General features: G+C 59.2%; 186 protein-coding genes, 3 tRNA genes and 1 pseudogene (1 of these 190 only partly in view). 100 read left to right on the forward strand and 90 right to left on the reverse strand.

The genetic code is table 11. The features are described from left to right. A protein-coding gene (locus DXY30_RS11375; RefSeq protein ID WP_115095056.1) for a nicotinate-nucleotide--dimethylbenzimidazole phosphoribosyltransferase crosses the window boundary here: on the forward strand, window positions 1-384 show its 3' portion. The gene continues 816 nt to the left of window position 1, outside the view; 384 of the gene's 1,200 nt are visible here — the last part of the coding sequence; its start codon lies beyond the left edge, outside the window; it ends in the stop codon at window positions 382-384. After that, a complete protein-coding gene (locus DXY30_RS11380; protein ID WP_115095057.1) occupies window positions 381-1,391 on the forward strand; it encodes an ABC transporter substrate-binding protein in 1,011 nt (336 codons plus the stop codon). The genes DXY30_RS11375 and DXY30_RS11380 overlap by 4 nt, the downstream gene beginning before the upstream one ends. Here DXY30_RS11380 and DXY30_RS11385 read toward each other — a convergent pair. Both DXY30_RS11385 and DXY30_RS11390 read right to left on the reverse strand, forming a co-directional pair. Continuing rightward, the gene (locus tag DXY30_RS11385) at window positions 1,380-2,501 is read right to left on the reverse strand and encodes an aldo/keto reductase (protein WP_115095058.1); all 1,122 of its coding nucleotides are present in this window, start codon (window positions 2,499-2,501) and stop codon (window positions 1,380-1,382) included. The genes DXY30_RS11380 and DXY30_RS11385 overlap by 12 nt on opposite strands. Beyond that, window positions 2,498-3,046: a bifunctional nuclease family protein gene (locus DXY30_RS11390; protein ID WP_115024079.1), complete on the reverse strand. Its 549-nt coding sequence runs from the start codon at window positions 3,044-3,046 to the stop codon at window positions 2,498-2,500. The genes DXY30_RS11385 and DXY30_RS11390 overlap by 4 nt, the downstream gene beginning before the upstream one ends. A gap of 49 nt (window positions 3,047-3,095) precedes the next feature. On the opposite strand from DXY30_RS11390, the gene DXY30_RS11395 reads away from it, so the two are divergent. Further along, window positions 3,096-3,749 carry a riboflavin synthase gene (locus DXY30_RS11395; RefSeq protein WP_115095059.1) on the forward strand — a complete coding sequence of 218 codons (654 nt, stop codon included), beginning with the start codon at window positions 3,096-3,098 and terminating at the stop codon, window positions 3,747-3,749. Here DXY30_RS11395 and DXY30_RS11400 read toward each other — a convergent pair. Genes DXY30_RS11400 through DXY30_RS11415 form a run of 4 tightly spaced genes read right to left on the reverse strand, consistent with a single transcriptional unit; the run spans window position 3,734 to window position 7,255 of the window. Continuing rightward, window positions 3,734-4,105 carry an AbrB-like transcriptional regulator gene (locus tag DXY30_RS11400; RefSeq protein ID WP_011363609.1) on the reverse strand — a complete coding sequence of 124 codons (372 nt, stop codon included), beginning with the start codon at window positions 4,103-4,105 and terminating at the stop codon, window positions 3,734-3,736. The two genes, DXY30_RS11395 and DXY30_RS11400, sit on opposite strands and share 16 nt — an antisense overlap. 54 nt (window positions 4,106-4,159) lie before the next feature. Continuing rightward, window positions 4,160-4,759: a cytochrome c oxidase subunit 3 gene (locus tag DXY30_RS11405; protein WP_115095060.1), complete on the reverse strand. Its 600-nt coding sequence runs from the start codon at window positions 4,757-4,759 to the stop codon at window positions 4,160-4,162. Further along, window positions 4,756-6,423 (reverse strand): cytochrome c oxidase subunit I, encoded by a 1,668-nt coding sequence (gene ctaD, locus DXY30_RS11410; RefSeq protein ID WP_115095061.1) that lies wholly within the window; start codon window positions 6,421-6,423, stop codon window positions 4,756-4,758. Before ctaD ends, DXY30_RS11405 begins: the two co-directional genes overlap by 4 nt. A gap of 1 nt (window position 6,424) precedes the next feature. After that, on the reverse strand, window positions 6,425-7,255 hold the full coding sequence (locus DXY30_RS11415) for a cytochrome c oxidase subunit II (RefSeq protein WP_115095062.1): 831 nt from the start codon (window positions 7,253-7,255) through the stop codon (window positions 6,425-6,427). Between the two features lie 202 nt (window positions 7,256-7,457). Here DXY30_RS11415 and DXY30_RS11420 point away from each other — a divergent pair, with 202 nt between their 5' ends. Genes DXY30_RS11420 through DXY30_RS11445 form a run of 6 tightly spaced genes read left to right on the forward strand, consistent with a single transcriptional unit; the run spans window position 7,458 to window position 12,641 of the window. Next, window positions 7,458-8,387 carry a COX15/CtaA family protein gene (locus tag DXY30_RS11420; protein ID WP_115095063.1) on the forward strand — a complete coding sequence of 310 codons (930 nt, stop codon included), beginning with the start codon at window positions 7,458-7,460 and terminating at the stop codon, window positions 8,385-8,387. Then, window positions 8,380-9,363, forward strand: a complete 984-nt coding sequence (locus DXY30_RS11425; protein ID WP_115095064.1) for a heme o synthase — start codon at window positions 8,380-8,382, stop codon at window positions 9,361-9,363. The genes DXY30_RS11420 and DXY30_RS11425 overlap by 8 nt, the downstream gene beginning before the upstream one ends. 50 nt (window positions 9,364-9,413) lie before the next feature. Continuing rightward, a complete protein-coding gene (locus tag DXY30_RS11430) occupies window positions 9,414-10,427 on the forward strand; it encodes an ABC transporter ATP-binding protein (protein WP_115095065.1) in 1,014 nt (337 codons plus the stop codon). 9 nt (window positions 10,428-10,436) lie between these two features. Next, on the forward strand, window positions 10,437-11,291 hold the full coding sequence (locus DXY30_RS11435) for an ABC transporter permease (RefSeq protein WP_115095191.1): 855 nt from the start codon (window positions 10,437-10,439) through the stop codon (window positions 11,289-11,291). Window positions 11,292-11,295: 4 nt separating this feature from the next. After that, window positions 11,296-11,946 carry a hypothetical protein gene (locus DXY30_RS11440; RefSeq protein WP_115095066.1) on the forward strand — a complete coding sequence of 217 codons (651 nt, stop codon included), beginning with the start codon at window positions 11,296-11,298 and terminating at the stop codon, window positions 11,944-11,946. 5 nt (window positions 11,947-11,951) lie between these two features. Then, window positions 11,952-12,641: an N-acetylmannosamine-6-phosphate 2-epimerase gene (locus DXY30_RS11445; protein WP_115095067.1), complete on the forward strand. Its 690-nt coding sequence runs from the start codon at window positions 11,952-11,954 to the stop codon at window positions 12,639-12,641. On the opposite strand, the gene groL is transcribed toward DXY30_RS11445, so the two are convergent. Next, window positions 12,642-14,339, reverse strand: a complete 1,698-nt coding sequence (gene groL / locus DXY30_RS11450; protein ID WP_115095068.1) for a chaperonin GroEL — start codon at window positions 14,337-14,339, stop codon at window positions 12,642-12,644. It lies immediately after the preceding gene. A 131-nt stretch (window positions 14,340-14,470) separates the two neighbouring features. Between groL and DXY30_RS14215 the strand changes: the two genes are divergently transcribed. After that, a complete protein-coding gene (locus DXY30_RS14215) occupies window positions 14,471-14,647 on the forward strand; it encodes a hypothetical protein (RefSeq protein ID WP_166017435.1) in 177 nt (58 codons plus the stop codon). 9 nt (window positions 14,648-14,656) lie between these two features. On the opposite strand, the gene fabG is transcribed toward DXY30_RS14215, so the two are convergent. The 3 genes from fabG to DXY30_RS11465 are packed head-to-tail and all read right to left on the reverse strand — an operon-like array spanning window position 14,657 to window position 17,356. Beyond that, a complete protein-coding gene (fabG, locus tag DXY30_RS11455) occupies window positions 14,657-15,409 on the reverse strand; it encodes a 3-oxoacyl-[acyl-carrier-protein] reductase (RefSeq protein WP_115024366.1) in 753 nt (250 codons plus the stop codon). Window positions 15,410-15,456: 47 nt separating this feature from the next. Next, window positions 15,457-16,512 carry a TrkA family potassium uptake protein gene (locus DXY30_RS11460; protein ID WP_115095069.1) on the reverse strand — a complete coding sequence of 352 codons (1,056 nt, stop codon included), beginning with the start codon at window positions 16,510-16,512 and terminating at the stop codon, window positions 15,457-15,459. Between the two features lie 10 nt (window positions 16,513-16,522). Then, window positions 16,523-17,356, reverse strand: coding sequence for a glycosyltransferase family 9 protein (locus tag DXY30_RS11465; protein ID WP_115095070.1), 834 nt, complete (start codon window positions 17,354-17,356; stop codon window positions 16,523-16,525). A 72-nt stretch (window positions 17,357-17,428) separates the two neighbouring features. Between DXY30_RS11465 and ispD the strand changes: the two genes are divergently transcribed. Then, the gene (gene ispD, locus DXY30_RS11470; protein ID WP_115095192.1) at window positions 17,429-18,109 is read left to right on the forward strand and encodes a 2-C-methyl-D-erythritol 4-phosphate cytidylyltransferase; all 681 of its coding nucleotides are present in this window, start codon (window positions 17,429-17,431) and stop codon (window positions 18,107-18,109) included. Here ispD and DXY30_RS11475 read toward each other — a convergent pair. Both DXY30_RS11475 and DXY30_RS11480 read right to left on the reverse strand, forming a co-directional pair. Continuing rightward, window positions 18,093-18,989, reverse strand: a complete 897-nt coding sequence (locus tag DXY30_RS11475) for an LD-carboxypeptidase (protein ID WP_115095071.1) — start codon at window positions 18,987-18,989, stop codon at window positions 18,093-18,095. The two genes, ispD and DXY30_RS11475, sit on opposite strands and share 17 nt — an antisense overlap. Next, window positions 18,977-19,870, reverse strand: coding sequence for a 4-hydroxybenzoate polyprenyltransferase (locus DXY30_RS11480; RefSeq protein WP_115095193.1), 894 nt, complete (start codon window positions 19,868-19,870; stop codon window positions 18,977-18,979). Before DXY30_RS11480 ends, DXY30_RS11475 begins: the two co-directional genes overlap by 13 nt. Before the next feature lie 86 nt (window positions 19,871-19,956). On the opposite strand from DXY30_RS11480, the gene DXY30_RS11485 reads away from it, so the two are divergent. Continuing rightward, a complete protein-coding gene (locus DXY30_RS11485) occupies window positions 19,957-21,594 on the forward strand; it encodes a Ppx/GppA phosphatase family protein (RefSeq protein ID WP_115095072.1) in 1,638 nt (545 codons plus the stop codon). Here the strand turns inward: DXY30_RS11485 and DXY30_RS11490 are convergent. Then, a complete protein-coding gene (locus tag DXY30_RS11490; RefSeq protein WP_115095073.1) occupies window positions 21,578-22,354 on the reverse strand; it encodes a RodZ family helix-turn-helix domain-containing protein in 777 nt (258 codons plus the stop codon). The two genes, DXY30_RS11485 and DXY30_RS11490, sit on opposite strands and share 17 nt — an antisense overlap. Window positions 22,355-22,624: 270 nt before the next feature. Here DXY30_RS11490 and DXY30_RS11495 point away from each other — a divergent pair, with 270 nt between their 5' ends. Genes DXY30_RS11495 through DXY30_RS11505 form a run of 3 tightly spaced genes read left to right on the forward strand, consistent with a single transcriptional unit; the run spans window position 22,625 to window position 28,311 of the window. Next, window positions 22,625-26,860 (forward strand): sulfotransferase, encoded by a 4,236-nt coding sequence (locus DXY30_RS11495; RefSeq protein WP_170951247.1) that lies wholly within the window; start codon window positions 22,625-22,627, stop codon window positions 26,858-26,860. A gap of 5 nt (window positions 26,861-26,865) precedes the next feature. Next, entirely contained in the window at window positions 26,866-27,528 is a 663-nt protein-coding gene (locus DXY30_RS11500) for a sulfotransferase family 2 domain-containing protein (RefSeq protein WP_115095075.1), read from the forward strand. A 51-nt stretch (window positions 27,529-27,579) separates the two neighbouring features. Continuing rightward, a complete protein-coding gene (locus DXY30_RS11505) occupies window positions 27,580-28,311 on the forward strand; it encodes a sulfotransferase domain-containing protein (RefSeq protein ID WP_170951248.1) in 732 nt (243 codons plus the stop codon). A gap of 174 nt (window positions 28,312-28,485) precedes the next feature. Here the strand turns inward: DXY30_RS11505 and DXY30_RS11510 are convergent. From DXY30_RS11510 to petC, 5 genes are all read right to left on the reverse strand, one after another. Further along, window positions 28,486-28,557 (reverse strand) — tRNA-Val (locus DXY30_RS11510). Window positions 28,558-28,582: 25 nt separating this feature from the next. Beyond that, complete coding sequence (gene cobM / locus DXY30_RS11515; protein WP_115095077.1) at window positions 28,583-29,344, reverse strand: precorrin-4 C(11)-methyltransferase; 762 nt, start codon at window positions 29,342-29,344, stop codon at window positions 28,583-28,585. Then, on the reverse strand, window positions 29,341-30,219 hold the full coding sequence (gene lgt / locus DXY30_RS11520) for a prolipoprotein diacylglyceryl transferase (RefSeq protein ID WP_115095078.1): 879 nt from the start codon (window positions 30,217-30,219) through the stop codon (window positions 29,341-29,343). Before lgt ends, cobM begins: the two co-directional genes overlap by 4 nt. Before the next feature lie 5 nt (window positions 30,220-30,224). Next, window positions 30,225-31,160 (reverse strand): cytochrome f, encoded by a 936-nt coding sequence (gene petA / locus DXY30_RS11525; protein ID WP_115095079.1) that lies wholly within the window; start codon window positions 31,158-31,160, stop codon window positions 30,225-30,227. 38 nt (window positions 31,161-31,198) lie between these two features. After that, window positions 31,199-31,735 (reverse strand): cytochrome b6-f complex iron-sulfur subunit, encoded by a 537-nt coding sequence (gene petC, locus DXY30_RS11530; protein WP_115024049.1) that lies wholly within the window; start codon window positions 31,733-31,735, stop codon window positions 31,199-31,201. 47 nt (window positions 31,736-31,782) lie between these two features. Between petC and DXY30_RS11535 the strand changes: the two genes are divergently transcribed. Next, window positions 31,783-32,199: a DUF3067 family protein gene (locus DXY30_RS11535; protein WP_115024048.1), complete on the forward strand. Its 417-nt coding sequence runs from the start codon at window positions 31,783-31,785 to the stop codon at window positions 32,197-32,199. On the opposite strand, the gene tatC is transcribed toward DXY30_RS11535, so the two are convergent. Then, the gene (gene tatC, locus DXY30_RS11540) at window positions 32,180-32,884 is read right to left on the reverse strand and encodes a twin-arginine translocase subunit TatC (RefSeq protein ID WP_206339220.1); all 705 of its coding nucleotides are present in this window, start codon (window positions 32,882-32,884) and stop codon (window positions 32,180-32,182) included. The two genes, DXY30_RS11535 and tatC, sit on opposite strands and share 20 nt — an antisense overlap. A gap of 125 nt (window positions 32,885-33,009) precedes the next feature. Continuing rightward, the gene (locus DXY30_RS11545; RefSeq protein WP_115095195.1) at window positions 33,010-34,689 is read right to left on the reverse strand and encodes an NFACT family protein; all 1,680 of its coding nucleotides are present in this window, start codon (window positions 34,687-34,689) and stop codon (window positions 33,010-33,012) included. 86 nt (window positions 34,690-34,775) lie between these two features. On the opposite strand from DXY30_RS11545, the gene gmk reads away from it, so the two are divergent. Next, window positions 34,776-35,333 carry a guanylate kinase gene (gmk, locus tag DXY30_RS11550; RefSeq protein ID WP_115095196.1) on the forward strand — a complete coding sequence of 186 codons (558 nt, stop codon included), beginning with the start codon at window positions 34,776-34,778 and terminating at the stop codon, window positions 35,331-35,333. Between the two features lie 114 nt (window positions 35,334-35,447). Here the strand turns inward: gmk and psaJ are convergent, their stop codons facing one another. After that, the gene (psaJ, locus tag DXY30_RS11555) at window positions 35,448-35,564 is read right to left on the reverse strand and encodes a photosystem I reaction center subunit IX (protein ID WP_006850741.1); all 117 of its coding nucleotides are present in this window, start codon (window positions 35,562-35,564) and stop codon (window positions 35,448-35,450) included. 32 nt (window positions 35,565-35,596) lie between these two features. Further along, a complete protein-coding gene (locus DXY30_RS11560) occupies window positions 35,597-36,073 on the reverse strand; it encodes a Photosystem I reaction center subunit III (protein WP_115024045.1) in 477 nt (158 codons plus the stop codon). 77 nt (window positions 36,074-36,150) lie between these two features. On the opposite strand from DXY30_RS11560, the gene tsaD reads away from it, so the two are divergent. Continuing rightward, entirely contained in the window at window positions 36,151-37,224 is a 1,074-nt protein-coding gene (gene tsaD / locus DXY30_RS11565; protein WP_115095080.1) for a tRNA (adenosine(37)-N6)-threonylcarbamoyltransferase complex transferase subunit TsaD, read from the forward strand. Window positions 37,225-37,266: 42 nt separating this feature from the next. Beyond that, on the forward strand, window positions 37,267-37,443 hold the full coding sequence (locus tag DXY30_RS11570; RefSeq protein WP_115024352.1) for a chlorophyll a/b-binding protein: 177 nt from the start codon (window positions 37,267-37,269) through the stop codon (window positions 37,441-37,443). Here the strand turns inward: DXY30_RS11570 and DXY30_RS11575 are convergent, their stop codons facing one another. Continuing rightward, window positions 37,444-38,538: a type IV pilus twitching motility protein PilT gene (locus DXY30_RS11575; RefSeq protein ID WP_371638809.1), complete on the reverse strand. Its 1,095-nt coding sequence runs from the start codon at window positions 38,536-38,538 to the stop codon at window positions 37,444-37,446. It abuts the gene before it with no gap. A gap of 209 nt (window positions 38,539-38,747) precedes the next feature. Here DXY30_RS11575 and wecB point away from each other — a divergent pair, with 209 nt between their 5' ends. Genes wecB through DXY30_RS11595 form a run of 4 tightly spaced genes read left to right on the forward strand, consistent with a single transcriptional unit; the run spans window position 38,748 to window position 41,931 of the window. Continuing rightward, entirely contained in the window at window positions 38,748-39,860 is a 1,113-nt protein-coding gene (wecB, locus tag DXY30_RS11580; protein ID WP_115095081.1) for a non-hydrolyzing UDP-N-acetylglucosamine 2-epimerase, read from the forward strand. Beyond that, a complete protein-coding gene (locus tag DXY30_RS11585; protein ID WP_170951250.1) occupies window positions 39,829-40,431 on the forward strand; it encodes a DUF1643 domain-containing protein in 603 nt (200 codons plus the stop codon). The genes wecB and DXY30_RS11585 overlap by 32 nt, the downstream gene beginning before the upstream one ends. Further along, entirely contained in the window at window positions 40,431-40,676 is a 246-nt protein-coding gene (locus tag DXY30_RS11590) for a hypothetical protein (RefSeq protein ID WP_115024038.1), read from the forward strand. Before DXY30_RS11585 ends, DXY30_RS11590 begins: the two co-directional genes overlap by 1 nt. Then, window positions 40,666-41,931, forward strand: coding sequence for a sodium:proton antiporter (locus DXY30_RS11595; RefSeq protein ID WP_115095083.1), 1,266 nt, complete (start codon window positions 40,666-40,668; stop codon window positions 41,929-41,931). The genes DXY30_RS11590 and DXY30_RS11595 overlap by 11 nt, the downstream gene beginning before the upstream one ends. Here DXY30_RS11595 and gltX read toward each other — a convergent pair. From gltX to DXY30_RS11625, 6 genes are all read right to left on the reverse strand, one after another. Next, window positions 41,875-43,308, reverse strand: coding sequence for a glutamate--tRNA ligase (gltX, locus tag DXY30_RS11600; protein WP_115095084.1), 1,434 nt, complete (start codon window positions 43,306-43,308; stop codon window positions 41,875-41,877). The two genes, DXY30_RS11595 and gltX, sit on opposite strands and share 57 nt — an antisense overlap. A 21-nt stretch (window positions 43,309-43,329) precedes the next feature. Beyond that, window positions 43,330-43,403: transfer RNA gene (locus DXY30_RS11605), tRNA-Asp, on the reverse strand. A 217-nt stretch (window positions 43,404-43,620) separates the two neighbouring features. Continuing rightward, window positions 43,621-43,809, reverse strand: coding sequence for a hyperconserved protein Hcp (locus tag DXY30_RS11610; protein WP_006043540.1), 189 nt, complete (start codon window positions 43,807-43,809; stop codon window positions 43,621-43,623). A gap of 37 nt (window positions 43,810-43,846) precedes the next feature. Next, window positions 43,847-43,919, reverse strand: a tRNA-Trp gene (locus DXY30_RS11615). Between the two features lie 57 nt (window positions 43,920-43,976). Continuing rightward, a complete protein-coding gene (gene rplS, locus DXY30_RS11620) occupies window positions 43,977-44,453 on the reverse strand; it encodes a 50S ribosomal protein L19 (protein WP_115095198.1) in 477 nt (158 codons plus the stop codon). A gap of 25 nt (window positions 44,454-44,478) precedes the next feature. Next, complete coding sequence (locus DXY30_RS11625; RefSeq protein ID WP_115024033.1) at window positions 44,479-44,766, reverse strand: PepSY domain-containing protein; 288 nt, start codon at window positions 44,764-44,766, stop codon at window positions 44,479-44,481. Between the two features lie 53 nt (window positions 44,767-44,819). On the opposite strand from DXY30_RS11625, the gene map reads away from it, so the two are divergent. Beyond that, window positions 44,820-45,665, forward strand: coding sequence for a type I methionyl aminopeptidase (map, locus tag DXY30_RS11630; RefSeq protein WP_115095085.1), 846 nt, complete (start codon window positions 44,820-44,822; stop codon window positions 45,663-45,665). On the opposite strand, the gene DXY30_RS11635 is transcribed toward map, so the two are convergent. Further along, on the reverse strand, window positions 45,646-46,383 hold the full coding sequence (locus DXY30_RS11635) for an SDR family oxidoreductase (protein WP_115095086.1): 738 nt from the start codon (window positions 46,381-46,383) through the stop codon (window positions 45,646-45,648). The genes map and DXY30_RS11635 overlap by 20 nt on opposite strands. A gap of 36 nt (window positions 46,384-46,419) precedes the next feature. Here DXY30_RS11635 and ebsA point away from each other — a divergent pair, with 36 nt between their 5' ends. From ebsA to DXY30_RS11650, 3 genes are read left to right on the forward strand one after another with little or no spacing between them, the layout of a single operon-like run. Next, window positions 46,420-46,788: a type IV pilus biogenesis protein EbsA gene (gene ebsA / locus DXY30_RS11640; protein WP_115095087.1), complete on the forward strand. Its 369-nt coding sequence runs from the start codon at window positions 46,420-46,422 to the stop codon at window positions 46,786-46,788. A gap of 26 nt (window positions 46,789-46,814) precedes the next feature. Then, on the forward strand, window positions 46,815-47,912 hold the full coding sequence (locus DXY30_RS11645) for a phosphotransacetylase family protein (protein WP_115095088.1): 1,098 nt from the start codon (window positions 46,815-46,817) through the stop codon (window positions 47,910-47,912). 16 nt (window positions 47,913-47,928) lie between these two features. Further along, a complete protein-coding gene (locus DXY30_RS11650; RefSeq protein ID WP_038556374.1) occupies window positions 47,929-48,465 on the forward strand; it encodes a DNA recombination-mediator protein A in 537 nt (178 codons plus the stop codon). Here DXY30_RS11650 and DXY30_RS11655 read toward each other — a convergent pair whose 3' ends face one another. After that, the gene (locus DXY30_RS11655) at window positions 48,466-48,882 is read right to left on the reverse strand and encodes an MAPEG family protein (RefSeq protein WP_115095089.1); all 417 of its coding nucleotides are present in this window, start codon (window positions 48,880-48,882) and stop codon (window positions 48,466-48,468) included. It lies immediately after the preceding gene. Between the two features lie 99 nt (window positions 48,883-48,981). Between DXY30_RS11655 and DXY30_RS11660 the strand changes: the two genes are divergently transcribed. After that, on the forward strand, window positions 48,982-49,479 hold the full coding sequence (locus DXY30_RS11660) for a YajQ family cyclic di-GMP-binding protein (protein WP_115095090.1): 498 nt from the start codon (window positions 48,982-48,984) through the stop codon (window positions 49,477-49,479). Window positions 49,480-49,537: 58 nt separating this feature from the next. Here DXY30_RS11660 and DXY30_RS11665 read toward each other — a convergent pair whose 3' ends face one another. After that, window positions 49,538-50,599 (reverse strand): amidohydrolase family protein, encoded by a 1,062-nt coding sequence (locus tag DXY30_RS11665; RefSeq protein WP_115095091.1) that lies wholly within the window; start codon window positions 50,597-50,599, stop codon window positions 49,538-49,540. Between the two features lie 114 nt (window positions 50,600-50,713). Here DXY30_RS11665 and DXY30_RS11670 point away from each other — a divergent pair, with 114 nt between their 5' ends. After that, window positions 50,714-51,703 carry a glycosyl transferase family 2 gene (locus DXY30_RS11670; protein WP_115095092.1) on the forward strand — a complete coding sequence of 330 codons (990 nt, stop codon included), beginning with the start codon at window positions 50,714-50,716 and terminating at the stop codon, window positions 51,701-51,703. A gap of 43 nt (window positions 51,704-51,746) precedes the next feature. Here the strand turns inward: DXY30_RS11670 and DXY30_RS11675 are convergent, their stop codons facing one another. Continuing rightward, window positions 51,747-52,007, reverse strand: coding sequence for a hypothetical protein (locus tag DXY30_RS11675; RefSeq protein WP_115095093.1), 261 nt, complete (start codon window positions 52,005-52,007; stop codon window positions 51,747-51,749). Window positions 52,008-52,042: 35 nt separating this feature from the next. Between DXY30_RS11675 and DXY30_RS11680 the strand changes: the two genes are divergently transcribed. Together DXY30_RS11680 and DXY30_RS11685 are read left to right on the forward strand one after the other, a co-directional pair. Then, window positions 52,043-52,435 (forward strand): phosphoribosyltransferase, encoded by a 393-nt coding sequence (locus DXY30_RS11680; RefSeq protein WP_115095094.1) that lies wholly within the window; start codon window positions 52,043-52,045, stop codon window positions 52,433-52,435. After that, complete coding sequence (locus DXY30_RS11685) at window positions 52,435-52,902, forward strand: nucleoside 2-deoxyribosyltransferase (RefSeq protein ID WP_115095095.1); 468 nt, start codon at window positions 52,435-52,437, stop codon at window positions 52,900-52,902. The genes DXY30_RS11680 and DXY30_RS11685 overlap by 1 nt, the downstream gene beginning before the upstream one ends. Before the next feature lie 302 nt (window positions 52,903-53,204). On the opposite strand, the gene DXY30_RS11690 is transcribed toward DXY30_RS11685, so the two are convergent. The 3 genes from DXY30_RS11690 to hemL are packed head-to-tail and all read right to left on the reverse strand — an operon-like array spanning window position 53,205 to window position 55,375. After that, window positions 53,205-53,627: a cytidine deaminase gene (locus tag DXY30_RS11690; protein ID WP_115095096.1), complete on the reverse strand. Its 423-nt coding sequence runs from the start codon at window positions 53,625-53,627 to the stop codon at window positions 53,205-53,207. Beyond that, window positions 53,602-54,108, reverse strand: coding sequence for a hypothetical protein (locus tag DXY30_RS11695; protein WP_244281388.1), 507 nt, complete (start codon window positions 54,106-54,108; stop codon window positions 53,602-53,604). The genes DXY30_RS11690 and DXY30_RS11695 overlap by 26 nt, the downstream gene beginning before the upstream one ends. Next, window positions 54,074-55,375: a glutamate-1-semialdehyde 2,1-aminomutase gene (hemL, locus tag DXY30_RS11700; RefSeq protein WP_115095097.1), complete on the reverse strand. Its 1,302-nt coding sequence runs from the start codon at window positions 55,373-55,375 to the stop codon at window positions 54,074-54,076. The genes DXY30_RS11695 and hemL overlap by 35 nt, the downstream gene beginning before the upstream one ends. 136 nt (window positions 55,376-55,511) lie before the next feature. On the opposite strand from hemL, the gene DXY30_RS11705 reads away from it, so the two are divergent. Beyond that, the gene (locus DXY30_RS11705) at window positions 55,512-56,963 is read left to right on the forward strand and encodes an FAD-linked oxidase C-terminal domain-containing protein (protein ID WP_115095200.1); all 1,452 of its coding nucleotides are present in this window, start codon (window positions 55,512-55,514) and stop codon (window positions 56,961-56,963) included. Between the two features lie 6 nt (window positions 56,964-56,969). On the opposite strand, the gene xth is transcribed toward DXY30_RS11705, so the two are convergent. After that, window positions 56,970-57,800: an exodeoxyribonuclease III gene (xth, locus tag DXY30_RS11710; protein ID WP_170951256.1), complete on the reverse strand. Its 831-nt coding sequence runs from the start codon at window positions 57,798-57,800 to the stop codon at window positions 56,970-56,972. 55 nt (window positions 57,801-57,855) lie between these two features. On the opposite strand from xth, the gene DXY30_RS11715 reads away from it, so the two are divergent. Then, a complete protein-coding gene (locus DXY30_RS11715; RefSeq protein WP_115095099.1) occupies window positions 57,856-58,140 on the forward strand; it encodes a hypothetical protein in 285 nt (94 codons plus the stop codon). Here the strand turns inward: DXY30_RS11715 and DXY30_RS11720 are convergent. Beyond that, window positions 58,106-58,918: a tetratricopeptide repeat protein gene (locus tag DXY30_RS11720; RefSeq protein WP_244281389.1), complete on the reverse strand. Its 813-nt coding sequence runs from the start codon at window positions 58,916-58,918 to the stop codon at window positions 58,106-58,108. The genes DXY30_RS11715 and DXY30_RS11720 overlap by 35 nt on opposite strands. A 93-nt stretch (window positions 58,919-59,011) precedes the next feature. Between DXY30_RS11720 and DXY30_RS11725 the strand changes: the two genes are divergently transcribed. Genes DXY30_RS11725 through DXY30_RS11745 form a run of 5 tightly spaced genes read left to right on the forward strand, consistent with a single transcriptional unit; the run spans window position 59,012 to window position 63,404 of the window. Next, complete coding sequence (locus tag DXY30_RS11725; protein WP_115095100.1) at window positions 59,012-59,632, forward strand: hypothetical protein; 621 nt, start codon at window positions 59,012-59,014, stop codon at window positions 59,630-59,632. Further along, entirely contained in the window at window positions 59,632-60,279 is a 648-nt protein-coding gene (locus DXY30_RS11730) for a hypothetical protein (RefSeq protein WP_115095101.1), read from the forward strand. Before DXY30_RS11725 ends, DXY30_RS11730 begins: the two co-directional genes overlap by 1 nt. Then, the gene (gene larC, locus DXY30_RS11735) at window positions 60,276-61,484 is read left to right on the forward strand and encodes a nickel pincer cofactor biosynthesis protein LarC (protein WP_115095102.1); all 1,209 of its coding nucleotides are present in this window, start codon (window positions 60,276-60,278) and stop codon (window positions 61,482-61,484) included. Before DXY30_RS11730 ends, larC begins: the two co-directional genes overlap by 4 nt. Further along, complete coding sequence (locus DXY30_RS11740; protein WP_115095103.1) at window positions 61,484-62,398, forward strand: lysylphosphatidylglycerol synthase domain-containing protein; 915 nt, start codon at window positions 61,484-61,486, stop codon at window positions 62,396-62,398. Before larC ends, DXY30_RS11740 begins: the two co-directional genes overlap by 1 nt. Before the next feature lie 34 nt (window positions 62,399-62,432). After that, a complete protein-coding gene (locus DXY30_RS11745) occupies window positions 62,433-63,404 on the forward strand; it encodes a metallophosphoesterase (protein ID WP_115095202.1) in 972 nt (323 codons plus the stop codon). On the opposite strand, the gene DXY30_RS11750 is transcribed toward DXY30_RS11745, so the two are convergent. After that, window positions 63,381-64,949, reverse strand: coding sequence for an iron ABC transporter permease (locus DXY30_RS11750; protein ID WP_170951251.1), 1,569 nt, complete (start codon window positions 64,947-64,949; stop codon window positions 63,381-63,383). The two genes, DXY30_RS11745 and DXY30_RS11750, sit on opposite strands and share 24 nt — an antisense overlap. A 246-nt stretch (window positions 64,950-65,195) precedes the next feature. On the opposite strand from DXY30_RS11750, the gene DXY30_RS11755 reads away from it, so the two are divergent. Beyond that, on the forward strand, window positions 65,196-66,263 hold the full coding sequence (locus tag DXY30_RS11755) for an ABC transporter ATP-binding protein (RefSeq protein WP_115095204.1): 1,068 nt from the start codon (window positions 65,196-65,198) through the stop codon (window positions 66,261-66,263). Window positions 66,264-66,350: 87 nt separating this feature from the next. Here the strand turns inward: DXY30_RS11755 and DXY30_RS11760 are convergent, their stop codons facing one another. The 5 genes from DXY30_RS11760 to DXY30_RS11780 are packed head-to-tail and all read right to left on the reverse strand — an operon-like array spanning window position 66,351 to window position 68,900. Further along, window positions 66,351-66,533: a hypothetical protein gene (locus tag DXY30_RS11760; RefSeq protein ID WP_115024002.1), complete on the reverse strand. Its 183-nt coding sequence runs from the start codon at window positions 66,531-66,533 to the stop codon at window positions 66,351-66,353. Between the two features lie 17 nt (window positions 66,534-66,550). Beyond that, window positions 66,551-67,654 (reverse strand): GTP-binding protein, encoded by a 1,104-nt coding sequence (locus DXY30_RS11765; protein ID WP_115095104.1) that lies wholly within the window; start codon window positions 67,652-67,654, stop codon window positions 66,551-66,553. 19 nt (window positions 67,655-67,673) lie between these two features. Continuing rightward, on the reverse strand, window positions 67,674-67,964 hold the full coding sequence (locus tag DXY30_RS11770; protein ID WP_115095105.1) for a 4a-hydroxytetrahydrobiopterin dehydratase: 291 nt from the start codon (window positions 67,962-67,964) through the stop codon (window positions 67,674-67,676). 43 nt (window positions 67,965-68,007) lie between these two features. Then, window positions 68,008-68,217 carry a hypothetical protein gene (locus DXY30_RS11775; protein WP_115095106.1) on the reverse strand — a complete coding sequence of 70 codons (210 nt, stop codon included), beginning with the start codon at window positions 68,215-68,217 and terminating at the stop codon, window positions 68,008-68,010. Between the two features lie 11 nt (window positions 68,218-68,228). Further along, the gene (locus tag DXY30_RS11780) at window positions 68,229-68,900 is read right to left on the reverse strand and encodes a secondary thiamine-phosphate synthase enzyme YjbQ (RefSeq protein ID WP_115095107.1); all 672 of its coding nucleotides are present in this window, start codon (window positions 68,898-68,900) and stop codon (window positions 68,229-68,231) included. Here DXY30_RS11780 and DXY30_RS11785 point away from each other — a divergent pair. Beyond that, window positions 68,899-69,306 carry a thiol-disulfide oxidoreductase DCC family protein gene (locus tag DXY30_RS11785; protein ID WP_115095108.1) on the forward strand — a complete coding sequence of 136 codons (408 nt, stop codon included), beginning with the start codon at window positions 68,899-68,901 and terminating at the stop codon, window positions 69,304-69,306. The two genes, DXY30_RS11780 and DXY30_RS11785, sit on opposite strands and share 2 nt — an antisense overlap. A 5-nt stretch (window positions 69,307-69,311) precedes the next feature. On the opposite strand, the gene DXY30_RS14615 is transcribed toward DXY30_RS11785, so the two are convergent. Beyond that, window positions 69,312-69,440, reverse strand: a complete 129-nt coding sequence (locus tag DXY30_RS14615) for a hypothetical protein (RefSeq protein ID WP_256359558.1) — start codon at window positions 69,438-69,440, stop codon at window positions 69,312-69,314. Between the two features lie 62 nt (window positions 69,441-69,502). Between DXY30_RS14615 and DXY30_RS11790 the strand changes: the two genes are divergently transcribed. Together DXY30_RS11790 and DXY30_RS11795 are read left to right on the forward strand one after the other, a co-directional pair. Beyond that, entirely contained in the window at window positions 69,503-71,026 is a 1,524-nt protein-coding gene (locus DXY30_RS11790; protein WP_115095109.1) for a carboxypeptidase M32, read from the forward strand. 47 nt (window positions 71,027-71,073) lie between these two features. Beyond that, window positions 71,074-71,661 carry an inorganic diphosphatase gene (locus DXY30_RS11795; RefSeq protein WP_115023992.1) on the forward strand — a complete coding sequence of 196 codons (588 nt, stop codon included), beginning with the start codon at window positions 71,074-71,076 and terminating at the stop codon, window positions 71,659-71,661. A gap of 56 nt (window positions 71,662-71,717) precedes the next feature. On the opposite strand, the gene DXY30_RS11800 is transcribed toward DXY30_RS11795, so the two are convergent. After that, a complete protein-coding gene (locus tag DXY30_RS11800) occupies window positions 71,718-72,596 on the reverse strand; it encodes a hypothetical protein (RefSeq protein WP_115095110.1) in 879 nt (292 codons plus the stop codon). Window positions 72,597-72,729: 133 nt separating this feature from the next. On the opposite strand from DXY30_RS11800, the gene DXY30_RS11805 reads away from it, so the two are divergent. Further along, window positions 72,730-73,251, forward strand: a complete 522-nt coding sequence (locus DXY30_RS11805) for a L,D-transpeptidase (protein ID WP_244281392.1) — start codon at window positions 72,730-72,732, stop codon at window positions 73,249-73,251. On the opposite strand, the gene hemC is transcribed toward DXY30_RS11805, so the two are convergent. Then, entirely contained in the window at window positions 73,252-74,205 is a 954-nt protein-coding gene (hemC, locus tag DXY30_RS11810; RefSeq protein ID WP_115095111.1) for a hydroxymethylbilane synthase, read from the reverse strand. 138 nt (window positions 74,206-74,343) lie between these two features. Here hemC and DXY30_RS11815 point away from each other — a divergent pair, with 138 nt between their 5' ends. Further along, window positions 74,344-74,811, forward strand: coding sequence for a hypothetical protein (locus DXY30_RS11815; RefSeq protein WP_115095112.1), 468 nt, complete (start codon window positions 74,344-74,346; stop codon window positions 74,809-74,811). Window positions 74,812-75,003: 192 nt separating this feature from the next. Here the strand turns inward: DXY30_RS11815 and rpoD are convergent, their stop codons facing one another. Next, complete coding sequence (gene rpoD / locus DXY30_RS11820) at window positions 75,004-76,368, reverse strand: RNA polymerase sigma factor RpoD (RefSeq protein ID WP_115095113.1); 1,365 nt, start codon at window positions 76,366-76,368, stop codon at window positions 75,004-75,006. 304 nt (window positions 76,369-76,672) lie between these two features. Here rpoD and priA point away from each other — a divergent pair, with 304 nt between their 5' ends. Then, on the forward strand, window positions 76,673-78,919 hold the full coding sequence (gene priA, locus DXY30_RS11825) for a primosomal protein N' (RefSeq protein WP_115095114.1): 2,247 nt from the start codon (window positions 76,673-76,675) through the stop codon (window positions 78,917-78,919). Here priA and DXY30_RS11830 read toward each other — a convergent pair whose 3' ends face one another. From DXY30_RS11830 to DXY30_RS11840, 3 genes are read right to left on the reverse strand one after another with little or no spacing between them, the layout of a single operon-like run. Then, window positions 78,920-79,978 (reverse strand): DUF3153 domain-containing protein, encoded by a 1,059-nt coding sequence (locus DXY30_RS11830; protein WP_115095115.1) that lies wholly within the window; start codon window positions 79,976-79,978, stop codon window positions 78,920-78,922. Window positions 79,979-79,981: 3 nt separating this feature from the next. Then, window positions 79,982-80,863, reverse strand: a complete 882-nt coding sequence (argB, locus tag DXY30_RS11835) for an acetylglutamate kinase (protein ID WP_115023979.1) — start codon at window positions 80,861-80,863, stop codon at window positions 79,982-79,984. A 3-nt stretch (window positions 80,864-80,866) separates the two neighbouring features. Beyond that, window positions 80,867-81,409, reverse strand: coding sequence for a DUF2854 domain-containing protein (locus DXY30_RS11840; RefSeq protein ID WP_115023977.1), 543 nt, complete (start codon window positions 81,407-81,409; stop codon window positions 80,867-80,869). Window positions 81,410-81,478: 69 nt separating this feature from the next. Here DXY30_RS11840 and DXY30_RS11845 point away from each other — a divergent pair, with 69 nt between their 5' ends. Continuing rightward, window positions 81,479-81,667: a hypothetical protein gene (locus DXY30_RS11845; protein WP_115095116.1), complete on the forward strand. Its 189-nt coding sequence runs from the start codon at window positions 81,479-81,481 to the stop codon at window positions 81,665-81,667. A 29-nt stretch (window positions 81,668-81,696) separates the two neighbouring features. On the opposite strand, the gene DXY30_RS11850 is transcribed toward DXY30_RS11845, so the two are convergent. Next, window positions 81,697-82,155: a single-stranded DNA-binding protein gene (locus tag DXY30_RS11850; protein WP_115095117.1), complete on the reverse strand. Its 459-nt coding sequence runs from the start codon at window positions 82,153-82,155 to the stop codon at window positions 81,697-81,699. 29 nt (window positions 82,156-82,184) lie between these two features. Between DXY30_RS11850 and DXY30_RS11855 the strand changes: the two genes are divergently transcribed. Together DXY30_RS11855 and cutA are read left to right on the forward strand one after the other, a co-directional pair. After that, a complete protein-coding gene (locus DXY30_RS11855) occupies window positions 82,185-82,976 on the forward strand; it encodes a precorrin-6A/cobalt-precorrin-6A reductase (protein WP_115095118.1) in 792 nt (263 codons plus the stop codon). After that, a complete protein-coding gene (gene cutA / locus DXY30_RS11860) occupies window positions 82,963-83,313 on the forward strand; it encodes a divalent-cation tolerance protein CutA (RefSeq protein ID WP_244281393.1) in 351 nt (116 codons plus the stop codon). Before DXY30_RS11855 ends, cutA begins: the two co-directional genes overlap by 14 nt. Here cutA and DXY30_RS11865 read toward each other — a convergent pair. From DXY30_RS11865 to DXY30_RS11880, 4 genes are all read right to left on the reverse strand, one after another. Then, entirely contained in the window at window positions 83,282-84,295 is a 1,014-nt protein-coding gene (locus DXY30_RS11865) for an adenosine kinase (protein ID WP_115095119.1), read from the reverse strand. The two genes, cutA and DXY30_RS11865, sit on opposite strands and share 32 nt — an antisense overlap. Window positions 84,296-84,336: 41 nt before the next feature. Then, window positions 84,337-85,656, reverse strand: coding sequence for an adenylosuccinate synthase (locus tag DXY30_RS11870; RefSeq protein WP_170951252.1), 1,320 nt, complete (start codon window positions 85,654-85,656; stop codon window positions 84,337-84,339). An 81-nt stretch (window positions 85,657-85,737) separates the two neighbouring features. Further along, the gene (gene psb27, locus DXY30_RS11875) at window positions 85,738-86,163 is read right to left on the reverse strand and encodes a photosystem II protein Psb27 (RefSeq protein WP_115095120.1); all 426 of its coding nucleotides are present in this window, start codon (window positions 86,161-86,163) and stop codon (window positions 85,738-85,740) included. A gap of 24 nt (window positions 86,164-86,187) precedes the next feature. After that, window positions 86,188-87,969 carry a proline--tRNA ligase gene (locus DXY30_RS11880; protein WP_115095121.1) on the reverse strand — a complete coding sequence of 594 codons (1,782 nt, stop codon included), beginning with the start codon at window positions 87,967-87,969 and terminating at the stop codon, window positions 86,188-86,190. 147 nt (window positions 87,970-88,116) lie between these two features. Between DXY30_RS11880 and DXY30_RS11885 the strand changes: the two genes are divergently transcribed. The 4 genes from DXY30_RS11885 (at window position 88,117) to DXY30_RS11900 (ending at window position 90,175) form a co-directional block, all read left to right on the forward strand. Continuing rightward, window positions 88,117-88,581, forward strand: coding sequence for a resolvase (locus DXY30_RS11885; RefSeq protein ID WP_115095122.1), 465 nt, complete (start codon window positions 88,117-88,119; stop codon window positions 88,579-88,581). Between the two features lie 289 nt (window positions 88,582-88,870). Continuing rightward, window positions 88,871-89,380, forward strand: coding sequence for an inorganic diphosphatase (locus DXY30_RS11890; protein WP_115095123.1), 510 nt, complete (start codon window positions 88,871-88,873; stop codon window positions 89,378-89,380). A gap of 69 nt (window positions 89,381-89,449) precedes the next feature. Continuing rightward, entirely contained in the window at window positions 89,450-89,809 is a 360-nt protein-coding gene (locus tag DXY30_RS11895) for a 2Fe-2S iron-sulfur cluster-binding protein (RefSeq protein ID WP_115095124.1), read from the forward strand. A 3-nt stretch (window positions 89,810-89,812) separates the two neighbouring features. After that, complete coding sequence (locus tag DXY30_RS11900) at window positions 89,813-90,175, forward strand: arsenate reductase family protein (protein ID WP_115095125.1); 363 nt, start codon at window positions 89,813-89,815, stop codon at window positions 90,173-90,175. Here the strand turns inward: DXY30_RS11900 and DXY30_RS11905 are convergent. Next, window positions 90,138-91,643, reverse strand: a complete 1,506-nt coding sequence (locus DXY30_RS11905) for a hypothetical protein (protein ID WP_115095126.1) — start codon at window positions 91,641-91,643, stop codon at window positions 90,138-90,140. The genes DXY30_RS11900 and DXY30_RS11905 overlap by 38 nt on opposite strands. Window positions 91,644-91,721: 78 nt before the next feature. Between DXY30_RS11905 and lepB the strand changes: the two genes are divergently transcribed. Beyond that, a complete protein-coding gene (gene lepB / locus DXY30_RS11910; RefSeq protein WP_115095208.1) occupies window positions 91,722-92,387 on the forward strand; it encodes a signal peptidase I in 666 nt (221 codons plus the stop codon). Here the strand turns inward: lepB and DXY30_RS11915 are convergent. Further along, a complete protein-coding gene (locus DXY30_RS11915) occupies window positions 92,377-93,642 on the reverse strand; it encodes a dihydroorotase (protein WP_115095209.1) in 1,266 nt (421 codons plus the stop codon). The genes lepB and DXY30_RS11915 overlap by 11 nt on opposite strands. 4 nt (window positions 93,643-93,646) lie before the next feature. Next, window positions 93,647-94,975: a histidine phosphatase family protein gene (locus DXY30_RS11920; RefSeq protein ID WP_115095127.1), complete on the reverse strand. Its 1,329-nt coding sequence runs from the start codon at window positions 94,973-94,975 to the stop codon at window positions 93,647-93,649. 81 nt (window positions 94,976-95,056) lie between these two features. Here DXY30_RS11920 and DXY30_RS11925 point away from each other — a divergent pair, with 81 nt between their 5' ends. The 7 genes from DXY30_RS11925 to DXY30_RS11955 all read left to right on the forward strand — a co-directional run bounded on the left by DXY30_RS11925 (window position 95,057) and on the right by DXY30_RS11955 (window position 103,301). After that, complete coding sequence (locus DXY30_RS11925) at window positions 95,057-96,319, forward strand: CPBP family intramembrane glutamic endopeptidase (RefSeq protein WP_115095128.1); 1,263 nt, start codon at window positions 95,057-95,059, stop codon at window positions 96,317-96,319. A gap of 3 nt (window positions 96,320-96,322) precedes the next feature. Then, the gene (locus tag DXY30_RS11930) at window positions 96,323-96,811 is read left to right on the forward strand and encodes a hypothetical protein (RefSeq protein WP_115095129.1); all 489 of its coding nucleotides are present in this window, start codon (window positions 96,323-96,325) and stop codon (window positions 96,809-96,811) included. Next, entirely contained in the window at window positions 96,811-98,616 is a 1,806-nt protein-coding gene (locus tag DXY30_RS11935) for a penicillin-binding protein 2 (RefSeq protein WP_115095130.1), read from the forward strand. Before DXY30_RS11930 ends, DXY30_RS11935 begins: the two co-directional genes overlap by 1 nt. A 48-nt stretch (window positions 98,617-98,664) precedes the next feature. After that, window positions 98,665-99,837 carry a transaldolase gene (locus DXY30_RS11940; RefSeq protein ID WP_115095131.1) on the forward strand — a complete coding sequence of 391 codons (1,173 nt, stop codon included), beginning with the start codon at window positions 98,665-98,667 and terminating at the stop codon, window positions 99,835-99,837. A 100-nt stretch (window positions 99,838-99,937) separates the two neighbouring features. Continuing rightward, window positions 99,938-100,321 (forward strand): Crp/Fnr family transcriptional regulator, encoded by a 384-nt coding sequence (locus DXY30_RS11945; protein ID WP_115095132.1) that lies wholly within the window; start codon window positions 99,938-99,940, stop codon window positions 100,319-100,321. Window positions 100,322-100,380: 59 nt separating this feature from the next. Next, entirely contained in the window at window positions 100,381-101,769 is a 1,389-nt protein-coding gene (locus DXY30_RS11950; protein WP_115095210.1) for an MFS transporter, read from the forward strand. Window positions 101,770-101,822: 53 nt separating this feature from the next. Next, complete coding sequence (locus DXY30_RS11955; protein ID WP_115095133.1) at window positions 101,823-103,301, forward strand: deoxyribodipyrimidine photo-lyase; 1,479 nt, start codon at window positions 101,823-101,825, stop codon at window positions 103,299-103,301. On the opposite strand, the gene DXY30_RS11960 is transcribed toward DXY30_RS11955, so the two are convergent. From DXY30_RS11960 to pyrH, 3 genes are read right to left on the reverse strand one after another with little or no spacing between them, the layout of a single operon-like run. Beyond that, window positions 103,298-104,443: an NAD(P)/FAD-dependent oxidoreductase gene (locus DXY30_RS11960; RefSeq protein ID WP_115095134.1), complete on the reverse strand. Its 1,146-nt coding sequence runs from the start codon at window positions 104,441-104,443 to the stop codon at window positions 103,298-103,300. The two genes, DXY30_RS11955 and DXY30_RS11960, sit on opposite strands and share 4 nt — an antisense overlap. Continuing rightward, window positions 104,440-104,988: a ribosome recycling factor gene (frr, locus tag DXY30_RS11965; protein ID WP_115095135.1), complete on the reverse strand. Its 549-nt coding sequence runs from the start codon at window positions 104,986-104,988 to the stop codon at window positions 104,440-104,442. Before frr ends, DXY30_RS11960 begins: the two co-directional genes overlap by 4 nt. Before the next feature lie 36 nt (window positions 104,989-105,024). Continuing rightward, window positions 105,025-105,741 (reverse strand): UMP kinase, encoded by a 717-nt coding sequence (gene pyrH, locus DXY30_RS11970; protein WP_115095136.1) that lies wholly within the window; start codon window positions 105,739-105,741, stop codon window positions 105,025-105,027. Window positions 105,742-105,824: 83 nt separating this feature from the next. Between pyrH and DXY30_RS11975 the strand changes: the two genes are divergently transcribed. Continuing rightward, the gene (locus DXY30_RS11975) at window positions 105,825-106,019 is read left to right on the forward strand and encodes a hypothetical protein (protein ID WP_115095211.1); all 195 of its coding nucleotides are present in this window, start codon (window positions 105,825-105,827) and stop codon (window positions 106,017-106,019) included. A gap of 17 nt (window positions 106,020-106,036) precedes the next feature. Here the strand turns inward: DXY30_RS11975 and cobO are convergent, their stop codons facing one another. From cobO to DXY30_RS11995, 4 genes are all read right to left on the reverse strand, one after another. Beyond that, window positions 106,037-106,702 (reverse strand): cob(I)yrinic acid a,c-diamide adenosyltransferase, encoded by a 666-nt coding sequence (cobO, locus tag DXY30_RS11980; protein ID WP_115095137.1) that lies wholly within the window; start codon window positions 106,700-106,702, stop codon window positions 106,037-106,039. A 23-nt stretch (window positions 106,703-106,725) separates the two neighbouring features. After that, window positions 106,726-107,358, reverse strand: a complete 633-nt coding sequence (locus tag DXY30_RS11985; RefSeq protein ID WP_115095212.1) for a class I SAM-dependent methyltransferase — start codon at window positions 107,356-107,358, stop codon at window positions 106,726-106,728. Between the two features lie 79 nt (window positions 107,359-107,437). Next, window positions 107,438-108,640, reverse strand: coding sequence for a serine hydrolase (locus DXY30_RS11990; protein ID WP_115095138.1), 1,203 nt, complete (start codon window positions 108,638-108,640; stop codon window positions 107,438-107,440). After that, the gene (locus DXY30_RS11995; RefSeq protein ID WP_115095139.1) at window positions 108,640-109,791 is read right to left on the reverse strand and encodes a site-specific integrase; all 1,152 of its coding nucleotides are present in this window, start codon (window positions 109,789-109,791) and stop codon (window positions 108,640-108,642) included. The genes DXY30_RS11990 and DXY30_RS11995 overlap by 1 nt, the downstream gene beginning before the upstream one ends. 72 nt (window positions 109,792-109,863) lie before the next feature. Here DXY30_RS11995 and hemH point away from each other — a divergent pair, with 72 nt between their 5' ends. Genes hemH through DXY30_RS12025 form a run of 6 tightly spaced genes read left to right on the forward strand, consistent with a single transcriptional unit; the run spans window position 109,864 to window position 116,355 of the window. Continuing rightward, window positions 109,864-111,039, forward strand: a complete 1,176-nt coding sequence (gene hemH, locus DXY30_RS12000; protein ID WP_115095140.1) for a ferrochelatase — start codon at window positions 109,864-109,866, stop codon at window positions 111,037-111,039. Window positions 111,040-111,095: 56 nt separating this feature from the next. Then, window positions 111,096-112,883, forward strand: coding sequence for a biosynthetic-type acetolactate synthase large subunit (ilvB, locus tag DXY30_RS12005; RefSeq protein WP_115095141.1), 1,788 nt, complete (start codon window positions 111,096-111,098; stop codon window positions 112,881-112,883). Beyond that, window positions 112,880-113,227, forward strand: coding sequence for a nuclease (locus DXY30_RS12010; protein ID WP_115023931.1), 348 nt, complete (start codon window positions 112,880-112,882; stop codon window positions 113,225-113,227). Before ilvB ends, DXY30_RS12010 begins: the two co-directional genes overlap by 4 nt. Then, window positions 113,220-113,444, forward strand: coding sequence for a GIVxVP protein (locus tag DXY30_RS12015; protein ID WP_115095142.1), 225 nt, complete (start codon window positions 113,220-113,222; stop codon window positions 113,442-113,444). The genes DXY30_RS12010 and DXY30_RS12015 overlap by 8 nt, the downstream gene beginning before the upstream one ends. A 33-nt stretch (window positions 113,445-113,477) precedes the next feature. Next, the gene (locus DXY30_RS12020) at window positions 113,478-114,665 is read left to right on the forward strand and encodes an amino acid ABC transporter substrate-binding protein (RefSeq protein WP_244281395.1); all 1,188 of its coding nucleotides are present in this window, start codon (window positions 113,478-113,480) and stop codon (window positions 114,663-114,665) included. Between the two features lie 22 nt (window positions 114,666-114,687). Further along, the gene (locus tag DXY30_RS12025) at window positions 114,688-116,355 is read left to right on the forward strand and encodes an NAD(P)/FAD-dependent oxidoreductase (protein ID WP_115095144.1); all 1,668 of its coding nucleotides are present in this window, start codon (window positions 114,688-114,690) and stop codon (window positions 116,353-116,355) included. Between the two features lie 142 nt (window positions 116,356-116,497). Here the strand turns inward: DXY30_RS12025 and DXY30_RS12030 are convergent, their stop codons facing one another. The 4 genes from DXY30_RS12030 to DXY30_RS12045 are packed head-to-tail and all read right to left on the reverse strand — an operon-like array spanning window position 116,498 to window position 120,124. Further along, complete coding sequence (locus tag DXY30_RS12030) at window positions 116,498-117,229, reverse strand: hypothetical protein (RefSeq protein WP_371638807.1); 732 nt, start codon at window positions 117,227-117,229, stop codon at window positions 116,498-116,500. Further along, window positions 117,196-117,984 (reverse strand): peptidoglycan editing factor PgeF, encoded by a 789-nt coding sequence (pgeF, locus tag DXY30_RS12035; protein ID WP_115095145.1) that lies wholly within the window; start codon window positions 117,982-117,984, stop codon window positions 117,196-117,198. The genes DXY30_RS12030 and pgeF overlap by 34 nt, the downstream gene beginning before the upstream one ends. A gap of 11 nt (window positions 117,985-117,995) precedes the next feature. After that, window positions 117,996-118,880, reverse strand: coding sequence for a Tab2/Atab2 family RNA-binding protein (locus DXY30_RS12040; RefSeq protein WP_115095146.1), 885 nt, complete (start codon window positions 118,878-118,880; stop codon window positions 117,996-117,998). Continuing rightward, entirely contained in the window at window positions 118,877-120,124 is a 1,248-nt protein-coding gene (locus tag DXY30_RS12045) for a S1 RNA-binding domain-containing protein (RefSeq protein WP_115023916.1), read from the reverse strand. Before DXY30_RS12045 ends, DXY30_RS12040 begins: the two co-directional genes overlap by 4 nt. Before the next feature lie 74 nt (window positions 120,125-120,198). On the opposite strand from DXY30_RS12045, the gene DXY30_RS12050 reads away from it, so the two are divergent. From DXY30_RS12050 to folE, 6 genes are all read left to right on the forward strand, one after another. Next, window positions 120,199-121,041: a creatininase family protein gene (locus tag DXY30_RS12050; RefSeq protein ID WP_115095147.1), complete on the forward strand. Its 843-nt coding sequence runs from the start codon at window positions 120,199-120,201 to the stop codon at window positions 121,039-121,041. Window positions 121,042-121,116: 75 nt separating this feature from the next. Next, window positions 121,117-121,836, forward strand: a complete 720-nt coding sequence (locus DXY30_RS12055) for an aldehyde oxygenase (deformylating) (protein ID WP_115023913.1) — start codon at window positions 121,117-121,119, stop codon at window positions 121,834-121,836. Window positions 121,837-121,949: 113 nt separating this feature from the next. Continuing rightward, entirely contained in the window at window positions 121,950-122,990 is a 1,041-nt protein-coding gene (locus tag DXY30_RS12060; RefSeq protein ID WP_115095148.1) for a long-chain acyl-[acyl-carrier-protein] reductase, read from the forward strand. A gap of 13 nt (window positions 122,991-123,003) precedes the next feature. Then, entirely contained in the window at window positions 123,004-123,993 is a 990-nt protein-coding gene (locus tag DXY30_RS12065) for an acetyl-CoA carboxylase carboxyltransferase subunit alpha (protein ID WP_115095149.1), read from the forward strand. Window positions 123,994-124,017: 24 nt separating this feature from the next. Further along, window positions 124,018-124,725, forward strand: a complete 708-nt coding sequence (locus DXY30_RS12070; RefSeq protein ID WP_115095150.1) for an SDR family oxidoreductase — start codon at window positions 124,018-124,020, stop codon at window positions 124,723-124,725. A gap of 9 nt (window positions 124,726-124,734) precedes the next feature. Next, a complete protein-coding gene (gene folE / locus DXY30_RS12075) occupies window positions 124,735-125,496 on the forward strand; it encodes a GTP cyclohydrolase I (protein WP_115095151.1) in 762 nt (253 codons plus the stop codon). Window positions 125,497-125,507: 11 nt separating this feature from the next. Here folE and DXY30_RS12080 read toward each other — a convergent pair whose 3' ends face one another. After that, window positions 125,508-126,179: a phosphoribosylanthranilate isomerase gene (locus DXY30_RS12080; protein ID WP_115095152.1), complete on the reverse strand. Its 672-nt coding sequence runs from the start codon at window positions 126,177-126,179 to the stop codon at window positions 125,508-125,510. Between the two features lie 62 nt (window positions 126,180-126,241). Between DXY30_RS12080 and DXY30_RS12085 the strand changes: the two genes are divergently transcribed. Further along, a complete protein-coding gene (locus DXY30_RS12085) occupies window positions 126,242-127,492 on the forward strand; it encodes a site-2 protease family protein (protein WP_115095214.1) in 1,251 nt (416 codons plus the stop codon). On the opposite strand, the gene DXY30_RS12090 is transcribed toward DXY30_RS12085, so the two are convergent. Next, window positions 127,450-128,166, reverse strand: a complete 717-nt coding sequence (locus DXY30_RS12090; RefSeq protein ID WP_115095215.1) for a lipoate--protein ligase family protein — start codon at window positions 128,164-128,166, stop codon at window positions 127,450-127,452. The two genes, DXY30_RS12085 and DXY30_RS12090, sit on opposite strands and share 43 nt — an antisense overlap. 27 nt (window positions 128,167-128,193) lie before the next feature. Between DXY30_RS12090 and DXY30_RS12095 the strand changes: the two genes are divergently transcribed. Then, window positions 128,194-128,961, forward strand: a complete 768-nt coding sequence (locus tag DXY30_RS12095; protein WP_115095153.1) for a sulfite exporter TauE/SafE family protein — start codon at window positions 128,194-128,196, stop codon at window positions 128,959-128,961. A gap of 12 nt (window positions 128,962-128,973) precedes the next feature. On the opposite strand, the gene DXY30_RS12100 is transcribed toward DXY30_RS12095, so the two are convergent. Continuing rightward, entirely contained in the window at window positions 128,974-129,447 is a 474-nt protein-coding gene (locus DXY30_RS12100) for a CRR6 family NdhI maturation factor (protein ID WP_115095154.1), read from the reverse strand. An 83-nt stretch (window positions 129,448-129,530) separates the two neighbouring features. Here DXY30_RS12100 and psaM point away from each other — a divergent pair, with 83 nt between their 5' ends. The 3 genes from psaM to DXY30_RS12115 all read left to right on the forward strand — a co-directional run bounded on the left by psaM (window position 129,531) and on the right by DXY30_RS12115 (window position 131,101). Further along, window positions 129,531-129,635 (forward strand): photosystem I reaction center subunit XII, encoded by a 105-nt coding sequence (gene psaM / locus DXY30_RS12105; RefSeq protein WP_170951253.1) that lies wholly within the window; start codon window positions 129,531-129,533, stop codon window positions 129,633-129,635. A gap of 140 nt (window positions 129,636-129,775) precedes the next feature. Then, the gene (locus tag DXY30_RS12110) at window positions 129,776-130,078 is read left to right on the forward strand and encodes a hypothetical protein (RefSeq protein WP_115024328.1); all 303 of its coding nucleotides are present in this window, start codon (window positions 129,776-129,778) and stop codon (window positions 130,076-130,078) included. 69 nt (window positions 130,079-130,147) lie between these two features. Beyond that, the gene (locus DXY30_RS12115) at window positions 130,148-131,101 is read left to right on the forward strand and encodes a protochlorophyllide reductase (RefSeq protein WP_115095216.1); all 954 of its coding nucleotides are present in this window, start codon (window positions 130,148-130,150) and stop codon (window positions 131,099-131,101) included. Window positions 131,102-131,317: 216 nt separating this feature from the next. Here DXY30_RS12115 and bchL read toward each other — a convergent pair whose 3' ends face one another. From bchL to DXY30_RS12135, 4 genes are all read right to left on the reverse strand, one after another. After that, window positions 131,318-132,208: a ferredoxin:protochlorophyllide reductase (ATP-dependent) iron-sulfur ATP-binding protein gene (bchL, locus tag DXY30_RS12120; RefSeq protein WP_115095155.1), complete on the reverse strand. Its 891-nt coding sequence runs from the start codon at window positions 132,206-132,208 to the stop codon at window positions 131,318-131,320. Window positions 132,209-132,358: 150 nt separating this feature from the next. Further along, window positions 132,359-133,933, reverse strand: coding sequence for a ferredoxin:protochlorophyllide reductase (ATP-dependent) subunit B (locus tag DXY30_RS12125; protein ID WP_115095156.1), 1,575 nt, complete (start codon window positions 133,931-133,933; stop codon window positions 132,359-132,361). Between the two features lie 4 nt (window positions 133,934-133,937). Further along, window positions 133,938-135,215, reverse strand: a complete 1,278-nt coding sequence (locus tag DXY30_RS12130; RefSeq protein ID WP_115095157.1) for a ferredoxin:protochlorophyllide reductase (ATP-dependent) subunit N — start codon at window positions 135,213-135,215, stop codon at window positions 133,938-133,940. 110 nt (window positions 135,216-135,325) lie between these two features. Continuing rightward, a complete protein-coding gene (locus DXY30_RS12135) occupies window positions 135,326-135,703 on the reverse strand; it encodes a hypothetical protein (protein WP_115095158.1) in 378 nt (125 codons plus the stop codon). Window positions 135,704-135,819: 116 nt separating this feature from the next. Between DXY30_RS12135 and DXY30_RS12140 the strand changes: the two genes are divergently transcribed. Continuing rightward, a complete protein-coding gene (locus DXY30_RS12140; protein ID WP_115023891.1) occupies window positions 135,820-136,605 on the forward strand; it encodes a BMC domain-containing protein in 786 nt (261 codons plus the stop codon). A 25-nt stretch (window positions 136,606-136,630) separates the two neighbouring features. On the opposite strand, the gene DXY30_RS12145 is transcribed toward DXY30_RS12140, so the two are convergent. Further along, window positions 136,631-137,212 (reverse strand): non-canonical purine NTP pyrophosphatase, encoded by a 582-nt coding sequence (locus DXY30_RS12145; RefSeq protein ID WP_115095159.1) that lies wholly within the window; start codon window positions 137,210-137,212, stop codon window positions 136,631-136,633. Window positions 137,213-137,568: 356 nt separating this feature from the next. Here DXY30_RS12145 and DXY30_RS12150 point away from each other — a divergent pair, with 356 nt between their 5' ends. From DXY30_RS12150 to cbbX, 13 genes are all read left to right on the forward strand, one after another. Continuing rightward, window positions 137,569-137,880 carry a BMC domain-containing protein gene (locus DXY30_RS12150; protein WP_006169870.1) on the forward strand — a complete coding sequence of 104 codons (312 nt, stop codon included), beginning with the start codon at window positions 137,569-137,571 and terminating at the stop codon, window positions 137,878-137,880. A gap of 71 nt (window positions 137,881-137,951) precedes the next feature. Then, window positions 137,952-139,367 (forward strand): form I ribulose bisphosphate carboxylase large subunit, encoded by a 1,416-nt coding sequence (locus tag DXY30_RS12155; protein WP_115023888.1) that lies wholly within the window; start codon window positions 137,952-137,954, stop codon window positions 139,365-139,367. Window positions 139,368-139,426: 59 nt separating this feature from the next. After that, window positions 139,427-139,768, forward strand: coding sequence for a ribulose bisphosphate carboxylase small subunit (locus DXY30_RS12160; protein ID WP_115095160.1), 342 nt, complete (start codon window positions 139,427-139,429; stop codon window positions 139,766-139,768). Between the two features lie 101 nt (window positions 139,769-139,869). After that, window positions 139,870-142,239, forward strand: coding sequence for a CsoS2 family carboxysome shell protein (locus DXY30_RS12165; RefSeq protein WP_115095161.1), 2,370 nt, complete (start codon window positions 139,870-139,872; stop codon window positions 142,237-142,239). A 7-nt stretch (window positions 142,240-142,246) separates the two neighbouring features. Beyond that, window positions 142,247-143,992, forward strand: coding sequence for a carboxysome shell carbonic anhydrase (locus DXY30_RS12170; protein ID WP_115095162.1), 1,746 nt, complete (start codon window positions 142,247-142,249; stop codon window positions 143,990-143,992). A 2-nt stretch (window positions 143,993-143,994) separates the two neighbouring features. Continuing rightward, window positions 143,995-144,309 (forward strand): carboxysome peptide A, encoded by a 315-nt coding sequence (locus DXY30_RS12175; RefSeq protein WP_115095163.1) that lies wholly within the window; start codon window positions 143,995-143,997, stop codon window positions 144,307-144,309. Beyond that, window positions 144,309-144,560, forward strand: a complete 252-nt coding sequence (locus DXY30_RS12180) for a carboxysome peptide B (protein ID WP_115095164.1) — start codon at window positions 144,309-144,311, stop codon at window positions 144,558-144,560. The genes DXY30_RS12175 and DXY30_RS12180 overlap by 1 nt, the downstream gene beginning before the upstream one ends. Before the next feature lie 53 nt (window positions 144,561-144,613). Beyond that, on the forward strand, window positions 144,614-145,150 hold the full coding sequence (locus DXY30_RS14635) for a BMC domain-containing protein (protein WP_115095165.1): 537 nt from the start codon (window positions 144,614-144,616) through the stop codon (window positions 145,148-145,150). A 111-nt stretch (window positions 145,151-145,261) separates the two neighbouring features. Continuing rightward, window positions 145,262-147,106: an NAD(P)H-quinone oxidoreductase subunit F gene (locus DXY30_RS12190; protein WP_115095166.1), complete on the forward strand. Its 1,845-nt coding sequence runs from the start codon at window positions 145,262-145,264 to the stop codon at window positions 147,104-147,106. 10 nt (window positions 147,107-147,116) lie between these two features. Then, entirely contained in the window at window positions 147,117-148,607 is a 1,491-nt protein-coding gene (locus DXY30_RS12195; RefSeq protein ID WP_115095167.1) for an NADH-quinone oxidoreductase subunit M, read from the forward strand. Next, entirely contained in the window at window positions 148,604-149,743 is a 1,140-nt protein-coding gene (locus DXY30_RS12200; RefSeq protein WP_115095168.1) for a CO2 hydration protein, read from the forward strand. Before DXY30_RS12195 ends, DXY30_RS12200 begins: the two co-directional genes overlap by 4 nt. Window positions 149,744-149,778: 35 nt before the next feature. Then, entirely contained in the window at window positions 149,779-150,030 is a 252-nt protein-coding gene (locus DXY30_RS12205) for a 4a-hydroxytetrahydrobiopterin dehydratase (protein WP_115095169.1), read from the forward strand. Continuing rightward, complete coding sequence (gene cbbX, locus DXY30_RS12210; RefSeq protein WP_115095170.1) at window positions 150,014-150,919, forward strand: CbbX protein; 906 nt, start codon at window positions 150,014-150,016, stop codon at window positions 150,917-150,919. Before DXY30_RS12205 ends, cbbX begins: the two co-directional genes overlap by 17 nt. Here the strand turns inward: cbbX and DXY30_RS12215 are convergent. From DXY30_RS12215 to DXY30_RS12230, 4 genes are read right to left on the reverse strand one after another with little or no spacing between them, the layout of a single operon-like run. Further along, on the reverse strand, window positions 150,873-152,096 hold the full coding sequence (locus DXY30_RS12215) for a chloride channel protein (protein WP_115095171.1): 1,224 nt from the start codon (window positions 152,094-152,096) through the stop codon (window positions 150,873-150,875). The two genes, cbbX and DXY30_RS12215, sit on opposite strands and share 47 nt — an antisense overlap. Next, the gene (locus DXY30_RS12220; RefSeq protein ID WP_115095172.1) at window positions 152,093-152,332 is read right to left on the reverse strand and encodes a 2Fe-2S iron-sulfur cluster binding domain-containing protein; all 240 of its coding nucleotides are present in this window, start codon (window positions 152,330-152,332) and stop codon (window positions 152,093-152,095) included. Before DXY30_RS12220 ends, DXY30_RS12215 begins: the two co-directional genes overlap by 4 nt. Continuing rightward, on the reverse strand, window positions 152,329-153,822 hold the full coding sequence (locus tag DXY30_RS12225) for a cobyric acid synthase (protein ID WP_371638808.1): 1,494 nt from the start codon (window positions 153,820-153,822) through the stop codon (window positions 152,329-152,331). Before DXY30_RS12225 ends, DXY30_RS12220 begins: the two co-directional genes overlap by 4 nt. Beyond that, on the reverse strand, window positions 153,822-154,145 hold the full coding sequence (locus tag DXY30_RS12230) for an Npun_F0494 family protein (protein WP_244281397.1): 324 nt from the start codon (window positions 154,143-154,145) through the stop codon (window positions 153,822-153,824). The genes DXY30_RS12225 and DXY30_RS12230 overlap by 1 nt, the downstream gene beginning before the upstream one ends. Before the next feature lie 112 nt (window positions 154,146-154,257). On the opposite strand from DXY30_RS12230, the gene DXY30_RS12235 reads away from it, so the two are divergent. The 3 genes from DXY30_RS12235 to DXY30_RS13690 all read left to right on the forward strand — a co-directional run bounded on the left by DXY30_RS12235 (window position 154,258) and on the right by DXY30_RS13690 (window position 156,952). Then, entirely contained in the window at window positions 154,258-154,833 is a 576-nt protein-coding gene (locus tag DXY30_RS12235; protein ID WP_115095175.1) for a nucleoside triphosphate pyrophosphatase, read from the forward strand. Between the two features lie 34 nt (window positions 154,834-154,867). Continuing rightward, the gene (locus DXY30_RS12240) at window positions 154,868-156,619 is read left to right on the forward strand and encodes a mechanosensitive ion channel family protein (RefSeq protein WP_244281398.1); all 1,752 of its coding nucleotides are present in this window, start codon (window positions 154,868-154,870) and stop codon (window positions 156,617-156,619) included. A gap of 108 nt (window positions 156,620-156,727) precedes the next feature. Further along, window positions 156,728-156,952 carry a hypothetical protein gene (locus DXY30_RS13690; protein ID WP_137006861.1) on the forward strand — a complete coding sequence of 75 codons (225 nt, stop codon included), beginning with the start codon at window positions 156,728-156,730 and terminating at the stop codon, window positions 156,950-156,952. Between the two features lie 229 nt (window positions 156,953-157,181). Here DXY30_RS13690 and DXY30_RS14340 read toward each other — a convergent pair whose 3' ends face one another. From DXY30_RS14340 to rpsD, 3 genes are all read right to left on the reverse strand, one after another. Continuing rightward, window positions 157,182-157,343: a high light inducible protein gene (locus DXY30_RS14340; RefSeq protein WP_115095176.1), complete on the reverse strand. Its 162-nt coding sequence runs from the start codon at window positions 157,341-157,343 to the stop codon at window positions 157,182-157,184. Window positions 157,344-157,642: 299 nt separating this feature from the next. Further along, window positions 157,643-158,200 carry a DUF4079 family protein gene (locus DXY30_RS12250; RefSeq protein ID WP_371638810.1) on the reverse strand — a complete coding sequence of 186 codons (558 nt, stop codon included), beginning with the start codon at window positions 158,198-158,200 and terminating at the stop codon, window positions 157,643-157,645. 130 nt (window positions 158,201-158,330) lie between these two features. Continuing rightward, window positions 158,331-158,939, reverse strand: a complete 609-nt coding sequence (gene rpsD / locus DXY30_RS12255) for a 30S ribosomal protein S4 (protein ID WP_115023856.1) — start codon at window positions 158,937-158,939, stop codon at window positions 158,331-158,333. Window positions 158,940-159,015: 76 nt separating this feature from the next. On the opposite strand from rpsD, the gene yidD reads away from it, so the two are divergent. From yidD to DXY30_RS12270, 3 genes are read left to right on the forward strand one after another with little or no spacing between them, the layout of a single operon-like run. Beyond that, entirely contained in the window at window positions 159,016-159,294 is a 279-nt protein-coding gene (gene yidD / locus DXY30_RS12260) for a membrane protein insertion efficiency factor YidD (protein ID WP_115095219.1), read from the forward strand. Further along, complete coding sequence (locus tag DXY30_RS12265; RefSeq protein ID WP_115095177.1) at window positions 159,294-159,566, forward strand: glutaredoxin family protein; 273 nt, start codon at window positions 159,294-159,296, stop codon at window positions 159,564-159,566. Before yidD ends, DXY30_RS12265 begins: the two co-directional genes overlap by 1 nt. A 36-nt stretch (window positions 159,567-159,602) precedes the next feature. Beyond that, window positions 159,603-161,108, forward strand: coding sequence for a UDP-N-acetylmuramoyl-L-alanyl-D-glutamate--2,6-diaminopimelate ligase (locus DXY30_RS12270; protein ID WP_115095178.1), 1,506 nt, complete (start codon window positions 159,603-159,605; stop codon window positions 161,106-161,108). A gap of 19 nt (window positions 161,109-161,127) precedes the next feature. On the opposite strand, the gene DXY30_RS12275 is transcribed toward DXY30_RS12270, so the two are convergent. The 3 genes from DXY30_RS12275 to DXY30_RS12285 form a co-directional block, all read right to left on the reverse strand. Continuing rightward, window positions 161,128-162,294, reverse strand: coding sequence for an aminotransferase class V-fold PLP-dependent enzyme (locus DXY30_RS12275; protein WP_115095179.1), 1,167 nt, complete (start codon window positions 162,292-162,294; stop codon window positions 161,128-161,130). 413 nt (window positions 162,295-162,707) lie between these two features. After that, window positions 162,708-162,941 (reverse strand): hypothetical protein, encoded by a 234-nt coding sequence (locus DXY30_RS12280; RefSeq protein WP_115095180.1) that lies wholly within the window; start codon window positions 162,939-162,941, stop codon window positions 162,708-162,710. 114 nt (window positions 162,942-163,055) lie between these two features. Continuing rightward, window positions 163,056-163,751, reverse strand: a complete 696-nt coding sequence (locus DXY30_RS12285; protein WP_115095181.1) for a GAF domain-containing protein — start codon at window positions 163,749-163,751, stop codon at window positions 163,056-163,058. Window positions 163,752-163,951: 200 nt separating this feature from the next. On the opposite strand from DXY30_RS12285, the pseudogene DXY30_RS12290 reads away from it, so the two are divergent. Beyond that, window positions 163,952-164,502 (forward strand): annotated as a pseudogene (locus tag DXY30_RS12290) (DUF4079 domain-containing protein). A 104-nt stretch (window positions 164,503-164,606) separates the two neighbouring features. Here the strand turns inward: DXY30_RS12290 and DXY30_RS12295 are convergent. Further along, window positions 164,607-165,461: a hypothetical protein gene (locus DXY30_RS12295; protein ID WP_115095182.1), complete on the reverse strand. Its 855-nt coding sequence runs from the start codon at window positions 165,459-165,461 to the stop codon at window positions 164,607-164,609. A gap of 50 nt (window positions 165,462-165,511) precedes the next feature. Further along, window positions 165,512-165,757, reverse strand: coding sequence for a NifU family protein (locus DXY30_RS12300; protein WP_011128549.1), 246 nt, complete (start codon window positions 165,755-165,757; stop codon window positions 165,512-165,514). 80 nt (window positions 165,758-165,837) lie between these two features. Between DXY30_RS12300 and DXY30_RS12305 the strand changes: the two genes are divergently transcribed. After that, window positions 165,838-166,915: malate:quinone oxidoreductase (locus tag DXY30_RS12305; RefSeq protein WP_137006863.1), on the forward strand; the 1,078-nt coding region annotated here is incomplete at its 3' end.

Raw genomic sequence — 166,915 nt, forward strand, 5'->3', positions numbered from 1 at the left:
CTGGCTGTTCTGGCTCTTGCGATGCAGGCTTTGCCTGCAAGCCAGCGGGAACGCCTGGCGTCTCAAGTGCTCATCGGCACAACCGGTTGGCTCGCTGATGAGGGAGCCGCTGCTACGAGCCAGTCCCCTTTGGGGGGGCTTGTGGATGCCACCGCAGGCCTTGTGGATACTTCGCTGTCCGTCCTGGCCTGTGGCGTTCGCTTTCACAGCAGCACCCATCAGCCTTTGCTTGATTATGAGCGGGGATACGTGAAAGAAGGTGTGGGGGCTGGTGCACTGTTGCTGCTTGCCCAGCTGCGCGGATGCACTTGTTCCGACCTGGTGCGGGATTGTGAGCGTGCTTTGGAGCAGCTGCTCAACCGCCCCGTAACGTCAACGCCATGAACGTCTGGAGTGAGCGGTTGGGTTCCCTGAGCCGGCGCCATGTGCTCCAGATGATCGGGGCGACGGGGTCAGTCGTGCTGGCCGGCTGTCGTCAGGCGACAGCGGCTCCAACCCTGATGGCCCCGGCTGGAGTGTTGCCGAAACCGTGGGCTGATGCCTTGCCCAAGCCATGGCGGTTGACGCTTGCTCCATCGCAGCAGGACTGGACGCCGCAGGATTGGGCGCGCGCCGATCTGCTGGTGATGGGGGATGGGTGGCTTGACGCCCACCCGCCTGACACGCTGCAACCCATTGCTTCTGAACCGCTTTTCCGTCAATTGGATGGCCAGGCCAAGTCTTTGCTGGAAGCGCTGGGGGAACTGCAGGGTCGGGTGTTGCCGTTGGCCGTTAGTCCCTGGGTGATGTTGCTGCGGGATGACGGGGCCGTGGCGCAGGAGGGTTGGCCCCTGTTGCTGGATTCCGCCTTGGCAGGGCGTGTGGTGCTGCCCGCCAGCCCCCGACTGGTGATGAGCCTGGCGGACCATTTGGGTGGGGGGCAGGCTTTGAGCCAGCTCCGTCGACAGGTGCTCACCTTTGATGATCGTCAGGCCAGCAATTGGCTCCTCAAGGGCGATGCCCGGGTGGTTGTTCTCCCGCTCAACCGCTGCATTGCTCTGCTGAGACGGGATCCGCGTCTTCGGGCTGTTCTGCCCAAATCCGGCGCACCCTTGCACTGGACTGTTCTGCTTCGACCGGAAGCCAGCCGCGAGCCAGTGCCCCAAGGCTGGGTTGAACAGGGTTGGCGGGATCCCCTGCGCCGCCGCCTTATTCAGCTGGGCTGGCGTGCCCCAATCACGTCGTCAGATTCGATGCCGGGGGCAATGGCGGATCAAAACGCTCTGCCTGCTCGTCTCCAGCCCCTGCTGTTTCCTCCCGCCGACACCTGGTCACGCTGTTGGTCGCTGCCGCCGCTGCCGCCGGAAGGGCGCGAGGAGTTGGAACGCCTCTGGAGTGATTCAGCTCCATAGACGTCGTCGCGGTGAAGCCACCAACCGTTGGTGGGTGTCCGCCAGCAGATCAGGGATGGGCAGTTGATGTGGGCATCGGGGCAGGCACTCCCCACAGCGTTCACAGGCAGAGGCATCGTGCTCTTCCCACCAGTGGCCTGCACGGCCGATCAGGTTGTAACGCTCCTGCGCAAAAGCGTTGAGCTCATGGCCGATGGCCAGGTTGCGTAGACGCAACAGTTCGGGAATCGGAACCTGCTTTGGACAGGGGAGGCACGCCTGACACTGTTTGCATTGCTCTTGGCCGAGCCGTTCTTCCTGGCGGGCCTGTGCCGTGAATAAGGCCTTTTGCTCTGCATCGTTGAGCGGGCCATCTGCTTGCGCCAGCCTTGCAGCGAGTTGGAGATCATCGGGAACGGCAGCACCAACAGTCAGGGTGCTGATGCCCTGCGACAGCAGGAATCTGTAGGCCAGTTGCAAAGGCGCAAACGGGGTGCAGTCCTCCACCAGCGTTGGGCTCGGTGCCTGCAGGCGCCCTCCTTTGTCTGCTGGGGAGATCGCCATGACTCCAAGCCCATGGCTCAATGCCCAGTGGGCTAAGGGCAGCCGCTTGGGGTCAAGCCAATGCAAGTGCAGGCTGCAGAAGGTGAATCGCTGGCTGCGCAGCGCCAGATCGATCAGCGGATTGCTGCCATGGCTGCTGAAGCCCACCTGGGTGACGCGGCCGCTGTTGAGGGCCCAGTCGAGAAGTTTGGAACCGTGCCCCACCAGAGCCCAGTCAAGGTGGTCCTTCCGGTTGATGCCATGGACGGCAAGGTTGTCGAGGTGTTGGCAGCCCAGGCGCTCCAGGATCTGGTCAAGGCGACGTTGTCCTTCCTCAAAGGTCAATCCCGGCAGCAGTTTGCTGGTGATCACCCAGTGGTCCGAAGTTCTCCGGGTGTTCTGTCGAAGAGCCTCTCCCAGAAAACGTTCGGCAGGTCCATAGGCAGGGGCGGTTTCAAGGTGGTTGATCCCCGCTGCCGCTGCCGCGTCGAGCACCTCCGCCATCTGGGACCCTGAGTCGAGGGCTCGCATCGTTCCCAGGCTGAACAGGCTGACGGGGCGGCCGCTACCAAAGGTGCGGGTTTTCACTCCTCCGAGGGGGCTTCGTTGTCTTGGTTGCGCAGATGGCGCACCAGTGCGGCAGGGCTGAGGTCGTCGACAAAACGGCTGAAGGCACTTTGATCTTCTGCATCGGCCTCCGCATCCACCGGAATCGATGCTTCAGCTACAACTTCCTCCAGCATCCAAATGCTGCTCCCAGTTCTGATCGCCAGCGCGATGGCGTCGCTGGGTCGGGCATCCACTTCAATGAGTTCCAGCGCTTCGTCTTCGGCTAATTCCCCTTCGTCCAGATCAGGTCGCAGCTTCAAGACTGCGTGAAAGGTGCTGTCTTCGATTGCATGGACAATCACGCGCTCCAGCTCGAGCCCTCCGGCTACCAGCAGAGCTGCCATCAGGTCATGGCTGAGGGGCCGCGGTGGTGCTCCGCCCTGCAGGCCGGCCATGATGTTGTGGGCTTGGGCCTGGTCGATCCAGATCGGAACTTGACGTCGGCCGCTTGGATCCCGCAGGAGCACCATGGGGGTGCGGCTGGCGGCATCGAGGGCAATTCCGGCGACGCTCATTTCGACCATGTCGTCGGCGTGGCTCTATCCGATTATGACTAGGTAGCCGCTGCGAGCGATGTTCACGGGGCTGGTGCAGTCAGTGGGAAGGATTGAGCGTCGTGCCGGGGCTGTTTTGGTCTGGGGCTGTGCTCCCTTTGCTCCCCTGGCGCTTGGCGATAGCGTCGCCGTTGATGGCGTCTGCCTCACGGCCGCTGAGCTGATCGCGGATGGCTTCCGCGCCGATGTGAGTGAGGAAACCCTGCGCCGCACCACGCTCGGACGAAAAGCGGACCGAGGTGGAGCTGTGAACCTCGAGCCGGCGCTTCGGCTGAGCGACCGGCTTGGGGGGCATTTGGTGAGTGGCCATGTGGATGCCACCGGTGAAGTCACCTGCGTGGAGACCCTCCCCCATTCCTGGGCTCTGTCGATTCGCTGGTCTGAAGCCCGATTTGGCCGCTACGTCTGTGAGAAGGCCAGCATTGCTGTGGACGGCATCAGCCTCACAGTGGCGGAGTGTTCAGCGGATGGAACGACTTTCTCCCTCGCTGTCATTCCCCACACCTGGGATGCAACAACGCTGAGGAACCTGGCCGTTGGAGACACCGTGAATCTGGAAGCCGATCAACTGGCTCGTTATGCCGAGCGTTTGCTACTAGCCGATCCTTCTGATGGCCGCAGCACGGAGGAGGGGCTGACATCCGACTGGCTGGCCGCTCACGGCTGGTCCTGATCCATCTGCTGAAGAACGATCATTCCGGAGTCCCGCTGGAGTTCGATCTTGAACTCCTGGCCTGGCTCAAGGCCGAGCCGACGGGTATAGGCGTGGCCGATCAACAGGTTGCCGTTGCCATGAACACGGGTTCGGAACTCGGCCTGCCGACCACGGCTTCCGCCTGAGGAACTGCTGCTGCTTTTCGGCAACTGCCACCCCTGGGCCGCCGCTTTGGCCTCCACCAGGGCGCGATAAAAACTTTTTTTCAGCAGACGTCCACTCGGACCCACATAGCCACAGCCGCGGGCAATGTCGTCTTCCGGCCGATTGCTGAGCGATCTGGCTTTGTCCAGCAGTTCCTTGCCGACCAGCATTTCAGGAATTAATTCAACTGAATTCTGGCCACGCCCGCCAATCAAGGCAAGGGATCAGAGCAGATAAAGGATCACGAAAAGAACCACCCAGATCCCATCCACAAAGTGCCAGTACAACTCCGCTGCCTCCAGGGGGAAGTGGTCGGCTGCGGTTACACGGCCCTCCGGTTGCCTTGCCTGCCACCAGACAATCAGGGTCATCAGGGCGCCGAGGGTTACATGGAGACCATGAAATCCCGTGGCGGCGAAAAAGGTGCTGGCGAAAAGGTTGTCGGTCAGGCCGAAGGGGAGAGTGAAATATTCGACCATCTGGCTCACCAGAAAGGCCAGTCCGAGGCCTGCGGTGATCAGGAGCCAGCGTCGGCAGCGCCTGTGGTCGTCCTGTCGGATCGCTTGGCCAGCACGGTGGAAAGTTGCACTGCTCACCAAGAGAAGAATGGTGTTCAGGATCGGCAGGGGCAGCTCAAGTTCATAAATGGCCCCGTCCGGTAGTGGGTTCACTGCTTTAAAGGTGAGGTAGGCCGCAAAGAAGCCGGCGAAGGTCATGGCGTCCGCCACTAGAAAAGTGGCGAGGCCGAACATGCGGTGATCGGGATGCTCGGCATTCTCCGTATGGCCGTGATCCTGATCTTTGGTGGTGACTGTGGTGGTCATTTGCCGCTGCTCCAGAGATCACGACCGCTGGTTGCGGTGAGGTCAAGCTCGTCCGGTGGGACGCCATATCCGTAGGGCTCTTCCACGAGAGGGGCTTCGCCGATCCAGTTTTCAACTGGTGGCGGAGAACTGGTCAGCCATTCGGGAGTCAGCGCTTCCCAGGGGTTGTCTCCTGCGACAGGACCGCTCAGGGCGCTGTGGATCACATTCCAAAGGAAGGGCAGGGTGCTGATGGCCATCAGCAGGGCTCCTACGGAGCTGATCTGATTGATCAGGGTGAATTGGGGGTCGTATTCAGCAACACGTCGCGGCATGCCGTTGAGGCCCAACCAGTGCTGCGGACCGAAGCACAGATTGAAACCGATGAAGGTGAGAGCACAGTGCAGCCGACCAAGATCCTCATTCAGCATCCGGCCGGTGAATTTGGGGTACCAGTGGTAAATCGACGCGAAGATTACAAAGACCGAACCACCGAAGACGATGTAGTGGAAATGAGCGACGACGAAGTAGGTGTCGTGGACATGGATGTCGAAAGGCACCTGTGCCAAGGCGACGCCTGTGATGCCTCCAAGCACGAAGTTCACAATGAAGCCGCAAGAAAACAGCATGGCGCTGTTGAGGCTGATGCGTCCGCCCCAGAGTGTTGCCAACCAATTGAAGAATTTAATGCCGGTTGGAACAGCAATGAAGGCTGTGGCAATGGTGAAAAACAGTCGCATCCAGGGAGGTGTTCCGCTGGTGAACATGTGGTGGGCCCACACGATCAGGCCCAAAACAACAATGGCCATGATCGAGTACACCATGGTCACGTAGCCGAAAAGCGGCTTGCGGGCATGAACCGGCAAGATTTCGCTCACCAAGCCAAAGGCTGGCAAGACCATGATGTAAACGGCTGGGTGGGAATAGAACCAGAACAGATGCTGGTAGACGACAACATTTCCGCCAAGGGTTGGATTGAAAAATCCTGTGTGGGCAACAATATCGAAACTCAGTAACACCAATGTTCCGGCGAGAACTGGTGTTGAGAGAACCACAAGAATGCTGGTTCCCAACATCGCCCAGCAATACATGGGTAGCTGCATCAACTTCAGGCCGGGGCGACGCAGCTTGAGAATTGTGGCGATGAAATTAATGCCTCCGAAGATCGAGCTTCCGCCAAGCAGCAGCACGCTCAGGATCCAGATGACTTGTCCTGTGGCTGGCGTAGTGATGCTGAGTGGTGGATAAGCGGTCCAGCCAGATTGAGCAGCACCCGTTAGGAAATAGCTGGTGATCAGCATTAATCCGGCTGGAGGAATTAACCAAAATGCAACAGCATTAAGGCGTGGGAAAGCCATGTCCCGCGCTCCAACATAAAAAGGGATTAAATAGTTCCCAAAGGCACCATTCACCACAGGGACGATCCAGAGGAAGATCATCACAGTGCCGTGGAGTGTTAAAACCTGGTTGTAGACATCCCGTGCCATGAAGTCGGAAACGGGGCTGGTGAGTTCCGTTCGAATCGCACCCGCCAGTGCTCCGCCAATGAGATAAAAAGCAAAGCCACAAACGAGGTACTGCAGCCCGATCACCTTGTGATCAACGCTGAAGCTGAAATACCGCAACCATCCGCTGGGTTGAAGACGTGGGGGACTGGATGTTTCAGGGGGCAGGCTGATGGTCATGTCAGGCGTTCGCGATGTTGATGGGCTCGTCTTCCGGTGCTGCTTTGGCGTTTTGTTTGTACCAGTTGTTCCAGTCTTCCGGGCTTTCCACCACGACTGTGGAGCGCATTCCGCCGTGGTAAGGGCCACAGAGTTCGGCGCAAACGATCGGATAGCGTCCCGTGCGGGTTGGCGTAAAGCTCAGCTGGGTTGGTTGGCCTGGGATGACATCCTGTTTCAAGCGAAATTCAGGGACCCAAAATGCATGAATCACATCTTTTGCTTCCATGCGAAGGGTGATTGGTCGATCGGATGGAACATGAAGCTCGCCTGAAGTGATATCCCCATCTGGGTAATGAAAGAGAAAGGCAAATTGCATGGCCGTCACTTCAACGGGTAAGACATTCGTTGCTGCCGCTGATTCAATCGATCCGGAACTGATGCCTCCCCATATCTGCTCCTCGTGGGACCCACCCATGTGGTCATGGGCCAGTGGCACCATGCCACCCATCCGGTCGTAGATGTCGTAGCTGTATAGGCCAACAAAAAGCACGACAATAGCTGGAACTGCTGTCCAGAAAATTTCAAGGGGAAGATTGCCTTCAATGGCTAAACCATCACCAAGTTGACCGCTACGCCGTCGGAATCGAATCAAGCTGAAGATGAGAAGACCAGTAATTCCAACAAACAGAATGCTGCCAATCGTGAACAGAACCTTAAACAGTTCGTCGTAAATTGGCGCGTTGGCGCTCGCGTCAATGGGAAGGAGGTTGATGTTCTGACCGATCCAAAGACCGCCCAAAGCAAGGACCATCCCAATCACTAACGTGAGAATGGCGGATGGGATCTGCACCCGATGAATCCCAGGTTTTCAACAGCGTATGGGCCTGGCTGCGTATCTCCATGAAGTGATTGTTAAGGCCTCATTTCTGTCAGGGAAAGGGGATGATCTTTCCCCCTTTTGTTTCGCAGATGGCCATAAAGCATGACGCCATGTTCTGCATCGCTACGGTCCGAGCAATCCCTTCTGGGTTGCATCGGATGGAGCTTGTTCGATGATCCTTTCTTCAATGTCGACTCTTCGTCGACGTCTTGGGTTGTTATCGGCGCACTTGGTAGTCGCCGTCATCGCTTTGGTGGTGATCGGTGGTGCGACGCGCGTGATGGAGGCCGGCTTGGCCTGTCCCGACTGGCCTTTGTGCTTTGGCTCATTTCTGCCGGGTCGCCAGATGAATGTTCAGGTGTTTCTGGAATGGTTCCATCGCCTTGACGCTTTCGTCGTTGGCATCGCCCTGGTGGTGATGGCTGTGACGACGACGGTTCGGCGGCGTCAGCTTCCTTCATGGCTGCCCTGGCTGGCGGCTGGTCTGATGGTTCTTGTGGCCATGCAGGGAGGGCTGGGTGCTTTGACGGTGACCCACCTGCTCCCATCGGGTGTCGTGACTGCCCATTTGGCTCTTGCTCTCACGCTTGTTGCACTGCTGAGTGGGTTGACGCAACGCCTGCTTCATCCCGCTGCCGTCGCCGCTCCGCTCTGGTGGCGCATCTCGGCACTGCTTGGACTGTTGTCGGTCTTTACCCAATGTCTTCTCGGTGGTCGACTAGCCACCTCTTGGGCAGGGCAGCGTTGCCTCGCTGGGGGCGAGGCCTGTCATCTGGTTCTCTCCCATCGCGTCACGGCGATGCCGGTGGCCGTTGTTCTGCTGGTCTTCGCCGGAGCGGCACTGCTGGCTGGTGGTTGGGCCCGCCGCCAGTGGCCCTGGCTTGCTGGGGTGGTTCTCCTGGTGCTGACTCAGGTGGCGCTGGGTGTCCTCACCCTTCGCCTCGGTCTGTCGCAACCCGCGGTGACCATTGCTCACCAGCTCGTGGCTGCCCTGTTGATCGCCCTGATGGCGGCGCTTCTGGTCCGATCTCCGGAGGGCCGCCCCTCACCGTCCCGTTCCGTCGTTCTCGACGACACCTCGTTGGAGGCCTGTCATGGCTGAACTCACAGCAATCGTTCGTCCGACCCGTGAGGAGGTGGTTCCCTCCCGCAAGCGGGTGAAACTTCCAGCCTGGCTGGAAGTCGCCAAACCGCGACTCATCCCTCTGCTGCTTGCCACCACTCTGGGGGGAATGGCTCTCAGTGAGGGCTGGCCTCTCTCCTCGCCGCGGCTGGTCTGCACCCTGGGGGGAGGAGCTCTCGCTTCAGCTGCCGCTGGTGTTCTGAACTGTCTGTGGGAACAGGATCTCGATGGCCGGATGGCCCGCACCAGCGGTCGGGCACTTCCCTCCGGTCGGCTTTCGCCCACCAGTGCGTTCGCCGGAGCCATCGCCTGCACTTTGGCAGCGGCGATGTTGCTGGTGAGTGGCGTGAACTGTCTCGCTGCCGGACTGTCCCTGCTCGGTCTTTGCAGTTACGTCCTGCTCTATACAGCTCTGCTCAAGCCACGGACGTCACAGAACATCGTCATTGGTGGCGTCGCCGGGGCGATTCCACCCCTTGTGGGGGCTGCTGCCGCCACCGGTCATGTTGGCCTCGGGGGCTGGTGGCTGTTCGCTCTGGTGATGGTCTGGACGCCAGCCCACTTCTGGGCGTTGGCACTTTTGTTGCGCGAGGACTACCGCGCTGTTGGTATTCCGATGCTGCCGGTCGTCAAAGGGCCTGTGGTGACAGCGCGGGCGATCAAGACCTATGGCTGGATCACCGTCCTGCTGAGCGGTTTGGGAGTGTTCGCCCTGCCCTCCGGTGGTGTCTTCTACGGTCTGATGCTGCTTCCCTACAACGGTCGGCTGCTACAGCTCGTCGACCGACTTTCTCTTGATCCCGACAGCCTTCTGAATGCCAAGGCTCTGTTCCGTTGGTCGATTCTTTACCTGTTCGGTCTGTGCCTGCTGCTGATTCTCAGTCGAACGGATCTTGCATCAGGCTTTGCTTACCAGGTGATGCAGCTTCTCTACCTGCTCATGGGGATTCAATGAACACTCTTTAGATTCTCTGGATTGCCCGAGGATGTCCCTGACGGTGCCTGATGGCGTTGATTGAACTGCGGAAGATTTCCAAGTCCTACGGCTCGGTTACGGCTCTACGTGAGCTTGATCTCACCGTTCCTGAAGGCTGCCTCTACGGGCTTCTTGGCCCGAATGGTGCCGGTAAAACAACGGCCATGCGCATTCTGGCCACCCTGCTCGCCCCCGATGGCGGTTCCGTACATGTGGGCGGTGTGGACGGGCTGGCGGAGCCAAGAGCCGTCCGCCAACTCATGGGTTATGTGGCCCAAGAGGTAGCTATTGACAAGATTCTGAGCGGTCGAGAACTGCTGCAGCTTCAAGGTGATCTTTACCACTTGCAGCGGAAGGATCGCGAGACCCGAATTGCTGATCTGATTGACCGCCTCGCCATGGTCGACTGGATAGATCGCCGCTGCGGTACCTATTCCGGTGGCATGCGTCGGCGGCTTGATCTGGCGGCCGGTTTGCTGCACAGCCCCCGGTTGCTCGTGCTTGATGAACCCACCGTTGGATTGGACATCGAGAGCAGGAGTGCCATCTGGCAACTGTTGCGTCAGCTGGTTCAGGAGGGCACCACTGTTCTTCTGAGCAGTCACTACCTGGAAGAGGTGGAGGCACTTGCTGATCAGATGGCGATCATCGATGACGGCCGGGTGATAGCTGAAGGCACTCCGGACCAGCTCAAGCAAAGGCTTGGGGGTGATCGCGTCACCCTCCGGGTTCGAGAGTTCAGCACTGCTGAAGAGGCGGCCAAGGTGCGTGCGCTGCTTGAACCGCTGAATGGGGTTCTTGAGGTGGTGGTTAACCGAGCTCAGGGGTTTTCCCTCAACCTGGTGATTGAAGGTGGGCCCGTGATCGACCAGCTTCGTCAAACCCTTGATGGTGCAGGCTTCCCTGTCTTTGCCTTGGCCCAAAGCCGTCCAAGCCTCGATGATGTCTACCTTCAGGCAACAGGACGCACCCTGATGGATGCTGAACTGGCCATCGCAGGCCAGCGCGACGTCAAGAAGGAAAAGCGTCAATCCATGCGTTGAGTGCCAATGATGACCTCCCCCACAGCATCAATTGCTCTCCAGCAGCAGCAATCCGGAGCCTTCGCTGAGCTCAGCCAGGAGACTTGGGCTCTTACCCGGCGTTTGTTTCTTCAGTTAATGCGTCGTCCCTCGACCTTGATCGCTGGGATTCTGCAACCATTGATCTGGTTGATTCTGTTCGGCGCGCTCTTCGCTAACGCCCCTGAGGGCCTGCTCCCAGGCGGGATGAGCTATGGCCGTTTTCTTGGCGCTGGAGTCATTGTCTTCACGGCATTCAGCGGTGCTCTGAACGCCGGGCTACCGGTGATGTTCGACCGCGAATTCGGCTTCCTCAACCGTTTACTTGTGGCACCCCTGCGAAGCCGCAGTTCCATCGTGCTTGCGTCGGTGATCTATATCACCGCGCTCAGCCTGCTGCAGAGTTTGGTCATCATGGGCACGGCGGCCGTGCTCGGCTACGGGTGGCCTGGCGTCAGCGGCCTTGTTTTGGTGCTGGTGACGCTGCTGCTCTTGGTGTTTGCCGTGACAGCCCTCAGCCTTGGTTTGGCGTTCGCTTTGCCGGGCCACATCGAGTTGATCGCCGTGATTTTTGTGGCCAACTTGCCCTTGCTCTTCGCCAGCACGGCCCTTGCTCCTTTGACCTTCATGCCGACCTGGCTGGGGTGGCTTGCGGCCTTGAATCCTCTTACCTTCGCGATTGAACCCATTCGAGCGGCCTACCAAGGTCCTCTTGACCTCTCGGCTGTTTTGTTGGAGGCCCCCTACGGGGATGTCACCGGCACCACTTGCCTGCTGATCCTTCTGCTCCTCACCATCGGGCTGTTTCTTGTGATTCGCCCGCTGCTCAACCGCAAACTTTCCTGAATCCGTGCTTTCTTCTCCGTTTCAGCAGCCGTCGCGTCGACAGAACGCTCTGGCCCTTCAGATCCAGGAGGCCAGGATCACAAGCGATGAGGCCTTGCTGTCTCGCCTGATTAGTCAGTGGGTTCACCGCTACGGATTTAAAAGCGCTGGTGATCTTGACCTGAGCTTGCCTGAGCCGACGGTCTCGGATCGTGAGTTCAGTTCCACTCGTGAGTTCAGTTCCACAGTGGCTGACTCCAGCGTTTCTCCTGCTGTTGATCCTTTGCAGATTTCGGTTGCTGAGGAGCCTTCCTTCGCTCCTGAGATCCTGGTTGAGGAAGAGGTTGTAGCGGAGGAAGAGTTGTTGGTTGAGGAAGAGGTTGTAGCGGAGGAAGAGTTGTTGGTTGAGGAAGAGGTTGTAGCGGAGGAAGAGTTGTTGGTTGAGGAAGAGGTTGTAGCGGAGGAAGAGTTGTTGGTTGAGGAAGAGGTTGTAGCGGAGGAAGAGTTGTTGGTTGAGGAAGAGGTTGTAGCCGAGGAAGAGTTGTTGGTTGAAGGGACGGCTCTTCAACAGACCTTCACTGCTGGTCCTGTGCCGGCTCCCCCCATCAGTACTCCGCGTTCGCTTCAGCGTTGGCTTCCGCGCCGAGAGGATGACGATTTCCAGAAGGCTGCCTGAGCACCATGATTCCGAACCCTGAATCCCTTGATCAGGGGCTGATCGTTTCGGTGCAGGCACCACAAGGCTCGCCGATGCGCCACCCTGATGTGATCGCTGCCATGGCCGATGCCTCCCTGCGCAATGGGGCAGTCGGTGTGCGCTTGGAAAGCCCTGAACACATTGGTGCTGTGCGTCGTCGCTGCCCAGATGCTTTGATCATCGGCTTGTGGAAGTGCACGTTCCCCGATAGTTCGGTGTACATCACTCCGGGATGGAAAGAGATCCAGGCGGTGTGGTCTGCAGGTGCCGATGTGATCGCAATTGACGCTACAGCCCGTAAGCGGCCTGCCGATCAGGACCTTGCAACGTTGGTGCAGCGCACCCGTGATGAGCTGCGTGCTCCCCTGATGGCTGATGTGGATTCGCTCGACAATGGACTGCGTGCGGCCGAACTGGGCTGTGACTGGGTTGGAACCACGCTCTACGGCTACACGGAGGCGACAGCGCAGCAGCGCCCACCTGCCTTAAGTCTTCTTCCCCAACTTCGTGCTGAACTCCCAAGCTCGGTTCGACTGATCTGCGAGGGGGGAATTGCTTCATCGGCCGATGCCCGATCAGCGTTGCAGGCTGGAGCAGACACCGTTGTGGTTGGGACGGCGATCACGGGAGTGGACCTCCAGGTGATCGCCTATTGCAGGGAAATGATCAGCTGATCACATCATTCCGGGCATGCCCATGCCACCCATTCCCGGCATGCCCATGCCACCCATGCCACCCATGCCACCCATGCCACCCATGCCACCCATGGGATCGCCGTCTCCTGCCGGAGCAGGTGCTGGAGGTTCCGGTTTGTCGGCGATCACAACCTCGGTCGTGATCAGAAGAGAGGCGATTGAGATCGAATCTTGTACGGCCAGACGCACCACCTTTGCGGCGTCGACGATGCCTGCCGCCATCAGGTCTTCATAAGCACCACTGAGGGCGTTGAATCCTTGGCCACTGCTGCGCATGCCAGCGATCACAACATCGCCGTTCTGCCCGGCATTGGTAGCGATCTGATGAATTGGTGCGGTCAGCGCCCGTTGCACAATCTCCACACCGGTGCGTTGGTCGCCGTTGAGGTTTGCCGCCAGCGAGCTCAGGCTGTCGGCGAGTTGCAGCAATGTGCTGCCGCCGCCGGCAACAATGCCCTCTTCGATAGCGGCACGGGTTGCATTCAGGGCATCCTCGATTCTCAGTTTGCGGTTCTTCAATTCCGTTTCCGTCGGGGCACCGACCTTGATCACGGCAACGCCACCGGCCAGCTTGGCGATCCGCTCGCTGAGCTTCTCGCGGTCGTAGTCGGATTCGGTGGCCTCCAGCTCACGTCGGATCGCGCCAACGCGTTCGCTCACGGCCTGGCGATGGTCGTCGGTGGCGACAATCGTGGTGCTCTCCTTGCTGATGGTGACGCGGCGCGCTTTGCCGAGATCCTCGAGGGTCACCTTGTCGAGGGTCATCGCCTTGTCCTCGCTGATCAGCGTTCCGCCGGTGAGGATGGCGATATCGGCGAGGGCTGCCTTGCGACGTTCTCCGAATGAGGGAGCCCGAACAGCGGCCACCTGCAGAACCCCACGGCTCTTGTTCATCACAAGCGTTGCCAGAGCCTCGCCTTCCACTTCCTCCGAGAGGATCAACAAGGGTGATCCACTTTTCTGAACGGTCTCCAGCACGGGGACAAGGTCTGTGATCGTGCTGATTTTGCGGTCCGTCAGCAGGATCAGTGGGTTTTCGAATTCACAGACCTGACGATCTGCATCGGTGACGAAGTAAGGGGAGCTGTAGCCGCGGTCGAAGGCCATGCCTTCGGTGATTTCGAGTTCCGTTGCCAGGGATTTCGATTCCTCAACAGTGATCACCCCATCGGTGCTCACCTTGTCCATAGCCTCTGCAATCATCTGACCGACTTCTTCGTCACCCCCGGAGCTCACCGTGGCCACCTGACGAATGGCATCGCCGGCGACGGCCTGGCTCCGCTCGCCCAGTCCCGCAACAATCTGTGCGGCGGCTTTCTCCATGCCACGGCGGAGTTCCACGGGGCTTGCGCCAGCAGCTGTGTTGCGAAGACCTTCCCGCACCATGGCCTGAGCCAGGACTGTTGCGGTCGTGGTGCCGTCTCCGGCTTTGTCTTTGGTCTTTGACGACACCTGCTGCATCAGCTTGGCGCCGAGGTTCTCGAACGGATCATCCAGTTCGATTTCGCGTGCGATCGAGTCGCCGTCGTTGACGATGTCGGGTGCGCCGAATTTCTTTTCGAGCACAACGTTGCGACCCCGGGGGCCGATCGTGACGCGCACTGCATCGGCGAGTGCATCTACACCCCGCTCAAGGGCGCTGCGGGATTCGTCAGAGAAAGAAAGGAGTTTGGCCATAGTCGCGGGGACGCCGTTGGCCACTGTCCCATAGCGATGTGGCACTCGTGGAGAGGTCTTTTGGTGGGGAAAGCCGAATGGTTTCGAGTCGCCTGGATGCCCCCCTTAAACGAACTCATTAGGGTCCGGTCATGGCTGAATCGGGAGCGCTCTTTTTTGTCCTGATGGCGGGGCTGGCCGGTTCAATGGCCCTGGTTTACGTCCCCTTGCGCATTTTTCTGACAGCGACAGCCCGCAGCCGTCGCCTTCGCCTGCTCCAGCGCATCCGCCGCTTGCGTGATCAATTGGCCCAACCCCTTGACCCCTGATTTTTGTTCTCAGGCCATCACCATGCCGCCATCAACCTGCAGCACCTGGCCTGTGATGTAGGCCGCTGCTGGGTCGGAGGCAAGGAAGCGCACGGCACCAGCCACCTGCTCCTGGGTTCCAAAGGTCCCCAGCGGGATGTCTTTGAGAATGGCCTCCGCATCGAGGTCCTTGGTCATGTCCGTGGCGATGAAGCCTGGAGCTACCGCGTTCACGGTGATGCCACGGCTGGCGAGCTCCTTCGCGGTGCTGCGGGTCAGACCGATGACGCCGGCTTTGGCGGCGGCGTAGTTGGCCTGGCCAGCGTTGCCCATCAGCCCCACAACAGAGGTGATGTTGATGATCCGGCCACTCTTCTGCTTCAGCATCGGGCGTGCCACAGCTCTCGTGCAGAGGAACACACCACTGAGATTGAGGTCGATCACCGCTTGCCAATCGTCGGTTTTCATTCGCATCAGCAGGCCGTCCCGTGTGATGCCGGCGTTGTTCACCAACACATCCAGACGGCCGCTGCGTTCAAGCACCTGTTTGATCAGGCCATCCACCTCTGCCTCGACAGACACATTGGCTTTCAGGGCGTAGGCCTGGCCCCCAGCTGCAGTGATCGCAGCGACCACGTCGTCCGCTGCGGCGGCGGAATTGGAGTAGTTCACGACGACTTCTGCTCCTGCTTCGCCCAGGGCTAGGGCGATGGCACGGCCGATGCCGCGACCTCCTCCTGTCACCAGGGCGGTCTGACCGGCAAGAGAAGCGCTGGGAGACATGGAGGAACCTTTGATCGCAGGATCGTACGGAGCCGCCGTCATCAACCTCAACCCGGCATGGTTTCAATCGTGTCGACGGCCTCCCCCAGTAACGCTTGAAAGGTCGCGAGTTGGGTCTTGCTCCCCAGCACGATCAGGAGTTGTCCAGGTGCCATCTGGGTGTCTCCGCCTGGATTGGCGATCAGCTTTCCCTTTTCTCGGATCGCCAGCACCATGGCTCCACTGCGGCGGCCCAGCTCCAGTTCAGACAGGCTTCGCCCACGGATCTCCATCAGGTGCAGTGGGTCGTGACTCAGCTGGAATTCCTCGATCTCGTAATCAGAGCCAGCCAGAAGCTCCATGAAGTTGAGTGCCAGGGGCCGCAGAGCAGAAGCCGCCATCACGCGGCCACCAGCCACATAGGGACTGACCACGACAGTGGCCCCTGCCAGACGCAGCTTTGAAGCCGCTTCATCGCTGTTTGCGCGTGCAATTAAGCGGCAATCCGGCCTTAGATCCTTGGCGCTGAGGATCACATAAAGATTGGAAGCATCGCTCGGAAGGGCTGCAACGAGGCTGCAGCAGCGTTCGAGGCCTGCGTCCAGCAACGTTTCGTCCAAGGTTGCATCCGCCTGCAGAACACGCATCCCCTTCATTTCAGCGACATCCCTTCGATTGGGATCCGTCTCGATCACCACGAGAGACACCCCATCGCTTTGGAGTTGGGCCGCGATTTCCTGCCCGATTCGGCCATAGCCGCAAAGGATCACATGGTTGTGCAGGCTTTCCAGCATGCGGTGAAAGCGGAATTCACGCAGTCTGAGGAAATATCCCGAGTCCTTCAGCCCGAGAACGCGTTGGATGGCCAGTTGAACAACCACCAATCCACCAATCACGATCAGCACGGTGACCAGGCGCCCTTGGGGTGACAGGACTTCCACTTCGCCATAGCCGATGGTGCTGATCGTGATCAGCACCATCCAGAGGCAATCGCCCCAGTCCCAGCCCTCCGTGATTCGGTATCCAAGGGCACCGGCGAAGATCACAGCACTCAGGGCACTGATGGGGCCCCGCCATGGAGCTGTGATCAGCTTCAGGTGTCCTCTGGCTCTGCGGCGCCTCATTGGACGTCCTTCAGAAACCGAGGGCTGTCAGAACTTCACTGCTCTTCAGCGTGGCGAGCTCATCAGAGCGGCCGAGACAGCGGATCTCGGCGCGCTTGGGGAGATCCTTTGACGCTGCTCCAAGGGCAACTAAGGGGGTGCCGCAATAGGTCGCCAGACGTTGTGAAATCGGGCAGCTGCTGAGCACAACATCGGCACAGGCAATCAGGGCTGCACGCTTGGCCAGGCTGAGCTTTGCTGGAAGCACCATGCTGCGCAGAGCCGGCAGGCGGCTTTTGATGGTTTCAGGAAGCTTGTGCCATTCGGCTGCAGGCCAGTCATGAACTTGGCCTGTCGGGGACAGCAGCAGCAGAGGACCATCGCCGCGGGGCAATGCTTCTCGGGCTTCATCGAGAACACCTGCCGCCAGGGGCACGCGGAACTGCTCGGCCTCGAGTTCAAGACCAAGGGCCTGGAGGTAAGGAGCCAGACGCTGCGCAGTCCAGCCCTGGTCGATGCTGAGCCTGTCGGTGCAGGCAAAGCCTTCAGATCCCAGCCGTTTGGGGATATGACTCATCGACAGCATCAGGTTGACCTGCTGACCTTCAGCAAAGTTGATGCACACCTGGAAGTCAGGTTCCCGCACACAGCCGAGCAGATTGGCCCAGTCCGCAAGGGTGGGGTTGGCCTCGAAGCTGAACGGCAACAGCTTTTCTAGGCATGGCAGGAGTTTCCAAGGGGCTGCCTGCTGGGGATCACACGCCACCTGCAATGTGGCGTTGAGCTTCTGGCAGATCTCGGCCAGGGCTGGTAGACGGTCCAGCTGGTCTTCGAGCGAACCCGGGCTTAGGGCAAGAACTCGCATGCAGCGCCGTCATCCATGGTGCGAACTGATTTTATGGAGGTCGTTTACGCCTGCCCAGGGCAGGAGTCGCTTGTGCATCTGTTGATTGCTGCGGCAGGAAGCGGTCGGCGCATGGGTGCGGATCGGAACAAGCTGCTTTTGCCGTTGGCCGGACGCCCTGTCATTGCCTGGACCCTTGAGGCGGCCTTGCGCTCTGAGCGGATTGAGTGGATCGGCATCGTCGGCCAAGAGGTCGATCGAAACGCCATCCTGGCCGTGCTGGATGCACCCAGCAAGCCGGTGCATTGGATTCAAGGGGGCAGCACTCGGCAGGAGTCGGTTCTGTGTGGTCTGGCGGGACTGCCGGAGCAGGCCCGCCATGTCTTGATTCATGACGGAGCCCGCTGTTTGGCTGAACCGGATTTGTTTGATCGTTGTGCTGCTGCTGTTGAGGCCGGTACGGCCCTGATTGCGGCAACACCGGTCAGTGACACGATCAAACGTGTGGGATCCGATGGTTTGATTCGAGACACGCCTGACCGATCCGAGCTCTGGGCGGCGCAAACTCCGCAGGGCTTTGCCGTCGACCAGCTGCGTCGCGGTCACGCTGAGGCGGTGGCTCAGGGCTGGACGGTGACCGATGACGCGTCGTTGTACGAGCGTCTTGGTTGGCCTGTGCAGGTCTTGGATGCTGGACCTGCAAACATCAAGGTCACAACGCCGTTTGACTTGACCGTGGCGGAGGCTGTGCTCGCCCTCAGGTCAGCAGGCTGAGCAGGCCTGTCTGGCCGTCGAGGCGTGCCATCTCTCCTATCGGCAGGGCAGCGTTGCCTGCTCGGTGACCAACGGGCAGGTCCATCACCCTGGGAATGCCGAGGTCGGCAGTGCGGTCCTCAAGAACCTGCTCGAGGTTGAAGCATTCCGAGGCATCTCGCGGTTCATCTCCGCACCCTTCGAAATTGCCAAACCCGAGACCTGACAAGCCTTGCAGACTGCCATTGAGCCTCCATTGGGTCAGCATCCGATCAATTCGGTAGGGGGCCTCCCCGACATCTTCCAGCACCAAAATGGCTCCTTCGAGGGGGGGGACGAAGCGGCTCCCCAGCAGGTGGGTGGCGACGGTCAGATTCGCCACGAGTAGGGGGCCTGTCCCCACCCCTCCGCCACCACCTCGTCCTTGTAGTGAGGGGACGGTTTGACCGAAGAGCAGGTTGCGCAATCGGTCACGACTCCAGTCCGGCTCCTCTGCAAGCGTTGTCAGTAAAGGGCCATGGATGCCGCCAGCGAACCCTGCTGCTTGGCGGGCCCAGAGCAGTGCTGTGACATCGGAGAAGCCCAGCAACCAGCCGCTCTGCCAGCGGATGGGCTGCTCCAGCAGCCGTGCAGCACCCCAACCACCGCGGGCACAGGCGAGAAGCGCCGCGGCTTGGACAGGATGCAGATCGGCATGGCGCGCCTCGTCCCGACCGGCGAAGTAGCCCCACCGTCGTGTCGCCAAGGTTTGGGGTTGAACGTTGAGGCCCCAGCTCTGCAGAACAGCAATGCCCTGCTGCAGCTTGATGTCGTCCTGCAGTGCTGAACTGGCGGCCACGCAGGCCACACGGTCTCCTTCACGCAGTGGAGCCGCCAGGGTGACACGCCTCACGCTCCCCATCCGCCGGCCAGAACAAGCCCTAGCCAAAGCAGAGTTCCCGCCTGGACTTGCTGTGAAAAGTGCCGTCCGTAGGTGCCCATGGAGGCGTTCTGGTTGTTCAGGGGGTTGCAGCTGAGCTGCATGAAGACTGTGGCAAGCAACCAGAGAGGCCAGAACGGTGCTGGGATCTGAGCCGACCAAGCTGCGAAGGCCAGGGCGATCGCTGTCACCAGATAGCAGCCCCGTACCACAGGCACCACCCGGGTTCCGAGGCTCAGGGCGCTGCTGTGCAGGCCGAGGCTGGCGTCGTCACGACGGTCGGCCATGGCGTACACCGTGTCGAAGCCGAAGGTCCAGACCACGGTCGCGAGCCAACTGCACAACAGTGCAGGGCTCCAGGTCAAAGCGGCAGTCGCTGCAGCCCAGGGGATGAGCACAGCGAAGCCCCAGCACACCGCCAAGATCGCCTGGGGGAAGGGGAACCAACGTTTCGCCGACGGATATCCGAGGATCGGCAGCACGGCCATGCATGCCAAGGGCAGGCAGATTTTGAGACTGGCGGCCGGAAGACTGAAGACAACAGCCAGGCTGACGACCAGCAAAGACAGCAGCAAAACCAACGCTGGGCCTCGCCGCAGGACGCCTCTGGCTAGGGGACGACTTTTCGTGCGTTCCACCTTGCCGTCGAACCTCTGGTCCCATAGGTCATTGGCGATGCAGCCTGCACCGCTCACGGCCAGGCCTCCCACAAGGATCTGCAGGATCAGTCCAAGGCCGGGCGGGGCTGCTGGATTCAGCCAGAGGGCCCATCCCGCTGGGATTAACAGGATCAGCCGTCCGGTGGGTTTGTTCCAGCGGAGCAGTTCAATCCAGGGCTGAAGACGGGCAGAGCTGCTGATCACAATCAACGAGATTTGAAGAACCCTAGTCAGGGTCTTATGGCTCCGGCTGTGAGTGGCAGAGTGGATTTACCTCCCTTCTGACGTTGATGCTGGATGCCCAGGCCCCAGCCAAGCCAACGGAACAGAACAACGGTTTGCCCCAGCCGGCGAATCCAGATCTGCGTCGGATTGCAGCGATCGATATCGGAACGAATTCCTTCCATCTACTCGTCGCAGCCATTGATCCAAAGCTGCGCACCTTCCGCATCATCCAGGCTGAAAAGGTCACCACGCGTCTGGGGGAGCGTGATCCCGCAACCGGTGAACTGACCGCGGCGGCGATGCAACGAGGGCATGAAACCCTGCGCCAGTTCAAGGATCTCGCCGCTAGCCATCAAGTTGAGCAGATCGTTACAGCAGCGACGAGTGCCGTCCGAGAAGCCCCCAATGGCCGCGATTTTCTCCAAACCATCCTGGATGACCTCGAGATGGAGGTGGATCTGGTCAGTGGCCCTGAAGAGGCCCGGCTGATCTATCTGGGTGTGCTTTCAGGAATGCCTTTTGGAGATCGTCCGCATCTTTTGCTCGATATCGGAGGAGGCTCCACTGAACTGATCCTTGCGGATGGTCGCGATGCCCGCGCCCTCACCAGCACCCGTGTCGGGGCTGTGCGTCTCCAGCGGGACTTCGTCAAAGACGATCCGATGCCCCCCAAACGTCGATCGTTTCTGCAGGCGTTCATTCAGGGATCGCTTGAACCTGCGGTCGACAAAGTGCGTCGCAGGATCAAACCCGGTGAAACACCTGTGCTGGTGGCAACCAGCGGCACGGCGATGGCCATTGGTTCTCTCGCGGCGAGTGAAGAGGAGCGTCCACCGCGCAAGCTGCACGGGTATCGACTCAGCCGGCAGCGTCTGGACCGAGTGGTCGATCGCTTAATCACGATGACCCCAGCTCAACGGCGGAATTTGGCTCCCATCAATGACCGGCGGGCCGAAATCATTGTTCCCGGTGCGCTGATTCTGCAAACCACGATGCAAATGCTTGGTGTTGACGAGCTAGTCCTCAGTGAGCGGGCCCTCAGGGAAGGTCTCATCGTCGATTGGATGCTTCGCCACGGTCTTCTTGAGGATCGCTTCAGCTTTCAGAGCAGCATTCGACAACGCACCGTGATTCATCAGGTGCAGCGGTTTGCGGTGAATCAGAGCAGGGCAGAACGGGTCGCCAGCCATGCCCTTCAGCTGTTCGACGCCACGCGAGGGGTGATGCATGACGACAGTGGCGAAGGTCGCGAACTGCTTTGGGCTGCAGCAATGCTGCATACCTGTGGACAGCACATCAACATCAGCGCCTACCACAAGCATTCTTGGTACTTGATCCGCCATGGTGAACTGCTGGGCTATTCAGAAGCGGAACATCTGATGGTGGCGGCGATTGCTCGCTATCACCGCCGCAGCTTGCCCAAGAAGCGTCATGAGTCCTGGCAGCTCTTGGCCAACCGAGAAAACCGTCGTTGCGTTCATCAGATGGCCATTTTGCTGCGCTTGGCCGCTGCTCTGGATCGCAGGCCAGAACCAGTGATCTCAGCATTGCGCATTCATGCAGTGAGAGGAGTGCTGCATCTGGAGATCGTTCGCGAGCGGGTGAACCAGAACGTCAGTCTTGAGCAGTGGAGTTTGCAGAGCTGCGCTGAGGTCGTACGGGAGGCCGTCGGAGTCGATCTGCGCGTCAGAGTTCAGGATTGAGTCGGATCCAGCGGATGTCGTCAACAGCCCCAAGGGTTCTTGTTTCAGCGTCTGGCGACGTCAGCTGCACCAGATCCGGCCGGCCGGCGTAAATCTCAACCAGCTTTGGATCTTCAATCCTGCGTTCACCGTTCAGAAGCCCTTCGAATTCCACAATCCCCTCACGACGCAGGGCGATCCAGCTGGGTTCGGTGCTGCTGATCGTGAGAGCTGTTTGTGCTGTCGGCGGCGCTGGGACGATGAGTGACTCAAGCTCAACTGCAACCTTGCCCCCTTCGAGATCCGCTTCGCTTGGCTCGAGGGTTGGATTGGCAGGCCTCAACCACTGGGCGAAGCGCGTCAACTCGGAGGCGTTGCTCCACACAACAAATCCAAGCCCAGCAAGCCCGGCGAGGGCCACAAGGGGAAGCGGGATGAATGTTCTCTGATTCTGAGGGGTGATGCCCCGCATTGTTGCCCCGGGAGTCGCCCTTTTGGGAGGCCTGGTGGTAAGGGGGCCGAGGGTCAGAATCATGGCGTCAGCATCCAAACCCAGATGGGAGCTGAGCCGGCGCACCATGGCCTTGATGAACACGGGTTCAGGCAGTTCGCCTTGATCGCCGCGTTCTAGTGCTGCTAGTTGCTCCTCGCCCATGTGCAGCTGGCTGGCAAGCTGGTTCTTGGTCAGTCCCGCTGCAGCTCGTGCCTCGGCCAACTGTCGCCCTGCTTCAGGCAGGCCTGTGGATTTGCCTTGGTCGTCCGCAAGACTCCGCGCGTTCATTAGCGTCTGAATCTGTCTACTCTCGTCAAATTTAAGTCAATTTCATAGCCCTGGTAGTACTTAATGAGACTGCAGGAGTGGACGGCAAGCACAATGCGGCAATGATCAGAGAAACAATATTTAACCTGTATTATTTTTTCTAAAATGATATGTCTGAAAAGGCATGATAGCGTGATCTATGTAAAAGCCAGTGTTTCTGAATCTTGCTTCTTCTAATTGTTGTTTCGCAATTATTTTATGAGTTATTCTTCGGAAAGTAGTTCGTGCCACTTGGCCTCTATCCAAGAATTGTGTGATTGTGCTGAGGCTCGCCCTGACGATCTCGAAATACAACTTCTGCTGTTGAAGCATTGGAAAAAATTAAAACTCCGTCTAAATGTCATCGAAAGTCTCCAGCAGATCGTTAACCTTGATCCACATCGTGTCACTGAACGTCTCCAGCTCGGTCGGTTCCAGGAATTGCGTGGTTCGACGGGATCTGCTGATCAACAATTTGATAATTGCATTGACTTACTTGATAAAGCTGCAAATTTTAATCATGCGTTAATAGGCGAATTCCTCGGAACTGCTCAGTGCGGTCATGATTTAAATAAAAATAATTTAAGGCTGCAAAGCCTTCTCAAAGCGATAAATGACTTTGAGCCACGTTCTAACGCTGAAATAAAAGTTCGTTCCCTAAGCCAAGCTCGAATGCATTTTGTACTTCGCCAGCGCCAAAAATTTTTGGACTCGATAAATTGTATTAAAAATGATTGGGCTGCTGATCCAGTCAAAAAACAGCTTGAGTCTTTAGCAAAACGTTGGCAAGATGACAATTTTTCTGCATTGGAAGCTCCAAAAATTTTTGTGATAGGGCTTAGTAGAACTGGTACTACCTCAATGCACGATGCTCTAAAAATATGTGGGTATCAAAGTTTGCACTGGGTTAATCCGCTTACGGGTTGTTTGCCCGATGAGACGGATATTGGTCTTTATGATGCAGCTGGCGACATTAATATCAGCTCTCGCTTTGAATCACTTGCAACTAGATATCCAAATGCTCGATTCATCTTGACACAGCGCTCGATCCAAAAATGGCTTCGTTCTATTAAAGATCACTACTCAAACTACCACGGTATTAATCATCCATCAGAGCTTCTGATTCCAAGCCTATGCTCTCCTTATACTGGTCAGTCTGGAATCATTCATGCCTCTTTGTATGCACATCATTCAACTTGGGTCGATGTATTCCAAGCCTATGAAAACCGTGTAGAAACTTTTTTTGCCGATCAGCCTGAGCGTTTGCTAAAAATTGACATCACATTAGGCTGTGGGTGGCATCACTTAACAAGCTTTTTGGGTATTCCTGAGCCAGATAAAGCATTCCCCCATACAAATTCTTCTCCACGGCATCATCTCAAAGCTGGCTTCTCTTCCACGAGCACGAAGACAAAGGTCAGCGACAATAATCCTAATTATTTGTTTCCTCTAGATATAGTTGCTAAGCTAGCTTCTGCGAAAATTGCTTTAGAAGGTGGGGAAATAGTGGAAGCACGTCGTCTTTATGAACTCATATTGGTTGAGAAGTCCGATAATTGTGCTGCCTTGGTTGGCTTGGCCTGGTGTGAACACAAAGATGGTAACTGGATAAAAGCGGCCGAGCTGTTTCAAAAAGCTCGCTTATTAGAGCCAGAGCATCAAGACGCTTTGAATTGGCTCGAGCATGAATTGTCATGCCAGCTTCGAGGAGCACGAGCGGCTTTAGAAGGTGGGGAAATAGTGGAAGCACGTCGTCTTTATGAACTCATATTGGTTGAGAAGTCCGATAATTGTGCTGCCTTGGTTGGCTTGGCCTGGTGTGAACACAAAGATGGTAACTGGATAAAAGCGGCCGAGCTGTTTCAAAAAGCTCGCTTATTAGAGCCAGAGCATCAAGACGCTTTGAATTGGCTTAGGTCTGAAATGACTTGTTTCCTTCGTGCAGAACGACTTGGAGATGTGGCAAAAGCTGTAAAACAACTTACATATCTTGATCCCCAATTGAAATCATATGTAGATGTTACTACTAATATAGCTGACGGAACCCATAATCATCTGAATTATGATTATGTTTTTATTATTACTTATGGTCGTAGTGGTTCCACATTGCTTCAAGGAGTTCTCAACAGTATCAATGGTCTTTTGGTTCGAGGGGAAAATTATAATTCTTTTTTCTCTCTCTACGAGTTTGTCCGGAATATGGAGATAGCACAAGACTACGGACCTGGTTGGGAATCATTTTTTCCATCGGGACCATGGTTCGGTGCTTGCCTAATGTCTCGAAAGCTCATCATGCAAATACTTCGAGATGCAGCTCGAAAAATTCTTTTGGCGGACTTACTTGATGATACTGCTGTTACTGCGATTGGGTTCAAAGAGATTAGATACCCCGAAATTGGTGATGATTTGCCTGGATATTTGCATTTCTTGGAAGAACTTTTCCCTAAATCAGCATTTATTATTAACACACGAGATCATGCTGCTACTGCTGAGAGTGCCTGGTGGGCAGATCAATCTTCTGATGAAGTAAGACTTGTCTTAAATCAAACTGAATCTTATTTTAAAAACTTCGCGGTCAGTCGGAATAATTGCTTTGAAATTAGTTACTCTGATGTAGTCGATCGTGGAATACGGTTGCGTGAGCTTTTTGATTTCCTAGGCGCTACTTTTGATCCTATTCGTCTAGATAAAGTATTTGCTGTAAGACATAGCTATCAGCCAAAAATAAAAACAGTTTGTAAGACCAGTCCTACTTCTTCTACTGATGTAAATCATAAATCTTCTATCGGTATACTGGCTTCACTAGACGCGCTTAAACAGCATCCCCATGATACGAATCTTTTATTCAAGTTAGTTAGTGGTCTCGCGGCTTGGGATCGTTTTGCAGAGGCAGAAGAATATGTTCAACGCATTGCGGCCATAAACGATATTCAAGGAGCATTGGCTCGTGTGCATCTACTTGAATGTATGAATTCCTGGGACGATGCAATTAAATTACTGGCAGAATTGCATTCTGCGTCGCCGAAAAATAAAGCAGTTCTTAATCGTTATTATCATTCTCTTTTAAGAGTAAATGATTTCGAAGAAGCCAATAGAACGCTTTCAAAGCTTAAAGTTTTGGAGCCAAGTAAGAACCATGATTTACTTAGTAGCACGCTGCTTCACCAGAAAGAAGGAAGTGTTGATTCTCTTGCATTTCTCTTTAATCGTTTCCAAGAGAATTCTGGAGAAATTAGCTGGAAACGTAGAATACTTTTTCTATGCTTCAATTCGTTGACAAGGGATGCATCGAATGCATTTTCTCCACTTGCTAATGATATTTTGGATTATGTTTTGGCTGAAGCCGTTGATGACAGTCAGTGTATATTTTTAGCTATAAAAATTGCAGTTGCACTTGGTCGCGACCATGATGCTTTTACGCTTCTTGAATCATCTCTCGCGACAATAGATGATCACCATAAATTTAAACTAATTTCTTGGTCTGCATATTGCAAAGGTGATATCGAAGAGGCCCGTCGTAATTTTGATATTATGATTAAGAATCAACCCATTCCTCAGGTGAGATCAATTTATGAAGGTGAACTTGCACGTATAGATAATCGTGAGATGCAGGTCGATGCAAATAAAATAAGGTTGGCAACCGTTATTAAAAATGAACTGTGGCGTCTGCCCTGGTTTCTTGATTACTATCGCTCAATTGGTATTGATGAGTTTATTTTTGTTGATAATGATTCTAACGATGGATCACTCGATTACTTGCTTCAACAGCCAGATGTCCTGGTGTTCCACACCAAAACTCCATACAAAATTGGACGATCAGGAGTCGTATGGTTAAATCATATATTTAGTCTTTTTGACAGAGGTTGGAATATTTATGTTGATGTAGATGAAGCACTTGTGTTCCACGATATTGAAATACATGGCATACGTGGTCTTACAAGCTATATGGACCGTCATGGTCATGATGTTGCGGCCGGCCAGATGATCGATATGTTTAAGGTTGATTCTTCTGAGTCAACTAAGTTTGGCAATGGTGCGGAAGACTTTATTGCGTCATACCCTTTATTTGACAAGACATATGTTCGTTGGCCAGTCATCGACTTTCCTTATTTTAGAGCTGTCGGCGGGATACGCCAGGCTGTGGGTGTTGGAGAGATTTCGACTAAAACTCCAGTTATGAAAGCAGGTCGCAACATTAAATTGTTGTTGAGTAGCCATACAGTTACGCCTGGATATATTTCAGATGTAGATTTAGGGCTTCTCCACTTTAAGCTTGCTGGTGATTTTCGTAATGATTTTGCTGAAGTAATTAATTCCAACGGTCGCATCAGAGATTGTCAAAATAGATACAAAAAGTACAAGGATTATTTTGACGATTGGTCTGCAAGGGTTCAAGATCTTGATTGGTCTAAGATCGCAACATATCAGACCTCTAAGTCACTGGTTCAGCATGGAGTGATTTCCTCTCTTCCTAGTTCTTTTGTATAAAGACTATGTCACAAAAAAATAATTTCCTAATCTCTTATTCATTATCTCATCGCTTTGCTTGGTACCGAGTTGCAAAAGTTGCGACGAGAAGTATTCATTCTCTTCTTGGCGATAATGTTTTCGATTATATCTATCTTAACAAACCTGGTGAAATGCCCGACGATCTTGCCGCTATTCTGCATAGTGACTGTTTTCGCTTTGCCTTCGTTCGTAATCCCTGGGATCGGTTGGTATCGGCATGGAATAATAAAATTAGACGAAATGTCAAGCATCGACTTGGTTATTTGAAAAGACTATATACTCCTATCGGCTCTCCCCTCGTATCTAATCTGTCTGGCCAATCGGTAGAAGATATAATGGAATTTGGAGCATTTTTAAAGCTTTTACCTGATTCGACATTATTTCATCAAGATAGACACTTTCGGCCTCAAGCCGAGATATTGGTCAATACTGATCTTCATTTCACTGGTCGGTTTGACCATTTTTCAGGCGATTTTAAATACGTTTTGAATTATATAGGTTTGCCGCATCTTCAGGATGAAATTCCTCACAGAAATCAAAGCAAGTTTCATTGTCATTATAGAGAATTATTCTTTAATCCAAATGATCGCCAATTGGTCGCAGATCTGTACTTAAAAGATATTAATCGTTGGGGCTTTGAGTTTTAGGTTAATCCCTTTCTTGATGCATGATTCATCCTTTTCGCACTATTTTTTATCGTGAAAGATCGAATTGATTTCTTAGTTGCTGGAGTCCAAAAGTGTGGAACTACTACTCTCTGGAAGTTGTTGAGACAGCATCCTGGCATCTGTATAAGTAATAAAAAAGAGCTTCACTTTTTTGATCAAAAACTGTATAAACCAACTCGTGAGAATATTAATGACTATCACTTTAGTGGCTGGGGAGTGACGAAATTTGATGGTACCTTGCTATATGGAGAAGCGACTCCAAAATATGTTTTAGTTGGTAATCAAGGTAAGCCATTATATTTGAGTCGCATAAGAGATTATAATCCAAACATTAAATTAATCGTTTTGTTTCGTGACCCAGTTGCGCGAGCTCATTCTCAATGGTACATGCTTCGGAAAAGCAATCCTAATCTTCCATCTTTTGACAATCTAGTTAATCAATTGATTGATGGCAAGCAAAATCGTTTCATTGATATTCTTAATAGAGGCAGATATGGATCGATTGTAGCTAATCTTATCTCTCTTTTTCCTCCTGAAAACTCCCTCTTTCTGGCACCTGTGGATCTCCATCAAAGTATTGATGAGATTACTGCGTTTCTTGGGGCATCCTCATTTAGCTATCAGCCAGTATCTTCTTTGATTAACAATGACAAAGGGCTTGTCTTGCCGTCAACTGTCAATAAATTGAGACGGTTCTATCTTTATGAAATTCAATTGTTTCAGAGGCTTACAGGCGCAGACGTGTCAAGTTGGCTTGATTGAATACGTCTGGATTTTTGCATTGGGTTTTGAGGGTTGATTGGTAATTATAATTTTCGTGTTGTTGGCTAGCTGATTGTTTTGCAACCTTGAATCTTGAATTTGCAGAGCTGTGCTAAGAATTAATGAAAATTATATTTCAGATATTTATTTGTTTTGGTTAATAATTAATATATATGGGCGATACTGGATTCGAACCAGTGACCCCTTCCGTGTGAAGGAAGTGCGCTACCACTGTGCTAATCGCCCTGACTGGACAACTTTAAACTATGGCCTAGCGGGCTTTCGGACGGAACAGATGGTCGTGGTCAGGCGAGTAGAGACGTGAGCGTTGAGGGCCACCGGCGAGGGCCGGACTCACCACATAAAGCGTTGTTCGAATCAGATTGTGTTCCCGACTGATCGCAGCCATCTCCCCTAGAGGGACCACGGTGAGCATCTGATCAGGCCAGCTCACCCGATGTCCTATGGCTACTGGCGTGTCGGCGGGGTAGTGCTCCAGAAGGGTGGTCTGCACCTCCTCGACATGTCTTGCACTGAGGTAAATGCAAAGGCTGGCGCGCAGGGTTGCCAACCTGCCGAGCTCTTCCCGTTCCGGCACGCCGGTGCGTCCTCCGGCCCGACTGAGCACGATGGTCTGCACCACTCCTGGAAGCGTGAGTTCGCTAGAGAGTCCAGCTGCTGCGGCTTGGTAGGCACTGATTCCAGGCACCACCTCCACAGGGATGTCCGCGTCACTCAAGGCACAGATCTGTTCATTGATGGCGCTGTAGAGCGCCGTATCGCCGTCATGGAGCCGGACCACCCGTTTGCCCTGGCGGTAGCGCTCGATGAGTAAAGGGATCAGCTCTTCGAGCGTTGTCGTGCTGGTGCGGATCCGTTCGCAATCGGCTGGAGCCAGATCGGTGATTGCAGGACACACCAAGGAATCTGTCCAGACCAGAACCTCAGCCCGTTTGAGCCGATCAGCAGCGCGAAGGGTAAGCAGGTCTGGAGCACCTGGGCCTGCTCCAACGAAACTGACAACGTGACTCAAATGCGTTGGCCTGATGGATCAGGCAGGGGTCGCTTTCGTCCATATAGCCACCAAAGCCCGATCCCGCCGAGAGCGACCAACGTGCAACTCATCAGTTGGGCGATGCGGATGCCCCCTTCGCATGCGGGGGGAAGTGAGCCGATGCAGAGGGGATCGATGCGAAGACCTTCAATCCAGACGCGGCCAAGGCTGTAACCGACCAAGTAAACGCAGCTCATAGCGCCCGCCGGGAGGATCCCGGGGGACTTCAATCCGCGGCGGAAGAGCAGCAGCAGGACTGCGAAGAGCAGCAAATTCCAGACCGATTCATAGAGAAATGTCGGGTGGAAAAATTCCGAAGTGCTGTAAGCAACCGGGCGGCTCTGCGCTGGTATGAACAGCTTCCATGGCAGATCTGTTGGAACGCCAAATGCCTCAGAATTGAAAAAGTTCCCCCAGCGACCGATGGCCTGCCCCAAGGCCACAGAAGGAACCAGAACATCAAGGACATCCCAGAAGGGTTGCTTGCGCCAGCGGCAGAACATGATCAGCGTGAGCGTTCCTGCAAGCAAAGCGCCGTGGATGGCGATCCCTCCCTCCCAAATGGCAAGGGCCTTGAGCGGGTGCGATGCGTAGTTGTGCCACTCAAATGCCACGTAGTAGATGCGTGCCCCGATGACGGAAAACAGCACGAGCACAGGCAGCAGATCGCTGATTAAGCCGTTCTCAAGATGTCGGAGCTTTGCCAGGCGACTGGAGAGGTTCAAGCCGATCAGCACTGCAGTGGCAATGAGCAGGCCGTACCACCGAAGCGGCAGAAACCAGTTTTCGGTTTGAGGCAAAAATTCCCCCGGCGACTGAAATGTCGCCAGGGGAAACAGAGCTTCCACAGCCATAGAAATCAGAAGTTGGCTTCAGCTGCCTGAACTTTCTCAATCTGCCTTTTCTTCAGCACCAACATGATCTGTGCGAGAGCCACAGCGGCGAAGAAAGCAAGCAATCCGTAGATGCGAACAGGGTTCTGGAGAACAATTTCTGCATCCACTTGACCGAAGCCGCCCACATTGGGGTCATCGGTCAGAGCAGCGCCGGCTTCGATGCTGTCGCCAGCCTTGACCAGAACTTCGGGCCCGACGGGAATGGTTTCGTTCACGCTTTCGCCATCAGCCGTGGTGATGCTGACCACGCTCGCGCCGTTGTCACCAGGTTCGATAGAGGCGACGGTGCCGCTTGCTGGTGCCGTGTAGATGGTGTTGTTGCTCTTTTCACCGGTGGGATAAACCTGGCCGCGACCGCGGTTGCCACCGACGTGGATCTGGTATTTACCGAAGTGGATATTGCTGTCGGTGGCTGGATCAGGGGAGAGAACAGGGAAGACAACTTCCTGGTGCTGGTCGCCAGGAATCGGGCCCACCAGCAGGATGTTCGGCTGGTCGTCGCTGTATTGAGTGAAGTAGACCCCTTCCGTTTCCTCCTTGATCTCATCGGTCCAGCGGTCCTGAGGGGCGAGGGTGAAGCCATCGGGAAGCATCACAACGGCGCCGACCTGGAGGCCTACGTCGCTTCCGTCGGCTCCGATTTCCTGGAGACCCTGCTCATAGGGAATCTTGACGCTGGCGGTGAAGACGCTGTCAGGAAGCACTGATTGGGGAACTTCGGCCTGGGTCAGCTTTTTGGCCAGGTGGCAGTTGGCGCAAACAATTTTGCCGGTGGCTTCCCGGGGGCTTTCGTAATTTTGTTGGGCCCAGAAGGGATATGCCCAGCTGGCAGACGGAGCGATTAGCAGCGCCAGTCCGATGACCAGCGATCCAAGGAGAAGCGAGAGGTGACGACGCATGGGACGGTGAGGGGATGCAGGCGTAGGGGAGGGAAAGATCAGGCCCACCAGGGCTTATCACCAGTTCGGAAATCGGTTTCGGTCCACTGGCTCATGAACACGTTGTCGTTCTCAACGCTGACGTTGGCCAGGGCCAAGGAGAGAGGGGCAGGGCCGCGGACCACCTTGCCGGTGGCGTCGTATTGGCTGCCATGGCATGGACACATGAACTTATTTGCACCGCTGTTCCAAGGAACGACACAGCCGAGGTGGGTACAGATTGCATTGATGCCGTAGCTGCCGATGGCGTCTTCACCTTCGACAATTAGGTAGGTCGGATCGCCTTTCAGTCCCTGAACAAGGCTGCGATCACCTTCTGGGTGGCTGGCAAGCCAGCCACTGGCTGTGATCGCATTGCCCAGCTCATCCTTGGCGCTGGTGCCACCGCCGCTGCCAGCGGCCTTGGGGGGGATGAAGTAGTTCGCCACCGGATAAAGGGCTCCAAGGGCCACACCGGTCACGGAGCCAAACGTCAGCAGATTCATGAACTGCCGACGACCCATTCCGGGCACATCGCTCGAGGAGAGTTGGGTCATGGCGGACGTTCATCCAGCTCGGATTGCCGACCATTATGGATGCTTAAGTGCCTGTCAAGCTTTGCAACGACTGGTGTCTTCCTGTACCTGCCGCATCAGCTTCTGTGCTTGAAATCACCAACGCCGTGCCCCAGCCGCCAATCAGCGTCGATGAGGTGATTGGCTGTCTACGCCAGCGCTGGCGGGCTACCTACGACCTTCAACTAGTGGTTCGCCGCCGCCGTTTGTACCTACAGGTGATGTGGGCCTATCTGGAGCAACAGTCGTTTCAAATGGACCTCGAGGCCTATCGGCAGCATCTCGGTGAAGTGCTGGATGTTGTGAATCGTCTTGGTTTGGCGGGTGAGGTGCGGGATTGGCTCGCTTCCACCCGTGATAAACCGCGTCTGGGGAAGGCGCTGAGTCTTCCGCTGCAGGCGTCAGGACCAGAGGCGGAAACGCTGATTAAGGAGTTTCTGGTCTGAGCGATTCGGTCAGAGCCACCAGGCCAACTCCGATCAGAAATAGCGCCGTGATGGCTCCAGCGAGTAGCAACATCGTGATGGGATCTGTGGACGGCGTCAGCACGGCTCCAGCAAGGGCGGATCCCAGCACAACCCAGCGCCAGGCACCAAGCATCGGCCGCCAGCGCACCAGCCTCAGGGCACCCAGGAGCAGCTGCAGCACCGGCAGTTGAAACGCCAGCCCGGTCGCCAGCATCAGCAGAAGAACAAAGTCCAAGTAGCGCTCGATCGACCAGAGCGGCTCAACGACATCGGCGCCGTAGCTCACTAGAAAACGCAGTGCGGCCGGCACGAGGGCCCACCAGGCGAAAGCCAAGCCCGCCATGAAGAGGACAGCTGACCCAGCAACGGCGGGGGCGATCAGGCGCCGTTCGCGGACTGTCAGGCCTGGCAGAACGAAAGCCAGGATTTGGAACAGAACATAGGGAAGGGCCAAGGTGAGTCCGGCATAACCGGCCACCTTGAGCGAGACGAACAGAAACTCGCCTGGGGCGAGCTGGAGGAAATGAATGCCGCTGGCTGGCGCCTCGAGCAGCCGCACCAGCGGTTTGACGCCCAGTAGGCAGGCCAGCGCACCGATCACTACGGCCAACAGGCTGCGCAGGACGCGTTGACGCAGTTCTTCCAGGTGGTCCACCAGGGGCATCTCCACCTCATTCGGCAGATCAGCATCACCAGGAGCCCTCCCAATGCGAATGGGTGGTGGTGGCTGCAAGGCTGGGGGACCGTCGGGGCGCTCAGACACGGACGCGGGTCGGGCGGCGCAACAGGTCAGCCCGATTGTGGGCTCAGGCTAGGGGCAAGCAGCCGTTGTTCCGCTCGCTGCGGCTCACCCCAGCGGATTTCAGCTTGACCATGGCGCACTGTGCCTGGGGCGGCACCGGGAATCCGTTGCAGTTGATCGGTTGGAACCATCACCACCGCCACCTGCTTGTTGCCACGTGCTCGACTGAAATAGGCGGCCAGATCCGTCGCCATGGCCAGATCTGCTTCATCGGCAATTCCGTTGGAGCTTTTCAGCACCACATGACTTCCTGGACATTCCTGGGCATGGAACCAGAGGTCACCGCTTCGGGCTTGGCGAAGAGAAATCCAGTCGTTCTGGCGATGGTTTCGCCCCACCTGAACCGTGAGCCGTCCCGGGGTGATCAGTTCCAGAGGACTGGGCTGATCTTGTCGACGCTGCAGTCGCGCGTCGCGACGGCGCTCCTTGGGCTTCAACAGTTGTTCGAGCTCCTCCCGCAGATCATTCAAGGCGGAGAGTCGTGCCTTGTAGTCCTGCCATTCCGCGCTCAGTTGATCCTCGATAAACGTTTCGCTCTCAGTGATCAGTTGAAGACGTTGCTGATGGTGCTCAAGCCGTTGCTCGAGGATCGGGCGTGATCGTCGCAGTTTTTTGGCACGGCGATATAGCGATTGGGCTTCATCCACCTGGTCTCGGCTTGGGTTGCCAAGGCAGAGGAGAGCATCCGCCTGGCTCTGAAGGACGCCATGTCCGTCGGTGGCCTCGAGGCGATGGCGTTGGTCATCGTGGGCGGTCTGTTCTTTGCTGCGCCATCGCTCCAAGCGTTGTCGTAGCTCATGGCTGACCCTGGCCAAGGCGCGATGTTCCAGGCACTGCTGGTGAAGAGAACCCAGCTTGAGAGCTAGCGAGGTTTGTGGGTTGACATCAGCATCGGGAGATCCCCACACCCTGTAGCGCCCGTCGTTTTCAACCACGAGGGCGAACTGTTCAAGCTGGAGTTGGTCCAACCAGAGACACCAGCGTTCATAGAGGTCTCGCCACTGGTTGGTCTCCAGGGTGTCCACGGGTTTGTTCAGCTTGTCACCGGCGAGCTGTGCTGCCAGGGCTGGACTAATGCCCTGGTAGGTCTGCTGAAAGGCCTTGCGCAGGGGGATCGGGACGAGTGAGAGTCGAGCTTGCCAGCGTTCAAAGCTTTCCGTTCGATCGGGTGCCAAGCCCTGAAGGGTCGGTGGTGGGCTGTAGGAATCGCCGGTTGAGAGAGGTCGCACGCGGGATTGATGCTCACGAACCTGTCTTCCCAGAGCAATGATGCGGCGTTGCTCATCGAGGAGCAGCAGGTTGCTGTGCCGTCCCATCAGCTCAAGCACGAGGATCCTGTGAATCGGTTCACCCGGACGCTGGGCGAAACGGAATTCCACGACTCGCTCAAATCCGCTCTGGTGGAGTTCGACGAGAGCCAGCTGGCGGAGGCTGTGCTGCAACTGTTGCGCGAAGGTGCTGCCGCTGCCGCTGCGCGGGGGAGGGTTGACCTCGACCAGCCGAGGGGCCTCGGCTTGCCAGCTGAGTTCCAGCCATACCATCCCTTTCAGGCTGCGACAGCCCAGTTGAATCGTTCCTGGGTCAGGTTGTTGGGCCTTTTCGAAACGGCTGGGCACCAGCCTTGGACGCAGATCCCAGAGCACCGCGCGAAGCGTGGTGAGATCCATGAGCTGAAGGCTGGTGGAGGCGATCACCGGGAGCACCGGGTGCGGCAATGGAGCTTCCTACTCTGCTGACCCACGCAGACGCCGCGATGTCCACCAGTGGAAAGCTCACCTTGATCACCGGGCCGAGCGGTGTCGGCAAGGGAACGCTGGTGAACCAGCTTCTGGAACGCCATCCCAAGATCTGGTTGTCTGTCTCGGCAACCACGCGTTCCCCGCGTCAGGGCGAGCAGGACGGCATCAATTACTTCTTTCACAGCCGTGCTGGTTTTGAGGCCTTGGTGGCTGAAGGGGGGTTTTTGGAGTGGGCGGAATTCGCGGGGAATTGCTACGGCACACCTCGCCGTCCTGTTGAGCAACAGATGGCTGGGGGGCGCCCCGTGCTCTTGGAGATTGAGTTGGAGGGAGCTCGCCAGGTGCGTCGCAGTTTCCCGGACGGCTTCCAGATTTTTCTGGCTCCCCCCAGCTTTGAGGAATTGGAGCGACGCATTCGTGGGCGAGGAACCGACTCTGAGGAGGCCATTGAGCGCCGCTTGATCAGGGCTCAAGAGGAGCTCAAAGCTCAACATGAATTCGATGCTGTCGTGACCAACGATGATCTCGAATCAGCTTTGCAGCAGGTGGAGACGCTGATGGAGTTGAGCTGATTCCGACGTTGCTGTCTTGAACCTTGCCGCTTTGAACGTTGCTGCTTGGAACGTTCAGGCACAAAAAAAGGGAACCCGAAGGTTCCCTGCGTAGGTGAAAGTTCACCAGGTGAATCACATTGGGTGAAACAGAAGATCGGGGAAGAAGCGATTCCACTCGATCAGGATCCCAGCAGTGGCTGTGAACCAGATGGCTGCAACCACAGGTGCGGCTGTAAGAAATTTGTTCATTCTTGAGAAGGCAATGTTTGAAGTCGTATTAATCAGCGAGGTGAAACAGTCACCTTGCTGTCGTCTTCGAGCAGCTTGCCGCTGGTGAATTCACCAAAAGCAGCCAGCGGCCAAGTGGCTGCTGCCAAAAGGCTCTTGATGGCAATGCTGCGATCGATGAAAATTTCGTAGTTGGCGGCATTTTTGCCGCGGGTGGCTTTCAGGTACTCACGACCGGCCCAACCAATGCATCCGGTGATGTACAGGAACATGATCCCGGGATAGACAAAGTCCCCGGCATGGCTCCAGCGGCCATCAACGATCAGATGGGGAAGTCCATCTGCTCCACAAGATGCTTTGCTGTACATCTCGAAGCGAGCTTTGGCCTGAGGCGTTGTGGCAGCAGCAGCACGCTGCTGGAAGCGAGCACTTTCTGAGCAAGGTGTGAGGCCAGCCACATCCGCCTTCGCGACGGGGGCGAAGCCGAACACCAGGAGTGCTGAAAGCACGACGGCGAAGAGACGACGCATCGGAACGATTCCTCTGAACGGTGCCCCGAAAGGGCAAGATGTCACAAGTCGGAGAGTAGGGGAGGGGCATCACTTCGATGCATGCGGTGCTTGCCCTCGAAACAAGTTGTGACGAGTCCGCTGCTGCGGTTCTTCGTCGTAATGACGACGGTCGGATTGAAGTGCTGGCCTCACAGATTGCATCCCAGGTGGAGGAGCACGCTCGCTGGGGTGGCGTTGTGCCAGAAATCGCCTCCCGTCGCCATGTTGAGGCCCTGCCTGGGTTGATCGCGGCGGTTGTTGATGAGGCTGGTCTGGCCTTGGGTCAGCTGGATGCCATTGCAGCCACGATCACGCCGGGGTTGGCCGGGGCTCTGATGGTGGCGTCGGTGACCGGCCGCACTCTGGCGGCATTGCACCGGCGTCCCTTTCTCGGCATCCACCATCTGGAGGGCCATCTGGCCTCGGTGATGCTTGGAGAGGACCCTCCTCAGGCTCCCTATCTGGTGCTGCTGGTCAGTGGAGGTCACACCGAACTGATTTTTGTGGACGTTGACGGGGGCATGAAGCGTCTTGGTCGAAGTCATGACGATGCCGCTGGCGAAGCCTTCGACAAGGTGGCTCGCTTACTGGATCTTGGTTACCCCGGAGGCCCAGCTATTCAGGCCGCTGCTGAAACGGGTGATCCAACATGCTTCAAGTTGCCTAAGGGTCGGATTTCATTGCCGGGCGGGGGGTTCCATCCGTACGACTTTTCGTTTAGTGGGCTCAAGACCGCCATGCTCCGCACGGTCGAAACACTCCGACAGACAGCGGATCCACTGCCTCTTGCAGACCTGGCCGCCAGCTTCGAACAGGTGGTGGCCGATGTTCTTGTGAAGCGCAGCCTCCGCTGTGCTGAAGACCATGGTGTTGGCCAACTGGTGATGGTGGGCGGTGTCGCGGCGAACCGCCGCCTGCGCCAGTGCATGCTTGAACGCGGGCAGGCGCGGGGAATTGCTGTCTCAATCGCTCCTCTCGCGTACTGCACCGACAACGCCGCGATGATCGGTGCAGCGGCCTTGATGCGCCTGGGCCAGAACACAGGCTCGACGTCTCTTAAATCCGGGGTCGCCCCTCGCTGGCCCTTGGACCAGGCCAATGCTCTTTATGCAACAGATCCACCCTTTTAAAAAAGCCTTTTAGGCTTGTGCCCACTCTTCGGCACCAGCGTCGTGGATCAACCCGAATCCAGATCAGATTCCCCGGCGCCAGTGGAGGCTGAAGAACTGAATGCTTGGAAGAGGGGCTTCACTCCTCAGGCTGAGATCTGGAACGGACGCCTGGCGATGATTGGCCTGTCCGCCGGGATTGCTGTGGTTCTGCTGGTGCGTGTGTTCAGCGGAGGCTGATCAGCTCCGGCCCCGTAGGGCTTGAGCCAGCTCATTGGGTTTGAGGCTCACGGCAACAGCCTGATCTCCCTCGATGCGATCCGACTCCACCAGGGCCAGAAGGGATTGATTGGTCGTCACCATCCCGTCGAAGCCGCTGCGTTCCATGATTTCCTCCACCTCATCGAGGGCCCCCCGCTGGATGTAGTCCTTGCAGGCGTCTGTGTTGATCAAGATGTCGTGATAAGCCGCCCGCTTTCCATCGGTGGTCTTGATCAGTCCCTGGGCAATCACCCCGATCAGTGCCTCTGACAACGACCGGCGCACGCTCTCTTGCTCTTCAGGGGGATACATGCCAAGGACCCGTTCCACGGTCTTGACCGCTGAATTGGTGTGAAGCGTTCCAAAGACCAGATGGCCGGTCTGCGCCGCTTCGAGCGCCGTGGATAGCGTCTCTTGATCCCTAATTTCGCCCACCAAGATCACGTCCGGGTCTTCCCGTAAGGCAGCCCGTAATGCGTTGTGGAACTTCAGCGTGTGCAACCCCACTTCGCGATGACGGATGAGGGACTTACGACTTTCGTGCACGAATTCCACTGGGTCCTCGATCGTGAGGATGTGTCGAGCTTCGTTGCGGTTGATCCAATCGATCATGGCCGCCAGCGTCGTGCTCTTGCCAGATCCAGTAGGTCCAGTCACCAGGATCAGTCCCTTCGGACGGGCCGCGAGACTTTCCAGCACGCTTGGGAGATTCAGCTGCTCCAGGCTGAGGATTGTCTGCGGAATCAGGCGCAGCACCATTGCCGGCCCCCGCAGCGAATCCATCAGGTTGATGCGCACGCGCACGAAGGGGAAAGCATGGGAGCCGTCAAATTCCTTGTCGCTGGTGAAGGCATCGATTTGCTGAGGCGTCAGGATTTCATGGAGCCATCCTTGAAAAACATCGGCATCGGTCATGGGCCATTCCGTGCCCTGGATGTCCCCTCGGGCTCGGTAGCGCGGGACTTCTCCAACCCCTAGGTGCACATCGGAATGGCCGGCTTCATGGGCGATGTGAACGATCTCTTCCAGGCTTGGAGAACCATCCTTCGCCGCTTTCGGCCCTGGGCTCTGGATGACCGGAGATACTGCAGGGCTTCGGACTGACGTCTCAGGGGTCCGGTCTGACGTCGGACGCGGCGGGAAGCTGGGGGGGAAAACCGGCTGAGCCACGGTGATGGCGAGAGATTGCTCTTCAGGATCGTCGCGATGCTGAGGCTGGCAAGGTTTTCTCACTGTTCTCTCCGGGTTATCGCCCGTAAACTCCAGCGGTCCGTCTGGATGGAATGGCTGAACAGCCCCGCGTCACGATCGTTCTGGGAACGCGTCCAGAGGCGATCAAGCTGGCTCCGGTCATCCGGATGTTCCAGGCTTGTGATGCGCTGAAGACCCGGGTCGTCCTGACCGGTCAGCACCGTGAAATGGTGGCCCAGGTGATGGATCTATTTCATCTCCAAGCTGATCAGGATCTCAATCTGATGGCGCCCCGCCAAACCCTGACGCACGTCACCTGTGCAGCGCTTCAAGGGCTGCGTGAAGACTTTCAGGCCTATCCCCCGCAGTTGGTTCTGGTTCAAGGTGATACCACCACGGCCTTTGCCGCTGGCCTGGCAGCGTTTTACGAGCAGATTCCGGTTGGGCATGTGGAGGCTGGTCTGCGGACCGACAATCTTCTGGACCCCTTCCCTGAAGAAGCCAATCGTCGACTGCTCTCCCAGATTGCGTCACTTCACTTCGCGCCAACGGCTAAGGCGGAAACCAATCTGAAAGCATCCGGTGTTGTCGGGGAGATCTCCGTGACTGGAAACACAGTGATCGATGCGTTGTTGCTGATGGCGGAATCGGCGCCGGATATCCAGTTCGATGGACTCGATTGGGCCCAACAGAGGGTGATCCTGGCCACCGTGCATCGGCGGGAGAATTGGGGTGATCGTCTCCATGACATCGCTGCAGGCATGCTGCAGGTGCTGGATCGATATCCCGACACGGCCCTCCTGCTGCCCATGCATCGCAATCCAACGGTGCGTGAGCCATTGCAAGCTCTTCTGGGGAGTCATCCTCGTGTCGTTCTGACCGAACCTCTGGATTACGACCGGCTTGTTGCGGCGATGAAAGGCTGCTGCCTGCTGCTTACCGATTCCGGCGGTCTCCAGGAGGAAGCTCCCGCGCTCGGCAAACCTGTTCTGGTCTTGCGGCGAACCACGGAGCGGCCGGAGGCCGTTGATGCGGGAACGGCTCGGCTGGTCGGCACCGATCCCAATGTGATTGTGGAAGAGACCTCACGCCTGCTTGGGGATCCCACGGCCTATGAAGAGATGTCCCGAGCCGTTAATCCCTTCGGCGATGGTCACGCCAGCGAACGCATTCTTGAGCGGTGTTGCCGCCACCTCGGAGTCTGAGGCGCTGCTGAGCAGCGATGGCTGCTATCGCTGGTGGCTGCGGCGTTGCTTGGGCGCGGGGGAGGGTTGCCTGCTTTTCATCGGACTGAACCCCTCAAGGGCTGATGGACAGCGCGATGACCCGACCCTGCGTCGATTGATTGGCTTCACAAGGGAATGGGGGTATCGGCAATTAGTCGTTCTCAATTTGTTTGCTCGCATCTCGCCATCGCCTGCGGCGCTACTCCGGGTGAAGGATCCAATTGGTGTTCGGAACGACTACTTCCTGATGCGATGGCTCAGCCACTGGTCCCTGATGCCTGGGGTCGATCTCTGGTGCGGTTGGGGGGTGAATGGGGCGCGACTGGATCGGGCTCAGGCCGTTCTTGACGGGATTCAAAAGTTGCTTGCTGAGCGCAAACGATCTGTTCCCGATTCTCCTCACCCTTTGATGTTGGGGTTGACGGCCTCGGGACAGCCACGCCATCCGCTTTATGCCCCGCGACGGGCAGCTCTTCACCCTTTTCTCTGGGCAGAGCCTGAACCGATCCGTCATCCTGTGGAAACCATGACGGATGTCCTTACGCACTGATGTCCCGTACGCCTCGCCGTTATGCCGTCCATCTCCACCTTGTGGGAGGGCAGACCGAGCGCGTGTTCTTCCCGAAACTCGAGACCTTTCAGGAGTGGTACCAAGGTTTGGTCAATGCCGAGACGCAGGGCGGCTTCGTCAACGTTCCCATCAGCGATCTGGAGGGTGAATATCTGGTCGTTCGGCCCCAGGCTGTGATCGGCGTGCGCGTGGAACCCCAGTTCTCCTCCGTCGATGACGCCTGAGCGTCTGGGCCTCCTCTGGGGCGTCACTGTGTTCTCGGGTGCTTCGGCGCGCCTCCTGGCGGCCACGTCTGGATTGCCTGGAGTTGTTCTGCTGCTCCTGTCTGGGCTGCTGATCGGTCGCTCGGGTTTGGGTTGGGTAGAACCCCTCGACCTTGGCTCTGGGCTTGGGACTGTGGTGGGTCTGTTGGTCAGCCTGGTGCTGTTCGACGGCGGACTCAATCTCCGCCTGCCCGGTGACACGATCAAGGCCACGGTGCAGCGCATCGCAGCCCTACGCCTGTTGATCTCCCTTGGAGGTGGTCTGGTGGCAGCCCATTGGCTTGCTGGCCTCAGCTGGTCGCTTGCCGCCGTCTTTAGCGCCATCGTGCTAGCCACGGGGCCAACGGTGGTCACCCCGTTGGTGCGTCAGATTCGGCTCGCACCGCCTCTGGGTGAAGTTCTTGAGGCTGAAGGACTGGTCCTTGAGCCCATCGGCGCTGTTTTAGCCCTGTTGCTGTTGGAGCTTGCCATTGGCAATCTGCATGGCTGGCGTGAGGTCATGCTCGGCCTGTTGTATCGATTGGGTGGCGGTGTGCTGATCGGCGGGAGCGTCGGCTGGCTCTTGTCAGAGGTCCTGAGACGACTCAATCCCGATCAGTTGAAGGGGTTACCGCTTCAGCTCAGCCTGGGTTTGCTGTTTCTGATGTACGGCGTCAGTGAGTGGCTGCTGCCTGAATCAGCTCTTCCCGCTTCGGTGGCAGCAGGCATCGTCGTCGGTCGCCGTCCAGGACCGCACACCGCCGAACTGGATGGTCTGATTCAGGAACTGGCGCAATTGGCGATTACCATGCTCTTTCCGCTTCTGGCGGCTGACGTGTCTTGGGCTGAACTCAGTCCGCTCGGTTGGGGCGGGATTCTGTGTGTGCTGTCGTTGATGCTGGTGGTGCGGCCGATCGGCGTAGGGGTGGCCACAATTGGCCTGCCCTACAACCTTGAACAACGCCTGTTTCTGGGTTGGCTCGCTCCTCGAGGAATCGTCACGGCATCAGTGGCCTCACTGTTCGCCATACGTCTCGAACAGGCCGGCATCTTGGGGGCTGGACGTCTTCAGGGGCTGGTGTTTCTGACAATCCTGATGACAGTTGGTCTGCAGGGCCTTACTGCTCAACCGTTAGCTCGGGCTCTCGGTTTGGTCAAAGGAGATGACGTTGAGGCAATGTCAGCTGAGGCAGCGCCGCAGACGCGGCAGGTCCTCACCGATTCGGGCCAGCAGTGACCATGTTGTGATCAAATCCGGTCCTTGAAGACGCCCCAGCAATGCGGCGCGCAGGGATTTCATCACCACTCCTTTTTTCACACCGGCTGCTTTGGCGGCATCCCCCAACCAGGCCTTGGCTTGATCGGTATCCATGCCATCCCATGGTTGGCTCTCAAGGCGCTCAATCAGGTTGGTGACGGCCGCTTTGGCTCCGTCTACAGCCAGTTGCTCAAGAGCATCCTCCTGGAGTTCCGGACATTCAAAGAACGGTGCCGCCTGATCGACGCCGTCATTTAGCAGGGTGAGCGACGGGCCCAGCAGGGCACAGAGGTCGAGGCTCCAACTGTTGCTGTTGGGTTGGTCCCAACCGCGCTCAGCCCAAAGTGGTGTCAGCTCTTTCAGGAGATGCTCCGATGTCCAGCCATGCAAAACCTGGGAGTTGAGCCAGTTGAGCTTGTCCCAGTCGAAGCGGGCACCTGCTTTGTTGACACGCTCGAAGCTGAAGACGGCAGCGGCCTCGCTCAAGCTGAATCGTTCCTCCATACCCTCCGGAACGGACCAACCCAAAAGGGTCATGTAGTTGGCAATGGCGTCAGGGGTGTATCCCATGGCGCGGAAGTCATTGATGGAGGTCACCCCATCCCGTTTGGAGAGTTTGCGTCCCTCAGAATTGAGGATGAGAGGGGCGTGGGCAAAGGTGGGTAACGGCAGACCCAGGGCCTCGTAAAGGAGCAGTTGCTTGGCCGTGTTGGCAATGTGGTCTTCACCGCGGATCACGTGGGTGATCTCCATGGCGGCGTCATCCACCACCACCACAAGGTTGTAGAGAGGGTCCCCGATCTGATCCGCCGGCGCGCGACGGGCAATGACCATGTCACCACCGAGGTCAGAGCCACTCCAGCTCATGGCTCCACGCACCAGGTCGTTCCAGCGGATTTCGGCGGCGTCATCAATCCGAAAGCGGATCACCGCTTCACGCCCTTCCGCCTGAAAGGCTTGCTCCTGATCCGGTGTCAGATTCCTGTGACGGTTGTCGTAGCGCGGAGCCTGGTTGGAGGCTTTTTGCGCATCGCGCATGGCCGTGAGTTCCGATTCGCTGGCATAGCAGCGGTAGGCCAATCCTTGATCGAGCAGGGACTGAATCGCCTCACGATGCTGGGAGACCCGTTCGCTCTGGATGACGGGTTCCTCATCCCAGTTGAGCCCGAGCCATTGCAAGCCCTCAAGGATGTTCTGGGTGAACTCAGGTTTTGACCGCTCTTTATCGGTGTCTTCGATGCGGAGCACGAATTTTCCCTGCTCATGCTTGGCGTAAAGCCAGTTGAAAACAGCTGTGCGCGCCGTTCCAATATGAAGCGTGCCCGTTGGGCTAGGGGCCAATCGAACGCGCACCATCGAGGATCTTGGTGGTGAGAACGGGACCGACGGGATTCGAACCCGCAACTTCCGCCGTGACAGGGCGGTGCTCTAACCGGTTGAACTACGGTCCCAGATCAAAGCAAGCTTTTTAGGAGTGTTCCTCAGAACAGCTTGATCTGTGTCGCCTTGACGACCTGATCAGTATCAACCGTCGCCCTGCCCTCCGTCAACAACTGAAGCGACGAACAAGCTTTGTTTGTCATCAGATCGCTGCCATTAAAAAAATCCCGACGACTGTGTCGTCGGGACAAAGCAGCTCACATCGGTTGAAAACCGACAGAACAAAGTTCAGGGGCGGAATCCAGCTGGTTCAATCAGCCGAACCTGATTGCCACGAGCGGTGAACTCACGACCTTGATCACTTTGAACGACCACACGGCCGCCAGATTTGACGCGTATCACTCGGGCTCGGACCCAGCCAAGGGCGGCTGACTCCAACACCTTCACAACATCACCAGGTTGAAGATCCAACTCCATGCTCAGAACCGGGAAACTGCACGAGGGGAACATCGGACGCGCCGTGGAGGACTCGAACCCCCGACATCAGGTTTTGGAGACCTGCGTTCTACCAACTGAACTAACGGCGCAAGGCGATGAACCCCTAAGCCAACGTTGTTGGCAACTGATTGAACGAGGTCGAAACCTCAGCGATCGAAGCGCTGCTTCACGCGGGTGGCCTTGCCCACCCGTTCCCGCAGATAGAAAAGCTTCGCCCTGCGCACTTTACCGCGCCGCTCCACCTTGATGGAAGCCACCTGGGGGCTATGAACCATGAACACCCGCTCAACACCGATGCCTTGGAAAATCCGCCGCACCGTGATGGTCTGATTGAGGCCTCCATGGCGTTTGGAGATCACCACGCCCTCGTAGGGCTGCACACGTTCTTTGTTGCCCTCACTGATCCGCACGCCAACACGAACCGTGTCACCCACGTAGATCTCAGGAAGATCATCCTTCTGCTGAGCCGTCTCAAAGCTGCGAATCAGAGCCTCGGCGCTCAGCTTCTTGGTAGGAGCGCTAGCAGCCTTGTTGGGCTTCGCCTCTGAGGCCTCAGGTGCTGTATCCACAGCCGCTTCGGTGTTCTCGTCGGTCACCACTGTGTCCTTCGAATCGGCTGCCATCCCAGCTCCGCGTTGAATCGCCAAACTATGAGTGTACCTTTCGACGCCATCGTTCGATCAGGAGCACCGCGCCTGTGATCAGCATCCATAACAGGCCAACTGCGTTGAGAAGCACGACAACCGGTTCCAGCGTGGATCCAAGCCATTCCCCTTCATGCACCACCATCAACCAGTGCACCTGTTCGCGGCTCGCTCCGAACCAATCACGGGCCAAGCGATAACTGACGCCGGAGAACACCGTCACCAGCAGTGGCGCCAGAACGAATGGTGCAACGCTTCGGTGCAGTTCGCGCAAGCGCACAAGCAGCGTCATGACCGGCATCAATTCGGTTGCTGTTGATAGCGTGACGGATATTCGGTTGAGCCATGAATCTCTTTGCTGATCTTCTGGCATCCACCCAGGCGGCGCAGGGGCAGGTGACAGCAACCGGGCCGCGGATTCAAAAGCGTCGAGGTGTTGAGATCAAATCGGCGCGCGAGGTGAAGATCATGCGCCAGGCCAGTCACATCGTTGCGACCGTGCTCCGGGAAGTGATGGGAATGGTGGAGCCCGGTCAAACCACTGGGGATATCGATGCCTACGCCGAAAAACGCATTCGGGAAATGGGTGCGACCCCGAGCTTTAAGGGATATCACGGGTTCCCAGCGAGCATCTGCGCCAGCATCAACAACGAGGTGGTGCATGGCATTCCCAGTTTGAAGCGGGTGATTCGGCAGGGTGATCTGCTGAAAGTTGACACCGGCGCGTACTTCGAGGGCTACCACGGAGACAGCTGCATCACGATCTGCGTGGGTGATGCCCCCGAGGAAGCTCAGACGTTGAGCCGTGTTGCCAAGGAGTCCTTGATGGCTGGTCTCAGCCAAGTCAAAGCCGGGAACACCCTGCTGGATATTGCGGGAGCGGTTGAAGACCACGTCAAGGCCAACGGTTTCAGTGTCGTGGAGGATTACACCGGCCACGGTGTGGGCCGGAACCTGCACGAAGAGCCCTCCGTGTTCAACTTCCGCACTGATGAGCTTCCTAACGTCACCCTGCGTCCCGGCATGACCCTGGCCATTGAGCCAATCCTCAATGCTGGCAGTAAGGCATGCCGCACACTCCGGGATCAGTGGACTGTCGTCACCCGCGACGGATCGCTTTCCGCGCAGTGGGAACACACTGTTCTGGTCACCAGCGACGGTTGCGAGATCCTTACGGATCGGGGCGACTGAGGATCTGGCTGTAGATCCTCCGTCCGAGCTCGGTTAGGGGCATCAACACATAGGTCAGTGGGTTTGGGGTCACGATCACGAGGCGAAACCCCCAGCCGGCTTGGCGTAGCACTTGTTCAGCAACGAAATCGGCTCCCATGACCCCAATGGGATTGAGCGACGAGCGAAAGGGGCCGAGCACAAGCTTGCGCAGGATCAGGGCTTCGCGCCCTGATCGATCGAGCACAGCACCACGGATGCTCACCAGCTGACCCAACATTCGTTTGGTGAGTTCGTACACCGGACTGACGGCAGGCTGAATTTCCGCTTCCGAGGTGTTGACCCACACTTCTTTTGGACAACCCTGGGTTGAGGTTCTGCTGATGGCCTCAAAACGCTGCATCAGCCGCCAGCTGCTCAGGGTGTTGATCTCCAGGGCTTGATTGATTACGTCAGGGCTTTGGTTGCCCTGAGGATTGATTCCATGGTTGACAACCAAAACATCGATATCCGCCAGATCGGCGTCCAGGCTGGCTTCGTTGCCGCAGCTCCAGCTCACCCAGCGGTGGGGGCCATCCGTTTGCTCTGGAGGTGTCGCACCGTGCGTGAAACCGATCACGTGGGCGCCTGCGCCACGGAAGCAACGGGAAAGGGCTACGCCCAGAGCTCCGCGCGCGCCTGTGATGCCGATGGTTCGGCCGTGGAAGGGGGACTGGGCCATGGGGCCAGCTTGGGGCATCCTTGAATCGACTGAACCAGGAACCCATCACCAGCTGTGTCAGATGCTGCCCAACTGGTTCTGTTTGCTCCCTACTGCGGTGGTGTCAGTCGTGAGCAGGATCTGGCCGCAGCCCTGCAGATCCTGCGTCGCGGTGAACTGGAGGGGCGGCGTCCCGTTGCCGGAATGGATGGATACCCCTATGAACTCCGCTGGAACGGGGTCGCTGCGCCCCTGGAGAAGCTGGAATGCGAACTCCGTTTTCCCGGTCATACCGAGGGGGACGTTGATTTCTCTCTGGTGACTCATCAACTGGTGGCCTGGCTGATGGATCGCTCTCATCCGCAGCGATCGGAGCCAGACCTCCCCGATGGGTTCTGGCAGTGGCTGTTGATTGAGCGCAGTGATGCTCCTGAGCAGGCCTAGATTCATTGATGACAGGCATCACCTCTATGGGAACGACACTGTTGATCGGATCGTGCGAGCCGTTCAGTGGGAAGTCGGCCCTAGTTCTGGGAATTGCCCAGCAGCTTGCGCGAGCCGGACAGCAGATCCGTTTCGGAAAGCCCTTGGCCACCAGCCTGGATTGGGATCCAAACCAGGGGCCGTTGCCGGAACCCCTCATTGATGATGACGTTCGCTTTGTTGGTGAAACGCTGAATCTGCCGTCGGAGCGTCTGATTCCATCGATGCATCTGCTGTCTCCGACAACAGCTGCCCAGCGCCTTGGCCTGGGCGAGCTGGATGCAGGCGAAGGTTTCGATGAACTGCGGCAGCAAATACAGTCCGGCGAAGGTCTCACCCTTTTGGAGTGCGCGGGAAGCCTGCAGGAGGGGCTGCTGTATGGCCTCAGCCTGCCGCAATTGGCGACAGGTCTTGATGCCAAGGTCGTGCTGGTGCACCTGTGGCAGGACAGTCGCAGCGTGGATGCTCTTCTGGCGGCCAAGCAGACCCTTGGAGATCGCCTGGTCGGTGTCGTCCTGAATGCTGTCACCCCCGAGGAGGTCGAGAGCTTGGAGCGTCAGGTGGTTCCTGCCTTGCAGGCCCTTGGCTTGCAGGTGTTCGGAGTCATGCCGCGTTCCCCATTGCTGCGCAGCGTCACCGTCGGTGAGTTGGTAAGACGGCTGAATGCGCGGGTGATTTGCTGCCCAGAACGGCAAGAACTGCTGGTGGAAACCCTGAGTATTGGCGCGATGAATGTGAATTCAGCCATGGAGTTCTTCCGCAAACGACGCAACATGGCTGTCGTCACGGGTGCTGATCGCACTGATATCCAGTTGGCTGCTCTGGAGGCTTCAACCCAGTGCCTGATCCTGACTGGAGCAGGGGAACCTCTCCCTCAATTGATCAACCGCGCTGAAGAGCTGGATGTGCCCCTCCTCAAGGTGGAGCACGACACGCTCGCCACGGTGGAAGTGATTGAGCAGGCCTTCGGACATGTGCGGCTGCATGAAGCCGTGAAGGCGACCTATGCCTTCCGTCTTGTGGAAGAGCACTGCAAGCTGGATCAGCTCTTCAGTGCATTGAATCTGACGGTTCAACACGCCTGATGGTTGCTAGCTTCCGATGAAATCAGGCGGCGGGTTTTCCTTGGGTCAGTCACTGGATCTGCCAGCTCTCGATCGGGTTGACACCCTGGCGCAGGAACTTGCACTGTTGCAGGACAAAAGTCAGCGAAGGATCGCCATCCTTGGTAGCCGCCATGTCCCCGTTGTTGCGGTTCATCTGATCGAGTTGGTGGCACGCTCTCTCGTTCAGGAAGGGCATTCCCTGGTCACATCAGGATCCCAGGGGGTAAACGCTGCGGTGATTCGCGGATGTCTGGAGGTGGATCCCTCCAAGCTCACGGTCTTGTTGCCCCAGAGCCTCGATCGGCAGGTGCCTGAAATCCGTGATCTCCTGGATCGTGTGCTGCACCTTGTTGATAAGCCCGAGCAGGACGATCTGCCTTTGCCCATGGCCAGCAGTTTGTGCAATCAGGAGATCATCAACCGCTGTGATCAGTTGATCTGCCTCGCGTTTCATGACAGTGAAACGCTGCTTGCAAGTGCGCGAACGGCAGAAGATATGGGGAAGGTGGTGAGTCTTCTTTATTTCGACTGATCAGCCAGCGGCGCTGATCACGGCCCGTAGCCCCTCGACGTAGCAGACGCCGACGGCCGTCACCCCAGTTGCCCAACACAGTCCCCTCAGGGGAGGCACATTGCCGACGTAGGCGAACAGATAGACGAAACGGATGCCTGGCCAGATCCACGCTGCAGCGATGGCACTGGTGCTGCTGACACCACTGATCAGACACAACAGCATCGCGGGGGCCCCCAGGGTTAGAGCTTCCCAGCTGTTCTCCTGTGCCCAGACCGCGCGCTGACCGAAGGCGGGCAGCCGTTCAAACATCGCCCGTGGTGCCTGCAGGTCAGCCATGGTGAAGTCTGCATTGGCCCTTCCGGCTCCGGTAAGCACGATGCTCACCATCACGACGGCTCCCATCAGACAGAGGGCCCAGGCAAACGCAGGAGTCATCGATTTCGATTAGGTCCGGCGACCATAACGGGCCTGGGATGACTGCAACCTTGAAAGGGGCGGTGGCTTTCTAAGCTGGACGATCGACACGCTCGCGACATGGCCAGTACGTATTCCTTCGACGTGGTCTCTGACTTTGACCGTCAGGAGCTGGTGAACACCCTCGATCAGGTGCGTCGCGATGTGGGTAACCGTTATGACCTCAAGGATTCCAACACTGAGATTGATCTGGAAGAAACAGAGCTGGTGATCACCACGGCCAGTGATATGACGCTTCAAGCTGTGGAGGATGTGCTTCGAACCAAAGCGACCAAACGCAATCTTTCACTCAAGATTTTTGATTTTCAAACTCCTGAAACGGCGGGGGGAAATCGGGTCAGGCAGGTGGTGAAGCTGCGCAAGGGGCTGAGTCAGGAGATTGCCAAAAAACTAAGCAAGATGGTGCGTGACGAACTCAAGAAAGTGACGGTGGCGATCCAGGGGGAAAGTGTGCGAATCACGGGCAAAAGCAAGGATGATCTTCAGGTCGCAATTCAGCTCGTCAAGAGTAAGGAAGATGAGCTCGATGTTCCCCTCCAGTTTGAGAACTATCGCTGATCAGAAGCCAAGGTTCTAAGCACCTGTATCTCAGGATATTCTGAGTTTTAATCATCTTTCAAGTTAGCTTCAGTAGTTGTCGAGCATTGTCGCGGCATATTTTCTTTTTGATTGCATTGCTGACGGGGGCCTGTTCAATCCAATGCCCCGCAAGTTCAATGTCTTCGTATGGATAGTCTGTTGAAAACATGACGCGATCGTCCCCGAGGGAGTCGATCGAACACTGCAAAGCAGCGTTGTCGCAAACGCCCGATGTTGTGATCCAGAAGTGCTTTCGGAAACAATCACCAGGGGACATGCTGATGCTGTCGCGATAACGCGTTGTGGCGAAGCGACTGTCCAGTCTCCAGAGATAGAACGGAAGGTTTTCACCCATGTGGCCGAGAATGACTTTTGCGCCTGGGTGCTTTTCAAACACTCCTTTCACGATCAAGCGCAGGGCATGGGTGGCTGTATCAAAGGACCATCCCCAGGTGGCGCCATCCAGCTCTTTCACCATGGGCGACGGTTGATCCGTCGGGATGCCTGGATGCAGGTAGAGCGGAAAATCCAGATCCTCAATGCATGACCACAGTGGGGCCATAGAGGGGTCGTCGAGGTAGATGCCTTGGCTGCTGCCGTTGACCAGTGCACCTACAAAACCGAGCTCAAGGACGCAACGCTTGAGTTCGTCGCATGCATGGTCGACATTCTGCATATTCAGGGCTGCAAACCCTTTGAATCGCGTCATGTGCATGGCAGTGGCGCTGTGCAGTGCATTGTTCGCCTCGATGGCAAGGCCTGATGCTTCTGTTGGGCTGCTGATGCCTTGAATGCCAGGCGCTGTTTGTGAAAGCACGGCGATGTCGATGCCTGCGGCATCCATGGCTTTCAATCGGGCTTCCCCGAGTTCGGGGAGTCGCGGTTCGATCGCGGCAAGGATTTCGGGCGCAAAGAAGCTCACTTCCTGCTCCCTGGGAAGCAGGACTTTGATGGAAAAGTGCTCCTCGAGGGCAATCTTTTTGAGGGGCTGCTGTTGAACGGAAGAGGGCCCCTGAGGTGTAGATGCGGCTTGCAGCAGCAACCCCGCTGCGCTTAGCCCGCCCAGGCCCAAAACCTCGCGCCGTTGAAGAGGGGCCATTGCAGGGAGAGATTACTGGCTTCAGTGTTAGTCGTGTTCTCTGTTGCAAGCCCTGCAGGCAACATGTTTTTAAAGGACATGTTGTGGTAATTTGAATTAAATTCCCTGGATTAAGTGAGCAGTTTCGCCATCGTCGTTCGCGTTTTTGATGGTGAAGCCCCTTATCTCAAATCTTTTATTGATCATCATCGTCGACTTGGTGTTGACGCTTTTTATCCTGTGATTGCTCCAGGAGCGGCACCATTGTGCAAAGAGATATTTGCAAAAAACGAGATTCAATTCCATGAGTCTGAAGGGCAGAGGATCTCCAGTGTTCAGGATCTGATTCGAGAGGATTATGTTGCTGTTATTGATGCTGATGAATACTTGCATCCAGGCTTATTTCGATTCCTTGAAGAGGAAAATGTTGAATCTCTCCTGATGCCATGGAGGCTGACAGCTTCCATGGACGATGATTTCTTTGAGTCTGCTCAAAAGAGATTTTTTGTTTTCCCCCAGGTGAAATCAATCGTCAAAACATCTGCTCTCAAGCGGCTTCGTCTTCATGCCTCTATCACCCAGGGATCTGGTCGCTGTCTTGGGGTTGCTCAGGGGAAACAATTCCCTGTTCAGCACTACTACCTTCGAGGGCTCGATGACCTTCTGCTGAAAGAGGGTGGTGTGGTGAAGCGAACCTTGGCGCAGAGCTCAGGGCGCAAGCAGGTGAATTTGGACGCTGCAGCGGATTCGATGGATTTCCCCAGTCGTCATGCCCGTGTGGCCTTTCTGTTGAACGTGCTTCGTTCCATGCCAGATGAGCTGGATCCGTACCAAATGTCGTTGGATCGATCGATGTTGAATCGTCTTCGGGATGATGTTGGTGGTGACCCTGAGTCGGCCAAACAAGAGCTGCGTAACAGCGTTGCAAGGATCCAAAATGTTTATCGAAAGCGTACGATCGATCGTGAAATCAGGGATACAGAGCAACTGCTTGCTTCAGATCCGCATAAAGTGAGTTATCAGAAAAGAGTCCTGAAGCTGCTTCGGCGTGACTTTGAAGCCCGCCAGTCATGGTTGGGCTGGTTTGAACAAGTCCGTGATTTTGTCTTGATGCAACGGGATTGAATTTGCTATCGCGGTGTCATCCTTCATCCCTGGGCCGAAGGATCTAGCTGAAATCGACCTGGTCTCGGGCGCGTCGTGTATCAATGATTCGGGCCAGTTCCAGAACGTAGCCCGCGGTGCACCAGCGACCGTGGCTGCGGGATCGGTTTTCTGTGTCCGAGCGGATTTCGGCGGTTTCGGCCATCAACAGATCCAGTTCGCCCTGAGGCAGGTCATACAGCTCCTGCAATTCCAGCTCCCGGTTGAGCAGATGGCTGCGAAACCATTTGCGGGTTTGCTCTTGGGGTGGGATGTCTCGGTTCAAGGGGCATCACAGCGTGGATGTGCCATTCTCCGGCTATGCAGGTTCTCAGCTGGGCTCAATTTGATCAGGCTGTGCAGCTGCTGGCTTCACGGTTTGCGGATTCAGCTGTGACGGGGGTTTACGGGGTCCCCAGGGGTGGCCTATGCCTCGCGGTTGCGCTCAGCCATGCCATCGATCGCCCCCTGCTTTTAAGCCCACAACCATCTGCGTTGATTGTGGATGATGTCTATGAAACCGGGCGCACGTTGAACGCTTTGAAAGCTGAGGTGCCGCAGGCCTCCTTTGCCGTATGGGTTAGCAAGAGCTGTCCTGACTGGTGGACGGCAGCCGTTGTTGCAGAGTCTTCGGAATGGGTGGTGTTCCCCTGGGAAAACCTCGAAAAGGCTCGTGCGGATGAGCAGGCCTATCGCTCTTCGCGTGGGCTGTGATGACGTCCTTGCGCACGATTTATTTGGCGTCTCCTTACGGCTTTTCTGCCCAGTGGAAGCGGCTGTTGTTGCCAGAGTTCATCGGGGAGTTGGAAGCCCTGGGGTTAGAGGTGTGGGAGCCCTTTGCGCGAAATGGTCAGGTGAATTTGGCGGAACCCGGTTGGGCCTATCGCGTTGCCCAGCGGGACTTGCAGGATGTGCGTGATGCCGATGCCCTATTCGCGATCGTGAATGGAACGCCACCCGATGAAGGAGTGATGGTGGAGCTTGGTGCGGCGATTGCTCTTGGTAAGCCAACATTCCTGTTTCGGGATGACTTTCGTCGCTGTACAGATTCGGAAGAATATCCACTCAATTTGATGCTATTTGCAGGCCTTCCAGAGGTTGAATGGCCGCAGTATGTTTATAGCGATTTGTCCGAAATTAGTGATCCTCAGAAAGCCTTGGCGCGCTGGGTCCACTCTTGATTTTTGTCTGCGAATCAACGGCGTAGTTTTATGTTTCCTTTTTTAGCTGGATGGTGAAAAATTAATAGAAATATTGTTTTTCTGGAAGCTTGTTGTGACTTCATGGGAGTGATGAAGTTTTGGTTGAGGTGTTTTTATGTATCTTTTGGTTCGACCGTGCGAGGCTTGTTTGGGTGTGTGTGACATGCCGTGACCTGAACAGTTCCCTCGCTTCGTGATTAGAGTAATGGCTAATTATCTGGTTAATGATTTTGAAAAAAATGTTGCCCTGCTGGTCAATTGTTTCGAATTTATTGCTGTAATTATCGATTGCTTTTTGGCGCGCCAAGCTGAAATGGTGCTGGGAGAAGTTGGTCAAGCTGCATAGTGCCAACCCCGTCGATGTTGACATGGGCGTCGCTCGGCAGGAGTTCTTGCATCACCTGACGGCAAGCGCCGCATGGCATGCGTGAGCTAGGCGAGGCATTGGTCTGGGTGTCGATACAGCTCACGGCCAGTGCAATTGGTCGTTTGCCCAGACTGATTGCGGTAAACAGCGCGACGCGCTCCGCGCAGATGCTCAGCCCATAGCTGGCGTTTTCAACGTTGCAGCCGTCGATCACGCTCCCGTCTTCACACCGCACGGCGGCACCTACATGGAAGTTCGAATAAGGGCAATAGGCACGCTTGGCTGCTTGCCGAGCCTGCACCAGAAGCGACTCAGCGTTGTTCGCGGCAGGAGCCATGGGCTGTTTCAAGAAGGCTGCTCAGGGTTTGTGTCCCACCGGATTGGGTTAGGCGGGATTGCTGACTGAGTTTGAAACCGTTTGGCACGTCGATAATCAGATCGCCGCTCACGGCGACACGACTTTCGCGGGCTGGGCTTGTTGCTCTCCCGCCATTGCTGAATTGGAGAGGACCCAAGGGGGCTTCGTAGGACCAGTGATAGGTCATCCCTGAGCGTTCAATCTGCTCAACACCGGAACTGCTGAATTGTTCCACCAGAGGTGTGAGCCTGCTCTCGATAACCGTCACCGGATCGATGCTGGGTTTGCCAACCCGATCAATCTGGAATTGCTGTTGTTCAAGCTGACGAATGCCAGGAATGGGTTGGCCTGACCACCTGCTCTCCACGGTCTGGATGGTGCAGACCAGTGGAGGGGGAGGAGGTTCTGAGGCCAGCACGGCGGGATCAGGCCACGGCCGCGAAGCTTTCGCGGAAGGCATTGATTGTGGCTTCGATGTCGGAGTCGGAGTGCGCCAGGGAGGTGAAGCCGGCTTCGAAGGCGGAAGGTGCGAGATAGACGCCCCGCTCGAGCATGGCGCGGTGCAGCTTGCCGAAGCGTTCCGAATCCGTGGCCTTGGCTTCCTCGAAGTTACGCACCGGGCCTTCGCAGAGGAAGAAGCCGAACATGGCGCTCACGCTGGCGGTTGTGATCGGCACACCGGCGGCCTGTGCTGCTTCCTTGATGCCCGCCACGAGCTTCTGGGTGGTGGCGGTCAGCTTCTCGTAGCTACCGGGCTGCTTGAGCAATTCAAGGGTCTTGATACCTGCGGTCATCGCTAAGGGATTACCGCTGAGGGTTCCGGCCTGATACATGGGGCCTGCAGGCGCGACCATTCCCATGATGTCGGCGCGGCCGCCATAGGCGCCAACGGGCAGACCACCACCAATCACCTTGCCCATGGTCGTGAGGTCTGGGGTGACACCGAAGTGGGCTTGGGCGCCGCCGTAGCTGATCCGGAATCCCGTCATCACTTCGTCGAACACGAGCAGCGCTCCGTTCTCTTTGGTGAGTTCGCGTAGCCCCTCGAGGAAGCCTGGTTCCGGCTGAATGAAACCAGCGTTGCCGACGATCGGCTCGAGAATGACGCCCGAGATGGCGTCGGGGTTCTCAGCAAACAGAGCTTTAACGGCCTCTAGATCGTTGTATGGAGCCGTCAGGGTGTTGGCGGTGGTGCTGCGGGGCACGCCTGGAGAATCGGGCAGCCCAAGGGTTGCCACTCCGGAGCCAGCCTTCACCAGGAACATGTCCGCATGGCCGTGGTAGCAGCCCTCGAACTTGATCACCTTGTCGCGGCCGGTGTAGGCGCGCATCAGGCGCAGCACAGCCATGCAGGCTTCCGTGCCGCTGTTGACGAACCGCACCATCTCAACGCTGGGAACAGCGTCGATCACCATCTCGGCCAGGGTGTTCTCCAGGGCACAGGGTGCTCCGAAGCTGGTGCCCTTCTCGATCGCCTCCTGCAGTGCTGCGATCACCTCGGGGTGGGCGTGGCCGCAGATTGCAGGCCCCCAGCTGCCGATGTAGTCGATGTATTTATTCCCATCCACGTCCCAGGCGTAGGGACCCTTGACTCGATCGAACACGATCGGCTGACCGCCGACCGACTTGAACGCCCGCACTGGGGAGCTGACGCCTCCGGGCATCAGGGTCTGTGCTGCTCCGAAGATGGCTTCGGAATGGCTGGTGTTCAACGCGGGAGCTGTCACTGGAACCGACGCCAAAGGGCTGATGCAAACCGTGCAACATCCTGACTCAGGAACGTCCAGTTCTGTTTGCTGTGTTTCTTAATTGCCCACTTCGCAAGCTTTTTGATGCGTAGTCTTGGGTCAGATCGAGATCGCTGTGAGCCATAACTGGTCAGTTCTGGAGAGGGATCTGCGCCGCTGTCTGCCCCCTCGGGCCATCGTGGCGAAGCGTCAAGAACTGCTGAGTTACGACTGTGACGGACTGACGCTTGAGCGTCATTGCCCACCCCTCGCGGTGCTGCCAGAAACCACCGATCAGGTTGCCGCCATCCTGCGGTGCTGCCATCAACACGGTGTCCCATTCGTGGCTCGCGGTAGCGGCACCGGCCTCTCGGGGGGAGCGCTGGTGGATCAGCAGGCGCTCCTCGTTGTGACCAGTCGGATGCGTCGCGTGCTCGAGCTTGATCTGGCCAATCAACGGGTCACGGTCCAGCCCGGGGTTATCAACAGCTGGGTGACGCGGGCTGTGGCGGGTGACGGGTTTTATTACGCCCCGGATCCGTCCAGTCAGGTGGTCTGCAGCATTGGCGGCAATGTGGCAGAAAATTCAGGCGGGGTGCACTGCCTTAAATACGGCGTGACCAGCAACCACGTGCTGGGGCTTGAGGTGGTGTTGCCCGACGGAACAACCACCCAGCTGGGCAACGGGCTGGCGGAATCCTGCGAGTTGGATCTACGTGGTGCCTTCATCGGCAGTGAAGGGACGCTGGGCATCGCGACGGCCATCACCCTGCGCCTGCTCCGGGCGCCGGAGTGCGTGAACGTGCTGTTGGCAGATTTCGCCACGATGGAATCTGCGGGGGAAGCGGTGCGATCTGTGACCGCGAGCGGTCTGCTGCCGGCCGGGATGGAAATCATGGATAACGTCACCATCAACGCCGTGAACGATTTTTTCGGTTACGACGAGTACCCCCGTGACGCTGCAGCGGTGCTCTTGATTGAGCTGGATGGCCAGGACGCTGAGGTTCAGGCATCAGCAGAACGGGCCGATCAGCTGTGTCGGGCAGCGGGGGCCCGTGGCCTGCGTCGGGCCCAGGACCCCACGGAGTGCGCTGTGCTCTGGAAAGGGCGTAAATCTGCCTTTTCAGCGGTCGGCAAAATCACGCCCACCTACTACGTGCAAGACGGTGTGGTGCCTCGCAGCAGCCTTCCTTCGGTGCTTGCCGCGATTGAACGGCTCAGCCAGGAGCACGGCCTTCCCGTGGCCAACGTTTTCCATGCGGGTGATGGCAACCTCCATCCATTGATCCTGTATTCCCTGGATCAGCCCGATGTGGAGCGGAGGGTGAAGGACCTCGGTGCCGCCATCCTGCGGGTGTGTCTCGACGCCGGGGGCAGCATCAGCGGTGAGCATGGCGTCGGGGCCGACAAGCGTTGCTATCTCGACTGGATGTTCGGCCCGGATGATCTGGAAACGATGGCTCTGTTGCGCTCTGCCTTCGACCCCGACAACCGCGCCAATCCCGGCAAGGTGCTTCCCACGCCACGCACCTGTGGTGAATCGGCCAAACGCATGGTGACGCTGCCAGCAGGCGTGGAGCTCTACTGACTGCGATCAGAACAGCAGGTCATCGTTGTCGTCATCGGATGGAGGCCAGTCGAGGTCAACGCTGACCGGTGCGTGGTCACTGGGTTGCAGGTTGCCGCGCATACCTTTGTGGATGATGCAGCTCCGGGCGAGTCCCAGTAGTTCCTCGCAGAGATAAATGTGATCGATGCGCCAGCCGCGGTCCCGGTCCCAGGCGCCGCTGCGGTAATCCCACCAGCTCCAGTGGCCGGAATCTGGCTCGAAGACTCTGAACACGTCCTGAAGCCGCTCCCCAAGGGCGGCACGAAGCGCACTGCGTTCAGCATCGCTGGCCATGATGCCGCCGGTTTGTCGGTCGGGGTCGGGAAGATCGCGTGCTTCAAGCCCGATGTTGAAGTCGCCGACCATGCACAGCGGTTCGCCGCGCTCCTGCTGGGCCTCGAGGTAACGCTTGAGGCAACCAAGCCAGGTCAGTTTGTAGGGATATTTCTCTGATTTCAGGCTTGATCCATTCGGTACATAGAGGTTGAGCACGCGGACGCCATTCAGCAGTGCGCTGATCACGCGTTTCTGTTCGCCGAGATCCGCAGCTTCAGCCTCGTCAGGGAGCTCTCCAACGAATCCGCAGCGCACATCCTCCAAGGGGTTGCGGCTGATCAGGGCGACGCCGTTGTAAGCCTTCTGGCCATGGATGTGCACGTGCCAGCCAGCAGATTTGAAGTCCTGCAAAGGAAACAGCGGGTCATCAACCTTGGTTTCCTGCAGACAGAGAAGATCCGGTTGCTCGTTCTCCAACCAACTGAGCACCTGATCTAGTCGCGTGCGAACGGAATTCACGTTCCAGGTGGCGATCTGCACGGTTGATCCGGTGGTGAAAAAGACCCTTAGCATCAGCCCACCCCGAAATCCGCTGATGTCCTCCCGTCTTGCGGCTGTCGCACAACTTGTTCTGCCCTGCCTGATCGCAGCGACCATCCCTGTTGGCGCAAATGCCCAGGTGGATGCGCCTTATCAGAACCGCGAAGAACGAGAGATTTACGGAAACACCAATGACAACGGCTCCGTTCTTGACGCCGCTAACCCCATGGATCTGATGAACAGGATCCGGCGGTCGACGGCCATGGATGACGCCACGCCACCTTCCGATGCCATTGATGAGGCCCTCAAGGCCTTCCAGAATCAGCCCGCATCGCCGTAGGACCAGGTTGTTCCGAGGCGGCATTGCGTGCAGCGCTCAATCCGAGCCGCCCTGCCAGAACATCGATCAATGGATCGATCTGTCCATTTGAATCCCGCCGTTGGCGGGCCTGCTTCAGCAGAGCTTCAACATCCTTTGTGTGGCCTTGGTCCTGCTGCAACAGCGCAAGGGCCAGCAAGGGCCTTGTGTTGCTCGGCTCCTCTGCAGCCAGTTGCCGATACAGGTTGACCGCTTTCTGGTGGGATCCGCTTTGACGTAAGAGATCGGCAAGAAGCAGACCGATCTCCAGGCGTTGTCCCGGTTCCAGGCCCTTGAAACGGGTGGTGAGTTCAGTCGTGGCCTGAATTTGGCGTCCCCGCTGCTGATCCAGCAGCACCAGCAATTGCAAAACCTGCGGATCATTCGGATGCAAGCGCAGCAATTGATTGAGGCTGCGTCGGGCTGCCTCGGGCTGGCCATTGAGGCGTTGCAGCTCCGCTTTGAACAAGGTGAGTTCGCGGGGGGTAGAACGGGCCGTGATCCACGGTTGCAGTGCCACTTCGGCTTCCTGAAGGCGTTCCAGAGCAATCAAACGTTCCAGAAGGAGAACACTTTCTGACTCGCTGAGCTCCTCCTGGAGCTGGAGCTGCTGCATCAGCGCTTCGACCTGAGGATCTTCAGCCAGACGACTTCCGCGGGCGCGGGTTTCAGGGGCCATGGAGGCAGCAGCGATCCAACCGACCAGTGCAGCCCCAACCATGGACACCAGCAGCAACAGGATCCGGCGCGGGCTCTGCATCCGATCTCGAATCAGCTATTTCAGTCTGAGGGGATTGCGGTGGGCTGGCTACAGTCTTCACAAGGGCTTTTGACTCCGCCCGGATCTGGATCAATGCGCGCCCATCCGATTCCCCCGGTTACAGAGCCGTTGCAGTACCGGGCCATCGGTCTCGTTCGGGGCACCTACGCCCCTACCGATCCCGACCAACTCACCCGCGGCACGTTGACCGATGCCCAGGGGGTCCCCCTGGAAACCGTTGTGCTCGGTCGAGTGCTCACCCTGATCCGGCGGCATCTGCCCTTGGATCAACCGCACCTCTGGGTGGTGTACCCCAGAAGCCGCGAAAGTGATCATCTCCATCTTCAGATTGCTGGTGTCTGGGAACCCAGCACTCTTTCGCCGGAGCAAGCTGAGGCCTCAGATACCTTGCCCGAGGGAGACGACTACTTCTCCATCAGAGGGGAGTTGATCTTTACCAAGCCCGAGACCGGCGAAATGGTGGTGAAGGTGCGGCAGCAGGCCCGGGCTGACGGCCACCGGCCGCTCCCCTTCAAGCTCCAGATCAAGGGCGAGCTTCCCCTGGAAAACCTGCGCCACTTCGTCAGCCTCGACCTGCGCCGGCAGGGACAGGAACTTCATCTGGAACAGCACGAGGTGATCGCCCCGATGCCGACGCGTGGTGGCAAATCCAAGGGAGGCCGTGGTCGTGCCACCTCCCGCGTTCGGAGCTGATGGCGGAGGAGGGGCAGGGTTCCACGGGGATATTGCGCGCTGGTGTCGCTGTTGCCGGCATCACCGTTCTCGGAGCCTTTGGCCCTGCCTTGGGTCTGTCCTCCGCTTGGATTGTGGTGGCTGTCGGGGGTGCTCTGGTCACCCTCAGTGTTGATGCCGCCACCTGGCAGGGCATGGGTGGCCACATCCTGGCCGAAGCCTTGCCCGGTGGTCAGGAGCGTCTGCGTCGGATTGCGGTGCATGAGGCGGGCCATGTCCTGATTGCTGAAGAGGAGCAACTTCCGGTGCAGCAGGTGCTGGTTGGAACCCTTGCCTGTGTGCGTGCTGGGCTGCGCAGCAGTGGTGCCACTGAGTTCACCGTGCCGGATAGTGTTCGCATGCCCCTCGAGGATCTGCGGCGTTGGAGCCGGGTGCTCCAGGCCGGCATCGCGGCGGAGACCGTGGTCTTCGGTCAGGCCCGTGGTGGTGCAGATGACCGCGCTTTGCTGGGACGGCTCTGGGGACTTTCCGGCCATGATGTTGCCACCGCTCAGCGGGAGCAGCGTCGGGCCCGTCGGGAGATCGAGCAGCAACTGCGTCAGCAGCGTCTGGCGCTTGACCGTGAGGTGGTTGCGCTGTTGGAGGCGGCCCCGCGTCTGGGGCGATGAGCGCGCTCTGGATTGATGCGCCAACGGGTTTGGCGGGGGACATGCTCCTCGCCGCCCTGTTGGATCTCGGTGTGGATCAGGCCGTTGTGGAGTCGCCCCTGGCGGCCTTCGGTTTGGCAGGGCGCTACCGCCTCACCCAGCATGAGGCGCGCAGCGGCGGACTGCGGGGGATCCGCGTTGATGTGCAGGGGCTCGAGGATCAGCCTCCCCACCGCCAGTGGTCGGAGATCCGCGATCAGATCCATGCAGCTGCCTTGGCTCCATCGCTGAAGCAAACCGTTCTTGCCGTGTTCACCCGCCTGGCGGAAGCCGAAGCCACGGTGCATGGGATCTCGGCTGAGTGCGTTCATTTCCATGAAGTGGGGGCCATCGATGCCCTTGTGGATGTGGTGGGGGTCTGTGCCGCGATGCAAGATCTCAACCCGACAGAGGTGCTCTGTTCCCCCTTGCCTGCTGGGGGCGGGACGGTGTCAACAGCCCATGGCCTGTTGCCCGTCCCCGTTCCTGCAGTGCTTGAACTGGCACGTCGTCACCGCATTCCGCTTCTACAGGGTGGTGACCTGCCCACGGGGGAATTGGTGACGCCCACGGGTCTGGCCTTGGTGTCGGTGCTGGCGGATCGCTTTGTGGCCCCTGATGTTCTGGTGGCCGAAAAGATCGGCGTCGGCCTCGGCCATCGCCAGTTGGATCGCCCCAACCTTGTGCGCTTGGTGCTCCACACGCCGTCGGTGGATGCGGTTGCAGGTCCCCGCTGGGAGTCGCTGGTCGTTCAGGAAGCCTGGATTGATGACGCCACCCCTGAGGAGGTTGCGGCATTGGCCAATCGGTTGCGAGATGCGGGGGCGATTGATGTGGCGGTGCAGCCGTTGTTGATGAAAAAGGGCCGCAGTGGTCAGGCCATAACTGCATTGGTGCGGGATGGTGATGCCGACGAGATGCGCCGGCTTTGGCTCAGTGCTGGCAGCAGCATTGGTTTGCGGGAGCGGCGCCAGGGACGCTGGGTGTTGCCGAGGCGCCATGGTGTGCTCGACACCCCCTGGGGTCCCCTCGCCGCCAAACAAGTGCGGCGCCCGGATGGTCGTTGCACCGTCAAAGCCGAAGCTGATGCCCTGGAGGCTCTTCAGGCCAGCACGGGGTGTGGTCTTGATGAGCTGAGGGCTGCCGCAGCTGCTGCACCGTTTGTCAGCACGGAAGACTGGGCCTGATGGGCAAAATCTTCCGCCAACCCAAGCTCTGGATCACGCTGGCCAGCCTGGTGTTCATTGCTGTGGCCATGGCCCAGCAGGCTGGCCAGCTTCGCCAGCTGAGCCTGGTGGCCAATGGTTGGTGGTGGCTCTTGCTCGGTCTGGGCCTGACCTGGCTCAGCATCCTGATCAATGGTCTGGCCTGGAGCGACCTGCTGGTCTGGTTGAGGCACCCTCCCCAGGACCTCGCGGTGGTGCCGCTTTTTGTGCGCAGCAACCTGCTGAAGTACCTGCCAGGAGGAATCTGGCATCTGGTGGAGCGGGTCAGGGTGCTGCGCCCGGTGATTGGCGGTGGACCGGCCCTGGCCGGTGTGATTCTTGATCCGCTCCTGATTGTGGCGGCGTCCATTTTTGTTGTGGTTGCTGGTGGATGGCAGCAGGGCCTTGCACTGCTCGCTCCCTTGCCAGCGCTCCTGATGATTCCGCGGTGGCGGGAGCCGCTCCTGCTTCGGCTGGAGCGTTCGAAGGCGGCGCAGTTGCAGTCGACTGGCGGCGGGCCACTGGAGAGTGAGGGGAGTGGCCGCGGCGGCTACCCCTGGCGGCCACTCACCCTTCAGCTGCTGTTTGTGCTCTGCCGCTTTGCCGGGTTCTGGTGCAGCGTGCAGGCCTTTGGCATTCGCAGCCCGGCGCCATTTACCTGGCTCGCAGCATTTGGACTGGCCTATGCCGTTGGGCTGGTGGTCCCCGGTGCCCCTGGTGGTCTGGGGGTCTTTGAAGCCACCTTGTTGCTTCGGTTGGGTCCTGCCGTTCCGGAAGCGCAGTTGCTGGCCGTCGTGCTCAGTTATCGGCTCTTGTCCACCCTTGCTGATGTTGTTGCCAGCGCGGCACTTGTGGCGGATCGGCTGGTGGAGCAACGTTTGAAACGTTCATGCTGACCCCCTGGCTGTTGTGGTGCTGAGTCGTCGCCGGATGCTGCAGCTGGTGCTTGGCACCGGTCTCAGTGCCGTGGCCCTGCCCTTGAGCGCTGCCAGGCGGGCGGCGCTACGGGTCGGTTTGATTAGTGATCTCAACAGCAGTTATGGAGCCACCAGTTACATCCCTGCCGTTGATCAGGGGCTGGACCAGCTGATTGCCCTTCAGCCGGATCTGGTCGTGTGTGCAGGGGACATGGTCGCGGGCCAGATGCGAGGCCTCACGGGCCTGCAGCTCGATGCGATGTGGCGGGGGTTCGAAACGTCGGTTCTACAGCGGCTTCAAACGGCCGGCATCCCGCTGCTGCCGGCGATCGGGAACCATGACGGTTCACCGGATTTTCCGGCTGATCGTGCCGCTGTTTCCCGGTTCTGGACCCCGATCCGTTCACGCTTGGGATTGGCGTTTGTGGATGCCTCTCAGTTCCCTTTTCGCTACACGGTGTTGCAGGACGGGATCTTCTGGCTGGTCTGGGATGCCAGCTCAGCCCGTGTTCCTGAGGACCAGCTGGTTTGGGCACAACAGCAGTTGGCCAGTACGAAGGCACAAACCGCTCGTGCACGGTTCGTGGTTGGTCATTTGCCCCTGGTCGGTGTTGGTCTGGGCAAGGATCGCCCTGGTGAGGTATTGGACCGGGGGAGCGCGCTCCAGGCCCTGATGGAGAACGCCGGAGTGCAGGGCTACATCAGTGGTCACCATCACGCTTGGTTCTCCGGTCGCCGTGGCCAGCTCGATCTCATCCAGCTCGGTGCGCTGGGCAGTGGCCCCCGGCGCTTGCTGGACGGTGGAACTTCAGCTCAGCAGACATTCACGTTGTTGGAGATGGATGGGTTGAGGGGAGACATCAAGGAAACCACCTATGCCGTTTCCACGGGACACCCGCTGTCCTGGTCGACACTCCCTCTCCGTCTCAACACCCGTGCCGGGGAGCTCCAGCGCAATTCCTCAGAGAGGTTGCTGCGGGGTTGACGACTCGTCCCTGCTGGAGGCGTGATCCAGCGTCGGCACCAGAGCCATTGCGGCGATCAGCCCCAGCACGAGGATCATCAGGGCCGGCAACAGTGCTTCGGCCAACCGTTCATCGCCGGCGTATTGAAACACGCGCACTGAGAGGGTGTCGAAGTCGAACGGCCGCAGGGCAAAGGTCAGGGGAAGCTCTTTCACTGTGTCGACAAAGACCAGCAACAAGCCGACGGTGATAGGCCCGCGCAGCAGAGGCAAGTGCACCCGTTGGAGCACGCTTTGCCACGGGGAACCCATCCCCGTGGCCGCTTCATCGAGGCTTGGGCTGATCCGCTCGAGTGCAGCGTCTAACCCCCCTTTTGCTACTGCCAGAAATCGGTCGCTGTATCCCCATAGGAGCAGAAGCAACGGGGCGACCTGCCAGGGGGCTCCGGTGAGCAGCAGGGCTAGAGCCAGCACGGTGCCGGGGATCGCGTAGCCCGTTCCCGCCAGGAAGGTGAGGCTTTTCAGCCATCGGGCATCAGACCAGCGTTTGGCGATGGCCAGCACCAGAGCTGCTGCAACCGCCATAACGGCGGCAGCCAGGGCCAGTAGGAGACTGCGCCCACTCAGGCTGATCAGATCGTCGTTCCAGCCGTTTTGGAGCTGATCCAGGTTTGTGGCGGCCCATAGCAGTGGGGTTCCCAGGCTCAACACAGGAGGGATGATCGCCAGCAGTTGAGCCACCACTGCCCGTAGTCCATTCAGGGGCCAGGCCGTTGAATCTCCACCGGCCACCCCATCACACCAGCGCCGACTGCGGCTGCGCAGGCTGCGTTCACAGATCACCAAACCCAGCACGATCACCAACGTGATCAAGGCCAAGCTGATGGCTCCAGAAGGATTGCCGTCGGATTGCCAGGTTTCGAGGATGCCTGCGGAGAGGCTTGGTATCCCGAGGAGCTGAACCGCACCGAGTTCATTGACAACTTCCATCCCCATCAGGGCGACACCGGCCCCGATCGCGGGAAGAGCGATCGGCAAGGCAACACGACCGAAGGCTGACCAGGGGCCGACCCCCAGGCTGCGACACGCCTCCAGCTGACGCCGGCCGCTGACGGAGAAATTTTCTGTGCTCAGCAGAAACACGTAGGGGTAGGTCGTCAAGGCCATGACAGTGATGCCCCAGCCCATGCCGTGAATGGTCCAGCTGTGGCGACTCCCCAGATCGATCAGTGTTGCTGAGAGCAGATAGGCCGGTGTTGCAAGCGGAATCAGCTGGGCAATCCGCAGCCATTGGCGGCCAGGAAAACGGCAGTTGCACAGCAGCCATCCATTGGTCGTGCCCAGCACGGTGCCCAATGTGGCTGTTCCTAGGAGCAGCTTGATCGTGCCCAGCACCTGGCGCATCCCATCGGGGCCAAGATCGGTGAAGCCGCTCTGCAGGGTTTGGATGGCCTCCTGCACCAACGTCAGCACCGGCCAGATGGCAATCAGGGCTGTGATCGAAGCGAGCAGAAAGAGGGCCAGCCGGCTTGGGCTTGGAACAATCCGGTTGGTCAGCAACTTCAATTCAGCGATGGGCCGGACACCGTCGTTGCGACATTGCCCTGGAATGAGTCTGGCGATAAAGGGGGTGGGTCAGGCAGACGATCAGCAAACCATTCATCCCAACGATCAGTGCGTCCGATGGCGGACAAGGCGTTGATGGTTGGTCAGTCCAGGATGTGCAAAACGCACACCGGCATCGATCATTTGGCACACTCATAAGCTCTGTCCGTTCCCAAGCTGCTTGGATCTGTGGAACAGCTGCTCCCGATGGAGCCGACGGTTGAGTTGAACGGTGTCTGGCATTGCTACGGCAATGCTTCCGAGGGCTGGACCCTTCAGGGGGTCGATCTTCAAGTGGCGCAAGGGGAGCTGCTGGGTTTGCTCGGCCCCTCCGGTTGCGGTAAGACCACACTGCTGCGCTTGATTGCTGGCTTTGAACGCCCCCAGCGGGGCACGGTGAAGCTGGCCCAGCGCACCGTGGCTGGGGAAGGGGCATGGATGGAGCCAGAACGCAGGGGTGTTGGCATGGTCTTTCAGGACTATGCGCTGTTTCCTCATCTGAATGCCTGGCAGAACGCCAGTTTTGGTCTGCCCCAGCGGAATCCCAACCCTGAGCGGGTGGCCTGGCTGTTTGAGTTGCTGGGGTTGCATGGGTTGGAGCAGCGTTACCCGCACCAGCTGTCCGGTGGTCAGCGTCAACGGCTGGCCTTGGCGCGAGCCTTGGCCCCAGCTCCAAGGGTTGTGCTCCTGGATGAGCCCTTTTCCAGTCTGGATGTGGAGGTTAGGCTGCGACTGCGAAGTGAGCTCGCTTCTGTGCTGGACGCCTGTGGCGCCAGCGGCGTGATCGTCACCCATGATCCGGGAGAAGCCTTGGCGATCTGCGATCGCGTCGCTGTCATGAGGGATGGCGTTTTGCATCAATGCGCCTCTCCTCAGGACATTGTGCGATCACCGGCGACGCCGTTTGTTGGCTCCTTCGTGCTTCAACGCAACTTGATTCCCGTTCAGTCGCGGGAGCGAGGGCAGTTGTCCTGTCTGCTGGGCGATCTGGATGAAGCGAAGCCCATGGTGTTTGCTGACCGCCGAGCATCCGGTGATTGTTGTGTTCTGGTAGACCCTCACGACATCAATGTCATCGCTGATGCCGAAGGAGAGGCCAGTGTTCTGGGGCGTGAATTTCTGGGCGATGCATGGGAATACCGAATCCGAATCGCCGATGTATTGGTCCGTGCCCACTGTCCGATTGATCAGGAGCATCCTCCACAAACCCGTTGCCGGCTCACGTTCCGGGATGGGGCCAGAGTCACACTTCTTTCGCATGCCGACGTGAGCTGAGCCGAGGAGCGGCCGTAGCGGTGGCAGCGCATTTCAATAAAAAATCCCCCATCTCAGTGGGGGATTAAGTAAGAGCTGTCGACGTGTTCAGCGTTGGTGATGACGGACAGGAATAGGTACAAGGACAGGCTGTCTCAGGCCGCCTCCACCGTTGTCGTCATCAGAGTCAGCCAGAAGCCACAACAACAGACTTGCGAGAACAAAGACTGTTCCGAGCAACAGAGGTTCGACCATTGAGGTGTCTTCCATGGCACGCACAATAAGCAGCATTCATGGGTTCTGCTGAATCAGCTGAAACCTTTTCCAGCATCAGGTGCCACACAAGCCTGGAGTTGCTTCCGCAGGGTCTTGTGGTCGATGTCACGGCCAATCAGCACCAATTGGTTCTTGCGATCACCGGTCCAGTCGGTGTCGTCGATGGAAAACCGTTTGCCTGCCAGATGGAACACATGGCGTCGTTCGCTTTCGTTGAACCAAAGGATTCCCTTGGCTCTGAACACCTCCTGGGGCATTTGGTTGTCGAGGAAGTTCTGGAACTTTCGCAAGGAGAAAGGTCCATCACTCTGGAAGGACACGGAGGTGAATCCCTCGATCGCCTGATGATCCGCGTGATCACCATGGCTGTGGTCATGGTGATGGCTGTGGTCGTGGTGATGACCGTGGTCGTGCCCATGGTCGTGGTGATGGCTGTGGCCATGGCTGTGTTCGTGGTGGCTGTGTTCGTCGTCGCTGTGATTCAGGCTCGGATCGTCGGCGGGGGCACTCACCTTGTCGGATTCGAACAGGCCGACACTGAGCAGCAAGGCCAGGGGGACATCCCCTTTTACTGATCGCAGGATGCGGGCATCGTTCTTGACGTCTCTGAGTTTCTGCTCAACGGCCTCAAGCCGCTCCTCGGAGACGAGATCACACTTGTTCAGCAGCAGGATGTCGCCATAAATCACCTGGGCTCGGCCAACTTCCGTCTCGAGCACGACCTCATCGAAGTTTTCTGCATCGATCAACGTGATGATCGAATCAAGGCGGGTCTGATCCCGCAGTTCACTGCCGAGAAAAGTCATCGCAACCGGCAGGGGATCGGCCAGACCGGTGGTTTCGACGACGATGTAGTCGAGAGGTTCAGGGCGCTCCATGACCCGTTCAACTGCCTCCATCAGTTCGTCGTTGATCGAGCAGCAGATGCAACCGTTGCTCAGCTCCACCATGTCTTCATCGGTGGTGACGACCAGATCGTTGTCGATTCCGATTTCGCCGAATTCGTTCACCAGCACCGCGGTCTTTACCCCCTGCTGATTGGTCAGGATGTGGTTCAGCAGCGTGGTCTTCCCTGCTCCGAGGAAACCGCTGAGAATCGTGACGGGGACGTTGGAGGTGGCTGGTGCAGTGGTCATGCGCAAGGACCCTCAGCACTCATGCTGGCAACAGTTCGTCGATTGCGGTGGCCAGTTCCACATCGAGCCTGCTGAGGCCACCAAGATCATGGGTAGTTAGCTCGATCGACACGCGGTTGTAGACGTTGCTCCAGTTCGGATGGTGATTTTTGGATTCGGCTAGGAGGGCCACCTTTGTCATGAATCCAAACGCCTCCACGAAGCTCTTGAATTGCAGATCGCGGTGCAGCCGATCACCCTGCACACTCCAATCGGGCAGTTCTGTGGCAAGCGCCGATTGCTGAGTGGCGTCGAGACGTTCAACCGTCATGCGATCTCTGATACACCCCTCCATCGTGGCGGGATCGTGGCCCCTAAGGGAGCTCCCTGTCGTGCTGCCCCAGATCAATGCAATAGGCCCAGAATTTTTGGAGCCAACGCGGTTTGGGATGGAGGTTGGCAACGCTCAGAACCGCGATCGAAATGATCCCCAGCACGACTGCAAATGCTGGATCGATCCAAATCCAGAACAGGATGATCAAACCGCTGAGGACAACAATCCTCCGAGCCTTAAGAAATGTCATGGAGCTGATCTTCAGTCGCTTAGGTCATGCAATCGATCAATCATCAGATCGGTGTCTGTATCGATGCCGTTATCTGTTTCCCAGGCATTGGGGTCATGTCGTGCCTGAATGGCTTGATTCATCCGTTCCGCATTGCGAAGACTCAACAGGGTTTGAGGGTTGGCTGAGGCGTTCTGCGTCGTGGAACGAGGTGCTGTGATGCTGGATGGTTCGCCGAAAAGGTGGCAGGCGATCGTTCTGTTGTGAGCAGCGCTGCGGTGTTCCCAGAGGTACACGGCTTGCCAGGTGCCCAGCAGCAGCTGTCGTCCACTGACGCTCAGGCTGAGGGTCTGGCTGGTGAGTGCGGTTCGGATGTGGGCCGGCATGTCATCCGCTCCTTCGTCGTCATGGAGATATCTGCGATGTTCCGGAACGGCATCGGCCATCCATGCCTCAAGGTCGTGCAGCACCCTTGGATCAGCGTTCTCGTTGATCGTGAGGCTTGCGCTCGTGTGCATGCAGGTGAGGTGCAGCACACCTTGGTCGAGCCCCGTGCTGCGGATCCAGGCATTCAGCCGACCGTCCAGACGGGTGAATCCCCTGCCAGGGGTTTGAACTGAAATCTGATGCAGGATCTGCTGCACAACTACCGCTCTCCAGCGTTCTCTCCTTACTTTGCGTGCTGCAGCACCGCCTGAGTCCATGGCCAGTCCCTCTGCCCCCGAACTGACCCTTCTTTTCGACGGAGGATGTCCGTTGTGTATGCGCGAAGTTCGGTTTCTGCAGCGGCGTGACTGTCAGGGCAGGCTGGAATTTGTCGATATCGATGCTGCGGATTACGACCCTGAAGCCCATGCCGGCATCAGCTACCGGGTGGCCATGGGCCGCATTCATGCCATTGCGGGCTCTGGGGAGGTGCTCCGGGATGTGGCCGTCTTCCGTGAGGCGTACCGCCTGATTGGCCTGGGGTGGTTGTACGCACCCACCCGCTGGCCGTTGATCGGCGGCGTGGTCGATTGGATCTATGGGATTTGGGCGTCCCGCCGGCTTCAGATCACGGGGCGAGCGGATTTGGAGACCCTGTGCCGAGGTCGATGTGAGTTGAATTGACCGGCTTACTGGATGGTCGATGGCTGTCGATAGATCAGTTTGAGCGGCCAAAGAGCCATGGGAAGGGCGAGCCCAAAGGCTGCGCGCAGCATCAGTCGGCGCATCGATGCAGGAAGACTGAACTGCTTCACCATGCCCTGCATCGCAGCTTCGATGCCACCCCCAGAGTCGTTAAATTGATTGAAAGGAGAGCGAGATGGCTTCTGCCGCAACGGCTTGGGGGCAGCTAGGAGCCCATTTGCGTGAAACACAGTTGCTGGGTTCGATTCAGAGCACCCTGTATTGGGATCAAAACACCCGCATGCCCTCTGGTGGTGCGCCCTGGCGAGGTGAGCAGCTCACGCTTCTGGCGACCCAGCTTCATGCACGTCAGAGCTCCGCGGCCTACGCGGATTTGCTGGCTTCAGCGCGTCAGCATTGGAACTCCGGTGAACGATGCCCCGAGCAGGGCCGCAATTTGGATTTGCTGGAGCAGGACCTGTGCAGGCAGCAGGCTCTCGATCCAGCCCTGGTCGCTGCACTGGCGATGGCCAAAGCCAAGGGGTACAACTTGTGGCAGCAGGCTCGAGCAGCGTCTGATTTCAGTCTTTTTGCACCGGCGCTTCAGACGTTGATTGACCTGCGCCAGGAGCAGGCCAATCAGCTGGATGAGCTTCGATCGTGTTGGGAAACCCTGGCTCAACCCTTCGAACCGGACCTCCGGCTTGAGCGTCTCGAGGCTCTGTTTGCTCCGTTAAGACAACGGTTGCCGCAATTGGTCACTCAGGCATCCACCCGCCCACGCCCACGATCTGCGGACTGGGATCTCGAGGAGTCGAGCCAGCAGCATCTCTGTGACGCGCTCCTGCAGGCCTGGGGCCGCAACTCCGCCATCACCTGTATGGCCCGCTCTCCCCACCCCTTCTCCATCACGTTGGGACCGGCGGATTACAGGATCACCACGCGTGTGGTGCCAGGTCAGCCGTTGTCGTGCTTTCTGGCCACCGCTCATGAGTGGGGACACTCCCTCTATGAACAAGGGCTCCCGGACCAGAGCCATCAGTGGTTTGCCTGGCCGCTGGGTCAGGCCACCTCGATGGCCGTTCATGAAAGTCAGTCGTTGTTCTGGGAGAACCGCGTTGCCCGGAGTCGTCCGTTCGCGGAGCAGTGGTGGACCCGTTTTGCTCAGGCTGGAGCTCCCTTCACCTGTGCCCAGGACATGTGGCAGGCCATGAACCCCATCTCGCCAGGCTTAAACCGCGTTGAAGCTGATGAACTCAGCTACGGCTTACACATCCTGATCCGCACTGAGCTCGAGATCGCATTGCTCGAGAAGGGCTTGGCTGTGAAGGATCTTCCCGGCGAGTGGAACACGCGTTATGGGGATCTCTTGGGGGTTCGCCCCATGAATGATGCGGAGGGATGTCTGCAGGATGTGCACTGGAGCGAAGGGCTGTTTGGCTATTTCCCGTCGTACCTGTTGGGGCACCTGATCAGTGCGCAATTGAGTGAAGCGATGACGGAGGCCATCGGTGCTCCAGAAGACCATGTGCATCGCGGTGATGTCACGCCCCTACTGGATTGGCTTCGTGAGCATGTGCACCCGCTGGGACGGAGTGTGAATGCGGAGCAATTGGTTGAAAAAGTGAGCGGTCGCCCCTTGAGCACTGAAGCCTTCCTGGGCTATTTGGAGAGCAAACTTGATCGCTTGCACCAGGCGTCCCAGCCTCTACAGGTTTGATTGGCCGAGGCGGCCCGTAGGATGCGCCGCGCTGTCCATCGCCGTTTATGGCCAACCTCGATCAGGCACCCAGCCGCAGCATGCCCAACCTGCTGCACGTGCTGCCGGCCTTCGCTGATGAAGCCGAACTTCGTCTCAACACGATCGTGGAGCTCAACTCCAACACGATCAACAAGTACGAGCTGATCACTGAAACAGGCCATCTCAAGCTTGACCGCGTCGGTTACTCCTCTCTGGCTTACCCCTTCGCCTACGGATGCATTCCCCGCACCTGGGATGAAGACGGTGATCCTCTCGACATCGAGATTGTTGGTGTCACTGAGCCCTTGATTCCTGGTTCGATTGTGGAAGCCCGCATCATCGGGATCATGACTTTCGACGACGGTGGCGAAGTTGACGACAAGGTGATCGCTGTTCTTGCCGATGACAAGCGCATGGATCACATCAAGAGCTGGGAAGATCTCGGTGATCACTGGAAGAAAGAGACCACCTATTACTGGGAGCACTACAAGGATCTGAAGAAGCCTGGCACCTGCACTGTGAACGGTTTCTTTGGAACCGAAAAAGCCATTGAGATCATCAAGAGCTGTGAGGCCCGCTACATGGCTGAGATCGATCCCAAGCTGGTGGACTGAACAATCCAGTTTTCGGCTGGTGATCGGGCGGGGGATTTCCCCGCCTTTTTTATGTCTCAGCGCTGGAACATGTTCACGAGGACGGCACGGCGTGCCTGGGGGTGCTGCGGGTGACCGCAGTGGGCGCCGCGCTGCGATGAGAGCACCATGTCTCCCGCCTTGGCATACAAGGCGATGGCTTCAGCCCCTTGGAGCTGACTGAATTCAAACGGTCCCAGACCGTGGCGTTTGTTGTAGCGGGCATTGCGCCACCAGAGCCGTCGTCGGCGTTGGGACTTGGGCACAAAGCAATAGGGCCCATCGGCCAGCGATTGCACATCACTGAGGTAAACGAAGGATTTGAATTTCAGGGAGCGTCCATCGCAGTGGTAGCTGCGCGTGTCCTGAACACCCCTGTTGATGTAGAGATTGCGGCACTTCACCCGCAGACGATTGAAGCTGCTTGCCAGAAGCAACCGCTGAATCATGGATTCCTGAAGACACTGTCGGATGCTGGAGTTCAGGCTTTCTGAGAGGCGCTCTGGATGAAAGATGTCGATCATTCCCGCATCGCTGCCGCTGCGGCCATCGGGGCGTTTAACCCGGTAGTTGATGACGGCCCGATCCGCATCCCGGAACTGGTTGTAGCCCTTCAGCACACGGTGATCGGGAAGATTGAGATAGGCCAGGGAGGCGAGGCGACCGTGATCTCCTGATTCGATTTCTTCGAGCAGCTCGCCAACATCTCTGTTGATCGATGCGATCAGTTCAGGAGGTGCCGCTTCACGTAGGCAAATGATCCCCCGTCGACGCAGCGTCCAGGCAGCGGCAAGGAAGGTTCTGCGGTTGTTGAGGAGGTCGGAGAAGCGAAAACTGATCGACTGGACCTCCTGGCTGAGGGCATTGCCGTCGAGAAGGGTTGGCCGTGCCGGTGCGATCGCCGTGGTGGTCAACACGCAGGAAAGAGAGTTGGAGAAGGGTACCTCTAGACCGCCGGTCTCACGCTTGAGACCAAAAAGAATCTGAAGAGTTTGGCTTGGCCACTTGCTGCTGCGGTTTTTTCGCGCAGCGATGAATAGGTTGAGACGAATGGGTCTTGTGCGTCTCATGAAGTGGTCGTTGTTTCCAGCGCTCTTGGGCGGTGTGTTGGCTGGATCCCTGTTGCCGTCGCTTTCTGCTGATGCCGCTGAAGTGGCGTTGCAGCGTGTTCCGCGGGAGTCGCGCATCGTTCTCGACCTCAGCAAGCGACAGATCTCTCTTGTTCGGGGTGGCCAGCGGCTTGGATCGTGGCCGGTAGCGATCGGAGATCCCAAGACGCCCACCCCTAGGGGGGAGTTCGCCATTCTCACCAAGAAAGTCAATCCCATCTATGTGACGAACAAGTCAGGCCAGCGGCGCGAATTGCGCGGGCCCAGCAGCCCCATCGGCGATCGCTACATGGCCTTTCACCGCAATGGGCGTGGTGAATTTGGAATCCATGGAACGGCGTGGCCGCATTGGGTTCAGATTCGTGCTGCCGTCAGCCTTGGCTGCGTGCGCATGCTCAATAGCCACATCCGGCAGCTTTTTGAAGCCGTGGATGTGGGAACACGCCTTGAGATTCGCAGTTGATCAGGCTTCGGGGCGAACGGTGTCGAAGATCTCTTTGAGGATCTCTCCTGCACCCTGATCTTTGAGGGTGTGGGCGAGGGAGAGGCCGATGGCTTCGGGGTCGCTGGCGGGGCCGCTGGCTTGGTCGCGGATCAAGCGTTTGCCGTCGAGGCTGGCCACCATGCCTATAAGGATCAGTTGATCGCCTTCGAAGCGGGTGTTCACCCCGATGGGAACCTGACAGCCGCCCTCCAATTCCCGCAGAAAAGCGCGTTCGGCCAGGCAGCGCTGGGAGGTGGGCATGTGCTCCAGCACCTTGATTGCCTCCATAACTTCAGGCTTGCCCTCCACGCATTCAATGCCCAGTGCTCCCTGGCCAACGGCGTGCAGGGAGATGTCGCCGGGGATCAGTTGGTGGATCCGATCGGCAAAGCCCAGGCGGCCAAGACCTGCTGCAGCGAGGATCAGGCAGTCGTAATCGCCGCTGTCCAGCTTCTCCAGCCGGGTGATCACGTTCCCCCGCACGTCCTTGAAGATCAGGTGGGGGTAGTGGTGACGCAGCTGGGCCAGGCGCCGCAGGGAGCTGGTTCCCACCACAGATCCTTCAGGAAGCGTGTCGAGCTTGTAGGCCTGGTTTTTGGCATTCACGACCAGTGCATCAGCCGGGTCTTCCCGCTCGGTGATGACGCCGAGCATCAGCCCCTCAGGAAGGTTGGTGGGAAGGTCTTTCAGGGAGTGGACGGCGATGTCCGCACGATCCACCAACATCTGGGCTTCCAGTTCCTTCGTGAACAGGCCTTTGTCGCCGATCTTGGCCAGGGCAACATCCAGGATTTTGTCGCCCTGGGTCGCCATGGCTTCCACGGTGATTTTTAAGCCTGGATGGGCCTTTTCCAGTTCCGCTTTGACCCAATTGGTCTGCACCATGGCCAGCTGGCTGCGTCGTGAGGCGATGCGCAGTTCGGTGAGGGCCATGTACAAGGCGAATCAGCCGACCAGCCTACGCTTTTGGGCAGGTCTCCATGGATTGGCACGCTTGAGGTTGTGAAGCTTCGAAAGAGAAGCCCGCCTATGTGAAGAACGCGTAACATTCGTCTGCTGCGTAGGACCCTCATGCCAGGCCCCGTTGTGAATGGCGTTCGTCAGGTGGGAGCGATCGGCTCGGTTGCCCCTGAACCCCAGGAGCAGGACACCATGCTCCCCTTGGTGGCCGAGGGATGCATTCGTTTGATCTTGCTGTGCAGTGGTGACGTCTTGATGGCGCGGCTTCGGCACACCACCGATCGTGATGGTGACCACGCCTACCAGTTGCTCCGGCCGCGTCTGGTTCGCTCGGCTGTAAAACCTCCGGAGGATGGTCAGCTGCGCTGGGTGCTTCAGCCTTACCTGGCGGGGCTGACGTCCCAGCACAACCTTGTGCTGTTCAAGGCGGCAGTCGCCTCTGTGCTTGAGCCAGATCCCCGTCTTCTCCAGGCCTATGCCTTGGAGACGCGTCAGGAATGTCCTCTTGAGGAGACACCGGTGGAGCGCTTGAAGCGTGCCTTTCAGGAATTCACGGAGACCTTCGAAAGCCCTTCGTAACTGATGCACCGAATTTTTATTTCCTCCCAAAGGAAAACCTCAGTCTCAGACTGAGGTTTGATCTCTTCCGTGTGAGGAGGGCGTCTCAATTCCCTCAAGATCGTTATAGGAGCCCATCGGGGCTTTGAGCTAGGGGGAATGTACTTATGTATTACTCCCAAGACTGTTCGATGACAGCCTCGGGTTTGTGACCTACTTGATGTATTCCTTGAGCACCCCATTGCGGTTGGGATGGCGCAGCTTGCGCAGGGCCTTGGCTTCGATCTGACGGATCCTTTCGCGGGTCACATCGAAAATCTGGCCGATTTCCTCAAGGGTTTTCATGCGTCCGTCGTCCAATCCGTAGCGGAGGCGAAGCACATCGCGCTCGCGGGGGCTGAGGGTTGCCAAAACTCCCTCGAGGTCTTCACGTAACAGGTTCTTGGCGACGTCTTGTTCGGGGTTTTCGATGTCTGCTTCGATGAAATCGCCCAGACGGGAATCCTCTTCTTTGCCGATGGGGGTCTCGAGCGAGATCGGTAGCTGGGCACTCTTGGCGATGAACCGCAGTTTCTCGATGGTCATTTCCATCGATTCAGCGATTTCCTCTTCCGTTGGCTTACGACCGAATTCCTGGGAGAGAACCTTGGTGGTTTTCTTGATCCTGGAGATCGTTTCGTAGAGGTGAACCGGTAGGCGAATGGTGCGGCTCTGGTCAGCGATCGCTCGCGTGATTGCCTGACGAATCCACCAGGTGGCGTAGGTGGAGAACTTGTAGCCCTTTTCGTGGTCGAACTTTTCAGCTGCTCGAATCAGGCCAAGGCTGCCCTCCTGAATCAGATCCTGAAAACTCAGGCCCCGATTCATGTACTTCTTGGCAATCGAGACAACGAGGCGCAAGTTGGATTGCACCATTTTTTCCTTGGCCCGTCGGCCCAGCATTAAGCGACGGCGGAAGCGGATGAGCGGCATCTCAACCAACGCGGCCCATTCTTTTTTGTCGGGTTCCCTGCCGTTGTCGCTTTCAAATTGAGACGCCAGCTCTTCTAGGTAGAGGAGATCCGCGATTTTGCGAGCGAGTTCGATCTCTTCGTCGGGACGCAGCAGGCGGATCCGTCCGATTTCCTGCAGATAGACCCGAATGGAGTCTTCGGTGTAAACGCCTTTGGGGCCGATTTTGATGCTGGCCAGGGCTTTGGCCTTGGCTTCCTTCTCGGCAGCGGCTGTTTTGGCCTTCTCTTCAGCTGTTGGTTGAGCGGTAGCTGCCTTGGTGGTGGATTTCTTAGCTGTTGCTGCCTTGGTCGTGGTCTTCTTGGCGGTTGCTGCTTTCTTTGTGGTGGTTTTTGCCTTGGTGGTTTTGGCGGCTGCTTTCTTCGTTGTTCCGGAAGACTTGGCCTGATCCGCTGCTGCGAGCAGTTCATCTGCCGCGGCGCTCAGGTCCTTCGCGCTTGACTTGCTGGCTCGGCGGCGCGCAGGGGCTTTTTTGGATTCTTTGCTGGAGACTTCCTTCACTGTGCCGTCAGCATTGGCCAGAAGAACGATGTCCGGCTTGGCAGCTTTGGTGGCAGCTGGGGTCATGGTGAAAGTCGAAGTCGGATGAAGGGGGGACGAAAAAGCGGCAACATCACACCAAAGGCTCAGGCCAAAAAAGCCTGATCTCCTGTCAAAACGGGAGAGAACGACGCAGCTGACGCTGAGACGGAGATCATGGGCTGATGGTGGTGTCCGCGAGTCGACGAAACGCTTGGACTAATTGTCTGTGCTGCCCGGGGTGGTCTCAGACCGGTCAAAGTGGCAAGGACAAGGCCTTGACTTCAGACTCTGTGTCTTCCCTCTGGATCGAGCGCAGGGTTGGCAGAAAACGACCAACCTGTCCACGTTAATGAAGTCTTCCGAAGTTTGCAAGGTCCTGTCGCATCCGAGGCGCTGCGTTGATGTCTGGCTTGAGGCCGGGCGGGAGGGGCGGTCCTTCAGTTACTCCGCTGATCCCGCCATGGGATTGATGCCAGGAGACCTTGTGCGGGTGCGCCTCAGGGGTCGTGCCATGCATGGGTTGGTGGTCGCGGAGCGGGAGTGGGGAGCGGATGAACCCCCAGAACTGCAGCCGGTGGAAGCACTCCTACAGCGGGCTGCTGTCGATCCTGATTGGTACAGCTGGTTGGAGGGGGTGGCGGACCGTTGCCACCTGAGCGCCTTTCGGACGTTGAAGGCGGCTCTGCCGGCGGGATGGATTGGTCAGGCAGGTCAGCGCTCGCTGGCGGGAGGACGTCAGATGTGGTGGGTGCAGGGCTGTGATCCCCTCGATGACGCGGACCAACTCAGCCCCCGCCAGCGGGAACTTCTGGCTTGGTTGAAGGCCCAAGGCGGTGGCGGCTGGCAACGGGATCTTGTGGCTAGTGGGTTTGGTGCTCATTTGCTGCCCCCCCTGGTTCAACAGGGTTACCTGGTGCGTGAGCGGCGGCGGGCTGAGGACAAGGTCGATGCGGGTGCTGATATCCGGGAGCATCCCCAGGCTTTGACCGCTGAGCAGCATGCCGTGGTCGATGCCTACCAACAGCTGTCTCCGGGGCGTGGTCTGTTGCTGTGGGGAATTACGGGTTCCGGCAAGACCGAGGTGTACCTCCAACTCGCTGCCCAGGAGCTGGAGCGGGGCTGCCATGTCTTGTTGCTGACTCCAGAGATCGGTTTGATTCCCCAACTCGTCGATCGCTGCCGTAAACGCTTCGGCTCACGCGTCGTGGAGTACCACAGCGGTTGTGGTGACGCTGAGCGGGTCCGGACCTGGCGCCGCTGTCTTTCTGCGGAACAGCCATTGGTGGTTGTTGGAACTCGCTCCGCCGTGTTTGTTCCCTTAAAGCCGCTTGGGTTGATCGTTCTTGATGAGGAGCACGACAGCTCCTACAAGCAAGACGCTCCGATGCCCTGCTATCACGCCCGCGACTTGGCCTTGGATCGGGTCGTGATGCAAAAGGCACGGCTTGTGCTGGGCAGTGCCACACCGTCGCTTGAGAGTTGGGTTCAATCTGGCTCCGAGGGTGCCTTGACCTTGGTGCGTTTGACCCAGCGCATTTCGCGGCAGGCCCTACCTCCTGTGCATGTGATTGACATGCGCCATGAGCTGGCTGAAGGGCACAAGCGTCTGGTGAGTCGTGCCTTGATGGACCGTCTTGCGGCGCTGCCAGAGCAGGGCGAACAGGCGGTGGTTTTGGTGCCACGTCGGGGGTACAGCCCTTTTTTGAGCTGCCGCAGTTGCGGCGAGGTGGTGATGTGCCCCCATTGCGATGTGGCTCTCACCGTCCACCGTGGACAAGCTGGACACCAGTGGCTGCGATGCCATTGGTGTGACCATCGTGCGGAGCTGGAGAGCCGTTGCAGTCACTGTGGTTCCACGGCCTTCAAACCCTTTGGAGCGGGGACGCAGAAGGTGTTGGAACTCCTCTCTCAGGAACTTGAAGGCCTTCGCTTGCTCCGTTTCGATCGGGATTCCACCGGGGGGCGTGATGGTCATCGACGCCTGCTGGACCGCTTTGGAGCCGGGGAGGCGGATGTCTTGATTGGCACGCAGATGCTGGCCAAGGGTATGGATCTGCCGCGGGTCACCCTGGCGGCGGTGCTCGCGGCGGATGGGCTGCTGCATCGCCCCGACCTCCGCGCAGGGGAGCAGGCGCTGCAGTTGTTGTTGCAGTTGGCGGGCCGAGCTGGCCGGGGCGAGCGACCGGGACAGGTGCTTGTCCAGACGTACACCCCGGAGCATCCGGTGATTCAACACCTGGTGGATGGACGTTATGAGGCGTTCCTTGCTCAGGAAGTGGCTCTTCGGAAGGAGGCCGGCTTGGTGCCCTTCAGTCGCGCTTGTCTGTTGCGGCTGTCTGGAGATTCCCCCAGCAAAACAGCAACGGCGGCAGCGGTTCTTGCTGAGCGGATCCGGCCGATGTGTCAGAGCCAGAGTTGGTGGCTGCTGGGGCCTGCCCCTGCCCCGGTGGCTCGCGTGGCAGGACGGAGCCGATGGCAGCTGCTCTTGCATGGACCGGCGGGTTCCTCTCTCCCGTTGCCTCCTGGGCAGGACCTCTGGGATGGCTTGCCCAGGGGTGTGGCGCTCACCGTGGATCCTGATCCGCAGCAGCTTTGATCAAGAGGGCAGTTCCGGGAAGCCAAAGCCCAGCTTCCTCCGCACGACCTGCAGGAGCATGCTGGACGTCAGCAGCATCAGAATCACCAGCCCACCAAGGCCGAGAGGATTCCACCGCCAGCCCCGCCAGTTGATCTCTGTGGTTGTTCCGGAATGCGCTGTGCTTTGAATCCGCCCATGGTTGAGGCTTAGATGCAGCTCCAGCCCAGGAATCTCGGGCAAATCGCTGAGGTCGACGATCAGTTGCAAGTGCTGCTGCACCCCCAGCAGCCAGTTGCGTTCCTCGAGCTTGAGCACCGGTGCAGGGAGAGAAATTCCCGCCGCGCGGCCAGCCACCTCAACCACAGCGGCCATCTGTTTCGCCAGATCATGCGATGACGCAACGCCGCTACTGATGTGCTGGTGTCCAGGCCCCGACTGCTTGATCTTCAGCCCGGACACCTCCCGTTCCAAATTGCGTTCAAACTGGTCTTGCCAGGGCAGCGAGCGTTCCTGGGTGCTCTGTACGTCCCAGGTGAGGGCCAGTCGATCCGGACCGCGAAGCTCGAGATCGGCCTGGATCCGTACACAGCCACTCAACAGCAGAGTGATCCCCAGCAGAACCGCCAGGACCAGCACGGCGAATCCGGCCGCCGGTGGTCGCGTCGGCCCCGTCGGTGGCGGTGGCGGTGGTTCGGGGCGCCGGGAGCGCCGCCGTCGCATGGTGCTCGGCTGCCCGCTGCCGGAGGCATTCATCTCCAGTTGCGGCATCGTCATCGACCAGCGTTCCGGACGATCCAGGCTGGGGGCCTCGAGAATCTCGAGTAGTTGTTGCGCTTGCTGGCGCAACTTGGGATCTCGGCAGCGACTGAGCAGACGACAGGTGGCGATGGCCTTGTCGTCCTGCCCCTGCCCCATCCAGGCGGTGATCATCAAGTAACGCAGCCGGGGCCCCTCGGGACTGTTGGGCGGGTGGGTTTCCGCTAGGGGGAGGAGCAGATCCAGGCACTGTCCATAGTCCCCGCGCTCGAGGGCTGCCTCCGCTTCGGAAAGGTCCAGTCCTGAGTCTTTTTCGCTCACCCTTCAGCCGCGTCCCACAACCATGGTGCCGATGCCAGCGTCCGTAAAGACTTCGAGCAACAGGGCGTGGGGAACCCTGCCGTCAATGATGTGGGCGGCTGCGACGCCTTGCGCCAAGGCGCGGATGCAGCATTCCGTTTTTGGGGTCATGCCTCCTGCGACGACGCCGTCTTCGATCAACTGTCTCGCCTCTGAGAGGCGCAGTTTGCGGATCAAGGAGTCCGCATCGTTTCGGTCCTTGAGGATGCCGGGGGTGTCGGTCAGCAGGATCAGTTTTTCGGCCTCCAGGGCCGCCGCCAGTTCTCCCGCCACTGTGTCGGCATTGATGTTGTGGGCTCGCCCGTCATCGGGGGTTGCGGCAACGCTGGAAATGACGGGCACGTAGCCCTTCTCCAGCAGCGGTTCCAGCACATCGGGATTGACACGAGCAACGTCCCCCACGAGCCCATGGCTGCCGTCCCCCCAGGGGCGAGCCTCGACCAGGCTTCCGTCACTTCCGCTCAAGCCAACGGCACGGGTGCCGAGCTGATTGAGCCCATTCACGATCTGTTTGTTGACGCGACCCACCAGCACCATCTCCACCACATCCATCGTGTCGGCGTCAGTGACGCGCAATCCGTCGCGGAATTCGGCTGGAATTTCCAGACGCTGCAGCCACTGGTTGATTTCCGGCCCGCCGCCATGAACCACAACGGGTTGGACCCCAACACAGGCAAGCAGAGCCAGATCGCGAAAGACGGCAGCACGCAGTTCGGAATGGGCCATGGCCGCTCCGCCGTACTTGATCACGATGCGCCGTCCGGCGAAACGCTGGATATAAGGAAGGGCTTCGCTGAGCACTGACACCCTGAGGGCGTCATCGTTGTTCTGGGTGGACTGGGCCATGGCTTATGCCTCACCCGCTGGAAGCAGAACAACATCCAGCCGCTGCTCATCCAGTTCCTTGAGTTCCGCTCGCATTCCCTTGGCGAAGAAACGCCCGAGACGCTCCTGCCGCTCTTGCCAGCGTTCGAGGGGAACGGCTCCCAGCAGAAAACGCAGCCGCAGGCCATAGCCAGCGTCGGAATGCAGCTCTTCGATCTCCTCCAACTGCGGCGGGGTGTCCTCGTCCCAGAGCTTGAGCGCTTCGAGCGACGACTCCAGATGGGCCTTCTGGCCGTAGCGCCAGCGCGTCACATCCCCGAGAAGCTTGCCCAGTTCAGGGGCTGCTGCTTCCCGCTCTTTTTGGAAGGTCTTGATGGGTGTCACCCGGATAGCGGGTGGCAGCTCCGAGGATTTCAGGGCCAGTCCCCCCAACAAGATGGGAATTCCATAGAAAATTGTGGGCAGGCTGAGGTTGGCGCTTCCCGTTGCGTAAGCGGTGGCACCGATCACTGTCAGCACGCCTCCGGCGATGGTGACGAGGCTGCCGGGGGAGAAGAAATCCTTCATGAAGGCCTTGGCTTGATCGTCATTTTGACCTCTAGGCCATCAGGATGGAGATCCACTGTCTCGAGCTAGATGCCTGATCCATCGTCGACCGGCATGGACGATCTGCTCGAGCAGCTCGATCGCGATCGCAGCTGGTTGTTGCAGCAGATTGATGGCGGTCGTTGGCCCGAGCTCCGGCTTGACTTGGCGGCCCTCGAGCGAGAGCTCGGGCAACTGATCACCCGAGCTTCAGAGCTGCAGGACGAAGCCGATCGTTGAACCGCGCCGAACCGAGAACATTCTCTGATTCAGAACGGAATGTCGTCAGTGTCGGGAACCAGGGGCGCAGCATTCCAGCTGGCCGGTTCTGGCTCTTTCGCCACTTTCGTCGTCGCAGGTGCGGGGGGCTGTCGTACTGGGGCCGGGGCTGAGGGGGTGCCGGCGGGGGGAGCACCCGTGGCAGCAGCGCCGATCGGATGTAGCCGAGCCAGGGTGAATTCAGCCCGTTTCTCCTTCATGCCATCGCCCCGCGGCATGGTGTTCATCCGCAGCCGGCCTTCAATCAGCAGCCGCTGCCCTGTCTGCACACGGTTCTGTAGCTCCTGGGCCAGGTTGCCCCAGCCAACCACCTTCAATTCGCCTGGCGGATCACCCTCCCGCAGGGGGGCAAAGCGCACGGCCATCTCCGCAATGGGAGTCTGGTTGTCTTGGGTGTATCGAACCGTCGGTGCGTCGATCACCTCCACTTCGAGCACGCAATGGTTCATGGCTTGAGCTGGTGTCGGCGCACATCCTGATGCAAGGGCCCGCGAATGACCAGCGTCGTGTCCTGTTGCTGGCTGGAACCGGTGAGGGGCCGCGCTTGGTGCAGGAGCTCTCCCGCTTCAACTGGCGTGTGAGCGTGAGCGTGGTGACTTCAAGTGCGGCGAAGGCTTACGCGGGACTGCCGCTGGAGCGGATCTCGATCGGTGCCCTGCAAGGTGTTGGCGGAATCATTGCCGCTCTGCAGCAGGCCGGGCCTTTTCGTTGGGTGGTGGATGCCACGCATCCCTTTGCAGCTCAGATCAGCCATTCCCTGGTCACTGCCTGTGCCGCGTTGGACCAACCGCTGCTGCGTTATGAGCGTCGCAGCGAACTGCTTGGAGGTGCCTCCCTGGTGGCTGATGCCGAGGCATTGGCAGTGCAGCCGCTCCAGGGCCAGCACCTGCTGCTGGCTATTGGGGGTCGCCATCTTCCGGCGATGGCTGCTGCTGTACGCCGCGCTGGAGCCATCCCCTATGGCCGTGCGCTTCCGTCCCCTGATGGATTGCGCGCAGCCCTGCGGGCCGGTCTGCCCCCGGATCATCTCGCCGTGGTGCGTCCCCTGCAGGGGAAGGTGCCGGGGGCGATCGAGCGGGCCCTCTGCCAACGCTGGGGCATCGGCGTGGTGCTGTGCCGCCAATCTGGTGGTGTGACGGAACAGCTATGGCATCAACTCACAACAGAGCTGGGGCTGAACTTGGTGTTGTTGCGCCGTCCGTCCCCCCCCGTTGGCATGGCTTGTGTCGAGGATGTGAGCACCCTGTTGGATCGGCTTGAGCGAGATTGAAGCGAGTGGGCTGGTGCTTGCCCTCACCACGGAAGCGAACGCCGAGCGCGCCCAACAGCTGGCTGAGGTCTTGCTGGAGTGCCATCTTGTGGCGTGTGTCTCCATTCACCCCGTTCAGTCTTTCTACCGCTGGGAGGGGGCCTTGGAGCATTCCCATGAGGTCCAACTGCTGATGAAGACCTCCGCCCAACATCTGGAGGCGCTTCGCTTGGCTGTGTCAGAACTGCACAGCTACGACACACCCGAGTGGTTGAGCTGGCCGGTGACCGCTTCACCGGCCTATGGGGCTTGGGCCCTGGCTGAGCTCAGTTCAGATGCGTCGCCGCCAGCTGCTTGAGGGAGACCTGGGAGCGTGCCCCCAGTTGCGTCACGATTTGACCAGCGCAGAGAGCACCAAGTTGACCACAGCGTTCGAGGGACTCGCCCTGGGTGAAGGCATGCAGAAATCCCCCGGCATAGAGGTCGCCTGCTCCTGTGGTGTCCACCAGGTCGCCCAGGCCGAAGATGCCAATATTCCAGCGCTGATCTCCACTCAGCACGACGGATCCCTGGGCTCCACGGGTGATCGCGATGACCGAGCAGCAGCCGCGGACCCGGTCGAGGGCCTGATCGAAATCCTCGGTTTCGTAGAGCGACTGAATCTCGACATCGTTGGCGAACAGCACATCCACATGGCCATTGACCAGCTCGAGGAAACTCTCCCTGTGCCGATCCACGCAGAAGCCATCCGATAGGGAGAGGGCCACCTGTCCTCCTGATTCTCGGCAGGCTTCTGCGGCGGCGATAAAGGCTCGCTTGGCGGCTGGGCTGTCCCAGAGGTACCCCTCCAGATAGAGCACTTTGGCCTGCTTGACCATCGACAGATCGAGATCCTCCGGCTCCAGCTGGGTGGAGGCTCCCAGGAAGGTGCACATGGTCCGCTCCGCGTCGGGCGTGACGTAAATCAGGCAGCGCGCTGTTGTGGCTCCGCTGGTGGCCGCTGGGGTTTCAAAGCGTGCACCAACGGCTCTGATGTCGTGGCTGAAAATGGTGCCGAGCTGGTCGTCACGGACACGACCGATAAAACCAGCGCGACCTCCGAGCTGGGCGATCCCGACCATGGTGTTGGCGACAGATCCACCGGAGGTCTCAAGGCCAGGACCGCTCGCCTTGTAGAGGGTCTCGGCCTGTTGTTCATTGATTAACGCCATGCCTCCTTTCTGGAGGCCGTTGTCAGAGATGAAGCTGTCGTCCGTCTGGACCAGAACATCCACGATCGCGTTGCCGATGCCAACGACATCGAGATTGCAGGTGCTGGGGAAACGGGTCTCAGGCGACATCGGTGCTGTGAAGACAGCACCGAAGTATGAACCTCAGAGGCTCAGGCGCTCAACAACGCGCGTTTCGGGCCGTGGATCGGATCTTCCACAACGATGGTCTGATCACGGCTGGCACCAAGGGAGACGATGGCGATCGGCACTTCCATCAAATCCGCGAGGAAGCGCAGGTAATCCATGGCCGGTTTGGGGAGATCCTCAAGACTGCGGCATTCCTCGGTTGAGCATTGCCAGCCAGGCAGTGTTTTGAAGATGGGTTTGCACTGGGCGAAGTCCTCGGCACTGCTCGGGAAGTGCTCGATCCGCTCGCCGTTGAGCTCATAGGCCACGCAAACCTGGATCTCGTCGAGTTCATCCAGAACATCCAGCTTGGTCACGGCCAGACAGTCCAAGCCGTTCACCTGCACGGCATAGCGACCGATCACCCCGTCAAACCAGCCGCAGCGCCGCCGCCGGCCCGTGGTGGTTCCGAATTCCCCACCGCGTTCGGTGAGCTGATCATTCAGGCTCCCGCTCAGTTCCGTGGGGAAGGGGCCCTCACCCACGCGGGTGGTGTAGGCCTTGGCGACGCCGATAACACGGTCAATCAGAGTCGGACCGACGCCAGCACCGATGCAGGCCCCTCCGGAGACGGGATTGGACGAGGTGACGTAGGGGTAGGTGCCATGGTCCAGGTCCAACAGCGTGCCCTGGGCTCCTTCGAACAGGATGTTTTTGCGATCCCTGGCAGCCTGGTGAATGGCTTGGGTGCATTCCACAACGTGGGGTGCGAGGCGCTTCCCGTATTCCAGATATTCCTTGATGACATCCTCGGCATTCAGAGGAGCAACGCCGTAGATGGTTTCAAGAAGTTCGTTCTTTTCCTTCAGAGGCCCCTCAAGGCGTTCCCTAAGCCGTTGTTCGTCCAGCAGGTCGATCACGCGGATGCCGCTGCGCTGCGACTTGTCCGCGTAGGTGGGGCCGATTCCGCGGCCAGTTGTTCCGATCCGACGCGCTCCGCGTTGCTTCTCCATGGCCTGATCGAGCAGGCGGTGGTACGGCATCGTCACGTGAGCCGTGGATGCCAAGCGCAGGCCCGAAATATCGATGTCATTGGCGATGAGCATGTCGAGCTCACCAAGCATCACCTTGGGATCCACGACCGTTCCTGACCCAATCAGGCAGATCGTGTCGGGATAGAGGATTCCAGAGGGAATGAGGTGCAATTTCAGGACACGTTCGTCAACGACGATCGTGTGGCCTGCATTCACACCACCCTGATAGCGCACCACCACATCGGCCGAGCGGCTGAGGAGATCGGTGATCTTTCCTTTTCCCTCGTCACCCCACTGCGCTCCGATGACGACAACGTTGGCCAAGAACACGGCGGCCCGAAGCCGCAGATCTGCACAATCCGCGAGTATCTCAGATCTCGGGTGGCCTCGTCAAAGCGTGTGTCCAGGGGCTCAGCTGCCCCGGACTACAGACTTCTCGGCTTTGCTTAGTTCCTTGGCGATCCGGTCATGGAGTGCCTCAGGAAGGGGACGGTTGGCATAGGAGGTGTAGTGACCCGCCAGAGAGTTCAGTGCGGTCTGCATGGTTGTGAAGGAGCTGAGTCCGTTCACGCGCGGCTGAGGCCGGTAGCGGGACATGTAGTCGTTGATCAGTGACCGAGCGTCCGCTTCAGCCTCGGCGTGGGTTGGATCGTCCTGGGGCAGGTCGATCACCGTTCTCAACGTGCGGGAGACCGCCACGGTGTCTTCCACGTAATTGCCGCTCAAACGGGCTTCAGCATCACCACTGCAGGCCGTTAGAAAAAGGCATAAGCCCAGGCCGAGGGCTGCGGCAGCCCGGCTCAAGGGGCGAAGCAGGCGTGTCAGTGCAGAGAGCATGAAACCCTTGAGAATCTGCTGACTTTAGAGGTGGAGTGCCTTGATCAGGCAAGACAAGGCCTCTGCGTGGGGAAGCTTCTGTACCTCTCGGTTGCTGCGGCGAACCAGCTCAACGACGCCATCGGTTGCGTCGCGTCCCACCACGATCCGCCAGGGAATACCGATCAAGTCCGCGTCTTTGAATTTGACGCCCGCTCGTTCCTTTCGGTCGTCGATGAGTACGTCGACCCCTGCCTTCTGAAGTTCCTCATAGAGCGTTTCCCCCAGTTGGGCCTGGGTCTCGTCCTGGATGTTGGCGACAACCACAATCGCTTCGAATGGAGCGATTGTGGTAGGCCAGCAGATGCCACCGTCATCGTGATGCTGTTCGACGGCAGCCTGCGCCAGCCTGGAAACGCCGATTCCATAGCAACCCATCCAGAACGGTTCGGTCTTGCCGTTCTCGTTGGTGAATCGACTTTCCATCGCTTCGGAATATTTCCGGCCCAACTGAAAAATGTGGCCGACTTCGATGCCACGTTTTTCAGTCAGCCGTGATTCCGCGTTGTGTCGACAGGCGTCGCCCGCCCGTGCATTGCGCAGATCCAACCTTGTCGGCTGTTGCTTGAGGGCGGCCCAGCTGGTGTTGAAACGGTGCTGATCTGGCGTATTCGCACCACAAACAAAACGACTCAATTCAATGGCTGTTTCGTCTGCCAGACGCAGGAAGGTTGGCTCCCAGGTCTTGGCTCCCTGCAGGACGTCATCGGACAAGTCAGGCCCGATGGATCCGAAGGGGATGGGATCGATGTCCTGGCGGTTTTGGTCGTCTGGCGTGATCGGGCGGCAATCGAGGACGCCCTTGCCCAGGATGCTGTTGACGGCGTTGACGACTTTGGTGGGGTTCAGGTCCTGGTCACCACGAAGGCTGACCAGCAGGGGTTGGAGCGTGTCGTCGTCCAAGGCCGCCACAAAAAGCAGCACTTTCACCACTTGGCTTGGATCCCAGCCTTTGGCGTCGCAGAGGCTCTCGATGCTCCCCAAACCAGGGGTCGGGATGCACTCCTCAGGGCCTTCGGGTAAGGGCGATGCCGCTGGGGCAATCGAAACAGCCTTCTCCTGATTGGCCGCGTATTGCCCGTCATCGCTGATCAGGATCAGGTCTTCCCCGGCATCCGCCGTCACCATGAACTCCTGGGAGGCCGCACCTCCGATCGCCCCGCTGTCGGCATCGACGGGGACGGCATCGAGACCGCAACGTTCAAAAATGCGGCGATAGGCCTGATCCATTAACCCGTAGGTCTCGCGAAGGTCCGCTTCGCTGGCATGAAAGGAGTAGGCGTCCTTCATGATGAATTCGCGACCTCGCATCAGACCGAAGCGAGGACGGATCTCGTCTCGGAATTTGGTCTGGATTTGATAGAGGTTTACCGGGAGCTGCCGGTACGACCTCAACAGCTCACCGGCCAGGTTCGTGATGACTTCTTCGTGGGTTGGTCCAAGCCCCAGCTCTCTGCCTTGCCGGTCTTCGAGGTGAAACATGATTCCCTCGCCAGCTGTGTAGCCCTGCCAGCGACCACTTTTCTGCCAGAGCTCTGCAGGGTGCAGCTGTGGAAGCAGGGTCTCCTGGGCGCCGGCGCGGTTCATCTCCTCACGCACCACGGCTGTGATTTTCTGAAGCACCCTCCACATCAGAGGTAGATAGGCGTAAATCCCTGATCCAATGCGACGGATGTACCCAGCACGCAGAAGCAACTGATGCGAGGTGATCTCCGCTTCGGCGGGAACATCCCGAAGCGTCACCAGCAGCAGGCGGGAGACGCGCATCGATCGCAAGAAAACGAGATTTGGAAGCTATCACCGCTCCGGAAGCATGCCGATCGCAGAAGTGTCCGTTTTGCTGGGATTCCACTGTGCGCCCTGAGTCTCGGCTGCTACCGTCCAGCTCAATCCAGCCTGTCCTAGGCCCGTCTCATGTTTCCTCGGTCCGTTGAATCTGTGGCGTCACACGTTCAACAACAGGCAGAACTTTCCATGGATTCAGCCCAAGCTTCCGCGCAGGCTGAGGCCTTGGTGGGAATTGACGACGTTCAGAAATCTCTCAATCGTTCTCGCGCATCGGTCTATCGCTACACCAACACAGACCCTCGCAACCTCAATCCTCCCTTTAACCCTCGCAAGCTGAATCCGGAGTACCGCAGCGATCAGAAAGATCCGCTGATGTTCCATCCCAACGAAGTTGCACGCTTCGCCAAGGATGTTCTGCGCATTAAGGAAGTCACTGTTGAGGTGCTGAACTCTCCTTCAACGGCGACGCAGCAGATTCTGGGATCAATCCTTGAAGAGCTCCGTTTGATTCGCACCCATCTCGAAGGCAGCGTGCAGCCAACGTCTGACCTAAGCGCACGTCTCGACCAGCAAGATCGTCCTGCTGCTTAATGATCCCTGCATCTGTCTTTAGGCAGTGACAGAATGAGGCCATCAACGTTGTGATGAGAAGAGGGAGTCCTTGCGACTCCCCGTTCTATGGCCTCAGATGCTTTCCTCCCGTCTGGCGATGACGCCATCGCGTCGTCCGAGACGGATGAGCCGTTTAGTCGTAGCGCCTCTTTGACGGCCATAACTGGACTGCTGATTGCTGTTGTCAGCTTCAGTGCTCCTCTTGTGGCTGTGATTACTGATCGAACGTTCTCCTCTCCGCGACTGATCCCAACCGCCTCGCATCGGAATGGATCTCCATCAGCTCCCCCCGTCTCCTTCGCAAGGATTGGTGAATCTCATCGTGGAGATTCCGGCAGGAAGCAGAAATAAATACGAATATCTGGCTGAGGCTGGCGTAATGGTCCTCGACAGGGTGATGCACTCCTCGGTGCGCTACCCCTTCGACTACGGCTTCATTCCCAACACGCAAGCGGACGATGGATCTCCCCTTGATGCCATGGTCATCATGGCCGAGCCCACTTTTGCTGGCTGTCTGATCAAGGCCCGCCCTATCGGGGTTTTGGATCTGTATGACCTGGACGTCTACGACGGGAAGATCTTGTGTGTTCCCGATGCGGATCCCCGTCAAGACGAGATCCGTAGCATTCGGCAGATTGCGGCATCACAGCTTGAGGAGGTTGCTGAATTCTTCAGGACTTACCGCACGCTGCAAGGAGGAGTTGTGTCGATTGATGGTTGGCGTGACATCGATGCGGTCCAGCCATTACTGGATTCTTGTATCAGCGCGGCCAACTGATCTCAGAAAAGGTCCCCTTGATTTGACCAGTTGCTTGTAGGTTGGTGCGCATTGAGATTCGCCGAAACTGTGCCCACCATCCGATTCGAGCAGGAAGACCAGCAGGTGGGCTGCATCGAGGGCGCGAATCTGCGAAAAGCTGCTCTTGATGCAGGCATCAACCCCTACAAGAGCCTCAACAACCTCAATAACTGCAGTGGCGTTGGTCAGTGCGGCACCTGTGTGATGGAGGTGATCGAAGGTCAGGGCAATCTTTCGCCCCGCAGCGACGTCGAAGAGGTGTACCTGGCTGACCGGCCTGCGAACTTCCGCTTGAGCTGCCGCACCACCGTGAACGGAGATGTGACGGTTCGCACCCGTCCGGCCGAAGGTGTTGGCCGCGGCTCCAACAGCCTCGTTGGTGCGATCAAATCCCTGTTTGGCCGCTGAATCTTGGCGGGGATTCTCCAGGTCTACAGCTACAACCGCTGCAGCACCTGTCGGAAGGCGTTGGCGTGGCTGTCTGAGCGAGGAATCGCCCATGACGTTCATGACATCACCTTGAACCCACCCTCCAGGGAGTTGCTCTCGGCGGCTTATCTATTTTTTAGTGAGCGGAAGCTGTTGTTCAACACCAGTGGCCAGAGCTATCGAGCCATGGGAGCTGCATCAGTGAAGGCCCTCACCGACGACGAGGCTCTCGATGCTTTGGCTGCCGACGGAAAACTGATCAAACGTCCGTTTGTGGTGGTGGATTCCTCCAGCTTTCTGATCGGCTTTAAGCCTGATCTCTGGGAATCGACGCTCCAGGGCTGAAATTCAATCCATCCAATTCGCTGATCAGGGCATCGACATCTCCCTGGTCACGGATCTGGCGGAAGCTCGAGCGTTTGATGTCTTCCAGTAAGGCCACGAGCAAATCCTGACTTCGAGTCAATACAGGGCCTTGTTCAAGCATGTGTGCAAGTTCCTCCCACAGTCGATCGAGGGCCTCTGATCCCAGGGATTCGAGGACAGGGTCGCGCTGACCGATGCGGTTGCCGGCTCCCTTCGAGAGGTCGAGGACGGAGGTCACCATGCTTTCCGCCATCTGGCGGCTGAATTCCGATTCGGCGTTTTGCAGTCCGGGGAGACGCCGCAAGGCGTCAGGCACCACGTTCCGGTCCAAACTCTGCTGCACTAGATGGCTGATCAAGGCTTGCAGTTGCGGGCGCATTGCTGGGCCAACACGGGTCAGCAGCAGTGGCAGCCATAACCGCAGCAACTCGACCACCTCCCGCTCATCATTTAGATCACTGCTTTGGTAACTGCACAGTCCGCGCACCCTCTCCGGCAGTTGCGGAGATCGGATCAATTGCTGGAGAGTGTCGACGAGTCGGATGGCGATGACCTCAAACAGTTCCACCGCTAACAGGGCCACCACTCCACGGCTGATGACCGCACGAAGAGGTTCCAATTGCAGCAGCCCTGCTCCGCAAAGGCGCTCTGTGACAGGGATCACCCTGAGCCAGCGCGCAAATGGAAGCAGCAGTGGCAGGTCGATCCAGCGACGTAACAGGGCGTCGCGCCAGCGGATCGCGGGGTAGCGCTGTTTTAGGCGCAGGGTCCGCAGAAGGATGTCGAGGAGGAACAGGAGTTGAAACGGAGTGTCGATGCGCCAGCTCAGATCGCTGGGGCGTCCGTTTTCGTCAATGCTTCGCCAGTAATTGCTTTCCACCAGGGGCACGATCTGCTGGTTCCAGAACTGACGCTCCTGGCTCCAGGGGGATAGCTCGAGATGCTCGGGGCTAAGTAGAAGGTTGGCCGATGCGCGAGCTGATTCCAGGCCGGTACGTGCTCGGAGTCGGTTCTTGAATTTCTCAAGCGCACCGGCATTGCCTGAACTGATGAACGGGTTGCTGTCCATCAGCCCCGTGGTTAGAGCCGCCTGCTGCTTCAGCAGATCGCTGCTTTCAGGTGTGCGCGAACCGTTTTTCAGGAGTGCTTGATCCAGGGCGCTATACGCCTTGAGATAAGCCTCTGTGTCGCGATGGGGTTCGATGCCCTTTAAGGGGTCCAGAAGTGGGGTGATGTCGGGCAGCCAGGGCAGAGGAACCACCAGGGGCAGCGATGGAACCGGATAAAGATTGCGTTGAAGCCAGAAAGTGCGCAGGGGGATGTAGGTGAGGTCAAGAGCGACCCAGCTGAGATTGATTGCGGCGATGACGGCAATGGCCTGGTCCCACCGGCGCCAGCTGAGCAGGCCTCGATGGGGCTTGAGTGCTTGCCAGCGTGGACGGATCATGGGGCCTGCAGGCTCCCCCTATCGTGGGTCGAAAGATTGAGCCTGCCCACATTGAACGCGGAGAAAGGGCCTTCTGATGTGAAGGGCAGAGTGAGCGCGATTTGGGAGTTCTGGGCCCCGTTTCTGTTCACTGTCTCGCTGTATCTCTTGCTTCGGCAATTCGCCTTTGAAGCGCGTTACATCCCATCGGGATCGATGCTTCCTGGCCTGCAGGTTGGCGACAAGTTGATCGTCGAGAAACTTTCGTATCGGTCCCGCCCTCCCCAGCGTGGTGAGATCGTCGTGTTCAATTCCCCAAGTGCGTTTGATCCCGTCTGGAAATTGGAGTCGGGGCAACCGAATCCACTGAAGTGCGGCATCGTCACCTTCCCAGGCATCAGTTGGGTTGTCGATCGGGTCCTGGTACAGCGCTATCCCGAATGTGAGGCCTGGATTAAACGGGTGGTCGGTGTGCCTGGCGATGTTGTTGAGGTCAACAGTCGGGGCGCTGTGAGCATCAACGGCACAGCCTTCAACGAGCCTTACGTCACCAACTTCTGTTCGGATCGGGATGGAATGATCGGCTGCAAAGGTCTGTATGCCGTCGTCCCCGAAGGCAATGTTGTCGTTTTGGGTGACAACCGTCGCAACAGCCAGGATGCACGTCGTTGGCCTGGGGGGCCGTTCCTGCCCGACGATCAGATCATCGGGCGTGCTGTCTTCCGCTTCTGGCCGCCTGCGCGGATTGGTCCGCTCAGCAACTGAGTCCGCAAGCCACAACCCTGCCCTGAAGTTCACGTCCCAGCCAGGGAATGTTGGCAGCGCGCGGAGCTCCAGGCGTGCTTCTCTCGACTGACCAGCGTTGCTCGGGATCGAACAGCAGCCAGCGCCGGCTGCCCTGCTCGAGCTGTTCGGGGGGCTGATCGATCAGGGCCGACGGCCCAAAGCTGAGGGCTTGCCAAAGATCTTCAACGGTCCAGCGGCCCGATTGCACAAGAGCATTCCAAAGCGCTGGCAGCACCAGATGGTGGCCGCTGAGGCCTGCCGGACGCTGGTCACCCGGCAACAGCATGTCCTCGGCATCCAGAGGCACAGCGTGGACAGCCACGGCAGTAATGATTCGCTGTTGAACGGCCTGGATCAACTGGTCGCGATCCTCCGGACCTCCGAGGGAGGGGCAGACGCGCCAGCCTGGATCGCTGCTGGCCAGCATGCTGCGGTCGGTCAGGAGATGCCACCAGCTCACGCTGCTCAGGGGAGGGAACTCGCAGCCCGCGAGTTGAACAACCGCTGCTGCCGTGGACAGATTCATGATCCGCAGTTGTCGTTCCGGATGGCGTTGATGCAGCAGCAGCAACTGGCTGAGCGGAAGGGTCTCGCTGGTGATCGGATCCTCTGGCCACCCGGCCCGCAGTGTTTCCACGCCTTCCCTCACCAGACCCTCCCCCTGCAGAGCGGGATCCCGGGGTGCCACGAGCACTGGGCATCCCCCCATCTCTCCGAGCAGCAGTCCCCGTTCCAGCAACGGGGTTGGAACCATGGCGACATCGTCTGCCAGTCCGATGGCACCGTGTTCGAGCAGATCGCCATGGGGGGCAAGTTCATCCGCCTTGCCGCCGCGGCTGAAGCCTCCCCAAAGGTGCAGGCGAACTGTTGCTGCTTGATCCTGATCGAGGCTGAATCCCTGGAGTTGCTCCGGGCAATCGCGCCAATTGTTGCTGCGGGGAAGCAGGGCAATTTGGCCGTAGCCCCCTGCGGCGGCACAGTGCCGCAGGCTCACGGCTGTTTCCTGGTCCCCACTGAAGGGGGTCTCAAGGATGGAATGGGGATCAACCAGGCAGGGGGCGACCAGTTGATCCGGTGCTGGGCTGGCCTTGATGCCCAGGCCAAGGGCCTGCTTCCGGGCCTCGTCGTCAAAGCCGACCAGCACCCCCTGATCGATCAGGACTGCACCGAGCTGAACCGTGTGTCCGGGGCCACGCAGGATGCGCACCGGATCCAGCAGCAAGGTGTCGTTCATGACGTCAAAGAGCGCCTGCTGCCGTTCGGTCAATCACGCTTCCGAAATGGGAGGTGAGGTTGAGGCAGGTCACCACTGCAGGCTGGCCTGGATCGGCGGCAATGTCGACCACCGTCACGCCACCATTGCCCTGTTTGACGGCCCAGATGTCGGCCGGAGTTAGGCCAAGCAGGTCGCACAGAATCGTCTTGTTGACGGCGTCGTGGGCTACCACCAGCACCGTTTCCTCAGGCTTCAGCTCACCAGCGATCTCTCCCCAGCTCCGTACGGAACGGGCCCACACGTCCTGGATGGTTTCCCCCTCAGGCATCTGCACGGTTTCTGGAGCACGCTTCCAGGTGTCCAGCAGCTCCGACCAGCCGTCTCTGATCTCGGATTCGAGCTTGCCTTCCCACAGTCCGTGTCCGATCTCCACCAGTCCATCGATCTGGGTCAGGGGCACATCGGGATGCGCCTCGAGAATGATCTGGGCCGTTTCCGTTGGCCGCGACAGGGTGCTGCTCCAGGCCCGATCGATGGGGATCTCTTTGAGGAAATCGCGGGCGGCCGCGGCTTGACGGCGACCGTTGCTGTTAAGCGGAATATCGATTTGTCCCTGGAAGCGGCCTGCCTTGTTCCAGTCGGTCTCGCCGTGCCGCACCAGGATCAGCCTGGCGTTCTTGCCTTTTTCAGGCAGAGGTTGCAGGTGTGTGGTGCTGTTCAGGCATTCGATCTGCACCTGGGGGCGATCAACGCCGGGATGGAGGTTGAAGATCGAGAGGGAGGTGTTGTCGACGCGGAGCCGCCGAAAACCATTGTCTGGTTCTCCCAGCAACACCAGCATCAGGCAGCGCAGGATGGCGTTGTGGGCCACCACCAGCACCGTGTCATTGCCATCGACGGGATGGCGCTGCAGCAGGTTGGAGATGAATCCACGCGCCTGCTCCATGAGCTCCGCCAGGGGCTTGTAGGACGAACCGTCCCGACGTTGAAGTTCCAACTTCATCGGTTGCTGTTTCCAGATGCTGTAAGCCTCTGGTGACCCTTCGATGAGCTCATCGATGGTTTGACCGGACCAGGGTTCCAGATCCACTTCCAGCAGGCCGTTATCGAGCACAACATCCGGTGCCTGACCGGCATGAGCCTCCAGCAGGCTTGCGGTTGTTGCGGCAGCCCGTTGCAACGGCGAGCTGTAGAGGGCCTGGAAGCTCACCTCCTGCAGCGAGCGGCCCAAAGCCCTTGCCTGTTCATGACCCTCATCACTGAGGTTCGAAAGATCATCCCGACCCTGGATGCGCCGCTCCTTGTTGAAACTGCTGAGACCGTGGCGGACCAAAAGAAGACGAAGGGGCACGGTTCAGCTCAGCGTCAGGGCGCGGCCATCGTATGGAAGCGGCCTTTCGGGGGGACAATCGTGGGGAGTTGACGCCAGCTGGTGCCCAGTTCCCCACGACCGGTTTCCCCGCGCTGGAAGGGGCTTCTGGCGGCCCTATCCCTGGCCCTGGCCGGTTTTATCTGGCTGTCGGGCTTGGTTGACAGTTTGTCCAGACCATCGGTGGCTCCGGCCCTGAGCCTTCAGCAGCAGGAGCTGACGCTCCTGGCGGAGCCAGCGGTGCCGTCCTCGTTGAGAGAAGCCTTGCTGGGGGAGTCGCCGCGGGATGCGCTGCTCAAAGCTCTGGAGGGGATCTCATCCGAGGATCGCAGTGAGCGGCAGCAACGGATGCTCCTGCTCTTGCAGGGCCAGACTCCTGCCTCTGCAGACCGTGAAAGCGAACCCGAAGATCCCCTGCTCCAGCAGCTGCTGTGCGAAGTCAGCGCGTCTGATCCGGGGCTCTGCATTGATGGTGAAGCGGCAGGCCAAGCGGCGTTGCGTTTGGCGTTCAGCACGGTGCTGCCCCTGGTGACCGCCCTGATCGGTGCTCTGCTGCTGATCGGCCAGGCCTGGCGGTTGGTGCGGGGCCGTCTGATGGCCTGGCCAGCGGTTCAGGGTCCAGACCTGACTTTGATCGATATGGCCCTGCTGGTGGCGGGAGGCTTTGTCGTCATCAGTGCTGTTGGCGTCCCATTGGTGGCGTTCCCCTTGGTCGGTGCACTCACGGCCGGGCTTGCCAGTCCCCGCCGTGAAGCCGTGGGCGTGGTGATCAACTACGGCGTGATGGCTCTGCCAAGCCTGCTGATCCTCTGGCGGCAGTTGCGGGCCCTGCCGAAGCAGAGTGCGCCACCATTGGGCTGGATGCAGTGGCGGCTGCGGCCTTTGCTCTCCGCTGTGCTGGATGCAGTGGCGGGTTGGTTGATGGTGACCCCCCTGGTGATGCTCACGGGATGGTTGCTCGTGCGCCTCGTGGGGGACCCAGGGGGGAGCAACCCGCTGCTGGAGTTGGTGCTGGGCAGCCATGATGCGATTGCTCTCGGCTTGCTCGCTCTGACAGCCGTTGTGCTGGCTCCGCTGTTCGAAGAGACCATTTTTCGCGGTGCCCTGCTCCCAGTTCTGGCGGCCCGGCTTGGCCCCCTTGCGGGTGTCTTGCTCAGTGGTCTGTTGTTTGCCATGGCCCATATCAGTGTTGGAGAGCTGGCACCCCTCACCGTGCTCGGGGTTGGGCTGGGGTTGGTGCGGCTCCGCAGCGGACGGCTGTGGCCGTCAGTGCTGATGCATGGCCTTTGGAATGCAGTGACGTTCCTGAATCTGTTGCTGCTCTGAGCCTTGCCCCGCCTTTCCACAGGTGGTTCACTGGCCTATTCGCCTGTGATCCCGGTGGTTGCCGCTCCGGAACAGCGTGCATCGACCACAGCTTTTGAGCTGATTCAAGGGTCCCTGTCCTCTGGACGGATTGCACGACGATCCCCTCTCCTGGGGGGACTCCATCGCTTGATGGACGGCACTCTGCTGGGGTTGATCGCGGCGGTTGCTGTTCTGGCGGGCCTGACGTTGCACTGGCAGCATCGCTGGACCCTGGCTTTCCACCTTCTGGAGGCGACCAACACCCAGGCGCACCGATTGACGGAATCAACTGCTGTCATGGAACAGCATCTGCTGCAACGTTCCCAACAACCGAAAACGCTTGTGCCCACCCAGGTGGCCAACCTGGTGCATCTCGATCGCCCCGCTCTGCATTCGCTCCAGCCGACCACTCCCTCTCCGATGGTTTCGTTTCAGGAGCTGGGAGATCAGCCCATTCGGTCGGGGTACTGATGACGCGGTTGTCAGGGCGTCGACCTGTTCGTTCGCGACGTTCCCGCGCACGGGTCGTTCCTCTGACGCAGGTTCCGCCGAAGCGGTTGTTGATCATTTTCTGGATTTTGGCGGCAGGGCTACTGGGCCTGATCGGTCGCATGGCATGGCTGCAGTTGGTGCAAGCTCCAGCCTTGGAGCAGCGTGCCCGTCAACTGCAGACGCAGCGCACCCAGCCTCTGGGGCAGCGGCGCCCGATCGTCGATCGCACCGGCCGCCTGGTCGCCATGGATGAAAAGCGATTTCGGCTTTGGGCCCATCCCCGTTACTTCAACATGCCTGGAGATGCCCCCAATGCTGTCCGCCCTGTTGAGGATGTCGCAGCGGTGTTGGCTGATCCGTTGGCCCGCCCCGCGTCCGAGCTTCTAGAAGCCATGGGAACGCAGGCCTCGGGGATCAAACTTGCCGAAGAGCTTGCTCCTGAGACCGCTGATCGCATCGGTGCTCTCGGAATCAGTGGCCTGGATCTGGAGCCCTATCCCCAGCGCGTTTATCCCCAGGCATCGTTGTTCGCCAATGTGGTCGGTTTTCTCAATGCTGAGCGGCAACCCCAAGCGGGCCTTGAGCAGAGCCGTGATGGCGATTTGGCCCGTCATGAGCAGACCCGATATCTCCGTCGCGGAGCCGATGGCACCCCTTTGCCGGCCAATCTCGCCCCGGGGGCCTTCTACGGAGACGACTTGCGTTTGCAGTTGACGCTGGATTCCAGGCTCCAGCAGGTGGCTATGACCGCTCTGGCTGAGCAGGTCACGAAGTGGAAAGCGCAAAAGGGCGCCGCAATCGTGATGGATGCCATCAATGGTGAGCTGTTGGTGCTGGCATCGACACCCACTTATGACCCCAATCGTTACTGGGATTTCCCCACCGGGCGGTTTCGGGAATGGTCCGTTCAGGATCTCTACGAACCGGGATCAACGTTCAAGCCGATCAATCTGGCTCTGGCGCTCCAGGATGGCGCCATCGAGCCGACGGATCGGGTGAATGACGTCGGCCAGCTCACCATTGGTGGTTGGCCGATTTTTAACCACGACAAGCGGGCCAATGGCCTAGTGGATTTCGCCACCGTGCTGCAGGTGTCGAGCAATGTCGGCATGGTCCAGGCCATGCGCCGTCTCAACGATGACGCCTACTGGAACTGGATGCAGCGTCTCGGTATCAATCAGCGTCCTGACACCGACCTCCCTGGTGCGGCGGCCGGTCAACTCAAGAGCAAGCAGCAGTTCACCAGCCAACCGATTGAGCCGGCCACAACGGCATTTGGCCAGGGTTTTTCACTCACTCCGCTCAAGCTGGTGCAGCTTCACGCGATGTTGGCCAACGGCGGCAAGTTGATCAGCCCTCATATCACTCGCGGATTTCGCTCGGGTGATGCCTTGGCTCCGGCGGCGGCACCCAGTGGTCAGCAGGTGCTGACGCCAGAGGTCACTCGCACGGTGCTCCAGTGGATGGAGTCGGTGGTGGATCTGGGTAGTGGCAAAGGTGTGAAAACACCCGGGTATCGGATTGGTGGCAAAACAGGGACGGCGCAAAAAGCCCTGAATGGGATTTATCTCCCAGGCGCGAAAATCTGCAGTTTCGTGGCGACCTTGCCGATTGAGGACCCCCGTTACGTGGTGTTTGTGGTGGTGGATGAGCCCCAAGGTGAAAACGCCTATGGATCCACCGTGGCCGTTCCTGTCGCCAAACAAATCATTGATGCCCTGCTGGTTGTGGAGCGCATTGCACCCTCAAAACCTGCTGAATTGAACAAGCTTTTGAACGGCTGACGCATCAAAAAGCGCCGCTACGTTACGGGTATAGAGCCGTCGTACATCATGGCCAGCCTGCTCGATCAGCTTTCACAAATGACCGTGGTCGTTGCCGACACGGGTGATCTGGAGGCGATCCGTAAGTTCACCCCTAGGGATGCCACCACCAACCCGTCATTAATCCTTGCGGCCGCCCAGATTCCGGCCTATCAGAGCCTGATTGATGAAGCTTTGCGGTCGTCGCGCAAGCTGATGGGCAGCGATGCACCGGTGGAAGAAGTGGTGCGGGAAGCCCTGGATGAAATCAGTGTGATCTTCGGTAAGGAGATTCTCAAGATCGTTCCCCGTCGTGTGTCGACTGAGGTAGATGCTCGCTTGAGTTTCGATACCGACGCCACGATTGAAAAAGGCCGCAAGTTGATTCGTTTGTACAACGATGCCGGCATCAGCAACGATCGCGTTTTGATCAAAATCGCCTCCACCTGGGAAGGCATCAAAGCTGCCGAGGTGCTGGAAAAAGAGGGGATTCACTGCAATCTCACCTTGCTGTTTGGCTTCGGGCAGGCGGTGGCCTGCGCTGAAGCTGGCGTCACCCTGATTTCCCCCTTCGTCGGGCGCATCCTGGATTGGTACAAGGCTGAAACCGGGCGCGATTCTTACCCCGGGCCGGAAGATCCCGGGGTGATTTCTGTGACTCGGATTTTTAACTATTACAAGACCCACGGCTACAGCACGGAGGTGATGGGGGCGAGCTTCCGCAACATCGATGAGATCACGGAGCTGGCCGGTTGTGATCTGCTCACGATTTCACCCAAGTTGCTGGATCAGCTCCGCGAAAGTGATGCAGCCCTAACCCAGAAGTTGGATGCGGCCCATTCCAGTGGTGGTGAGGACAAGATCCATGTTGATCGCGCCAAGTTCGATGCGTTGATGCATGACGACCGGATGGCCACCGACAAACTCACTGAGGGCATCAAAGGTTTCAGTAAGGCGATTGAAACCCTGGAGCATCAGCTGGCCCATCGTCTTGCGGAACTGGAGGGTGGCTCCGCCTTCCGCCACGCTGTCTCCGAGATCTTCATGCTGAACGACATGAACGGTGATGGGTCGATTACCCGCGATGAATGGCTTGGTAGTGATGCCATCTTCGATGCTCTGGATCAAGATCATGATGGTTTGATCTCCCAGGAAGATGTGCGCCAAGGCTTTGGCGCTGCTCTGTCATTGACCTCCGTCTGAGTACGTCGTCTCAGTCCGTCGTCTGATCTGTTGCTGAGGAGAAGCGAGCCTCGCTTCTCCTTTCATTCACGTTTGATTTTTCGGTCAACGATTCATCCCAATGCATGCGCTCGACACCATGCGCGCTTTGGCAAGCAAGGCCGAAGTGATCAATCTGAAGCAGGGGCAGATTCTGTTTCGCACGGGGGAAACCGGAACCTGCATGTATGGGTTACTGGAGGGATCCGTGCGTCTCACCTGGATCGATTCGACAGGCCATGAAGGGCATGAGGACATCCCTGTTGGCCATGTGTTCGGCGCAGGTGCCCTAGTGATGGAGGACCATCAACGGCTAAGCAACGCTACGGCCACCAGTGATTGCCGCTTGATTGCCATGAACCGCGACAAGTTTCTGTTTGCGGTTCAGGAGACGCCGATGTTTGCGGTTCAGCTGCTCGCGTCGATTGATGAGCGTTTGCGGGACATCAAGCTGGCCGAGGGATGAACGGTTGGTCGATTTGTAATGCGACAACGGCATAATTCTGCAAGTTTTTGTACGGCTCGGTGCATAGCCGTCCCCTGCGTCTGGCTCTGCAACTGGGCTTGTTCCAGCTCAGCCTTGGGATTCTTGGTGTCCTGATCCTTGGCCTGCTGAACCGTCTCCTGATTCAAGACATCCAGTTGCCGGCGGTGCTTGCTGGCTTGGCCGTTGGTGGGCAGCAGCTGATGGGGTTCACCCGCGCCTGGTTCGGCCATCGCTCCGATCGCATCCCCCCCAGCCGGCTGCGGCGAACTCCCTTCATCGTCATCAGCTCCTTGGCCATTGCCCTGTTGTTCGGCGTGGCCTGCCAGCTGGTGCTGCGGTTGGCTTACAGCATGGATGCTTCTGGCGGTGAACTGGATGCGCTTCTGATTGGCCTGTTGATCCTTGCGTTTGTGGCGATTGGCACGGCCATTGCGGCTGGTGGAACGGCGTTTTCTGCCCTGATCGCCGATCGCACCACGGAAGCGGAACGGCCACGGGTGCTCTCGGTGGTGTGGGGAATGCGTCTTCTGGGGGTGTTGCTGGGCAGTGTTCTGGTGAATCAGGTGTTCGGCAGTGCTTGTGCAGCCAATGCCAGCCGAACGGCCGTGTTCGACGGGCTGGAGCGCCTGTCGTGGGTGACGCCGCTGGTGCTCTTGGTGCTGGGGGTGGCTTCGGTGTTCGGTGTGGAGCGCCGCACCACGGGATTGGTGGTGTCTGTGGGGTCTGCACCCCCTGATGTTCCCCAGCGTCTGGCCTTACCCCAGTTGCTACTCCAATTGCGTTCCATCCCCCAGGCCGGTCGCTTCCTCGGGGTGCTGTGCCTGTTCACCTTCAGCATGTTCCTCAACGATGCGGTGTTGGAGCCCTATGGCGCCGCCGTGTTTGGCATGAGTGTCTGCGCCACCACATCGCTGAATGTGTTGATCGCCCTGGGATTCTTTGGTGGCTTGGGGCTCAGTGGGTTCTGGATGATTGAGCGCGTCGGCAACATCCGAACGGCACGAATTGGTGCGTTGCTGGCCGCTTTGGCCTTGATGTTGATGCTGTGGGCCGGGGCGGGGCAGTCCATCCCCCTGTTGCGGGCTGCCATTGGGTTGTTTGGTTTGTCGCTTGGGGTGTGCATGAATACCTGCCTCACCCTGATGTTCAGTTTTGTTCAACCCGGACGTACTGGGTTCCTCTTGGGAATCTGGGGTGCGGGCTATGCCTATTCCTGCGGCTTGGCCACCATCAGTGGAGGCGGGCTGCTCACCTTGTTCCAAGCCTTGAACGGTGGTGATTTGTTCGTGTCCTATGGCGGAGTGTTCGCTTTGCAGATGGTCTGTTTTCTTGGCGCCGCCCTGATGACGCGTCATTTGGATGTGGTCGGTTTCCGCAACACGGTGAAAACTCGCTTCAGCGACGTGATGGAGATGGCGGTGGATTGAACGTTGGATTAAGCGCCGGATCCACTAGAAACGGTTTCCTTGAATTGCAGTGAATGGCAGCGCTGCAGATCGTCTGGTTCAAGCGTGATCTGCGTAGCGTTGATCACAAGCCCTTGGCGGCGGCCTGTGAGCGTGGTCCGGTTCTGCCGTTGTATGTGATTGAGCCAGAGCTATGGCAGCAGCCCGACGCCTCTGAGCGGCAGTGGCATTTTTGCCGGGAGTCGCTTCTGGAGCTGCGTGAGGCTCTGGCTGATCTGGGGCAGCCATTGGTAGTGCGGGCAGGCGATGTGGTGCAGGTGCTGGAGCGGGCTCGGCGCCAGTTCGGCATTGATGGGCTGTGGAGCCATGAGGAAACCGGTAATGGCTGGACCTATCAGCGCGACAAACAAGTGGGGGCCTGGGCCCGTCAGCACGGCATCGCTTGGACGGAAATCCCGCAGTTCGGTGTGACGCGACGGATGAGCACTCGCAATGGCTGGGCCAAGCGCTGGGAGGCCCTGATGGCGGAGTCCATCACTTCAGCTCCGGCCACGTTGCAACCACTGGAGGGCATCGCTCCCGGTGAAATTCCGGAGCGGCCCTGCCGCGAGCTACCGGCTGATGCTTGCCCGAAGCGGCAAACCGGAGGGCGTTCGATCGGCCTGGGGGAGTTACGGGATTTTCTGCAGCACCGCGCCCCGCGCTATCAACGGGCGATGTCGAGCCCCAACACGGCATTCACCGGCTGTTCCCGGCTTTCGGCTTATCTCACCTGGGGTTGCCTATCGATGAGGGAGGTGCTGCAGATCAGCCGCAACCACAGTGGCCGCGGCGTCAGCAGCTTTGAATCTCGGCTGCACTGGCATTGCCACTTCATTCAGAAGCTCGAGGATCAGCCGGCGATTGAATTCAGTGATTTCCACCCGTTTATGCGGGGAATTCGCCAGGCGGATGCCGAGCACTTGTCGGCCTGGAGTGAAGGCCGCACCGGTGTCCCCTTTGTTGATGCCTGCATGCGCGCCTTGCGGGCCCATGGCTGGATCAACTTCCGCATGCGGGCGATGTTGATGTCATTCGCCAGCTACAACCTCTGGCTGCCCTGGCGGGATAGTGGCCTGCACCTCGCCCGCCAGTTTGTCGATTACGAACCGGGAATCCATTGGAGCCAGTGCCAGATGCAGTCGGGCAGCACTTCGATCAACACGATTCGGATCTACAACCCGATCAAGCAGGGCATGGACCACGACCCCCTGGGGGTGTTCATCCGTCAGTGGTGTCCTGAACTCAAGGATGTGCCCGCGATTCATATCCATGAGCCGTGGATGCTCGGCGGCGGTATGCCCGAACCGATCGTTGATGTGACCGCATCCATGCAGCAGGCAAAGGATCAGATCTGGGAGATTCGCCGATCGGCCGGTTTCGATCGTCATGCCGACGCAATTCAGCGCAGGCATGGCTCCCGCAAAGCTGGGTTGAACCCCCCGACGGCTCGCCGTAGGCGCCAACGACAGCAGCCAGACAACGGCAGCCAGCAGCTCAGCCTCGGTCTCTAGTTGCGCTGCAGAAGTAGCCGTTTGATCACCCTTTGGGCGATGTCTCCATAGCCCATCTCACCGGAGAGTATTTGAGCAATCCGTTGCGGTGCGGTGGGCCGTTTGATCCCCAGCTGATACCCCACACCGGGAAAGCGATAAAACACTTGGGCAATGCGCCGACCCCAAGCCATCGACTCTCCCCAGCGCTCCCGCATGGCGCGGCTGTAGCCCCGCAGATCCTGACTGTCGCCTTTGAGCCATCGGTTGAGATGTCGAGCGGCTTCGCAGCCACTCATCAGGGCAGGCCGTAACCCCTCGGCCAGAAAGGGATCGCACAGGGATGCCGCATCGCCCACCACAACAATGCCGTTGCCGTCCAGACGGTGATGGCCGTTCCACACCCGCAGTTGGCCGCGCTGGCGGATGCCGGCATCGGCGGGGAAGCCCAGATCCGGGAGCAGTTGGGCCAACACCTGCTCGGGGTCGGCGTCCTGCTTGCCGATGAAGCTGCCCACGCCGATGTTCACCCCACCGGCAATCGGAAACGCCCAGGCAAAACCCTGTTTCACCAGGCCGAATTCAAAGCGGGTGGTGCCATTGCTCAGCTGCCCTTGGCCCTCCAGCCGCACCGACATGGTGGTAGCCATCTGGGGCTGTCTGGCACCAAGACCGAGCCGCTGCGGCCAGGGCGAGCCGGAACCATCGGCGATCACCACGGCCTTCCCCTGCCAATGGCGACCATCGGTTGCTGTTACCTCCCACACGTCTCCGTTGCGGCGGATGCCGTTCACCTCAACGCCTGCAAGGCGTTCGGCTCCCGCCTCCATCGCCTGATCCGCGAGTAGTTGATCCAGCGTTTCCCGGCGCACGATCCAGAACGGCGCATCCCCCGGCAACTCGGCCACCACCGGATCTTTCAGACACCAGCTGAAATCCACCCGGCGGATCACCTGTTCCACCGCGGGTTCCAGGGAAAACGGGAACCACTCCTGCACCGAAGCAGCCATGCCACCGCCGCAGGGTTTGATCCGAGGCTCAGCATCGCGTTCCAGCACGAGTACGTCGTGACCGGCTGCCGCTAGATGGGCCGCTGAGGCACCACCGGCTGCACCGGACCCGACGATCAGCACATCGCGGGTCCGCTCCGCTCCGCTGCTCAAACCTTGAGGATGTCGGCTTCTTTGCTGGCCAGGTGCTTCTCGAGTTCTGCGATGAACTTGTCGAGCGTTTTCTGAACGCTGTCTTGCTCATCCCGGCTCTGATCTTCGGAGAAGTCGCCCTCCTTTTCTTGCTTCTTGATTTTGTCGATCGCGTCGCGGCGCAGGTTGCGCAGGGCGACTTTGCCCTCCTCGGCGTACTTGGATGCCAGCTTGCAGAACTCCTTGCGGCGTTCCTCTGTCAGGGGTGGCACGTTGATGCGGATGATCTTGCCGTCGTTGTTGGGGGTAAAGCCCAGCTCACTCATGGCGATCGCTTTCTCGATCGAGGCGAGGGCGCTGATGTCGAAGGGTTGGATCTGGATCGTCTGTGAATCCGGGGTCGACAGGGTGGCTAGCGATTTCAGCGGTGTTTCGGCGCCGTAGTACTCCACGCTGATTCGATCCAGAAGCGAGGAATTGGCCCGGCCGGTGCGAATGGTGTTGAAGTTGCGCTGGGTGGCCTCCAACGACTTGCGCATGCTGGCTTCGAGGTCCTGGGTCGACATGGTTGCTGAGGGTGGAGGCGTGCGTGCTTGGGTGCGTTATGAGGCGGGGGCGCCGATGCGGGACCCGATCGGTTCCCCGGCCACGGCTCTGCCGATGTTGCCAGGTTCGAACAGGTTGAAAACAACAATCGGGATGTTGTTGTCTTTGCAGAGGGCGATGGCTGTGCTGTCCATCACGCCCAGTTCTCCGCTGAGCACATCCTGATAGTTGAGGTGCTCGTGTTTAACGGCGTCGGCATGCTTGGCAGGGTCTTTGTCGTAGACACCATCCACTTTGGTGGCTTTGAACACCACATCGGCGTTGATCTCAGCAGCCCTGAGGGCGGCGGTGGTATCAGTGGTGAAGAAAGGATTGCCGCAACCGGCGCCGAACACCACCACCCGGTTTTTTTCCAGGTGCCGGATGGCTTTACGGCGGATGTAGGGCTCCGCCACTTCTTGCATGGCAATGGCGGTCTGCACCCTGGTGGGCACGCCGGCTCTCTCCAGGCCGTCTTGGAGGGTGATGGCATTCATCACAGTGGCCAGCATGCCGACGTAGTCGGCTGTGGCCCGTTCCATGCCTGCTGCAGAACCCTTCAGCCCGCGGAAAATGTTTCCACCGCCCACGACAATGGCTAGCTGAGTGCCATTGGCAACCACCTTGGCAACGTCGGAGGCGATTGACTGAACAATGGCGGGGTCAATTCCGTAGCCCTGAGATCCCATCAGAGCTTCGCCGCTGAGTTTCAGCAGGACGCGTGTGTAGGTCATCAACGGTCCAGATCCTTCTGACAGTAGCAAGCACTGGCACAGGCCTCAGATCACCGCTTGGATGGGTGAACCGCGGCTGCTTGATGCCAGAGACCGATGCCACCCAGAGCGGTGTGATGGCCCGTCTCACCCTCTCGGCCCTGGAACGCGCTAGCCAAGATCCCGACTGCTGGCGCGAACCCGTCGTGCATCGCGCCTTGTTGGTGAGTGGACTCTCCGTGCTCATCGCGGCCACCCGTCGTCTTCAGGACGATCTCGAGGCTGCTGAAGCGGCCTAAGGCGGGCTGACAACCCTTCAAAACTCGATGCCCGCCTGGGCCTTCACCCCCTGCTCGCGGAAGGGGTGGTGCACCAGGGTCATCTCAGTCACCAGATCGGCTCGCTCCACCAGTGCTGCTGGTGCTCCACGGCCGGTCACCGCCACGTGGGTGAGGTCCGGGCGCTCGTTCAAGCCGGCAATCACGGTGTCGGCATCGATGTAGCCCAGCTTCAGGGCCACATTGAGCTCATCGAGCAGCACCAGTTTCACGCTGGCATCCCGTAGATAGCCGAGGGCTGTCTGCCAGGCCTCTTCCACCAGTTGTTGATCCCGCTCCCGGTCCTGGGTCTCCCAGGTGAAGCCCTCCCCGAGGGCATGCCAGCTCACCTGTTCGCCGAAGGCCTTCAGCGCCCGCGCTTCGCCGGGCTCCCATCCTCCCTTGATGAACTGAACAACCGCCACCCGATCCCCATGCCCCAGGGTGCGTAACACCAGCCCCAGCCCGGCGGTTGTTTTCCCCTTGCCCTGGCCGGTGAACACCAGCACCAAGCCCTTTTCCTTGTTGCGCTCCTCGACCCGCTGTTTCTGCACCTGCTGCCGTCGTTCCATCCGTTTGCGATAGCCGGCGTCGTCCGCTTCGGGGGCGAGTTTCCCCCCCATCCCCAGCTCCGCGGCGGATTGATCGAGGTCGTGGTTGCTCATGGAAGGAGGGTGTTGATTGAGGCTTATCGAGGGCGAGTGGCGGTGATGCGCTGCAGGGCCCGTCCTGCCAGCAGTTCTTGGGTGACATGGTCGAACCCGAGTTGCTCCAGTTGGGCGGGGAGGTCGTCCTCCAGCATGGCGGTAGCGGTGTCGGTTTCAAACAGGGTGCAGAAGAGTTGTTGGGGGAGCTTCAGCCAGGGCCCAGCCGGATGCAGATCCACCACCACCAACCAGCCGCCGGGTTCCAGCAACCGCAGGGCACTGCGCAGCACCTGCTCCCGATCGCTGCGGGGAAATTCATGCAGGGCCACGCTCATTTGGATCGCGCTGAAGCTGCCATCGGCAAGCGGCGGATCTTCGGCCAGCCCCTCCACCCGCTGCAGGGCCGGGTGCCGTTGGGCGGCGAGATCCAGTGCTCGGGGGGAGATATCCAGGCCCGTTACGGCATACCCCGCCGCCAGCCAGGGGGCCGCTGCCTCGCCACTGCCGCAGCAGAGATCCAGCACTGCAGCTCCGGACTTGAGATGGGGGTGCAACGCATCGAGCCCTAGGCCCCGCAGTCGGTACACCCCACCCACACTTAGCGATGACACCGCCGTGACCGTGTCGTAAATCCAGCGGTAGCGGTAGGCGAGTGGGCGCAGAAAAGATGTCATCAGCACCAGTAACAGGGCAGGTTGTTTCTTTCAACAACCATTCCCATCCTGTCGGCTACGACTTGGTCTTGATGGGGCCCTAAGTAGGGAGGCAGCCGAGTCCTCGTTGCGGGCCAAAGCGGAATTCACCATTGGTCTCCAGCACATCCCAGTCGTAGGCAATCTGAATCCGTCGGCAAATCCTTTCAATCAATGGGAACCCACCATCGCTGTTGGTCATGACCACGAGTCCATAACCCTTGGCCATGTGACCGATCAAGAAACTCCTGTAGCCCTGATTGGCTCCCAAGTGGGCGAAATACCAACCTTCACCCTGTCGAAAGACATTGAATCCAGCGCTAAAGGATCCGATGCCGACAGGACTTAAAAGCTCGCTTGCGGAGGCCTTGGTGAAAGGCTTGATGTCTTGGCCAGCTTTGGTTTTTTGTAGTGAACTCACCAGTTGGGCCAAATCCGTCGGTGTGCTCCACAGGCCCGCCGCCGCCAGTGCCGGATAGACCTTCCAGGGCACGTTGAAACGTCGTCCCTTGTTGTCGTGGGCCAGGGCTGTATCGGCGTTGAGCTTGGTGCTTAGGGGCTGTTGATAAATGCTTTTCCCCATGCCGAGCGGCTTCAGCACCAGGCTCTGCATCAGCTCGGGGAAAGGCTTGCCCGTGGCATCCATTAGAAGCACCTGCATCACGACGCTCCCCCCACCGGAGTATCTGGACTTGGTCATCGGTGCCTGTCGGGCAACGATGGCTGGTGTTTTGGCAGGTGGTCTCCCCGTCAATATGGCGCGAGCATCAGGTCGGGCCTCGGACGGTTCGTAACCCGGAAAACCCAGGCCATCGTCGAGTCCGGACGTGTGGCTGAGCAGCATCCTGGGGGTGATCGGTTGACTGCCGGACTTCACGAGGCGAGGCAGTTCCCATGAGTGCAGACTCTGCTCAACGTCAGCATCGAGATCCAGCTGTCCCCTGTCCGCAAGAACCGCAGCTGCGACAGCCATCACCGGTTTGCTGATCGATGCAGCCTGAAATCGCGTTTCGGGTGTGACCGGGCGATTCGTCGCAGCATCCGCTAGGCCAAAGGCACGGGACCAATGGATTTTGAAATCCTTGATCACGCTGATGCTTACCCCGGGAACCCTGGCTTCTTTCATCCAGGTCTGAAGCTCTGCCCTGGGCAGAACCTTGTTGATTTCGGCTTCCGTGGCTTCTGCGCTCATCCCGGCAGGGATCGGTCCGGCGATCAGCCCTGCAATCAGAAGAGCTGTTGATGTGATCGATCGCTTCGTCATCAGGCCGGTTGACGGGCGAGGGCTGCATCCACTGCCTGCTGCTGGTCACGCCGGGTGATCCAGTGGTGATAGGTGCGGGTGTGGATCGCCACCGAGTGGCCCATCATCCTGGCGGCGACGGTGTCAGGTAGGCCGACATGGATGGTGCGCACGGCCCAGGCATGGCGCAGGTCGTAGGGCGTAATCGGCATGTCATAGCGGCGGAACTGTTCACTCACACGGCGTCCCACCTGCTGCAGGGTGGTGCGACGAAGATCGGTCTGGATCGCCGGCAGGGCGGCCGGGTTCTCCGCTAGCTCCTCTAGGCCGAAGCGTTCGACCCAGTCGGGGTGGAATGGCCAACTCTGGTGTTCACCGGTTTTGGTGGTCGGCAGCACCCGCAACACCTGATCGCCGCCCGGGGCCAGGGAGGAGCAATCGCAGAAGAACACCTCGTGGTTGCGCAGGCCGTAGGTGGCCATCAAGGCAAAGGCCAGGCGCCACTGGGGATTGGAAATGCGGGCTGCGGCCTCCAGGATCTGAGGGTCGGTGGGCAGTTGGCGGAAGCGGGCCCGGTGCAGGCCATAGCCGCCGGCCTCCTGGCGCCAGTCCTCCGGTAAGGGCAGCTCCAGATGCCGGGCCAGGGCCGCTAGGGCTGTGGCGCACTGCTGCCGGCTGCGGCTGCCGTCGTCGTAACTGGTCAGCGTCTGCATCAGCAGGGCTGGCTCCAGCGGCTGATCGCAGCACTGACGCGCCAGACGCCTGAGGTAGGGCAAGTAAGCACTGGTCCAGGTGGTGCGGCTGCTCGCTGGGGAGCGGCGTCGACGCGGGTCGGTAAAAAATGCTGTCTCGAAGCTCTCGAGTGCGTCCTGAATTCCGATGGATTGGCTCTTGGCTTTGGTTGACGTTGGGGCCGACCAGAGCGTCCAATCAAAACTGCGCTGCTCCAATTGCAATTGCACTAGGGCTGCAGTGCTGAGGGCTTGATTCAGCCCGGCTGGATCTGCCGTCAGCCCCAGACTGATCCGTTGCAAGCGGCTCCGGCTCGGATCCCCGCGTAGAGGCAGAGCCCCGCGCAGGTTCAGACGTCGACCCCGCTGTTCGATGCGCAGTCGTGTCCCCCGTTCCGCCAGCTGCGCATTGGCGGTCTCCAGCGCACTTTTGAGCTCCATAAATGTGTCGTCGATTTCAAGGATCGCGTCGATGGCCGCTACGCTCAACCCCCGAAAACCGTTCTGCTCGGTATGTCTCGCGTCGGTGTCGTCCTGTTGAACTTGGGTGGCCCGGAGCGTATCCAAGATGTTGGGCCTTTTCTCTACAACCTGTTCGCCGATCCGGAGATCATTCGGCTGCCCAGCCCGGCGCTGCAGAAGCCACTGGCCTGGTTGATCAGCACCCTGCGTAGTGGCAAGTCGCAGGAGGCCTATCGCTCCATCGGTGGTGGTTCACCGCTTCGGCGGATCACCGAGCAGCAGGCCCGAGAACTTCAGAGCATGTTGCGGCAGCGCGGCATTGATGCCACCAGCTATGTGGCCATGCGCTACTGGCATCCGTTCACGGAATCCGCCGTAGCGGACATCAAGGCCGACGGCATGGATGAGGTGGTGGTGCTCCCCCTCTATCCCCACTTCTCGATTAGCACGAGTGGCTCCAGTTTCCGTGAGCTGCAGCGGCTGCGTCAGGCGGATCCCTCCTTTGAGAAGCTGCCGATTCGCTGCATCCGCAGTTGGTTCGATCACCCGGGCTATGTGAAAGCCATGGCCGAGCTGATCGCTGAAGAAGTACGCAATAGCGATGATCCCGGCAAAGCTCATGTGTTCTTCAGCGCCCACGGTGTGCCGAAGAGCTACGTCGAAGAGGCTGGCGACCCCTATCAAAAAGAGATTGAAGCTTGCACGGGTTTGATCATGAAGGAACTGGCCGTTCAGATGGGCCACGACAACCCCTTTACCCTGGCCTATCAAAGCCGTGTGGGCCCGGTGGAATGGCTGAAGCCCTACACGGAGGAGGCGCTCGAAGAATTAGGCAAAGCCAAGACCAATGATCTCGTGGTGGTGCCGATCAGCTTCGTCAGCGAACACATCGAGACGCTCGAGGAAATCGACATCGAATACCGGGAGTTAGCCACTGAAGCTGGTGTGGTGAATTTCCGCCGCGTGCGGGCTCTCGATACTTATGTTCCCTTCATTGAAGGGCTGGCTGATCTCGTGGCCAGCAGCCTTCAGGGCCCTGAAGTGAGTCTCGATGCGGCGGCGGAACTGCCCACCAAGGTGAAGCTGTATCCCCAGGAGAAGTGGGAATGGGGCTGGAACAACAGTTCGGAAGTCTGGAACGGCCGTTTGGCCATGGTTGGTTTTTCGGCTTTTCTGCTCGAGTTGATCAGTGGTCAAGGGCCGCTTCATGCCCTCGGATTGCTCTGATTGAGCCAGGGGCGCTTCCGGCCCTTAACCTTGAGGGTCATTGACCTGTCGCCCCTGTGACTCTCACCTCCGCGTCTTCGGCCGTCACCGGGCAGCAGGCAGGTAACGGTGGGCAGAGAATGTCAGGGGCCACAGCCCTTATGGATGCGCTGCGACGTCACGGCGTCGACACGATCTTCGGCTACCCCGGCGGGGCGATTCTTCCCATCTATGACGCCCTCCATATCGCCGAGAGCGAGGGGTGGGTCAAGCACATCCTGGTGCGACATGAGCAGGCTGGAACCCATGCGGCCGATGCCTATGCCCGTGCCACCGGCAAGGTGGGCGTTTGCTTTGGCACATCCGGTCCCGGTGCAACCAACCTGGTGACCGGCATCGCCACCGCCCAGATGGACTCGGTGCCCATGGTGGTGATCACCGGTCAGGTGCCCCGTCCAGCGATCGGCACCGATGCCTTCCAGGAGACCGACATCTTTGGCATCACCCTGCCGATCGTGAAGCATTCCTGGGTGGTGCGGGATCCAGCGGATCTTGCGTCCATCGTTGCCCAGGCTTTTCTGATCGCAGCGAGTGGTCGTCCGGGTCCGGTCCTGATCGACGTCCCGAAGGATGTCGGTCAGGAGATGTTCGACTATGTGCCCGTTGAGCCTGGGTCGATTGTTCCCCAGGGCTTTCGCAAGCCGCAGCCACCGCGGGATGAGCCGATCCTGTCAGCTCTTGAGCTGATCATGGAGGCGGAGCGCCCCCTGCTGTACGTGGGGGGTGGTGCGATCTCTGCTGGTGCTCACGACAGCCTTCGCGTTATCGCCGAGCGCTTCCAGATCCCCGTAACAAGCACCTTGATGGGCAAGGGTGTCTTCGATGAGAACGACCCCTTATCCGTAGGGATGCTCGGGATGCACGGTACGGCCTACGCCAACTTCGCCGTCACCGAATGCGATCTGCTGATTGCCGTCGGCGCCCGCTTTGATGATCGGGTCACCGGCAAGCTCGATACCTTTGCCCCTCGGGCCCGGGTGATCCACTTTGAGATTGATCCGGCTGAGATCGGCAAGACCCGTCGTCCTGAGGTTGCGGTGCTGGGTGATCTGGGCCTGAGCGTGGCGCGGTTGGTGGAGCTGAGCCTGCAACAGCAGGTGCAACCACGCACCGCTCCCTGGCTTGCGCGCATTGCCGAGTGGAAACAGACCTATCCCCTCACCGTTCCTCCCGCTGAGGGAGCCCTGTTCCCCCAGGAGGTTCTGCTTGCCGTTCGGGATCTAGCGCCGAATGCCATCGTTACTACCGATGTGGGGCAGCACCAGATGTGGGCCGCCCAGTACCTACGCAATGGTCCCCGCGGCTGGATCAGCAGTGCCGGTCTCGGCACCATGGGTTTCGGCATGCCGGCCGCGATGGGCGCCCAGGTGGCTTGCCCCGATCGTCAAGTGGTGTGCATTGCCGGTGACGCCAGCATCCTGATGAACATTCAGGAGCTGGGAACACTGGCGGCCTACAGCCTCCCGGTGAAGGTGGTGATCGTCAACAACCATTGGCAGGGCATGGTGCGCCAGTGGCAGGAGAGTTTCTACGACGAGCGCTATTCAGCTTCCGACATGCTCAATGGCATGCCGGACTTCGTTGCCCTCGCCCGCGCCTTCGGTGTGGACGGCGTGCACATCCGCGAGCGGGAGACGTTGCGCGTTGACCTGGAGGCTGCTTTGAAGGCCCCCGGCCCGATGCTGATTGATATCCACGTGCGCCGCGGTGAGAACTGTTATCCGATGGTTCCCCCTGGCAAAAGCAATGCTGAAATGGTGGGCCTCCCGGCCCCTATGCCGGTTCTCAATGCCACGACCCCTTGATTCGACTTGTCTTAACCGGATTGCTGCTGCTGCTTTGGGCAGTTCCGGTTCAGGCCGCTGAGGTGCTTCAGGTGCGCAGCAGCTCCCTGCTTCAGGTCGGCGATCACAACCGCACCTACACCGTTTCTCTGGCCTGCACATCCGTTGATCTAAGCCACGAAGCCGAAGCGACCGCATGGTTGCGGAAAGAACTGCCGCGCCGGCGCAGGGTCAATCTCCGGCCGGTCGGTTCCAGCGAGGGTCAGCTCATGGCTCGGGTGACGCCAATCGGTGCTGAGCGTGACCTCAGCAGTGGCTTGATTGCCGCCGGTTTGGCTGTCAACAGCTGTGGGGTCGATGGCTGATAACAGAGTCGCCCGAGGCATTGTGCTGGTGCCTTGCCTGCTGTTGGGCGGTGCTTTTCTTGCAACGGCCGTGTGGGGTCAGGGAGCCGCCGCTGAAAATCGGCCCCTGGCCATCGGACTCGGTGTTGGCTTGCTCTTGGCCGGTTGGTTGTCCCAGTTGGGAGGAGGGTCTGAGACCTCTGTGACAAAACCAGACGAGTCCGATCCCTCTCCCTAACTTGCGGGAATCGGGTTGCTTCCCTCCGATTCCATGTCGAAGCCTGAGTGGCGATGCTGGCCTTGGCTGTCGTGGTCTGTAGTTGCGGCGACGCTGATCGGATGCCAATCCATGGTCGCCAGTGGCCTCAATCGCCCACGGCTGGCGGTGCTGCTTCCGATGGGCCATCGCGATGCTGCATTGCGGCAGGACTTCTTGCAGGGCTTTCGTCTCGGCCAGTCTTCGGTGGAGGCCTGTGGTGAGTCTTTCCCCCCGGTGGCCTGGCATGGGCTGAACTCCGGCGAGGCGCCTGAGGCGCAGTTGATGCCTTCCAGCGAACTCAAGTTGCTGGTGGCCCCCCCGTCTGCGGATTTGCGGACCTTTGCTGCTTTGGCGGTTGAGCGGGATCTCACCGTGCTGTTGCCCTTTCAGCGGGGGCAGTCTCTGGACACCTTGCGTGGCCTCGAAGGCCGTGAACGGCTCTGGCCGCTGGTTCCCTCCCAACAGGAGGATCTGAAAGCGATGGTGGCGGCGGCCATGGAGGCCGGCTGGGGACGGGCCATGGTGGTGGAGGCCCCTTCAGCCCTGGAGTCCACAAGCTCCAAGGGTTTTGTCGAACTGTTCCAGGCCGCTGGCGGCATTGTTGAGAGCTACGAAGCCGAGCCGGTTCAGCGGGTCGATCCCAGCAACGACCGGCGTCTGCAACGGTTCAAGGACGACATGGCCTGGTCTTGGGTGCCAACTGTTGTGGTTGCTGATGCCCCCGATGGCCCTCTCTCGCAACAGCTGCGGGCTGAGCAGCAGCAGGGCCGCTTCGGCGGTGGGGCACCGCGAACGCCGAACTGGATTTGGCTCACTGAGGCTGAAGGCCTGCAGGATGCTCCCGAGGTCCCTTGGAAACAGCTTGGCCTGCGGCACCCAGCTCGTGGGGATGCCTGGTCTGGCTTCCAAGAGAACTTCCAGCAGCACACCGGCACAGCTCCTTCGCTGCTCGCCGGTGCCGGCTTCGATACGGCGAGGCTGTTGGCTTTGGCGGATGCAGCACCGCTGCAGCTCTCCGATGATGGAAGCAACGATGCCATGGGTTGGCTCGATCCCGATCAGGAGCCAGTCCCGATTTGCGAGGCCTTCGATCAGCGGCGCCGCGGTGAGCGCCTGCGTCTTCAGGCGGTTGCCAGTGATTCCCGCTTTCGTGCTGGCCAGGCACCGTCAGGTCAGGCCATTGCCGGTCTGATCGAATGAGGTCTGGGGATACGACCTCGAGATGCTGCGACTGAGTGAGTTGAAGCTGCCCCTGGATCACGGGGAGGAGGCCCTGCGCGAGGCGGTGCTTAAGCGCCTGCGGATTCCGCCGGATCAACTCCTCGGCCAGACCCTGGTGAAGCGCAGTGTCGATGCGCGTCGCCGCGATCGGATTCAGTTGATCTACAGCGTGGATGTGCAGGTGAAGGGTGAAGCTGCCTTGTTGCGGCGCATTGGCAACAAAGGACGGGTTCGTCTTGCGCCGGATACCCGCTATCGGTCTGTCGGTAATGCCCCTGATGGCTTCCCGTTGGATCCGGTCGATCGGCCGGTGGTGGTGGGAGCAGGCCCCTGCGGCTATTTCGCTGCCCTGCTCTTGGCACAGATGGGTTTCCGGCCGCTGTTGCTGGAACGGGGGCAGTCGGTGAAGCAGCGCACCCTGCAGACCTTCGGCTTCTGGCGGGGAACCAGCCCCTTCAACCCGGAATCCAACGCCCAATTCGGTGAGGGAGGCGCTGGCACCTTCTCGGACGGCAAGCTCTACAGCCAGGTGAGCGATCCTGAGCACTACGGCCGCAAGGTGCTGGAGGAGCTGGTGGCCTGTGGTGCCAGCGAGGAGATCTTGACGCTGCATCGGCCCCATATCGGTACGTTCAAACTCGCCACCGTGGTGCGCGGCCTTCGGGCTCGCATTGAAGCTCTGGGAGGCGAGGTGCGGTTCGACAGTCGCGTGACACGTCTCCTGCTCAGTTCCAGCGTCGCTGACAAGCCGCATCAACTTGAGGGATTGGTGCTGGCGGATGGCATGGAGATCCCCTGCCGCCATCTGGTGCTGGCTCCCGGTCATTCGGCGCGGGACTGCTTCGAAATGCTGGAAGAGATCGGCGTGCAACTGCAGCGCAAACCGTTTTCGGTCGGCGTGCGGATTGAGCATCCGCAGCACTTGATCGATGCAGCCCGATGGGGGGAGGCGGCCGGCCATCCTCGCCTCGGGGCCGCCGAGTACAAGTTGGTCCACCATGCAGAGAACGGACGCTGCGTTTACAGCTTCTGCATGTGTCCCGGTGGATTTGTCGTGGGTGCGACCTCGGAAGAGGGCAGGGTCGTGACCAACGGCATGAGCCAGCATTCCCGCAACGAACGCAACGCCAACAGTGGTTTGGTCGTGGCCTTGGAGGCAGACGACCTTGCACCGTTTGAACGTTTTCCCGGGGATCCGTTGGCGGGGATTGCCCTTCAACGTGAGCTCGAAGAGCGAGCCTTTCGATTGGGGGGCAGAAGCTATGCCGCGCCGGCGCAGCGGCTGGAGGATTTTCTCGCTGAGCGTCCGTCAACCCGTCTTGGTGCTATCCCAGCGTCCTATCAACCGGGTGTGCACCCGGCCGACCTGAACGATCTGCTGCCGGTTCCCATCGTTGAGGCCTTGCGGGAGGCGCTGCCAGCCTTTGCCCGCAAGCTGAAGGGCTACGACCACCCCGATGCCGTACTCACGGGCGTCGAAACCCGTACGTCATCTCCCGTTCGCATACCCAGGGATGACGCGCTGGAATCGCTCAATGTGAGAGGACTGGTGCCGGCGGGTGAAGGGGCGGGGTACGCCGGTGGCATCCTGTCGGCCGGAATCGATGGCATTCGGGCCGCTGAAGCGGTGGCTCTACAGCTGTTGATCGACAAAGCTGAGAGCTGCTAAGGCGTGCGAAGTTTCGTTCAGAACTCTCAGCTTCTGCATTCATTCGAGGAAGTTACTGAGTTTAACTTGCTGATATAGAAAAACCCGTTGTTGCCAACGGGTAGAAATTTGTTTCTTGATTTGCCAAATAAAAATTTTAAATCTACCAGGAATAGGGTGTTGATGAGTGGTGAACTGTTATGCGTAGGTTTCCTTCATCGTCTCGAACGTACGAAAAGGTTTTGTCGACTTTAGAAGTTGTTCCGTCTGCAGCTTCAAAATGCACCCAGCCCATCGCATTGGCTGTGTTACCAAATACTTGGATGGCATAAATCTCTGGTGTGCACTTGACCCAAGGGCTCCTATTGCTCAAGTTAGGGTAATTCCCATCACCGGGAGATCCAATCCCAAATCCAGGGTCAGTGTAATTGGGATCGTCACCAATAAAATACGACAGTGCACCGTCTTTGGTTGTACGGAAGGTCGTGTCTCCATAAGCCCAAGTGGGTTTAAAAGCGACTGGTCCAAATTGATACGCATAGGCCGCGTCAATGATGTCGCTAGACAGCGGCTTGGATTTAGCGAGACCCCCTTCAGCGTGTGCTGTGCTGATGGCAACGAGAGCGCCACACCATGTGTCTTGTGCAGCTTTTACTTCACCCACGCTGATGGTTTCCGACATCACCGACGGCTTGGCATCAGCGGCACCGGCACAAGCGATCAGGGGGGCGAGGGAGACTGCACTCGCCAGACCGAGGCGAAGGATCGATTGGAACATCGTGAAAGCTGAAATGCTTTCTTCAAATTGGCTCGTAGTTGGAAATTCGTCAGCCTTAGCCCCATAGCCGTGACTGGCGTGGCTCAGGTTGGGGCTTGCGCCACGATTCCGCTCCATTGCACGGCTTTCACCTGATCCCGTCGCCAGGAATGGAACAGCTCGGGTTCACTGACGGTGCAGAGCGGGCAGTGGGCGATCCGTTCGCCGGCGATTCCTGCGCTCTGGAGTTGCACCCTGGCAGCGGCGCGGATGTCCAGGCGATGCCTTCCAGGCTGCTCATCCGGCAGGAGGGCTTCGCTCTCATGGAGATCAGCATCCCCTGGAATCGCGGCAGTGATGGCCTCCACCACGTCTTCTCCCACCTGATAGCGCTTGCCGCTCACAGCAGGGCCCAGGGCAATGACCAGATCCTCTCGACGGGCTCCCAGCTCCAACAGCTGATCGAGGGCCGTCATCAGGATTCCAGCGGCCACCCCACGCCAGCCGGCATGACAGGCAGCGGCATGCCCGGTGCCGGGATCGGCGATCAGAACTGGAGTGCAGTCCGCACCGCACACCCAGAGGCTCTGGCCTCCGCGATTACTCACCAGGCCGTCGGCCTCGGGCCAGGGATCCTGACGAGCTTCGCTGGCCTTCAGAACGATTCCGCTATGGACCTGCTGGGGACGATGGACGCTGATGCCCGCGCTGATGTAGCCCGCCAGTTGGTCGGGCCCGCGGCCCTGCCAGAGCCGGGTGAAGAAGCCGTGCTCAAAGCCGTGCTCGTGCAGCAGATCGCTCTGGAGGTAGTAGCCCCCGTAACAACCGATCCAGGTCCAGTTCTTCAACGTGTTGAAGCTGCTGTCTGGTCGATCAAAAGGCCCGTCGTGCATCAGCCTTGCGATCAGGCCATCGGGATGTCCCGCAGCATCCAGAAGCCGCCAAAGGTTTGCTCCTCGGGGCTGGCCTGGATGGCGATGAATTGCAGGCCGCGCACCTGCTGTTGCGAGGTCATCAGGGCTTCGGCGATTTCAGTGGCAACACCCGATTCGAGGTCACTCACCAGCCAGCGGTCGTCCTGACCGGCTTCCAGCACCAGCTGCCGGTCTTCAACGACCATGCGCACCGGTTCGAGACCCCCCAACCAACCCGCCATGGCGAGGGAGCGGCTTTGGCTGAACAGGCGTAAACCCGGGACGGAAGCATCGGGATCGATGCCATCGGGCACCGGCAGAAGCCCGCTGAAACTCATCGGCCATTCCGATGCCTCCAGCAGCAGGCTCGCCGGCAAGGCTGCCCAGCTCCAGGCATCCCCTTGAACCTCTTCCGGCAGGGGCACCGGTGGTGTCGTAACAGGGGCCGGTGGGGGTGCGAGTGGTCCTGCCATGAACCCCTCATCCTGTGGGTACACCTCCCTTTCGCGCTGCTGGAGCCAATCGAGCAGGGCGAAGGTGCGGCGACTTGGAATCACTTCCAGATCTTGTTCGGTGGCGGCCCGTTGCACCATCGTTCGCATCGAACTGCGCCAGCAACGCAGGCGCACGGGGGATCCCCAGCCCCCACTAGCGGACGCCTCCTTGGCTTCCGCTAGGGCTTGGCTTAACCACAGTGAATTCACCTCACCGGAGGGACAAACCTTGGCGAAGCGAAACGGTGGTGCGTCGCCGCTCACAGCAGGGGTGGAGGTGATCAGAAGTTCCCAGCGCTTTCGGCCATCGGCCTCCAGGATTGGTCGGGAATAGAAATCAAGTTCCCAGTCCTCAGCGGCTGTCAGGGCAGCAGTGCTCATCCGGCGGATTGCTCCTGCTGCTTCAAAACGCTTTGTGCCCGGCTGGCGCGATCGGCTGCTTCAGCCATCACTTTGTCTTTTTCGATGAGTAGCTCTCCGGGGGGGCCTTCCAGCAGTGCTGTGTTGAGGCCGATGCGTCCCCGTCCCGGGTCCAGTTCTGTGATCAGGGCCGACACCCGATCACCCTGATCGAAGACCTCACGGATCGAGCGCAGGCTGCCATTGGTGATCGCCGATTGATGCAACAGACCGCTGATGCCTCCGAGATCAATGAACAGGCCATAGGGCTTGACCGCTGCAACCTGCCCTTCCACCAGTTGCCCCACTTCCAAATCCTGGAACCGTTCAGCAACGGCAGCACGTTTCTCGGATAGCACCAGCTTGCGTGTCTCGGAATTGACCTCGATGAAGGCCACTCCCATGGTCTTGCCCACCAGCTCTTGATGGTTTTCACCGTCTTGGAGTTGTGAGCGGGGGATAAAGCCGCGCAGTCCTTCGAGATCGCAGGTGACACCGCCGCGGTTGAAGCCATTCACAATGACCTGAACGACTTTCCCCTGCTTCTCCATCTCCTTCACCCGGTCCCAGCTCTTGCGCAGCTCCAGGGCGCGGCAGCTGATCGTGACCATCCCATCAGCGTTCTGCTCACGGGTCACCAGAACCTCGACTTCCAGGCCTTTCGGGAAGCGTTCCCGGAAGTTGGTCACAACGCCAAGGCCTGCCTCGCTCTTGGGCATGTAGCCAGGGGCTTTACCGCCGATATCGACATACACGCCATCGTTTTCGATACCGATCACCGTGCCCTTGATCACCTCCCCTGTCGTGCCCACAGGAGCGTTCTCGTCCAGAGCGGCGAGGAAGGCTTCTTCATCGAAATCGAAATCATCAACGCTGCGCGGTTGATTGCGCTGCTCCTTCTTGGGTTGCTGATCAGGCGCACCCATCAAGTCGGCCATGGTCATGCCTTCCATGGCACCCATGTCGAACCGGGCGTCATCGTCCGTGCTGGGAGACGTTCTTCCGTCTTGTTGGGCCGGCTTTGGCGGCATGGCTAGACCAGCCCGCTCCTCCAGGATTCGTGCTTTTTCAGCCGCTGCCTCGGCTGCCGCGCGCGCTTCTGCTGCCTCCCGTGCGAGCTGCTCCTGCTCTTCACGGCGATTAATCTGCATTACCTGCAGCGGTTTGGTCGCTGCCGGCTTTGGTGCCTTGGGGCGGTTGGGCTGCGGACTGCCGGCTGCGGGCATGGACCATCGGGGTCATCGATCGACCATTTTGACAGGCTGGGCTGGGATCAGCACCCTCCTGCCTGTGTAACTCCATGGACCAGCTCCGAAAGCGATTTGATCAGCTGACATGGCCCGAGGCCAGAAATGCTGCCACCCGGCCTGGTGCCACGGTGATCTGGCCATTCGGAGCCTGTGAGCAACACGGACCTCATCTGCCGTTGTCGACGGATGCAGTATTCGCTGAAAGCATCCTTGATTCGGTTCTGCTCGGGCTTGATCCAGCTCTGCCGCTTTGGCGGATGCCTTGTCAGGCCCTTGGCTTTTCGCCCGAGCACAAGAATTTCTCTGGCACTCTCAGCCTTTCGGCTCCTCTCATTCTGGAATTGGTCGACCAGGTGGGCATGCAATTGGCGGCGATGGGGATGCAACGCCTCGTTCTGTTCAATGCTCACGGCGGCCAAATCGGTTTGTTGCAGGTTGCGGCCCGCCAGCTGCGGGCTCGCAGCCCATCGCTGGCTGTTCTTCCCTGTTTTCTTTGGAGTGGTGTGGAAGGGTTGGCTGATCTGCTGCCAGAAGAGGAGTTGCTCCATGGTTTGCATGCCGGCCAAGCCGAAACCAGCTTGATGTTGCAGCTCGAGCCAGACCTGGTCGGTTCAGCCCGCCCTGTGGATGGACTTGTATCGTCTGGCTCCTCTCAGGAACCGCCGGAGGGGTGGAGCCTCGAAGGAGCGGCACCCTGCGCTTGGCTCACCGACGATCTCAGCGTGTCGGGAGTGATCGGGGATGCGCGTCCGGCATCGACAGACCTGGGCCGCAGATTGGAGGAACGTCTTATCCGCCATTGGCAGGCGCGTTTTCAGACCCTTATGGCGAGTGACTGGCCCCCCTCCCAAAGCCTGCTCACCAACCCGTCCAACGGCGCGCTCAAGTCCTGAACTTTGGACGCATGTGTCCCCAACTCTTGGGGCACTGGTTATTGTCGGTCCCACTGAAGCGGTAGCAAGCGTCCTATGACGACCCTCAACGCACCTGAAGCACCTGTGCTGGAGGGCCAAGACGCACTGCCCGATTTCACAACCGCTGCCTATAAGGACGCCTACAGCCGGATCAACGCCATTGTTATCGAGGGCGAGCAGGAAGCCCACGACAACTACATCTCTCTTGGGACGCTGATCCCCGACCAGGCTGAGGAGCTCAAGCGCCTGGCACGGATGGAAATGAAGCACATGAAGGGCTTCACCTCCTGCGGCCGGAACCTGGGCGTTGAAGCTGACCTTCCTTTTGCCAAGAAGTTCTTCGAACCGCTTCACGGCAACTTCCAAGCTGCGCTCAAGGAAGGCAAGGTGGTTACTTGCCTGTTGATCCAGGCTCTGTTGATCGAAGCGTTCGCCATTTCGGCTTATCACATCTATATCCCCGTTGCTGATCCCTTCGCTCGCAAGATCACTGAAGGTGTTGTCAAAGATGAGTACACCCATCTGAACTATGGCCAGGAATGGCTGAAGGCCAACTTCGAAACCAGCAAGGATGAGCTCTTCGAAGCAAACAAGGCCAACCTTCCCCTAATCCGCTCGATGCTGGAAGACGTGGCTGCTGACGCTGCCGTCCTCCATATGGAAAAAGAAGATCTGATCGAAGATTTCCTGATCGCCTACCAGGAAGCTTTGGGTGAAATCGGCTTCACGTCCCGTGACATCGCCCGGATGGCGGCGGCAGCTCTGGCCGTTTAGGCCAGTTGAGGACCCAATTAACGCCGGTTTTTCGACAGGCACGTTGCCGTCGATACCGGTTGGCGTGGGAGCATGGTTCCTCGAGGTGTTCTTTGAGACGTCAGCGGTAGTACATGTTTGGTCTGATCGGACATTCAACGAGTTTTGAGGCCGCTCGCCGCAAGGCAATGGAACTCGGTTTCGATCACATTTCGGACGGAGATCTCGATGTGTGGTGCAGCGCACCTCCGCAGCTTGTTGAGCACGTCGAAGTCACGAGTCCAACGGGCACGACCATTGAGGGTGCCTACATCGACTCTTGCTTCGTGCCCGAGATGCTGAGCCGTTTTAAGACGGCTCGGCGCAAGGTGCTCAACGCGATGGAACTTGCCCAGAAGAAGGGCATCAACATCACCGCCCTGGGCGGTTTCACCTCGATCATTTTCGAGAATTTCAATCTGCTTCAGCACCAGACGGTGCGCAGTACCACCCTGGATTGGCAGCGTTTCACCACAGGGAACACACATACGGCCTGGGTGATCTGCCGCCAGGTGGAGAACAACGCGCCAACTCTCGGTATCGACCTAAGTAAGGCCAAGGTCGCCGTTGTTGGAGCGACCGGTGACATTGGCTCCGCCGTCTGCCGTTGGCTGCAGGCGCGTACCGGTGTCGAAGAACTGTTATTAGTGGCGCGTCAGCAGAAACCGTTGTTGGACCTGCAACAGGAACTCGGCAGTGGAAGGATCTTGACGCTCGATGAGGCTCTGCCGGAAGCTGATGTGGTCGTCTGGGTGGCGAGCATGCCCCGGACCCTTGAGATCGATCACAACAGTTTGAAGAAGCCTTGTTTGATGATTGACGGGGGCTACCCCAAGAATCTGAATACCAAGGTCGCTGGTGGCGGCATTCACGTCCTGAAGGGTGGAATCGTTGAGTTCTGCCGCGACATTGGTTGGTCGATGATGGCCATCGCCGAGATGGAGAAACCTCAGCGCCAGATGTTTGCTTGTTTCGCAGAGGCCATGCTGCTCGAGTTCGAGCGCTGTCACACCAACTTCAGCTGGGGGCGCAACAACATCACCCTCGAGAAGATGGATTTCATCGGTGCGGCATCGGTCCGCCATGGGTTCAGCACTCTGAACCTCCATCCCAACCTGCAGGCCACTGCCGCCTGACCCCCGGAGAGCCATGCCCCGTCGCCCCCTGCTTGAGTTCGAAAAACCGCTTGTCGAGCTGGAGCAGCAGATTGAGCAAATCCGCCAGTTGGCCAGGGATTCGGAAGTTGACGTGTCGCAGCAGCTGCAGCAGCTGGAGACCCTCGCAGCCCGTCGGCGTCAGGAGATCTTTCAGGGTCTGACTCCCGCCCAGAAGATTCAGGTCGCACGCCACCCGCATCGTCCGAGCACGCTGGATTTCATTCAGATGTTCTGTGACGACTGGGTCGAACTGCATGGAGACCGTCGTGGCAATGACGATCAGGCGTTGATTGGCGGCGTCGGAAGGGTGGGTGATCGACCGATCATGTTGATCGGCCATCAGAAAGGACGCGACACCAAGGAAAACGTCGCACGCAATTTCGGGATGGCCGCTCCGGGTGGCTACCGCAAAGCAATGCGGTTGATGGACCACGCCGATCGCTTTCGCTTGCCGATCCTCACTTTTATCGATACCCCTGGCGCCTATGCCGGACTCGAAGCGGAGGAGCAGGGCCAGGGTGAAGCAATCGCAGTCAACCTGCGTGAAATGTTCCGCTTACGCGTTCCGGTGATCGCCACTGTGATCGGCGAAGGCGGTTCCGGGGGTGCGTTGGGGATCGGGGTTGCGGACCGATTGCTGATGTTCGAGCACAGCGTTTACACCGTTGCCAGCCCTGAAGCCTGCGCCTCCATTCTCTGGCGTGATGCAGCGAAGGCGCCTGATGCCGCGGCGGCTTTGCGAATCACCGGCCGCGATTTATTGGAGCTGGGGGTGGTGGATGAGGTGCTCGAGGAGCCATCCGGTGGCAACAACTGGGCACCGTTGGACGCCGGCGAAACTCTGCGGGCGGCGATTGACCGGCATCTCGATGAATTGTTGAGCCTGTCGGAACAGGAGCTCCGCGATGCCCGCTACTCCAAATTCAGGGCGATGGGGCGCTTTCTCGAAAAAACGTCACAGGATGTCGAGAAAGCGGCTTAAAGTATCGCGGTTTGCTAACGGTTTTTGCCAACGGCTCTAATTACGGGTGCGAGCCGAGGCATTGGTCGCCGCACAGCCGAACTTCTGGCTCAACAGGGTTGGGACCTTCTGCTGACGGCCCGTAGTGCTGATCAACTTGATCAGCTCGCTGCACAGCTCAGTGAGCAGGGCGTCTCTGTGGCGTCTGCAGCCATTGATCTGACCCAGCCCGATGCGATCGCTTTGGCGATGGCTGATCTATTGCAGCGGGGGGCGACCCCTTCCGTGTTGATCAACAACGCCGGTGCTGCTTACACCGGTGAACTTCTGTCCATGCCGCTGGATCGTTGGCAATGGCTGCTACAGCTGAATGTCACCAGCGTGATGCAGGTTTGTTCTGCTGTCGTTCCCTCCATGCGTGAGAACGGCGGACTGGTGATCAACATCAGCAGCCATGCGGCCCGCAATGCCTTCCCCCAATGGGGAGCGTATTGCGTGACCAAGGCTGCTTTGGCCAGCTTCACCCGCTGTCTGGCAGAAGAGGAGCGAGGCCATGGCATTCGTGCCTGCACCCTCACCCTCGGAGCCGTCAACACACCGCTTTGGGACGCGGAAACCGTACAAAGCGATTTCGATCGTCGTGCCATGCTCTCTGTCGATCAGGCAGCAGAGACACTGGCGAATCTGGCGATGCAACCCAGCAACCAGTTGATCGAAGACCTCACCCTTATGCCGGCCGCCGGCGCCTTTTAAACGAACACCATGACCACTACAGTCCCTTTCGTTTCCAACGGCGTTTCCAACGGCGTTTCCAACGGCAACGGCAACAAGCTCTTAAAGCCCCAGGTCTCAGCCCGTATTCGTGAACGGTTGGTCGAATCTGGCGTTTCCTTCCTGGCCAACGACAACATTGCTGATCACCTCCATCCCGGAGAGCTGGATCAGTTGCAGGTTGAAGTTGCAGACAAGGTTCGCGACCTGCTGCGCAGCCTCGTGATCGATATCGATAACGATCACAACACCCATGAGACGGCCGAGCGGGTCGCCAAGATGTACCTGCAGGAAGTGTTCAAAGGGCGCTACCACCAGCAACCCAAAGTGGCCAGCTTCCCCAATGTGAAGCAGCTGGATGAGATCTACACAGTTGGACCGATCACGGTGCGCTCCGCCTGTTCCCATCATCTTGTGCCGATCATGGGCAACTGCTGGATCGGGATCAAGCCTGGAGCTCGGGTGATCGGTCTTTCCAAGTTCACGCGTGTCGCCGACTGGGTGTTTTCTCGCCCGCACATCCAGGAGGAAGCGGTGATGATCCTTGCCGATGAAATTGAGAAGCTCTGCGAGCCTCAGGGACTTGGCATCATCATCAAGGCTCAGCACTACTGCATGAAATGGCGTGGTGTGAAGGAGCCCCAAACCAGCATGGTGAACTCGGTGGTGCGCGGTGATTTCCGCCACGATCCAAGCCTCAAGCAGGAGTTCTTCGAGCTAGTGCGTCAGCAAGAAGCGCTGCTCAGCACCTGATCAGGTCTGAATCAACCCTGATGTACTGCCTCGACAAGGGCCTGAACCTTGCCGAGGTTTTTCCATCCAGGTCGTTCTTCGAGTCGGCTCGAGGCATCCAGGCCTTGAGGGTTCACTCTGCTGAGCAATTCTGGAACCCACTCAGCACTCACGCCCCCCGCTAGCCACCACGGCACTAATAGCTCGGTCTCACTGAGCCAATCGAGGGGCAACCGGTGGCCGGTGCCGCCCAGTTGATCGGAGCTCCAGGCATCGAGGAGCAGGGCGTCCACATGGGTGTCGTAGTGCTTGAGCTGCTTGAGATCGTCGGGCTCGCGCACCCGCAACGCTTTCCACCACTGCTGCTGGGGATAGCGCTGTTTCAAGATCCGGCAGCGATCGCTTGATTCGCTGCCGTGGAGCTGCACCACGGAGGGCTGTCCTGCACCGCTCAGCGCTTCCTCAAGAGCGGCATCGTCGGGATCTGCGACAACCCAAACCCGATGCAGTGGCGGATGCTGCTCCTCAAGCACACTGAACAAGGCCCTGCGTTGGGATGGTTCGACGTAGCGCGGGGTGTCTTCAACGCCGATCACGCCAATCGCCTGTACGCCCATGCGCGCAATGGCGAGTGCTTGCTCAAGGTCGGTAATCCCACAGATCTTGAGGTCTGGAGTGGGGCGGGGATCACGCAAGGGCTGCATCGATTGCTCTCCCTAGGATCGTGGATGACAGCCCGCGACAGCGGCACACGACGGAATTGGCGGTGGGAGAGGGCTGGCAGGTGCTCAAGATCGGCGGAATTCCACTGCGGCTCCAGCCCAGCTGGTTGTTCGCTGTGGCGATTTTCACCACGTTGTTCCAATCTCGATATGCCGCCACGACCTCTGAAACAGCCAGCTGGGGTCTGGGTTTTCTAACAACCTTGCTGCTGTTTAGCTCCGTGCTGCTGCATGAGCTGGGTCATGCCCTGATGGCCCTGCGGGAAGGGGTGAAGGTCTTGAGCATCACCCTGTTTCATCTGGGCGGTATTGCCCGGGTTGAGAAGGAATGCCCCACAGCGATGGGCAATCTGCGCATTGCTGCTGCTGGTCCGATTGTCAGCCTTTTGCTGGCCTTCGGGATGCTGGTGGGTGCTGCAGCTCTCTCCGACACCCAGCCCTTGGCGACGCAGCTGTTGAGCCAGGTGGGGTTGCTCAACTTGATGCTGGGTCTGTTCAATCTCCTGCCAGGTCTTCCTCTCGATGGCGGGCTGATCCTGAAGGCCTTGGTCTGGCAGATCAGTGGCAGTCAGAAGAAGGGTGTTCAGGTGGCGTCGGCGTCCGGACGAGCTTTATCAACGCTTCTGATCTTTGCCGGCCTCTTTTTCATGTTGAGAGGTGTATTGGCGAACGGGATCCTGCTGATGTTGATCGGCTGGTTCGGGCTGAGTGCCAATCGCAGTCAGACCCAGATGCTGCAGTTGCAGAACGTGCTGCGGGAGTTGAAGGTGGAGGCCGCGGCGGGCCGACGCTTTCGCGTGCTGGAGGCGGATCAGACGTTGCGGCGCCTCAGCCAGCTGCGGCTAACCGCCAGCGAGGGGGAGGGACCCGCCGATTGGGTGCTCGTCTGCAAGAGCGGTCGTTGGGTGGGCTGGATTGACGATCAGCCATTGAAGCTCTTGCCGGTGCAGCAATGGGACCAGCAGCGACTCGAGGATCATCTGCGCCCCCTCTCTGAACTGCCCTCAATCGTGTGTTCCGCCTCTCTGGTGGAAGCGGTGCCGGCCGTTGAGACGGCATCCCAGGGACGCCTTCTGGTGATGAGTGCTGCTGGGCTTCCCTCCGGCACTCTCGATCGTATGGATGTGGGGGATGCAGTGCTGAAGCGTCTGGGGGTGAGCCTCCCCTCCGCGATCCTTGAGGAGGCTCGCAAGCGCAATGGCTATCCCCTGGGGCTGGCGATGCTCCCTCAAATGGTCCAGACGATGCAGGCTCAGAGCTCCGACCAGGACGCCAGTTCGTCGTCCAACTCCTGAACTTCTTTGGTGTTCAGGGGCTGCATTTGCCAACAGAAGTCAGGCCACGACTGAATCAGGCTCTGGCGCAGCTGCTGATCCAGATCCAGTCGGCTGATCTGCGTCGGGGCTGCTGCCGGTGCCGATTCCCCAAACACCTCGTACCAAAGGTCGGCGGGCGGATCCAGCAAGATTTCTCCGTGCTGAAGCAAGCGACCGTTCTGCCAGCGCTGGGCGCTGCCAACCCGTTTGACTCCGGATCCATCCACCAGGTCGGCCACCGTTGCACTGGCGAAACAGTTGCTGGCTTCGGCTCCAGCCGGGTCGGATCCGAAGTGCAGCGGTAGACCGAGTCCTTTGAAGCCATCGACCAACCACTGACAGGCCTGGCGGTAGGCCTCCTGGCGACGTCGTGGTGCATCAGGCCAGATCAAGGCGTAGGTGAGACCGCCGGCATGGAGCACTGCCCGACCGCCGCTGGGTCGTCGCACCAGGCTGAGGCGGCCGCGACGGGCCAAATCATTCCAGTGGTCAGGCCATTGGCGTTGATGGCGTCCAAGTGAGAGCCAGGGCCCATCCCAGCGGTACAAACGCAGCGCCGGACCATTGCTCCGCTTCAGAAGCCAGGCATCCAAGGCCATCTGGGTGTGTCCATCTGCTTGCTGGGTGGGAAGCAGACGCCCGGTTGCGGGCATGCTGGAAGGAAGCATCGATCGCACGCCATGGTGCCCTGGTGGGATGTGCCGATCTTGATTGCCCTCGGTCTGCTGGCGGGGGGGCTGGCCGGCCTGCTGGGCATTGGCGGCGGGTTGATCTTTGCGCCGCTCCTGCTCTGGCTCGATCTCCCGCCCCATCAGGCCCTGGCCACGAGCAGTTTCGCCATTGTTCCCACGGCGTTGGCGGGCACCATCACTCACCTGCGCCAAGGGCGGGTACCGACACGGCCCGGGCTCGCCATCGGCTTGGCGGCTTTTGGCTCGGCCCTGTTGTTCGGTGGCCTGGCTGGCTTTGCGGCGGGATGGATGCTCTTGGCGATGCAGACATTGATGTACATCGTGCTGGCGTTCTGCGTTCGGGAACGGGCCGAGGAAGACGCAAGCGAGGACGTCGATGACAGCAGCGCACCGCAGTTGGCTGGTGTGGGTTGCATCGCCGGCTGGACCGCCGGGATGTTGGGCCTAGGCGGGGGGCTGGTGATGGTGCCGCTGATGAGCGGTCCGTTATCCGTGCCGATTCATCAGGCCGTGCGGCTCAGCACGGTAGCGGTGCTCTGTTCAGCCAGCGCAGCGTCTCTGCAGTTCCTGCATGAGGGCCGCGGTGTTCCTCTCATGGGGTTGCTGCTGGGTGGGGTGGCGGCCATTGCCGCCCAGTGGGCAGCCAGCCGTCTCGATCAATTTGACGCAGCTCTTCTGGTGCGCTGCCTTAAGGGTCTCGCCATCATCCTGGCGATCGACAGCTCAAGGCGGGCCATTCAGCTCTTGCTGAGCTGAATGGCCATCTGTTCAACAGTTCAGTAATGACCAGAACCCTGTATCGAGCTCATAACCCAGGGCTGCGGCCATCTGGGAGAGGTTGCCTCGCATCGGCCGTCCCAGCTGCTGTTGGCAGAGGTCGTCCAGCAGCATCAAGCGATGCGTCACCCAGAGCTCCAAGGCCTCAGGATCAAAACGCAGGCCTTCGCTGCGGCTGAAACTGTGGGGCACCACCAGGGCGACATGGCGGATCAGGCTGCCCTGGTCGCGTTCAAGCAACAGTGGCAGCCAAGGGAACCGTGCATCCGCCCGCAGGGCCCAGAGGCGAGGTTCCGGACATTCCGGTAGTTCGCGCGGGTCATCCTGGGCACGGGGCCAGTCGAAACGGAGCTCGAGCACTGGCCCTTGGCTGAGCAGTGTGTTCAGCGGCTGATCGCTCCAAATCTCCAGCGGCCGCAGATCCAACGACCGGATTGCAGGGGCATCGATCAGAACCGAATCCATGGGCTGGTGTGACAGGCCTTTGCGAATGATGGCCTGCAGCCCCTCCCTCGGAGAAGAATGGGAGCGTTTGATGCATGGTTCCCATGGAAACCCTTCTCTCTGCACCTGAGGTGTTCATTGCCCTCGTGGTGGCTGCCCATGCCGCTGTTCTGGCCCTGCGTCTCTCCATCAGCCTCTACGAAGCCTGATTTCAATCGGCTCGTGATATCAACGGGCGTGGAGCTGGTCTTGGCACCGTTAACGGATTGCGTTAAAAGCGGATGTTCGTGCTGATGCGGTGACCGCCAGTCAGGCTCAAAGTTCAGCTCCCCGCACGGATGCAGCCACCATGGCTGCAGCAATTCAGCGACAGACCGACCAACAAGAACTGCAGTGCAGCCTTCTCGCCCTGGCCGCCAAGGCAGGGCTCGTTTTGTTGGGCTGTGTGAGCTTGATCCGCTTGTCCGTGGCCTATCAGGAACGGATGGACCGTCACAGTGAAATTTCGGCGGTGGTGTCCATCGAGACGGCCAAATTGGACACGCTGCAGCAGCGGTTCGATCGTCTGTTCAGTATTGGAGGCGAGAAGCGCCTGATCAGCGAGCAGGATCAGTGGATCGGTCCCAATCGCTTACGTGTGATCTGGCGCTGAGATTCGTGACCAGCGGCGTTGGGATTGAGTGCTGACCGGCAGACTGAGAATCTTCCTGGCCCTGTCTTGATGTCCACGCCCGGCACCGTTCTGATCACCGGCACCACTTCAGGTGTCGGCCTGAATGCCACGCGCGCTCTGGTGAAGCGGGGCTGGACGGTGATCACTGCCAATCGCAGCCCGCAGCGAGCAGCGGCTGCCGCTGATGAGCTGGACCTCCCCAAGGAGCGGCTTCAGCACGTGTTGATGGATCTGGGTGATCTCGACAGTGTGCGCCGAGCGGTTGATGCCTTGCCCGAGCGGTTGGATGCCTTGGTCTGCAATGCGGCGGTCTACAAACCAAAACTGAAGCAGCCGGAGCGCTCTCCCCAGGGGTATGAGATCTCGATGGCCACCAACCACTTTGGTCATTTCCTGCTGGTGCAGCTTCTGTTGGGTCGGCTCAAGACGTCCACCCACCCCTCCAAGCGGGTGGTGATCCTGGGCACCGTGACCGCCAACTCCAAGGAACTGGGGGGCAAGATTCCCATCCCTGCACCGGCGGATCTGGGGGATCTCTCCGGGTTTGAGGGCGGTTTCAAAGACCCCATCGCCATGGCCAGTGGCAAGCCGTTCAAGCCCGGCAAGGCTTACAAAGACAGCAAGCTCTGCAACATGATCACCACCCAGGAGCTGCACCGCCGCCTGCACGGAGATACGGGAATCACCTTCACCTCGCTCTACCCCGGCTGCGTGGCGGATACCCCGTTGTTCCGCAATACGCCCAAGGCCTTTCAGACGATCTTCCCTTGGTTCCAAAAGAACATCACCGGCGGGTACGTCTCCCAGGCTTTAGCCGGAGAACGGGTGGCAGATGTGGTGGCGAATCCCGACTTTGCTGAATCCGGTGTGCACTGGAGCTGGGGCAACCGCCAGAAGAAGGATGGTCAGCAGTTCAGCCAGGAACTATCCGATAAGGCCACGGATCCGGAGACGGCTCGGCGGGTGTGGGAGTTGTCCATGGCCTTGGTGGGTTTGGCCTGAGCCTGATCAGCAGGGGGAAAAAACTTGCTTGCTCGTATCAGCTCTCTCTCCAGGCGATGAGCCTTGGAGAGGTGGTTTGATTGAGGTGGTCGTTGCCTAGAAATTCGATTTATTTCTCTGGAGTGCAATCACATTCAGGATCACACTCCAGGAAGGCTGAAGTTATATGGCCAAGTTGGGCTGGTTTTATTGCTCCGGTACGCAGAAATAATTTCTTCAGTCGAAGCCCAGCAGGTCAAAGATTTCGCGGTCTTTGAGGGATACGGCCTCCAGGGGCTCCACCTTGTCGAGCATGTTCTGGGCTAACCGCAGGTATTCATTGCGTACAGCTTCCACTGCCTCATCGTCATCATCCATTTCAAAGATGGTGCATTTCTTCAGCCTCGACCGTCGAATTGCATCCACATCCCTGAAATGGGCCATGGTGCGCAGACCGGTGCGTTCGTTGAACTTGTCGATCTGATCAGTGTCAGCAGAGCGGTTCGCAACGACGCCGCCCAGCCTCACCTTGTAGTTCTTGGCTTTGGCCTGAATCGCCTGAACGATGCGATTCATCGCGAAGATCGAATCGAAATCGTTGGCCGTCACAATCAGGCAGTAGTTGGCGTGTTGCAGCGGGGCGGCAAAGCCACCACACACCACATCGCCGAGTACATCGAAGATCACCACATCGGTGTCTTCCAGAAGGTGATGCTCCTTGAGCAGCTTCACGGTCTGTCCGGTCACGTAACCGCCGCAGCCAGTTCCTGCTGGCGGGCCACCACTCTCAACGCACTGCACACCATTGAAGCCAGTGAAGACGAAATCCTCCGGTCGCAGCTCTTCGCTGTGGAAGTCCACCTCCTCGAGGATGTCGATCACCGTCGGCACCATCTTGTGGGTGAGGGTGAAGGTGCTGTCGTGCTTCGGGTCGCAGCCGATCTGAAGTACGCGCTTGCCCAGTTTTGAGAAGGCGGCTGACAGGTTCGATGAGGTGGTGGATTTGCCGATTCCACCTTTGCCGTAGACGGCAATCACCAGGGTCTCCTCCTGGATGTTCATTTCCGGGTCCTGGTGGACCTGAACACTGCCTTCGCCGTCCGCCGGTCGCGTCAGAGTCGTGGTCATTCAGCGACCTGTGCAAGAGAAGTCATTTTCATTCAACAGCAGCAGATGTGCAGTGGTTGGTTTTCACTAAGAAATGAAAGATCTGGCCCTTGGCTAGGTGGCAAGAGCAGAATTTCTTTCAATTAAATAAAAAGAAATGAGTGCAATTGCTCATGCCTTGAAGTGGGCTTTGGCGTCATAGAGCGTTTCGCTGCTGATCTCCCGGCAGCCCACATCGCGGGCGTAAGCCTCGGTGTTGCGACGCACCTTGCCCCGTACGAAGAAGGGGATCTTCTTCAGTTCGGCTTCCCCATCGGCTGTCCATTGCAGACAATCTTGGCCGACCTCCGGGACGTCGCTCAATGCGGAGATGTCGGCTGCTCCGGCACCACCGGCATGGCCTAAATGGCTCTGGTGGCCATCCACGAATTCGAAGTCGTGGCGGAACATTCCGATCAGGTGTTCCTCTAGTCCCATCATCAGCGGATGCACCCAGTCGTCGAAGATCACGTTTGCCCCTTCCCAGCCCATTTGGGGGCTCATCCGGGCCGGCACGTCTTGAACATGCATCGGCGTGCTGATCACGGAGCAGGGAATCCCTAGCCGCTTGGCGCTGTGTCGTTCCATTTGTGTTCCGAGCACCAGTTCTGGCGCTGCCTCGGCCATGGCGGCTTCCACTTCTAGGTAGTCGTCACAGATCAAGGCCTCCAGACCCAGGGCCTTGGCGGCCGCCCGGACGGGCCTGGCCATCTCCCGGCTATAGGTTCCCAGCCCCACGACGCTGAAGCCCAGTTCTTGGCTGCAGATCCGTGCTGCTGCAATGGCATGGCTGCCGTCGCCGAAAATGAACACCCGCTTGCCGGTGAGGTAAGTGGAGTCCACAGACTCCGAATACCAAGGCAAGCGTGAGCGTTTGTAGCCCTCGTCAGCAGCGGGTGCCTCGAGCCCCAGCAGGTTGTGCACTTCGACGAGGAAATCGTGGGTGGCGCCGACACCGATCGGTACCGTTCGACTGAAGGGCATGCCGAAGTTGCGCTCCAGCCAGCTGCAGGTGGATTCGGCCACCTCCGGATAGAGGCAAACGTTCAGATCGGCATCGGGGATGCGCTTCAGATCGTCCACCCCCGCACCGAGCGGTGCCACAACGCCCACATCGATGCCGTGCAAGGTGAGCAGCTTCTGTACCTCCAGTACGTCGTCGCGGCAGCGGAAACCGAGCAGAGACGGCCCCAGCAGGTTCACCCGGGGTCGACGGCCCTCCTGTTTCCATGCCTGGGAGTCATGGATCATGTCTGTGGGGGCCTGCGCCTTGAGCAGGTTGCGGATTAATTGATAGAAGGTCTCCGCAGCTCCCCAGTTCTCCTTCTTGCTGTAGGCCGGCAGCTCAAGATTCACGACCGGCATGGTCAGATCCATGCCCTGGGCCAGGGCGCCCGGTTGATCCTGAATCAACTCCGCTGTGCAACTCTCACCCACCAGCAGGGCATCGGGTTGGAAGCGGTCCACGGCTTCGCGTACATGCCTTTTCACCAGTTCTGCTGTGTCACCCCCGAGATCTCGGGCCTGAAAGGTGGTGTAGGTGACCGGCGGACGTTGCCCGCGCCGCTCAATCATCGTGAACAGCAGGTCGGCGTAGGTGTCCCCCTGGGGGGCATGGAGCACGTAGTGCACGCCTTGCATCGAGGCGGCGATGCGCATGGCCCCCACATGGGGTGGCCCTTCATAGGTCCAGAGCGTTAGTTGCATGGGATCAGGCGTGCACGGTTTGGTCGGGGTTGCTCGGATGTAGACCGGGTCGAATCATTTGCCGGCGACGCAACGGTCTGGAAAACAGTTCCGCCAGGTCTCCGGCTTGGTCGATGCCGTGAATCGGGCTGAACACCAATTCGATCGACCATTTGGTGGCGATGCCTTCGGCCTCCAGCGGATTGGCGAGGCCCATGCCACAGACAACAAGATCCGGTTGGCTGGCGCGCACCCGGTCCAGCTGTTGCTCCACGTGCTGCCCCTCCATCACTGGTGTGTCGTCGGGGAGCAAGGCCAGCTCAGCGGCCATCTGTTCACGGTTCAGATAAGGCGTTCCCACCTCCACCAACTCCATGCCGCATTCGCGTTGCAGGAATCGGGCCAGGGGCAGTTCGAGTTGGGATTCGGGGAGAAGAAAGATCCGCTTGCCCTCCAGCACGGCGCGGTGGCGAGCCAGGGCGCTTTGGGCCCGTTCCATCAACGGATCGAGCACTGCGGCGATCCGCTCCTCCGGGAGATGGAAGGCATTGGCAGCAGCCTCCATCCAACGCCGACTGCCTTCGGCTCCCAGGGGAAATGGGGCCGTGAGCACCGTGGCGCCGCGATCGCTCAGCAAGCGGGCGGTTTCGGTGAGAAAGGGTTGGGTGAGTAGCACCGTGGTTCCCGCTCCCACCCCAGGCAGGTCAGTCGATTGCCGCGGAGGCAGGCTGTGAATTGTCTCGATGCCCATCCGCTGGAACAGGTGAATCAGCCTGTCTTCCACGGCATCGGCGAGGGTGCCCACCAGTAGCAACTGCCGCTCGTCGCTAGCGGGGAGCAGCGGAATCAGCGCCGCCAGCGCCCCGTCTTCTCCTTGGGTAAAGGTGGTTTCAATGCCGCTCCCGGAGTAGTTCACCACCCTCACTCGGCCGGAGAGCTCGTCGTTCAGCCGTTCGGCGGCGCGGGCTAGATCCAGCTTGATCACTTCGCTGGGGCAAGAACCGACCAGAAACAGCGTGCGGATCTCGGGACGGCGTTGCAGCAGTTCCTTGCAGACGCGATCAAGTTCGTCGTGGGCATCGGCGAGGCCGGCCAGGTCCCGTTCGTTGAGAATCGCGGTGCCGAAACGGGGTTCGGCAAAAATCATCACCCCAGCGGCGCTCTGGATCAGATGGGCGCAGGTGCGGGATCCCACCACCAGAAAGAAGGCATCGGGCATGCGCCGATGTAGCCATACGATCGAGGTGAGACCACAGAACACCTCCCGTGGTCCTGATTCCTTTAACAGGGTGGGCCCGGCCATGGCCGCTCCATGCGACGTTCACCTCTCAAGCTGCAAAAGATTGGGGCTTGGATGCCAAACCCAGCGCAAACTCTTCGGGATCAGGCCTGGCCTAAGAGCTTGCTTGCCGATCAAAGGCGGCGGCGGAATCCGTCGTAACGCTCTGAACGTTCGCTCTCCTCTGTTTTGCTCAAACGCCAAACGTTGCGGCTGACACGACGGGCAACGAGGCCGCCGCGTTCCGCCCGTTCCGTTCCCGGTCGGGCTCCAAGAAGCATGCTCACTTCCGCCGTGGTAAGGGGGGCACCTGTTTCGATGGCCAATGCAGTCAGCTCAAGGCGTTGACGCAGCTGACGCAGACGATTTCTGTCTTCATTGCCTGATGCCTCCAGCCAGGGCAGATCCACCTGCCCATCCTGGGCGAGGCGTTGCATCAGGCCGAAGCTCACCATCCCAAGGGCTTGATCAGCGTTGAGATCAACTGGTTTTAAAGAAGACTGCTCAGTCATTGCAGGATCTCGAGAGGTTTTCTGGACGGTATCGGCTGTCTTTCAAGGTGCAAGACCGCTGGCTCTAACTCTTTGATGGCCCGTTTGCCCTGGATTCGTCCGGTACACTCCCCGCCATGACCCGTTTTGCCAGCTTCGATGCTCGGGAGCGGCGACGCGGCGGTAGTGCTCTCGTCACCGGGACTGAGGTGACCTCCCAGCAGGGAGGGGCAAGTTGTGTTGTCACGACGGATTCTGAGTCTCCCCGGCTGCTTCGCCAAAACAGCCAAGTGCAGTCGATCGAACTGCGCACCCACGTCTTCATCGACTCGCTGCAACCCCAACTTGCGGCCTACATGGGGTCGGTGAGTCAAGGATTCCTCCCCATTCCTGGAGACGCCTGCCTCTGGATGGAGGTTTCTCCGGGCATGGCGGTTCACCGCGTCACCGACATTGCTCTGAAAGCCAGCAATGTTCGCCTCGGCCAGATGGTGGTGGAGCGGGCTTTCGGTTCGATGGCCCTCTATCACCGCGACCAGAGCACTGTTCTCCATTCGGGAGATGTGGTGCTGGAAGCGATTGGCAGCACCATTGAGCAGCGTTCTCCAGCAGAGGTGAGCTGGACCGAAGTCATTCGAGCGATAACGCCGGACCACGCCGTGTTGATCAACCGCCTCAACCGACGCGGTTCCATGATTGAGGCCGGGATGAGCATGTTCATCCTGGAGACTGAGCCGGCGGGGTATGTGCTGATTGCTGCCAACGAGGCTGAAAAATCCTCGAATATCACTTTGGTGGATGTGAAAGCGGTGGGTGCCTTTGGACGCCTCACCCTGGCGGGGCGTGAAGGTGATGTTGAGGAAGCGGCGGCAGCTGCGATGCGCGCCATCGACCATGTCAACCGAAACGCAAGATTGCGCTGACCGCTCTGCTCGCTGATCGTTGAGCTCAGTTCAGGCCAAGAAGTTGGCGTAATTGAGGTGCAAGAGCTCGTGCTGCTTTGCCACGACTGCCCAGTCGGCTGAGTTGTGCCGGGTTCAGTTCGCCATAGGTGCAACGGGCTTCACGCACCCAGAGCAAGGATTCAAAGCCGCCACCTGGGTAGGCCGGTGCGCTGAGGAGCTCACCCCAGCAAATCCCCTCTGCCGCCGCTCGGCACGTCCCTGTGGGGTCGCTCAGCACCATCGTGCTGCGGAAGCAGGCGCTGCGATAAAGGGACGGGCCTAGCTCCGCAAGGATTCTCTGGACTTTGGCGTCGTTGCCTTCGGCATATCGGGCGGAGAACAGTCCAGGCGCGCACTGGAGTGCATCCACTTCAAGCCCGGAATCGTCTGCAAGCGCCCAACCTTGAGTTCGCAGTGCTGCTGCAGTGGCCTTCAGCTCGGCGTTTTCCCGGTAGGTGCTTCCTGTTTCCTCAACGTCCAGGTCTTCGGGTTGACGCTGAACGTGGATGGGAAGCGGACCCAGCATGGCCTCAATTTCAGCAACCTTGGTGGGGTTACCCGTGGCAATGGTGAGCTGAAGCGACAAGGGGGCCGATAAGTGAGGGCCTCCATTGTGCGGGCTGATTGGGGGGTAGGACTTAAAAATCTCTGGATTCGACCCAGCAACACGCATTTGGGTTGAACATTCCACCCCTCAGCAAGGCTTTGGGAGCGTGTTGCAGCGTGAAGCTATGGAGTTTCACCACGCTCGACAACGACTTGTGCGGATGTGATCACAGGAACCACCACAGCAGACCGGAACAGTGAGGCACTGCGTGATAAGCCCAGCTTATTTAGTTCACTATGGACAGTGATCAAGAAAGTCTTCCAAATCGCTTGACGGGAAGGGTTCTGGCGGAGCAATGTCCCCAGCGAACATTCCACCTCTTTTCCCGGTAGGCAATGGCTAACGAAACCATGGGCATCGCCCTCGGCATGATCGAGACCCGCGGTCTGGTCCCCGCCATCGAGGCAGCTGATGCCATGACCAAGGCTGCCGAAGTGCGCCTGATTGGTCGCGAGTTCGTCGGTGGCGGTTACGTCACCGTTCTGGTGCGCGGCGAAACCGGTGCTGTGAACGCTGCAGTGCGTGCTGGCGCTGATGCTTGCGAGCGCGTCGGTGACGGCCTGGTTGCTGCACACATCATTGCCCGCCCCCACCGCGAAGTGGAGCCTGCACTGGGCAACGGCAACTTCCTTGGTCAGAAGGACTGAGATCTTCCGCTGAGCCTCTGACGAGGCACGCGAACGTCTCACCCTCTTCACCGACCTAACGGAGTTTTCCCATGAGCAAGAAGTACGACGCTGGGGTCAAGGAGTACAGGGATACCTACTGGACTCCTGATTACGTCCCCCTCGACACCGACCTGCTGGCCTGCTTCAAGTGCACCGGCCAAGAAGGTGTGCCCAAGGAAGAAGTTGCCGCTGCTGTGGCTGCTGAATCCTCTACCGGCACCTGGTCCACTGTGTGGTCCGAGCTCCTTACCGATCTCGACTTCTACAAAGGCCGCTGCTACCGCATCGAAGACGTCCCTGGTGACAAGGAGTCTTTCTATGCCTTCATCGCTTACCCCCTCGACCTGTTCGAAGAGGGTTCCATCACCAACGTTCTGACCTCCCTGGTCGGCAACGTCTTCGGTTTCAAGGCTCTTCGCCACCTCCGTCTGGAAGATATCCGCTTCCCGATGGCGTTCATCAAGAGCTGCTACGGCCCGCCGAACGGCATCCAGGTCGAGCGCGACCGGATGAACAAGTACGGCCGTCCCCTGCTGGGTTGCACCATCAAGCCGAAGCTCGGCCTGAGCGGTAAGAACTACGGCCGCGTTGTCTATGAGTGCCTGCGCGGCGGTCTGGACTTCACCAAGGACGACGAGAACATCAACTCCCAGCCCTTCCAGCGTTGGCAGAACCGCTTCGAATTCGTTGCGGAAGCCATCAAGCTGTCCGAGCAGGAGACCGGTGAGCGCAAAGGTCACTACCTCAACGTGACTGCCAACACTCCCGAGGAGATGTATGAGCGCGCTGAGTTCGCCAAAGAACTCGGAATGCCGATCGTCATGCACGACTTCATCACCGGTGGCTTCACAGCCAACACCGGTCTGTCGAAGTGGTGCCGCAAGAACGGCATGCTCTTGCACATCCACCGCGCCATGCACGCGGTGATCGACCGTCATCCCAAGCACGGCATTCACTTCCGCGTTCTCGCCAAGTGTCTGCGTCTGTCTGGTGGTGACCAGCTCCACACCGGCACCGTGGTCGGAAAGCTGGAAGGTGATCGTCAGACCACCCTCGGCTACATCGACCAGCTGCGCGAATCCTTCGTGCCCGAAGACCGCAGCCGCGGCAACTTCTTCGATCAGGACTGGGGTTCCATGCCTGGTGTGTTCGCCGTTGCTTCCGGCGGTATCCACGTCTGGCACATGCCAGCACTGGTCGCCATTTTCGGTGACGACTCCGTGCTGCAGTTCGGTGGTGGTACCCACGGTCACCCCTGGGGCTCCGCTGCAGGTGCTGCTGCCAACCGTGTGGCCCTCGAGGCCTGCGTCAAGGCACGCAACGCCGGTCGCGAGATCGAGAAGGAAAGCCGGGACATCCTCATGGAAGCCGGTAAGCACAGCCCTGAGCTGGCCATCGCTCTCGAGACCTGGAAGGAGATCAAGTTCGAGTTCGACACCGTCGACAAGCTCGACGTTCAGAACTGATCGTTTCTTCGGCCGGTTGATGCAACCGGCCACCCCTTTTTCTTAAACCCAGGATCCCCATGCCTTTCCAGAGCACCGTGGGTGACTATCAAACAGTCGCCACCCTGGAGACCTTCGGCTTCCTCCCGCCGATGACCCAGGACGAGATCTACGACCAGATCGCGTACATCATTGCCCAGGGTTGGAGCCCGCTCATCGAGCACGTCCATCCCAGCAACTCCATGGCCATCTATTGGTCTTATTGGAAGCTCCCCTTCTTCGGTGAGAAGGATCTGAACGTTGTCGTCAGTGAGCTCGAGGCTTGCCACCGCGCATACCCCGATCACCACGTGCGCATCGTCGGTTACGACGCCTACACCCAGAGCCAGGGTGCCTGCTTTGTGGTCTTCGAAGGACGCTGATCCTTCGGACCCATGGTTCTGAGCCCTGACCTGATCAGGGCTCCAGCTTTTTTCGGAGGGGCAAGTGCCCTTCCACCTCACGACGACTCCCTCGGGCGGACATGGCAAGACTCTCCAGTCGCGAACTCGCATTAGAACGCCGTAAGGCGCTGACCACTTCCGGTAAGAAGTCCTCAGCTGCAGCTGGTACAGGCGCCAACCGTGTTCGCACCGTTGATGACGCCCGTCCCACCCGCACGAACGCGGCTGCAGTTGCTGAGCCTGCTTCCGCACCTGTTGTTCCCGCTGCTGTAGCTCCGCAGCGAACAACTGCGTTCACCGCTGCTCCTTCCAAGCGCAGTTCACCGGTCAAGACCCATCGCGATGCCAGTCGTGATCTGGTGCTTGCACGCCGGGAGGCCCTGTCCCGTCGCGGCAAAACCGCAGACACCAGCCGCGATCGCAACCGCGCTGATGTTGCCCGTCAAACCAAAGCTGCTCCAGCTCCTGCACCCGCTGAAACCACCAAGAGTTGTGGCTGTGGAGGCAAGCGCGCTGCCGAGAAGACTGCACTGACCTCATTGAGTGCATCAGCCCCCAAGCTTTCCGTGCGTTCGGAACGTCGTGCATCGGCCCCCAAGCGTCGTGCGATCGAGAATCCCAGTCGTGCCCTCGTTTTGGCCCGCCGCGACGCCATGGCAAAGCACGGCAAAACCGCCGGTAAGCAGTCCACCAGTGCCGCTGCTGTTGCCCGTCAGGCCAACCCTGATCTCACCAGCCGTGAGCTGGCGCAGCAGGTGCGCGAGTTGCGCACCAAGGCCGGTGCTCGCAACAAGCAGAGTGCCGGTGTTACTCGCCCCACCGGTCCCAACCGCCATGGCGCCAAGCAGGCTGCTGCCGCTGATGCCCATTGGAAGGTTGGTGAAAGCACCACCACTGCTGGTCAAACAGTGACCGGCACCCAGGCCAACCGCTCGGTCAAAACCACCGGTAACGAAGCCAGCACCTGCCGATCGATCACAGGTACGGAGTATCTGGGGGCTGAAGTCTTCCAGACCTTCTGTCAGACCGCTCCGGCTGCCACGACTCCAGCCAAAGTGCGTGTGACGGCCACCAGCCATGGCAACCGTGTCACCGGCAATGAAGTGGGCCGCTCTGAGAAGGTCACCGGTGATGAGCCTGGCACCTGCAAGAGCGTGACCGGCACCGAATACATCTCAGCCAATCAGTCTGCTGCCTACTGCGGTGGAGGTGTGAGTTCCCCCCGCAAGGTGGGTCACAGCCTCACGGAACAAGGTCGTCCCGTCAGTGGCGTGATGGTGGGTCGTTCCGCCAGTGTCACCGGCGACGAAGCCGGTGCAAACCGCAGCCTCACGGGCGATCAGTACCTCGGTTCTGATCCCCTCCCCGAAGGCCGTCCGGCAGCCAAAGTCGGTTTGTCCGGCACCCTTTCGGGTACGGGAGTTACTGGAACCTTGGTGGGTCGCTCCTCCCAGGTCACCGGTAATGAATTCGGCTCCTGCCACCGCGTGACAGGTGATCAATACATCAGTGCTGAGCAGGTCAATGCCTTTTGTGGCGGCAAGCCTGAGCCTGAAGCTGCCAAAGTTGGTTTCAGTGTCACCAACCGCAACCAGGTGGTGAGCGGAACCCGCACCGGCCGTTCGGAGCACGTCACAGGTGACGAGCCCGGTAGCTGCCAGGCCGTCACGGGAACTCCTTATGCAGGCCTCGAGCAGGCCGGCCAAAACTGCGGCACTCCCGCAGTCCAAGCCATTCGTGAGCGCACCCCTGTGCGTCCCGGAACCCCTTCCGCTGCGATGACTGGGATTCAACCCGGAGTCGGCGGTGTCATGACTGGGGATAAACGCGGCGCTTGTGAAGCGGTTACCGGCACTCCTTATGTCGGCGCTGATCAGTTGGCCGCTGCCTGTGGCGCTGATGCCCCTGCCGGCACCGACACCCACGGTCAATCCCCTGAGGGTGCTGCCTGGACCCGTTTCAGCGTGGTTTCTCCCGCCCGCGCTGCTCAGCAGCAGCGTGATGCACGCTCCGGTGTAACCGGCACGTCTTACGAGGAGGGGAATCGCATCACCGGCCCTTTTGACATGGCTGGCGGCAAGGTGACCGGTACCGAGCAGTTTCGCTTCGATAACCGCGAGTTCCAAAACCGCCAGCAACAACGTCAGTTCCAGCCCACCGTTGCTGTAGTCAGTGAGCCCACGGACAAGCCCGCATCGCGGGTCACCGGTGAAGGGTCTTCTACCAAGATCACAGGCGATGACTGGGATCGTGGGGAGCATGTGACCGGTACAGAGGGTGCATCTGCGCGCCGTCGCAATCCCAGCCGTCCTGGTCCGATGAGTGCCATGTCCTCATTTGAGCGCAAGCGCAATGAAGAGACCGAATGGCCTGTTAGCCGGGTCACTGGTTCCAGCGGTAACACCGAGAAGGGGTCCCTGATCACCGTCTCCGGCGGCGCACGGGGCTGATTCATTGATGGTTCGCTCCAAGCCTTTCCGTGGCGGGCGACCTCAGGCCCCCTCGGCTCCAACCCGTCTCCAGCTTCAGCAGCTGGCCAACATCACTGATCCCGCAGAGATGGCTCCGGATATGGAGTCGTCGACCCGCCAGGCTGCTTTGCAAAGGCGTCGTGCCTTAACAACCTCTGGCAAAGCAGCGCAATTGGATCGTGGTTCGGTCGCTGCAGGCCGGGTTCGCTCCAGGAACGACGCTCAGCGTCCTGCTCCGTCCCAGCCCGGTTGGGTGCGGCGGGAGAAAGCAGCCACCCGGTCTGTTCCTTTCAATCTGAGTCGTAGCTCACTGCCGATCACCCATCGGCGTCATCCGCTCACGGATGCAGCGGCCAATGGCCTTCTGCAGGCCTACGAGCAGGAGATCAAGGGACGTTTCGATCGGATCGTTCCCCTGCTTCAGCAGGTTTCAGCGTTGCAGCATGAAACCGATTTCATCCCCCAGGCCCAACGGCTTTGCAGGTCAGAACTCGGTTTCGACTTGCCGGATCACATCCTTCAGAGGGCTTGGGTGCGTCCTCTCGACATGCGCGCCCTTTTCGCATGGTGTGTCTTTGAAAGCCATCGCTTGTTCAGCGACCGCTTTTTCCAGGACGACCCCCTGAGTGGAGCCACTGGCAGTGATGCCTCCAGAGAGTTTGAACAGTTCCTGCTCGACTGCGGCATTCATCTTCTTGATCTGACCCCCTGTGCTGACGGGCGCCTTGCGCACACCGTGGCCTACGCCCTGCGCATTCCCTTCAGCGCTGTGCGTCGACGCTCCCATGCCGGCGCCATGTTTGACGTGGAAAACACGGTGAATCGTTGGGTCAAAACAGAGCATCGTCGCTATCGCGAAGGCGCTCCGAATCCCTCCACCGAACCAACCCGCTATCTGAAGGTGGTGACTTACCACTTCAGTTCCCTCGACCCCTCCCACCAGGGCTGCGCTGCCCATGGGAGCAACGATGAATTGGCGGCTTCGGCTGGTCATCAGCGACTGCTGGATTTCCGTGAGTCGGTTGAAAACAGCTTCTGCTGTGGTGCTTCCGTTGATCTTCTCTTGATCGGCCTCGACACCGACACCGATGCGATCCGTGTTCATCCCCCGAGCCGTGACAGCGAAATGGTCCTCGACCATTGGCTTTGCGCCAGGGAACTGCATGCAGCCACGGCATCCATGACTGCCGATCAGGCCATGGCTCAAATTGCTGAAGCCGTCGAAAGCTCCGCACCTGCCCCCATGGATGCGGGGATGGTGGCCTTCCTGACCCGATTGATCGCCAACAACATCTCCCAGATCGATTACGTGCAGGATCTGCACGGTGGTCCCTATCCGGATGCTGGCCACGCGGAGCGTTTCATTGGTGTTGGTATCGGTTTCAAGGAGGTGCATCTGCGCAACCTCACTTATTTCGCCCACCTCGACACCGTTGAGGAGGGAGCTCCTGATCTCGATGTGGGGGTCAAAATTTTCAAGGGCCTGAATGTGGCGCGGGATCTTCCGATTCCGATCGTGGTGCGTTTCGACTACTCAGGCCGTGTCCCGGGAGCCCGAGAACGGGCCATCGCTGATTGCCAACGGGTGAATGAGGCCATCGCCGATCGCTATGCAGCTCTCGTTAACGAGGGTTTGCTCCACACTTGTCTCACCATTCGCGACCGTAACCAGACGGCTCCGGCCGAGGTCGTCGGTTCCACCCTCGACCCGCAACTTCCGGAGGCTCACTGATCATGCTCATCGTCAAGGTCATCAAGCCGCTCGTCTCCACCAACCGGATCCCCGATTTCGAGCACAAACATCTCCAAGTGGTTCTCGATGGCAGCACCAAGAAGGTGGCCGTCGATGCTGTCGGTGCGAAACCTGGCGACTGGGTGATCTGCGTCAGCAGCTCAGCTGCCCGCGAAGCTGCCGGAAGCAAGTCGTACCCAAGTGACCTCACGATTGTGGGGATCATTGATCACTGGGAACCCGATCCGCCGAAGACCTCGGCGCCCTCTCCTTCGCCCAGCCCTAGCAGCAAGCCTGCAGGAGGCAAAGCCAGCTGATGGAAATCATGCAGGTGATGGGCACGTTGATCTGCTCCTACAGGGTTGCAGGGCTTGATCACATGCATTTGCGCATTCTGCGCAACAACAAGGGCAAGAAGCTGGTGGCCGTCGATCCCGTTGGTGCCCGTGAGGGCAACTGGGTGTTCACCGCCAGCGGTTCGGCGGCACGGCATGCCTGCCCTGACAACACCGTCCTCACCGATCTGACCATCGGTGGAATTATCGATTTTTGGAATCCGGACGGATAGGGACCACCCATCTACCTCCGCCGTTTCCGTTCCGTTTCCACACCTACACAGCCATGGCTACTCCTTCCCCTACTCCCCGTCGTCGCACCACCCGCACTTCTGCTGCGGCGAACAAGACCGTGGATGTGAAGCCAGTGGCCAGCACTTCTGCAGCTGCATCTACCCCCGCCAAAGCTGCTCCTGCAACAACAACTTCCCGCGCGACCACGACGACGCGCCGCAGCAGTGGATCCAGCACGGGTTCAGGTGGCAGATCGGCGGTGGCTAAACCCGCTGCGACGCCTTCCCCCACAGTCCCCGGTGTGGCCTTGGGCTTGATCGAAACCCGCGGGATGGTTCCTGCCATTGAGGCAGCCGATGCGATGACCAAGGCTGCGGAAGTCACCCTGATCTGCCGTGAATATGTGGGTGGTGGTTACGTCACGGTGATGGTGCGCGGTGAAACCGGTGCCGTGAATGCCGCTGTGCGTGCTGGTGCTGATGCCTGCGAGCGGGTCGGTGATGGCCTCGTTGCCGCTCACATCATTGCCCGCCCCCACAACGAGGTGGAACCGGTGTTGGCCGGTAGTGGTGCAGCCCGCCGTAGCTGAAGGTAAAAAAGCCACCTCATTGCCGTTCACAAAGAGCTCTTTTGCTGATGACCGGCCCTTAGATTCGCCGGCCATCTAGCGACCAGCTCGATCATCATCCCGCTCGCTGTTTTGACTCCGGAGCTTTCGCTACCTCAGCAGACCGCCTGGTTGATCCCGCTCTACGGGTTCATCGGGATGTTGGTCTCTCTGCCTTGGGCCTGTGGCTGGTTCCGGCGTGATGCGCATCGACCGGCGGCGTATCTGAATATTTTCCTGACCCTGGTGGCCTTCGTTCACGGAAGCCTGATCCTGCAGGAGGTTTACCAATCAGGGCCAGTCGATCTGGCCTTCCCCTGGCTCACTGTGGCCGACCTGGAGCTGGATATCAGCTTCAGCCTTTCGCTCACCAATCTGGTGGCCCTCGAGTTGATTACGGGCCTCAGCCTGCTGTCTCAGGTCTATTCCCTGGGATACATGGATAAGGAATGGGCGTTGGCCCGTTTCTTTGCGCTGCTCGGGTTCTTTGAGGGGGCGATGAGCGGCGTTGTGCTCAGCGACTCCCTGTTCCAAAGCTATTTCCTGCTGGAGATGCTGACGCTCTCCACTTATCTGTTGGTGGGCTTCTGGTATGCCCAACCCCTTGTGGTGACCGCCGCACGGGATGCCTTCCTCACCAAGCGCGTTGGTGATGTGCTGCTGCTGATGGGTGTGGTGGCGCTCTGCAGCTACTCCGGCGTGATGGGGTTCAACGATCTCTATGCCTGGGCCGCCCAGGACACCCTCTCCCCGCTGGCGGCGACGCTGTTAGGCCTGGGTCTGGTCGCAGGGCCCACGGGCAAATGTGCCCAGTTCCCCATGCACCTCTGGCTGGACGAAGCCATGGAGGGCCCGAATCCCGCCTCGATTCTCCGCAATTCGGTTGTGGTGACCTGCGGCGCGATTGTGCTGTTGAAGGTGATGCCGATCCTGCAGCTCTCTCCCATCGCTATCGGCGTGATGCTCGTGATCGGCAGCATCAGTGCGATCGGTGGCTCCCTGGTGGCCCTGGCCCAGGTCGACATCAAACGAACGCTGTCGTACTCCACCACTGCTCATATGGGTCTGGTCTTCATCGCCATTGCGCTGCAGATCCCGGTGCTGGCCCTGTTGCTCCTGTTCACCCATGCCGTCTCCAAAGCTCTGCTCTCGATGAGCATCGGTGGGGTGATTGCCTCCACCAACTGCCAGGACATCACGGAGCTGGGTGGTCTGGGCAGCCGGATGCCTGCCACCACCACAGCCTTCCTGGTGGGGGGTGCCGGCCTGGTCGGTTTCCTTCCTCTGGGTGGTTTCTTGGCGCTTGCTCAGTCGATTGAGTTGCTGAGCGTGCGCTCCGTGCCGTTCATGGCCGTGTTCTTGCTCACCAATGCCCTCACTGCCGTTGGGCTGGTTCGGGTGTTCCGCCATGTGTTCATGGGTAATGCATTGATCAAGTCCCGGCGGGCTGCGGAGGTCAACTGGCAGATGGCCCTGCCGATGGTGGCGCTCACCGTGATTGTGCTGATCACGCCGCTGCTGCTGGTGCGGCTTGAGTCTCTCGATGGTTTGCTGGCCTTCCCCCTCTGGGCAGCAGCGCTTGTGGTGGGAAGCGGCCTGCTGGGACTGCTGGCCGGTGCGGTGCTCCCCTTGAGCAAGGCCTGGTCCCGATCGCTCAATCCACTGTTGCGCTGGTGGCAAGACCTCTTGGCCTACGACTTCTACACCGAGCGCTTCTATCGACTCACCATCGTCAATGTGGTGGCTGGCTTCTCCCGGCTCGCCTCCTGGTTCGACCGAAATGTTGTAGATGGGCTGCTCAATGGGGTGGCTCGCTTCTCCCTTGCCAGCGCCGACAGCCTCAAGCTCAGCGTCAGCGGCCAGAGCCAGTCCTATGTGCTCACGGTGCTTCTGGCCATCGTTCTCTTCCTCACCGCGGTGAGCTGGTTCCTCACCTGATCGCCTCGAGATGCTGCTTTCCCTTCTCCTCCTGATCCCCTTCCTCGGGGCCCTCGTGTTGATCCTTTGGCCAGGATCGCCATCGAGCGCACGCTTGCGCGACGTCTCCATCGTGGTGCTGGTGTTTCAGTGCCTGGTGAGCTTTGCGCTGTTGTTGCCCTTTGATGCAGCCGATGCCGGCCTGCAGCTGGTGGAACAGGCCCGCTGGGTGCATGCCATTGGCCTGGATTACGCCCTAGCGCTGGATGGCTTGTCACTGCCGCTGGTTCTGATGAATGGGGTGCTTTGCCTGGTAGCCGCCATCGCGTCTCGCACGATCGAGAACCGCCCCCGTGTGTATTTCGCCCTGTTGTTGGTGATCTCCGGCGCCGTAAATGGAGCCTTCCTGGCCCAGAACCTGCTGCTCTTCTTCCTGTTCTACGAATTGGAACTCATCCCCCTGTGGATGCTGATCGCGGTTTGGGGCGGTGCCAATCGTGCCTATGCCGCCACCAAGTTTTTGATCGTGACGGCCGTTTCAGGGGTTCTGATCTTGGGGGCTTTCCTCGGCATCGCCCTGGTCACCGGGACCATGGACTTCAGCCTTCGCCCCATCCTGGCTGGTGAATTGGGCATGACGGCCCAGCTGATTCTCATGGGGGCTCTGCTGATCGGCTTTGGCATCAAAATTCCCCTCTTCCCTTTCCACACATGGCTTCCGGATGCCCACACCGAGGCGTCAACGCCGGTGTCGGTTCTCCTGGCTGGCGTTCTCCTGAAGCTTGGAACTTACGGTTTGCTCCGCTTCTGCCTCGGCTTGTTCCCGGAAGCCTGGCAGGTGGCTGCTCCATGGTTGGCGGGATGGGCTGCAATTTCCGTGCTTTACGGATCCCTGGCGGCGATCGCCCAGACCGACATGAAGCGAATGGTGGCTTACAGCTCCGTGGGCCACATGGGTTATGTGCTGCTTGCCGCCGCCGCCGCCACACCGCTTGGCCTGATGGGTGCTCTCTTCCAGATGGTCAGCCATGGCCTGATCTCTGGGGTTCTGTTCCTCGTGGTGGGTGTCGTCTACGCCCAAACCGGGACCCGCGACCTCAATGTTCTCCGTGGCCTGTTGAATCCCCAGCGCGGCCTTCCCCTTACTGGATCACTGATGATCATTGGCGTGATGGCTAGCGCCGGAATTCCGGGGATGGCGGGCTTCATCTCCGAATTCCTGATTTTCCGCGGCAGTCTCCAACCTTTCCCCCTGGCCACGTTGCTGTCCATGGTTGGGTCAGGCCTAACGGCTGTCTATTTCTTGTTGCTGGTGAACCGTGCCTTCTTCGGTCGCCTAGCGATTGCCCCCGGCGAGGTTGTGAATCCCCGTATCCTCAACCCTGTGGCGTTGCGGGAGCAGTTTCCAGCCATCGCCCTGAGCCTTGGTGTGCTGGTGCTTGGCCTCGCTCCTGATCTGCTTTCGAACCTCAGTGAAGCGGCTACAACGGGCCTCAGCCTGATCACCGGAGATCTGTCATGACCCCGACATCCGTGTCCCCCGTTCAGCCCCCGGTTTTACCGTGTCAGGAGGAGCTGATCCGCCGGCTGCTCAGCGATACGCCGCTGCTCAAAGACACCCCCGATCATCTGCTTCAGGTAGTCAATGTCTTGGAGAGCTACGGCCTGGTTCTCGATGCTTACAGCAAGAACTTGGTGGACCAGGGCGAGAAGCAGATGCTCAACCCCTTCCCGGTGTTCCGCTTTTTCCATGAGGGGTTCAGCGTCAAGCGCCTCTGGAACCACCTGATGGGTGACCGGATCAATTTTGAGTACGCCGAGTACTGCCAGAAGGCGATGTTCTGGCACGGCACCGGGGGGCTTGATGCCTACCTGGACACGCCCGAATTTGCAGAGGCCTGCCAGCGGGTCATCAAGCGCAAGTCGGCTCGAGATCCGCTACTCGCTCTGAACAACCGCCTCTATCCCGACTTCGCTCCTGAGGCCATTCGGTCGCTCACCACGATCTACTGCCTCGGCTTGTTTTGGCGGGTGATGAGTGACATCTTCATCGACCTGGCGCGTCGTTATGCGATTAAGGAAGTCACCTGCGTCAACGATGTGGTGCATCACATCCGTGACGGTTTGGTGGCGGCTGCGGGAAGCCCGATTGAATACAAGGTGTCGATCGGCGGTGAAGAGATCTGGGTTTTGCCGCCCGAAGCCGGCCTCACCTTCCTGATGGATGTGGCGGTGCCCTACGTGGAGGCTGTCTTCTTCCGAGGCATGCCCTTCTTGGGAACGGTGTCGTACAACGCCCAGGCACGACAGATCTCACCAGACATCAGTGATTTCAAGTACGGCGCCCTTTACGCCGATCCGATTCCGAGCATGGGTGCGGGGATTCCCCCCAGCCTCTGCATGCAGGACATGTACCGCCATCTGCCTGAGGAACTAAGCCTCTGGTACGACGACCACGGTCGGGGGCAGACCGATGTGCATGTGCAAATCTGCGTCAGCTTCCAGAAGTCGATGTTCTGCGTCACCAATGCCGCCATCGCTGGAACGATGCCCTATCCGCTCGACAGCGATGATCCCGAGCAGCAGGCGGCCAATCGGGCCTATGCGGAGTCCTGGGCCGGGCGCTTGATGGGCTGCCAGCGGGTGGCGCTCCTCTAGGTTTTCAACAGGTTCAGGCTGATCGGGGGTCTCTGATGAATCAGTGGCATGAGCGGAAACGACCCGTGTGCCTCGAATGTCGCTTTGAGTTCGATAGCTACGACGCCACCCGCGATTTTCTCGACAGGCTTGGCGAGCACAGCGAGGCAACCCAGCGCTTTCCCGATATCAGCTTCGGACGCACCTACGTGAACATCACCCTTCGTCCTGAAGAGGACAGTCCCGATGCACAGCTGAGCGAAGCCGATCGTGCCTTTGCCGCAGAGATCGATGCCCTCCTCTGTTGATCTGGCATCGGCCTATGCCGATTCCGGTTTGGCTGAGGTGTTGGACCAACTCGATCGGGAGCTGATCGGACTCGCCCCTGTTAAGACGCGGATCCGTGAGATCGCTGCCCTGCTCCTGGTGGATCAGGCTCGTCAGCAATTGGACCTGCCCAGTACGGCACCCAGTTTGCACATGTCGTTCACCGGGCACCCCGGAACCGGTAAGACCACTGTGGCGCAGCGGATGTCGCAAATCCTGCACCGTCTGGGCTACCTGCGCAAAGGCCATGTGGTCACGGCCAGCCGTGACGATCTGGTGGGTCAGTATGTGGGCCATACCGCCCCCAAAACCAAAGAGATGCTCAAGCGGGCCCAGGGCGGTGTGCTGTTTATCGATGAGGCCTACTACCTCTACAAACCGGATAACGAACGCGACTACGGCGCCGAGGCGATTGAAATTCTTCTGCAGGAGATGGAGAGCCAGCGCAGCGACGTGGTGGTGATCTTTGCGGGCTACAAAGATCGGATGGAGACGTTCTATAGCTCCAATCCCGGTCTGTCCTCACGGGTGGCCCATCATCTGGATTTTCCGGATTACAGCGACGACGAGTTGATGGCGATCGCAGGCTTGCTTCTGGATGAACAGCATTACCAATTCAGCGCTGAGGCCGAAACAGCTTTCTGGGACTACGTGTCTCGCCGGCGTCAACTGCCCTTCTTTGCCAATGCGCGCTCGATTCGCAATGCCTTGGATCGGGCCCGTCTTCGTCAGGCCAACCGTTTGTTTTCGCGGATGGGGGAGTCCCTGACCAGGCTGGATCTCACCACGATTGAGGCGGCAGATATTCGGGCCAGTCGTGTGTTCAATGGCGAGGTGGAGGGCCACCATCCGGGGAAACATGAAGCCTGATCAGTTGAGCCATGCCGAGGCCAATGAGAAGGCCTGCGGCGCCGTGCCCCTGCAGTAGGGCGAGCCCCAGCACCAGAACAGCCAACGGCGCCGGCAGCACGTAGCGGTACAACGCACCGGTGAGTGCTCCGCACCAGCTGCCAAGACTGCCCAGATCCGGAAGGAGCAGATGCAGCCCCATCCCGATCGCGCAGGCGACCAGGAACAGGGGAAAAAACACCCCCCCGCGCCAACCGGTCTCCAGACACAGGCCCAGCATCAGCAGTTTCACCATCGCGGAGAGCAGCAGGAGCCAGGCCTCATTCGAGTTCTGGCCTTCCAGCAGGGGCCGCATCTGGTCTTCTCCTGCGAAGGGAACCAATGGCAGCCAATGCATGCAGGCCCCTAGCAGCAAACCGGTCAGCAGCGGCCACCAGGGCCAGTGGGCCAGGAGTTGGCGACGCTCGAGCCAGCCTTGCCAGCGCAGCAGCAGCCAACCCAGCCCGCAGCCGATTACTCCTCCCAGTGCGCCTGCGCTCAGGGTGCCGAGGTCTTCCCCCAGAGTGCTGGGCCAGATGTAGGGGAGCCGTTGGAGCGATCCGCCGCTGGCGGCACCGATGCCATGAAATGCAGCAAAACCAGCCAGGCCGCCGAGGCTGCCCGGCAGCCAGCGGTCGAGGAAAGTCTGTCTTCTGTTCGGTTGGGGGGCTTCGCCAACAACAGCACCCCCCAGGAGTGGTGCCCCGAACATCCCGAGGCTTCCCGCCACCGTTGCCGCCTGGAGTTTCTGGTCTCGCCCGCGCCAAATCCTTTGGCTGATCAGTGCGGCCATGCGGCTCATTAGGGCCTCCGGCCCGACGGCACCTCCACCGATCTGGGCCAAGGCCGCTCCAAGAAGACCACGGCCCTCATCGCGCTTCGGAGCCTGGTCGGGATGATTCAGATCGTTCAGCGTCTCCCGGAGCTCAGGCAGCAATGTGGTGGGGCCTGGTCGATGCAGCAGCGACAAGATCAAGCCGCAGCCGCCGCAGATGAGCAGCGACCAGCCCAGGGGCAGGCCGCGGTCCAACCCTTCCAGGACTGGGTCTCCCCAGAGCAGCCGGCTCAAGCTGTCGATCCAGCCCATACCAAGAGCGACACCGGCGCCGCTCAAGGCTCCGGTGAGCAGAGCCATCAGGCTGAGTCGAAAGGGAGTCACCAGTGCGGGTCGGTGGCGAAGTCAACGGAGAGTTTCGCTGATTTCGAAGCGGGCACGGTGCTGATGCAGGCGCGCACCACCTTGCCGTTCACCTCGATTTCGCAAGCCCCACAGCTGCCCCCCAGGCAGCCGGTGGGAATGTTGATGCCTGCTCCATTGGCGGCCACCAACCAGTCCTGACCGATGCGTTCCTGAGTTGTGCGGCCATCGGGCCAGCGCACGGGGATCGAGGTCATGGCTGGAGCAATGGTGCAAGGTTCACATGCTGCTCGAAGGCGTCGGCCAATCGATCCAGCAAAAGGTCACGGTGCGCGCTGTGGTTCTTGGGCTCGTTGGGCAACGGCTGGAGACCACGCTGCCGGCGCAGGCTGTTGAGCCAGGCTCGTCTCCAGGGGCCATTGTCGAGCAAACCGTGTAGGTAGGTGCCCACCACGCTCGATTGCTTCGGGCCGGGAGTCCACCAACCCAAGCCAGGGTCGCTGCTCAGCGGCTGAAGACCGGGGTCTGGTGTGGTGGTTCCGTAATGCAGTTCAAATCCTGTCAGCTGCGTGTCCATGGGCCAAAGGCTGTGGATGGTGCGCTGGCGCAGGCTTTTCGTGCCGGTGAACGTGGTCGCGAAGGGCAGGAGTCCCAATCCGCTCTGTAGCCCCATCTGATCGATGCCCTCGAGCCCCTCAGGGTCGTTCAATGTTTGGCCCAGCATCTGCATTCCGCCGCAGATGCCCAGGACGGAGCCACCAGCGCGGGCGTAAGTCTTGAGTTGGTCGCCGAGTCCGCTGTTGGTCAACGCCTCCAGATCGCGCAGCGTCTGTTTGCTTCCCGGAAGAATCACGGCATTGGGCTCCCCCAGTGGTTCACCGGGCTGAATCCAGCGCAGCCTCACGCTGGGTTCAGCCTCCAGAGGGTCGAGGTCGGAGAAATTGCTGATGGAGGGCAGTCGCAGCACAGCGATCTCCAGATCGGTGGCCCCGCGGGTGGGTTTGCGTTCCAGCAGATCGAGGGAATCTTCTGGCGGGAACAGATCGTTGAGCCAGGGCATCACCCCCAGCACCGGAACCCCGGTGTTGGCTTCCAGCCAGCTTCGACCCTCATCAAAAAGCTCACGCCGGCCGCGGAAGCGGTTGATCAGGATGCCCTTGATCAGGGGTCGCTCCACCGGTCGCAGTAGGGCGAGCGTGCCGACGACCTGGGCAAAGACTCCGCCTCGCTCAATGTCGGCCACCAGCAGACAGTTGGCCCTTAGATACTGGGCCAGGCGCAGGTTGGTGAGGTCGCGGCGCTGCAGATTCACCTCCACAGGGCTGCCCGCCCCCTCCAGCACCAGCCGGCCCTGGGGCCATTGCTGCTGAAGCTGCATCAGCCCGGTCCGGATGGCCTGCCAACCCGGACGGAACCAGTCGCGGTAGTAGTGCTCTGCGCGGGCTGTCCCCACGCTCCGGCCCCCATGGATCACCTCACTGGTGCTGTCTCCCCGGGGTTTGAGCAGCACTGGATTCATGGCGCAGCAGGGCTCAAGACCTGCCGCCCAGGCCTGCATGGCCTGGGAGTAGGCCATCTCACCGCCATCGGCATCCACCCAGGCGTTGTTGCTCATGTTTTGCCCCTTGAAGGGCAGCGCCTGTTCTCCCCGTCGTTGGAGCACCCGGCATAACGCGGCCGTCATCAGTGATTTGCCAGCCCCGCTTGAGGTGCCAAGCACCATGAGAGGGCGAGGAGTGGTTTGCATTACAACGGCCAGTGCCGACGCAGGCTGTGACGCAGTCGATCCAGCACTGGGATCTGACGCTGCAGAATTGCAGGATCTTCATCCAGAAGCTGGCGACCCAGGGGGGTGAGTCTGAAGCGGCTGGTCAGCCCCTGCCCATCCACTTCCCGGCGCAGCACGCCAACACTGATCAGCCAACGGAGATCGTCTTCGAGGGCCTCGCTGTTGCGGAACCAGCGCTCCTTGCGGCCGTAGCGGTCCGGCTCGCTCCAGAGGTCGCCAGCATCCAAGCCTCGCTGCTGAAGATCTCGGTAGAGGGCCTCCGAGAAGGGCAGACATCCCATCGCCCTGCAGGCCCGGCTGCGGCTGCGTTGATCCAGCAGGTCTGTGGGGTGAGCGATGGCGAAGCCTCCCGTCCCTGGCAGCCTAAGGAGCGTTGTTCGGTGGTGTGTTTCCGTGCTCTTGCTTGCTTCCGCCTCGCCGGCGCGTCGCCGCTTGCTGGAGCAGGCGGGAGTTCCGCATAGGGTGCGCGTCAGCGGTGTGGATGAGGCGCAGATCCACCATGCAGATCCAGCAGAGCTGGTGAAATTGCTGGCTCAGGCCAAAGCTGAGGCGGTGGCTCAGGCGCTTGATCCTGTTGGCGATGCCGAGATCACTGCGGTGCTGGGATGCGACTCCGTGCTCAGTTTTGAGGGGCAGGTGTTCGGTAAGCCTGCGGGGCCAGGGGAAGCGATTGAGCGTTGGCAGCGGATGGCTGGTGGATGTGGATCGCTAATGACGGGTCATTGCCTGATTCGTCGAGGCCAACCTGTGGTGCTGGCCTGTGTGGAGACGGTGGTGCGGTTTGCGCCGCTCAGTCAGGCCGAGATCGAGGCCTATGTGGCCAGTGGAGAACCTCTGCAATGTGCCGGTGGTTTTGCCCTTGAGGGCCGCGGCGGACTGTGTATTGATGGCTTGGATGGCTGTTATTCGAACGTGATCGGCCTCAGCCTTCCTTGGCTCCGAACTGTCTTGGGACAACAGCTGGCGTAGTGCGCATCATGGGGTTCCACTGAGTTTTTTGCCCGTGGTGCGTTGGTTCCGGCGGCTGATCACTGTCGGATTGGCTTTGGTGCTGGCATTGCTGATCGGCCCTGTGGCCAGTCGAGCCTCCTTGATGGATTTGATGCCTCAGCTGGAAGGCCAGGGTTCGGTCCAGGAGCAGCTCAATCAAACCTTGGAAGGCAAGTTTGAGCTCGCCAAAGTGCGCATTCTTGGAGTGCCGGCGATCAGTGTCGCCAGCCCGGTTCCTCTCGGTGATCGCACCACCATCGCGGCATCCACACGAGCCCGGGTGATTGAAGGCAACCTTCGGGCCCTGTACGACCCCAATCAGCTGTGCAGTTTCAGCGAGCGCGTCAGCGAATGGATGCTGGATTCTCTCCTTCAGGTTGAAGATCAGATCTGCAGTGCCGGTCAGCGTTATGGCTTGGTCCGCTCGGGTGATCCTCTGAAGCTGGTGGTGCTGCGCGAAGGTCGAGGACCCTATGAACTGGCTGCGCTTCTGCCAGGTCGGGATCAGCCGTTCCCGTTGCTGACGGTCACCACCGCTGATGCCGAGATCAATGGTGCCAAGGAGCTGGCACTGGCTCAGGCCTGGCGCGCGCGATTGGAGCAACGGTTGAACCATGCCCGAAGGGTGTATGCGCCGGCTCAGTTGATCCGACGCTTCCGCATGGCATTGGTGCTGGAGCTGCTGTTGGGACTGCTGGTGGTGGCCACCACAATCCTTTGGAACCGGATGCGGCAAAGGATTACGCGCCTGCAGCGGGAACTCTTGGAGAAGCGGCAGCGGCTAAAGCGGGTGGAGATTCGCCTGCATGCCGAGCAGGCGCTCACGATCGCTTTGCTGATGCTGATCATCACCGAATTGGTGTTGATGCTGGCGTTGGGCGTCAGTGCGATCCCCGGTCAGGTTCCTTTGGGGATTGAGTTGATGCTTCAGCCCTCCTTGGCGGTCGCCAAGCTGCTGGTCCTCACCTTGGCCACATTCCTGCTGCGCAGCCTCAGCATGTTTCTGCTGCGGCAGTGGATGGCCGATGTGGATGTGCCGCCGCAGGAGCAGGCCCGCCGTCAGCAGCGCTACCGGAGTCTGGTGCGCGTCACCCATCGCCTGATCGATGTGATGGGGGTGTTGTTGGTGAGCCTCTGGATCGTGCTGGATATTCCCGGTGTCCGCTCCACGTCGGCATCTCTGTTACTCGCTGGAGGTGCACTGCTGGGTGCACTGGCGTTCGTGTTTCAGGGCGTGCTGCGTGATTTTTCGGCTGGCCTGTTGATGCTCCTGGAGGACCGCTGTGCCATCGGCGATTGGGTGGAGGTGGATGGCATCGATGGGGAAGTGATGGATGTTGGCCTGTTTGGCACCCAGATCCGCTGCCTGGATCAGCGGGTCAACATCCTCAACAACGCATCCATCCTGCAGATGCGCAATCACACCAAGCTGCGATCCGGCAGCTTGGTGACGTTGTTGATTTCACATCGCCAGCCTGATCTGGAAGTGGTGTACCGCGTTCTCGACGCTGAGATTGACGCCTTCCGTCACGACCCAGTTTGGGGAAGTCGGTTGATCAGTGAGCCGGTGCTGCGGGGGGTGAAGCGCACCTCTGCCCTCGGCGTGCACATGCAGGTGTTGTTGATCACCAAAGCAGGAGAGCAGTGGACCACTGAGCGTGAATTCCAACGCCGTGCCCTCCGGGCCTTGCATCGCCGTGGGGTTCTCTTAGCGGACGGTTTGGACCTTTCCTCTTCAACAGTTGTTGATCTCGGTACCCGTTAGACCCAAGCTTCAGCTGGCTTGGGTCGGTGCCCAGAGCTTGCACCGCTTCTCGAAGTCTCACCTTGCTGGTGCTGCATCCTGCTTTATTGATGTCCAAAGAGCGAGTCTTTGCTGTTCAGCATTGGATTGCTATCAGAAGATTATCTCTGCATTAATGCGATGAAGATTTCCTGGATTGTCCTGTTGCTTGCTTCGCTGATGGCTGCTTGCAGTGGCGAAGGTCTGTCTCCTGAGCGCAAAGCTTGTTTGGAGAATGCCAAAACAGAGGCAGAGCGGATTGCGTGCAACAACGCTGCAGCGATTAGGTCGGACCGCGAGGCTCAATCCGATTGATTGATCCGCTCCCCCACCTGAGTACTGGGCTGGTCCGCTACTGACCCTCGTTGGGGTGCTGAGGTTGAGCCCTAAAAAGCCACAGAAGACTGGGCTATGGCTGACCACAGGGAGCTGATGGCAGTGTTGCCTCCAACGCAAATAGCTCCCACGAGCATCCCGAAGTAAAAGAGCTTGACGTACCCAAGACGTGTCTCGGGCACCCAAACATCGCTTTCCTCTCTGGGCATCAGCCCATGCCGATCTGAGAAAGGATCCCTTGACCAGTGAGCAGCTCAGTCCCTAAGCCAATGATGAATCCCATCATTGCGAGGCGACCGTTCCAGGTTTCAGCGAAAGAAGAAAAGCCGAACTTGCTGTCCATAGTGTTATTAAAAAACGTGACAACCATACAAGTGATCTAGACCCTCTGGTGTACCAAATGCTGCAATCAGACCGCCAAGCTCTATCCCTGCGTTGTTGTGAGCTGTCAGAGTGATGAGGCTCCGATCTCCGCTGGGGGCGTTTAGCTTGCAGCCCACCACGCCTCCATGCCCTTGACGTGAAGTGTTGCGGTACTCATTGCGGGTCGGTGGGTCTGGTATCGGGTTAGCTAGCGCTAGATGCGGGCAAGGCGGGCGTAGCGCTGCATGTTTTCCAAGCAGTCCTTTCTTGCGACCTCTCTTGCTACCTGCTCAAAAAATGCAATCGTCAGAACCCGCTCAGCAGAAGGTTCCTGGTGCCTGAGATCGCTTGCATGGCCAGCAGCAAGGCCACCAGCAGATTACTGCTGATGTGAAGGCGTCGCGCAGTCACGCAATGACCAATTAGGGGCTGCAGCGCTGTAGAGCTCAGCAATAGGCCCGTGAGCAACAGTCCCATCCAGAGATGGGACTGCCAGAACAAAGGGCTCCAGGGAACATCGCTGAACCGTTCCACGGCAGGTTGCAGTCCCAGAAGAAGCAGGCCGCCAGCACTGGCGACAGCCCACAGCAGGCGCTGCCAGACGATTCGGCTCGAGAGCAGGCGTCTGAAGCAGAAGAGCGCAGCGCTTCCGGTCAGCAGCAGACCCAGGGGATGGTTGTTCCAGAGGCTGTGGCTGAGGCCGATCAGGACTGCCACCAGTACGCCGCCGGTCACCCAGGCCCCATGCTGCGCGTGCTCAACCGGCACGGTGTCGGCGATCGGGTTGATCTTCAATCGCTTTTCCCGCGCCAGAATCCCCAGCCGGATCGTGGCCCCCACCACTGGGTAGACAAACAGGATCATCAGCACGGGATGGATAAGTCCCAGCCAGTCATGGCTGGTGAGCGCTTGCAGTGCTTGGGGATCAGCCAAAAAAAAACGCAACCCTGCCCCCAGGGTTGCGCATCGTGGATCTCTGAACAGTGGCTCTGGATCAGACCTTTCTGGAGTAGTACTCCACCACCAGCAGTTCGTTGATCTCAAGGGCAACCCACTCGCGTTCGCAGCGGGCGGTGACCTTGGCACTCAGCTTGGCTTTGTCGAGCTCCAGGTGCGTTGGCACGTTGGCCAGGCCGGGGAACTCGAGGTTGGCTTCAGCCAGCTTCTTGCTGCACTTGCGCTCGCGGATGGCGATCACGTCGCCAGGCTTGCACTGGTAGCTGGCGATGTCGGTCACACGACCGTTCACGGTGACGTGACCGTGGTTCACCAGCTGACGGGCGCCAGGCACGGTGGGACCAAAGCCGAGGCGGAAACAAACATTGTCGAGACGGTTCTCGAGCAGCTTGAGCAGGTTGGTTCCGGTGGAACCCTCTTGGGCGCGCGCTTTCTTCACGTAGCGCACGAGCTGACGCTCGGAGACGCCGTAGTTGAAGCGAAGCTTCTGCTTCTCTTCGAGACGGATCGCGTATTCAGAGCGCTTGCGACGGGCTTGGCCGTGCTGACCGGGGGGATAGGACCGTTTTGCGGCCTTCCGGGTGAGACCGGGGAGGTCTCCCAAGCGCCGCGTGATCCTCAGACGAGGGCCGCGGTAACGAGACATAAGTGGGAAGGTGTTTGTTGAGATCGTGCAGTTGTTGGGCATGCTGGAACCGAAACAGTCCCAGGCATCTCCCGCGATGCACGAATCGAGCACTCTATCTGGCGGACTCGCCGACCACCTGCGACGGGCGATGAATCAGGCTCTCGCTGCTGTTCTCCTGGCCGGCATCGCCTTCTATCGGCGCTTCATCTCCCCGATGATCGGGCCCCGTTGCCGCTTCACGCCCACCTGCAGTGCCTATGGCCTGGAGGCCATCCAGAAGCATGGCCCTTGGAAGGGAGGCTGGCTGACCGTGAAACGGCTGCTTCGGTGCCATCCCTTCACTCCCTGTGGATGTGATCCGGTGCCCGATTGATGCATGAGCTCACGCTGTTCAGCCGCACAGGATGCTGTCTGTGTGAAGGCCTGGAATCCCGCTTGCGCGCCCTCGATCTTGTGGGGATATCGATCACGTTCAAGGTGATTGATATCGATGCGCCAGGAACGCCCCAGGAACAAAGGGCGCGTTACGACCTCGAAGTGCCTGTGCTCGCGCTCGATGGTTGTGAGCTGCCCAGGGTTTCCCCGCGTCTTACTGGTGAGGGACTGTTGAATTGGTTGCAACGCTGCCTGTCCACGGCGCTCTGAACGGCTTAAAACTCCCTCAAGAACCGGGGAGAGGGGATGACTCAGGCGTTGCATGCCCTGTTGAGTGATGCAGGGATCGCGGTGCCGCAAGGCCTGGCCAATCCCACACTGGAAGCGATCACGACTGATTCACGCCGGGTCGGGCCGGGGAGTCTCTTCCTTGGGCTTCCAGGGGAGCAAGTTGATGGGGGGACGTTCTGGGCCCAAGCACTCGAGGCAGGAGCTGCCGCCGCGGTAATCGGACATGGGGCTGCAGCAGCGCACCCTCCTGGAGCCGATGACCCTGTGGTGGTGATTCAAGAGCCGGTGGCGCGCCGGATCGGTGAGATTGCCGCTGCGTACTGGGATCACCCTTGCCGCCGGATGGCCTTGATTGGTGTGACGGGCACCAATGGCAAAACGACCACGACCCATTTGATTGAGCATCTGGCCGCCTCGGCGGGCCAGCCGGTGGGCTTGTTCGGCACCTTGGTCAACCGCTGGCCCGGTCACAGAATCACGGCCACCCACACCACGGCATTTGCCGACCGTCTGCAGGGGCAACTCGCGGAGGCTGCATCGGCGGGGTGCAACTTGGCCGCGATGGAAGTGAGTTCCCATGCCCTGGCGCAGCAGCGGGTGGCGGGCTGTCGCTTTGGCGGTGCCGTGTTCACCAACCTCACGCAGGACCACCTCGACTATCACGCCTCGATGGAGGACTACTTCGAGGCCAAGGCAACGCTTTTTGCCGATCCTCTGTTGCTTGATGGTGGGGGGCGCGCTGTCGTGAATAGCGATGACCCCTGGGGTGCACGCCTGGCCGAACGCCTGGGCTCCGCCTGTTGGCGCAGCTCGCTGGAGGATCCATCGGCTGAACTGCACATGACCGAATTGCAGATGACGGGGGCTGGCGTGGAGGGACGCTTGATCAGCCCTTTGGGAGAGGGATGCTTCCGCTCGCCCCTGCTGGGACGCTTCAACCTGATGAACCTGCTTCAGGCGGTAGGGGTGCTGCTTCAGCAGCAGTTGCCTTTGCCGGTGTTGCTGGAGGCCATCGGACGTTTCGGCGGTGTTCCCGGCCGGATGGAGCGAGTGATCGTGGACGGGGTGAACGATGAACTGCTGCCGCCGGTGTTGGTGGATTACGCCCATACCCCAGATGGCTTGGACAACGCTCTTTCAGCAGCACGTCCGTTCTGCACCGGCCGGCTGATCTGTGTGTTCGGTTGTGGTGGTGACCGGGATCGTGGCAAGCGTCCCCAAATGGCCGCGATTGCCGCCCGTCTGGCGGACCGCGTGGTGGTGACCTCCGACAACCCGCGAACGGAGGATCCTCAGCAGATCCTCGATGACGTGGTGGCGGGGATTCCGGACGGAATCGATCTTCTTGTGGAGGGCGATCGGGCTAGTGCGATCGCCTCAGCTATCGCAGAGGCTGAGGCCGACGATCTGGTGCTGGTGGCCGGTAAGGGGCACGAGGACTACCAGATTCTCGGCACCGAGAAGGTGCACTTTGATGATCGCGAGGAAGCGGAACAAGCCCTGCACCAGAAGTTGCTCTGAAGTGGTTGCTCTGAAGCGATCAAAGGGCGCTGATCGCTGCCACCAGGGCATTGATGTCATCGCCCGTGGTGCTGATGTGGGTGCAAGCTCGTAGGCAACTGGGATCGGCTAAATCGCGAATCCAAAGCCCTTGGGCACCCAACTGCTTCACATGCTCAGCGGGGGATACTTCGCCGTTGATGTGGAAGCTCACCAGTCCGCTAGCGGGCGCCGTCTCCAGCAGGGGTGTGACGTGGTCTAACCCTTGGAGTGCATACCAAAGGTTTCCGCTGAGTTTTCGAATGCTGTCCCAGCGTTGGTCGGCTGCCCCCTGTCGTTCCAGCAGTTCAAGGGAGCAGCGCAGGCCGGCCATCAGGGGCACGCAGCTGGTGGCCACTTCAAAGCGGCGGCTGTCGTGGTGAAACAGATCGCTGCCGTTCAGATCAGCCTTGCTTTCATCGCGCAGGCTGCGCCAGCCGATCACGGTCGGAGCGGCCTCCGCCACCACACGCTCTGAAAGTGCCACGCCTCCCAGGCCTTCGGGGCCGCAGGCCCACTTGTGCCCGGTGAAGGCATAGATATCGGCTGCGGCAGCAGCTTCTTCGACGGGAATCTGCCCGAAGCTTTGTGCTGCATCGACCAACAGGAAGGGTTGTTGTAGGTGTTGATTGAGCTGTTCGGCAACTGCGGCAATCGGCATCACCTGTCCCGTGTTCCAGAGCAGATGACTCAGCACCACCAGCCGGGTGCGTGGGGTGAGGGCCTGTGCAATCGCCTCAATCACGGCTGCATCGCAGTGGGCTTGATCACCGCGCAGATGTTTCACCCGCAGCAGGTCAATAGCGAGGTTTTGGCGCCTGGCCAACTCAACGCAGGCGCAGACCACACCTGGGTGTTCGCAGTCGCTGATCAGCAGTCGGTCGCCATCAGCAAAGGGCAGCCCCCACAGCGGCAGCACGCAGCCGCTGGTGACGTTCTCCGTGAGGGCCAACCGATGGGCAGGGACGCCGCAGCACTGGGCCAGAAGGCGTCGGGTGCTGTTGACCTCCGAGGCGATGAAGGGCCAAACATCCGCTGTGAATGGCCCCAACTCCTGAATGCGTAACCAGCTCGCCGTGATGGCTTCCAGAGATGGGCTGGGCAACGGCCCCTGGCCGCCGTAGTTGAAGTACGTCTTGTTCTGCAGGGCAGGGCAGAGGTTGCGCATGGTCACGGCACAGTCATGAGCCGAAGGATGGGTTCCACCACGTTGGCAAGACCATCGGGCCGTAGCCAGGCGCTAGACGCTGAGCCTGCTGCGTGATCGTTTCAGGGCTGGGTCAATGAATTCAGCACCACTTTTTTCTGAATTTTTTTTCTGCTGTTCGTTCCATCTGCCATCCAGACCAGCGTCGCCATTCGATCTCAGCTGCCGTCAGGCATTGATCGGCGAGCGATTCCTTTTGGTTCTTGGGTATGGCAAATCGGATGGGGCAAGCAGGACCAGCGTTCACCTCGTTATCCCGATGTGAAACAACCCTGTCTTGCAGGTTGGTTGCGTGATGGTTCTGTTTGATACCGAACGCAATCGATCAGTATTTCAACTCAGTTTGTATCGCAATCTTGTGGGCCTGGAAAGCTTCAGCTGGCCTTGAGGTACACCTTGCGACCTTTGGCGTCCACTTTGTATCGACCACCCCGAGGGCCGATGTGAATCACATCCGATAGCGATGTGTTGATTGGGGTCGGTGGTTCCAAGCGTTCTGCTTCGACCACTGGAGATGCGGAAATGTCTGGGGTCTGCGTTTGCAGGTGTGGCGCAGCTTTGAAAATATTGAGCCCGAGCTTGCGATACAGAAAATCTGCAATTCGCATATCGCATCACCAGAACTACGAATTTATTTTCCGGTGATGTCAAGTGTTCGTGGTGTTGCTTCTCTCAAGCACTCATCTGCAATGGGCTCAACCGTGCCTGTTCTAGGAATCGAGTCAGCTCGTTGGGACGTCTGGGAAGTGCTCGTTCATGCACTCGGGGCAGATGCCATGGCTGAAATTCAGCGTGCTGTGCTGCATCAGGAACCGTTCGATCGGTTGCCAGAATCCTTCGCTGTCGCGGATGGATTTGCAGTAGCTGCAGGTGGTGATTAAGCCCTGATGGTGATGCATCTGGCAGAACTCATCCATCAATGCCAGTGAGCGGCGCCTGAGTTCCAAAAGAGTGGTGGCCTGATCAGCCAGCCCTTCCATCACCTTGTATTGCGAATTGGTTAGTGATTTGGGAATGCGATCAATCACACAAAGCGTTCCGATGCGGTGATTGATATCGGTTTTGAGGGGGAATCCTGCGTAGAGGCGGATGTGGGGTTCTTCCTGAACGAGAGGGTTGTCGCGGAATTTTTCGTGAAAAAGTGCGTCCTCAACAACAAGCGGTTTGGAATCGAGAATCGTATGGGCGCAAAAGGAGATGTCCCGGTCTGTTTCGCTGGCCTCAAGTCCCACCTTCGATTTGAACCACTGACGTTTTTCGTCCACCAGAGAGATCAGGGCAATCGGCGACTGGCAAATCTCTGAGGCCATTCTGGTGATGTTGTCAAAAGCCTTTTCAGGCTTTGTTCCCAGAATTCGATATTCACTGAGTGATCTCAGCCTGGCTGCTTCGTTGATCGGCTTGGGTGCTGTCCGCATTGGTTCAGCTCGCTAGGCATGCCTGTGGTCTAAGGCATTCATTTTTTATTTTCTGTAAATATGCAGTGCGATACTTTGCGCTTTGTTGATTTTAATTTGATCGATTAATTTAATTCGCAGGGCGGCCACTTGAGGCATCAAGGCTGCTGGCCATGCTTGAGCTTTCAAGAGCATGGAAACGCACTTGTGACAACAACCTTGTGACGACAGCCGACGGGCTCTGGATGCTCCATCCCGATCTGGCGGTTGTTCTGATTTATCCCTTGATTGGAATGGTGGTGCGTTTGGCTTGGCAGACACGTCAGCGTCGCTCAGGTGAAGCACCTACCTTCGTGGGACGCGATCACAGTGATCTGGGCCGTTGGCCGGCGGTGCTGGTCATGCCTCCCAGCTGCTCATCGTGCTTCTGGGGACGCTGGCAAGCCTCGTCGCCCTTTGGCGAAGCAAGGCGGCAGCCCTACGCCTCAGCTTCTGTCTGATCACCTGGCTTGGTGTCTTGACCCTGGGAGCGCAGCCTGAGGTTTGGCGTCTGTCGGACGACCCCCTGTCGCCGGCGTTCTGGCAGTCCCAAGACTGGGCTGGCGTCGCGGTCAAAGGACTGATGCTGCTTTCCTTAGCGGCCCTGCCTGAGATCCTGCGAGACCTCCGCCTGCGCCGTTTGCATGTCACGGCGTCGGTGCTGGCGGCTGTGTTGTTGTTCATGCAGGGCGCGACTGGCACGCGGGATCTGCTGGAGATTCCGCTGAGCTGACAAAAACCAGCGGTGTATGGGTGCGATCACATTCTACGGAGCTGTCCTAGAGCGTGATGAACGTTCAGCAATAAGACAGAAGCCTTGCTTGGAACTCCAATGTTTTATTGGCCGATTTGCTGATGAAGGCTCTCAAGCAAGGCCAGTACGGCCGGTTCATTGGCATGTTGCGCCAAAACCACAAGGTGTTCGGTGTAGGTGTACGGCTCGAAGTTTTGATCCACCAGCCAGGGCAGTGGTTGAGCTACTCGCATTTCTGGGGTGAGATAAGCCATCTGGAAGCTTTGTCCCGAATGCCTTGATGGCCGCAGAGCCATGGTTTTGTGCCGCTCTGGCTGGTTGATCGTGAGCAACTCTTCAAACCACTCTTGGGAGCGCTCGCGACAACTGGCGGGGAGGAAGGGCATCAGCTTCAGCTGCAGATTGCCCCTTTCCAAGCTCCATTGGAAACGATCCGCGAGGTCGCATTCGCTCTGATTGTTCCGGTTCAGAAGGGTGAGCTCAATCGGGCGATTGTGCAGCTTGAGGATGAAGAGATCGTCGCGATCGTCGGGAATCTGCGTCGGCGTGGCCAGACATGCGTCTAGGACGTGCTCTCTCAACAGAGTCACGGGATCTGTGCAGTTGAGGTCCACTCGCTGCGGGTTCATTGTCCAGCCCTCGGGTGGAACAACTCCGGGACTGTTCTGAAGCCAGAAGGGAGCCTGGAGGCGAAGACCTAGCCGGCGTTTGAGTCGAGCCATCTGGTGCACCTGGCGTTCCAGATCTAGAAGCTGAAGGTCGCCTGACACCTCCAACTCACGCTTGGTGCGTTTCAGCTCGATTCCGAATTGACGAAGAACCTTGTGGTGGCGCCGAGAAATCGTGCTCTGGTTCGAGAAATCAACTTCCGCTGCTCGCTCTGTCGAGCCCAGCCAGAGGGTCAAATCGAGTGCTGCGAGTTGTTCCTCGGTGACCATTCAGCCGACTTGACCTCCTTAAATTTATTCGGCTTTCACTGAAATGCTTCTCAGAGCACTTGCACCACTTCGCTTACTTCGGGAATCGATTCGCGCATCTTGCGTTCAATGCCCATCTTCAGGGTCATCGTGCTGCTGGGGCAGCTGCCGCAGGCTCCCTGCAGACGCACCTTCACAATCGGGCCATCCAGTTCCACGACTTCAACGTTGCCGCCGTCGGCCATCAGGAAGGGGCGCAATTCATCCAGCACCTTCTCCACGTTCTCCAGCGTGAGGGCCATGGTTTCAGTGCTCATTGGGATGAACCAGACATCAGGATCCCAAGGTTACGGAGTGGCCCCATAGGGTGACGAGAGCGGTTAACCCTCCAGCTCCGGTGCAGCACGACGGTTCGTTCAACCCAGAGGCTCGTTACGACGCCGTGCTGGTGGGTGCCGGAATCATGAGCGCCACCCTGGCGGCCTTGCTGCACGAACTGGATCCGCAGCTGCAGATTCTTCTTGTAGAGCGGCTCGAAGCCCCTGCATTGGAAAGCAGCGCAGCGGTGAACAACGCTGGCACCGGCCATGCCGCCAACTGCGAACTCAATTACACCCCTCTCCAGGCGGATGGCACCGTCGCCACCGCTAAAGCGGTGGCCATCAATGCGTCGTTTGAACGAAGCCTGGAGTTCTGGGGGTCGCTGCGGGAGCGGGGCGAGCTCGACACCGGCAGCTTTCTGCAGCAAGCGGCGCACATCAGCGCGGTGTGGACTCCAGAAAACATCGCTTTTCTTCGTCAGCGTTTCAGCCAACTGAAGGGGCTGCCGGCCTTTGCGCGGATGCGCTGGAGCGAGGAGCACAGTGAGCTCACCGAATGGATGCCCCTGGTGATGGCGGGGCGAGATCTCAAGCAGCCGGTGGCGGCGACGCGGATTGATCGGGGTACCGACGTGGATTTCGGCACCCTCACCCGGGCCTATCTGATGCCGCTTCAGCAGAGCGGAGCACTCACTGTTGTGTACGGCACCCAGGTGCATGACCTCAAGCGCTTGCGCCGCAGCGACATGACCGAAGCCGACTGGCGCGTGGTGCTCAAGGGCCCCTCCGGAAAAAAAGAGGTGCGGGCTCCGTTTGTCTTCCTTGGTGCTGGCGGGGGTGCCCTGCCGCTTCTGCAACGCTCCGGGATTCCGGAGGCGGCTGATTTTGCTGGCTTCCCAGTGAGTGGCCTCTGGCTGGTCTGCGGTGATGCACAGCTGGCTGATCGTCAGAGGGCCAAGGTGTATGGAAAGGCGGCGGTGGGGGCTCCACCGATGTCGGTGCCCCATCTCGACACCCGCTGGATCGATGGCAAGCGGTCGCTGTTGTTTGGCCCCTTTGCCGGTTTCAGCAGCAAGTTCCTCAAGCAGGGCTCCCTGCTGGATCTGCCTGCCTCCGTACGTGCCACCAATCTGCTGCCGATGCTGCAGGTGGGCG

The organism is Synechococcus sp. UW106, assembly GCF_900474015.1.
Classification (GTDB): domain Bacteria; phylum Cyanobacteriota; class Cyanobacteriia; order PCC-6307; family Cyanobiaceae; genus Parasynechococcus.

Bases quoted from the DNA above. Each gene is read 5' to 3' on its own strand.
- DXY30_RS11380 (WP_115095057.1), top strand. From the start codon at position 381: ATGAACGTCTGGAGTGAGCGGTTGGGTTCCCTGAGCCGGCGCCATGTG.
- DXY30_RS11390 (WP_115024079.1), bottom strand. From the start codon at position 3,046: ATGGTCGAAATGAGCGTCGCCGGAATTGCCCTCGATGCCGCCAGCCGC.
- DXY30_RS11395 (WP_115095059.1), top strand. From the start codon at position 3,096: ATGTTCACGGGGCTGGTGCAGTCAGTGGGAAGGATTGAGCGTCGTGCC.
- DXY30_RS11400 (WP_011363609.1), bottom strand. From the start codon at position 4,105: ATGCTGGTCGGCAAGGAACTGCTGGACAAAGCCAGATCGCTCAGCAAT.
- DXY30_RS11405 (WP_115095060.1), bottom strand. From the start codon at position 4,759: ATGACCACCACAGTCACCACCAAAGATCAGGATCACGGCCATACGGAG.
- ctaD (WP_115095061.1), bottom strand. From the start codon at position 6,423: ATGACCATCAGCCTGCCCCCTGAAACATCCAGTCCCCCACGTCTTCAA.
- DXY30_RS11420 (WP_115095063.1), top strand. From the start codon at position 7,458: ATGATCCTTTCTTCAATGTCGACTCTTCGTCGACGTCTTGGGTTGTTA.
- DXY30_RS11425 (WP_115095064.1), top strand. From the start codon at position 8,380: ATGGCTGAACTCACAGCAATCGTTCGTCCGACCCGTGAGGAGGTGGTT.
- DXY30_RS11430 (WP_115095065.1), top strand. From the start codon at position 9,414: ATGGCGTTGATTGAACTGCGGAAGATTTCCAAGTCCTACGGCTCGGTT.
- DXY30_RS11435 (WP_115095191.1), top strand. From the start codon at position 10,437: ATGACCTCCCCCACAGCATCAATTGCTCTCCAGCAGCAGCAATCCGGA.
- DXY30_RS11445 (WP_115095067.1), top strand. From the start codon at position 11,952: ATGATTCCGAACCCTGAATCCCTTGATCAGGGGCTGATCGTTTCGGTG.
- groL (WP_115095068.1), bottom strand. From the start codon at position 14,339: ATGGCCAAACTCCTTTCTTTCTCTGACGAATCCCGCAGCGCCCTTGAG.
- DXY30_RS14215 (WP_166017435.1), top strand. From the start codon at position 14,471: ATGGCTGAATCGGGAGCGCTCTTTTTTGTCCTGATGGCGGGGCTGGCC.
- fabG (WP_115024366.1), bottom strand. From the start codon at position 15,409: ATGTCTCCCAGCGCTTCTCTTGCCGGTCAGACCGCCCTGGTGACAGGA.
- DXY30_RS11460 (WP_115095069.1), bottom strand. From the start codon at position 16,512: ATGAGGCGCCGCAGAGCCAGAGGACACCTGAAGCTGATCACAGCTCCA.
- DXY30_RS11465 (WP_115095070.1), bottom strand. From the start codon at position 17,356: ATGCGAGTTCTTGCCCTAAGCCCGGGTTCGCTCGAAGACCAGCTGGAC.
- DXY30_RS11475 (WP_115095071.1), bottom strand. From the start codon at position 18,989: ATGGGGAGCGTGAGGCGTGTCACCCTGGCGGCTCCACTGCGTGAAGGA.
- DXY30_RS11485 (WP_115095072.1), top strand. From the start codon at position 19,957: ATGCTGGATGCCCAGGCCCCAGCCAAGCCAACGGAACAGAACAACGGT.
- DXY30_RS11490 (WP_115095073.1), bottom strand. From the start codon at position 22,354: ATGAACGCGCGGAGTCTTGCGGACGACCAAGGCAAATCCACAGGCCTG.
- DXY30_RS11500 (WP_115095075.1), top strand. From the start codon at position 26,866: ATGTCACAAAAAAATAATTTCCTAATCTCTTATTCATTATCTCATCGC.
- lgt (WP_115095078.1), bottom strand. From the start codon at position 30,219: ATGGCTGTGGAAGCTCTGTTTCCCCTGGCGACATTTCAGTCGCCGGGG.
- petA (WP_115095079.1), bottom strand. From the start codon at position 31,160: ATGCGTCGTCACCTCTCGCTTCTCCTTGGATCGCTGGTCATCGGACTG.
- petC (WP_115024049.1), bottom strand. From the start codon at position 31,735: ATGACCCAACTCTCCTCGAGCGATGTGCCCGGAATGGGTCGTCGGCAG.
- tatC (WP_206339220.1), bottom strand. From the start codon at position 32,884: ATGCCCCTGGTGGACCACCTGGAAGAACTGCGTCAACGCGTCCTGCGC.
- DXY30_RS11545 (WP_115095195.1), bottom strand. From the start codon at position 34,689: ATGGATCTCACCACGCTTCGCGCGGTGCTCTGGGATCTGCGTCCAAGG.
- gmk (WP_115095196.1), top strand. From the start codon at position 34,776: ATGTCCACCAGTGGAAAGCTCACCTTGATCACCGGGCCGAGCGGTGTC.
- psaJ (WP_006850741.1), bottom strand. From the start codon at position 35,564: ATGAACAAATTTCTTACAGCCGCACCTGTGGTTGCAGCCATCTGGTTC.
- DXY30_RS11560 (WP_115024045.1), bottom strand. From the start codon at position 36,073: ATGCGTCGTCTCTTCGCCGTCGTGCTTTCAGCACTCCTGGTGTTCGGC.
- tsaD (WP_115095080.1), top strand. From the start codon at position 36,151: ATGCATGCGGTGCTTGCCCTCGAAACAAGTTGTGACGAGTCCGCTGCT.
- wecB (WP_115095081.1), top strand. From the start codon at position 38,748: ATGGCTGAACAGCCCCGCGTCACGATCGTTCTGGGAACGCGTCCAGAG.
- DXY30_RS11590 (WP_115024038.1), top strand. From the start codon at position 40,431: ATGTCCCGTACGCCTCGCCGTTATGCCGTCCATCTCCACCTTGTGGGA.
- DXY30_RS11595 (WP_115095083.1), top strand. From the start codon at position 40,666: ATGACGCCTGAGCGTCTGGGCCTCCTCTGGGGCGTCACTGTGTTCTCG.
- gltX (WP_115095084.1), bottom strand. From the start codon at position 43,308: ATGGTGCGCGTTCGATTGGCCCCTAGCCCAACGGGCACGCTTCATATT.
- DXY30_RS11610 (WP_006043540.1), bottom strand. From the start codon at position 43,809: ATGGAGTTGGATCTTCAACCTGGTGATGTTGTGAAGGTGTTGGAGTCA.
- rplS (WP_115095198.1), bottom strand. From the start codon at position 44,453: ATGGCAGCCGATTCGAAGGACACAGTGGTGACCGACGAGAACACCGAA.
- DXY30_RS11625 (WP_115024033.1), bottom strand. From the start codon at position 44,766: ATGACGCTGCTTGTGCGCTTGCGCGAACTGCACCGAAGCGTTGCACCA.
- map (WP_115095085.1), top strand. From the start codon at position 44,820: ATGAATCTCTTTGCTGATCTTCTGGCATCCACCCAGGCGGCGCAGGGG.
- DXY30_RS11635 (WP_115095086.1), bottom strand. From the start codon at position 46,383: ATGCCCCAAGCTGGCCCCATGGCCCAGTCCCCCTTCCACGGCCGAACC.
- DXY30_RS11645 (WP_115095088.1), top strand. From the start codon at position 46,815: ATGGGAACGACACTGTTGATCGGATCGTGCGAGCCGTTCAGTGGGAAG.
- DXY30_RS11650 (WP_038556374.1), top strand. From the start codon at position 47,929: ATGAAATCAGGCGGCGGGTTTTCCTTGGGTCAGTCACTGGATCTGCCA.
- DXY30_RS11655 (WP_115095089.1), bottom strand. From the start codon at position 48,882: ATGACTCCTGCGTTTGCCTGGGCCCTCTGTCTGATGGGAGCCGTCGTG.
- DXY30_RS11660 (WP_115095090.1), top strand. From the start codon at position 48,982: ATGGCCAGTACGTATTCCTTCGACGTGGTCTCTGACTTTGACCGTCAG.
- DXY30_RS11665 (WP_115095091.1), bottom strand. From the start codon at position 50,599: ATGGCCCCTCTTCAACGGCGCGAGGTTTTGGGCCTGGGCGGGCTAAGC.
- DXY30_RS11680 (WP_115095094.1), top strand. From the start codon at position 52,043: ATGCAGGTTCTCAGCTGGGCTCAATTTGATCAGGCTGTGCAGCTGCTG.
- DXY30_RS11685 (WP_115095095.1), top strand. From the start codon at position 52,435: ATGACGTCCTTGCGCACGATTTATTTGGCGTCTCCTTACGGCTTTTCT.
- DXY30_RS11690 (WP_115095096.1), bottom strand. From the start codon at position 53,627: ATGGCTCCTGCCGCGAACAACGCTGAGTCGCTTCTGGTGCAGGCTCGG.
- DXY30_RS11695 (WP_244281388.1), bottom strand. From the start codon at position 54,108: ATGCCTTCCGCGAAAGCTTCGCGGCCGTGGCCTGATCCCGCCGTGCTG.
- DXY30_RS11715 (WP_115095099.1), top strand. From the start codon at position 57,856: ATGTCCTCCCGTCTTGCGGCTGTCGCACAACTTGTTCTGCCCTGCCTG.
- DXY30_RS11720 (WP_244281389.1), bottom strand. From the start codon at position 58,918: ATGCAGAGCCCGCGCCGGATCCTGTTGCTGCTGGTGTCCATGGTTGGG.
- DXY30_RS11725 (WP_115095100.1), top strand. From the start codon at position 59,012: ATGCGCGCCCATCCGATTCCCCCGGTTACAGAGCCGTTGCAGTACCGG.
- DXY30_RS11730 (WP_115095101.1), top strand. From the start codon at position 59,632: ATGGCGGAGGAGGGGCAGGGTTCCACGGGGATATTGCGCGCTGGTGTC.
- larC (WP_115095102.1), top strand. From the start codon at position 60,276: ATGAGCGCGCTCTGGATTGATGCGCCAACGGGTTTGGCGGGGGACATG.
- DXY30_RS11740 (WP_115095103.1), top strand. From the start codon at position 61,484: ATGGGCAAAATCTTCCGCCAACCCAAGCTCTGGATCACGCTGGCCAGC.
- DXY30_RS11745 (WP_115095202.1), top strand. From the start codon at position 62,433: ATGCTGCAGCTGGTGCTTGGCACCGGTCTCAGTGCCGTGGCCCTGCCC.
- DXY30_RS11755 (WP_115095204.1), top strand. From the start codon at position 65,196: ATGGAGCCGACGGTTGAGTTGAACGGTGTCTGGCATTGCTACGGCAAT.
- DXY30_RS11760 (WP_115024002.1), bottom strand. From the start codon at position 66,533: ATGCTGCTTATTGTGCGTGCCATGGAAGACACCTCAATGGTCGAACCT.
- DXY30_RS11765 (WP_115095104.1), bottom strand. From the start codon at position 67,654: ATGACCACTGCACCAGCCACCTCCAACGTCCCCGTCACGATTCTCAGC.
- DXY30_RS11770 (WP_115095105.1), bottom strand. From the start codon at position 67,964: ATGACGGTTGAACGTCTCGACGCCACTCAGCAATCGGCGCTTGCCACA.
- DXY30_RS11775 (WP_115095106.1), bottom strand. From the start codon at position 68,217: ATGACATTTCTTAAGGCTCGGAGGATTGTTGTCCTCAGCGGTTTGATC.
- DXY30_RS11785 (WP_115095108.1), top strand. From the start codon at position 68,899: ATGGCCAGTCCCTCTGCCCCCGAACTGACCCTTCTTTTCGACGGAGGA.
- DXY30_RS11780 (WP_115095107.1), bottom strand. From the start codon at position 68,900: ATGGACTCAGGCGGTGCTGCAGCACGCAAAGTAAGGAGAGAACGCTGG.
- DXY30_RS14615 (WP_256359558.1), bottom strand. From the start codon at position 69,440: ATGGTGAAGCAGTTCAGTCTTCCTGCATCGATGCGCCGACTGATGCTG.
- DXY30_RS11790 (WP_115095109.1), top strand. From the start codon at position 69,503: ATGGCTTCTGCCGCAACGGCTTGGGGGCAGCTAGGAGCCCATTTGCGT.
- DXY30_RS11795 (WP_115023992.1), top strand. From the start codon at position 71,074: ATGGCCAACCTCGATCAGGCACCCAGCCGCAGCATGCCCAACCTGCTG.
- DXY30_RS11805 (WP_244281392.1), top strand. From the start codon at position 72,730: ATGGGTCTTGTGCGTCTCATGAAGTGGTCGTTGTTTCCAGCGCTCTTG.
- hemC (WP_115095111.1), bottom strand. From the start codon at position 74,205: ATGGCCCTCACCGAACTGCGCATCGCCTCACGACGCAGCCAGCTGGCC.
- DXY30_RS11815 (WP_115095112.1), top strand. From the start codon at position 74,344: ATGCCAGGCCCCGTTGTGAATGGCGTTCGTCAGGTGGGAGCGATCGGC.
- rpoD (WP_115095113.1), bottom strand. From the start codon at position 76,368: ATGACCCCAGCTGCCACCAAAGCTGCCAAGCCGGACATCGTTCTTCTG.
- priA (WP_115095114.1), top strand. From the start codon at position 76,673: ATGAAGTCTTCCGAAGTTTGCAAGGTCCTGTCGCATCCGAGGCGCTGC.
- argB (WP_115023979.1), bottom strand. From the start codon at position 80,863: ATGGCCCAGTCCACCCAGAACAACGATGACGCCCTCAGGGTGTCAGTG.
- DXY30_RS11840 (WP_115023977.1), bottom strand. From the start codon at position 81,409: ATGAAGGATTTCTTCTCCCCCGGCAGCCTCGTCACCATCGCCGGAGGC.
- DXY30_RS11845 (WP_115095116.1), top strand. From the start codon at position 81,479: ATGCCTGATCCATCGTCGACCGGCATGGACGATCTGCTCGAGCAGCTC.
- DXY30_RS11850 (WP_115095117.1), bottom strand. From the start codon at position 82,155: ATGAACCATTGCGTGCTCGAAGTGGAGGTGATCGACGCACCGACGGTT.
- DXY30_RS11855 (WP_115095118.1), top strand. From the start codon at position 82,185: ATGCAAGGGCCCGCGAATGACCAGCGTCGTGTCCTGTTGCTGGCTGGA.
- DXY30_RS11865 (WP_115095119.1), bottom strand. From the start codon at position 84,295: ATGTCGCCTGAGACCCGTTTCCCCAGCACCTGCAATCTCGATGTCGTT.
- psb27 (WP_115095120.1), bottom strand. From the start codon at position 86,163: ATGCTCTCTGCACTGACACGCCTGCTTCGCCCCTTGAGCCGGGCTGCC.
- DXY30_RS11880 (WP_115095121.1), bottom strand. From the start codon at position 87,969: ATGCGCGTCTCCCGCCTGCTGCTGGTGACGCTTCGGGATGTTCCCGCC.
- DXY30_RS11885 (WP_115095122.1), top strand. From the start codon at position 88,117: ATGTTTCCTCGGTCCGTTGAATCTGTGGCGTCACACGTTCAACAACAG.
- DXY30_RS11890 (WP_115095123.1), top strand. From the start codon at position 88,871: ATGGATCTCCATCAGCTCCCCCCGTCTCCTTCGCAAGGATTGGTGAAT.
- DXY30_RS11905 (WP_115095126.1), bottom strand. From the start codon at position 91,643: ATGATCCGTCCACGCTGGCAAGCACTCAAGCCCCATCGAGGCCTGCTC.
- DXY30_RS11915 (WP_115095209.1), bottom strand. From the start codon at position 93,642: ATGAACGACACCTTGCTGCTGGATCCGGTGCGCATCCTGCGTGGCCCC.
- DXY30_RS11935 (WP_115095130.1), top strand. From the start codon at position 96,811: ATGACGCGGTTGTCAGGGCGTCGACCTGTTCGTTCGCGACGTTCCCGC.
- DXY30_RS11940 (WP_115095131.1), top strand. From the start codon at position 98,665: ATGGCCAGCCTGCTCGATCAGCTTTCACAAATGACCGTGGTCGTTGCC.
- DXY30_RS11945 (WP_115095132.1), top strand. From the start codon at position 99,938: ATGCATGCGCTCGACACCATGCGCGCTTTGGCAAGCAAGGCCGAAGTG.
- DXY30_RS11955 (WP_115095133.1), top strand. From the start codon at position 101,823: ATGGCAGCGCTGCAGATCGTCTGGTTCAAGCGTGATCTGCGTAGCGTT.
- frr (WP_115095135.1), bottom strand. From the start codon at position 104,988: ATGTCGACCCAGGACCTCGAAGCCAGCATGCGCAAGTCGTTGGAGGCC.
- pyrH (WP_115095136.1), bottom strand. From the start codon at position 105,741: ATGACCTACACACGCGTCCTGCTGAAACTCAGCGGCGAAGCTCTGATG.
- DXY30_RS11975 (WP_115095211.1), top strand. From the start codon at position 105,825: ATGCCAGAGACCGATGCCACCCAGAGCGGTGTGATGGCCCGTCTCACC.
- cobO (WP_115095137.1), bottom strand. From the start codon at position 106,702: ATGAGCAACCACGACCTCGATCAATCCGCCGCGGAGCTGGGGATGGGG.
- DXY30_RS11985 (WP_115095212.1), bottom strand. From the start codon at position 107,358: ATGACATCTTTTCTGCGCCCACTCGCCTACCGCTACCGCTGGATTTAC.
- DXY30_RS11990 (WP_115095138.1), bottom strand. From the start codon at position 108,640: ATGACGAAGCGATCGATCACATCAACAGCTCTTCTGATTGCAGGGCTG.
- DXY30_RS11995 (WP_115095139.1), bottom strand. From the start codon at position 109,791: ATGGAGCTCAAAAGTGCGCTGGAGACCGCCAATGCGCAGCTGGCGGAA.
- hemH (WP_115095140.1), top strand. From the start codon at position 109,864: ATGTCTCGCGTCGGTGTCGTCCTGTTGAACTTGGGTGGCCCGGAGCGT.
- DXY30_RS12015 (WP_115095142.1), top strand. From the start codon at position 113,220: ATGGCTGATAACAGAGTCGCCCGAGGCATTGTGCTGGTGCCTTGCCTG.
- DXY30_RS12020 (WP_244281395.1), top strand. From the start codon at position 113,478: ATGTCGAAGCCTGAGTGGCGATGCTGGCCTTGGCTGTCGTGGTCTGTA.
- DXY30_RS12025 (WP_115095144.1), top strand. From the start codon at position 114,688: ATGCTGCGACTGAGTGAGTTGAAGCTGCCCCTGGATCACGGGGAGGAG.
- DXY30_RS12030 (WP_371638807.1), bottom strand. From the start codon at position 117,229: ATGGAGCGGAATCGTGGCGCAAGCCCCAACCTGAGCCACGCCAGTCAC.
- pgeF (WP_115095145.1), bottom strand. From the start codon at position 117,984: ATGCACGACGGGCCTTTTGATCGACCAGACAGCAGCTTCAACACGTTG.
- DXY30_RS12040 (WP_115095146.1), bottom strand. From the start codon at position 118,880: ATGAGCACTGCTGCCCTGACAGCCGCTGAGGACTGGGAACTTGATTTC.
- DXY30_RS12045 (WP_115023916.1), bottom strand. From the start codon at position 120,124: ATGCCCGCAGCCGGCAGTCCGCAGCCCAACCGCCCCAAGGCACCAAAG.
- DXY30_RS12050 (WP_115095147.1), top strand. From the start codon at position 120,199: ATGGACCAGCTCCGAAAGCGATTTGATCAGCTGACATGGCCCGAGGCC.
- DXY30_RS12055 (WP_115023913.1), top strand. From the start codon at position 121,117: ATGACGACCCTCAACGCACCTGAAGCACCTGTGCTGGAGGGCCAAGAC.
- DXY30_RS12060 (WP_115095148.1), top strand. From the start codon at position 121,950: ATGTTTGGTCTGATCGGACATTCAACGAGTTTTGAGGCCGCTCGCCGC.
- DXY30_RS12065 (WP_115095149.1), top strand. From the start codon at position 123,004: ATGCCCCGTCGCCCCCTGCTTGAGTTCGAAAAACCGCTTGTCGAGCTG.
- folE (WP_115095151.1), top strand. From the start codon at position 124,735: ATGACCACTACAGTCCCTTTCGTTTCCAACGGCGTTTCCAACGGCGTT.
- DXY30_RS12080 (WP_115095152.1), bottom strand. From the start codon at position 126,179: ATGCAGCCCTTGCGTGATCCCCGCCCCACTCCAGACCTCAAGATCTGT.
- DXY30_RS12090 (WP_115095215.1), bottom strand. From the start codon at position 128,166: ATGCCCGCAACCGGGCGTCTGCTTCCCACCCAGCAAGCAGATGGACAC.
- DXY30_RS12095 (WP_115095153.1), top strand. From the start codon at position 128,194: ATGGTGCCCTGGTGGGATGTGCCGATCTTGATTGCCCTCGGTCTGCTG.
- DXY30_RS12100 (WP_115095154.1), bottom strand. From the start codon at position 129,447: ATGGATTCGGTTCTGATCGATGCCCCTGCAATCCGGTCGTTGGATCTG.
- psaM (WP_170951253.1), top strand. From the start codon at position 129,531: ATGGAAACCCTTCTCTCTGCACCTGAGGTGTTCATTGCCCTCGTGGTG.
- DXY30_RS12110 (WP_115024328.1), top strand. From the start codon at position 129,776: ATGGCTGCAGCAATTCAGCGACAGACCGACCAACAAGAACTGCAGTGC.
- DXY30_RS12115 (WP_115095216.1), top strand. From the start codon at position 130,148: ATGTCCACGCCCGGCACCGTTCTGATCACCGGCACCACTTCAGGTGTC.
- bchL (WP_115095155.1), bottom strand. From the start codon at position 132,208: ATGACCACGACTCTGACGCGACCGGCGGACGGCGAAGGCAGTGTTCAG.
- DXY30_RS12125 (WP_115095156.1), bottom strand. From the start codon at position 133,933: ATGCAACTAACGCTCTGGACCTATGAAGGGCCACCCCATGTGGGGGCC.
- DXY30_RS12130 (WP_115095157.1), bottom strand. From the start codon at position 135,215: ATGGCCGGGCCCACCCTGTTAAAGGAATCAGGACCACGGGAGGTGTTC.
- DXY30_RS12135 (WP_115095158.1), bottom strand. From the start codon at position 135,703: ATGACTGAGCAGTCTTCTTTAAAACCAGTTGATCTCAACGCTGATCAA.
- DXY30_RS12140 (WP_115023891.1), top strand. From the start codon at position 135,820: ATGACCCGTTTTGCCAGCTTCGATGCTCGGGAGCGGCGACGCGGCGGT.
- DXY30_RS12150 (WP_006169870.1), top strand. From the start codon at position 137,569: ATGGCTAACGAAACCATGGGCATCGCCCTCGGCATGATCGAGACCCGC.
- DXY30_RS12155 (WP_115023888.1), top strand. From the start codon at position 137,952: ATGAGCAAGAAGTACGACGCTGGGGTCAAGGAGTACAGGGATACCTAC.
- DXY30_RS12160 (WP_115095160.1), top strand. From the start codon at position 139,427: ATGCCTTTCCAGAGCACCGTGGGTGACTATCAAACAGTCGCCACCCTG.
- DXY30_RS12165 (WP_115095161.1), top strand. From the start codon at position 139,870: ATGGCAAGACTCTCCAGTCGCGAACTCGCATTAGAACGCCGTAAGGCG.
- DXY30_RS12170 (WP_115095162.1), top strand. From the start codon at position 142,247: ATGGTTCGCTCCAAGCCTTTCCGTGGCGGGCGACCTCAGGCCCCCTCG.
- DXY30_RS12175 (WP_115095163.1), top strand. From the start codon at position 143,995: ATGCTCATCGTCAAGGTCATCAAGCCGCTCGTCTCCACCAACCGGATC.
- DXY30_RS12180 (WP_115095164.1), top strand. From the start codon at position 144,309: ATGGAAATCATGCAGGTGATGGGCACGTTGATCTGCTCCTACAGGGTT.
- DXY30_RS14635 (WP_115095165.1), top strand. From the start codon at position 144,614: ATGGCTACTCCTTCCCCTACTCCCCGTCGTCGCACCACCCGCACTTCT.
- DXY30_RS12195 (WP_115095167.1), top strand. From the start codon at position 147,117: ATGCTGCTTTCCCTTCTCCTCCTGATCCCCTTCCTCGGGGCCCTCGTG.
- DXY30_RS12200 (WP_115095168.1), top strand. From the start codon at position 148,604: ATGACCCCGACATCCGTGTCCCCCGTTCAGCCCCCGGTTTTACCGTGT.
- DXY30_RS12205 (WP_115095169.1), top strand. From the start codon at position 149,779: ATGAATCAGTGGCATGAGCGGAAACGACCCGTGTGCCTCGAATGTCGC.
- cbbX (WP_115095170.1), top strand. From the start codon at position 150,014: ATGCCCTCCTCTGTTGATCTGGCATCGGCCTATGCCGATTCCGGTTTG.
- DXY30_RS12220 (WP_115095172.1), bottom strand. From the start codon at position 152,332: ATGACCTCGATCCCCGTGCGCTGGCCCGATGGCCGCACAACTCAGGAA.
- DXY30_RS12225 (WP_371638808.1), bottom strand. From the start codon at position 153,822: ATGCAAACCACTCCTCGCCCTCTCATGGTGCTTGGCACCTCAAGCGGG.
- DXY30_RS12230 (WP_244281397.1), bottom strand. From the start codon at position 154,145: ATGGGATGTCTGCCCTTCTCGGAGGCCCTCTACCGAGATCTTCAGCAG.
- DXY30_RS14340 (WP_115095176.1), bottom strand. From the start codon at position 157,343: ATGGTTGTCACGTTTTTTAATAACACTATGGACAGCAAGTTCGGCTTT.
- DXY30_RS12250 (WP_371638810.1), bottom strand. From the start codon at position 158,200: ATGATCCTGTTTGTCTACCCAGTGGTGGGGGCCACGATCCGGCTGGGG.
- rpsD (WP_115023856.1), bottom strand. From the start codon at position 158,939: ATGTCTCGTTACCGCGGCCCTCGTCTGAGGATCACGCGGCGCTTGGGA.
- yidD (WP_115095219.1), top strand. From the start codon at position 159,016: ATGCACGAATCGAGCACTCTATCTGGCGGACTCGCCGACCACCTGCGA.
- DXY30_RS12265 (WP_115095177.1), top strand. From the start codon at position 159,294: ATGCATGAGCTCACGCTGTTCAGCCGCACAGGATGCTGTCTGTGTGAA.
- DXY30_RS12270 (WP_115095178.1), top strand. From the start codon at position 159,603: ATGACTCAGGCGTTGCATGCCCTGTTGAGTGATGCAGGGATCGCGGTG.
- DXY30_RS12275 (WP_115095179.1), bottom strand. From the start codon at position 162,294: ATGCGCAACCTCTGCCCTGCCCTGCAGAACAAGACGTACTTCAACTAC.
- DXY30_RS12280 (WP_115095180.1), bottom strand. From the start codon at position 162,941: ATGCGAATTGCAGATTTTCTGTATCGCAAGCTCGGGCTCAATATTTTC.
- DXY30_RS12285 (WP_115095181.1), bottom strand. From the start codon at position 163,751: ATGCGGACAGCACCCAAGCCGATCAACGAAGCAGCCAGGCTGAGATCA.
- DXY30_RS12295 (WP_115095182.1), bottom strand. From the start codon at position 165,461: ATGGTCACCGAGGAACAACTCGCAGCACTCGATTTGACCCTCTGGCTG.
- DXY30_RS12300 (WP_011128549.1), bottom strand. From the start codon at position 165,757: ATGAGCACTGAAACCATGGCCCTCACGCTGGAGAACGTGGAGAAGGTG.